The organism is Pseudomonas sp. ASL8 (assembly GCF_056680355.1).
Genome location: NZ_CM155278.1, coordinates 57,672 through 286,639, shown reverse-complemented (window position 1 = coordinate 286,639; position 228,968 = coordinate 57,672). Strand labels below are relative to the sequence as shown.

Annotated in this window: 208 protein-coding genes, 4 tRNA genes and 2 pseudogenes (2 of these 214 cut by a window edge); 127 read left to right on the top strand and 87 right to left on the bottom strand. The window is 57.8% G+C overall.

Translation table 11 applies throughout. The features are described 5' to 3' along the window. The 10 genes from AC1MEA_RS01350 to AC1MEA_RS01305 all read left to right on the top strand — a co-directional run. Positions 1-2,111, top strand: partial view of a response regulator gene (locus AC1MEA_RS01350; RefSeq protein ID WP_480916419.1) — the 3' portion only. The gene continues 223 nt to the left of window position 1, outside the view; the window shows 2,111 of its 2,334 coding nt (coding positions 224-2,334); its start codon lies beyond the left edge, outside the window; the stop codon is at positions 2,109-2,111. Further along, the gene (gene cheB / locus AC1MEA_RS01345; protein ID WP_480916418.1) at positions 2,108-3,118 is read left to right on the top strand and encodes a chemotaxis-specific protein-glutamate methyltransferase CheB; all 1,011 of its coding nucleotides are present in this window, start codon (positions 2,108-2,110) and stop codon (positions 3,116-3,118) included. The genes AC1MEA_RS01350 and cheB overlap by 4 nt, the downstream gene beginning before the upstream one ends. A 45-nt stretch (positions 3,119-3,163) precedes the next feature. Continuing rightward, the gene (locus AC1MEA_RS01340; RefSeq protein ID WP_449632941.1) at positions 3,164-4,174 is read left to right on the top strand and encodes a diguanylate cyclase; all 1,011 of its coding nucleotides are present in this window, start codon (positions 3,164-3,166) and stop codon (positions 4,172-4,174) included. 133 nt (positions 4,175-4,307) lie between these two features. Then, a protein-coding gene (gene prfB / locus AC1MEA_RS01335; RefSeq protein WP_449632940.1) for a peptide chain release factor 2 occupies positions 4,308-5,403 on the top strand; the annotation gives its coding sequence in 2 pieces (ribosomal slippage) (positions 4,308-4,379 and positions 4,381-5,403; 1,095 coding nt in all). Between the two features lie 84 nt (positions 5,404-5,487). After that, on the top strand, positions 5,488-6,990 hold the full coding sequence (lysS, locus tag AC1MEA_RS01330; RefSeq protein WP_219061188.1) for a lysine--tRNA ligase: 1,503 nt from the start codon (positions 5,488-5,490) through the stop codon (positions 6,988-6,990). Positions 6,991-7,174: 184 nt separating this feature from the next. Next, complete coding sequence (locus AC1MEA_RS01325) at positions 7,175-7,906, top strand: TetR/AcrR family transcriptional regulator (RefSeq protein ID WP_480916417.1); 732 nt, start codon at positions 7,175-7,177, stop codon at positions 7,904-7,906. Between the two features lie 25 nt (positions 7,907-7,931). Then, positions 7,932-8,477 carry a hypothetical protein gene (locus AC1MEA_RS01320; protein WP_449632938.1) on the top strand — a complete coding sequence of 182 codons (546 nt, stop codon included), beginning with the start codon at positions 7,932-7,934 and terminating at the stop codon, positions 8,475-8,477. Positions 8,478-8,509: 32 nt separating this feature from the next. Next, positions 8,510-9,787 (top strand): flavohemoglobin expression-modulating QEGLA motif protein, encoded by a 1,278-nt coding sequence (locus AC1MEA_RS01315; protein ID WP_449632937.1) that lies wholly within the window; start codon positions 8,510-8,512, stop codon positions 9,785-9,787. A 607-nt stretch (positions 9,788-10,394) separates the two neighbouring features. Further along, positions 10,395-11,303, top strand: coding sequence for an alpha/beta hydrolase (locus tag AC1MEA_RS01310; RefSeq protein ID WP_480918082.1), 909 nt, complete (start codon positions 10,395-10,397; stop codon positions 11,301-11,303). Continuing rightward, positions 11,300-11,629, top strand: coding sequence for a PA3694 family proteiin (locus AC1MEA_RS01305; protein WP_219061193.1), 330 nt, complete (start codon positions 11,300-11,302; stop codon positions 11,627-11,629). Before AC1MEA_RS01310 ends, AC1MEA_RS01305 begins: the two co-directional genes overlap by 4 nt. Before the next feature lie 116 nt (positions 11,630-11,745). Here the strand turns inward: AC1MEA_RS01305 and lptF are convergent, their stop codons facing one another. The 3 genes from lptF to AC1MEA_RS01290 all read right to left on the bottom strand — a co-directional run bounded on the left by lptF (position 11,746) and on the right by AC1MEA_RS01290 (position 13,643). Beyond that, a complete protein-coding gene (gene lptF / locus AC1MEA_RS01300) occupies positions 11,746-12,528 on the bottom strand; it encodes a lipotoxin F family OmpA-related lipoprotein LptF (protein WP_480918081.1) in 783 nt (260 codons plus the stop codon). 73 nt (positions 12,529-12,601) lie between these two features. Then, positions 12,602-13,015: a DUF4398 domain-containing protein gene (locus tag AC1MEA_RS01295; RefSeq protein ID WP_480916416.1), complete on the bottom strand. Its 414-nt coding sequence runs from the start codon at positions 13,013-13,015 to the stop codon at positions 12,602-12,604. Between the two features lie 283 nt (positions 13,016-13,298). Continuing rightward, complete coding sequence (locus tag AC1MEA_RS01290; protein WP_219061195.1) at positions 13,299-13,643, bottom strand: pilin assembly protein; 345 nt, start codon at positions 13,641-13,643, stop codon at positions 13,299-13,301. A gap of 249 nt (positions 13,644-13,892) precedes the next feature. Between AC1MEA_RS01290 and ppc the strand changes: the two genes are divergently transcribed. The 6 genes from ppc to AC1MEA_RS01260 all read left to right on the top strand — a co-directional run bounded on the left by ppc (position 13,893) and on the right by AC1MEA_RS01260 (position 20,426). Continuing rightward, complete coding sequence (gene ppc / locus AC1MEA_RS01285; protein WP_480916415.1) at positions 13,893-16,529, top strand: phosphoenolpyruvate carboxylase; 2,637 nt, start codon at positions 13,893-13,895, stop codon at positions 16,527-16,529. 285 nt (positions 16,530-16,814) lie between these two features. Then, positions 16,815-17,462, top strand: a complete 648-nt coding sequence (gene adk, locus AC1MEA_RS01280; RefSeq protein WP_219061197.1) for an adenylate kinase — start codon at positions 16,815-16,817, stop codon at positions 17,460-17,462. An 86-nt stretch (positions 17,463-17,548) separates the two neighbouring features. Beyond that, complete coding sequence (gene tsaB, locus AC1MEA_RS01275; RefSeq protein ID WP_219061198.1) at positions 17,549-18,229, top strand: tRNA (adenosine(37)-N6)-threonylcarbamoyltransferase complex dimerization subunit type 1 TsaB; 681 nt, start codon at positions 17,549-17,551, stop codon at positions 18,227-18,229. A 150-nt stretch (positions 18,230-18,379) separates the two neighbouring features. After that, on the top strand, positions 18,380-18,682 hold the full coding sequence (locus AC1MEA_RS01270) for a hypothetical protein (RefSeq protein WP_219061199.1): 303 nt from the start codon (positions 18,380-18,382) through the stop codon (positions 18,680-18,682). Continuing rightward, complete coding sequence (locus AC1MEA_RS01265) at positions 18,679-19,548, top strand: DUF72 domain-containing protein (protein ID WP_480916414.1); 870 nt, start codon at positions 18,679-18,681, stop codon at positions 19,546-19,548. Before AC1MEA_RS01270 ends, AC1MEA_RS01265 begins: the two co-directional genes overlap by 4 nt. 47 nt (positions 19,549-19,595) lie before the next feature. Continuing rightward, positions 19,596-20,426, top strand: a complete 831-nt coding sequence (locus tag AC1MEA_RS01260) for an isocitrate lyase/PEP mutase family protein (RefSeq protein ID WP_480916413.1) — start codon at positions 19,596-19,598, stop codon at positions 20,424-20,426. Positions 20,427-20,441: 15 nt separating this feature from the next. Here the strand turns inward: AC1MEA_RS01260 and AC1MEA_RS01255 are convergent, their stop codons facing one another. Next, on the bottom strand, positions 20,442-21,062 hold the full coding sequence (locus tag AC1MEA_RS01255; RefSeq protein WP_480916412.1) for an energy transducer TonB: 621 nt from the start codon (positions 21,060-21,062) through the stop codon (positions 20,442-20,444). 98 nt (positions 21,063-21,160) lie between these two features. On the opposite strand from AC1MEA_RS01255, the gene AC1MEA_RS01250 reads away from it, so the two are divergent. After that, positions 21,161-21,943 (top strand): class I SAM-dependent methyltransferase, encoded by a 783-nt coding sequence (locus AC1MEA_RS01250; protein ID WP_219061203.1) that lies wholly within the window; start codon positions 21,161-21,163, stop codon positions 21,941-21,943. A gap of 66 nt (positions 21,944-22,009) precedes the next feature. On the opposite strand, the gene AC1MEA_RS01245 is transcribed toward AC1MEA_RS01250, so the two are convergent. After that, complete coding sequence (locus AC1MEA_RS01245; protein ID WP_480916411.1) at positions 22,010-22,660, bottom strand: TetR/AcrR family transcriptional regulator; 651 nt, start codon at positions 22,658-22,660, stop codon at positions 22,010-22,012. 92 nt (positions 22,661-22,752) lie between these two features. On the opposite strand from AC1MEA_RS01245, the gene AC1MEA_RS01240 reads away from it, so the two are divergent. Next, positions 22,753-23,853: an efflux RND transporter periplasmic adaptor subunit gene (locus AC1MEA_RS01240; protein WP_480916410.1), complete on the top strand. Its 1,101-nt coding sequence runs from the start codon at positions 22,753-22,755 to the stop codon at positions 23,851-23,853. A 6-nt stretch (positions 23,854-23,859) separates the two neighbouring features. Continuing rightward, complete coding sequence (locus AC1MEA_RS01235) at positions 23,860-26,928, top strand: efflux RND transporter permease subunit (RefSeq protein WP_480916409.1); 3,069 nt, start codon at positions 23,860-23,862, stop codon at positions 26,926-26,928. Between the two features lie 17 nt (positions 26,929-26,945). Here AC1MEA_RS01235 and AC1MEA_RS01230 read toward each other — a convergent pair whose 3' ends face one another. The 3 genes from AC1MEA_RS01230 to plsB form a co-directional block, all read right to left on the bottom strand. After that, complete coding sequence (locus AC1MEA_RS01230) at positions 26,946-27,635, bottom strand: DUF4197 domain-containing protein (protein WP_480916408.1); 690 nt, start codon at positions 27,633-27,635, stop codon at positions 26,946-26,948. Between the two features lie 70 nt (positions 27,636-27,705). Beyond that, positions 27,706-28,104, bottom strand: coding sequence for a YbaY family lipoprotein (locus tag AC1MEA_RS01225; RefSeq protein ID WP_480916407.1), 399 nt, complete (start codon positions 28,102-28,104; stop codon positions 27,706-27,708). Between the two features lie 62 nt (positions 28,105-28,166). Next, entirely contained in the window at positions 28,167-30,659 is a 2,493-nt protein-coding gene (gene plsB, locus AC1MEA_RS01220; protein WP_480916406.1) for a glycerol-3-phosphate 1-O-acyltransferase PlsB, read from the bottom strand. 165 nt (positions 30,660-30,824) lie between these two features. Here plsB and AC1MEA_RS01215 point away from each other — a divergent pair, with 165 nt between their 5' ends. Next, positions 30,825-31,034, top strand: coding sequence for a cold-shock protein (locus AC1MEA_RS01215; protein WP_480916405.1), 210 nt, complete (start codon positions 30,825-30,827; stop codon positions 31,032-31,034). A 214-nt stretch (positions 31,035-31,248) separates the two neighbouring features. On the opposite strand, the gene AC1MEA_RS01210 is transcribed toward AC1MEA_RS01215, so the two are convergent. The 4 genes from AC1MEA_RS01210 to AC1MEA_RS01195 all read right to left on the bottom strand — a co-directional run bounded on the left by AC1MEA_RS01210 (position 31,249) and on the right by AC1MEA_RS01195 (position 36,511). Continuing rightward, positions 31,249-31,626, bottom strand: coding sequence for a hypothetical protein (locus AC1MEA_RS01210; RefSeq protein WP_480916404.1), 378 nt, complete (start codon positions 31,624-31,626; stop codon positions 31,249-31,251). Between the two features lie 96 nt (positions 31,627-31,722). Then, positions 31,723-32,532 carry a putative RNA methyltransferase gene (locus AC1MEA_RS01205; protein WP_449633100.1) on the bottom strand — a complete coding sequence of 270 codons (810 nt, stop codon included), beginning with the start codon at positions 32,530-32,532 and terminating at the stop codon, positions 31,723-31,725. Further along, a complete protein-coding gene (dapE, locus tag AC1MEA_RS01200) occupies positions 32,532-33,683 on the bottom strand; it encodes a succinyl-diaminopimelate desuccinylase (RefSeq protein WP_480916403.1) in 1,152 nt (383 codons plus the stop codon). The genes AC1MEA_RS01205 and dapE overlap by 1 nt, the downstream gene beginning before the upstream one ends. Positions 33,684-33,922: 239 nt before the next feature. Next, on the bottom strand, positions 33,923-36,511 hold the full coding sequence (locus AC1MEA_RS01195; protein WP_219061213.1) for a glycosyltransferase: 2,589 nt from the start codon (positions 36,509-36,511) through the stop codon (positions 33,923-33,925). Between the two features lie 353 nt (positions 36,512-36,864). On the opposite strand from AC1MEA_RS01195, the gene tcdA reads away from it, so the two are divergent. Continuing rightward, positions 36,865-37,695 (top strand): tRNA cyclic N6-threonylcarbamoyladenosine(37) synthase TcdA, encoded by an 831-nt coding sequence (gene tcdA, locus AC1MEA_RS01190; RefSeq protein WP_480916402.1) that lies wholly within the window; start codon positions 36,865-36,867, stop codon positions 37,693-37,695. Here the strand turns inward: tcdA and AC1MEA_RS01185 are convergent. The 5 genes from AC1MEA_RS01185 to AC1MEA_RS01165 all read right to left on the bottom strand — a co-directional run bounded on the left by AC1MEA_RS01185 (position 37,671) and on the right by AC1MEA_RS01165 (position 42,001). After that, positions 37,671-38,084 carry a SufE family protein gene (locus AC1MEA_RS01185; RefSeq protein ID WP_480916401.1) on the bottom strand — a complete coding sequence of 138 codons (414 nt, stop codon included), beginning with the start codon at positions 38,082-38,084 and terminating at the stop codon, positions 37,671-37,673. The two genes, tcdA and AC1MEA_RS01185, sit on opposite strands and share 25 nt — an antisense overlap. Beyond that, positions 38,081-39,286 carry an aminotransferase class V-fold PLP-dependent enzyme gene (locus AC1MEA_RS01180; RefSeq protein ID WP_480916400.1) on the bottom strand — a complete coding sequence of 402 codons (1,206 nt, stop codon included), beginning with the start codon at positions 39,284-39,286 and terminating at the stop codon, positions 38,081-38,083. The genes AC1MEA_RS01185 and AC1MEA_RS01180 overlap by 4 nt, the downstream gene beginning before the upstream one ends. 66 nt (positions 39,287-39,352) lie before the next feature. Next, positions 39,353-40,387 (bottom strand): 2,3,4,5-tetrahydropyridine-2,6-dicarboxylate N-succinyltransferase, encoded by a 1,035-nt coding sequence (gene dapD, locus AC1MEA_RS01175; protein WP_480916399.1) that lies wholly within the window; start codon positions 40,385-40,387, stop codon positions 39,353-39,355. A 60-nt stretch (positions 40,388-40,447) separates the two neighbouring features. Next, positions 40,448-40,819, bottom strand: coding sequence for an ArsC family reductase (locus AC1MEA_RS01170; protein ID WP_219061218.1), 372 nt, complete (start codon positions 40,817-40,819; stop codon positions 40,448-40,450). A 144-nt stretch (positions 40,820-40,963) separates the two neighbouring features. Next, positions 40,964-42,001 carry a metallophosphoesterase gene (locus tag AC1MEA_RS01165; protein WP_480916398.1) on the bottom strand — a complete coding sequence of 346 codons (1,038 nt, stop codon included), beginning with the start codon at positions 41,999-42,001 and terminating at the stop codon, positions 40,964-40,966. A gap of 197 nt (positions 42,002-42,198) precedes the next feature. Between AC1MEA_RS01165 and AC1MEA_RS01160 the strand changes: the two genes are divergently transcribed. Further along, positions 42,199-43,656, top strand: a complete 1,458-nt coding sequence (locus AC1MEA_RS01160; RefSeq protein ID WP_480918080.1) for an ArnT family glycosyltransferase — start codon at positions 42,199-42,201, stop codon at positions 43,654-43,656. 18 nt (positions 43,657-43,674) lie between these two features. On the opposite strand, the gene AC1MEA_RS01155 is transcribed toward AC1MEA_RS01160, so the two are convergent. From AC1MEA_RS01155 to arnB, 9 genes are all read right to left on the bottom strand, one after another. After that, the gene (locus tag AC1MEA_RS01155; RefSeq protein WP_480916397.1) at positions 43,675-45,315 is read right to left on the bottom strand and encodes an ArnT family glycosyltransferase; all 1,641 of its coding nucleotides are present in this window, start codon (positions 45,313-45,315) and stop codon (positions 43,675-43,677) included. A gap of 110 nt (positions 45,316-45,425) precedes the next feature. Beyond that, a complete protein-coding gene (locus AC1MEA_RS01150; protein WP_480916396.1) occupies positions 45,426-46,799 on the bottom strand; it encodes a UDP-glucose dehydrogenase family protein in 1,374 nt (457 codons plus the stop codon). Then, positions 46,796-47,209 carry a 4-amino-4-deoxy-L-arabinose-phosphoundecaprenol flippase subunit ArnF gene (gene arnF, locus AC1MEA_RS01145; protein ID WP_219061221.1) on the bottom strand — a complete coding sequence of 138 codons (414 nt, stop codon included), beginning with the start codon at positions 47,207-47,209 and terminating at the stop codon, positions 46,796-46,798. The genes AC1MEA_RS01150 and arnF overlap by 4 nt, the downstream gene beginning before the upstream one ends. Then, a complete protein-coding gene (arnE, locus tag AC1MEA_RS01140) occupies positions 47,206-47,550 on the bottom strand; it encodes a 4-amino-4-deoxy-L-arabinose-phosphoundecaprenol flippase subunit ArnE (RefSeq protein WP_219061222.1) in 345 nt (114 codons plus the stop codon). The genes arnF and arnE overlap by 4 nt, the downstream gene beginning before the upstream one ends. After that, on the bottom strand, positions 47,547-49,193 hold the full coding sequence (gene arnT / locus AC1MEA_RS01135) for a lipid IV(A) 4-amino-4-deoxy-L-arabinosyltransferase (RefSeq protein ID WP_480916395.1): 1,647 nt from the start codon (positions 49,191-49,193) through the stop codon (positions 47,547-47,549). The genes arnE and arnT overlap by 4 nt, the downstream gene beginning before the upstream one ends. After that, positions 49,190-50,074, bottom strand: a complete 885-nt coding sequence (gene arnD, locus AC1MEA_RS01130; protein ID WP_480916394.1) for a 4-deoxy-4-formamido-L-arabinose-phosphoundecaprenol deformylase — start codon at positions 50,072-50,074, stop codon at positions 49,190-49,192. Before arnD ends, arnT begins: the two co-directional genes overlap by 4 nt. Beyond that, the gene (gene arnA / locus AC1MEA_RS01125; RefSeq protein ID WP_219061225.1) at positions 50,074-52,065 is read right to left on the bottom strand and encodes a bifunctional UDP-4-amino-4-deoxy-L-arabinose formyltransferase/UDP-glucuronic acid oxidase ArnA; all 1,992 of its coding nucleotides are present in this window, start codon (positions 52,063-52,065) and stop codon (positions 50,074-50,076) included. The genes arnD and arnA overlap by 1 nt, the downstream gene beginning before the upstream one ends. Further along, positions 52,062-53,078: an undecaprenyl-phosphate 4-deoxy-4-formamido-L-arabinose transferase gene (gene arnC, locus AC1MEA_RS01120; protein WP_480916393.1), complete on the bottom strand. Its 1,017-nt coding sequence runs from the start codon at positions 53,076-53,078 to the stop codon at positions 52,062-52,064. The genes arnA and arnC overlap by 4 nt, the downstream gene beginning before the upstream one ends. Beyond that, the gene (arnB, locus tag AC1MEA_RS01115; RefSeq protein WP_449632911.1) at positions 53,075-54,223 is read right to left on the bottom strand and encodes a UDP-4-amino-4-deoxy-L-arabinose aminotransferase; all 1,149 of its coding nucleotides are present in this window, start codon (positions 54,221-54,223) and stop codon (positions 53,075-53,077) included. The genes arnC and arnB overlap by 4 nt, the downstream gene beginning before the upstream one ends. Before the next feature lie 736 nt (positions 54,224-54,959). Here arnB and AC1MEA_RS01110 point away from each other — a divergent pair. Then, positions 54,960-56,606: a Na+/H+ antiporter gene (locus AC1MEA_RS01110; RefSeq protein ID WP_480916392.1), complete on the top strand. Its 1,647-nt coding sequence runs from the start codon at positions 54,960-54,962 to the stop codon at positions 56,604-56,606. A gap of 42 nt (positions 56,607-56,648) precedes the next feature. Here AC1MEA_RS01110 and dapC read toward each other — a convergent pair whose 3' ends face one another. The 3 genes from dapC to map all read right to left on the bottom strand — a co-directional run bounded on the left by dapC (position 56,649) and on the right by map (position 61,474). After that, the gene (dapC, locus tag AC1MEA_RS01105; RefSeq protein ID WP_480916391.1) at positions 56,649-57,842 is read right to left on the bottom strand and encodes a succinyldiaminopimelate transaminase; all 1,194 of its coding nucleotides are present in this window, start codon (positions 57,840-57,842) and stop codon (positions 56,649-56,651) included. A gap of 87 nt (positions 57,843-57,929) precedes the next feature. Beyond that, the gene (locus AC1MEA_RS01100; protein ID WP_480916390.1) at positions 57,930-60,629 is read right to left on the bottom strand and encodes a [protein-PII] uridylyltransferase; all 2,700 of its coding nucleotides are present in this window, start codon (positions 60,627-60,629) and stop codon (positions 57,930-57,932) included. A 47-nt stretch (positions 60,630-60,676) separates the two neighbouring features. Next, positions 60,677-61,474 carry a type I methionyl aminopeptidase gene (gene map, locus AC1MEA_RS01095; RefSeq protein WP_480916389.1) on the bottom strand — a complete coding sequence of 266 codons (798 nt, stop codon included), beginning with the start codon at positions 61,472-61,474 and terminating at the stop codon, positions 60,677-60,679. A 320-nt stretch (positions 61,475-61,794) separates the two neighbouring features. Between map and rpsB the strand changes: the two genes are divergently transcribed. The 23 genes from rpsB (at position 61,795) to ispD (ending at position 87,918) form a co-directional block, all read left to right on the top strand. Further along, the gene (gene rpsB / locus AC1MEA_RS01090; protein WP_219061233.1) at positions 61,795-62,538 is read left to right on the top strand and encodes a 30S ribosomal protein S2; all 744 of its coding nucleotides are present in this window, start codon (positions 61,795-61,797) and stop codon (positions 62,536-62,538) included. Between the two features lie 185 nt (positions 62,539-62,723). Next, on the top strand, positions 62,724-63,593 hold the full coding sequence (tsf, locus tag AC1MEA_RS01085) for a translation elongation factor Ts (RefSeq protein ID WP_219061234.1): 870 nt from the start codon (positions 62,724-62,726) through the stop codon (positions 63,591-63,593). A 203-nt stretch (positions 63,594-63,796) separates the two neighbouring features. Then, complete coding sequence (pyrH, locus tag AC1MEA_RS01080) at positions 63,797-64,540, top strand: UMP kinase (protein ID WP_219061235.1); 744 nt, start codon at positions 63,797-63,799, stop codon at positions 64,538-64,540. Then, positions 64,537-65,094 (top strand): ribosome recycling factor, encoded by a 558-nt coding sequence (gene frr, locus AC1MEA_RS01075; protein ID WP_219061236.1) that lies wholly within the window; start codon positions 64,537-64,539, stop codon positions 65,092-65,094. The genes pyrH and frr overlap by 4 nt, the downstream gene beginning before the upstream one ends. 15 nt (positions 65,095-65,109) lie before the next feature. Next, positions 65,110-65,865, top strand: coding sequence for a polyprenyl diphosphate synthase (uppS, locus tag AC1MEA_RS01070; protein ID WP_480916388.1), 756 nt, complete (start codon positions 65,110-65,112; stop codon positions 65,863-65,865). Next, positions 65,865-66,680, top strand: coding sequence for a phosphatidate cytidylyltransferase (locus AC1MEA_RS01065; RefSeq protein ID WP_480916387.1), 816 nt, complete (start codon positions 65,865-65,867; stop codon positions 66,678-66,680). Before uppS ends, AC1MEA_RS01065 begins: the two co-directional genes overlap by 1 nt. Further along, positions 66,677-67,867: a 1-deoxy-D-xylulose-5-phosphate reductoisomerase gene (gene ispC / locus AC1MEA_RS01060; RefSeq protein WP_480916386.1), complete on the top strand. Its 1,191-nt coding sequence runs from the start codon at positions 66,677-66,679 to the stop codon at positions 67,865-67,867. Before AC1MEA_RS01065 ends, ispC begins: the two co-directional genes overlap by 4 nt. A 92-nt stretch (positions 67,868-67,959) precedes the next feature. Next, positions 67,960-69,312 (top strand): sigma E protease regulator RseP, encoded by a 1,353-nt coding sequence (rseP, locus tag AC1MEA_RS01055; protein ID WP_219061240.1) that lies wholly within the window; start codon positions 67,960-67,962, stop codon positions 69,310-69,312. Between the two features lie 74 nt (positions 69,313-69,386). Then, positions 69,387-71,759: an outer membrane protein assembly factor BamA gene (bamA, locus tag AC1MEA_RS01050; RefSeq protein ID WP_480916385.1), complete on the top strand. Its 2,373-nt coding sequence runs from the start codon at positions 69,387-69,389 to the stop codon at positions 71,757-71,759. Positions 71,760-71,804: 45 nt separating this feature from the next. Continuing rightward, positions 71,805-72,308, top strand: a complete 504-nt coding sequence (locus AC1MEA_RS01045; protein ID WP_219061242.1) for an OmpH/Skp family outer membrane protein — start codon at positions 71,805-71,807, stop codon at positions 72,306-72,308. A 2-nt stretch (positions 72,309-72,310) separates the two neighbouring features. Continuing rightward, positions 72,311-73,366 carry a UDP-3-O-(3-hydroxymyristoyl)glucosamine N-acyltransferase gene (lpxD, locus tag AC1MEA_RS01040; RefSeq protein WP_480916384.1) on the top strand — a complete coding sequence of 352 codons (1,056 nt, stop codon included), beginning with the start codon at positions 72,311-72,313 and terminating at the stop codon, positions 73,364-73,366. Positions 73,367-73,479: 113 nt separating this feature from the next. Then, positions 73,480-73,920: a 3-hydroxyacyl-ACP dehydratase FabZ gene (gene fabZ / locus AC1MEA_RS01035; RefSeq protein ID WP_219061244.1), complete on the top strand. Its 441-nt coding sequence runs from the start codon at positions 73,480-73,482 to the stop codon at positions 73,918-73,920. Continuing rightward, the gene (gene lpxA / locus AC1MEA_RS01030; RefSeq protein ID WP_219061245.1) at positions 73,917-74,693 is read left to right on the top strand and encodes an acyl-ACP--UDP-N-acetylglucosamine O-acyltransferase; all 777 of its coding nucleotides are present in this window, start codon (positions 73,917-73,919) and stop codon (positions 74,691-74,693) included. Before fabZ ends, lpxA begins: the two co-directional genes overlap by 4 nt. Then, the gene (gene lpxB / locus AC1MEA_RS01025; protein WP_449632902.1) at positions 74,693-75,832 is read left to right on the top strand and encodes a lipid-A-disaccharide synthase; all 1,140 of its coding nucleotides are present in this window, start codon (positions 74,693-74,695) and stop codon (positions 75,830-75,832) included. The genes lpxA and lpxB overlap by 1 nt, the downstream gene beginning before the upstream one ends. An 11-nt stretch (positions 75,833-75,843) precedes the next feature. Next, complete coding sequence (gene rnhB, locus AC1MEA_RS01020) at positions 75,844-76,452, top strand: ribonuclease HII (RefSeq protein WP_480916383.1); 609 nt, start codon at positions 75,844-75,846, stop codon at positions 76,450-76,452. 99 nt (positions 76,453-76,551) lie between these two features. After that, on the top strand, positions 76,552-80,073 hold the full coding sequence (gene dnaE / locus AC1MEA_RS01015) for a DNA polymerase III subunit alpha (protein WP_480916382.1): 3,522 nt from the start codon (positions 76,552-76,554) through the stop codon (positions 80,071-80,073). Positions 80,074-80,209: 136 nt separating this feature from the next. Then, positions 80,210-81,157 carry an acetyl-CoA carboxylase carboxyltransferase subunit alpha gene (locus AC1MEA_RS01010; protein WP_322180471.1) on the top strand — a complete coding sequence of 316 codons (948 nt, stop codon included), beginning with the start codon at positions 80,210-80,212 and terminating at the stop codon, positions 81,155-81,157. An 81-nt stretch (positions 81,158-81,238) separates the two neighbouring features. Beyond that, positions 81,239-82,576, top strand: a complete 1,338-nt coding sequence (tilS, locus tag AC1MEA_RS01005) for a tRNA lysidine(34) synthetase TilS (protein ID WP_480916381.1) — start codon at positions 81,239-81,241, stop codon at positions 82,574-82,576. A 268-nt stretch (positions 82,577-82,844) separates the two neighbouring features. Then, a complete protein-coding gene (locus AC1MEA_RS01000) occupies positions 82,845-84,476 on the top strand; it encodes a CTP synthase (protein ID WP_449632899.1) in 1,632 nt (543 codons plus the stop codon). Positions 84,477-84,481: 5 nt separating this feature from the next. Further along, on the top strand, positions 84,482-85,327 hold the full coding sequence (kdsA, locus tag AC1MEA_RS00995; RefSeq protein ID WP_219061252.1) for a 3-deoxy-8-phosphooctulonate synthase: 846 nt from the start codon (positions 84,482-84,484) through the stop codon (positions 85,325-85,327). A gap of 153 nt (positions 85,328-85,480) precedes the next feature. Continuing rightward, positions 85,481-86,770 carry a phosphopyruvate hydratase gene (gene eno / locus AC1MEA_RS00990; protein WP_219061253.1) on the top strand — a complete coding sequence of 430 codons (1,290 nt, stop codon included), beginning with the start codon at positions 85,481-85,483 and terminating at the stop codon, positions 86,768-86,770. A 165-nt stretch (positions 86,771-86,935) separates the two neighbouring features. Then, a complete protein-coding gene (gene ftsB / locus AC1MEA_RS00985) occupies positions 86,936-87,214 on the top strand; it encodes a cell division protein FtsB (protein ID WP_219061254.1) in 279 nt (92 codons plus the stop codon). Then, on the top strand, positions 87,211-87,918 hold the full coding sequence (ispD, locus tag AC1MEA_RS00980) for a 2-C-methyl-D-erythritol 4-phosphate cytidylyltransferase (protein ID WP_480916380.1): 708 nt from the start codon (positions 87,211-87,213) through the stop codon (positions 87,916-87,918). The genes ftsB and ispD overlap by 4 nt, the downstream gene beginning before the upstream one ends. 16 nt (positions 87,919-87,934) lie before the next feature. Here ispD and AC1MEA_RS00975 read toward each other — a convergent pair whose 3' ends face one another. Next, entirely contained in the window at positions 87,935-88,831 is an 897-nt protein-coding gene (locus AC1MEA_RS00975; RefSeq protein ID WP_219061256.1) for a LysR substrate-binding domain-containing protein, read from the bottom strand. Between the two features lie 105 nt (positions 88,832-88,936). Between AC1MEA_RS00975 and AC1MEA_RS00970 the strand changes: the two genes are divergently transcribed. From AC1MEA_RS00970 to rpoS, 8 genes are all read left to right on the top strand, one after another. Continuing rightward, entirely contained in the window at positions 88,937-90,049 is a 1,113-nt protein-coding gene (locus tag AC1MEA_RS00970) for an S-(hydroxymethyl)glutathione dehydrogenase/class III alcohol dehydrogenase (RefSeq protein WP_219061257.1), read from the top strand. A gap of 8 nt (positions 90,050-90,057) precedes the next feature. Beyond that, positions 90,058-90,903 carry an S-formylglutathione hydrolase gene (gene fghA, locus AC1MEA_RS00965; protein WP_480916379.1) on the top strand — a complete coding sequence of 282 codons (846 nt, stop codon included), beginning with the start codon at positions 90,058-90,060 and terminating at the stop codon, positions 90,901-90,903. 52 nt (positions 90,904-90,955) lie between these two features. Continuing rightward, positions 90,956-91,429, top strand: coding sequence for a 2-C-methyl-D-erythritol 2,4-cyclodiphosphate synthase (gene ispF, locus AC1MEA_RS00960; RefSeq protein WP_219061259.1), 474 nt, complete (start codon positions 90,956-90,958; stop codon positions 91,427-91,429). After that, complete coding sequence (gene truD / locus AC1MEA_RS00955; protein WP_480916378.1) at positions 91,426-92,484, top strand: tRNA pseudouridine(13) synthase TruD; 1,059 nt, start codon at positions 91,426-91,428, stop codon at positions 92,482-92,484. Before ispF ends, truD begins: the two co-directional genes overlap by 4 nt. Next, entirely contained in the window at positions 92,472-93,221 is a 750-nt protein-coding gene (gene surE / locus AC1MEA_RS00950) for a 5'/3'-nucleotidase SurE (protein WP_219061261.1), read from the top strand. The genes truD and surE overlap by 13 nt, the downstream gene beginning before the upstream one ends. Before the next feature lie 41 nt (positions 93,222-93,262). Continuing rightward, the gene (locus tag AC1MEA_RS00945) at positions 93,263-93,898 is read left to right on the top strand and encodes a protein-L-isoaspartate(D-aspartate) O-methyltransferase (RefSeq protein ID WP_219061326.1); all 636 of its coding nucleotides are present in this window, start codon (positions 93,263-93,265) and stop codon (positions 93,896-93,898) included. 186 nt (positions 93,899-94,084) lie between these two features. After that, the gene (locus tag AC1MEA_RS00940; RefSeq protein ID WP_480916377.1) at positions 94,085-94,930 is read left to right on the top strand and encodes a peptidoglycan DD-metalloendopeptidase family protein; all 846 of its coding nucleotides are present in this window, start codon (positions 94,085-94,087) and stop codon (positions 94,928-94,930) included. A gap of 106 nt (positions 94,931-95,036) precedes the next feature. Next, positions 95,037-96,041, top strand: a complete 1,005-nt coding sequence (gene rpoS, locus AC1MEA_RS00935; protein WP_219061263.1) for an RNA polymerase sigma factor RpoS — start codon at positions 95,037-95,039, stop codon at positions 96,039-96,041. A gap of 597 nt (positions 96,042-96,638) precedes the next feature. On the opposite strand, the gene fdxA is transcribed toward rpoS, so the two are convergent. After that, entirely contained in the window at positions 96,639-96,962 is a 324-nt protein-coding gene (fdxA, locus tag AC1MEA_RS00930; protein WP_219061264.1) for a ferredoxin FdxA, read from the bottom strand. A 237-nt stretch (positions 96,963-97,199) separates the two neighbouring features. Then, the gene (gene mutS, locus AC1MEA_RS00925; protein ID WP_219061327.1) at positions 97,200-99,767 is read right to left on the bottom strand and encodes a DNA mismatch repair protein MutS; all 2,568 of its coding nucleotides are present in this window, start codon (positions 99,765-99,767) and stop codon (positions 97,200-97,202) included. A 78-nt stretch (positions 99,768-99,845) separates the two neighbouring features. Here mutS and AC1MEA_RS00920 point away from each other — a divergent pair, with 78 nt between their 5' ends. From AC1MEA_RS00920 to recX, 4 genes are all read left to right on the top strand, one after another. Then, the gene (locus tag AC1MEA_RS00920) at positions 99,846-100,154 is read left to right on the top strand and encodes a hypothetical protein (RefSeq protein ID WP_219061328.1); all 309 of its coding nucleotides are present in this window, start codon (positions 99,846-99,848) and stop codon (positions 100,152-100,154) included. A gap of 113 nt (positions 100,155-100,267) precedes the next feature. Further along, a complete protein-coding gene (locus tag AC1MEA_RS00915) occupies positions 100,268-100,768 on the top strand; it encodes a CinA family protein (protein ID WP_219061265.1) in 501 nt (166 codons plus the stop codon). A gap of 85 nt (positions 100,769-100,853) precedes the next feature. After that, positions 100,854-101,945 carry a recombinase RecA gene (recA, locus tag AC1MEA_RS00910; protein WP_219061266.1) on the top strand — a complete coding sequence of 364 codons (1,092 nt, stop codon included), beginning with the start codon at positions 100,854-100,856 and terminating at the stop codon, positions 101,943-101,945. Between the two features lie 8 nt (positions 101,946-101,953). Further along, positions 101,954-102,421: a recombination regulator RecX gene (recX, locus tag AC1MEA_RS00905; RefSeq protein ID WP_219061267.1), complete on the top strand. Its 468-nt coding sequence runs from the start codon at positions 101,954-101,956 to the stop codon at positions 102,419-102,421. A gap of 42 nt (positions 102,422-102,463) precedes the next feature. On the opposite strand, the gene AC1MEA_RS00900 is transcribed toward recX, so the two are convergent. After that, positions 102,464-103,582: an LOG family protein gene (locus AC1MEA_RS00900; protein WP_219061268.1), complete on the bottom strand. Its 1,119-nt coding sequence runs from the start codon at positions 103,580-103,582 to the stop codon at positions 102,464-102,466. 300 nt (positions 103,583-103,882) lie between these two features. After that, on the bottom strand, positions 103,883-104,293 hold the full coding sequence (locus tag AC1MEA_RS00895) for a quorum-sensing-regulated virulence factor family protein (RefSeq protein ID WP_219061269.1): 411 nt from the start codon (positions 104,291-104,293) through the stop codon (positions 103,883-103,885). 254 nt (positions 104,294-104,547) lie between these two features. On the opposite strand from AC1MEA_RS00895, the gene AC1MEA_RS00890 reads away from it, so the two are divergent. Next, positions 104,548-105,258, top strand: a complete 711-nt coding sequence (locus tag AC1MEA_RS00890; protein WP_219061270.1) for a tRNA-uridine aminocarboxypropyltransferase — start codon at positions 104,548-104,550, stop codon at positions 105,256-105,258. Here AC1MEA_RS00890 and AC1MEA_RS00885 read toward each other — a convergent pair. Then, positions 105,253-106,146: a DMT family transporter gene (locus AC1MEA_RS00885; protein ID WP_449632850.1), complete on the bottom strand. Its 894-nt coding sequence runs from the start codon at positions 106,144-106,146 to the stop codon at positions 105,253-105,255. The two genes, AC1MEA_RS00890 and AC1MEA_RS00885, sit on opposite strands and share 6 nt — an antisense overlap. Before the next feature lie 223 nt (positions 106,147-106,369). Between AC1MEA_RS00885 and erdR the strand changes: the two genes are divergently transcribed. Next, positions 106,370-107,017, top strand: coding sequence for a response regulator transcription factor ErdR (gene erdR / locus AC1MEA_RS00880; RefSeq protein ID WP_219061272.1), 648 nt, complete (start codon positions 106,370-106,372; stop codon positions 107,015-107,017). 84 nt (positions 107,018-107,101) lie between these two features. Next, entirely contained in the window at positions 107,102-107,467 is a 366-nt protein-coding gene (locus AC1MEA_RS00875; protein ID WP_219061273.1) for a diacylglycerol kinase, read from the top strand. 23 nt (positions 107,468-107,490) lie between these two features. On the opposite strand, the gene AC1MEA_RS00870 is transcribed toward AC1MEA_RS00875, so the two are convergent. Next, positions 107,491-108,417 carry a LysR family transcriptional regulator gene (locus AC1MEA_RS00870; RefSeq protein ID WP_219061274.1) on the bottom strand — a complete coding sequence of 309 codons (927 nt, stop codon included), beginning with the start codon at positions 108,415-108,417 and terminating at the stop codon, positions 107,491-107,493. Positions 108,418-108,538: 121 nt separating this feature from the next. On the opposite strand from AC1MEA_RS00870, the gene fpr reads away from it, so the two are divergent. Next, positions 108,539-109,318: a ferredoxin-NADP reductase gene (gene fpr / locus AC1MEA_RS00865; RefSeq protein ID WP_219061275.1), complete on the top strand. Its 780-nt coding sequence runs from the start codon at positions 108,539-108,541 to the stop codon at positions 109,316-109,318. A 75-nt stretch (positions 109,319-109,393) separates the two neighbouring features. Here the strand turns inward: fpr and tsaA are convergent, their stop codons facing one another. The 3 genes from tsaA to AC1MEA_RS00850 form a co-directional block, all read right to left on the bottom strand. Beyond that, complete coding sequence (gene tsaA / locus AC1MEA_RS00860; RefSeq protein ID WP_480916376.1) at positions 109,394-110,092, bottom strand: tRNA (N6-threonylcarbamoyladenosine(37)-N6)-methyltransferase TrmO; 699 nt, start codon at positions 110,090-110,092, stop codon at positions 109,394-109,396. Between the two features lie 53 nt (positions 110,093-110,145). Continuing rightward, complete coding sequence (locus AC1MEA_RS00855; RefSeq protein ID WP_219061277.1) at positions 110,146-110,610, bottom strand: YehS family protein; 465 nt, start codon at positions 110,608-110,610, stop codon at positions 110,146-110,148. An 80-nt stretch (positions 110,611-110,690) separates the two neighbouring features. Then, complete coding sequence (locus tag AC1MEA_RS00850) at positions 110,691-111,401, bottom strand: rRNA pseudouridine synthase (RefSeq protein ID WP_219061278.1); 711 nt, start codon at positions 111,399-111,401, stop codon at positions 110,691-110,693. Between the two features lie 194 nt (positions 111,402-111,595). Here AC1MEA_RS00850 and AC1MEA_RS00845 point away from each other — a divergent pair, with 194 nt between their 5' ends. Beyond that, positions 111,596-112,591: an alpha/beta fold hydrolase gene (locus AC1MEA_RS00845; protein ID WP_480916375.1), complete on the top strand. Its 996-nt coding sequence runs from the start codon at positions 111,596-111,598 to the stop codon at positions 112,589-112,591. A 28-nt stretch (positions 112,592-112,619) separates the two neighbouring features. Here the strand turns inward: AC1MEA_RS00845 and AC1MEA_RS00840 are convergent, their stop codons facing one another. Next, positions 112,620-113,075 (bottom strand): acetyltransferase, encoded by a 456-nt coding sequence (locus tag AC1MEA_RS00840; RefSeq protein WP_219061280.1) that lies wholly within the window; start codon positions 113,073-113,075, stop codon positions 112,620-112,622. A 299-nt stretch (positions 113,076-113,374) separates the two neighbouring features. Between AC1MEA_RS00840 and tssI the strand changes: the two genes are divergently transcribed. After that, positions 113,375-115,447: a type VI secretion system tip protein TssI/VgrG gene (gene tssI, locus AC1MEA_RS00835; RefSeq protein ID WP_480916374.1), complete on the top strand. Its 2,073-nt coding sequence runs from the start codon at positions 113,375-113,377 to the stop codon at positions 115,445-115,447. A gap of 36 nt (positions 115,448-115,483) precedes the next feature. On the opposite strand, the gene AC1MEA_RS00830 is transcribed toward tssI, so the two are convergent. From AC1MEA_RS00830 to rimO, 5 genes are all read right to left on the bottom strand, one after another. Beyond that, the gene (locus tag AC1MEA_RS00830) at positions 115,484-116,275 is read right to left on the bottom strand and encodes a hypothetical protein (protein WP_480916373.1); all 792 of its coding nucleotides are present in this window, start codon (positions 116,273-116,275) and stop codon (positions 115,484-115,486) included. 337 nt (positions 116,276-116,612) lie between these two features. After that, positions 116,613-117,806, bottom strand: a complete 1,194-nt coding sequence (locus tag AC1MEA_RS00825; RefSeq protein WP_480916372.1) for a hypothetical protein — start codon at positions 117,804-117,806, stop codon at positions 116,613-116,615. A gap of 1 nt (position 117,807) precedes the next feature. Beyond that, on the bottom strand, positions 117,808-121,344 hold the full coding sequence (locus AC1MEA_RS00820) for a toxin VasX (protein WP_480916371.1): 3,537 nt from the start codon (positions 121,342-121,344) through the stop codon (positions 117,808-117,810). Continuing rightward, the gene (locus AC1MEA_RS00815) at positions 121,341-122,213 is read right to left on the bottom strand and encodes a DUF4123 domain-containing protein (RefSeq protein ID WP_480916370.1); all 873 of its coding nucleotides are present in this window, start codon (positions 122,211-122,213) and stop codon (positions 121,341-121,343) included. The genes AC1MEA_RS00820 and AC1MEA_RS00815 overlap by 4 nt, the downstream gene beginning before the upstream one ends. 159 nt (positions 122,214-122,372) lie before the next feature. Then, positions 122,373-123,710 (bottom strand): 30S ribosomal protein S12 methylthiotransferase RimO, encoded by a 1,338-nt coding sequence (rimO, locus tag AC1MEA_RS00810; protein WP_449632840.1) that lies wholly within the window; start codon positions 123,708-123,710, stop codon positions 122,373-122,375. Positions 123,711-123,979: 269 nt separating this feature from the next. On the opposite strand from rimO, the gene AC1MEA_RS00805 reads away from it, so the two are divergent. Next, on the top strand, positions 123,980-125,878 hold the full coding sequence (locus AC1MEA_RS00805; RefSeq protein ID WP_480916369.1) for a potassium transporter Kup: 1,899 nt from the start codon (positions 123,980-123,982) through the stop codon (positions 125,876-125,878). Positions 125,879-125,968: 90 nt separating this feature from the next. Here AC1MEA_RS00805 and AC1MEA_RS00800 read toward each other — a convergent pair whose 3' ends face one another. From AC1MEA_RS00800 to AC1MEA_RS00785, 4 genes are all read right to left on the bottom strand, one after another. Further along, positions 125,969-127,258 (bottom strand): virulence factor family protein, encoded by a 1,290-nt coding sequence (locus tag AC1MEA_RS00800; protein ID WP_480916368.1) that lies wholly within the window; start codon positions 127,256-127,258, stop codon positions 125,969-125,971. Further along, complete coding sequence (mprF, locus tag AC1MEA_RS00795) at positions 127,258-129,900, bottom strand: bifunctional lysylphosphatidylglycerol flippase/synthetase MprF (protein WP_480916367.1); 2,643 nt, start codon at positions 129,898-129,900, stop codon at positions 127,258-127,260. The genes AC1MEA_RS00800 and mprF overlap by 1 nt, the downstream gene beginning before the upstream one ends. Before the next feature lie 257 nt (positions 129,901-130,157). Beyond that, a tRNA-Met gene (locus tag AC1MEA_RS00790) sits at positions 130,158-130,234 on the bottom strand. A gap of 251 nt (positions 130,235-130,485) precedes the next feature. Beyond that, positions 130,486-130,562, bottom strand: a tRNA-Met gene (locus AC1MEA_RS00785). A gap of 249 nt (positions 130,563-130,811) precedes the next feature. Here AC1MEA_RS00785 and dinB point away from each other — a divergent pair. Beyond that, positions 130,812-131,873 carry a DNA polymerase IV gene (dinB, locus tag AC1MEA_RS00780; RefSeq protein ID WP_480916366.1) on the top strand — a complete coding sequence of 354 codons (1,062 nt, stop codon included), beginning with the start codon at positions 130,812-130,814 and terminating at the stop codon, positions 131,871-131,873. Here the strand turns inward: dinB and AC1MEA_RS00775 are convergent. The 3 genes from AC1MEA_RS00775 to AC1MEA_RS00765 form a co-directional block, all read right to left on the bottom strand. After that, positions 131,870-132,826, bottom strand: a complete 957-nt coding sequence (locus AC1MEA_RS00775) for a hypothetical protein (protein WP_449632835.1) — start codon at positions 132,824-132,826, stop codon at positions 131,870-131,872. The genes dinB and AC1MEA_RS00775 overlap by 4 nt on opposite strands. An 87-nt stretch (positions 132,827-132,913) precedes the next feature. Continuing rightward, entirely contained in the window at positions 132,914-134,629 is a 1,716-nt protein-coding gene (locus AC1MEA_RS00770; RefSeq protein WP_480916365.1) for a proline--tRNA ligase, read from the bottom strand. Positions 134,630-134,815: 186 nt separating this feature from the next. Beyond that, positions 134,816-136,168 carry an OprD family porin gene (locus AC1MEA_RS00765; RefSeq protein ID WP_480916364.1) on the bottom strand — a complete coding sequence of 451 codons (1,353 nt, stop codon included), beginning with the start codon at positions 136,166-136,168 and terminating at the stop codon, positions 134,816-134,818. 1,023 nt (positions 136,169-137,191) lie between these two features. Between AC1MEA_RS00765 and AC1MEA_RS00760 the strand changes: the two genes are divergently transcribed. Beyond that, on the top strand, positions 137,192-137,623 hold the full coding sequence (locus tag AC1MEA_RS00760; protein WP_480916363.1) for an HIT domain-containing protein: 432 nt from the start codon (positions 137,192-137,194) through the stop codon (positions 137,621-137,623). After that, positions 137,620-137,826 carry a SlyX family protein gene (locus AC1MEA_RS00755; RefSeq protein WP_219061294.1) on the top strand — a complete coding sequence of 69 codons (207 nt, stop codon included), beginning with the start codon at positions 137,620-137,622 and terminating at the stop codon, positions 137,824-137,826. Before AC1MEA_RS00760 ends, AC1MEA_RS00755 begins: the two co-directional genes overlap by 4 nt. 68 nt (positions 137,827-137,894) lie before the next feature. On the opposite strand, the gene AC1MEA_RS00750 is transcribed toward AC1MEA_RS00755, so the two are convergent. Continuing rightward, the gene (locus tag AC1MEA_RS00750) at positions 137,895-138,500 is read right to left on the bottom strand and encodes a cold-shock protein (protein WP_219061295.1); all 606 of its coding nucleotides are present in this window, start codon (positions 138,498-138,500) and stop codon (positions 137,895-137,897) included. Positions 138,501-139,759: 1,259 nt separating this feature from the next. Here AC1MEA_RS00750 and AC1MEA_RS00745 point away from each other — a divergent pair. From AC1MEA_RS00745 to nadA, 17 genes are all read left to right on the top strand, one after another. Further along, positions 139,760-140,107, top strand: a complete 348-nt coding sequence (locus AC1MEA_RS00745; protein WP_480916362.1) for a ribbon-helix-helix domain-containing protein — start codon at positions 139,760-139,762, stop codon at positions 140,105-140,107. Between the two features lie 237 nt (positions 140,108-140,344). After that, on the top strand, positions 140,345-142,120 hold the full coding sequence (aspS, locus tag AC1MEA_RS00740; RefSeq protein ID WP_219064270.1) for an aspartate--tRNA ligase: 1,776 nt from the start codon (positions 140,345-140,347) through the stop codon (positions 142,118-142,120). A gap of 123 nt (positions 142,121-142,243) precedes the next feature. Beyond that, a complete protein-coding gene (locus AC1MEA_RS00735) occupies positions 142,244-142,990 on the top strand; it encodes a YebC/PmpR family DNA-binding transcriptional regulator (RefSeq protein WP_480916361.1) in 747 nt (248 codons plus the stop codon). A 128-nt stretch (positions 142,991-143,118) separates the two neighbouring features. Further along, positions 143,119-143,643, top strand: a complete 525-nt coding sequence (ruvC, locus tag AC1MEA_RS00730) for a crossover junction endodeoxyribonuclease RuvC (protein ID WP_219064268.1) — start codon at positions 143,119-143,121, stop codon at positions 143,641-143,643. Between the two features lie 115 nt (positions 143,644-143,758). Continuing rightward, positions 143,759-144,367: a Holliday junction branch migration protein RuvA gene (ruvA, locus tag AC1MEA_RS00725; protein ID WP_219064267.1), complete on the top strand. Its 609-nt coding sequence runs from the start codon at positions 143,759-143,761 to the stop codon at positions 144,365-144,367. Continuing rightward, complete coding sequence (gene ruvB / locus AC1MEA_RS00720; protein ID WP_219064266.1) at positions 144,368-145,423, top strand: Holliday junction branch migration DNA helicase RuvB; 1,056 nt, start codon at positions 144,368-144,370, stop codon at positions 145,421-145,423. A gap of 140 nt (positions 145,424-145,563) precedes the next feature. After that, positions 145,564-146,031, top strand: a complete 468-nt coding sequence (gene ybgC, locus AC1MEA_RS00715) for a tol-pal system-associated acyl-CoA thioesterase (RefSeq protein WP_480916360.1) — start codon at positions 145,564-145,566, stop codon at positions 146,029-146,031. Then, positions 146,021-146,716 carry a protein TolQ gene (tolQ, locus tag AC1MEA_RS00710; RefSeq protein ID WP_219064264.1) on the top strand — a complete coding sequence of 232 codons (696 nt, stop codon included), beginning with the start codon at positions 146,021-146,023 and terminating at the stop codon, positions 146,714-146,716. Before ybgC ends, tolQ begins: the two co-directional genes overlap by 11 nt. Before the next feature lie 23 nt (positions 146,717-146,739). Further along, on the top strand, positions 146,740-147,195 hold the full coding sequence (gene tolR, locus AC1MEA_RS00705; RefSeq protein WP_219064274.1) for a protein TolR: 456 nt from the start codon (positions 146,740-146,742) through the stop codon (positions 147,193-147,195). Next, positions 147,195-148,286 carry a cell envelope integrity protein TolA gene (tolA, locus tag AC1MEA_RS00700; protein ID WP_219064263.1) on the top strand — a complete coding sequence of 364 codons (1,092 nt, stop codon included), beginning with the start codon at positions 147,195-147,197 and terminating at the stop codon, positions 148,284-148,286. The genes tolR and tolA overlap by 1 nt, the downstream gene beginning before the upstream one ends. Before the next feature lie 47 nt (positions 148,287-148,333). Further along, on the top strand, positions 148,334-149,584 hold the full coding sequence (tolB, locus tag AC1MEA_RS00695) for a Tol-Pal system beta propeller repeat protein TolB (RefSeq protein ID WP_449632829.1): 1,251 nt from the start codon (positions 148,334-148,336) through the stop codon (positions 149,582-149,584). 52 nt (positions 149,585-149,636) lie between these two features. Beyond that, a complete protein-coding gene (gene pal / locus AC1MEA_RS00690; protein WP_045058224.1) occupies positions 149,637-150,137 on the top strand; it encodes a peptidoglycan-associated lipoprotein Pal in 501 nt (166 codons plus the stop codon). Between the two features lie 6 nt (positions 150,138-150,143). Then, positions 150,144-150,974 carry a tol-pal system protein YbgF gene (gene ybgF, locus AC1MEA_RS00685; RefSeq protein ID WP_480916359.1) on the top strand — a complete coding sequence of 277 codons (831 nt, stop codon included), beginning with the start codon at positions 150,144-150,146 and terminating at the stop codon, positions 150,972-150,974. 191 nt (positions 150,975-151,165) lie between these two features. Further along, on the top strand, positions 151,166-151,813 hold the full coding sequence (gene queE / locus AC1MEA_RS00680) for a 7-carboxy-7-deazaguanine synthase QueE (RefSeq protein WP_219064260.1): 648 nt from the start codon (positions 151,166-151,168) through the stop codon (positions 151,811-151,813). A gap of 16 nt (positions 151,814-151,829) precedes the next feature. Further along, positions 151,830-152,504, top strand: a complete 675-nt coding sequence (gene queC, locus AC1MEA_RS00675; RefSeq protein ID WP_219064259.1) for a 7-cyano-7-deazaguanine synthase QueC — start codon at positions 151,830-151,832, stop codon at positions 152,502-152,504. A 58-nt stretch (positions 152,505-152,562) separates the two neighbouring features. Next, a tRNA-Lys gene (locus AC1MEA_RS00670) sits at positions 152,563-152,638 on the top strand. Positions 152,639-152,764: 126 nt separating this feature from the next. Continuing rightward, positions 152,765-153,823, top strand: a complete 1,059-nt coding sequence (gene nadA / locus AC1MEA_RS00665; protein ID WP_480916358.1) for a quinolinate synthase NadA — start codon at positions 152,765-152,767, stop codon at positions 153,821-153,823. Positions 153,824-153,895: 72 nt separating this feature from the next. Here nadA and AC1MEA_RS00660 read toward each other — a convergent pair whose 3' ends face one another. After that, positions 153,896-155,329: a M48 family metalloprotease gene (locus AC1MEA_RS00660; RefSeq protein ID WP_480916357.1), complete on the bottom strand. Its 1,434-nt coding sequence runs from the start codon at positions 155,327-155,329 to the stop codon at positions 153,896-153,898. Positions 155,330-155,482: 153 nt separating this feature from the next. On the opposite strand from AC1MEA_RS00660, the gene AC1MEA_RS00655 reads away from it, so the two are divergent. Further along, the gene (locus tag AC1MEA_RS00655) at positions 155,483-155,734 is read left to right on the top strand and encodes a sulfurtransferase TusA family protein (RefSeq protein WP_219064256.1); all 252 of its coding nucleotides are present in this window, start codon (positions 155,483-155,485) and stop codon (positions 155,732-155,734) included. A 66-nt stretch (positions 155,735-155,800) separates the two neighbouring features. Next, positions 155,801-156,871 carry an AI-2E family transporter gene (locus AC1MEA_RS00650; protein WP_480916356.1) on the top strand — a complete coding sequence of 357 codons (1,071 nt, stop codon included), beginning with the start codon at positions 155,801-155,803 and terminating at the stop codon, positions 156,869-156,871. Positions 156,872-156,939: 68 nt separating this feature from the next. On the opposite strand, the gene AC1MEA_RS00645 is transcribed toward AC1MEA_RS00650, so the two are convergent. Together AC1MEA_RS00645 and AC1MEA_RS00640 are read right to left on the bottom strand one after the other, a co-directional pair. Next, the gene (locus AC1MEA_RS00645) at positions 156,940-157,413 is read right to left on the bottom strand and encodes a peroxiredoxin (RefSeq protein WP_480916355.1); all 474 of its coding nucleotides are present in this window, start codon (positions 157,411-157,413) and stop codon (positions 156,940-156,942) included. Positions 157,414-157,423: 10 nt separating this feature from the next. Continuing rightward, on the bottom strand, positions 157,424-157,987 hold the full coding sequence (locus tag AC1MEA_RS00640) for a glycine cleavage system transcriptional repressor (RefSeq protein ID WP_480916354.1): 564 nt from the start codon (positions 157,985-157,987) through the stop codon (positions 157,424-157,426). 326 nt (positions 157,988-158,313) lie between these two features. Here AC1MEA_RS00640 and dapA point away from each other — a divergent pair, with 326 nt between their 5' ends. The 5 genes from dapA (at position 158,314) to AC1MEA_RS00615 (ending at position 162,027) form a co-directional block, all read left to right on the top strand. Then, entirely contained in the window at positions 158,314-159,192 is an 879-nt protein-coding gene (gene dapA / locus AC1MEA_RS00635) for a 4-hydroxy-tetrahydrodipicolinate synthase (protein WP_219064252.1), read from the top strand. 17 nt (positions 159,193-159,209) lie between these two features. Next, positions 159,210-160,325, top strand: a complete 1,116-nt coding sequence (gene bamC, locus AC1MEA_RS00630; protein WP_219064251.1) for an outer membrane protein assembly factor BamC — start codon at positions 159,210-159,212, stop codon at positions 160,323-160,325. Next, positions 160,326-161,084, top strand: a complete 759-nt coding sequence (locus tag AC1MEA_RS00625) for an MBL fold metallo-hydrolase (protein ID WP_449632822.1) — start codon at positions 160,326-160,328, stop codon at positions 161,082-161,084. Positions 161,085-161,133: 49 nt separating this feature from the next. Then, entirely contained in the window at positions 161,134-161,844 is a 711-nt protein-coding gene (purC, locus tag AC1MEA_RS00620; protein WP_219064249.1) for a phosphoribosylaminoimidazolesuccinocarboxamide synthase, read from the top strand. 93 nt (positions 161,845-161,937) lie between these two features. Continuing rightward, positions 161,938-162,027 (top strand) — tRNA-Ser (locus AC1MEA_RS00615). A 150-nt stretch (positions 162,028-162,177) separates the two neighbouring features. On the opposite strand, the gene AC1MEA_RS00610 is transcribed toward AC1MEA_RS00615, so the two are convergent. Beyond that, the gene (locus AC1MEA_RS00610; protein WP_480916353.1) at positions 162,178-163,050 is read right to left on the bottom strand and encodes an undecaprenyl-diphosphate phosphatase; all 873 of its coding nucleotides are present in this window, start codon (positions 163,048-163,050) and stop codon (positions 162,178-162,180) included. Positions 163,051-163,795: 745 nt separating this feature from the next. On the opposite strand from AC1MEA_RS00610, the gene AC1MEA_RS00605 reads away from it, so the two are divergent. Continuing rightward, positions 163,796-164,041: a hypothetical protein gene (locus AC1MEA_RS00605; protein WP_480916352.1), complete on the top strand. Its 246-nt coding sequence runs from the start codon at positions 163,796-163,798 to the stop codon at positions 164,039-164,041. 37 nt (positions 164,042-164,078) lie between these two features. Here the strand turns inward: AC1MEA_RS00605 and AC1MEA_RS00600 are convergent, their stop codons facing one another. Together AC1MEA_RS00600 and AC1MEA_RS00595 are read right to left on the bottom strand one after the other, a co-directional pair. Next, a complete protein-coding gene (locus AC1MEA_RS00600) occupies positions 164,079-164,327 on the bottom strand; it encodes a hypothetical protein (protein WP_219064246.1) in 249 nt (82 codons plus the stop codon). A 231-nt stretch (positions 164,328-164,558) separates the two neighbouring features. Beyond that, a complete protein-coding gene (locus AC1MEA_RS00595) occupies positions 164,559-164,840 on the bottom strand; it encodes a hypothetical protein (RefSeq protein ID WP_449632772.1) in 282 nt (93 codons plus the stop codon). A gap of 506 nt (positions 164,841-165,346) precedes the next feature. Between AC1MEA_RS00595 and AC1MEA_RS00590 the strand changes: the two genes are divergently transcribed. Then, positions 165,347-167,035 carry an NAD-dependent malic enzyme gene (locus tag AC1MEA_RS00590; RefSeq protein ID WP_449632771.1) on the top strand — a complete coding sequence of 563 codons (1,689 nt, stop codon included), beginning with the start codon at positions 165,347-165,349 and terminating at the stop codon, positions 167,033-167,035. A gap of 128 nt (positions 167,036-167,163) precedes the next feature. Beyond that, positions 167,164-168,786, top strand: a complete 1,623-nt coding sequence (locus tag AC1MEA_RS00585; protein WP_480916351.1) for a GMC family oxidoreductase — start codon at positions 167,164-167,166, stop codon at positions 168,784-168,786. A gap of 163 nt (positions 168,787-168,949) precedes the next feature. On the opposite strand, the gene AC1MEA_RS00580 is transcribed toward AC1MEA_RS00585, so the two are convergent. Next, entirely contained in the window at positions 168,950-170,236 is a 1,287-nt protein-coding gene (locus tag AC1MEA_RS00580) for a putative porin (RefSeq protein ID WP_480916350.1), read from the bottom strand. A 977-nt stretch (positions 170,237-171,213) separates the two neighbouring features. On the opposite strand from AC1MEA_RS00580, the pseudogene AC1MEA_RS00575 reads away from it, so the two are divergent. After that, positions 171,214-172,122: pseudogene (locus tag AC1MEA_RS00575) on the top strand (methyl-accepting chemotaxis protein); the annotation flags it as partial. An 11-nt stretch (positions 172,123-172,133) separates the two neighbouring features. Here AC1MEA_RS00575 and AC1MEA_RS00570 read toward each other — a convergent pair. Then, positions 172,134-172,475 carry an FKBP-type peptidyl-prolyl cis-trans isomerase gene (locus AC1MEA_RS00570; protein ID WP_219064238.1) on the bottom strand — a complete coding sequence of 114 codons (342 nt, stop codon included), beginning with the start codon at positions 172,473-172,475 and terminating at the stop codon, positions 172,134-172,136. Between the two features lie 523 nt (positions 172,476-172,998). On the opposite strand from AC1MEA_RS00570, the gene AC1MEA_RS00565 reads away from it, so the two are divergent. The 6 genes from AC1MEA_RS00565 (at position 172,999) to AC1MEA_RS00540 (ending at position 179,589) form a co-directional block, all read left to right on the top strand. Then, positions 172,999-174,366 (top strand): glutamine synthetase family protein, encoded by a 1,368-nt coding sequence (locus AC1MEA_RS00565; RefSeq protein WP_480916349.1) that lies wholly within the window; start codon positions 172,999-173,001, stop codon positions 174,364-174,366. Positions 174,367-174,573: 207 nt separating this feature from the next. Next, positions 174,574-176,223 (top strand): phosphoethanolamine transferase, encoded by a 1,650-nt coding sequence (locus tag AC1MEA_RS00560; protein ID WP_219064236.1) that lies wholly within the window; start codon positions 174,574-174,576, stop codon positions 176,221-176,223. Positions 176,224-176,297: 74 nt separating this feature from the next. Then, positions 176,298-176,990 carry a class I SAM-dependent methyltransferase gene (locus AC1MEA_RS00555; RefSeq protein WP_219064235.1) on the top strand — a complete coding sequence of 231 codons (693 nt, stop codon included), beginning with the start codon at positions 176,298-176,300 and terminating at the stop codon, positions 176,988-176,990. Between the two features lie 129 nt (positions 176,991-177,119). Beyond that, positions 177,120-178,253 (top strand): ribonuclease D, encoded by a 1,134-nt coding sequence (gene rnd / locus AC1MEA_RS00550; protein WP_480916348.1) that lies wholly within the window; start codon positions 177,120-177,122, stop codon positions 178,251-178,253. After that, complete coding sequence (locus AC1MEA_RS00545) at positions 178,250-178,543, top strand: YcgL domain-containing protein (RefSeq protein ID WP_219064233.1); 294 nt, start codon at positions 178,250-178,252, stop codon at positions 178,541-178,543. The genes rnd and AC1MEA_RS00545 overlap by 4 nt, the downstream gene beginning before the upstream one ends. Before the next feature lie 113 nt (positions 178,544-178,656). Next, positions 178,657-179,589, top strand: coding sequence for a D-2-hydroxyacid dehydrogenase (locus tag AC1MEA_RS00540; RefSeq protein WP_480916347.1), 933 nt, complete (start codon positions 178,657-178,659; stop codon positions 179,587-179,589). A 70-nt stretch (positions 179,590-179,659) separates the two neighbouring features. Here the strand turns inward: AC1MEA_RS00540 and AC1MEA_RS00535 are convergent, their stop codons facing one another. Then, positions 179,660-180,253, bottom strand: coding sequence for a nitroreductase family protein (locus AC1MEA_RS00535; RefSeq protein WP_480916346.1), 594 nt, complete (start codon positions 180,251-180,253; stop codon positions 179,660-179,662). Positions 180,254-180,492: 239 nt separating this feature from the next. On the opposite strand from AC1MEA_RS00535, the gene AC1MEA_RS00530 reads away from it, so the two are divergent. Continuing rightward, positions 180,493-180,942 carry a YcgN family cysteine cluster protein gene (locus AC1MEA_RS00530; protein ID WP_219064230.1) on the top strand — a complete coding sequence of 150 codons (450 nt, stop codon included), beginning with the start codon at positions 180,493-180,495 and terminating at the stop codon, positions 180,940-180,942. A 32-nt stretch (positions 180,943-180,974) separates the two neighbouring features. Next, complete coding sequence (locus AC1MEA_RS00525) at positions 180,975-182,240, top strand: hypothetical protein (protein ID WP_480916345.1); 1,266 nt, start codon at positions 180,975-180,977, stop codon at positions 182,238-182,240. A 105-nt stretch (positions 182,241-182,345) separates the two neighbouring features. On the opposite strand, the gene AC1MEA_RS00520 is transcribed toward AC1MEA_RS00525, so the two are convergent. The 4 genes from AC1MEA_RS00520 to AC1MEA_RS00505 all read right to left on the bottom strand — a co-directional run bounded on the left by AC1MEA_RS00520 (position 182,346) and on the right by AC1MEA_RS00505 (position 184,494). Next, positions 182,346-182,723: a YgaP family membrane protein gene (locus AC1MEA_RS00520; RefSeq protein WP_449632763.1), complete on the bottom strand. Its 378-nt coding sequence runs from the start codon at positions 182,721-182,723 to the stop codon at positions 182,346-182,348. A gap of 94 nt (positions 182,724-182,817) precedes the next feature. Continuing rightward, the gene (locus AC1MEA_RS00515) at positions 182,818-183,285 is read right to left on the bottom strand and encodes an RNA methyltransferase (RefSeq protein WP_219064228.1); all 468 of its coding nucleotides are present in this window, start codon (positions 183,283-183,285) and stop codon (positions 182,818-182,820) included. Positions 183,286-183,374: 89 nt separating this feature from the next. Further along, positions 183,375-183,749 carry a YajD family HNH nuclease gene (locus AC1MEA_RS00510; RefSeq protein WP_219064227.1) on the bottom strand — a complete coding sequence of 125 codons (375 nt, stop codon included), beginning with the start codon at positions 183,747-183,749 and terminating at the stop codon, positions 183,375-183,377. 58 nt (positions 183,750-183,807) lie between these two features. Further along, complete coding sequence (locus AC1MEA_RS00505) at positions 183,808-184,494, bottom strand: spermidine synthase (protein WP_219064226.1); 687 nt, start codon at positions 184,492-184,494, stop codon at positions 183,808-183,810. Positions 184,495-184,591: 97 nt separating this feature from the next. On the opposite strand from AC1MEA_RS00505, the gene AC1MEA_RS00500 reads away from it, so the two are divergent. Then, on the top strand, positions 184,592-184,900 hold the full coding sequence (locus AC1MEA_RS00500; protein ID WP_480916344.1) for a hypothetical protein: 309 nt from the start codon (positions 184,592-184,594) through the stop codon (positions 184,898-184,900). Between the two features lie 3 nt (positions 184,901-184,903). Here the strand turns inward: AC1MEA_RS00500 and AC1MEA_RS00495 are convergent, their stop codons facing one another. Then, positions 184,904-185,377, bottom strand: a complete 474-nt coding sequence (locus tag AC1MEA_RS00495; protein WP_219064224.1) for a Crp/Fnr family transcriptional regulator — start codon at positions 185,375-185,377, stop codon at positions 184,904-184,906. Between the two features lie 77 nt (positions 185,378-185,454). Continuing rightward, positions 185,455-187,530, bottom strand: coding sequence for a S9 family peptidase (locus tag AC1MEA_RS00490; RefSeq protein ID WP_480916343.1), 2,076 nt, complete (start codon positions 187,528-187,530; stop codon positions 185,455-185,457). 153 nt (positions 187,531-187,683) lie between these two features. Here AC1MEA_RS00490 and AC1MEA_RS00485 point away from each other — a divergent pair, with 153 nt between their 5' ends. The 6 genes from AC1MEA_RS00485 to AC1MEA_RS00460 all read left to right on the top strand — a co-directional run bounded on the left by AC1MEA_RS00485 (position 187,684) and on the right by AC1MEA_RS00460 (position 192,119). Further along, entirely contained in the window at positions 187,684-188,178 is a 495-nt protein-coding gene (locus tag AC1MEA_RS00485) for an MFS transporter (protein ID WP_480916342.1), read from the top strand. 84 nt (positions 188,179-188,262) lie between these two features. Then, positions 188,263-189,036: a class II glutamine amidotransferase gene (locus AC1MEA_RS00480; RefSeq protein ID WP_219064221.1), complete on the top strand. Its 774-nt coding sequence runs from the start codon at positions 188,263-188,265 to the stop codon at positions 189,034-189,036. Between the two features lie 13 nt (positions 189,037-189,049). After that, the gene (locus AC1MEA_RS00475) at positions 189,050-189,574 is read left to right on the top strand and encodes a DUF2937 family protein (RefSeq protein ID WP_219064220.1); all 525 of its coding nucleotides are present in this window, start codon (positions 189,050-189,052) and stop codon (positions 189,572-189,574) included. A 174-nt stretch (positions 189,575-189,748) separates the two neighbouring features. Then, complete coding sequence (locus tag AC1MEA_RS00470) at positions 189,749-190,501, top strand: 5-oxoprolinase subunit PxpA (RefSeq protein ID WP_480916341.1); 753 nt, start codon at positions 189,749-189,751, stop codon at positions 190,499-190,501. Further along, positions 190,498-191,202 carry a 5-oxoprolinase subunit PxpB gene (gene pxpB / locus AC1MEA_RS00465; protein WP_480916340.1) on the top strand — a complete coding sequence of 235 codons (705 nt, stop codon included), beginning with the start codon at positions 190,498-190,500 and terminating at the stop codon, positions 191,200-191,202. Before AC1MEA_RS00470 ends, pxpB begins: the two co-directional genes overlap by 4 nt. Further along, positions 191,199-192,119 carry a 5-oxoprolinase subunit C family protein gene (locus AC1MEA_RS00460; RefSeq protein ID WP_480916339.1) on the top strand — a complete coding sequence of 307 codons (921 nt, stop codon included), beginning with the start codon at positions 191,199-191,201 and terminating at the stop codon, positions 192,117-192,119. The genes pxpB and AC1MEA_RS00460 overlap by 4 nt, the downstream gene beginning before the upstream one ends. 60 nt (positions 192,120-192,179) lie before the next feature. On the opposite strand, the gene AC1MEA_RS00455 is transcribed toward AC1MEA_RS00460, so the two are convergent. From AC1MEA_RS00455 to AC1MEA_RS00445, 3 genes are all read right to left on the bottom strand, one after another. Next, positions 192,180-193,358 (bottom strand): vWA domain-containing protein, encoded by a 1,179-nt coding sequence (locus AC1MEA_RS00455; protein ID WP_449632755.1) that lies wholly within the window; start codon positions 193,356-193,358, stop codon positions 192,180-192,182. A gap of 21 nt (positions 193,359-193,379) precedes the next feature. Further along, a complete protein-coding gene (locus AC1MEA_RS00450) occupies positions 193,380-194,225 on the bottom strand; it encodes an AAA family ATPase (protein WP_219064215.1) in 846 nt (281 codons plus the stop codon). Between the two features lie 203 nt (positions 194,226-194,428). After that, a complete protein-coding gene (locus AC1MEA_RS00445) occupies positions 194,429-195,499 on the bottom strand; it encodes an AsmA family protein (protein WP_480916338.1) in 1,071 nt (356 codons plus the stop codon). Positions 195,500-195,625: 126 nt separating this feature from the next. Between AC1MEA_RS00445 and cysK the strand changes: the two genes are divergently transcribed. Then, positions 195,626-196,600: a cysteine synthase A gene (gene cysK, locus AC1MEA_RS00440; protein ID WP_219064213.1), complete on the top strand. Its 975-nt coding sequence runs from the start codon at positions 195,626-195,628 to the stop codon at positions 196,598-196,600. A gap of 192 nt (positions 196,601-196,792) precedes the next feature. Further along, positions 196,793-197,731: an aspartyl/asparaginyl beta-hydroxylase domain-containing protein gene (locus AC1MEA_RS00435; RefSeq protein ID WP_219064212.1), complete on the top strand. Its 939-nt coding sequence runs from the start codon at positions 196,793-196,795 to the stop codon at positions 197,729-197,731. 33 nt (positions 197,732-197,764) lie between these two features. Here AC1MEA_RS00435 and AC1MEA_RS00430 read toward each other — a convergent pair whose 3' ends face one another. Further along, entirely contained in the window at positions 197,765-198,673 is a 909-nt protein-coding gene (locus AC1MEA_RS00430; RefSeq protein ID WP_449632753.1) for a DMT family transporter, read from the bottom strand. Between the two features lie 141 nt (positions 198,674-198,814). On the opposite strand from AC1MEA_RS00430, the gene aceK reads away from it, so the two are divergent. Further along, positions 198,815-200,548, top strand: a complete 1,734-nt coding sequence (gene aceK, locus AC1MEA_RS00425) for a bifunctional isocitrate dehydrogenase kinase/phosphatase (protein WP_449632752.1) — start codon at positions 198,815-198,817, stop codon at positions 200,546-200,548. 106 nt (positions 200,549-200,654) lie between these two features. On the opposite strand, the gene mnmC is transcribed toward aceK, so the two are convergent. Continuing rightward, a complete protein-coding gene (mnmC, locus tag AC1MEA_RS00420) occupies positions 200,655-202,634 on the bottom strand; it encodes a bifunctional tRNA (5-methylaminomethyl-2-thiouridine)(34)-methyltransferase MnmC2/FAD-dependent 5-carboxymethylaminomethyl-2-thiouridine(34) oxidoreductase MnmC1 (RefSeq protein WP_480916337.1) in 1,980 nt (659 codons plus the stop codon). Positions 202,635-202,816: 182 nt separating this feature from the next. On the opposite strand from mnmC, the gene pap reads away from it, so the two are divergent. Both pap and AC1MEA_RS00410 read left to right on the top strand, forming a co-directional pair. Beyond that, the gene (gene pap / locus AC1MEA_RS00415; protein ID WP_449632750.1) at positions 202,817-204,316 is read left to right on the top strand and encodes a polyphosphate:AMP phosphotransferase; all 1,500 of its coding nucleotides are present in this window, start codon (positions 202,817-202,819) and stop codon (positions 204,314-204,316) included. A 102-nt stretch (positions 204,317-204,418) separates the two neighbouring features. Further along, positions 204,419-205,603, top strand: a complete 1,185-nt coding sequence (locus AC1MEA_RS00410) for a thiolase family protein (protein ID WP_449632749.1) — start codon at positions 204,419-204,421, stop codon at positions 205,601-205,603. Positions 205,604-205,679: 76 nt separating this feature from the next. Here the strand turns inward: AC1MEA_RS00410 and AC1MEA_RS00405 are convergent, their stop codons facing one another. After that, a complete protein-coding gene (locus AC1MEA_RS00405) occupies positions 205,680-206,081 on the bottom strand; it encodes a YbaN family protein (protein WP_219064206.1) in 402 nt (133 codons plus the stop codon). A 10-nt stretch (positions 206,082-206,091) separates the two neighbouring features. After that, positions 206,092-206,679 carry a UPF0149 family protein gene (locus AC1MEA_RS00400; RefSeq protein ID WP_219064205.1) on the bottom strand — a complete coding sequence of 196 codons (588 nt, stop codon included), beginning with the start codon at positions 206,677-206,679 and terminating at the stop codon, positions 206,092-206,094. A gap of 222 nt (positions 206,680-206,901) precedes the next feature. Between AC1MEA_RS00400 and recQ the strand changes: the two genes are divergently transcribed. The 3 genes from recQ to AC1MEA_RS00385 all read left to right on the top strand — a co-directional run bounded on the left by recQ (position 206,902) and on the right by AC1MEA_RS00385 (position 211,890). Further along, positions 206,902-209,031: a DNA helicase RecQ gene (gene recQ, locus AC1MEA_RS00395; protein ID WP_480916336.1), complete on the top strand. Its 2,130-nt coding sequence runs from the start codon at positions 206,902-206,904 to the stop codon at positions 209,029-209,031. Positions 209,032-209,149: 118 nt separating this feature from the next. Next, complete coding sequence (locus AC1MEA_RS00390; protein ID WP_219064203.1) at positions 209,150-209,584, top strand: MarR family transcriptional regulator; 435 nt, start codon at positions 209,150-209,152, stop codon at positions 209,582-209,584. A gap of 152 nt (positions 209,585-209,736) precedes the next feature. Then, complete coding sequence (locus AC1MEA_RS00385) at positions 209,737-211,890, top strand: motility hub landmark protein FimV (RefSeq protein WP_480916335.1); 2,154 nt, start codon at positions 209,737-209,739, stop codon at positions 211,888-211,890. A gap of 59 nt (positions 211,891-211,949) precedes the next feature. Here AC1MEA_RS00385 and AC1MEA_RS00380 read toward each other — a convergent pair. Next, a pseudogene (locus tag AC1MEA_RS00380) lies at positions 211,950-214,147 on the bottom strand (patatin-like phospholipase family protein). Positions 214,148-214,241: 94 nt separating this feature from the next. Here AC1MEA_RS00380 and AC1MEA_RS00375 point away from each other — a divergent pair. After that, a complete protein-coding gene (locus AC1MEA_RS00375) occupies positions 214,242-214,532 on the top strand; it encodes an Rdx family protein (RefSeq protein ID WP_480916334.1) in 291 nt (96 codons plus the stop codon). A gap of 4 nt (positions 214,533-214,536) precedes the next feature. On the opposite strand, the gene AC1MEA_RS00370 is transcribed toward AC1MEA_RS00375, so the two are convergent. Then, complete coding sequence (locus tag AC1MEA_RS00370) at positions 214,537-215,427, bottom strand: DMT family transporter (RefSeq protein WP_480916333.1); 891 nt, start codon at positions 215,425-215,427, stop codon at positions 214,537-214,539. A 176-nt stretch (positions 215,428-215,603) separates the two neighbouring features. Here AC1MEA_RS00370 and AC1MEA_RS00365 point away from each other — a divergent pair, with 176 nt between their 5' ends. After that, a complete protein-coding gene (locus AC1MEA_RS00365; protein WP_219064199.1) occupies positions 215,604-216,449 on the top strand; it encodes a UDP-2,3-diacylglucosamine diphosphatase in 846 nt (281 codons plus the stop codon). A gap of 14 nt (positions 216,450-216,463) precedes the next feature. Here the strand turns inward: AC1MEA_RS00365 and AC1MEA_RS00360 are convergent, their stop codons facing one another. Both AC1MEA_RS00360 and AC1MEA_RS00355 read right to left on the bottom strand, forming a co-directional pair. Next, positions 216,464-217,057 carry an HD domain-containing protein gene (locus AC1MEA_RS00360; protein ID WP_480916332.1) on the bottom strand — a complete coding sequence of 198 codons (594 nt, stop codon included), beginning with the start codon at positions 217,055-217,057 and terminating at the stop codon, positions 216,464-216,466. Positions 217,058-217,180: 123 nt separating this feature from the next. Next, on the bottom strand, positions 217,181-217,492 hold the full coding sequence (locus AC1MEA_RS00355) for an Mpo1-like protein (protein WP_219064198.1): 312 nt from the start codon (positions 217,490-217,492) through the stop codon (positions 217,181-217,183). A gap of 133 nt (positions 217,493-217,625) precedes the next feature. Between AC1MEA_RS00355 and AC1MEA_RS00350 the strand changes: the two genes are divergently transcribed. Continuing rightward, positions 217,626-218,627, top strand: a complete 1,002-nt coding sequence (locus AC1MEA_RS00350) for an AraC family transcriptional regulator (RefSeq protein ID WP_480916331.1) — start codon at positions 217,626-217,628, stop codon at positions 218,625-218,627. A gap of 2 nt (positions 218,628-218,629) precedes the next feature. Here AC1MEA_RS00350 and AC1MEA_RS00345 read toward each other — a convergent pair whose 3' ends face one another. Then, a complete protein-coding gene (locus AC1MEA_RS00345) occupies positions 218,630-220,084 on the bottom strand; it encodes a TrkH family potassium uptake protein (RefSeq protein WP_480916330.1) in 1,455 nt (484 codons plus the stop codon). Positions 220,085-220,262: 178 nt separating this feature from the next. On the opposite strand from AC1MEA_RS00345, the gene AC1MEA_RS00340 reads away from it, so the two are divergent. Beyond that, entirely contained in the window at positions 220,263-220,823 is a 561-nt protein-coding gene (locus AC1MEA_RS00340) for a nitroreductase family protein (RefSeq protein WP_449632742.1), read from the top strand. Positions 220,824-220,846: 23 nt separating this feature from the next. Here AC1MEA_RS00340 and AC1MEA_RS00335 read toward each other — a convergent pair whose 3' ends face one another. The 6 genes from AC1MEA_RS00335 to AC1MEA_RS00310 form a co-directional block, all read right to left on the bottom strand. Then, positions 220,847-222,184 carry a sensor histidine kinase gene (locus AC1MEA_RS00335; protein WP_480916329.1) on the bottom strand — a complete coding sequence of 446 codons (1,338 nt, stop codon included), beginning with the start codon at positions 222,182-222,184 and terminating at the stop codon, positions 220,847-220,849. Between the two features lie 69 nt (positions 222,185-222,253). Further along, positions 222,254-222,673 (bottom strand): LTXXQ domain protein, encoded by a 420-nt coding sequence (locus tag AC1MEA_RS00330; protein WP_449632740.1) that lies wholly within the window; start codon positions 222,671-222,673, stop codon positions 222,254-222,256. 133 nt (positions 222,674-222,806) lie between these two features. Continuing rightward, entirely contained in the window at positions 222,807-223,484 is a 678-nt protein-coding gene (locus tag AC1MEA_RS00325; protein ID WP_219064538.1) for a response regulator transcription factor, read from the bottom strand. A gap of 7 nt (positions 223,485-223,491) precedes the next feature. Beyond that, positions 223,492-223,902 carry an SH3 domain-containing protein gene (locus AC1MEA_RS00320; RefSeq protein ID WP_480916328.1) on the bottom strand — a complete coding sequence of 137 codons (411 nt, stop codon included), beginning with the start codon at positions 223,900-223,902 and terminating at the stop codon, positions 223,492-223,494. Between the two features lie 124 nt (positions 223,903-224,026). Further along, positions 224,027-224,326, bottom strand: coding sequence for a YciI family protein (locus tag AC1MEA_RS00315; RefSeq protein WP_219064536.1), 300 nt, complete (start codon positions 224,324-224,326; stop codon positions 224,027-224,029). A gap of 2 nt (positions 224,327-224,328) precedes the next feature. Next, entirely contained in the window at positions 224,329-224,925 is a 597-nt protein-coding gene (locus AC1MEA_RS00310; protein WP_219064535.1) for a septation protein A, read from the bottom strand. 66 nt (positions 224,926-224,991) lie between these two features. Between AC1MEA_RS00310 and AC1MEA_RS00305 the strand changes: the two genes are divergently transcribed. From AC1MEA_RS00305 to scpB, 4 genes are all read left to right on the top strand, one after another. Beyond that, a complete protein-coding gene (locus AC1MEA_RS00305; RefSeq protein WP_219064534.1) occupies positions 224,992-225,852 on the top strand; it encodes a PHP domain-containing protein in 861 nt (286 codons plus the stop codon). 13 nt (positions 225,853-225,865) lie between these two features. Further along, complete coding sequence (locus AC1MEA_RS00300) at positions 225,866-226,495, top strand: L-threonylcarbamoyladenylate synthase (RefSeq protein ID WP_219064533.1); 630 nt, start codon at positions 225,866-225,868, stop codon at positions 226,493-226,495. Between the two features lie 120 nt (positions 226,496-226,615). Beyond that, the gene (locus tag AC1MEA_RS00295; protein WP_322182762.1) at positions 226,616-227,314 is read left to right on the top strand and encodes a segregation and condensation protein A; all 699 of its coding nucleotides are present in this window, start codon (positions 226,616-226,618) and stop codon (positions 227,312-227,314) included. Positions 227,315-227,381: 67 nt separating this feature from the next. Beyond that, positions 227,382-228,155: an SMC-Scp complex subunit ScpB gene (gene scpB / locus AC1MEA_RS00290; RefSeq protein ID WP_219064532.1), complete on the top strand. Its 774-nt coding sequence runs from the start codon at positions 227,382-227,384 to the stop codon at positions 228,153-228,155. A gap of 66 nt (positions 228,156-228,221) precedes the next feature. On the opposite strand, the gene AC1MEA_RS00285 is transcribed toward scpB, so the two are convergent. Continuing rightward, positions 228,222-228,968, bottom strand: partial view of a 23S rRNA (adenine(2030)-N(6))-methyltransferase RlmJ gene (locus AC1MEA_RS00285; protein WP_219064531.1) — the 3' portion only. 90 nt of this gene lie beyond the right edge of the window; only the last 747 of its 837 coding nucleotides appear in the window; its start codon lies off the right edge, out of view — the gene reads right to left on this strand; the stop codon is at positions 228,222-228,224.

Genomic DNA, 228,968 nt, shown 5'->3' with positions numbered 1-228,968 from the left:
GTCTGGTCAGCGCCCAAGAGTTCAGGTTGCACCTGCGGCCCGAGCATATCGATGCCTTGCTGCTCGGCACCGACTTGCTGATGCGCATCGCCACACCAGGCAGTGCAGGCGTCAGCCCTGCGGATATCGACGCGTACGTGCTGCAAATGAGCGCGTTGCTGGCGCCAGGTGCGGCCACCGGCGATTCGGCGTCGACAACCCCTGTACAGCCGTCGCTTGAATCACTTCTGTCCATGCCGGAAATGAGCACTGCCGATTTATTGGCCGCTGCACTGCGCCTCGACACCCCGGCGCCGCACATCGAGAGCGACCCTGTTTCTGTCCTTGAGGCGCCCCGTCAAAACCAACGGATCGCTGAGGGCGGTGAGCGCGTCTTGCGGGTGACGGCTGATCGTCTGAACAGCTTGCTCGACTTGTCGAGTAAATCGCTGGTCGAAACTCAACGGATCAAGCCGTACCTGGCGACGATGCAGCGGGTCAAGCGTCTGCAAAGTAAAAGCGCTCGGACCCTGGACAGTCTGGACGTGAGCCTCAAAGAGTCCGGTGCAAGCGTCGAGGCCCTGGAGACACTCGAAGAAGTCCGGCGTTTGCTGTCCGAAGCCCAGGCGATGCTGACCCAGCAGACCGCTCAGCTGGACGAGTTCGGTTGGCACGCCAGCCAGCGTGCGCAGTTGCTGTACGACACCGCACTGGCCTGCCGGATGCGCCCTTTTGCCGATGTACTGGTCGGTCAGGCGCGCATGGTCCGCGACCTGGGGCGTGAGTTGGGCAAGCCTGTGCGTCTGGAAATCGAAGGCGAAAAGACCCAGGTCGACCGTGACGTGCTGGAAAAGCTCGAAGCACCCTTGACCCATTTGCTGCGCAACGCGGTGGATCATGGTATCGAATTGCCCGAGCGGCGGCTGCTGGCAGGCAAACCTGCCGAAGGCGTGATCCGGCTCAGGGCCTCCCATCAGGCGGGTTTGTTGGTGGTGGAAGTCAGTGACGACGGCGCAGGTGTTGATCTCGACCAACTGCGTCGCAGCATCATCAAGCGCCAGTTGTCGCCCGCCGAAACCGCTGAGCAACTGAGTGAAGAAGAACTGCTGAGCTTTTTGTTCCTGCCCGGCTTCAGTCTGCGCGACAAGGTCACCGAAGTGTCCGGGCGTGGCGTTGGCCTGGACGCAGTGCAGCATATGGTCCGTCAACTTCGCGGGGCGATCGAAGTCGAGCAGGGTGCAGGGCAGGGCAGCCGCTTCCACCTTACAGTGCCACTGACCCTGTCGGTGGTCCGCAGTCTGGTGGTCGACGTGGGCGGGGAGGCCTATGCATTCCCCTTGGCGCATATCGAACGCATGCGTGATGTGCAGGCCAGCGAAATCGTGCAGTTGGAAGGTCGTCAGCATTTCTGGCACGACGAGCGTCCCGTCGGCCTGGTGGCCGCCAGCCAGTTGCTTCAGCGCCCGCAAAGCCAGCCTGTCGGTGATGTGCTCAAGGTCGTGATCATTCGTGAGCGTGACGCCGTGTATGGCGTAGCGGTCGAGCGCTTTATCGGCGAGCGCACGCTGGTGGTACTGCCCCTCGATCCGCGACTGGGCAAGGTTCAGGATATTTCGGCCGGGGCCTTGCTCGACGATGGCTCGGCGGTATTGATCATCGATGTGGAAGATATGCTGCGTTCGGTGGAGAAACTGCTCAATACCGGACGGCTGGAGCGCATTGGTCGGAGCAGCCAGCAAGCCGATGCCGTGGCGCGCAAGCGGGTGTTGGTGGTCGATGACTCGCTAACAGTGCGTGAGCTGGAGCGCAAGTTGCTGCTCAATCGTGGGTATGAAGTGGCGGTGGCGGTGGATGGCATGGACGGCTGGAATGCCTTGCGTGCTGAAGACTTTGACTTGTTGATCACCGATATAGACATGCCGCGCATGGACGGGATCGAACTGGTCACCCTGTTGCGGCGGGACAGTCGTTTGCAATCGCTGCCCGTGATGGTGGTGTCGTACAAGGACCGGGAAGAAGATCGCCGTCGAGGTCTGGATGCCGGTGCGGATTATTACTTGGCTAAAGCCAGCTTTCATGACGACGCGTTGCTCGATGCCGTGATGGAGTTGATCGGAGGTGCGCAGGGATGAAGATCGCTATCGTCAACGATATGCCCATGGCCGTGGAGGCCCTGCGCCGGGCCATCGCTTTCGAGCCCGCGCACCAAGTGGTCTGGGTCGCGGCCAATGGCGCCGAAGCCGTCGAGCGCTGTGCGCAGCTGACGCCGGACCTTATCCTGATGGACCTGATCATGCCGGTCATGGATGGCGTCGAAGCGACCCGACAGATCATGGCCGCGACACCGTGCGCCATCGTTATTGTCACCGTGGACCGACAGCAGAATGTCCATCGGGTGTTCGAAGCCATGGGGTACGGCGCGCTGGATGTGGTCGATACGCCCGCCCTGGGTGCAGGAAATCCCAAGGATGCAGCGGCCCCGTTGTTGCGCAAAATCCTCAATATCGACTGGTTGATCGGCCAGCGTGACAGTCGCGTGCGCACGGCCGCCACGCCTTTGCGCGCGAGCGTGCAGCGCCAGGGTTTGGTGGCCATCGGCTCTTCCGCGGGCGGCCCGGCAGCGCTGGAAGTTCTTCTCAAGGGTCTGCCCGCGTCATTCCCTGCGGCTGTTGTGCTGGTTCAGCATGTGGATCAGGTTTTTGCCGCAGGGATGGCTGAGTGGCTGGCCAGTGCGTCTGGTTTGCCCGTGCGTCTGGCCCGTGATGGCGAGCCGCCAGAGCGGGGCACGGTCTTGCTGGCGGGCACCAATCACCATATTCGCTTATTGAAAAACGGCAATCTGGCGTACACCGCGGAACCCGTAAACGAAATTTATCGGCCCTCGATCGACGTTTTTTTCGAGAGTGTGGCCAGCTATTGGAGTGGAGATGCGGTGGGTGTGTTGCTGACGGGGATGGGGCGCGATGGTGCTCAAGGGCTTAAGTTGATGCGACAGCAAGGGTTTTTGACCATCGCTCAAGATCAACACAGCAGTGCTGTGTATGGCATGCCCAAGGCGGCTGCCGCGATCGATGCGGCTGTCGAAATTCGGCCACTGGAAAAAATTGCGCCCAGATTGCGAGAGGTGTTCGGCCAATGACTTTTCAGGTGAGTTCACGTCCAGCCAGAAAGCAGGAGCCCCGGCATGCATGATTTGCAGATAGACGGTTTCAAGAAGACCGACGAAAACTCGGCGATGGTTCTGTTGGTCGACGATCAGGCGATGATTGGTGAAGCGGTGCGCCGTGGGCTGGCCAACGAAGAGAACATCGACTTCCACTTCTGCGCTGACCCGCATCAGGCGATTGCCCAGGCTATTTTGATCAGGCCGACGGTGATTTTGCAGGACCTGGTCATGCCGGGCCTCGACGGTCTGACTCTGGTGCGCGAGTACCGCAACAACCCGCAGACCCGCGACATCCCGATCATCGTGCTCTCGACCAAGGAAGACCCGCTGATCAAAAGCGCGGCCTTCGCGGCAGGGGCCAACGATTATCTGGTCAAGCTGCCGGACACCATCGAGTTGGTGGCGCGCATTCGTTACCACTCACGCTCGTACATGACCCTGTTGCAGCGTGATGAAGCTTATCGGGCCTTGCGCGTCAGTCAGCAGCAGTTGCTCGACACCAATCTGGTGTTGCAGCGTTTGATGAACTCGGACGGCTTGACTGGCCTGTCCAATCGTCGGCACTTCGACGAGTACCTGGAGCTGGAGTGGCGCCGGGCACTGCGTGAACAAAGTCAGATCTCGTTATTGATGATCGATGTGGACTACTTCAAGGCCTTCAACGACAACTTTGGCCACCTCGAAGGTGACGAAGCTCTGCGTAAGGTCTCCAGCGCGATTCGCGAGAGCTGTGGTCGATCTTCCGATCTGCCTGCGCGTTATGGTGGGGAAGAGTTTGCCTTGGTGCTGCCAACCACTTCACCCGGTGGTGCGCGGCTGCTGGCCGAAAAGCTGCGCCAGACCGTGGCGGGCCTCAATATCCCGCATATTTTCCCCGCGCCGGGCGCGAGCCTGACTATCAGCATCGGCCTGGCCACCCTGATCCCGCAAGCGGGTTCCAGCAGTCGCCAACTGATCATGGAAGCCGACAAGGGTTTATATTCCGCCAAGAACAATGGACGCAATCAGGTGGTGGTGGGGGTTAGCTGATCCCTTGCAGCACCCTCCGTGGAATCGTGCAGCGCAGAAACTCCCGTAAGGCCTGCCCAATGGACTGCCTTAGCTGTCGGCGGTGAGTTATACTCGTCGGCTTTCAAAAGTTCGCCTACGAGTGCTGCCCACCATGGAAATCAACCCGATCCTAAACAGCATCAAGGACCTGTCCGAGCGTTCTGAAACCATTCGGGGGTATCTTTGACTACGATCAAAAGCATGAGCGTCTGACTGAAGTCAATCGCGAGCTTGAAGATCCTGCTGTCTGGAACAACCCCGAGTACGCACAGAACCTGGGCCGCGAGCGCTCCTTGCTGGCGCAGATCGTCGACACCCTGGACGAAATGTCCTCTGGCCTGGTCGACGCCAAAGACCTGCTGTTGATGTCCGCCGAAGAAGAAGATCAGGCTGCCGTGGATGACGTGGCCGCTGAAGTCGAGCGCCTGCGCGAGTCGCTGGAAAAGCTGGAATTCCGTCGGATGTTCAGCGGCGAGATGGACGCCAACAACGCTTATCTGGATATCCAGGCCGGCTCCGGCGGTACGGAGGCTCAGGACTGGGCCAACATCCTGCTGCGCATGTACCTGCGCTGGGCGGATAAACGCGGTTTCGACGCCACCATCATGGAACTGTCCGCAGGCGAAGTCGCCGGGATCAAAGGCGCGACGCTGCACATCAAGGGTGAATACGCCTTTGGTTGGCTGCGCACTGAAATCGGCGTGCACCGCCTGGTGCGCAAGAGCCCTTTCGACTCGGGCAACCGTCGTCACACCTCGTTCTCGGCTGTGTTCGTGTCGCCGGAAATCGATGACAACATCGAAATCGACATCAACCCCTCGGACCTGCGGATCGACACCTACCGCTCCTCCGGTGCCGGTGGTCAGCACGTTAACACCACCGACTCGGCAGTACGGATTACCCACGTACCGTCCAACACGGTGGTCTGCTGCCAGAACGAACGTTCCCAGCACGCGAACAAAGACACCGCGATGAAAATGTTGCGGGCACGCTTGTACGAGCAGGAAGTGCAGAAGCGTAATGCCGCTTCGCAGGCCCTGGAAGACACCAAGTCGGATATCGGCTGGGGTCATCAGATTCGCTCGTATGTGCTCGACCAGTCGCGGATCAAGGATTTGCGCACCAGTGTTGAGAGAAGCGACTGCGTCAACGTGCTCGACGGCGATATCGATGAGTACCTTGTGGCCAGCCTCAAGCAAGGGCTGTAATCCCGAGCCCTGATACAGCTGCCCCGATTCAAGTCCCTCGTCCTGATGGCGAGGGCAACGAACCTGCGATGGAAAATTTAAGACATGAGCGACCAACAACTCGACCCGCAAGACCTGCAACAGGAAGAAAACAGCCTGATCGCCCTGCGCAAGGAAAAGCTTGCTGCCGAGCGCGCCAAGGGCCAGGCCTTCCCCAACGACTTCCGCCGCGACAGCTACTGCAATGATTTGCAGAAGCAGTATGTCGACAAGACCAAGGAAGAGCTGTTGGCTGCAGCGATTCCGGTCAAGGTTGCGGGTCGCCTCATGCTCAACCGTGGCTCGTTCATGGTGATTCAGGACATGACCGGTCGCATCCAGGTCTATGTCAACCGTAAAACGCTGCCCGAAGAAACCCTGGCAGCGGTCAAAACCTGGGATCTCGGTGACATCATCGCCGCCGAAGGCACCCTGGCGCGTTCTGGCAAGGGCGACCTGTACGTCGAAATGACCAACGTGCGCCTGCTGACCAAGTCCCTGCGCCCGCTGCCGGACAAGCACCATGGTTTGACCGATACCGAAACCCGCTATCGTCAGCGCTACGTTGACTTGATCGTCAACGAAGAAGTCCGCCACACCTTCCGCGTTCGTTCGCAAGTCATTGCGCACATTCGCAGCTTCTTCATGCAGCGCGATTTCCTTGAAGTGGAAACGCCGATGTTGCAGACCATCCCGGGTGGTGCTGCGGCCAAGCCTTTCGAGACGCATCACAATGCGCTCGACCTGGACATGTTCCTGCGTATCGCGCCAGAGCTGTTCCTCAAACGTCTGGTGGTGGGTGGCTTCGAACGTGTGTTCGAGATCAACCGCAACTTCCGTAACGAAGGCGTTTCGACTCGGCACAACCCTGAGTTCACCATGCTTGAGTTCTATCAGGCATACGCTGATTACGAAGACAACATGGACCTCACCGAGGAGTTGTTCCGCGAGCTGGCACAGCTGGTTCTGAACAGCACCGACGTGCCTTATCAAGGCAAAGTGTTCCATTTCGGCGAACCGTTCCAGCGCATCTCCGTGTTCGCGTCGATCCTCAAGTACAACCCGGACATCACTGCGGCCGACCTTGAAGACATCGACAAGGCGCGTGCCATCGCCAAGAAAGCCGGTGCTGCCGTTAAAGGCTTCGAAGGTCTGGGCAAGTTGCAGACCATGATTTTCGAAGAGCTGGTCGAGCACCAACTCGAGCAGCCGACCTTCATCACCGAATACCCGTTCGAAGTGTCTCCATTGGCACGTCGCAACAACAACAACCCGAACGTTACCGACCGCTTCGAGCTGTTCATCGGTGGCCGTGAAATCGCCAACGCCTACTCCGAGTTGAACGACGCGGAAGACCAGGCCGAGCGCTTCCAGGCTCAGGTCCGCGACAAGGACTCAGGTGACGATGAAGCCATGCATTACGATGCGGACTTCGTGCGTGCGCTGGAGTACGGCATGCCGCCAACGGCCGGTGAAGGTATCGGCATCGACCGGCTGGTGATGCTACTCACCGATGCACCGTCGATTCGCGACGTGATCCTGTTCCCGCACATGCGCCCGCAAGCGTAAAAATGTGAAGAAGCCGCCTCGCAAGGGCGGCTTTTTTGTATGAGTCAACCAACCCGCGTGAAGCCATTCGCATCGGGACGCGTAGTTGCAAGCCTGCTCCCACGGTAGACCGCATTACCTCTGTAGGAGCGGACGTGTCCGCGAAGGCGTCAGTCCAGGCGACAACCCATAAGGAAAACCTGTCGTGAACCGTGTGATCGCTCAAAAGGGGGCTGCTGGCGTTGCCACAGCCGTAGCGCAGAGTGTTCAGTATCATGGTCGCAAGGCCATTCGACAGGGCAGTGAGCAGCGTCGGCAGGATATCCTCGACGCGGTCATGCGCATCGTCGTCCGCGATGGCGTGCGAGCCGTGCGTCATCGTGCGGTAGCCGCCGAAGCCAGCGTGCCCCTGTCAGCCACCACCTATTACTTCAAAGACATCGATGACCTACTCACCGATGCCTTTGCCCAATACGTCGAGCGCAGCGCGGCCTACATGGCCAAGCTGTGGGAAAACACCGAAGTGATCCTGCGTGAAATGGTTGCCCGAAGCGATGGCAGCCCTGGCGCTCGAGCCCGCCTGGCCGATGAAATCGCCCTGATGACCATGGAGTACGTGCGTCGCCAGTTGATGACGCGTCGCGAGCATCTGATCGCCGAACACGCCTTCCATCATGAGGCCTTGCTCAACCCGAGACTGGCCCTGCTGGTCAGTGCACATCAGGAGATTTTGCTGCAAGGTACGGGTCAGTTCTTCCAGGTAATGGGGTCTTCGCAGCCGCATCAGGATGCACAGGTGTTGACGGGGATAATCAGCCGGATGGAATATCAGGGCCTGCTCCACGGCCCGCAGCCTCACGCAGACGAAGAAATGCTCGGTATCCTCACCCGCCACCTGCATTTGGTGTTGGGGACCACGACACCTGTTTGCGAGTGAATATGCGTATGTTCAGGAGAACCCGATGAAAGCCTGGCGCGTGGTCATCGCCTTGTCGTTCGTGTTATTGAGCGGCTGCCTGGTGACCTTCAAGGATCCAATTCCCGCCAACGATGCGGCACCCAAAGCGATGCTCGGCAAATGGACCAGCAAAAATGCCTGGGGTGAACCTCTTGAACTTGAAGTCACGCGCACGGGCGTCCATCAATACAAGGCCGTCAGCTACCGCGCGGGTGATCGCAAGCACCGCGACGAGTACGCATTCACCGTGTCTCGGCATGGCAGTCGCTGGTACCTGTCGGCGGGTTTGCCGCAGAAATACGGCGCTAATTTCGTCATTGCAGGTTTCGAGCTGACCGAAAACCATGAACTGGTGGTCTACAACCTCGATGTCGATCGGGTCAACCAGTTGATCGAACAGAAAACCCTGGCTGGCGAAACGCTGGAAACCGAGAAGGGCGATGGTGTGCTGATCACCAGCCCGCTCGATCAGGTGTTTGCCTATCTCGACGATCCGGCCAACTCCGATGTTTTTCTCGAAGTGGCGCGGTATCAGCGCTTGCCCAAGTAGGGCGGCACGCCTAACCAAACAAGGAGTTCAGGGTGGACGATTACCAGCAGATTATTCGTGCCTTGTCAGACCGCATTGTCGTGGCTCAGACACCGATTCGTGTTCTTGATGCGGTGAAGTGGGACGACAGTATTCGCCAGGGCTTCCTCGAGGCCAAAGGCAAGAAGATGCCCGCCGTGGATCGGGCTTACTACGACAACCGGCCGCTGGCGTTCGACTCCAACGCGGTGAAGCTGGAATTCCAGAACATCGAGCGTGACATCACCCGGCAGTTGGGTCAGTTCAACCCGGTCGGGCAGATCATGCGGCGCATGTGCAAGGAGTACCGGATGGTCATCCGCATGCTTGAAGCGCGTGGCACGGCGGATTTCGGTCTGATTTCTCAAGAGCTTTATGGCGCTGCGTCGGATGCCTTCCATGCGGGCGATCCGACACTCGCTGATCTGGGCCTGATGCTCTCCGATTACCTGAACAATATCGCCGGGCGCGGGGACCTCAAGGACGAGCCGAAAACGCTCACCGCCAAAGACGCGGTGAATATGCTGCAAACCCGTTTGAACAAGGTGTTTGGTGAGGCGGAGGAGACCATTCGTGTGTTCGAATCCGATGGCATCGTCGCCGACGCGGCGGCCGGTGCCGATTACATCAAGATTCGCACCGACGCCATGTTCAACGAGCGAGACGTTCGGGCGCTGGAAGTGCACGAAGGGCTGGTGCATGTCGGCACCACCCTTAACGGCCAGAATCAGCCAATCTGCACGTTCCTGTCCAAGGGGCCACCGTCGTCCACGGTGACCCAGGAAGGCCTGGCGATTCTGATGGAAGTGATTGCTTTCGCTTCGTACCCCAGCCGCTTGCGCAAGCTGACTAACCGCACTCGTGCCATCCATATGGCCGAGGAGGGCGCTGATTTCTTGCAGGTCTTCGAGTTCTATCGTGAGCAAGGCTTTGGCATGTCCGAAAGCTACGGCAACGCCAGTCGCGTATTCCGTGGTTCGGTGCCCGATGGTCTGCCATTTACCAAAGACTTGTCCTACCTCAAGGGCTTCATCATGGTTTACAACTACATTCAGTTGGCCGTGCGCAAAGGCAAGCTTGAGCAGATACCGTTGTTGTTCTGCGGCAAAACGACCCTGGAAGACATGCGCACCTTGCGCCAGTTGGTCGATGAAGGGTTAGTGGAACCGCCGAAATACCTGCCTGAACAGTTTCGGGACATGAACGCCTTGTCCGCATGGATGTGCTTCTCCAACTTCCTCAACCATTTGAGCCTGGACCGGATTGAGGCCGATTATTCGAATATTTTGTAGGCCCAGTTCGCAGGCAAGCCGGCTCCCATCAAGCAACCTGTAACTAATTGAAATATAAGGGTTGGTTTTCTACAGTCTGTAGGAGCCGACTTGTCTGCGAAAAGGTCGGAACGACCTTCCGACGGTAGTGAGTTCACTATTTTTGCTAGCGCTTCGCACTAGATCGCAGACAAGTCAGCTCCTACGCCCTCCGGGCAGAATCAAGACTTGGTTTGCTGTGCGATAGCGCAGCGTCGAAGACGTGGCGAGGCCTCCCGCAGGATTTTGATCTGCCGTTGGGATTGCATGTGAATTGAGTATCGAATTACGACAAGGCCCCTTTTTCAGGAGGCAGGAGCGAGGGAAGTCCGAGCCTAGGCTAGGATCCGTATGGAGGGGCAAAGCGTTTTCGGTTACCTTTTCGGCGCTTGTAAAAGGTGACTCGCTGTAAGAGCGAAACCGTAATTCCAGCACACCAAAATGCCGGATATACACATCAAAACCAGCGCCAAACACATTGTTTTTAAATAATTAAAAAGCAGTTTGATGGGAGCAGGCTTGCCTGCGAAGAATTCACCGCTGATTGGAAGGGAAAGCATCTGTGAAGATTTTCGGCGCGCTGACCCTGATGTTGATCCTCGCCGGTTGCAGCTCGCTGCTGTTTTACCCGGAGCCGGGCCAGCCGTTTACCCCTGATAAAGCCCATCTGGCCTATCGCGACGTGACCCTGACGGCGGCCGACGGTACCCGATTGCATGGCTGGTGGCTGCCGGCCAAGGCCGGGGTTCCGGTCAAGGGCACGGTGCTGCACTTGCATGGCAATGGCGGCAATCTGGCCTGGCACCTGGGTGGCAGTTGGTGGCTGCCGGAGGAGGGCTATCAGGTGCTGTTGCTGGACTACCGCGGTTATGGCATGTCGCAGGGCGAGCCTAGCCTGCCGGGGATCTATCAGGACGTCGACGCAACGTTTGCCTGGTTGAACAGCGCGCCCGAGGTGCAAGGCAAGCCTCTGGTGGTGCTCGGGCAAAGTCTTGGGGGTGCGATAGCGGTGCATTATCTGGCCGAGCATCCGCAACAGCGCGCTCGGGTCAAGGCGCTGATACTTGACGGAGCACCGGCCAGCTACCGCGATGTTGCCCGGTATACCCTCAGCACCTCATGGTTGACCTGGCCGTTGCAAACGCCGCTGTCGTGGCTGATTCCTGACGCGGACAGCGCGATCAAGGGCCTGCCACAGCTGAGCGGAACGCCGCTGCTGATTTTCCAGAGCCTGGATGATTCGCTGGTGCCCCTTTCCAACGGCATCAGTCTGTATCAAGCTGCGCCCCCTCCGCGAGTCCTGCAATTGACGCGTGGCGGGCATGTGCAGACATTCTCTGACCCTACGTGGCGTCAGGTGATGGTGCGCTACCTGGAGGATCCGCAGCACTTCAATGGCCTGCGGCGTTTAGCCGAAGTTCCGAATTACCCCAGCCACTCGGGTGCGCTGCGTGCACAACAGAATTCAGAAATTGAACATTCAGAGAGTCCGCAATGAGCGAAGAACGTAACGCAATTCCCATGATCGTCACCGGTATCTGCACCATTCTGGGCACCGTCGGTGTCCTCTGGTACTACGGCTACCTGCATTTCGCCAAGCCTGAGGACGCGCTGTTGCTCAGCGAGTTCACCATGCTCAAGACCATTCCGGGGGAGGATTACAAAATCGCTCTGGAGCCTGCCGCCGAAGTGGCACAGTGCATTGACGGCGTTCTGGTGCTGTTCAACACCGAGCAGAAAGGCCTCAGCGGTGTGCTGATCAACAGTAAGAAGCAAGCTGTGCGCTGCGCTGGCGAAGAAACACCGCAGCAGTTGCAGCCGTAACGCTGCTGCCTGAACGGCTTGTACAGATCGAGCTTTGCCGCTGTATCGGGTGAGGCACTAAAAAGCCCCGCCTGCGGTATCAACGCAGGCAGGGCTTTTTAGGTTACGTCAGTCGATTAATGCATCGAAGAACGCGGTGCTACAGGCTGGTTGTCGTTGGAAATGGTGACTTCCACACGCCGGTTCTGTGCGCGCCCCGAGTTGCTGGTGTTATCGGCAACCGGGTATTCCTTGCCATACCCCTGGGCGACGATGCGCTCAGGACTGACACCCATTTTCACCAGAGCCATCCTTACCGAATTGGCACGACGCTCAGACAGCGACTGGTTATACGCCGCCGAACCGCTGCTGTCGGTGTAGCCTTCGACAATCACTTTGCGATCCGAGTTTTCCTGAAGGAATTGGGCAAGCTTGTTGATGTCGACCAGACCGCTTGATTTCAAATCGGCCTTGTTGAAGTCGAACAGCACATCGCCGAATGTCACCAGGGTCCCGCGCTCGGTTTGCTTCGCGTTCAGGCTGGCTTGCAGCTGCTTGATCTGGGCATCACGCGTATCCAGACGCGCTTGGGCACGTTGCCCGGCAGCGTTTTTCAGATCGCCTTCGGCGGTGCGCAGGTTAATGGTCTGCTTGGCGACTTCGACCCGCTGATTGGTCAGGTAAGCCAGTTGATCGACGCTCTTCTGGTCTTCCTTGCTCTGGTAGGCCTTGTCAGCCTTATCCAGCCAATCGCTGGCGTCCTTGGTTTCCAGCGCAGCCACTTTGCTGGCTTGCGGGTTGGCTTGCAGGGCCGAGAAGTTGGTCCGTGCTTGCTCAAGGTTCACGTTTGGCTGTGAAGAGCAGGCTGCCAGGCCAACGCTGAGCGCCAGAAGGGCAGGGATCATCAGTTGTTTACGCATCATTTTTTTCGTCCTTTAAATCAATTGCGAAGCACGTGATTACGAATGCACGAGGGAGTGGGCGAGGCCGCGCTTATTGCGAGGTACGCATGCCTTCCTCACGTAATTCATCAACGCCTTGATGGGCATCCTTGACCGCTCTCTCGGCTTTAGCCGCTTGAGCCTTGCGTTCAGCTACGCGGGCGTCCCATTCAGCCTGTTCGGCCAAACGTTTGGCTTCGTCGTATTTTTTGTCGTGCATGGCCATTTCTGCTTGCTTGAGCTTGTCCTGCGCCGATTTCATTTCCACGGCGGCAAACTCGGGTCCGCCAGCGCTTACGGCGCTGTTCACGGCCGATTGAGTCACGGCGTACTGCTCGGTCGGTGGGTTGCCAGCACAACCGGCCAGTACCAAGCTGCTGCCGAGGGCCAGCGCAGCAAGTTTCAACCCGCGCAGGTTGCTAAACGAGGTGTTGGCAGTGCTGATCTTCATGGTGTTCAACTCCATTGGGTAACTCCTGAGAACGCTTGATTTTCCATGACAGTCATGTGCCTGACGCGTGTGCAATAACAGTGTCCATGCCAACTGCTACCAGGGCTTTTCCTGTGATGGCTATTTGCTGTGACCTATTTGGTTTTTGAATAGTTCAGTCAGGTTTTCAAATGGATGATGTTTTGGATCCATTCCGCGGAGGCTCTAGCGTGAGACTCATGGGAGCGCGCGCAGGCAAGCCGACCGCAAAAGGCAGCCGGTATGCGAGGGTCAGAGAGGGCTGGGAACGACGCTGTAATCAGTTGTTTTGCGTGTCGGCCTGTTCGGTCAGATCATGCAGATAACGTCGCGACAGCGCGAGAAAGCGCGGGGTAGGACCAATGTCCTCGTAGAGTGGATCACCTTCTTCATCGGTGGCCACGACATGGTTGCCTTTCACATAGGGGAAGCTGGTTTCGAGCTCTTCGAGTGCAGCGCCAATCAGTTCGCCGAGCAACTCTTCGGGAAGACGTTTGGGGTACATCTCGGAAATAGCAGCCAGGCGAGCGGCAGATTCGACGTCCAAATGAATCGCATAGCCGGTTTTGGTCAGGCGTCCCTTGGCATTCTGTTCCCAGTGTTGTGCGAGCTCACGGATCTTCATATGGACCTCAGGGTTATTAACCCACTTGTGGCGGGTGCAATCGGGGCAGTAAGCCGTTGTGTGGCTCATTCTTGAGATTAGCTCTATCTGCGTAGAATGTTAGCCACAGAACAACAGCATACGGTTGCGCGCTTGTCAGAGCTTGCCGCTCTGTGCACTCTTGCTAGATCAGATTTTTGCGCGCTTGTTCAGTCTGATTTCTGTCACGACTGAGCGGCACCGGTCCAGAAACGCTGGAGAGAAGGGCTTATGGCTGATATCGATGTACGTTTGCGTGAGGACGTTCACCTGTTGGGTGAGCTGTTGGGCAACACCATTCGTGAGCAACACGGGTCTGAATTTCTCGACAAGATCGAGCGTATCCGCAAGGCGGCCAAAGCCGGGCGCCGTGATTCGGCGGCGGGCACCGAACAGCTGAGTTCAAGCCTGGACGAGCTGAGTGAGGATGAGCTTTTGCCGGTGGCAAGGGCGTTCAACCAGTTTTTGAACCTGGCCAATATTGCCGAGCAATATCAACTTATCCACAGGCGCGATGATTCCCAGCCTCAGCCCTTTGAATCCCGCGTACTGCCTGAATTGCTTGAGCGTCTGAAAAAAGCCGGGCATAGCCCCGAGGCATTGGCTCGACAGTTGGGCAAGCTGGAAATCGAGCTGGTGTTGACCGCTCACCCGACCGAAGTCGCGCGACGGACGCTGATTCAAAAGTACGACGCCATCGCCGAACAGCTGGCGGCGCTTGATCATCGCGACCTGAATGCCGCCGAGCGCGAACAGATCACTGTGCGTTTGCAGCGATTGATCGCCGAAGGCTGGTACACCGAAGAAATTCGCCGCACGCGTCCGACCCCCATCGACGAGGCAAAGTGGGGCTTTGCGGTGATCGAGCACTCGCTGTGGCATGCCATCCCCCATTACTTGCGCAAGGCAGATCGTGCCTTGCATGCCGCGACCGGGCTGCACTTGCCGCTGGAGGCCGCACCGATCCGGTTTGCCTCGTGGATGGGCGGTGATCGCGACGGCAACCCGAATGTCACCGCTGCGGTCACCCGCGAAGTCTTGCTTCTGGCGCGCTGGATGGCCGCCGACCTTTACCTGCGTGACATCGAACAACTGGCCTCTGAACTCTCTATGCAACAGGCCAGCGCCGAGTTACGTGCGGCGGCGGGTGATAGCGCCGAACCGTACCGAACCGTGCTCAAGCAACTGCGTGATCGCCTGCGAGCGACCCGTAACTGGGCGCAATCTTCCCTGGTCGTTACGCAGCCGGCGCCCGATAACATCCTGCAGAACAACCGTGATCTGCTAGAGCCGCTGCAACTGTGCTTTCAGTCGCTGCACGCGTGCGGCATGGGCGTGATCGCCGACGGTCCATTGCTGGACTGCCTGCGGCGCGCCGTCACGTTCGGTCTGTTTCTGGTGCGTCTGGATGTGCGCCAGGACGCCAGTCGCCACAGTGCGGCCATGACTGAAATCACCGACTATCTGGGCCTGGGTCGTTACGAGGAATGGGATGAAGAAACCCGCATCTCCTTCCTCTTGCGCGAGCTGAACAATCGGCGGCCTTTGTTGCCGAGTCACTTCAAACCGGCTGCCGATACCGCCGAGGTCCTTGCCACGTGCCGGGAAGTGGCGGCGGCACCGGCAGCCTCATTGGGCTCCTACGTGATCTCGATGGCGGGCTCGGCCTCCGATGTGTTGGCGGTCCAGTTGCTGCTCAAAGAGGCCGGGCTGCAACGGTCGATGCGTGTGGCGCCGTTGTTCGAAACCCTGGCCGACCTGGATAACGCGGGTCCGGCGATCCAGCACCTGCTCAGCCTGCCGGGCTATCGCTCGCGCCTGCATGGCCCGCAGGAAGTGATGATCGGGTATTCCGACTCGGCCAAGGATGCCGGCACTACGGCGGCTGCCTGGGCGCAATACCGGGCGCAGGAAAGCCTGGTGGAGATCTGCCGCGAGCAGCAGGTCGAATTGCTGTTGTTCCATGGTCGCGGCGGTACCGTCGGGCGTGGGGGTGGTCCTGCGCATGCGGCGATTCTGTCGCAACCGCCGGGGTCGGTGGCCGGGCGTTTCCGCACCACTGAGCAGGGCGAGATGATTCGCTTCAAGTTCGGCTTGCCGGACATCGCCGAGCAAAACCTCAACCTGTACCTGGCGGCGGTGCTCGAAGCGACCTTGCAACCACCGCCCATGCCAGAACCTGCGTGGCGGCAGATGATGGATCACTTGTCGGCCGACGGCGTCAGCGCATACCGCGCGGTGGTGCGCGAGAACCCTGAGTTTGTTGAGTATTTCCGCCAGGCAACCCCTGAGCAGGAATTAGGCCGCTTACCGTTGGGCAGTCGTCCGGCCAAGCGCCGCGAAGGTGGCGTGGAGAGCCTGCGTGCGATCCCATGGATCTTCGCCTGGACCCAGACCCGCCTGATGCTGCCCGCCTGGCTCGGCTGGGAAGCGGCGCTGGGCAAGGCACTCGAGCGTGGCGAGAGCGACCTGTTGGCTCAGATGCGTGAGCAGTGGCCTTTTTTCCGCACCCGTATCGACATGTTGGAGATGGTTTTGGCCAAAGCCGACAGCGACATTGCCCGAATGTATGACGAACGGCTGGTGGAGCCCCGTCTGCAACATTTAGGTGCGCACTTGCGCGACCTATTGTCGCAGGCATGCGCCGCGGTTCTGGGGCTCACAGGCCAATCTCGCCTACTGGCACATAGCCCTGAAACGCTCGAGTTCATCAGTCTGCGCAACACGTATCTGGACCCGCTGCATTTGCTCCAGGCCGAACTCCTGGCCCGTTCGCGCAAGCGTGAGGCGACTTTGGACAGTCCGTTGGAACAAGCGCTACTGGTGTCTGTGGCGGGCATCGCTGCCGGATTGCGCAACACAGGTTGAGGGTGTCGGGCGCTGCCCGGGGTGGGCGGCGCCTGTCATAAAGTGGCAAGATAGTGACCTTTGGCGACGCATCCTTATAAGGTTGCACCCAGTCGCAACTTTTGGCGGGTGTACTTTTGGGTGTCGGTACGCCACGAGTTGCTGCGACTTTTGGTAGCTTGTGTGGGGATAGTCTGCTGTGTATCTTGATCAGCCTTTAGCCAATCTTCGGCTGAATCCCTTTTTTGAGATTGGCCCCATGAGGCGAGTCTGACGATATCCATATAAAAATTGAGGAGCACATCGATGCGCGTGATTCTGCTGGGAGCTCCCGGGGCCGGTAAAGGTACTCAGGCACAATTCATCACCGAAAAATTTGGTATCCCGCAAATTTCCACTGGCGACATGCTGCGCGCGGCAGTCAAGGCCGGTACCGAGCTGGGCTTGAAAGCCAAGAGCGTCATGGACAGCGGCGGCCTGGTTTCCGATGACCTGATCATCGGCCTGATCAAGGACCGTATTGCTCAGCCTGACTGCGTCAATGGCGTCCTGTTCGATGGCTTCCCACGCACCATTCCCCAGGCAGAAGCCTTGGTAGAAGCTGGCGTGGAGATCGACAACGTGGTCGAAATCGCAGTCGATGACGAAGAAATCGTCAAGCGTATTTCCGGCCGCCGTGTTCACGAAGGTTCCGGCCGCGTTTACCACCTGATCTACAACCCGCCAAAGGTTGAAGGCATGGACGACGTTACCGGCGAACCACTGATTCAGCGCAAGGACGACGTCGAAGCGACCGTGCGTCATCGTCTGGAGGTCTACCACGCTCAAACCAAACCGCTGGTGGCCTTCTATCAGAAGCTCAGCACTGCGAATGGCAAGCCCAAGTGCAGCCATATCGAGGGCGTTGGTTCAGTTGAAGGCATTACCGCCAAGGTGCTGGCTGCTTTGAGCTGATAGCGCTTTTTGGTGATTAACTACGGCCCGCTTGCGGGCCGTAGTTGTTTATACTGCTGCACTTTTTCACCATGACGGAAACACCGATGACCACCTTGCTGGCCCTGGATACCGCCACTGAAGCCTGCTCTGTCGCCTTGCTGCACGATGGCAAAGTGTGGAGTCACTACGAGGTGATTCCGCGACTGCATGCCCAGCGCCTGTTGCCGATGATCAAGGATCTGCTGGCCGAGGCGGGGATTGCCCTGTCCGCTATCGACGCCATTGCCTTTGGCCGTGGTCCTGGCGCGTTTACCGGTGTGCGGATCGCGATTGGTGTCGTTCAGGGGTTGGCGTTTGCCCTGGAGCGCCCGGTGTTGCCGGTGTCGAACCTGGCGGTACTGGCGCAACGCGCTTTCCGTGAACACGGTGCCCGACAGGTCGCCGCCGCCATCGATGCGCGCATGGATGAAGTGTATTGGGGTTGTTACCGTGAAACAGCGGGTGAAATGCGTCTGGTGGGTGCCGAAGCCGTGTTGCCGCCGGAGCACGCCGGTTTACCTGCCGATTCGACGGGCGACTGGTTTGGCGCAGGGACTGGTTGGGGCTATGCTGATCGGATCGCGGTCAAGCCGGCAGAGCAGGATGCGGGAATGCTGCCCCATGCGCAGGATTTGCTGACGCTGGCCACCTTCGCCTGGCAACGTGGTGAAGCTATTGTGGCTGACGACGCGCAACCGGTTTACCTGCGTGACAAAGTGGCGACACCCAAAGCCCGGCCACTCTGAATCCCTGTGTCGTCGCAGCTGATACAAAAGCGACACTTTATCGGCGCTTTAGAACCTTTTGAGCACTATGTGGTCTAGTAATCGTTCGGATATTTGCCAAGTATCGTTCGTGCAGCTAGATTGCCATTATCAAACGCCGAGTACGCATCAATGCGCATAGACGGACCCTCATCACGCTCCTACCCCATAAAGCGCAAGCCTCGCAAAGGCACTGCGACGGTTGAGGGTTCCTTCGAGGAAGTGGACAGCGAGATCGAAGTTCCGTCCAAAGTGCCTGCCAAGTCGTCCCGCGCGCAAGCTTCAGCCACGAGCAACGTCCCGGCTCGCCAGCAAGACATGATATTCCCCCGCTCCGTCAGCAATCGCGTTGCCTATGCGCTGGCCAGTTATCTCACTACGGCCAGCTTTGTCGATTGGGATCTGGAAGTGTTGGGCCTCGATCTTCACGTTTGAATCCTCACACTCTCCCGTACTACCTCGGTTGCCCGTCCTGGAGTGAAAACGCTTGGCGTGAGTCGCTGTACCCCGAAAGTGCTCGCCCCAACGATTTTCTGGCTCTGTACGCGCAGGTGTTCAACGCCGTTGAAGGCAATACCACGTTTTATGCGCGGCCCTCGCCGGTCATTGTTCAGCGCTGGGCGCAAAGCCTGCCTGAAACCTTTCGCTTCACCGCCAAATTTCATCGCGACATCAGCCACGGCGGCGATCTGCGTCAACAGCTGCATGCCGCCGAGGATTTCATCCAGTTACTCGCGCCGCTGGGCCAAAGGGTCGCCCCCTTGTGGCTGCAGTTGCCCGCCAGCTTCGGGCCAACGCGTCTCGCTGAGTTGGTCAGCTTTATCGATGCTGTTGAGCGACCGCTAGCGGTCGAGGTCCGTCACTTGGCATTTTTTGCCAAGGGCGATGAAGAACGGATGCTCAATCGATTACTGCTGGACCGTGGTGTGGAGCGTATCTGCCTCGATCCTCGGGCGCTGTTCAGCTGTGTGTCGAGCGATCCTGCCGTGCTGCATGCGCAATCGAAGAAGCCCAAAGTCCCACCACGCCCTGCCGCCCTGACACAGTTCCCCCAGGTGCGCTTTATCGGCCATCCATTGCTTCAGGCCAACGACCCGTTTCTTGTGCCGTGGGTAGAGAAAGTAGCCAGCTGGATTGAAGAAGGGCGCACGCCTTATGTGTTCCTGCACACCCCCGACAACCTCCAGGCGCCAGACCTTGCTCGACGTTTTCATCAGCAATTGATGGCTCGTCTGCCCGGATTACCACCGTTGGCGACGTTGCAAAGAGAGCCCGTCGCGCAGCAACTGGGCTTGCTGTAAGGTCGATAGCTGCGACTATCAACCTTCAGTCTCCAAGGAGTGTGCAAATGGATTCGCAGTTACTTCGCGCCCAACTTTTCAAGTCCTTGCATGAGCGAGAGGGGGCTTTTGTCATCCCTAACCCCTGGGACGCCGGCTCGGCCAAGTTACTCGCTTCGCTGGGTTTCGAGGCGTTAGCCACGACCAGTGCGGGTCTTGCATTCACGCTGGGGCGTGCCGACGCAGAAGGTGCGGTCAGCCGACAGGAGACCCTGGATAATGTCGCCGCAATCGTCAACGCCACGGCATTGCCAGTGGCCGCAGACTTGGAAAACTGCTTCTCTGACAGCCCGGAAGGCTGCGCTGATACGATTCTGAAAGCCGCTGCATTAGGTATCGTTGGCGGCTCGATTGAAGATGCCAGTGGTCATGCCGACAACCCGATCTACGCCTTCGAATTGTCAGTGGAACGGGTCAAAGCTGCCGTTGCCGCAGCGCGCAGCTTACCGTTCCCCTTCATGCTGACCGCCCGCGCCGAGAACCTGCTGCACGGCCGTCTGGACTTCGCGGACACCTTGCGCCGTATTGAAGCCTACGCCGAGGCGGGTGCGGACGTGCTATTCGCGCCGGGGCTGCGTACGCGCGACGAAGTCATCGCCGTAGTGCGCGCCGTCGCGCCAAGGCCGGTTAACGTAATAATGGGGCTGAGCGGTGTGACGCTCTCGGTCGCTGATTTGAGCGCTTGCGGGGTCAAGCGGATCAGCGTCGGTTCATCTTTGGCAAGGGCTGCCTTGGGCGGTTTTTATCGCGCGGCTCAAGAAATCAGCCAGCAAGGCACCTTCACTTATGGCCAGCAGGCGCTGCCGTTCGCTCAATTGAATACGCTGTTCAGTGCATAGTGTTGGACGCGGTGTTTACGCAGCCATGCGCAGGTTTTGCAGAATAATAGGCCGAGCCCAGCCGTTTTCGTAATCCAGATGACTTTGCTGAGCGGCGATGGTCTCTGGCTCGAGGGGCAGGGCGGGCTTGTCTGCCAAGTCCCATTCGAACTCGGCGATGGGCAAGTGCAGCGGTTGCGGTTGCGGGCCGGGGCCAGGGTTTTCATCACGCTGCGGAGGGTTGAGCACCAATGGGCGGACCCAGCCGCTTTCAAAATTAAGCTGCCGCTGTTGCGCGATCATGTCAGCGACAGTGAATGGCTCGGCCGGCTTGTCCAACAGGTCGAGTTCAAACTCGGCAATGGGCAGGTGCAGATGTTCAGGGGGCGTACGCTGCACGTCGTCAACCGCGCAGTCACGCTGATCGACGATCTGCCCAAGGGTGTCAGTGTCACTCAGCGGTTCGCCGCTGGCGTTTGCTGCAAGGGTGCTGAACTCAGTCGAAAACTCGGTGTTATCGCCGATTTGCTCGGCCATCGCGCGGGCGAACGCATCCTGCCAGAGCTGGGTAACGCCGCTCAAGGCTCGGGAATTGCGGAGGCTGTAGTCGCCTGCGTGCGACAAATAGCCTATCGGTGAGGGTTGAATATCAGACATAGCGCTCAGTTGACCGTCCGGCTCTGGCAAAATGCCGGATATTCCTGTTATCGGCCAATGTTGCCGATCATTAACAAATTAGTTGAGCGTATGGGCACATGAGTGAGCAACACGCGGGCAGCCGCATCCGGGTTGAAGCCCTGACAAGCAACGGACACGCGCAGGCGCTGGACTGGGCACAACGTCTCGGCCTGCCGTTAGAAGACGCCGAAGCAGAATTCGCCCTGCAAGTGACGGACGACGGCTTACAGCTACAGCAATTGGGCGCCGACTCTTCGGGCCCGGTGCGAGTGGACTTTGTCGAAGGGGCTGTGGCCCACCGACGTTTGTTCGGTGGTGGCAGTGGGCAAATGATCGCCAAAGCGGTCGGCATTCAGCCCGGCGTTCGCCCTCGAGTGCTGGATGCGACAGCCGGGTTAGGCAAGGACGCGTTCGTGCTGGCAAGCCTGGGGTGCAACATGAGCCTGATCGAGCGTCAGCCGATCATCGCCGCCTTGCTTGAAGATGGCCTGGCCCGCGGCCTGCGGGATCGTGAAGTCGGGCAGATCATCGCCCAGATGCGTTTGCTGACCGGCAACTCCATCGACTTGATCCGCGCTTGGGAAGGCGAGCCTCCGCAAGTGATCTACCTCGATCCAATGTTTCCGCATCGGGAAAAAACCGCGTTGGTGAAAAAGGAAATGCGCCTGTTCCGGCCGTTGGTGGGCGATGACATGGACGCGCCGGCGCTGCTGGAAGCTGCACTGGCGCTCGCCACTCACCGAGTCGTGGTCAAACGGCCCCGCAAGGCCCCGTGCATCGATGGACCGAAACCGAGTTATGCGCTGGATGGCAAATCCAGTCGTTACGACATCTACCCGAAGAAGGCACTGAAGGGCTGATATCGCCTTTGCAGCCTTCGGTAACCTACAGGCGCCGCCGAAGGCTACGAATGGCCCCTAAGGCTCCTAAGGCCGATAAGCCCGCATAAACAAGCTCACGACTTCCTGAACATGGGCCTCGGCCTCCTGTTCATCCGGCAGCTCCCCGCAGCCAATCAGCAGGCGAAAATTGCAGGCGCCCTTGAGCAGGCACAGAAAGTGCTCGGCAGCGAGGTTTGGTTTGTCTATGCTCAGGCTGCCGGCTTTGTCGATCTGAGTCAGAAAACGCTCCATCTCCAGCAGAATTCGTTGGGGACCGGCCTCGAAAAAAATCTGCGACAGTTTCGGGTCCTGGCTGCCCAGTGCGACCATCAAGCGATGCAACGCCAACGAGTCAGGACTGTTGATCAGCGCGTAAAAGCCCCGACCAATCTTCGACAGCAATGCCTCTACAGGCATGCCGTGGGGGATCTCGAAAAACAGCTCGGGCAATTGCTCCTCACAGCGCGCCACCACCGCGGCGGAAAATAATGTCTCTTTATCGGTGAAATGGTTGTAAACCGTCAGCTTGGAAACCCCGGCTTCTGCGGCCACGGCATCCATACTGGTACTGGCGTAACCATTGCGCACGAACAGGTTTTTCGCGGCGTTGAGGATGGCTTGGCGTTTTGCCAGATCCTTCGGGCGGCCAGGGCCTGAAGCGCTTAATAAGGGGCGGGGTAATGAATTGTCAGGCATCGTCGTTTTAATAGTGGACTGGTGAGTTTGGTATTTCTTACTATACGCTTCAGTACAATAATTAAAGCATCCTTTGCCAAAGGTCCATCACCATGTTTCGCGATGCCTTGTCCTTTACCCTGCCAATCAGCCTGGTGTTTTTACTGGCTGCCTGTGGTCATGAAGAACCTGCCCTGCCCACCGTGCGCCCGGCCATGGTCGTGCAGCCACAGCCTTCATCGCAGTCGATGGACAGTTATCCCGGTGAAGTCCGCGCCCGGTTCGAGCCGGAGTTGGCGTTTCGTATAGCCGGCAAGGTGACCAAGCGTCTGGTAGAAGAGGGCGCGAGGGTCAAGGCCAATCAGCCGCTGGCCGAGCTGGACCCGCAGGATGTGCGCCTGCAACTGGAAGCGACCCGCGCTCAGGTGACCGCCGCCGAAGCCAATCTGCAACTGGTCCGGTCTGAGCGTGATCGCTATAAGACATTGATGGATCGGCAACTGGTCAGTCGGTCTCAGTTCGACAATGCCGAGAATCTGTTTCGCGCCGGTGAGGCACGGCTCAAGCAGATCAAGGCCGAATTCAATGTCGCTGATAATCAGGCCGGCTACGCGGTGCTGCGCGCGCCGCAAGACGGTGTGATCGCCCGGCGTCTGGTCGAAGTCGGGCAAGTCGTGGCGGCGGGGCAGACCATGTTTACCTTGGCTGCCGACGGCGAGCGCGAAGTCCTGATCAGTCTGCCAGAGCAAAATTTCGGGCGTTTCAAGACCGGTCAGGCCGTCACTGTCGAGTTATGGACGCAACCCGGTCAACGTTTTCCTGGGCGCATCCGTGAGTTGTCGCCTTCTGCCGATCCGCGTTCACGTACTTTCGCCACCCGCATCGCTTTTGCCGAGGGCAAAGTGCCCGCCGAGCTGGGCCAGAGCGCGCGCGTATTTATCCAGACCGAACAGACTGTCGCCCTGTCGGTGCCGTTGTCAGCGTTGACTGCCGAGAACGGCGTCAACTACGTGTGGCGGGTCGATGCCGATAACACGCTCAAGCGCGTTCCGGTGCGAATCGCTGCCTACGGTCAGGACAGCGTGCCCGTCCTCGAAGGCCTCAAGGCCACGGATTGGGTGGTGGCAGCCGGTGTCCATGTGCTGCACGAGGGCGAGCAGATACGGCCGGTGGATCGCAGTAATCGAGAAGTGAAACTGGCGGCGAAGGAGTAGGCACGGATGCGTTTCAATCTTTCCGAGTGGGCACTGCGCAACCGCCAGATTGTCCTGTTTCTGATGTTACTGCTGGCGATTGTGGGTGCGGTTTCCTACACCAAGCTTGGCCAGAGTGAAGATCCGCCATTTACTTTCAAGGCGATGGTCATCCGCACCAACTGGCCCGGCGCGAGTGCGGAGGAAGTTGCGCTGCAGGTGACCGACCGCATTGAGAAGAAGCTGATGGAGACCGGTGAATACGAGCGCATTGTCTCGTTCTCACGGTCAGGCGAATCCCAAGTGACGTTCATGGCACGTGATTCCATGCACTCGGCGCAGATTCCCGATCTCTGGTATCAGGTCCGCAAAAAAATCAGCGACATCCGTCACACCTTGCCACAGGGCATACAGGGGCCGTTTTTCAACGATGAGTTCGGCACTACGTTCGGCAATATCTATGCGCTGACGGGCAAAGGTTTTGACTACGCCGTGCTCAAGGACTACGCCGACCGCGTGCAGATACAGCTACAGCGGGTCAAGGACGTGGGCAAGATCGAACTGCTGGGGTTGCAGGACGAAAAAATCTGGATCGAGCTGTCGAACGTGAAGCTGGCGACCCTTGGGCTGCGCTTGCAGACGGTGCAGCAAGTTCTTGAAGAACAGAACGCGGTATCGGCAGCGGGTTTTTTCGAGACCCCCAGTGAGCGCATTCAGTTACGGGTAACCGGTCGCTTCCAGTCGGTGGACGAGATCAAGAATTTCCCGATTCGCGTGGGTGATCGTACATTCCGCATCAGTGACGTGGCCGAGGTTTTTCGCGGCTTCAACGACCCACCTGCGCCGCGCATGCGTTACATGGGTGAAGACGCCATCGGTCTGGCCGTGGCCATGAAAGACGGTGGCGACATTCTGGTACTGGGGCGTGCCCTTGAGACTGAATTTGCCCGGGTGCAGAAAAACCTCCCGGCGGGCATGCAACTGAGCAAAGTGTCGGACCAGCCAGCAGCAGTGAAAACCGGGGTCGGCGAGTTCGTTCAGGTGCTGGCCGAGGCGCTGGGCATTGTGCTGCTGGTGAGCTTTTTCTCCCTGGGCATGCGCACCGGGATGGTTGTCGCCCTGGCGATTCCGTTGGTACTGGCGATGACCTTCGCCTGCATGTACTACCTGGGGATTGGCTTGCACAAGATTTCCCTCGGCGCGCTGGTGCTGGCGCTGGGCTTGTTGGTTGATGACGCGATCATCGCGGTCGAGATGATGGCGATCAAGATGGAGCAGGGTTACGACCGGCTCAAGGCTGCCAGTTTCGCCTGGACCAGCACCGCTTTTCCGATGCTCACCGGCACGCTGATCACGGCGGCAGGTTTCTTGCCGATTGCCACGGCGCAATCAGGCACCGGTGAATACACCCGTTCGATCTTCCAGGTGGTGACCATCGCGTTGTTGGCGTCCTGGGTTGCGGCAGTGGTGTTCGTGCCCTATCTGGGTGAGCGGCTGTTGCCGGACCTGGCGAAAATCCATGCGGCCAAACATGGCGCGGGGGCACCCGACCCTTACGGTACGCCCTTCTATCAGCGCGTGCGGCGCATGGTGGGTTGGTGTGTACGGCGGCGTAAAACGGTGCTGGTACTCACCCTTGGCCTGTTCGTGCTCTCGGTGGTGATGTTCCGTTTCGTGCCGCAGCAGTTTTTCCCGGCGTCGGGGCGACTGGAGCTGATGGTCGATTTGAAACTGGCCGAAGGCGCGTCGTTGAGCAACACCGCCGAGCAGGTCAATCGGTTGGAGCAGATGCTCAAGGATCATCCGGGTATTGATAACTACGTGGCCTACGTTGGCACCGGTTCGCCGCGGTTCTACCTGCCGCTGGATCAACAGTTGCCCGCCGCCAGTTTCGCCCAATTCGTGGTGTTGGCAAAAACCATCGAAGACCGTGAAGTCCTGCGCACCTGGCTGATAAAAAGCCTCAACGAGCAATTTCCGACCCTGCGCTCCCGGGTGACTCGTCTGGAGAACGGGCCGCCGGTGGGCTACCCGGTGCAGTTCCGCGTGACGGGCGAACACATCGAGGAAGTTCGCGCTCTGGCGCGTAAAGTCGCGCTCAAGGTTGGCGAGAATCCACACGTGGCGAACGTCCATCTGGACTGGGAAGAGCCGAGCAAGGTTGTAAACCTCAACGTGGATCAGGATCGGGCGCGGGCGCTGGGCGTGAGCACTGCCGATCTGTCGCGATTCCTGCAAAGCTCGCTGACTGGTTCCAGCGTCAGCCAATACCGCGAAGACGACGAGCTGATCGAGATTCTGTTGCGGGGCACCCCTCATGAGCGCAAGGACCTCGCCTCGCTGCCGAGCCTGGCGATCCCTACCAGCAACGGCACCAGCGTCGCCTTGTCGCAGATCGCGACCCTGGAATACGGCTTTGAAGAGGGCATCATCTGGCACCGCAACCGCCTGCCGAACGTGACCATCCGCGCCGATATCTATGGCAAGGAACAACCGTCGACCCTGGTCCAGCAGATCCTGCCGACACTGGACGGCGTACGTGCCGAGTTGCCGGACGGCTATTTGCTGGAAGTCGGGGGCACGGTCGAAGATTCTGCGCGGGGACAGAACTCGGTCAAAGCCGGTGTGCCGTTGTTTATCGTGGTGGTCCTGACCTTGCTGATGCTGCAATTACGCAGTTTCTCGCGCACCGCCATGGTCTTTCTCACCGCACCGCTGGGTTTGATTGGGGTGACCTTGTTTCTGATTGTCTTCCATCAGCCGTTCGGTTTCGTCGCGATGCTCGGCACCATCGCCTTGTCGGGGATGATCATGCGCAACTCGGTGATTCTGGTGGACCAGATCGAACAGGACATCGCCGCCGGGCTGGATCAATGGCAAGCGATCATCGAAGCCACCGTACGGCGTTTCCGGCCCATCGTCCTCACGGCACTGGCGGCCGTGCTGGCGATGATCCCGCTGTCACGCAGCGTGTTTTTCGGCCCGATGGCGGTCGCGATCATGGGTGGCCTGATCGTGGCGACCGCACTGACACTCTTGTTCCTGCCCGCGCTGTATGCAGCGTGGTTCAGGGTGAAGAAAGTAGAGTTAAGGTAGAGTTGCAGGCGTGTTGATTACAGCGCGCCAAACACCTTTTTCGCCAGGCTGGTTGCGGCACCTGCCGGGTTTTGGCGGAGGGCGGCTTCTTGTTTGCCGATCATTTCGAACAGGCCATTGAGGGCTTGTTCGGTCACGTAACCTTCGATGTTGGCGTCTTTGGTGTCGACGACACCCAGGCTGGCGGCCTGGCCGGCGAACGCGTTGTATTTTTGTGCGACACCGACTTTATCGGTCGCTTGCTTGACGATGGGCAGGAATTTGACGCGGATCTGTTCGCGACTGGTCTTGCTCAGGTATTGGGTGGCTGAATCATTGCCGCCGCTGAGGATGCTCTTGGCATCGTCCACGCTCATCTTCTTCACGGCATCGACCAACAGCGCCTGGGCTTGCGGTACAGCGGCTTCGGCGGCCTGGTTCATGGCGGTCTCCAATTGATCGACCTGTGCGCCCATGCCGAACTGCTTCATCTTCTTCGCGACTTTGCCGAGACTGCCCGGCAGTTCTATGCGCACATCCTTGTTATTACTGAAACCACCTGGCGTGCCCAGTTGCTTGACGGCAATCTGCGCGCCTTGGGTCAGCGCATCCTTGAGGCCGCCAGTGGCGTCCGACTGTGACAGATCGCTCAGGGACAGAGCGAACACGCTGGTCGACAGCAACAGGCCCGCGCACAGGCCAGCGAAGGTAACGGAAGGGCGGAGCATGGCAGCATCCTTTTCAAAGGGATTGGATTGATAAAAGGGTGGCACGGGTTTGCAGGCCCGCGCCAGGGGATCACTGAACAGAGTCCAGGCGAATTCGCAGCGGTTTCTGATCCTGACCGTCCAACTGTACGACATACTGCGCGGTAGTGATGAACAAGAGTTTGCCCTCCACTTCAATGCGCGCGCTCACCGAGTAACGATGGCCCGGCTGTACGTGTTTCGGATCGTATTCCAGGCTGAAAGGCAAAGGCACCTGGCCTTTGATCGGGCCACTTTGTCTGGCCAGCACGACCACCGGAGCATCGGCCTTGGACACGTCGTGCAGGCTGACATTCAAGATCGCAGTGGGCGGCAGAGCGATGCGTTGCAGGTAAAAAACTTCCCCGTCGAGGCTGGCTTGAGAGGATGGCTGCGAGATACTGCACGCGCCGAGCAGGCTGGTCAGAAGGATAAGTGCCAGGTTTTTCATTGGAATCTCCTTATCGGTGGCGTCAGAAGAAGCCTGGCGCCATCGACAGGAATTTAAAGGATTTAGCCCGCAGGGTCAGCCTCTGTTACATCTTCGCTGCGATGCAGGGCCACTTGGCGGATCGACAAACGGATCTCGGCAGGCAAAACCCGCTTGGCCGCGCCTTCCGCCAACTCGCCAAGGAGCTCGTGGTAACTGAGCTTGCCCGCAGGGTCTTTGTGCAGGACGCCGAGGTCGAGCAAGGTCTGGATGAAGTGGCGGAACAGGCTTTTGTCGAAGAACTCCGGTGCGTTGAGGCCATGCAAAATCGACAGCCGCTGAGCCATGACCGTGCACAAGTCTTCCAGTTCTTCGGCGCTGATGCTGTTCTGGCCACTGTTGAGCAGCAGCGAAATCGCCATATAGAAGCGCTGCAGCGTCTGGGCAATGACCCGTGACAGCAGGGTCAGCAGGACGAAGTGACGCGAACTCGGGGCCGGACGCAGGTAGACGTCATTTTCAAGGCGCAACAGGCCTTGCTCGACGAAAGCTTCGAGCCACTGGTCGATCACCGCATCCAGCTCGTCCAGCGGCCAGCGAATGAACAGCTCCGATTGCAGGTACGGGTACAGCGCCCGGGCATAGCGCAGGATCTGTTCACGACTCATCCGTGAGGAGCTCTGGAAGAAACTCGCCAGCAGCGAGGGCAGGGCCACGATGTGCAACACGTTGTTGCGGTAGTAGGTCATCAAGACCGCGTTCTGCTCATCCAGGTAGAGGATTTTGCCTAACGCATCCTTTTGCTCGGACAACAGGTTCATGCCCTTCACGTAATCGATCAAGGCCTTGCCGTCACCTTCAGGCAGCGTGGTGTGTGGCGAGTAAGGCACCCGACGCAGCAGGGTCAGGTACAGGTCGAGAATCCGCGCCATGGCTTGATCGTCGAGCGCCAGCTTATTGGTGGACAGTAGGGCCAGCGCCACCAGATTGACCGGGTTGATCGCTGCGGCTTCATTCAGGCCCTGAGCCACGCGTTCGCCGAGGCGCTGGGTGGTTTCGTTCAGCCAGCCGGGGCGGTACTGCGGCCCCAGCGTTTGCTCGCGCCAATTCGGTTGCTCGTGGTCGAGGAACTCAGCCAGTTTGATCGGCTCGCCGAAGTTGACCGACACCTGGCCGAAGCGCTGCTTGAGTGCGCCAATCACTTTGAAAATATCGAAGATCGACTCTTTCTTTTTAGCCGCGCCGCGCAGCTCGCCCAAGTAGGTGCGGCCTTCGAGCACGCGCTCGTAACCGATGTACACCGGAACGAAAACGATCGGCATCCGCGAGTTGCGCAAAAAGCTGCGCAGGGTGATCGCCAGCATGCCGGTTTTGGGTTGCAGCATGCGCCCGGTACGCGAGCGGCCACCCTCGACGAAGTACTCGACGGGGAAGCCCTTGGTGAACAGCGTATGCAGGTATTCATTGAACACGGCGCTGTACAGCGGGTTGCCCTTGAACGTGCGGCGCATGAAGAAGGCGCCACCGCGCCGCAGCAGACTGCCGATCACCGGCATGTTCAGGTTAATGCCTGCGGCGACGTGGGGGGGTGTCAGGCCATTTCGAAACAGCAGGTAGGACAGCAGCAGGTAATCGATATGGCTGCGATGGCACGGGACATAAATCACTTCGTGACCTTGGGCGACATCCTGCACGCCTTCGATATGACTGACCTTGATACCGTCGTAAATCTTGTTCCAGAACCAGCTCAGCACCACTTCAAGAAAGCGGATCGCCGAGTAGGTGTAGTCCGAAGCGATTTCATTGCCATAGCGCAGGGCGTTTGCCTGGGCTTTGCTCTCGGGGATGTTCTCGCGCTCGGCCTCTTCGAGGATGGCTTGCTTGACCAGCGGCTCGTCCAGCAGACCCTTGACCAGATTGCGGCGGTGCGACAGGTCGGGGCCGATGACGGCGGTTTTCAGGTTGCGAAAGTGCACCCGCAGAATGCGCTGGGTCATCCGCAGGGTACGTTCGTGGCCCTTGTTCTCTTGGACCAGTTCGCGCAGATGGATCGGTGCGGAAAATTGCACGCGGGTCTTGCGGCCCAGAATCAGAATGCTGACCAACCGGCGTAAACGCCCGGTCACCGCCCAGCTGTCTGCGAACAACAGCTTCCAGGGGCTCGACTCACTGTCTGGCGACTGACCCCAGAACACGCTGACCGGGATGATCTGCGCATCTTCGGAGGCGTTCTGGCTGATCGCGCTGACCAGCCGTTCCAGGGTGGGCGGCGCGCCGCGTTTGTCCTGCCGGCCCAGCCAGTCGGGCTCGGGGGTCAGGTAGAAGAACGCAGCGGGCTCGAGCAGGTTTCCCACTGCTACCGGCAGAATCGGTCGCGGCAGCCCGGCTTTGCGGCACTCGGTATCGATCACCGCGAGGTCGCTTAATGAGGGGGATTGCAGGGCGTAGAACACCGGGCGGCTGCGGTCGAGGTTGAGGGTGAAGGACGACTGATTGATTGTTTCCGAGCGAACCCAGAGGTACATCAGTCGGCGCAGGGTGCCAAACACAAGACGGCGGAACGGGGAGCGGGTCATACGGCTTCTGCTGAATAAGGGGGAAACGAGCAGTTGCTCGGGGGAGACAGTGTGCCGCATCTGCTGAAGATCGGCAAAAAACGACGCCGTTTATGTGGATTTCGCCGTTTTTAATGCTGGCCTATACTCGGCCGTCAAATAATAAAAAACAGGAGCAACGATCCAATGTCAGTACGTGAAACAGGCAGTGTGAAGTGGTTCAACGATGCCAAGGGCTATGGCTTCATCCAGCGTGGAGATGGCGCGGACGTGTTCGTGCATTACCGCGCCATCCGCGGGGAAGGGCACCGTTCACTGGCGGAGGGCCAGCAGGTCGAATATGGCTTGGTCGAAGGTCAGAAAGGCTGGCAGGCAGAGGACGTCGTAGGGCTATGAAATAAGCAGGTAGCACACAGATTTGGAGGAGATGTCGCCCCGTCTGCGACGCCGCGCAGCAAACTGTAGGAGCGGGCTTGCCCGCGATAAGGACCGAAGGGCCTTCCTGCGACATCGGCGCCAACCCATTTACGACTGCTTCGCAGCCGATCGCGGGCAAGCGCGCTCCTACAGATGATCGTGTAATGCTGTCAGAGACGAGTCTGGTCGAGGCTCAGGTCGTGTGCCAGACGATCTCTTCTTCGCCGTCGCTGCTGATGCGAATCCAGCGGTCGGCGGCGTCGTCGCTTTCTTCCTCGATCCATGTGCCCGGTGCGCAGCGAACTTCAACGTTCAGTGCGGCGAAGGCCGCGCGGGCGCAGGCGATGTCGTCGTCCCATGGGGTCTTGTCGCTTTCCAGAAACAAGCTGTTCCATTTGCCGACAGCCTTGGGCAACCAGGTCACGGTCACGTCACCGGCTGTGCATTTGTACGTCTGACCTTTCTTGACCCAGGCGGTGCAAGGGCCCAGCGCAGCGCTGAGCCAGGCAGCGATGGCCATGTAGTCGACGTCAGCGTCTTTCAGGTAAATCTCGATATCGGGTTGGCGCATGGATGCCTCGTGATTGATTGAAAATCCATTCGCGGATTCATTTGGCTGCCCCGCACAGGCAAGGCAGCGTCGATTCAGGGTGTGTAGATTCGCTGATTATTGAAGCACGAAATAATCGTAACGCATCGAAACCGTCACTTCGAACGGCTCTGGCTGCTCAATGACATTGGCCCGGCGTTCGGCACTGGCGCGCCAGCCGTGAGGGGTCATGGCCAGCAGGTTGGCACGGGCTTGAGCATCGACCAGGCTCAGGGTGAAGCGCAAGGTCTCGCTGTGCTGCAAGTGCATATCAGCCGGCACTTGCATCAAGTGTTTGTCATCAACGTATTCACGCACTTCGTCATAGAGCCGCTCACGCAGTTCCATCAGGTGTTCGCTGGTCGGGCCGACACGCATCAAGCCGCCGCCGGGGCTCAGCAGGCGTCTGGCTTCGTGCCAGTCCAGCGGGCTGAACACGCTGGCAAGGAACTGACAGCTGTCGTCGGGCAGTGGCACGCGGGCCATGCTGGCGATCAACCACGTGATTTTTGGATCGCGCCGGCACGCGCGCTTGACCGCTTCGCGGGAAATATCCAGCGCATAGCCATCCGCATCCGGCAGGGCCGCAGCGATTTGCGCGGTGTAATAACCCTCGCCACAACCGATGTCCAGCCAACGTGCGGGCGCGCGTTCGGCTGCCAGTTCCGCGAGGCGCTTGGCGACCGGCGCGTAATGGCCTGCATTGAGAAAGTCGCGTCGGGCTTCGACCATGGCCTGATTATCACCAGGGTCGCGGCTGTTTTTGTGTTGGACCGGCAGCAGGTTCAAATAGCCCTGGCGTGCTCGGTCGAAGCGGTGACCAGCGGGGCACACGACGCCGTTATCAACCGCGCTGAGCGCTGCTGTGCAAATCGGGCAAGTCAGCATCATGCGAGCAATTTGACCAGAGTCTGGTAGTAGATTTCGGTCAGGATATCGAGGTCGCTGGCCAGAACGCGCTCATTGACCTGATGGATCGTGGCGTTGACCGGGCCCAGTTCGACGACTTGCGTGCCCATCGTGGCGATAAACCGCCCGTCCGAGGTGCCGCCGCTGGTCGATGCCTGGGTGTCGCGGCCGGTGACGGCCTTGATGCTTGCGGACACCGCGTCCAATAGCGCACCGGGTTCGGTGAGGAACGGCAGGCCGGACAAGGCCCATTCCACATGCCAGTCCAGCCCATGCTTGTCGAGGATGGTGGCGACCCGCTGTTGCAGGGCTTCGACGGTGGACTCGGTGGAGAAGCGGAAGTTGAACATCGCAGACAACTCGCCGGGGATGACGTTGGTCGTGCCGGTGCCTGAGTTGAGGTTGGAGATCTGAAAGCTGGTCGGCGGGAAGAAGGCGTTGCCGTGATCCCAGTGCTCTGCGGCCAGTTCGGCCAACGCCGGTGCGGCCAGATGGATCGGGTTCTTCGCCAGGTGCGGGTAGGCCACATGACCCTGAATCCCGCGCACGGTGAGTTTGGCACCCAATGAACCGCGACGGCCGTTTTTGACCATATCGCCTACCAGTGTGGTGCTCGACGGTTCGCCGACGATGCACCAGTCCAGGCGCTCTTTACGTGCTGCCAGACGCTCGATCACCGCCTTGGTGCCGTGGTGTGCAGGGCCTTCTTCGTCGCTGGTGATCAGGAACGCCACCGAGCCTTTATGGTTGGGGTGATCGCCGACAAAGCGTTCAGCCGCCACCAGCATTGCCGCCAGGCTGCCTTTCATGTCAGCCGCGCCACGCCCGCAAAGCATGCCGTGCTCATCGATCAATGCGTCGAACGGATCGTTCTGCCAGGCCTGAAGCGGGCCGGTTGGCACCACATCAGTGTGCCCGGCGAAGCACAGCACCGGGCCTTCGTGGTTGCCATGGGTGGCCCAGAAGTTATCCACATCCTCGATACGCATGGGTTCCAGTTTGAAACCGGCATCGCCCAGGCGTTGCATCATCATCGCTTGGCAGTCGGCGTCGATCGGCGTGACCGATGGACGACGGATCAGGTCGCAGGCGAGTTGGAGAGTGGGCGAAAGGTCGGCTGGGGCCGTCATGGAAGGACTCCGGGTAGGGCACGGTACGGTTTTGTAGGAGCTGGCTTGCCTGCGATCCAGTGTGAAGCGCTGGCAAAATAGCGAATTTACCGCCGCTGGAAGGTCGTTCCGGTCGAACGCGACCCCGGCCTATCGCTGGCAAGCCAGCTCCTACAGATTTTGTCGTGTGCGGAAAAGGCGCTTATCTTAAAGCAAAACGGCGACCCAAAGGCCGCCGTTTAACGTTATGCAGTAACAGGTCAAACAGTCGCGGGTTCCGCCACGGCTACTGGCTTGGGCAGCGATGACAGGAAGGCCATGATCAGCGCCGCCAGATACGGCAGCGATTGCACCAGGAGCATGGTCACCCAGAAGCGCATATCGGCGCTCGGCAGGCCCTGTACCAGGCAGATACCGGCGGCCGCGCCCCACAGCAGCAACATGATGAACACTTCTTCTCGAGCTTCCGAGAGGGCCACCAGGAAGCCATGACTGGCTGCATTTTTCGGTGTGCGGAAGAATGGGATGCTGGTGGTGAAGAAGCCGTAGAGCACCGCTTTGGCGATGGTGTGAGACAAGGCGAGCCCTGCCAGCGCCGCAAAGAATGCGTCCGTGAGGTTGACCCCCACTGCACGGCGGTACAAGAAGATGATCTTGCCGACCTTGAACACGAACAGGGCCAATGGCGGGATCGCGAAAATCAACAACGGCGGATCGACACGGTTAGGCACGATGATCATCGCCGCCGACCACAGTAATGCGCCGACGGTGAAGAAGATGTTCATGCCATCGGCAACCCACGGCAACCAGCCCGCGAGGAAGTGATAGCGCTGCCCACGGGTCAGCTCGGTGTCTTTACCGCGCAGCAGGCTCGACGTGTGACGCTTGATGATTTGAATCGCGCCATACGCCCAACGGAAACGCTGCTTTTTGAAGTCGATGAAGGTGTCCGGCATCAAACCCTTGCCGTAGCTGTTGTGCGAATAGGCGGCCGAATACCCTTTTTCGAATATGCGCAGCCCCAACTCGGCGTCTTCACAGATGCACCAGTCCGCCCAGCCCAGTTCTTCGAGCACCGAACGTCGGGTCATGGTCATGGTGCCGTGCTGAATAATCGCGTCACGGTCGTTACGGGTGACCATGCCGATATAGAAGAAGCCTTTGTATTCGGAGTAGCAGAGCTTCTTGAAGGTGCTTTCGTTCTGGTCGCGGTAATCCTGCGGCGACTGCACCACGGCGATTTTCGGGTCGGCGAAGTGCGGGACCATGTGTTTGAGCCAGTTGCGGTCGACGCAGTAATCCGAGTCGATCACTGCAATCACTTCAGCGTCCGGCGCCGTGTGCGGGATCAGGTAGTTCAGTGCGCCACCCTTGAAACCGGCCAGTGGCGCGACATGGAAGAACTTGAAGCGCGGGCCGAGCATTTCGCAATGGGCCTTGACTGGTTCCCAGACCGCCGGGTCTTTGGTGTTGTTGTCGATGATCAGAACTTCGAAGTCCGGATAGTCGAGAGCGGCCAGAGCATCCAGGGTCTGTTTGACCATTTCCGGTGGCTCGTTGTAGCAGGGCACGTGTATCGAGACTTTCGGTCGATACGCATTGTCGGTGTCCACGGGCAGGAATTCGCGGCGTCGTTTGTGGGTCCAGACCGCTTCAGCCAGTTCGTGAGCCTCGGTCAACAGGACGATGAACACGCCCATGGCGCCAAGTGCCAGCAAGAAGCCTACGGTCAGACTGAACCAGGTGCTGTATTGCTGACTGTAGTCGTAACCGATCCAGACCAGCACCGAACCACACAGGAACGCGGTAAAGGTCAGGAACGTGCGACCCCGTTGGCGCAGTGCCGAGCCGTCAATCAGGAGCAATGCCAGGGACAGCAGCGCCAGCACCACAGAGCCAATCGCCAGAACCCGCCACTGCGGAATCGCGACAACCGGCCCTTCAAAGTTGAATTTCTGCTGGCGCGCAGCGTTATACACGCCCCAGTAGGCGCCTACCGAGCCTTCATCACTGGCTTTCCACGGCTGATCGAAGGCCTCGATCACGAAGTAGTTGTAGCCCTGACGGTTGAGTTTATTGACCAGCGTACGCAGGTAAATGGCTTGGTCCGCCTGAGTTGCCTCGGCACCGCCACGCATACGGCCATTGCTCGGCCAGCCAACCTCTGACAGCAGCAGCGGTTTTTTCGGGAACATTTTTTTCAGTTCGCGGGCACGATCGAGTACGAACTGACCGGCCTTGTCGACTGGAATGAACTCCCAATAAGGCAGAATGTGCGCAGCGACCAGGTCAACGTGCTTGCCCAGCTCCGGGTATTTTTCCCAGATGTGCCATTGCTCGGAGGTGGTCACCGGTACTTTGACGGCAGCACGCACCCGATCAAGCAGGACGCTCAATTGTTTGACCGTGATTTCGCGACGGAACAGCGCTTCGTTGCCCACCACCACGCGAACCACACTGCGCGATGAGTTGGCCAGTTCGATGGCGCGGACAATCTCGCGCTCGTTGCGCGCTTCGTCGGGGCTGATCCAGATCCCCAGGGTCACGCGTAAGCCGAATTCTTCAGCGAGCTTTGGGATGTCCCCCAGCGAGCCGTCGACAGAGTAAGTCCGAATACTGTCGGTCTGCTTACTCATCAACTCCAGGTCCTGACGCATTTCATCGTCGGACGGGTAGATGTCTTTCTGCGGGTTTTGTCCCGCGCGGAAAGGTGAGTAAGAAAAGCCGGAGATCTGCTCGGGCCAGTCGGGAGCGGTAACCGGGCGATTGATCAACGCCCAGAAACCGGTGAATAGCGCGGCAATCGCCACGACCACCACCAAATTGAGTCCAAATCTACGCGATGACATAAATGCTTTTGGTTCCAAAGGGTGGAACGAGGGATTAGCCGACGAACGCCGGTCGGCGCGCATCCTACTCTGGGCTTTATAGGGCTGTACAGCCAGCCGATTGGCTATTGGTCAACGGTTACGCAACTAAGTTCGCTGCGAGTTTGTCTTGTCGTCCAAAATACCGGGCCTTGTGGGAAATATACAGTCGCGTGTCAGGCATACCCCGTTGCTTTGATCGCGGGCAAGCGCGCTCCTGCAAGGAGCCGCGTGGGGCGCGCCGGGTGCTTGCCCGCGACGGCGGCTCATCCGGATAAAGAGACTCTGAACCCCATAGCGTCCTATAATGCGCGCCGGTTTTTGGGGTAATGGTCATGAACACAGAAGATCCGCGGTTTGCTGGCGTCGCCCGTTTGTATGGCATCGAGGGCCTGGAGCGTTTGCGCACAGCCCATGTGGCGGTCGTCGGGATCGGCGGTGTTGGCTCGTGGGCGGCGGAAGCGATTGCCCGTTGCGGCGTGGGTGAAATCTCCCTGTTCGATCTGGATGACGTCTGCGTCAGCAACAGCAACCGTCAGTTGCATGCGCTGGAAGGCACCATCGGTCGGGCCAAGGTCGAGGTCATGGCCGAGCGCCTGCGCGCCATCAATCCCGATTGCACCGTGCATGCCGTGGCTGACTTCGTGACCCGCGAGACCATGGCCCAATACATCACGCCTGATATCGACTGCGTGCTCGACTGCATCGACAGCGTCAACGCCAAGGCCGCGCTGATCGCCTGGTGCAAGCGGCGCAAAATCCAGATCATCACCACTGGTGGCGCAGGCGGACAGATTGACCCGACGCTGATTCAGGTCTGCGACCTCAACCGTACCTTCAACGATCCGCTGGCCTCCAAGGTTCGCTCGACCTTGCGTCGCGACTACGGGTTCTCGCGAACAGTGACTCGCCACTACAGCGTGCCGTGTGTGTTTTCCACCGAACAACTGCGGTATCCCAAGCCGGACGGGAGCATTTGCTTGCAAAAGAGCTTCGTCGGCGACGGGGTCAAGCTGGACTGCGCGGGTGGATTCGGCGCGGTAATGATGGTGACCGCGACCTTCGGTATGGTCGCGGCGACCAAGGCGGTGGACAAGATTGTCGCGGGCGTGAGACGTCCGGCGGATCGCGCCAAGCCTGTTCAGGCGCTGCCAGAGGCCAGTTGACGCATCCGCTGCAGGACTGCGTTCAAGCCGTTGCTGCGTGACGGCGAGAGGTGTCGGCTCAAGCCCAGCTGATTGAACCAGTCCGGCAGATCCACCTGTTGCAGGTCTTCAGCCAACAGGCCGTTGACTCGCGCCAACAGCAACGCCACCAGCCCCCGAATCAAGCGCGCGTCACTGGCCGCGCGAAACTGCCAGTGGCCGTCCGTCACGCTGCCGAGCAACCAGACCTGGCTTTCACAGCCATGCACCCGATGGGCCTCGGTTTTTTCATCTTCACTCAGGGCCGGCAGGCGTTCGCCCCATTGCATCAGCAGGCGTGCGCGCTGTTCCCAGCTGTGGGATTGGTTGAAGGTTTCAAGGGCTGTTTGTGCGTCGACAGGCAGGCTCATCGCAGCAATTCCAAGGCTTGATCCAGCGCGCTGAAAAAGCGCTCGAGATCGTCGGAGTCGTTGTACAGCGCCAGGGATACCCGGATTGCGCCTGGCAGGCCGAGGCTTTTGAGTAACGGCATGGCGCAATGATGCCCGGCGCGAACGGCGATCCCCTGTTCGGTCAGCAAGTGCGCGAGGTCTGCGTTATGCACGCCTTCGACGACGAAGCTCACCAGCGCCAATTGCGGAGTGCCCAGCACTCGAATGCCTTCACGCCTGTTCAAGCCGTCCAGTAACAACCGATGCAGTGCCGCTTCATGCGCAACCACGGCCGCGTGGTCGAGGCTCGCCAGGTAATCGAGGGTCGCGCCCAGGCCAATCACGCTGGCAATCGGCGGTGTGCCGGCTTCGAAGCCCAGGGGTGCGGGACGAAATTTGGCGGTGTGATAATCGGTGGTCAGTACCATCTCTCCACCGAACTGCCAATGATGCAGGCGCGCGAGCGCTTCATTGCGGCCATACAGCACGCCGAGACCCTCGGGACCGTACAGTTTATGACTGGAAAAAACATAGAAGTCGCAGCCCAACGCTTGCACGTCATGCCGACCATGAACCACGCCTTGGGCACCGTCCACCACCGTCAATGCGCCATGGGACTTGGCCATGCTCAGCAACGCAGGCAGCGGCTGCCAGGCGCCCAGCACGTTGGATAACTGGCTGACTGCCAGCAAACGGGTGCGGGGGCCGATCAGTGCGGCGGCGGCTTCGAGGTCAATCAGGCCGTTGGCGTCGAGCGGCAAGATGATCAACTTCAGGTCGCGACGGTGCGCCAGTTGCTGCCAAGGCAACAGATTGGCGTGATGCTCCAGCGCGCTGATGACAATTTCGTCTCCGGCAACACACTCGTGCTCCAGACCATATGCCAACAGATTCAGGGCGGATGTTGCCCCGTGGGTGAAAACGATTTGTGCAGACTCGCCCGCATTCAGCCAGTGGGCAATCTTGCTGCGGCTGTTCTCGAACGCCTGGGTGGCATTAGCGCCCGGCAGATGCTGTGCCCGGTGCACATTGGCCGCGCCATTCACGTAGTAGTGGTTAAGCGCGTCGAGCAACGCCTGGGGTTTTTGGGTCGTTGCGGCATTGTCCAGATAGGTCTGGCCTTGCCGTTGCAGTGCGGCGATGGCTGGAAAATCAGCGCGCCAGGGAGAGGGCAGGGGCATGTTATTCAGCTCGATAGCCCGCTTTCAACGCTGCGTATGCAGCGCTAAAAGCAGACGCGGGATCAATCAGTTGTGAGCGTGCAGCGTTGCGTTCAGTTCGATGGCCGACTTGTGGGTTTTGCATTCCACGGCGCCGGTGATCGAGTTGCGGCGGAACAGCAGGTCTGGTTGACCGGCCAGGTCACGGGCCTTGACCACTTTGACCAATTCGTTTTTCTCGTCGAGCAGCGCAACTTTGGTCCCGGCAGTGACGTACAGACCGGATTCCACCGTGTTGCGATCACCCAATGGAATGCCGATACCTGCGTTGGCGCCGATCAGGCAGCCTTCGCCGACCTTGATGACGATGTTGCCGCCACCCGACAAGGTGCCCATGGTCGAGCAACCGCCGCCCAGGTCGGAACCCTTGCCGACGAATACGCCAGCCGAGACGCGACCTTCGATCATGCCCGGGCCTTCGGTGCCGCCGTTGAAGTTGACGAAACCTTCGTGCATGACCGTGGTGCCTTCGCCGATGTAAGCGCCCAGACGTACGCGTGCACTGTCAGCGATGCGCACACCGCTCGGCACGACGTAGTCGGTCATTTTCGGGAATTTGTCGATGGAGAACACTTCCAGGAACTCGCCCTTCAGGCGCGATTCCAGCTGACGCTCAGCCAGTTCGCTCAGGTCCACAGCGCCTTGGCTGGTCCAGGCGACGTTAGGCAGCAGAGGGAAAATCCCGGCCAGGCTCAGGCCGTGTGGCTTGACCAGACGATGCGACAGCAAGTGCAACTTCAGGTAGGCCTCAGGTGTTGAGGTCAGTGCCGCGTCTTCGGCGAGCAAGGTTGCGACCAGCGGCTTGTGGCTTTCGGCCAGACGGGTCAGCAAGGCGGCTTGGCCAGCATCGACGGACTTCAGCGCTTCAGCCAGCTTTGAGGCCTGGTCGGTATTGAACGCGATGGCCTGATTACCGCCGGTGTAACCCAGTAAGGGTGCGATGGCTGCAATGATTTCTGCCGACGGGTTGATCAACGGCTGTGCGTAGAAGACTTCCAGCCACGCGCCTTGACGGTTCTGAGTGCCGATACCAAACGCCAGGCTGAACAGGGTAGTGGACATGCAAATACCTCTTACTGAATTCTCTAACTGATTAAAAGGGGGCTTCAGTAGCGCTCTGGCTTACTTGAAGGCCGCCGCATACAGATCGGGCTTGAAGCCAATCAGGGTTCTATCACCGAGATCAAGCACTGGACGCTTGATCATCGAAGGTTGCACGAGCATCAGTTCTATTGCCTTGGCTTGATCGAGATCGGCTTTTTGTCCGTCGTCGAGTTTGCGAAAGGTAGTCCCTGCCCGGTTTAAAACGACCTGCCAACCATGTTCGTCGCACCACTGAGTCAGGTGCTCACGGTCGATACCTACTGCTTTGTAATCATGAAAGTCGTAGCTCAGGTTTTTTTCATCGAGCCAGGTGCGAGCTTTTTTCATGGTGTCGCAGGCCTTGATCCCGAAAAGGCGTAAGCCCTTGTTTTCACTGGAGGAATTTTCCATCCCCGAAACTCCCCACGCGGTGCCAAAAAATTAGCCGATGATTATGCCACGTCAATCCATTTGGCGCCTCGGCTGTCTCTGTAGGGATAAGCCACAGCGGCAGCGGGATTTGCGAACGCGTGTCAGAGGGGCGAAGGCATGGGTCTATTGACGGTTGTCCGCGATCAGGCAGCCTTTGGCCATCCAGGGGCATCCGCGGGCCCACGTGAAGTGGGTGGCTGCACCGCCCTGCTCATCGTAGTAGGCGAGTTTTAGCTGGTCGCCACTGAAGTCGAGTTTGGTGAAGCCCGCCCGGGAGGCAGCAAATACGGTGTCCGGCTGCCCTTCGTCCACGGGGTAGAGTTTCTGACCGCCACCGCCGGATATCACCCAGGCGGGCTCGCCAGGATCAAGCATTAACTGCTGATTATGGTCGTGTCCGGCCAGATAAACGTCGACCTTGGCGCGCTGTAACGCGGGCAGCAGATCGGTCATCATGTTCGACTCTTCTTCGTGCTTGCCTGAGTTGCGGACGGGATGGTGGGCGGCCACGATGCGCCAGATGGGTGCCGGGCCCGGTTGTTCGAATGCCTGCTCAAGGAAGGCAATCTGTTGGTGCAGCTCTGCGGCAGGCGCCGAGGTGTTAAGAAAGACCATTCGTACCAGCGGACGACCCTCGACAGTTCCAAAGTCTTTGGTGTACTGGCGATCAGGCATCTGCCAGCGGCCGGATCCTTTTTTTTGCTGGCTGTAGTCGAGTTCTACTTGTTGCGAGGTGGGATAGTCGTGATTGCCAAGTACTGCATAGAACGGTACGTGGCTTAACCAGTTCCCGCTGTAAACGCGTTCGAATTTCATCTGCCAGCTAATGTCACGTGTGCCCGTCAGAGACTTGCCATAGAAGTTATCGCCCAACAGCGTGACCATGTCCAGGCGCCCGTCTTTATCGGCCACACGCTCCATTGCACGCGCGACAGTCCACTGCTGTAAAGTGCCACTCCCTTGATCGCCCAGAGCGATCAGTGAAACGCGGGACGAGTCGAGACCCGCCAGGGGAGAATAGGGCGCGGGTGGAATCAGCGCGAACCCTGCTCCCGTCAGGCCAATGGATAATCCAATGACAGCACATGCCGCCAACCAGGTTCGTACTCGGCGTCTGGGTTTAACTGTATGGGTGGCCGATGTTGAGTGCAGTACGGACATGGCGTTTTTATTCTCAGGGGACCTGCGGAGCACACGGCATATGAAATATGCTTGTGAGTTAACACGGTGTTCATTAACGGTGTGTGAAGATTACTCGACCGTATATTGAAATTTCGTTAAAGCTCGTGCCGTGATGGCACTTAAAGCCTGACTTTTTTCTGCACCTTCCCTTTCTTCCACTGGGTGATTTGATGCGTATTTCCCGACCAGCCTTCACGTTGTTTGTGCTGGGTTGTCTGTTGTTTTTCTTTGCCCTGGGTAATCACCAGTTGCAAGGCTCTACTGAACCCCGCGTTGCCGGGATTGCGATGGAAATGCACCTCGATAATGACTGGGTGGTGCCCAAGCTCAACGGGCAGCCGTTTCTGGAAAAACCGCCACTGAGCCTGTGGCTCGATGCCGGCGCCATTCAGCTGTTTGGCGCGACGCCTCTGGCCGTGCGACTGGCGTCTGCCTTCGCCGGTTTGTTCAGTCTTATGTTGCTATACACCCTGCTGCGCAAGTTGGGACGCCCTGTGCTCATCGCCTGGGCCGCCGCCATTTTGATGGCCACCACGGCCAGCTATTGGAGTAATGCCCGGCAGGTGGGTGAGGATGCGCTGCTTAGCCTCGGTGTCACGTTGGCGCTGCTGGCGTTTTTTCATGCCAGTCGCCAACAGGCAGAGCAAAGGCATTTAGCCCTCGGCAGCTGGTTGCTGTTCGCATCGGGGATCATGATCGCTACGCTGAGTAAGGGCGTGTTGGGACTGGCGTTGCCGGGTGTGGTGATCTTTGCTTATCTGGTCGGCGAGAGCATCCTCGAAAAGCGCTTCGCTCTTTCGGACTGGCTACGGCCCGCTCTGTTTACCCTGGTCGGTCTGATACCGCTGCTGATATGGCTGGGTCTGCTGTATCAGCGCGGCGGCCTGCAGATGCTGGGTGATGTGCTTTGGGCTAATAGCGTCGGCCGTTTCAGTGGCTCGTTTGAAGACGCCGGTCACTTCGAGCCGTTTTATTACTATCTGGTCAAACTGCCGCAGGCGTTTCTGCCCTGGAACTTGCTGGTCTATTTCGGTCTTTGGCACTTTCGCAAAACCCTGTTGAGCAATCGGCACTTACTGTTCTTCAGCCTCTGGTTCCTGGCGCAGTTCACGTTGCTGACCATCGCGTCCAGCAAGCGCATGGTTTACCTGATGTCGCTGACGCCTGCCGCGGCGGTGATCGCCGCCGAATATGGCGCTGTGCTGTTTGAGAAAATACGCGAGCGCGCCGACTCCTCGACCTTCGCGAGCAAGCTGTTCAACGCCAGACGCGTGCTGGTGTTCGGGGTGTTGGGCGTGGTGATTTGTGGCTATCTGGCCGCTGCGTTATGGCTGGTGCCCCGAGCGGACCTCAAGCTTTCATTCCTGCCACTGACTGCACGCGTTCAGGCACTGCAAGCCAATGGCCGGCAGGTTGTCTTGTTTCAACCCAACGAACGGCTGGCGGGTGCCAGCGTGTTCTACAGCCAGAGCCGGCTGGAGGCCATACAGTCCGAGGCACAGCTGACTCTGTTTCTGAGTCAATCGCCCGACAATATTGCGATCATGGAACGCCAGAGTGAGCCCGCAGCACCGTTGAAGGTGCTGGAGAAAATGGTGGTCGGCGAGCGCGTCTATTATTTCGTCGGGCAATAGTCTGTTTGATCTAAAGAGTCATGGCGCCTTGATGGGCGCCGGTGGCAGGCGCAGCAGTACGTAGTCATTCTTGTCGAAACGGCCACTGAGCAGTATGGGCAGTGTCGCAAACCGGGTGCCTTGCAGCGCCTGGTAATCGGTCTTGTCCATCACCAGCCAGGCGGGTCCCTGTAGAGCATCCAGGCCCGCTTGCAACTCGGTGAACACCGGTCGAAGGTCTTCCTGGACGTTGACCATGAACTTGATCGCCTTCGCGTCTTTGCCCATGTTGTGCAGCACCACGGGCGCCGGATCACGCTTGATCAGTTCATACGCGGCCTGAGTAAAGCTGCGGGTGTCATACAGGGTGCGTTCCACTGGCTCAACGACCAGTATGTAACTCGACCACACGGCCAGTACTGCGCAGGCCGCCAGGCCGCCCGTTCGCCATTGCGGTTTGAACAGCAGGGCGAGTGCAGCGACCTGCAATACCACCAGTACGCTTAACACCGCCCCGATGGAGATCAACTGCTCGGGGAAACGGTGGCGCGCTACCAGTAAACCCGCGATCAACAGCCCCGGCAGTAACAGCCAGATCCCCTGTGTCAGGCCGCGTAACCAGGCGAACAAACGCCCCTCGAGGACCTGGAACGGGTAGGCCGCGATGATCGCTGCCATGGGTAACATGGGCAGCATGTAGCGTGCTTTTTTAGCCTGCGGTATCGACAGTCCGATCATCACGATCAGCCCGGCGGCTGCGCAGAACTGCACCAGTCGTAGCGCTGGACCCTGGTGTTCCTTGCGTGTCAGCAGCGCTGTTGCCAGCGCCAGAATGGCCAGCGGGTAAGCCAGCGCATAGTTGCCTGTCGAACTGGTGAAGTAGTACAGCGCACTGCTTGATCCTTCACTGCCGTCCATGCGTGAGGTGAACTGCATGCGCACGACTTCGTGCATGAACGTCGGGCCACCGCTGAGATCGGCGAGCAGCAACAACACCCCGATACAGATCGCCAATAACGCCAATGCTTGCAGTCCAAAAATGAACATTCGACGCCACTGGCCATTCAGCACGTAATAGCTGCATAGCATGCCCGTTGGCACCACCAGGCCTATCGGCCCGCGAATGGCGAACCCCAGCACCAGCAACGCGAGGATCCAGCCCATGCGCCGCGGCGCCTCGAAATGGTCTGCGGCGTAACCCAGGTAGAAAATGCTGAAGGCTACTGTCGCGAGCATCTGATCCAGGGATATGGCCCGTGTTTCAGTGATGAACGTCATGCTCAGGGTAAGCAGAGCAATGCTGATCAACGCCCAGAGGCGCGAGTACGGCGCGACCAGACGGTAGACCAGCGAGACCATCACTGCCGAAGCGATGGCGGTAGGCAACCAGGCCGTCAGGCTGATCACTCGGCCAAAAGGTAACGAAAGCAGGTAGATGAAAAATGTTGAAGTTGCAGAATAGTCTGCGTATGGCTCGCCATAGGTTGTAGGGAAAAAACCAGGGCCATTGCGCAACATTTCCTGGGCAAACACCACGAACCGCGAATCGAAACCGATCGCCGCCTGTTGGTAGTTCCCTGCGATGAACAGCAGCAGTGCCAAGGCTCCCAGCACGAGGGATTGCTGGCGCACGGTGGTCAGGGACGCCACCGAGGTTCGGGCTAAGGGAGTGGATGCCAACGTGTTTCTCCAAGAAAAAATAGCCCGACACTGTGAGCCCGCAAACGCGGGCTCACAGTGTCGGGCGGGGATTGATCGGCGCCGGGTAACGTCAGGCGCTGATCGCAGGGTCACCGTGCGGTTTGGGTGTCAGCCGAGAGCTCACCATGGACCGGCAGTTGGATCGAGTCGCCGCGCCCCATAGGGAAGTAACTGAAACCCATGCGGGCCATTCGCTCTATGTCGTAGAGGTTACGTCCGTCGAAGATGACCGGCGCTTTCAGGCGTTGCTGGATCAGGTCAAAGTCGGGTGCCTTGAACTGCTGCCATTCGGTACAGATGATCAAGGCATCGGCACCCCCCAGCACAGACTCGGGTGTGCCCATCAGGCTCAGGTTCGGTTGATTACCGTAAATCCGCTGGGTTTCCTGCATGGCTTCGGGGTCAAAGGCGCGAACCTCGGCGCCAGCAGCCCACAGCGCTTCCATCAATACCCGGCTCGGGGCATCGCGCATGTCATCGGTATTGGGTTTGAACGCCAGGCCCCACAGGGCGAAGGTCTTGCCGCGCAGATCGCCTTTGTAGAAGGCATTCACGCGTTCGAACAGCTTGTGCTTCTGCCGTTGGTTGATGGCTTCCACGGCTTCCAGCAGATCGCTGGAGCAGTGTGCCTGCTGGGCGCTGTGGATCAAAGCGCGCATATCTTTGGGGAAACACGAGCCGCCATAACCCGCGCCCGGGTAGATAAAGTGATAGCCAATGCGTGAATCTGCACCGATCCCCAGGCGCACGGATTCAATGTCGGCCCCCAGGTGCTCGGCCAGTTCGGCGATCTGGTTGATGAAGCTGATCTTGGTTGCCAGCATGCAGTTGGCGGCGTACTTGGTCAGCTCGGCGCTGCGCAGGTCCATGAAAATAATGCGGTCGTGATTGCGGTTGAACGGCGCATAGAGATCACGCATCACCTCACGCACTTCCTCTCGCTCGCAACCGACCACAATGCGATCCGGACGGCGGCAGTCGGTAACGGCCGAACCCTCTTTGAGAAACTCGGGATTGGAGACGATATCGAACTGCAGGGGGCGGCCTGCCAGCGCTTTTTCGGTATGAAGGCGCAGGGCATCGCCGGTGCCCACGGGTACAGTGGATTTCTCGACGAGGATCAGCGGTTGCACCCGATGGCGCGCGACGGCTTCACCGACCGCGAAAACAGCGCCGAGATCGGCCGAGCCGTCATCGCTGGAAGGTGTGCCGACAGCGATGAATAACACCTCGCCGTGTTCGACGGCCAGCTTCTCATCGCTGGTGAAGTGCAGCCGTTTGCTTTCCAGGTTTTCCCGCACAAGGGCGGCGAGGCCAGGTTCGAAGATGCTGACATGACCCTGCTGAAGGAGCTTTACCTTGTCTTCATCAATGTCCATGCAAATGACATCGTGGCCCACTTCAGCCAGAACCGTTGCTTGTACCAGGCCAACATAACCACTACCAAATACGCTGATTTTCATGCGGAATTCCTAGGCGATGCTACCGAATTGCGTTGAGAGTTGATCGTGATGACGCCCAGGATGATCAGGGCTACACCGAGAGTTTTGAGGGCACTGAAATGCTCGTTGAAGAACGGCAGGCTGGCGGCCAACACATAGACCAGTGCGTAGCTGATGCTGAGCAATGAATAGGCACGGCTCAATGGCAAGTCGCGCAAGGCGCCCAGCCAGCACAGCATGGAAAGGGCGTAGGCAAGTATGGAGGCCGCCACAACGGCTACCGCCGCTGGCGCAAGGGTGCCGTCGCTCACTGCATCGATCCACTGAGCAGGGGATGGCAGGCGCGTCATGCTCCAGCGCATGCCCAGTTGAGCACTGCTGACCAACAGCACACTGCCGACGGCCAGCGCGAGACCTCGACGTCGGCTCATGCCTGGCGCCCCAGAAGAACCACCCCGGTAATGATCAGTGCGACGCCCAGCCAATGGCGTTTATCAATCGACTCGTGGAACAGGTAGTGCGCGACCAGTGTGATCAGCACGAAGTTCAAGCTCAGCATCGGGTAGGCGATACCCACTTCCAGCCGTTGCAGCACCAGTAACCACAGCAGCAAGCCCAGGCCGAGACTGATCAGCGCGAGCCATAACCACGCAGAGCGCAGGGCGAGAGCAATACTGGGGTTTCGCCCTCGCCAACCTTCCACGGCAAACTTCTGGGCAATCTGACCCAGGCAGCTCAATACGCAGGCGGCGAGCAAGAGGAACAGGGTCATGGCTGAGCCTGCGCAAAGATAAGAATCACGAGATTCCCTTCTTCATAACGCTTGCCATCCTGGGGCAGCAGCGCGATCTCGTGTAATTCGTCTTCGCTTTTCACCCGCATCACGACCCCTACCGAGCCTTCGCGTCGAGCCTGAGTCATCCATTGCTGGATATCTTCAAGGCCGACTTCGCGGGCCGCAGCCTCGGGGTATGACAGGCCGTATTTAAGCTCGCCGATCGTGTTGTACAGCGCCACTTCAGGTCGCTGCACACGCCACGCCAATGCAGAGGCCGCGCCCAGGTCGTTGCTGAGCAGATGGCGAGTCTGGGCCAACTCCTGCGTATGACGGGCAATGAACATGTCGGGCGTTTTATTGAACACCATGCTGTTGGGCAGGGCTGCCGGCAGTAGAGCGACTAGCAGCCACATGCCGAGCGCGGGCATGGCCCACCACACCAGCGGCTTGAGCGCTTGCAAGGCGTTAGTGATGATCCAGCCTATCAGCACGATGATCGCGAGCAGCAGGTGCAGCGGTTCGTTTTCATACACGGGTTGTTTGAGCTGCACGTACACCAAGGCAAGCAGGACAATCACCCCGAGCGCCATATTGAGCAGCCCGTTGCTACGGATCAGTCGGCCTTTGGCGTTCTCCAGGCGGTCCATCAGCGCGTGCCCCATGAGCAGGGCCAGAGGCAATAGACACGGCATGATATAGGTAGGGAGTTTGCCTTTGCTGATGCTTAAAAAGGCCAGCGGCAGTATCAGCCAGAGCAGTAAAAACCCGGTTTTCGCCTGACCTTTGCTCAGCCACGCCTGCTTGAAGGTCGTCGGCAGAAGCAGTGCCCACGGCAGGCTGGAAACGACCAGCATCGGCAGGTAGAACCACCACGGCCGGTCGTGCTGCGCATCCTCTCCAGCAAAGCGCTGAATGTGCTCGTGCCAGAAGAAAAAGCTCCAGAAGTCAGGCTCTCGGGCGTGCACGGCGGCGACCCAAGGCAGACACACTGCAATCGCTACCACGACGGCCAGTGGCCCGTATTTCAGCAGCTCACGCAGGCGTTTTTGCCAGACCATATAAGGCAGGGCGATCAGGGCGGGCAGCAGCCAGGCGAGAAAGCCTTTGGTCATGAAACCCATGCCGCAGGCGAAACCCAGCAAGACCCAGCTGAGCAGTCGCTCCCGGCCCGTACTGTGAATGGCGAACCACAGCGATACCAGGCTCAGGTTGACCCATAAGGTGAATTGCGGATCGAGGTTGGCGTAGCCAGCTTGCCCGGCGACCAAACCGAAGCTCATGTAGAACAGGGCGCAGGCAAAGCTTTTGCGCGGATCATTCCACAAGCGCCGTGCAATCAGGTACGTCAGCACAACGCTGAGCCCAGTGCTCAGTACCGAGGCAATCCGTACGCCGAACAGGTTTTCACCGAACACGGCCTGGCCGATTGCAATCAACCAGTAACCGGCGGCGGGCTTTTCAAAGTAGCGTAAACCCATGAAGTGCGGAGAGGCCCAATTGCCGCTGAGAAGCATCTCCTGACTGATTTGCGCGTAACGGGTTTCGTCTGGAATCCACAGGCCGTGAGAACCCAGCGGCAGCAGAAACGCCAGGCAAAAGGCAACCAGCAGGAGGGGGATCGCCCAACGGCGGGTCATGCCTGTTGTACTCCCAGCCAGCCCTCGCGGCCACTCAGTACGCCACGTACCAATTGCCCTGCAGGCAGGCTACTGGCCTGGGCTGGCAGCAAGTTACCAAGAGGCTGGAAGACAATGTTTCGCAAGCTCGCCTGAGCCAGCAATTGACGGAAGTCGTTAGCCATCAGAATCCCTTCTACCTCTGCATGAACGGTATAGACATTCAGTCCGGTCGGGCTGAAGCGGTCGAGAATGAATGCGTTGAAATCGCTGGCACTCAGATCAGGGCCAACGACCTCGTCAAACGTGGGTAAATCCACAGGGATTTGCGGCGTGCCCAGACTGCCGTCGGCCAACCTCGGCCTGAACAGACTGTGCCCGCGACAATCACTGTTGTAGCGAAAGCCGAATGATTCCTTGGCCTGGACTATGCGCTCATCAGCGCGCCAGCCGGCGGCTGCAGAGCAGTCGACGGCGTGCCCGGTGATGTCGCTGAGGCAGTCCACTCCCCGACGAATCTGCTCGATCAACTCAGCGTCGCTCCAGCGCCCGGCATTGGCTTGCCAGCCATGGTGATCCCAGGCGTGGAGGCCGACTTCATGACCGGCCTCCAGGGTTTGACGCATCAAGTGGCCAAGGTCACGCCCGATGGGTTTGCCCGGCCATGCGGTGCCGGCCACGAGAATGTCCCAGCCATACAGACTGGCTGCCCGTGAACGCAGCATTTTCCAGAGAAACTGAGGGCGGAAGAGACGCCATAAATGGCGCCCCATGTTGTCCGGACCAACACTGAAAAAAAAGGTCGCTTTTACCTGTGCCTCGTCGAGCATTTCCAGCAACCGGGGCACCCCCTCACGGGTGCCTCGATAGGTGTCCACATCGATGCGGAGTCCTGCCTGCATCAGCGTTTGTCCGCGATTTCGAGCATTGCTTCACGCAGGAAGAAGTCCAGGGTTTTGCCAATGGTTTCGCTCAGTTCGATGGTCGGGGCCCAGTCGATCAAGCGGCGAGCGTTGTCGATGCTTGGCTTGCGGTGGGTCACGTCCTGGTAGCCAGTGCCATAGAACGACTGGCTCTCGACGTCACGGAAACCGGCGAAAGGAGGGAAGTTCGAACGCAGTGGGTGAGCTTCGAACTGACGCAGCAGTTCTTCGCCCAACTGACGGATGCTGGCTTCGTTGTCCGGGTTGCCGATGTTGATGATCTGGCCGTTGCACTTGTCATCACGGTTTTCGATGATGCGTGCCAAGGCTTCGATGCCATCAGCCACGTCGGTGAAGCAGCGTTTTTGCGCGCCGCCATCGACCAGACGAATCGGGGTGCCTTCCACCAGGTGCAGGATCAGTTGAGTGATTGCACGCGAGCTGCCGATCCGCGCCGAGTCCAGACGGTCCAGGCGTGGGCCCATCCAGTTGAATGGACGGAACAGGGTGAAGCGCAGGCCTTTCTGGCCATAAGCCCAGATCACCCGGTCGAGCAATTGCTTGGAAACCGAGTAAATCCAGCGTTGCTTGTTGATCGGGCCCACGATGAGGTTAGACGTGTCTTCGTCGAAATTCGGGTCGGTACACATCCCGTACACTTCGGAGGTCGACGGGAAGATCACGCGCTTGTCGTATTTCACGCAGTAGCGAACGGTCTTCAGGTTTTCTTCGAAGTCGAGTTCGAAGACGCGCAGTGGGTTGCGGGTGTATTCGATCGGCGTTGCGATGGCCACCAGCGGCAGCACGACATCACATTTTTTGATGTGATATTCGATCCACTCGGAGTGAATGCTGATGTCGCCTTCGACGAAGTGGAAGTTCGGGTGGCTGCGCAGTCGGTCGATGGCGTCGGAACCAATGTCCATGCCATAGATTTCGTAGCGATCGTCTTGCAGCAGGCGCTCGGAAAGGTGGTTACCGATAAAGCCGTTGACGCCAAGAATCAGAACGCGGGTGCGCCGCACGGCACGTGACGACTCGCTGCCGACCATGCGCGAGCCTTCGACCAGACCCAGTTCGCGGGCCAGTTGTGGGCCGCTGAGGTAGAGCCCGGCATCGCCACGCTGACCGGCGGTGATCACCAGGGAGTCTTCGCCACAGGAGATGCGCAGAGGGTCGGAGCTGATCACCCGGCCTGGGGCTATCCCTTCATTGCCGGCAACGACGTCGGCGCTCCAGACGATAAGCTTGTGCTCGCCAACCGGGCAGAACGCGCCAGGGTAGGGTTGAGTCACGGCGCGAACCAGATTGAACAACTGTTCGGCAGGGCGCTTCCAGTCCAGCAGGCCGTCGGCCGGGGTGCGGCGTCCGAAGTAAGAAGCCTGCGTGTCGTCTTGAGGGGTTTCGGTCAACTTGCCCTGGGCAAGCAACGGCAGCGCTTCGCGCAACAGGTTGGCAGCCGACTCGCGCAACTTGCCGTGCAGGGTCAGCGCGGTGTCGGAACGTTCGATGGCAACACGCTGTTGAGCCAGGATAGCGCCAGCATCAGCGCGCTTGACCATGCGGTGCAGGGTCACGCCGGTTTCAGTTTCGCCGTTCACCAGCACCCAGTTGGCTGGGGCGCGGCCGCGATAATGCGGGAGCAGGGAGCCGTGCAGGTTGAAAGCGCCTTTGCTTGCGCAGGCCAACAGTTGCTCACCCAGCAGATGGCGGTAGTAGAACGAGAACAGGTAGTCAACGTTGAGCTTGCTGATCCGTTCAATCCACAGGGGGTGGTTGGCGTCTTCCGGCGCGTGCACTGGAATACCTTTGCGTGCACACAATTGCGCGACCGAACCGTAGAAGGTGTTTTCCTTCGGGTCGTCGGCATGGGTAAACACGGCGGCGATTTCATAACCAGCGTTCAGAAGGGCTTCGATGCCAGCACAGCCAATATCGTGGTAGGCAAAGACGACAGCTTTAGGATTCATAACGTGACCTGATTGGAAGATGAAGACATGTTTGAGTCGTTAACGTTTACAGGGGCCGGAGCGGGCGGGCTGCGCAGCACTTTTTCGATGAAAAAGCGTGGGCGGGCCCTGACATCGCTGTACATCCGACCCAGGTATTCGCCCAATAGACCCATTCCTATGAACTGTCCGCCGGTGAACACGAACAGCACAGCAAACAAAACGAAGGTGCCGTGACCGGCCCAGGGTGCGCCGAATATCAGGCGCAGGCCGATCAGCAAAACGGCGAACAACACGCCCAGGAACGCCATGCTGAAACCGATGATGCTCAGCAAGCGCAAGGGGGTTGTGGTCATGCACGTGATCAAATCGAACATCAGGTTGATCAGGCGCATCGGGCTATATTTGGATTCGCCATGCTCGCGCTCGGCGTGCTGAACCAGCACTTCAGTGGTGTGGCGCGCGAAGCTGTTGGCCAAAATCGGAATGAACGTACTGCGTTCGCGGCAGGCCAGCATGGCGTCGACGATGGTGCGTCGGTAAGCCCTTAGCATGCAGCCATAGTCGCTCATGGCCACGCCGGTGGAGCGCTGTACGGCAAGGTTGATCAAGCGCGACGGCCAACGGCGCCAGGCTGAATCCTGACGGTTGCTGCGCACGGTGCCCACCACGTCATAGCCGAGCTCGGCCTGGGCAACCAGGCGCGGAATTTCTTCCGGCGGGTTTTGCAGGTCGGCGTCCAGCGTGATGATCACATCGCCTTTGCATTGCTCGAAGCCCGCCATGATTGCAGCGTGCTGGCCATAGTTACGATTGAGGATCACCGCGACGATGGAGCTGCCTTCACGCTCTGAGGCGTCCTGGAGGATTTGCGCAGAGTTGTCGCGGCTGCCGTCGTCGACTAAAACGATTTCAAATTCATGGTGCAACTGTGCGCAGGCAGCTTCGGTCCGGCGCAGTAGCTCCGGCAGGCTCTGCTCTTCGTTATAGACCGGGATGACGATCGAAACGCACTGAATCGGATAAGGTTTCACAGGCTTCGTTCCAGAGTGGTTTCAATAGCGCAAGCGACGCGCTCGACGTCGTCGAGGGTCATGTCGGGAAACAGCGGGATCGAGCACAGGCGCGCCGAGTTCCATTCGGTGTTGGGCAAATGGATCGACGGAAAGCGCTTGCGGTAATAGGTGTGCAGGTGAGTGGCGATAAAGTGAATACCGGTGCCGATGTTCTGCTCCTGCAAGCCCTTCATGAATGCTTCTCGGTCCACGCCACAGCGCTCGGCATCGATGCGCAGGATGAACAGGTGCCAGGCATGCTGCTGGGGATAATCTGGTTGGTGTAGCGGCTGAACTGGCAACCCTTTCAGGCGCTTGAGGTAGGCCTGCGCCAGGACCTCGCGCTTGGCATTGATCTCGTCGAGGCGTTTGAGCTGAACCAGGGCGATGGCGGCGTTCATGTCGGCCAGGTTGTACTTGAAGCCCGGCTCAATGACCATTGCCTGCGGTTTGCGGCCATGGGTCATACGGTCGTAGGCGTCCACGCCAAGTCCGTGGAACTTGAGCATGCGTACCCGGTTGGCGAGGTTCTCGTCATCACTGACGAACATCGCCCCTTCGGCGCATGTCATGTTTTTGATCGCGTGGAACGAAAAAATCGCGGTGCCTTGCGCGCCGACCTGGCGGCCACGGTAAAGCGTGCCAGCCGCGTGAGCAGCATCTTCGATTACCGGGATGCCGTGACGCTCAGCCAGCGCGTAGAGGGGGTCCAGATCAAAGGCGGCCCCGGCGTAGTGCACCGGAATGATCGCTTTGGTTCGCGGGGTGATCGCGGCTTCAATGGCGGCAAGGTCGCTCATCAGGGTGTCGCGGTCCACGTCCACGAATACCGGGGTCGCGCCGAGCAAACAGATCATGTTGGCGGTGGATACCCAAGTCTGCGACGGAGTAATGACTTCGTCGCCCGGACCAATGCCCAGCGCAAGTAACGTCACGTGCATGGCGCCCGTGGCGGAAGACAGCGCAACAGCGTGACGAGCGCCCACGTGCTCGGCAAACTTTTGCTCGAGCTCCTGGTTTTTCGGGCCAGTGGTAATCCAGCCGGAGCGTAAGACCTGCTCGACGGCGGCAATTTCCTCGTCACCGATACTTGGGCGGGAAAAGGGCAGGAAACTTTGATTCATAGGATCCTCTAGCGCAGGAAAGCATTGCGGCTTGAGACACGGGCCGTCTGCAATATCCACAGATACTGTTTACTTTGAAAATACGGGGGCCGCGCTGACAGGGTCGGTAACGGCGCCGCGACATAATGTTCGCGTAAAGCATAGTTCAGGAATAGTGAAAATTACGTTGATCTTCAGCGTGATGGCGCGAACTCTTTTACATGAGCGTTTTGCGGGGCTGCGAGCGCAGGGCGATCCGCACGAGACGCTTTAATGGGAAAAGGTGCAACAGCAGCGCGCGCGTTAAGCTAGTTCAGTAGAATACCGAGTCCGCGTGCAGAGTGTACTGTCAGACCTTGCCCACAATAGCGGACCGAACCTGAACAAATACTGTCCACCCGACGGCAAATATTTTTGCATCGTGCCCTGTGATGTGTTCAATACAGCCGGCGTGCCTGAGGTCGTTCATTACGCGGGCAAAAAAGCTTTTCTGGCGTTACTTGTTTACGATCCTGTGCAAATCAGTTAATAAGCCTGCTCCATAGATAGCGAATGAATAATCGTTCTCGTTACGTCGCCAGGGTCGGCAAATGCGAAGTAGAGTTATTACCCTACGCTTGCAATCAAGAACATTGAGTTGGCCGCGCTTGAAGTGCCGCGGCGTGCAAGGGTATAGCGTTAATATGTCAGTTTGAAGGTGTGCGATTGCCTGAGTGCATGCATTTGACTGTTAGTGGACGACGAGGAAGACCGTTTTATGCAAACAGCCTATACCGTCCTCATTTTGTTGATGCTGGTCGGTGTGTCGCGGTTAGTGGCCCGGTTGATTCCGTTGCCGTTGCCGCTGTTACAGATCGCTGCCGGGGCGTTGCTGGCTTGGCCGACGCTGGGTTTGCATGTTGCGCTCGACCCTGAGCTGTTTTTGTTCTTGTTTCTGCCGCCGCTGCTGTTCTCGGACGGTTGGCGCATGCCCAAGCGTGAGTTATGGCGTTTTCGCGGGCCGATTCTTACCTTGGCGGTGGGGCTGGTGTTGTTCACGGTGGTGGGCGCCGGTTTCTTTATCCATTGGCTGATACCGACCATCCCTTTGCCGGTGGCCTTCGCCCTGGCGGCCGTGCTGTCGCCGACCGATGCCGTGGCGGTGTCGGCGATTGCCCAGGATCGGCTGCCCGCGCCGATTATGCATATGCTTCAGGGCGAGGCCTTGATGAACGATGCCTCCGGCCTGGTGACCTTCAAGTTTGCCTTGGCGGCGGCGGTGACGGGGGTGTTCTCACTGGCCAATGCCAGCCTGACATTTGTCCTGGTCGCCTGCGGCGGCTTGGCCATCGGTGTAGCGCTGAGCTGGCTGGTGGGGCGTTTGCGTGGCTGGATGATTGCCCGGGGCTGGGATGACCCCGCGACCCATGTCGTGTTCATGTTGCTCCTGCCCTTCGCTGCTTATGTACTGGCTGAACGCTTGGGCGCTTCAGGGATCCTGTCGGCCGTGGCCGCCGGGATGATGCAGAGCTGGCTCGATCTGTTGCCGCGTCAGACCAGTACGCGCCTGCTCAATCGTAGCGTCTGGGCGCTGTTGGAATTTGCCTTCAATGGCTTGATCTTCCTGCTGCTGGGCCTGCAGTTTCCGGACATCATCAAGGCCGTCGCCAGCCATGAAGTGTCGCTCTGGCCAACCCTGTTGTGGCGTTGCCTGGATGTGTTGGCGATTTTCATGGTGTTGTTGGCGTTACGTTATGTGTGGGTGCAGAGCATTTGGCGGCTGATGGTCGGCTTGCGGCGCTGGGGGGATCGTGGCGAGTCATCGCTTGAGCTGACGGCGCGCTCTGCCTGGCTGCTGACCGTGGGTGGGGTGCGAGGGGCGGTGACGCTGGCGGGTGTGATGTCCGTGCCGCTGTTGATCGGCGCAGGGGTAGACTTTCCTGAGCGTGACCTGCTGATCTTTATCGCCGCTGGCGTCATTCTGCTGTCATTGATTGCGGCCTGCATCGCCTTGCCATTGTTGCTGCGCGGCGTGGCTAAAAGCCCGGACCACGCGATGAAACGCGAAGTTCGAGACGCCTGGAAGCGTACCGCTGAAGCGGCGATTCACGCACTGGAAGCTGAAGAGCTGGCCGACACGAGCGTCACCCCCGACGCTGCGCAAGCCGCCTTGGCGATGGAAGTCAAAGCGCGGATCATGTCCGAATACCGCCATCACCTCGAGGTGTTCAATGACACCTCCGAAGCGCAGGCGCTGGCCTGGCAAATGGATCAACTGGAGCGACGCCTGCGCCTGCACGCGTTGCGCGCGCAGCGCCTGGAACTCTATAGCCTGCGCCGTCATCACCGGATCGGCGACGACGCGCTGCGTCAGATATTGGGTGAACTGGACCTGAGTGAGGCGAACCTGGGTCCGGAGAAGTAGGGGCGCGCCTGCTATGTCGCCATAGCAGGCAAGTGGCTTCACTCAGCGGGTGATGAAATCCCGAATACGCGTGGCCGCTTCGACACATTCGGCCAGAGGTGCAACCAGCGCCATGCGTACACGTCCGGCGCCGGGGTTGAAACCGTCGACTTCGCGGGACAGGTAGGAGCCCGGCACTACGGTGACATGCTCGGCGACATACAGGTCGCGGCAGAATTCAGTGTCATCGGTCCCGACACTCGGCCACAGATAAAAACCACCGTCGGGGCGCTGTACGTCGAGCACCGGGGCGAGGATCTCCAGCACAGCGTCGAACTTCTCCCGATACAGCGTACGGTTGGCGCGTACGTGCTCTTCGTCATTCCATGCGGCGATACTCGCCAGTTGGGTTTGAACCGGCATGGCGCAACCGTGATAGGTGCGATAGAGCAAAAAAGCCTTAAGGATGTCGGCATCGCCGGCCACGAAACCTGAGCGCAAACCAGGCAGGTTCGAGCGCTTGGACAGGCTGTGGAATACCACGCAGCGTTTGAAGTCTTTGCGGCCCAAGGCCACACATGCACTCAGCAAACCTGGCGGCGGAGTCTGTTCGTCGAAGTACAGCTCGCTGTAGCACTCGTCGGCGGCGATCACAAAATCATATTCGTCAGCCAGGGCGATCAGCTTTTTCAAGGTTTCCAGCGGCACCAGCGCGCCAGTCGGGTTGCCGGGCGAACACAGGAACAGGATCTGGCTGCGCTTCCAGACGTCTGCGGACACCGCATCGAAATCCGGGTTAAAACCATTTTCCGCCAGGCAGGGCAGGTAATGCGGCTGTGCGCCAGCCAGCAAGGCTGCGCCTTCATAGATTTGATAGAACGGGTTAGGGCTGACCACCAGTGCGTCGTCGCTGCGGTTGACCACGGTCTGGGTGAAAGCGAACAAGGCTTCGCGAGTACCGTTGACCGGCAGCACGTGACGCGCCGGGTCGAGCCAGCCGGTGGGTACGTCGAAACGGCGCTCGCACCAGGCGGTGATGGCTTCGCGCAGCGCCGGGATGCCGAGCGTGGTCGGGTAGACCGCCATCTGATCGAGATTGGCGGCCAGCGTTTCAGCGACGAACGCTGGCGAGCGGTGTTTCGGCTCGCCGATGGACAGCGCGACTGGGCGTTTGTCGGCATTGGGCGTCACGCTGCCAAGTAAGGCGCGGAGCTTTTCGAAAGGGTAGGGCTGGAGCTGCTGCAAGGCGTTATTCATGGGGTGTGGGTCTCAGTGAACGTGGCGCCCGGGAGTGGCCGGGCGCCGTTGAGTCGAAACGTAAAGGTGGGCATGCAATGGCGTCATTCAGATACTGAGGCGCATCTCTGCGTGGGGCTCATGATTGACGCTCAATTGCTCGACGATGGCGTCCTGAAGTCGGCTGCACAGTTGCGGATCGGACAGCGGCTGATTGTTCGCGTCAGTGATGAAGAAAACGTCTTCCACCCGCTCGCCGAGCGTGGCGATTTTCGCGTTTTGCAGTGACAGGTCGAACTCCAGGAAAATCTTGCCAATCCGCGCCAGCAACCCAGGTCGATCAGGTGCGCTCAGCTCCAGGATCGTGACCGGGCGTTGTGCGTCGGTGTGGATCGTGACTTGTGGCGCGAAGGCAAAATGCTTGAGCTGGCGGGGCACACGGCGCTGGATGATGGTCGGGTAGTCATCCGGGTTGCGCAGGGCCTCGGTCAGCCCTTCACGGATTTGCTTGATCCGCACAGGGTTGTCGCCAATTGAACCGCCATCGTTGTCGAGCACGATGTAGGTGTCGAGGGTGAACTGGCTGCTGGAGGTGATGACGCGGGCGTCATGAATGTTCAGGTTGAGCTGATCCATGGCGGCCACGGTCACGGCAAAGAAGTCATGCTGGTCGGGAGCGTAGATGAAGATTTGAGTGCCGCCCTCGAACTCACGTTGGGTGGTTTCCTTGATCAGCACCAACGGGCCGCCGTCGGCAGGCTGCTGCAGAATCGCATCGCTGTGCCAGGCCACATCGCCAGCGGTGTGACGCAGGAAATAATCATCCCCAAGCTGAGCCCAGAGCTGCTCGACGTCATCCGGGTCGGTGCCGCTGCGAACGAGAATGTCCAGCGCAGCACTTTGCGTACGTCGAATCTGCTCTTCACGGTCGACCGGGTTCTCCAGGCCGCGGCGCAGGGCGCGTTTGGTCTCGGTGTACAGCTGGCGCAACAGGCTGGCGCGCCACGAGTTCCATAGCGTTGGATTGGTTGCGTTGATATCGGCCACGGTCAGGACGTAGAGGTAATCCAGATGGGTTTCATCGCCAACGAACTGGGCGAAATCATGGATGACCTGCGGGTCGGACAAGTCCTTGCGCTGGGCGGTGGTCGACATCACCAAGTGGTTCTGCACCAGCCACACGATCAGTCGGGTATCCCACACAGGCAGTTGATGGCGTTGGCAAAAAACTTCGGCGTCGATAGCGCCCAGTTCGGAGTGGTCGCCTCCGCGGCCTTTGCCGATGTCGTGATACAGGCCTGCCAGGTAGATCAGTTCGGGCTTGGGCAGCTTGATCATAATCTTGCTGGCCAGCGGAAACTTGTCTGTGGTTTGAGTGTATTGCAGCTTACGCAGGTGCTTGATCAGGTTCAGGGTGTGCGCATCGACGGTATAGATATGGAACAGGTCGTGCTGCATCTGGCCGATGATATGGCCGAATTCCGGCAGGTACAGGCCCAGAATCCCGTAACGGTTCATTCGGCGCAGGTTGCGATGGATGCCGAATTCGCACTTGAACAGCTCGATAAACAGGCTGGTGTTGCGAATGTCGTTACGGAACTCGTCGTTGATCAGGTGCCGATGTTCGCGCAGCAAGCGAATGGTGTCGGCGCGAACGCCCTTGATTTCCGGGTGCTGAGCCATCAACACGAACACTTCCAGTATCGCGAAGGGTGTGCGCTTGAAAACGTTGGGGTGGGTGGCTTCGATATAGCCATCATGCAGCTGGAAGCGTGAATTGATCGGCTGAGTCGTGCCGCTCCCTTCCTCTGAAAGAATCACTTCTTCAAAGTGCTGCATGATCAGGTCGCTGAGTTCGGCGATGCTCATGACCACGCGGTAATACTTTTGCATGAAGCGTTCGATGGCCAGCTTCGCATCGCCGTCTTCGTAGCCGAGCAGGCGGGCGATGCTGCTTTGATGGTCGAACAGCAGGCGGTCTTCCGATCGGCCTGCAAGCATGTGCAAGGCGTAACGCACTTTCCACAAGAACTCTTGGGACGAGGCGAGCAGAGCGTTTTCGCTTTCCAGCAGAAAACCTTCGCCCGCCAGTGCGTGCAGATTCAAGGTGCCGTACTGGCGACGGGCGACCCAGAGAATGGTCTGGATATCGCGCAAGCCGCCGGGGGAGCCTTTGACGTTGGGTTCCAGGTTGTATTCGGTGTCGTTGTACTTGTGATGGCGGGCTTTCTGCTCCGCACGCTTGGCCAGGAAAAACTCTTTACTCGGCCACATCCTGGCGGGGCTGGTGACATCGAGCATGCGCTGGCGCAGACGTTCGGGGCCGGCAATGGTGCGACTTTCCATCAGGTTGGTGATGATTGTCAGGTCGGCGACGGCTTCCTGTGCGCATTCATCGACCGAGCGCACACTCTGGCCGACTTCCAGGCCGATATCCCACAGCAGCGTCAAAAAGCGCTCGATAGGCTCGCGAAAGACTTCGTGGTCGGCGCTGTCCAGGAGGATCAGCAGGTCAATGTCCGAATAAGGATGCAGCTCGCCGCGACCATAGCCGCCAACTGCCAACAGGGCGATATCCGCCTCGTCGCTCCAGTCGAACTGTTCCCACGCCTGCTGCAGGATGTGATCGACAAACCAGGCACGATCTTCGATCAGGCGCCGGATATCGCGCCCCGAGCGGAAACGTCCGTCGAGCACTTCGCGGGCCTGACGAATGGCTTTCTTGAAAGCGGCAATGGGGCTCGCTTTCAAGGCCAGTTCGGCCTGGAACTGGCCGCGGTCGAATAATTCTGGATCCACCTGCGGCATTGAACGGCTTTCCTTCTATCTATCAGGCCTGACTTGAGCGACGTGGTTTATACCGACGCGCTTACTGCTGATGTGCGGGCAATGGTGTCGTCGCTGCGCAGGGTAAAGATTTCATACCCGTCTGCCGTGACCAGAATCGTATGTTCCCACTGGGCGGACAACTTGCGATCCTTGGTGATCGCGGTCCAGCCATCGCCCAGCAAACGGGTTTCGGCACGGCCCTGGTTGATCATGGGCTCAATGGTGAAGGTCATGCCTTCCTTGAGCTCCATGCCTGTGCCCGCACGGCCATAGTGCAGCACTTGCGGTTCTTCGTGGAAGACCTTGCCAATGCCGTGACCGCAGTATTCGCGCACCACGGAAAAACCATTCTTTTCGGCGTGTTTCTGGATCACTTCGCCGATATCGCCAAGGCGAGCGCCCGGGCGAACCAGCTCTATGCCTTTGTACATGCACTCTTGGGTGATCTTCGACAGACGCTCAGCCCACTCTGGCACTTTGCCAACATGGAACATCTTGCTGGTGTCGCCGTGGTAGCCGTCCTTGATCACCGTGACGTCGATGTTCAGGACATCGCCATCCCTAAGCGGCTTCTCGTTTGGAATGCCGTGGCACACCACGTGGTTGATCGAGGTGCAGATCGACTTGGGGAAGCCCTTGTAGTTCAGCGGGGCCGGAATCGCTTTCTGCTCATTGACGATGAAGTCATGGCATATACGGTCCAGCTCGTCCGTGGTCACGCCAGGCTTGACGTAAGCGCCGATCATTTCCAGCACGTCGGCAGCCAGGCGGCCGGCGATGCGCATTTTCTCGATGTCCTCGGGGGTTTTGATGGTGACAGTCATAAAATTCTCTCGGCGCGGTGTGGCGCGGCTAAACACTTAAAACGCGATTCTAACAGACCGTCAGGCCGTGGGTGATCATCGCTTTATAGATGCGCGACGTGGCCCTGCGCGTGCGGCGCAAAAGGACGTTTACGGCGGTGCTTATTTCGTGTTCCGTTATCCGGCCTTTTATGGTATAAAATGCGCCGCTTTCCGGGGTATGCCCCAGAAGCTTAAACCCACACACGTGTCGACACGATGACCTGGGTGCCCTCAGCTTGAAGCTGTTGGTTGGTCATTGGGATACGTGGAGGCCTAACCCGACTTATCAAGGAACTATCATGTCCCAAGTCAACATGCGCGATATGCTGAAAGCCGGTGTCCACTTCGGTCACCAAACCCGTTACTGGAACCCGAAAATGGGTAAATACATTTTCGGCGCACGTAACAAGATCCACATCATCAACCTTGAAAAAACCTTGCCTATGTTCAACGAAGCTCTGGCTTTCGTTGAGAAACTGGCTTCGGGCAAAAACAAGATTCTGTTTGTTGGCACCAAGCGTTCCGCTGGCAAAATCGTCGCTGAAGAAGCTGCACGTTGCGGCTCGCCTTACGTCGATCACCGCTGGTTGGGCGGCATGCTGACCAACTTCAAAACCATCCGTGCCTCCATCAAGCGTCTGCGCGAGCTTGAAATTCAGGCAGAAGACGGCACTTTCACCAAGCTGACCAAGAAAGAGGCGCTGATGCGCACTCGCGATCTGGAAAAGCTGGATCGTAGCCTGGGTGGTATCAAGGACATGGGCGGTCTTCCTGACGCACTGTTCGTTATCGACGTTGATCACGAGCGCATCGCGATCACCGAAGCTAACAAGCTGGGTATTCCGGTTATCGGCGTAGTCGATACCAACAGCAGCCCGGAAGGCGTTGACTACATCATCCCAGGCAACGATGACGCCATTCGCGCCATCCAGCTGTACATGGGTTCGATGGCAGACGCTGTTATCCGTGGCCGCAACAACGCTAACGGCGGCACTGACGTGTTCGTCGAAGAAGCTCCAGCCGCTGCAGTCGTTGAAGGCTGAGTAGCAAACGCCTAGCGTTTACTCAGTACGCAAAAAGGGGGCCTGGCCCCCTTTTTGCCCCCTCGGAAACCACATGTTGGCGCAGCCTTGCAGTCATGTGCCGCAGCCAGCAGCGGTTTTCAAGAATTTGAACGCCCGTTCGGTCGGGTGGAATGGTTTTAAGACCTATCCAAGAGGAATTTGAAATGGCAGAAATTACTGCAGCGTTGGTCAAAGAACTGCGTGAGCGCACTGGCGAAGGCATGATGGATTGCAAAAAGGCCTTGACCAAGGCTGACGGCGACATCGAAAAAGCAATCGACGATATGCGCGCCTCCGGTGCCATCAAAGCCGCCAAGAAAGCAGGCAACGTTGCTGCTGAAGGCGCCATTGCTGTCAAGGTTGCCGAAGATGGCAAAAGTGCAGTGATCCTCGAAGTCAACTCGCAGACCGACTTCCTGGCTCTGCAGGACGACTTCAAAGAATTCGTGAACGGCAGCCTTGAAAAAGCGTTTGCTGAAAAACTGACCGACGCAGCTCCGCTGATCGCCGCTCAGGAATTGGCACGTGAAGCGTTGATCGCGAAAGTTGGCGAAAACGTCAACATCCGTCGCCTGGCTCGCGTTGAAGGTGACGTGGTCAATGCTTACCTGCACGGTAACAAGATCGGTGTTGTTGTTGTCCTGAAAGGCGGTGACGCTGACCTGGCCAAAGACATCGCCATGCACGTTGCTGCCAGCAACCCTGAATTCCTGCTGCCTTCGGAAGTTTCCGCAGAAGCCGTAGAACGCGAAAAAGCCGTGTTCGTAAGCCTCAACGAAGACAAGATCAAGGGCAAGCCAGCCGAAATCGTTGAAAAAATGGTTGCCGGTCGCATTCAGAAGTTCCTGGCTGAAGCAAGTTTGGTCGAGCAAGCGTTCGTCAAGAACCCGGAAATCAAGGTCGGTGAACTGGCCAAGAAAGCCGGCGCTGAAATCGTTTCCTTCACTCGCTTCCAGGTAGGCGAAGGCATCGAGAAGCCAGTTGACAACTTCGCTGAAGAAGTTGCCGCACAAGTGGCTGCAAGCAAGCAATAAGACGGTTTTACACTGTCGCCCCGAAGAGGCTGCCCGCTCACGCGAGCGGCCTCTTCGTCAAATAGGTAAAAGGAATTTGTTTTCCTTGGGGAAGTGGCTTACAAGGCTGCATCCCCCGACGGTGTCGTACCGTCAGCTAGAGTAGTCGCAGGCTGAAAACAGCTCGCACAGAATTTTTTTAAACGCCGCAGGAGAGATTCGCAATGGCTCAGCAGGGCAGTGGTTATCAGGCTCGCTATAAACGCATTCTACTCAAGCTTAGCGGCGAGGCCCTGATGGGCTCCGAAGAGTTCGGCATTGACCCGAAAGTCCTGGACCGCATGGCCCTTGAAGTCGGCCAGTTGGTCGGTATCGGGGTTCAGGTCGGGCTGGTTATTGGTGGTGGCAATCTGTTCCGTGGGGCGGCCTTGAGTGCTGCCGGTATGGATCGGGTGACAGGCGATCATATGGGCATGCTGGCCACTGTGATGAACGCTCTGGCCATGCGTGATGCGCTGGAACGGGCTAACATTCCGGCTATCGTGATGTCGGCCATTTCCATGGTGGGCGTGACCGATCATTACGATCGTCGCAAAGCCATGCGTCATCTCAACGCCAAGGATGTAGTGATTTTCGCTGCTGGCACTGGCAACCCGTTCTTCACCACCGATTCGGCCGCGTGCCTGCGAGGGATCGAAATCGATGCCGACGTAGTGCTTAAAGCGACCAAGGTCGATGGTGTGTACACCGCAGACCCATTCAAAGACCCGCATGCCGAGAAGTTCGATCATCTGACGTACGATGAAGTCCTGGATCGCAAGCTGGGCGTGATGGACCTGACCGCTATCTGTCTGTGCCGCGATCATAAAATGCCGCTGCGCGTCTTTAATATGAACAAGCCCGGCGCCCTGCTGAATATCGTACATGGCGGCGCTGAAGGAACCCTGATCGAGGAAGGCGAACAATGATCAACGAAATCAAGAAAGACGCTCAAACGCGTATGCAGAAAACTCTGGAATCCCTGGCCCACGCATTCAGCCGAATTCGTACGGGTCAGGCCCATCCAAGCATTCTGGGTGGTGTGATGGTGCCTTATTACGGCTCCGACACCCCTCTGAATCAGGTTGCGAACGTGACCGTCAAGGACTCGCGCACCCTGCAGGTCGTGGCATTCGAGCGCAATATGCTTGGGGCCGTCGACAAGGCTATTCAGAGCTCCGGTCTAGGCTTCAACCCGACGAACCTGGGCGAGCTGCTGCTTATCTCGATGCCTGCTTTGACTGAAGAGACCCGTAAGGGCTTCACCAAACAAGCTCGTGATGCTGCGGAAGATGCTCGTGTGGCTGTTCGTAACATCCGTCGCGATGCGTTGAGCCAGTTCAAGGATCTGATCAAAGAGAAAGAAATCAGCGAAGACGAAGAGCGTCGCGCTGCCGATGATATCCAGAAGCTGACGGATAAGTTCGTGGCGGATATCGAAACGGCAGTGAAGCAAAAAGAAGCGGATCTGATGGCTGTATAAAGGGCCAGGGCGTTTATGGACAAGACCAAGCAGGCGGCACCGTCATCGGTACCGCGCCATGTCGCAATCATCATGGATGGTAATAACCGCTGGGCGAAAAAACGTCTTTTGCCCGGTGTCGCCGGGCATAAAGCAGGCGTGGATGCTGTTCGTGCGGTCATTGAGGTGTGCGCTGAAGCGAAGGTCGAGGTATTGACCCTGTTCGCTTTTTCCAGTGAAAACTGGCAGCGCCCGGCTGAGGAAGTCGGCGCCTTGATGGAGTTGTTTTTCACGGCTCTGCGCCGTGAGACCCGGCGTCTGAACGATAACGCGATCAGCTTGCGGATCATTGGTGACCGTTCACGGTTTCATCCTGAGCTGCAGGCTGCCATGCGTGAAGCGGAAGAGCGGACGGCCGGCCCTGGTCGATTCGTGCTGCAGATCGCCGCCAACTACGGTGGGCAATGGGATATCGCCCAGGCTGCCCAGCATTTGGCTCGCGAGGTTCAGGCCGGGCGTCTGCGTCCGGAGGAAATCACTCCTGAGTTGTTGCAGACATGCCTGGCAACCGGTGATCTGCCATTGCCGGACTTGTGCATTCGCACTGGCGGCGAGCATCGCGTCAGTAACTTCCTGCTTTGGCAGCTTGCCTACGCCGAATTGTACTTTTCCGACCTTTTCTGGCCGGACTTCAAACACGATGCCATGCGCACTGCGCTGGCAGATTTCGCTTCCCGCCAACGTCGCTTCGGTAAAACGAGCGAACAGGTAGAAGCTGGAGCCCGGGCTTAATGCTGAAACAACGAATCATCACCGCACTGATCATGCTGCCGATCGCCTTATGCGGTTTTTTTCTGCTCGAAGGTGCAAGTTTTGCCTTGTTTATTGGCGTAGTGGTGACTTTGGGTGCCTGGGAGTGGGCGCGTCTGGCGGGTTTTACTGCCCAGCCTGCACGGGTTGCCTATGCTGCGCTGGTCGCTGTCTTGTTGCTGCTGATGCACCTGCTGCCAGCTCTGGCGCCCTGGGTTTTAGGTGCTGCGGCGCTGTGGTGGCTGGCGGCAACTTTCCTGGTGCTGACCTACCCGGATACCAGTGCTCACTGGTCTGGACCTGCCTGTAAGCTGGTGATCGGTCTGTTGGTTCTGTTGCCCGCGTGGCAGGGATTGGTTCTGATCAAGCAATGGCCTCTGGGCAATGGGTTGATCCTTGCAGTCATGGTGTTGGTTTGGGGTGCCGATATCGGCGCTTATTTCTCAGGGAAGGCTTTTGGCAAGCGCAAGCTTGCGCCCAAGGTCAGTCCGGGCAAAAGCTGGGAAGGCGTGTTCGGTGGTTTGATCGCCAGCCTGTTGATCACCGCCATTGTCGGAATGGTTCGCGGCTGGTCGGGCTCGCAACTCCTCATGGGTTTACTGGGCGCCGCAATCGTGGTGTTGATCTCGGTCGTCGGTGATTTGACTGAAAGCATGTTCAAGCGTCAGGCCGGCATCAAGGACAGCAGTAATCTACTGCCGGGCCATGGTGGTGTGCTGGACCGTATAGACAGCTTGACTGCTGCCATCCCTGTCTTTGCAGTACTGCTCTGGGCTGCCAGTTGGGGAACGCTGTGAGTAAGCCTCAACAAATAACGGTCCTGGGCGCTACTGGCTCCGTTGGACTGAGTACGCTTGACGTCATCGCTCGCCACCCTGAGCGGTATCAGGTTTTTGCGCTCACCGGATTCAGTCGCTTGAAAGAGTTGCTGGCGCTGTGTGTGCGTCACTCCCCCCGGTTTGCCGTGGTGCCTGACATTGATGTCGCCCGCGGTCTGCAAGATGATCTGGCGGCTGCCGGCCTTGATACGCGGGTGCTGGTAGGTGAGCGCGGCTTGTGTGAAGTCTCGGCTCATCCTCAGGTCGATACCGTATTGGCGGCGATCGTTGGCGGGGCAGGGCTTCGTCCTACCCTGGCGGCTGTCGAGGCGGGCAAGAAGGTACTGCTGGCCAATAAAGAAGCGCTGGTGATGTCCGGTGCGTTGTTTATGCAGGCTGTGCAGCGTAGCGGTGCCGTGCTGCTGCCGATCGACAGCGAGCACAACGCGATCTTCCAGTGCTTGCCCAATGACTATACCGGTGGCCTGGGCTCGGTCGGGGTGCGCCGCATTCTGTTGACTGCTTCGGGCGGTCCGTTTCGTGAAACGCCCTTGTCCGAATTGATGTATGTCTCTCCAGAACAGGCGTGCGCTCATCCTAATTGGTCGATGGGGCGCAAGATTTCTGTAGACTCCGCCAGCATGATGAATAAAGGGCTCGAATTGATCGAAGCCTGCTGGCTGTTCGACGCGCGTCCCGATCAGGTTGAAGTGGTTATTCATCCGCAGAGCGTGATCCACTCCATGGTCGATTATGTGGATGGTTCGGTGTTGGCTCAACTGGGTAATCCGGATATGCGTACACCGATTGCTCATGCGCTGGCCTGGCCAGATCGGATTGACTCGGGTGTCGCGCCGCTGGACCTGTTCAGTATTGCGCGCCTGGATTTCCAGGCCCCGGATGAGCAGCGGTTTCCATGCCTGCGTCTGGCACGGCAGGCAGCAGAGGCGGGTAACAGCGCGCCAGCGATGCTCAACGCAGCCAATGAGGTGGCCGTTGCAGCGTTTCTTGAACGGCGCATCCGCTATCCAGAGATCGCGAGTATCATTGATGAGGTTTTGAACCTTGAGCCCGTCGTTGCAGTGCAGGAACTCGACGCTGTATTCGAGATAGATTCAAAAGCGCGCGGTTTGGCTGAGCAATGGCTCGGTCGCAACGGGCGGTAATAGCGGTAGATCAGACGGCGCAGGCGATTGTGGTGGTGTGAAACCCATACAAGGCTTTCACACTGTACAAGGCAGGTACCCGGAGAAAGTTGATGAGCGCGCTCTATATGATTGTCGGCACCTTGGTGGCATTGGGTGTGCTGGTGACCTTTCACGAATTTGGCCACTTTTGGGTGGCTCGGCGTTGTGGCGTCAAAGTTTTGCGTTTCTCGGTGGGTTTCGGCATGCCGCTGCTTCGCTGGCATGATCGCAAAGGCACTGAATACGTGATCGCAGCCATTCCATTGGGTGGTTACGTGAAGATGCTCGACGAGCGGGAAGGCGAGGTACCGGCCGATCAGCTGGATCAGACCTTCAACCGTAAGACTGTGTATCAACGTATTGCAATCGTGATTGCCGGTCCGGTCGCCAATTTCTTGCTGGCTATCGTCTTTTTCTGGTTCCTGGCAATGCTCGGCAGTCAGCAGGTGCGTCCTGTGATTGGCGCGGTTGAGTCAGGCAGCATCGCCGACAAAGGTGGCTTGAGCGCAGGGCAAGAGATCGTCTCCGTTGACGGTGAGCCGACATCGGGCTGGGCAGCAGTGAACTTGCAGCTGGTACGGCGTCTGGGCGAGAGCGGTACCGTTGCTCTCAGCGTGCGTGATCAGGGTTCGACGGTCGATTCCCCTCGTGAGTTGGCGCTGGATAAGTGGCTCAAGGGTGCTGATGAGCCCGACCCGATACGTTCGCTGGGTATTCGCCCATGGCGTCCGGCTTTGCCGCCGGTGCTGGCCGAGCTCGATCCAAAAGGCCCGGCGCAAGCTGCAGGCCTGAAGACAGGTGATCGGCTTGTGGCGCTCGACGGTCAAGCATTGAGCGATTGGCAGCAGGTCGTCGACGCTGTCCGTCTGCGACCCGATGCAAAAATTTCTTTGCGTATCGAGCGTGAGGGCGCTCAGCTTGATGTGCCGTTGACGCTGGCGGTACGAGGTGAGGGAAAAACTGCGACCGGTTATCTGGGCGCAGGGGTCAAAGGTATCGATTGGCCACCTGAGATGTTACGAGAGGTTAGCTTCGGGCCTATAGCCGCCGTGGGGGAGGGCGCCAGGCGCACTTGGACCATGAGTGTGCTGACCTTTGATTCACTCAAGAAAATGTTGTTCGGCGAGCTCTCTGTAAAAAACTTGAGCGGACCGATAACCATTGCTAAAGTGGCGGGCGCTTCGGCCCAGTCAGGGGTAGGTGACTTCCTGAATTTCCTCGCTTATCTGAGTATTAGCCTGGGTGTTCTCAATTTGTTGCCCATTCCAGTATTGGATGGGGGACATCTGTTGTTCTACCTGATTGAGTGGGCGCGGGGTCGTCCGCTCTCGGATCGGGTGCAAGGTTGGGGGATTCAGATCGGTATTAGCTTAGTGGTCGGGGTGATGTTGCTTGCCTTGATCAACGATCTGGGTCGACTGTAAAGCTTCGCTGAATTGCGAATTTGCCGCATTTTGCGGCAATTTGTTTATTGCCAGTTGGAATAAGAAAGGACTTCATGAAACGTCTGCTGCTAACTGCGGTTCTCGCCGTACTGATGATCGCCGAAGTTCACGCTGAGTCCTTCACTATCTCCGATATCCGTGTCAATGGCCTCCAGCGGGTATCCGCGGGCAGCGTCTTTGGTGCCTTGCCGTTGAATGTCGGCGAGTCTGCGGATGATCGTCGCCTGGTGGATGCCACTCGTGCGTTGTTCAAAACCGGGTTCTTTCAAGATATCCAGCTAGGCCGCGATGGCAATGTCCTGGTCATTACTGTAGTCGAACGGCCCTCTGTCGCGAGCATCGACATTGAAGGCAACAAGGCGATCAGCACCGAAGACCTGATGAAGGGGCTCAAGCAGTCAGGTCTGTCTGAAGGTGAGATCTTTCAGCGTGCGACCCTTGAAGGCGTGCGTAACGAGCTGCAACGTCAATACGTTGCGCAAGGTCGTTATTCGGCTGACGTCGCCACCGAGGTTGTGCCGCAGCCGCGGAACCGCGTCGGTCTGAAGATCAACATCAATGAAGGCACGGTTGCCGCTATCCAGCACATCAACGTGGTGGGTAACAGCGTCTTCCCTGATGAAGACCTGATCGGTCTGTTCGAACTCAAGACCACCAACTGGCTGTCATTCTTCAAGAACGACGACAAGTACGCCCGGGAAAAACTCTCCGGCGACCTGGAACGTCTGCGTTCTTACTACCTCGATCGCGGCTATATCAACATGGATATCGCCTCGACCCAGGTATCAATCACGCCTGACAAGAAAAACGTTTACATCACGGTCAACGTGAATGAAGGCGAGAAGTACAGCGTCAAGTCGGTCAAGCTGAGCGGCGATTTGAAAGTACCCGAAGACCAGGTCAAGGCCCTGTTGCTGGTCAAGCCCGGTCAAGTGTTCTCGCGCAAAGTCATGACCACTACGTCTGAGCTGATCACTCGTCGCCTGGGTAACGAAGGCTATACCTTCGCCAACGTCAACGGCGTTCCGACCCCGAACAATGAAGATCACACGGTCGACATTACTTTTGTGGTCGATCCGGGCAAGCGTGCTTACGTCAACCGCATCAACTTCCGCGGCAACACCAAGTCTGCCGATGAAGTGCTGCGTCGTGAAATGCGTCAGATGGAAGGTGGATGGGCTTCGACCTATCTGATCGACCAATCGAAAACCCGTCTTGAGCGTCTCGGCTTCTTTAAAGAAGTGAACGTCGAAACGCCTGCGGTACCGGGCACCGACGATCAGGTTGACGTCAATTACGCCGTTGAAGAACAAGCGTCCGGTTCGATCACCGCCAGCGTCGGTTTCGCCCAGAGTGCGGGCCTGATCCTCGGTGGCTCGATCAGCCAGAACAACTTCCTCGGTACCGGTAACAAGGTCAGCATTGGCCTGACTCGCAGCCAATACCAGAGCCGATACAACTTTGGCTTTGTCGACCCCTACTGGACTGCCGATGGCGTGAGCCTGGGTTACAACGCGTTCTATCGCACCACTGACTACAAAGACCTCAACGTCGATGTGGCCAGCTATGCCGTAGACAGCTTGGGCGCGGGTGTGAGCGTCGGTTACCCGATCAACGAAACCTCGCGTTTGACCTTCGGCCTTACCGTTCAGCAGGACGAAATCAAGACCGGCGTTTACACGGTCGATGAGATTTTTGACTTCGTTAATCAAGAAGGCAATAAGTACCTTAACTTCAAGGCTTCGGCCGGTTGGTCCGAGTCGACGCTGAACAAAGGTGTGCTGGCCACGCGTGGGCATTCCCAGAGCCTGGTATTGGAAACCACTACGCCGGGCAGCGACCTGTCGTTCTTCAAGCTTGATTACCGCGGTCAGTATTTCCACCCGGTGACCGATAATTACACCCTGCGTCTGCACACCGAGTTGGGTTATGGCGATGGTTATGGGTCAACGACAGGCCTGCCGTTCTACGAGAACTACTATGCCGGCGGTTTCAACTCGGTTCGTGGCTTCAAGGACAGCACCCTGGGTCCGCGCAGTACCCCGAGTAAAGGTACTAACCCAGGCACGTCGTTAGACCCGGATCAGAACCCGTTGCCGTTCGGTGGTAACGTACTGCTTCAGGGTGGTGTCGAACTGATGTTCCCGCTGCCATTCATCAAAGATCAACGCTCACTGCGGACCTCTGTGTTCTGGGACGTCGGTAACGTATTCGACAGCAATTGTGATTCGAACAAAGTCACAGCAAATGGCGAAAAAGTTACGTGCAACAATATCGACCTTTCTGGATTGGCAAGCTCTGTGGGTGTCGGCGTGACGTGGGTTACGGCACTGGGTCCGTTGAGTTTTGCCGTGGCTATGCCGGTCAAAAAACCGGACAATGCGGAAACCCAAATATTCCAATTCTCTCTCGGTCAGACCTTCTAATCGTCTGATCACCGATAACGACAACGGATTTTGTAGGAGTGCATCGTGCGTAAGTTGACTCAGCTGGTTATCTTGGCCACGGCCCTGATAGCGACCCCAGCATTTGCTGAAATGAAAATTGCAGTGCTGAACTATCAAATGGCACTGCTCGAATCAGACGCTGCCAAGAAATATGCCGTGGATGCCGAGAAGAAATTCGGCCCACAATTGACCAAGCTGAAAAGCCTTGAAAGCAGTGCCAAGGGTATTCAGGATCGTCTGGTCAGCGGTGGCGACAAGATGGCGCAACCAGAGCGTGAGCGTCTTGAGCTTGAATTCAAGCAAAAGGCTCGTGACTTCCAGTTCCAGTCCAAGGAGCTGAATGAAGCCAAAGCGGTTGCCGACCGTGAAATGCTCAAGCAGTTGAAGCCAAAACTTGATCAGGCTGTAGAAGAAGTGATCAAAAAAGGCGCGTATGACCTGGTATTCGAGCGTGGCGCTGTCATTGATGTCAAACCTCAGTACGACGTCACTCGCCAAGTGATTGAGCGCATGAATCAGCTGAAGTAATCATGACTGCGACCATCAAACTTGGCCAATTGGCTGAGTTCCTCGGCGCCACGTTACGTGGCGCCGCGGATAAAGAGATTACCGGGCTGGCCACTTTGCAAGAGGCTGGCCCTGGTCAGTTGAGTTTTCTGGCCAATCCGCAGTACCGCAAGTTCCTCGCCGATAGTCATGCTGCTGCCGTGCTGCTGAAGCCAGCGGATGCTGAGAGCTTTGCCGGTGATGCGCTATTAGTGGCTGATCCTTATCTGGCGTACGCGAAAATTTCCCATTTTTTCGACCCCAAGCCCAAGGCCCTGCCTGGGGTGCATCCGTCTGCAGTGATTGCGGCGGACGCTCAGGTTGATGCCACCGCCAGCGTGGGCGCTTTTGCCGTTATCGAAAGCGGTGCCTGTATCGGAGCCGGGGTCACAGTGGGAGCCCATTGTTTTATCGGCGCTCGTTGTGAAATTGGCGAAGGTGGCTGGTTGGCCCCGCGGGTCACGCTTTATCACGATGTACGCATTGGTAAGCGCGTTGTGATTCAGTCGGGAGCCGTGCTCGGCGGTGAAGGTTTCGGTTTCGCCAATGAAAAAGGCGTTTGGCAGAAAATCGCGCAAATCGGTGGTGTTCTGGTCGGTGACGACGTGGAAATCGGCGTCAATACTGCCATCGACCGCGGCGCATTAGCCGACACATTGATCGGCAACGGGGTCAAACTGGATAACCAGATTCAGATCGCGCACAACGTGCAGGTCGGCGATCACACCGCCATGGCGGCGTGTGTCGGTATCTCGGGCAGTACCAAAATTGGTAAGCATTGCACTATTGCCGGCGGTGTCGGCATGGTGGGCCATATAGAAGTGTGTGATGGCGTTTTCGTCACAGGTATGACCATGGTGACCCGCTCGATTACCGAGCGCGGTGCCTACTCTTCGGGGACTGCGATGCAGCCCGCTGCGGAATGGCGCAAAAGTGCGGCGCGTATTCGTCAGTTGGATGACATGGCGCGGCGCCTGCAACAGTTGGAAAAGGTCGTTGAAGCCGTGACCTCAGGCGGTAATGAGTCATCTGATGGCTGATACTCTTTTGATATCAAGCGTGCACAGCCGATAGACTGCCTCCTTGATTTGCAACAGGAGTGCTGCGCCTCAGTCGCGTACTCCCACTCTTTACTACAGGCTTCCCCCCCGAAATGATGGACATCAACGAGATTCGCGAATACCTGCCTCACCGCTACCCATTCTTGTTGGTGGATCGTGTGGTGGATCTGAATGTCGAGAGCAAAAGCATTCGTGCGTACAAGAATGTCAGCATCAATGAGCCTTTTTTCAACGGTCACTTTCCTCAGCATCCAATCATGCCGGGCGTTCTGATCATTGAAGCGATGGCCCAGGCCGCAGGTATCCTCGGTTTTAAAATGCTGGACGTGAAGCCATCCGAAGGCACGCTTTACTACTTTGTAGGTTCAGACAAACTGCGCTTTCGTCAGCCGGTGCTGCCGGGTGACCAGTTGATCCTTGAAGCTAAATTCATCAGCTGCAAGCGTCAGATCTGGAAATTCGAATGTCAGGCTTCGGTCGACGGCAAGCCTGTGTGTTCCGCAGAAATTATCTGCGCGGAACGTAAACTATGAGTTTGATTGACCCTCGCGCAATCATCGATCCGACGGCCATCCTGGCCGACAATGTAGAGGTCGGCCCTTGGTCGATCGTCGGACCTGGTGTGGAAATCGGCGAGGGTACAGTCGTTGGGCCGCATGTGATTCTCAGGGGCCCAACGAAGATCGGTAAGCACAACCGCATTTACCAGTTTTCATCGGTAGGCGAGGACACGCCCGATCTCAAGTACAAAGGCGAAGAGACGCGTCTGGTGATCGGTGATCACAACGTTATCCGCGAAGGTGTGACTATCCATCGCGGGACGATTCAGGATCGTGCGGAAACGACCCTGGGTGACCACAACCTGATCATGGCCTACGCCCACATTGGTCACGACAGCGTCATCGGCAATCATTGCATTCTGGTCAACAACACCGCGTTGGCAGGGCATGTGCACGTCAATGATTGGGCGATCCTCTCTGGTTTCACCCTGGTGCATCAGTTCTGCCATATCGGCGCCCACAGCTTTTCAGGCATGGGCACCGCAATTGGCAAGGATGTGCCGGCATTTGTCACCGTTTTTGGTAACCCGGCTGAAGCTCGCAGCATGAACTTCGAAGGCATGCGCCGTCGTGGGTTCAGCGAAGAGACCATCCACGCGCTACGGCGCGCGTACAAGGTGGTTTATCGCCAGGGACTGACCGTCGATCAAGCCATTGCCGAGCTCGCCGAACCTGCTGCGTTGTTCCCTGAGGTCGCTGTGTTCCTTGAGTCGATTCAGGCTTCGACCCGCGGCATCACGCGTTAATGAGCAGGCCACTGCGAATCGCGCTGGTAGCAGGCGAAGCGTCAGGCGATATCCTGGGTGCAGGTTTAATGCGCGCGCTCAAGGTTCGTCATCCCTCTGTCGAGTTTATCGGTGTCGGCGGTCCGCTGATGCAGGCCGAAGGCATGGTTTCCTACTTCCCGATGGAACGCCTGGCGGTCATGGGGCTGGTCGAGGTGCTGGGTCGACTCAAAGAGCTGTTGGCCAAGCGCAAGCAGCTTGTTCAAACGCTTATCGGTGAAAAGCCTGACGTCTTCATCGGTATCGATGCCCCGGACTTCACCCTCAATATCGAACTCAAGCTACGGCGCGCTGGAATCAAGACGGTGCATTACGTCAGTCCGTCGGTCTGGGCCTGGCGGCAAAAACGCGTGCTGAAGATTCGCGAAGGCTGCGACCTGATGCTGACGCTGCTGCCCTTCGAAGCTCGTTTCTACGAAGAGAAAGGCGTACCCGTGCGGTTTGTCGGTCATCCCTTGGCTGACACCATCCCTCTTGAGTCTGATCGCGCTGCGGCGCGAGCAGAACTGGGTCTGGCTGCCGGGCCGCTGGTTGCGCTAATGCCCGGGAGTCGAGGGGGTGAAGTAGGGCGCCTCGGTGGTCTGTTCTTCGACGCAGCGGAACGTCTGATGGCCTTGCGCCCGGGCATTCGCTTCGTGCTGCCATGCGCCAGCCCTGAGCGGCGCGTGCAGATCGAGCAACTGTTGCAAGGGCGCGACGTGCCGGTGCTGCTGCTCGACGGCGGCTCGCACCTGGCGCTGGCGGCGTGCGATGCGGTGTTGATCGCATCCGGCACGGCGACACTTGAAGCTCTGCTGTACAAACGCCCCATGGTCGTTGCCTATCGCTTGGCACCGATTACCTTCTGGATACTCAAGCGTCTGGTGAAAAGCCCTTACGTTTCCTTGCCTAATCTGCTTGCCCAGCGTTTGCTGGTCCCGGAATTGTTGCAGGACGCAGCAACCGCCGAGACCCTCGCGCAAACGCTGTTGCCGCTGCTCGATGGCGGCGAAGCGCAGACTGCAGGCTTCGATGCCATTCACCGGATCTTGCGCCGCGACGCCTCCAATCAGGCCGCCGATGCGGTGCTTGGCCTGCTGGGTCAGTCGCCTTCACAGTGAGTTCGCAATAAATGCAAATGGGTTTGGACTTCAATCTGGTGGAAGACCTGGTTGCCGGCGTCGACGAAGTCGGTCGCGGCCCTCTTTGTGGTGCTGTGGTGACGGCTGCCGTCATCCTCGATCCACGCCGCCCGATCCTCGGCCTCAACGATTCAAAAAAGCTCACCCCGGCTCGCCGCGAGAAACTCTACGACGAGATCTGCGAAAAGGCCCTGTGCTGGTACATCGCCCGGGCTGAAGTGGAAGAAATCGACGAGCTGAATATTCTTCACGCAACCATGCTGGCCATGAAGCGCGCGGTCGAGGGGTTGACCATTACCCCAAAACTGGCCCTGATCGATGGTAATCGCTGCCCGCAATTGTCCGTGCCCAGCGCGTCGGTGATTCAAGGTGATGCCAAAGTTCCGGCAATCGCCGCGGCGTCGATTCTGGCGAAAGTCAGTCGTGACCGAGAAATGGCGGCGTTCGAGCTGATTTATCCTGGCTATGGCATCGGCGGCCACAAGGGTTATCCAACCCCCGTTCATCTGGAAGCGCTGGCGCGTCTCGGGCCGACGCCTATTCATCGGCGTTCGTTTGCCCCGGTGCGGGCCGCGTACGAAGCCCGCGAGCTGCTGTAGCAGATTCCGCTCACGACAGTCTCACTGGGCTGATGTTTTGACCAAGGCCCGGTACACTCCGGGCCTCGGTTTTTTTGTATTTCGCGCTATAGGATCAACATGCCGGCTTCTTTCGTTCATCTACGCCTGCACACTGAATATTCTCTGGTCGATGGTCTGGTCCGGGTCAAACCGTTGGTCAAGACCTTGGCCAGCATGGGTATGCCGGCTGTGGCCGTGACCGATCAGAACAACATGTGTTCGCTGGTCAAGTTCTACAAGGCCGCCATGGGCGGGGGTATCAAGCCTATTTGTGGTGCCGACCTGTGGCTGTCGAACAAGGACGAAGATGCTGCGTTGAGCCGGATCAGTCTGTTGGTGATGAATGCCAAGGGCTACCGCAATCTGACCGAGCTGATTTCTCGTGGCTTCATCGAAGGCCAGCGCAATGGCCAGGTGATTGTCGAGCGGGAATGGGTTGCTGAGGCCAGCGAAGGCTTGATCGCGCTGTCGGCGGCCAAAGAGGGCGAAATCGGCATGGCCCTGCTCGGCGGTAATCCGGGCGAGGCAGATCAGTTGCTGCGTGAATGGATGGCGGTTTTTCCTGACCGTTTCTATCTGGAAGTGCAGCGCACCAACCGCCCGAATGACGAAGAGCACCTGCACGCTGCCGTTGCTCTGGCTGATCGTCTTGGCGCACCGCTGGTGGCGACCAACGATGTCCGGTTTATCAAGCAGGAAGATTTCGAGGCTCACGAAACGCGGGTTTGCATCGGTGAAGGCCGGGCACTGGATGACCCGCGTCGCTCGCATAACTACAGCGATCAGCAGTACCTGAAAAGCGCGGCGCAAATGGCCGAGCTGTTCAGCGACCTGCCCGAGGCGCTGGAAAATACGGTCGAAATTGCCAAGCGCTGCAACATTGATGTGAAGCTGGGCACTCACTTCTTGCCCAACTTTCCGATTCCTGATGGCATGACCATCGATGAATACTTTCGCAAAGTATCTTTCGATGGCCTGGAAGACCGTCTTTCGGTCCTGATGCCCAAGGACACAACCGAGGATTACGATACCAAGCGTCAGGTCTATGTCGATCGGCTGAATTTCGAGCTGGATATCATCATCCAGATGGGCTTCCCCGGTTACTTCCTGATCGTGATGGACTTCATCCAGTGGGCCAAAGCCAATGGCGTGCCGGTGGGTCCTGGCCGTGGGTCGGGTGCTGGCTCGCTGGTGGCTTACGTACAAAAGATCACCGATCTCGACCCCCTGGAATACGACCTGCTGTTCGAACGATTCCTCAATCCGGAACGGGTCTCGATGCCCGACTTCGACGTTGACTTCTGCATGGACGGCCGCGACCGCGTTATCGAGTACGTGGCCGAGAAATATGGTCGTAACGCGGTCAGCCAGATCATTACTTTCGGTTCGATGGCAGCCAAGGCCGTGGTGCGGGACGTTGCCCGGGTTCAAGGCAAGTCCTACGGCCTGGCTGATCGGCTGTCGAAAATGATTCCGTTCGAAGTCGGCATGACGCTGGAGAAAGCCTACGAGCAGGAAGAAATTCTGCGCGACTTCCTCAAGGTCGACGAAGAAGCAGCGGAAATCTGGGAGATGGCCCGCAAGCTCGAGGGTATCGTGCGTAACGTCGGCAAGCACGCCGGCGGCGTGGTGATCGCGCCGACCAAATTGACCGACTTTTCGCCGATCTATTGCGATGAAGCGGGCGATGGCCTGGTGACCCAGTTCGATAAAGATGACGTCGAGGCGGCGGGGCTGGTGAAGTTCGACTTCCTCGGTCTGCGGACCCTGACCATCATTGATTGGGCACTCAAGACCATCAACCGAGAGCGCTCCAAGGTTGACGAAGCGCCGCTGGATATCGCCTTTATCCCGCTGGACGACAAGGCGACCTACAGCCTGCTGCAAAAAGCCGAAACCACCGCCGTGTTCCAGCTCGAGTCGCGCGGCATGAAAGAGCTGATCAAAAAGCTCAAGCCCGACTGTCTGGAGGACTTGATCGCGTTGGTGGCGTTGTTCCGTCCGGGCCCCCTGCAATCGGGCATGGTTGACGACTTTATCAACCGTAAGCACGGTCGTGCCGAGCTGTCTTATCCGCACGTCGATTACCAGTACGAAGGCCTGAAGCCGGTATTGGCACCGACCTACGGCATCATCCTGTATCAAGAACAGGTGATGCAGATTGCTCAGGTCATGGCCGGTTACACCCTTGGTGGTGCGGACATGTTGCGTCGGGCCATGGGTAAGAAAAAACCCGAAGAAATGGCCAAGCAGCGTGGCGGTTTCATCGAAGGCTGTACCAACAACAATATTGACCCGGACCTGTCCGGTAACATCTTCGACCTGGTAGAAAAATTCGCCGGTTATGGCTTCAACAAATCTCACTCGGCGGCTTATGGCCTGGTGTCATACCAGACCGCCTGGCTGAAAACCCACTACCCGGCGCCTTTCATGGCTGCGGTACTGTCGGCGGACATGCACAACACCGACAAGGTCGTGACCTTGATCGAAGAAGTGCGCAACATGAAGTTGCGCCTTGATGCGCCGGATGTGAACACCTCCGAATACAAGTTCACCGTGAGTGAAGACGGCCGGATTCTTTATGGCCTCGGCGCCATCAAGGGGGTCGGCGAGGGACCGGTAGAAGCCATTACCGAGTCGCGTCTGGCTGGGCCGTTCAAGGATTTGTTCGACTTTTGCGCGCGTGTCGACCTCAAACGCATCAACAAACGTACCCTCGATGGCTTGATCCGCAGCGGTGCGCTGGATCGCCTGGGCCCCTATTTTGAAATCGAGCCGAAAGCCTATCAAGCCAACATCGACCGCAATCGCTCGGTACTGCTGGCTGCGCTGGAAGAAGCGATTCAGGCGGCAGAGCAGACCGCTCGCAGTCATGACAGCGGTCACTCCGATCTTTTTGGCGGCTTGTTCGTCGAAGAGGACGCCGACGTCTACGCCAACCATCGCAAGGCCAAAGAGCTGAGCCTTAAAGAGCGGTTACGTGGTGAGAAAGAAACCCTGGGCTTGTACCTCACCGGGCATCCTATCGACGAATATGAAGGCGAAATTCGCCGTTTCGCTCGTCAACGCATCATCGACCTGAAGCCGGCGCGAGACACGCAGACGGTTGCCGGTATGATCATTGCGTTGCGCGTCATGAAGAACAAAAAAGGCGACAAGATGGGCTTCATCACCCTCGATGACCGCTCTGGACGAATCGAGGCCTCACTGTTTGCCGAAGCGTTCCATTCGGCACAGTCGCTGTTGCAGACCGATGCGATGGTGGTGGTCGAAGGTGAGGTCAGCAATGATGACTTCTCCGGCGGCCTGCGTTTGCGTGCGAAACGGGTGATGAGCCTGGAAGATGCGCGAACCAATCTCGCCGAAAGCCTGCGTTTGAAGGTGCATGCCGATGCGCTCAAGGGCGATCGCCTGCGTTGGTTGGGCGATTTGTGCAAGCGCCATCGCGGCGCCTGTCCGATTACCGTGGACTACACCGGGGTGGATGCCAAGGCTTTGCTGCAGTTTGGCGAGGGGTGGCGAATCGATCCGGCGGACAGCTTGATTCAAGCACTGCGTGACCAGTTCGGGCGTGAGAACGTCTTCCTGCAATACCGTTGATAGCACGGGGCCTGTTAATCCAGCCTGCGTTCAACCATAATTTTTAATCTCGACCTGAATACGCCTGTTCCCGTAAGGTACGGCGTTAACGGATCAACCGGCCGGCCTCTTGGCCGTCGACCCAAGACGGATGCCTATGAACCCGAATTTTCTTGATTTCGAACAGCCGATCGCTGACCTGCAAGCCAAGATCGAAGAGCTGCGCTTGGTCGGTAATGACAACTCGCTGAATATCGGCGACGAAATCTCTCGTCTGCAAGAAAAGAGCAACACGCTCACCGAAAACATTTTTGGCAATCTGACCAGCTGGCAGATTGCGCGGATGGCACGTCATCCGCGTCGTCCTTATACCCTGGACTACATCTCGCACATTTTCACCGAGTTCGACGAACTGCACGGTGATCGGCACTTCTCGGATGATGCTGCCATCGTCGGCGGTATTGCGCGTCTGGAAGACCAGCCAGTGATGGTGATCGGCCACCAGAAAGGCCGTGAAGTACGCGAGAAAGTTCGCCGCAACTTCGGCATGCCACGTCCTGAAGGCTATCGTAAAGCCTGCCGTCTGATGGAAATGGCCGAGCGCTTCAAAATGCCGATTCTGACCTTCATCGACACGCCGGGCGCCTACCCGGGTATCGACGCCGAAGAGCGTAACCAGAGCGAAGCGATTGCCTGGAACCTGCGTGTCATGTCCCGCTTGAAAACCCCGATCATTGCCACGGTTATCGGCGAGGGTGGTTCTGGCGGTGCGTTGGCCATCGGCGTTTGCGATCAATTGAACATGCTCCAGTATTCGACCTACGCGGTTATTTCGCCGGAAGGTTGCGCGTCGATTCTGTGGAAAACTGCCGAAAAAGCTCCCGATGCCGCTGACGCAATGGGCATTACCGCTGACCGTCTCAAAGGTTTGGGTATCGTTGATAAAGTCATCGGTGAACCGTTGGGCGGCGCCCATCGCGACCCGGCGATGGCTGCTGCTTCGATCCGTCAGGAATTAAGCAGCCAATTGGCGATGCTCAAGAAGTTCGATACCGAAGCGTTGCTGGCGCGTCGTTATGAGCGCCTGATGAGCTACGGTCTCTGAGTCAAGATTGCATTTGCGGATAAGCCCGCTCCTTTGCAGGAGCAGGCTTATCCTCAATCAGACGCACAGCGGCTGTCGTCCATGACTACGTTCAAGCACTGCAATAACGATCTACGCTCCAGGTTGCTTCGCATCCTCCAGCCCTGGCGCAATGCTCCGGCCTGGCGCATTGCGTTTTCCGGCGGTCTGGACTCCTCCGTTCTGCTGCACCTTCTGGCTGATCTCGCTACCCGCGAAGCATTGCCGCCCTTATCTGCGATTTATATCCATCACGGCCTCCAGGCTGCGGCAGATGCGTGGCCCGAGCATTGTGCTCAGGTGTGTCGGGCCTTGGGCGTGCCGCTGCAGGTGATGGCGGTGCAGGTTGAGCCTGGCGCCAGTCTCGAGCGCGCGGCTCGTGAGGCGCGTTATACGGCGTTCAGTCAGGTGCTGGCGCCAGGCGAGGTGCTGTTGACCGCCCAGCATCGCGATGATCAGGCCGAAACCCTGCTGTTTCGTCTGTTGCGCGGGGCGGGTGTGCGTGGTCTTGCGGCGATGCCTGAACAGCGCGCGCTGGGAAGAGGGCAGTTGTTGCGGCCTTTGCTCGACGTCTCGCGCGCAACGCTGGAGATGTATGCCCGCGAACAGGGATTGAGCTGGGTCGAAGACCCCAGCAATAAAGACAGCCGGTTTTCCCGAAATTACCTGCGTCAGCTCATTCTGCCCTCTTTGACCGAGCGCTGGCCTCAAGCTGCCGCGAACATGGCACGAACCGCTGCGCATCTGGCTGAGGCGCAAGGGCTGCTCGACGAGTTGGCCGAGCAGGACCTGGCGCAGGCCGGTACCGACGCACCCTTCGCCTGGCTGGGTTTGCCATCGTTGGCGCTCGACCCTCTAAAAGCCCTTTCTCCGGCACGCCAACGCAATGCGTTGCGCCATTGGCTCGGGTCTTTGACGCGCCTGCCGGACAGCGAACATTGGGTCGGTTGGGACAGTTTGCGTGACGCCGGCCGCGAGGCTCGACCGATCTGGCGTCTTGCCGACGGTGAACTGCATCGCGCCGAGGGGCGTGTCTGGTGGCTGGCGGGTGCCTGGTTGCAGCAGCCAGTCGCCTCGATAGCCTGGGCAAATCCTCGGCAAACATTGAGTTTGCCGAGCAATGGCTGGCTTGAGTTTGCCAATGATGCCCCGGTCGGTGAGTTGCAGGTGCGTTATCGCCAAGGCGGTGAGCTCATGCATCTGCCGGGGCGAGGGCATCGAGACCTCAAACGCTTGCTCAACGAGAGTGGTTTGCCGGTGTTTGCCCGTGGCCGATTGCCGCTGGTGTACCGCGGTGACCAGTTATTGGCGGTTGCCAACCTGCCCGAATTGGACGGAACAGCCCATGGCGACTGGCGATTGCGCTGGCATGCGCCGACGAACGACCAAAGTTTGAGCTGAAAGGCCATTTCCGGTAGACTACGCTCCCTTCTTGATACAGCTTCTGTGGATTCTTCTGAATTGACGGAAGTTGCCGATTACCAGGCAGTTTTTGCTGGGCGATTCTCAAAAATGTAGCGAGCAACAGGTAGGATTTTTCAGTCTGCCGGTCCCAACGCAGCAATTTTCAGGAGTGCACTGTGAAATTTATTGGTAATTGGGGGCTTCGGCCTTCCTTCGCTCTCCCCGGCGGCTCTGACCGCTTTAACGCAGACTTCTAGGGTTTTTCATGACGCGCTACATCTTCGTCACGGGCGGTGTTGTTTCTTCATTGGGGAAAGGCATTGCCTCGGCTTCATTGGCGGCCATCCTGGAGGCGCGGGGACTTAAGGTCACCATGCTCAAGCTTGACCCCTATATAAACGTGGACCCGGGCACCATGAGCCCATTCCAGCACGGTGAAGTGTTCGTCACTCATGACGGCGCCGAAACCGACCTGGACCTGGGCCATTACGAGCGGTTCATCCGCACCACCATGACCCAGAACAACAACTTCACCACGGGGCGTGTGTACGAACACGTCCTGCGCAAAGAGCGCCGTGGTGATTATCTGGGCGCGACCATCCAGGTGATTCCGCACATCACCGACGAAATCAAACGCCGGATCATCAAGGGCGCTGGCGATGCTGACGTCGCCATGGTCGAGATCGGTGGCACCGTCGGTGACATCGAATCGCAACCGTTCCTTGAGGCTATCCGCCAGTTACGCATCGAGGTCGGCGCCAAGCGCGCGATGTTGATGCACCTGACGCTGGTGCCTTATATCGCCACGGCTGGCGAAACCAAGACCAAGCCGACTCAGCATTCGGTCAAAGAGCTGCGCTCCATCGGTTTGCAGCCAGACGTATTGATCTGTCGCTCGGATCATCACGTGGATATTGCTTCGCGGCGCAAGATTGCGTTGTTCACCAACGTTGAAGAGCGCGCAGTTATCTCGCTGGAAGACGCCGACACCATCTACAAGATTCCGGGCATGCTCCACGCTCAAGGGCTTGATGATTTCGTCGTTGAGCGTTTCGGCCTGCAATGTGGCAGTGCTGATTTGTCCGAGTGGGAACAAGTGGTCGACGCCAAGCTCAACCCTGAGCATGAAGTCACCATCGCCATGGTCGGTAAGTACATGGAGCTGCTCGACGCCTACAAGTCGTTGATCGAAGCGATGAGCCACGCGGGCATTTCCAATCGCACCAAGGTCAACCTGCGCTACATCGATTCCGAAGACATCGAGAACCAGGGCACTGCCTTGCTCGAAGGCGTCGACGCGATTCTGGTTCCGGGCGGCTTTGGCTTGCGTGGCGTTGAAGGCAAGATCACGGCGGTAAAATTCGCTCGCGAGAACAAGATTCCTTATCTGGGTATCTGTCTGGGCATGCAAGTAGCGGTCATCGAGTTCGCGCGCAACGTGTTGGGCTGGAAAGACGCCAACTCCACCGAGTTCGATCGTGCCAGTGGCCATCCGGTCGTGGGCCTGATCACCGAGTGGGAAGATGCCACCGGTGCCGTTGAAACCCGCACTGAAACATCCGACCTGGGCGGCACCATGCGTCTTGGCGCGCAGGATTGCCAGTTGGAGCCTGGTTCGCTGGTGCACGATTGCTATGCCAAAGACGTCATCGTCGAGCGTCATCGCCATCGTTATGAAGTGAACAACAAGCTGCTGCCAAGCCTGGTCGAAGCGGGCCTCAAAGTGACCGGTCGTTCCGGTGATGGTGCTTTGGTTGAAGTGATCGAAGCGCCGGATCATCCTTGGTTCGTCGCCTGTCAGTTCCACCCTGAGTTCACCTCGACACCGCGCGACGGTCACCCGTTGTTCAGTGGTTTCGTCAAGGCGGCTTTGACGCAACATCAGAAGAAGGCCTGACTTTTATGGCGCAAAAGATCATCCGTGTAGGCGCGATCGAGATTGCCAACGACAAGCCATTTGTCTTGTTTGGTGGCATGAACGTGCTGGAATCGCGGGACATGGCCATGCAGGTCTGCGAAGAGTACGTAAGGGTTACCGAAAAGCTCGGTATCCCTTATGTGTTCAAGGCCAGTTTCGACAAAGCCAATCGTTCGTCCGTGACCTCTTACCGTGGCCCAGGCCTGGAAGAGGGCATGCGGATTTTCGAAGAGATCAAAAAGACCTTTGGTGTACCGCTGATCACCGATGTGCACGAACCTGAGCAAGCTGCGGTAGTGGCTGAGGTCTGCGACATCATCCAGTTGCCGGCGTTCTTGTCGCGGCAGACCGATCTGGTCGTGGCAATGGCCAAGACCGGTGCGGTGATCAACATCAAGAAAGCCCAGTTTCTCGCCCCTCAGGAAATGAAACATATCCTGGCCAAGTGCGTAGAAGCCGGGAATGATCAATTGATTCTGTGCGAGCGTGGTTCCAGCTTCGGTTACAACAACCTGGTGGTGGACATGCTTGGCTTCGGCATCATGAAGCAGTTCGAGTATCCGGTATTCTTCGACGTGACTCATGCCTTGCAAATGCCAGGCGGGCGCTCCGATTCTGCGGGTGGTCGTCGGGCTCAGGTCCTCGATCTGGCCAAGGCGGGCCTCAGCCAGAGTCTGGCCGGGTTGTTCCTCGAAGCGCATCCGGATCCGGATAACGCAAAATGCGATGGTCCTTGCGCCTTGCGTCTGGACAAGCTCGAGCCATTCCTGGCTCAGCTCAAGGCACTGGATGAACTTGTGAAAAGTTTTCCGACGGTAGAGACCGCGTAAAACCGGTTTCTCCGGTAAAGTGCCGCTCGGTATTTCTCTGGCCCTCGGGCCAGAGGCTTATCCTCGTCAGACCTGCCCGCTGTACAACGCCTGACGGCGATAATTGATTCCCTCAGCTGTGTCGCTTTCGTCAATCTTGGAGTGTTTACAACAATGGCAAAAATCGTCGACATCAAAGGTCGTGAAGTTCTCGACTCCCGTGGCAATCCCACCGTGGAAGCAGATGTGCTCCTCGATAACGGTATCATCGGCAGTGCCTGCGCGCCGTCCGGTGCTTCCACTGGCTCGCGTGAAGCGCTCGAGCTGCGTGATGGCGACAAGAGCCGTTACCTTGGCAAAGGTGTTCTCAAGGCCATAGCTAACATCAATGGCCCGATTCGCGACCTGCTGCTGGGCAAGGACCCGGTAGACCAGCAAGCGCTGGACCGTGCCATGATTGCTCTGGACGGGACCGAAAACAAAGCCAGCCTGGGCGCCAACGCGATCCTTGCTGTGTCGCTGGCCGCAGCCAAAGCTGCCGCTCAGGATCAGGATCTGCCGCTGTACGCGCACATCGCCAACCTCAACGGTACGCCGGGTGTGTACTCGATGCCGGTGCCGATGATGAACATCATCAACGGTGGCGAGCATGCGGATAACAACATCGATATCCAGGAATTCATGGTGCAGCCGGTTGGCGCCAAGACCTTTTCCGAAGCGCTGCGCATGGGTACCGAAATTTTCCATCATCTGAAAGCTGTGCTCAAAGCCCGTGGCTTGAATACTGCTGTTGGCGATGAAGGTGGTTTCGCACCGAACCTGGCGTCGAACGAAGATGCCCTGGGTGCTATCGCTGAAGCGGTGGCCAACGCCGGTTACACGCTGGGCACCGACGTGACCCTGGCACTGGACTGCGCGGCCAGCGAATTCTACGAAGACGGCAAATACGATCTGGCTGGCGAAGGTCAGAAGTTCGACTCGGCGGGTTTCGCTGATTACCTGGCCGGTCTTGTCAGCCGTTATCCGATCATCTCCATCGAAGACGGTATGGACGAGTCCGATTGGGCTGGCTGGAAAGTGCTGACTGACAAGCTGGGTGAGAAAGTGCAATTGGTCGGCGACGACCTGTTTGTGACCAACACCAAGATCCTCAAGGAAGGCATCGATAAAAAGATCGGCAACTCGATCTTGATCAAGTTCAACCAGATCGGCACCCTGACCGAAACGCTGGAAGCCATTCAGATGGCCAAGGCAGCGGGTTACACGGCTGTCATCTCGCACCGCTCCGGCGAAACCGAGGACTCGACCATTGCCGATCTGGCTGTTGGTACGGCCGCAGGTCAGATCAAAACCGGTTCTCTGAGCCGTTCCGATCGCATCGCCAAGTACAACCAATTGCTGCGTATCGAAGAGCAATTGGGCGCCAAGGCTGTATACAACGGTCGTGGTGAGTTTCGCGGCTGAGCTGGAGATGGTAAAAAGACAACGGGCGCTGTAAGAAAAGTCGGCATAGCTGACGATTCTGCCAGCGCATGAGTGATTGAGCCTGGTTTTGCCAGGCTCAATGCCCTCGCTCGATTTTCAACGTGTCGGCATCGCTGTCTTTTCCACTGAGTACCTGAATATTCAATGCGCAGTCCTAACTGGTTGTTCCTCATCTTGCTTCTGCTACTGGCCGGCCTGCAGTATCGCCTTTGGGTGGGCAACGGAAGCCTGGCGCAAGTGGCCAGTCTGACCCAGCAAATCGCTGATCAGCATGCTGAAAACGATACGCTACTGGAACGCAACCGGGTTCTCGATGCGGAAGTGCTCGAGCTGAAAAAAGGCCTGGAAACCGTTGAAGAACGGGCGCGTCACGAATTGGGCATGGTCAAGGATGGCGAAACCCTTTATCAGTTGGCCCAATGACATCTGCTCTACCTGCCTTCTGGGCAGTGATTCCTGCCGCGGGCGTTGGCGCTCGCATGGCGGCTGACCGGCCCAAGCAGTACCTGCAACTGGGCAGGCTCACTATTCTCGAACACAGCCTTAATTGTTTTCTCGATCACCCCCAACTCAAGGGACTGGTGATCAGTCTGGCTGTGGATGATCCCTATTGGCCGACCCTGGCATGCTCTACAGACTCGCGCATCCAGCGCGTGGCGGGCGGGCGGGAGCGGGCAGACTCAGTGCTCAATGCGTTGTTGCACCTCCACACGCAAGGCGCTCATGACGATGACTGGGTGCTGGTTCACGATGCGGCTCGTCCGAATCTGTCGCGCGGAGACCTGGACACGCTGCTGTACGAATTGGCTGACGATCCTGTCGGTGGTCTGTTGGCCGTTCCGGCTCGCGACACACTCAAGCGTGCAGACAGTAATGGGCGCGTCACTGAAACCGTTGATCGCAGCTTGATCTGGCAGGCCTATACGCCGCAGATGTTCCGCCTCGGCGCACTGCACCGGGCTTTGGCTGACAGCCTGGTGTCGGATGTCAGTATCACCGATGAAGCCTCCGCCATCGAATGGGCAGGTCAGTCTCCCCGGCTGATCGAGGGTCGTTCAGACAACATCAAGGTGACCCGCCCCGAAGACCTCGAATGGCTGCGTCAGCGTCGAGACTTCAAGGGTTGAGCCCGGCGAAGTCGCTTTAATCGCGATACTCCTTACACAGCGCCAACCCGGCCTTCAGATGTTCGACCAACTTGCGCACCTTGGGCGACAGATGCCGTTGCTGTGGATAAAGCGCCCAGACCGCCGTGTTGGGGGGTTGATGAGCGTCCAGCAACGAAATCAACGCGCCACTGTTCAGGTGTTCAAGCACGTAGTAGTCCGGTAGCTGACACAATCCAATACCCTGCAGCGCCGCGTCGAGCACGGCCTGTCCGCTGTTGCAGCGCCAGTTGCCTTGAACGCGTTGCGAGAACTCCCGACCATTCTGTTGCAGTTGCCAGGTGTCGCTGCTGCCGATCAAGCAGTTGTGACGGTTCAGTTCCGACAGGCTGTGCGGTCGGCCATAGTGCTCAAGGTAAGAGGGCGATGCGCACAGGTACATGCGCCGAGGCGCCAGGCGGGTGGCAATCAGCCTTGAATCTTGCAGGCGACCCAGGCGAATCGCCAGATCGAGGCCTTCGTGCACCAGATCCAGCGTGCGGTTGCTCAGCTCGATATCCACACGCAATTGTGGATACAACATCATGAAACCGGTCACCAGCGGTGCAATAAAGCGCTCTCCATACGCCACGGCGCAAGTCATGCGCAGCAGGCCTTTAGGTTCGCTGGTGAGGTCGCCTATCGCGCGCAGTGCTTCTTCGCGACCATCTTGCAGGCGCTGACAGTGCTGAAGAAATGTCTGCCCGGCTTCGGTCAAGGCTACGCGCCGGGTGCTGCGATACAGCAGCCGGGTTTGCAGGCGCTCTTCGAGCCTGGCGATCTGTCGGCTGATGTGTGACGACGAAACGCCCAAGCGCTCTGCCGCAGCGGTGAACTGCCCGCATTCAGCTACCGCCACAAACTCATCCAGCCCTTCCCAGCGATTGGCGTACATCGATTATCCCTGTACAGCAATAATGTTTTGCTTTTGACCTGATTATTCCTCAATCAGCACTGCTTTACACTCTCAGGCTTGTTTTTACTTCGCTGGAGAAGATTGATGATCAAGTCACGCGCCGCTGTTGCCTTTGAAGCCAAGAAACCGCTCGAAATCGTTGAAGTCGATGTCGCGATGCCCAAGGCTGGCGAAGTGCTGTTGCGGGTCGTCGCTTCCGGTGTTTGCCACACCGATGCCTATACCTTGTCGGGCGCCGACCCGGAAGGCATCTTCCCGTCGATCCTCGGCCATGAAGGTGGCGCAATCGTCGAGGCAATCGGCGAAGGTGTGACCTCAGTTGCAGTCGGTGATCATGTGATCCCGCTGTACACCCCGGAATGCCGTAAATGCAAATTCTGCCTGTCGGGCAAGACCAACCTGTGCCAAGCCATTCGCGCCACCCAGGGCAAAGGTTTGATGCCGGATGGCACGTCGCGCTTCTCTTATAAAGGCCAGACGATTTTCCATTACATGGGCACCTCGACCTTCTCCGAGTACACCGTGTTGCCGGAAATATCGGTCGCGAAAATCTCCAAAGACGCGCCGCTGGAAAAAGTCTGCCTGCTCGGTTGCGGCGTCACTACCGGGATTGGTGCGGTACTGAACACGGCCAAAGTCAAACCGGGCGACACTGTCGCGATCTTTGGTTTGGGTGGGATCGGCTTGTCAGCAGTGATTGGCGCGGTCAAAGCCAAGGCCGGGCGCATCATCGCCATCGACATCAATCCTTCCAAGTTTGAAATCGCCAAACAGTTGGGCGCTACCGACTGCATCAACCCGAAGGATTACGATCGCCCGATTCAGGACGTGATCGTTGACCTCACCGACGGCGGTGTGGACTTCTCCTTCGAGTGCATCGGCAACGTGCAACTCATGCGTGCGGCGCTTGAGTGCTGCCATAAAGGTTGGGGTGAGTCGGTGATCATTGGCGTGGCTGGCGCCGGTCAGGAAATTTCAACCCGACCTTTCCAGTTGGTCACCGGACGCGTCTGGCGCGGTTCGGCGTTTGGCGGTGTACGGGGTCGCACTGAATTGCCGAGCTATGTCGACATGGCGCAGAAGGGCGAAATCCCGTTGGACACCTTCATCACCCACACCATGGGCCTGGAAGACATCAATAAGGCTTTCGAGCTGATGCATGAAGGCAAGAGCATCCGCACCGTCATCCATTTCTGAGGTCTGTCATGAGCCTGGAAAACCTGTCCTGCCAGAAAAGCTTCGGTGGCTGGCACAAGCGCTACAAGCATCATTCCGATGTGCTCGGCTGCGACATGGTGTTTGCCGTTTACCTGCCACCGCAAGCGGAGCAGGGCGGTAAATTGCCGGTGGTGTATTGGCTGTCCGGATTGACCTGTACCGATGAAAACTTCATGCACAAGGCAGGGGCGCAACGGATCGCGGCCGAGCTGGGGTTGATCATCGTCGCCCCCGACACCAGTCCGCGCGGGCCGGATGTGCCGGGTGATCCGGATGGCGCATGGGATTTTGGTCTGGGTGCCGGCTTTTATCTGAACGCCACCCAGCAACCCTGGGCGAAGAACTATCGCATGCATGACTATGTGGTGGACGAGCTGCCGACACTGGTCGAGGCGCATTTTCCGGCCTCGGACCGGCGCGGGATCAGCGGTCACTCCATGGGCGGACACGGGGCGTTGGTGTGCGCTTTGCGTAATCCGGGGCGCTATCAGTCCGTGTCAGCTTTTTCGCCGATCAGCAATCCGATGGACTGCCCATGGGGTCAGAAGGCTTTCTCCCGTTACCTTGGGGATGAGCGTTCGCGCTGGCGCGAATGGGATGCGAGTGTGTTGATCGCCGAGGCTTCGGAAAAACTGCCGATCCTCGTCGATCAGGGTGATCGTGATGATTTCCTCGCCAATCAGCTCAAGCCCGAGGTGCTGGTGCAGGCGGCAAAATCTGCTAAACATCCGCTCACCTTGCGTATGCAGCCCGGTTATGACCACAGCTATTTCTTCATCGCGAGCTTTATCGAAGATCACTTACGTCATCATGGGCTCGCTCTAAGCGGTTAATGTTGGACAAAGTAGGTAGAATCACGCCCTGACTTTTTCGGGGCGTTTTTTTATGCGTATTGGCCACGGCTACGATGTGCACCGTTTCGCTGAAGGCGATTTCATCACCTTGGGTGGCGTGCGGATCGCGCACGGCTTCGGGCTGCTCGCCCATTCCGATGGCGACGTGCTGCTGCACGCGCTCAGCGATGCCTTGCTCGGCGCGGCAGCGCTAGGGGATATTGGCAGGCACTTTCCAGACACGGACCCGCAATTCAAGGGCGCAGACAGTCGCGCTTTGTTGCGTCACGTGGTCACATTGGTCAATAACAAAGGCTGGAAAGTCGGCAACATCGACGCCACCATTGTTGCCCAGGCACCGAAAATGGCCCCGCATATCGAATCGATGCGCGCGCTGATTGCCGCGGATCTTCACGTCGAGTTGGATCAAGTGAACGTAAAAGCTACCACCACCGAAAAACTCGGCTTCGTTGGCCGTGAAGAGGGCATCGCGGTTCATGCTGTCGCCTTGTTGCTCTCGGCATGACGGAACTCGAATTGCTGGGCCCGCGCGCCTACGGTGACGCCCTGGGTACTGCGGTGCTCAAAGCCACGGCCGAAGATTTTCAGGTGGATGAAGTCCTGGATATTCCGTTGTCCGGCGACGGAGAGCATCTGTGGTTGTGGGTCGAGAAGCGAGGCCTGAACACCGAAGAAGCGGCCCGCCGCCTGGCACGTGCTGCCGGTGTGCCGTTAAGGACTGTCAGTTATGCAGGCTTGAAGGATCGTCAGGCGTTGACGCGTCAGTGGTTCAGCTTGCACTTGCCGGGCAAGGCCGACCCTGATCTGTCAGCGGCTCAAGACGACACCCTGAAAATCCTGAAGATCGGCCGTCATAAACGCAAACTAAACCGAGGCGCTCACGCGGCCAATGGCTTTACCTTGCGCCTGACCCAGTTGCAGGCGGATCACGCGGCCTTGCAGGCGCGCCTCGAATTGATCGCCAGCCACGGCATCCCTAATTATTTTGGGGCCCAGCGCTTCGGCTGGCAGGGCGGTAACCTGGGCGAAGCCCGTGAGTACGCCTCGCGTCAGGCATTGCCGGAACAACGCAATGTGCGTTCGCGGCTGTTGTCGACGGCTCGCAGCTATCTGTTCAATCAGGTGCTGGCGGCACGGGTGGCGGATGGCAGTTGGCAGCGGGCTCAAGTGGGTGATCTGCTGGCGTTCACTGACAGCCGCAGCTTTTTCCCTGCTGGCGAGGCTGAGTGCAGTGACCCGCGTCTTGCTATTCTTGACCTGCACCCGACCGGACCGCAGTGGGGCGAAGGTGATTCGCCTGCGACCGGCGTCACTGGCGTGCTTGAACAAGCCGCCGCTGACCGCGAACCCGCGTTGCGCGATTGGCTGATCAAAGCCGGCATGGAACACGAACGTCGAATCCTGCGGCTGCCCATTGGTGGGTTGACGTGGCATTATCCCGAGCCTGACATTCTGCAATTGGAATTCGTCCTTCCGGCCGGATGCTTCGCCACCGTATTGGTGCGTGAACTCGTCGATCTGGTGGCGGTGGGGCAGGCGGACAGCTCATGCGCATTCTGATTTCTAACGATGATGGGGTAACGACACCGGGTCTGGCCGCGCTTCATGCCGCGTTGGTGGGCTATAGCGAGTGCGTGGTCATTGCCCCTGATCAAGACAAAAGCGGTGCAAGCAGCTCGCTGACGCTTGATCGCCCGCTTCATGCCCACACGTTGGCCAACGGCTTCATCAGCCTGAACGGTACGCCGACCGATTGCGTGCATCTTGGGCTCAACGGGCTTCTTGATCTGCAACCGGACATGGTTGTATCGGGCATCAATCTGGGGGCCAACCTCGGCGATGACGTGCTGTATTCCGGCACGGTGGCCGCAGCGCTGGAGGGGCGATTTCTCGAGCGTCCGTCGTTTGCGTTCTCATTGTTATCGCGCCTGACAGACAACCTGCCGACGGCCGCGCACTTTGCTCGCCTGCTGGTTGAAGCCCATGAGCAGCTCGACCTGCCGCCGCGCACGGTGCTTAACGTCAACATCCCGAACCTTCCGCTTGAGCACATCCGCGGTATTCAACTGACCCGCCTGGGGCATCGTGCCCGCGCGGCTGCGCCGGTCAAGGTTGTCGATCCGCGTGGCAAGGTCGGTTATTGGATTGCAGCGGCAGGCGACGTTGAAGACGGCGGACCAGGGACCGACTTTCACGCAGTAATGCAAGGATACGTGTCGATCACCCCGCTGCAACTGGACCGAACCTACCAGGATGGTTTCAGCAGCCTCAACGGCTGGCTAGAGGGGCTCGGTTGATGTCGCGCGAGCAAGATGATCTGTTACGACGCGGGATCGGGATGACCTCTCAACGCACCCGCGAGCGTTTGATTCAACGTTTGTACGAAGAAGGCCTGACCAACGCTCAGGTGCTGGAAGTGATCCGGCGAACGCCACGGCATTTGTTCGTGGATGAGGCGCTGGCACACCGGGCCTACGAAGACACCGCCTTACCGATTGGCCATAACCAGACCATTTCCCAGCCGTACATGGTTGCGCGCATGAGCGAGCTGCTACTGGAGGCCGGTCCACTGGACAAGGTCCTGGAGATAGGCACCGGCTCGGGTTATCAGACAGCGGTCCTGGCACAACTGGTCGAGCGGGTTTTCTCGGTGGAGCGCATCAAGGTCTTGCAGGACCGCGCCAAAGAGCGACTGGTCGAGCTGAATCTGCGCAATGTGGTCTTTCGCTGGGGCGATGGCTGGGAAGGCTGGCCTGCTCTGGCGCCTTACAACGGCATCATCGTGACGGCAGTGGCGACCGATGTTCCGCAGGCCTTGCTTGATCAATTGGCACCGGGCGGACGTCTGGTCATTCCGGTCGGCTCAGGTGAGGTCCAGCAATTGATGCTGATCATCCGCGAGGAGAATGGTTTTTCCCGTCATGTGCTGGGTGCGGTGCGATTCGTGCCCTTACTCAATGGACCCCTGGCGTGAGGCTCGTTACGGCCCGTAATGAATTCTACCCGGTCATCAAGGTCCTATAGCCTACGTGCAGGTTAACGCAGTATCTTGAATGAGTGCTGTAACGCACGGTTTTGTAACCAGTTAAGTATTAGCTGCCAGCCGTTATTACGGCACAATAGGCAACTTAAATTCAGTCACCAGTAAAGGGAGTGGCGGGTGAGTCTCACAGTCATTCGACAGCGTATGTCTATAACAAGCTTTCAGCGCCTGGTGATTGGCATTGCCTTCGGTATATTTCTAGCCGGCTGCTCCAGCACGCCTTCTGGCGGGGTGAGGGTTGTCGATCGTAACAAGGCGGCGCCCCAACGGCAGGCAGTTACAACCGGACAGTACGTGGTGCGGCGTAGCGACACCCTTTTCTCCATTGCATTTCGTTACGGCTGGGACTGGAAAGCGCTGGCCGAACGCAATCAGATTCCTGCGCCCTATACCATCCACCCAGGTCAGACGATTCGCTTTGATGGCCGGTCAAGTTCCGCGCCGACGTCAGTCGCTTCCACATCCGATGTAGCCCCTTCCGGTTCGATCAAAACCACCGTGATCTCTCGCCCTATCGGGATTGTGCCGGTGATTATTCCTGCTCCTTCCGGGACTCCCGCGACAACGCCGATACAGGCTGTAGGACGTTCACCCGCAGGGTGGGCGTGGCCATCTAATGGCATTTTGATAGGTAAATTTTCTTCAAACGGTAGTTTGAATAAAGGAATTGATATCGCAGGGGATTTGGGACAGCCTGTTTTGGCTGCGTCTGATGGTTCGGTGGTGTACGCCGGGAGTGGCTTGCGGGGCTACGGCGAGTTGGTAATCATCAAACACAGCGACACCTACGTCAGTGCTTACGGACATAACCGTAGGCTGTTGGTTCGGGAGGGGCAGCAGGTCAAGGTCGGACAGACAATTGCTGAAATGGGGTCAACGGGGACTGACCGGGTGAAACTGCATTTTGAGATTCGCCGTCAAGGTAAACCTGTAGATCCGCTGGAATTCCTGCCACGTCGTTGATCGGTTACCAGCCTGTTTCCTGGCGTAGAGGGGACAGGCTCAAGCGTTGCCATGGAAATTAGGCGCCGCTAGGGCTTGAGGTCGAACTCACCAAAGGACTATAACAATGGCTCTCAGTAAAGAAGCGCCGGAGTTTGACATCGACGATGAGGTGCTCCTTATGGAACCCGGCATCGTTCTGGACAAGGTTTCGAGCAAGGAAACTGCTGTAACTCCTGCCCGCGCCAAAGCCAAACACTCCACAACGCTCAAGCAACACAAGTACATCGACTACACCCGGGCGCTCGACGCCACCCAACTGTATCTGAATGAAATTGGTTTCTCTCCTCTGCTTTCGCCGGAAGAAGAAGTCCACTTTGCGCGTTTGTCGCAGAGCGGTGATCCGGCAGGGCGCAAACGCATGATTGAAAGCAATCTGCGGCTGGTGGTAAAAATCGCCCGACGCTACGTCAATCGTGGACTCTCATTGCTTGACCTGATCGAAGAAGGCAACCTGGGCCTGATCCGGGCGGTCGAAAAATTCGATCCTGAACGCGGTTTCCGCTTCTCAACCTACGCGACATGGTGGATTCGCCAGACCATCGAGCGTGCCATCATGAATCAGACCCGCACGATCAGGTTGCCAATTCATGTGGTCAAAGAGCTTAACGTGTACTTGCGTGCCGCTCGTGAACTGACCCAGAAACTTGATCACGAACCCTCTCCGGAAGAAATCGCCAACCTGCTCGAGAAGCCGGTCGGCGAGGTCAAACGCATGCTTGGGCTCAATGAGCGGGTGTCCTCCGTTGACGTTTCCCTTGGTCCGGACTCGGACAAGACATTGCTCGATACGTTGACCGATGATCGCCCTACGGACCCGTGTGAGCTGCTGCAGGACGATGATCTTTCCCAGAGTATCGATCAGTGGCTTTCCGAGCTCACTGATAAGCAGCGTGAGGTGGTAATAAGGCGTTTCGGCTTGCGAGGACATGAAAGCAGTACCTTGGAAGACGTAGGCCTGGAAATTGGTTTGACCCGTGAAAGGGTCAGGCAGATCCAGGTCGAGGGCCTCAAGCGCTTGCGTGAGATTCTTGAAAAGAACGGTCTGTCGAGTGAGTCTCTGTTTCAATAGCTGTGCACAGACTCAAGTGTGTGCGATGTAGTGCGACCGACTTATAAAAACACCTCGACTGGGTCGGGGTGTTTTTATATTCGCGATATGGATAAGTGGCAGCGTGTTTTTCATGCTTTTTTAGATGATGCCTTTAATACGTTAAGCGCGACGAGCAATAAGGCGTTTTCTATGTAAGCCTTTGCTTACGCGTGGTGTAAGTCATCGTAAGTTTTGAGGGGGGAATACTGTCTTTTTCCCCATTGTTATTTGTATATTTCATTGATTTTAAAGGATATTTAATTTTACTGATTGAGCCGTCAGGACTCTTTTTGAAAACTTTGAGCGGTTGCTCTTGGCGGTTAAATCACTAAGATAAGAACTGTGTCCAGGGATAGACACAGGCCGTCAAGGATGACAGTCAAGGACATCGCAGGATGCGATTCATCAGGATGATGAAAGGGATTACAGGGACTAAGGACAATATGGGCGGGTCATACCGCCCTTTTTTTTGCCTGCAGAAAACTGCCGGTGCAGCAGGGCCCGTTTGGGCGGACCCTGTTTAAAGACTCAAAATACAAAAGGCCCCAGAGGGGCCTTTTGTAAGAGCAATACGACTTAGCGCTCTAGATCTTTGAGCTTGCCTTTGACGCCATCCCACTCTTCAGCATCGGGCAGGCCTTCTTTCTTCTCGGTGATATTTGGCCAGATTTCCGCTAACTCTACGTTCAGCTGGATAAATGCCTGCATATCCTCAGGCACTTCATCTTCCGAGAAGATCGCCTGTGCCGGGCACTCAGGCTCGCAGAGTGCACAGTCGATGCACTCATCCGGGTGAATCACCAGGAAATTCGGGCCTTCGTAGAAGCAGTCCACCGGACACACTTCTACGCAGTCGGTGTACTTGCACTTGATGCAGTTGTCGGTGACGACGAAGGTCATTTCTAATTCTCTCCTCAGGCGGCGGTAGCAGAGCCCTTCCAGCAGGGCTGCTAAGTTCGGGAATTTCCCAGGCCGTGTGAAACCAATACATTCAGTAGCAAGGCGCTTATACGGCGTCGCGCCTTGCCCTACCGTGGTTCGTTCGCTTTCACGCGGCTCGGATAATCTGCGCAGTCAGGCTAAAAACCCGCAGCATCCCAAACCGCGCGGGATTCTAACAGCTTGCAGCGATTGCCGTTAGATGCGCGACTGCAAGGCATACAATAACTCTAGCGCCTGGCGCGGTGTCAGGTCGTCTACTTTGGTTTTTGACAACTCTTCGAGTACCGGATGTGGAAGGCTGGCGAACATATCGCTTTGCTGTGGGGTCGATGGTTTGCCAGGGACTGACCGGGGCGCCTCGTGGGGCAGGCTCGTGGTTTCCAAGCGCTGCAAGTGTTCCTTTGCGCGCAGGATGACCTTGGCTGGAACCCCCGCCAGCTGGGCCACGGCCAGGCCATAGCTTTGGCTGGCAGGTCCGGGCAATACGCGGTGCAGGAAGACGATTCGTTCATTGTGCTCCGTGGCGTTCAGGTGCACGTTCGCAACCAGCGGCTCGTTTTCCGGGAGTACCGTCAGCTCGAAATAGTGGGTGGCGAACAGCGTATAGGCGCGCAACTGGGCGAGACATTCTGCCGCAGCCCACGCCAGTGATAACCCGTCGAATGTGCTGGTGCCGCGCCCGACTTCATCCATCAATACCAGGCTGCGGTCGGTCGCGTTATGCAGAATGTTCGCGGTTTCGCTCATTTCCACCATAAAGGTCGAACGGCCGCCTGCCAGATCGTCGCTGGAACCGATCCGGGTAAAGATCCGATCCACCAACGACAGCTCGCAACTGGCTGCTGGCACAAAGCTGCCGATATGAGCCAGCAAAACGATTAGGGCGGTCTGGCGCATGTACGTCGACTTACCGCCCATGTTCGGTCCGGTGATCACCAGCATTCGAGTGTTGTCATCGAGCGCCAGGTCGTTGGCGACGAATGGGCTGGTCAATACTTGCTCGACAACCGGGTGCCGACCTTGTTCGATGCGCATGCATGGCTCATCGACGAAGCGTGGGCAGTTCAGGTCAAGGTTCAGCGCGCGCTCAGCCAGGTTGCTCAGTACGTCCAGTTCAGCCAATGCCGCAGCCGTGTCTTGCAAGGGCGCCAAATGACCGATCAGGTCTTCGAGCAACGCTTCGTAGAGCATCTTTTCGCGAGCCAGTGCACGGCTCTTGGCTGACAGCGCCTTGTCTTCGAACGCCTTCAACTCGGGAGTGATGAAGCGCTCGGCGCCTTTGAGCGTCTGGCGCCGGATATAGTCGGCGGGCGCCTGCTCGGCTTGCTTGCTCGGCAGCTCGATAAAGTAACCGTGAATCCGGTTGTAGCCGACCTTGAGGTTGGCCAGCCCCGTACGGGCTTTTTCTCGGGCTTCCAGATCAATCAGAAACTGTCCGGCGTTCTCGCTGAGCGATTGCAGGTCGTCGAGCTCGGCGTCGTAGCCGGTTTTCAGCACGCCGCCATCACGAATGACCGCAGGCGGGTTGTCGATGACGGCTCGCTGCAGCAGGTCCGCTAATTCCGGGTAGGTGCTGGTCGTCAGCGCCAGTTGCTGGAGGTGCGGAGCTTCCAGGTCAGCCATTGCTCGTTGTAGCTCGGGCAATGCCGCCAGGGCGTCGCGCAGACGCGCCAGATCACGCGGACGTGCGTTGCGCAGGCCAATCCGGGCGAGAATCCGCTCGATATCGCCGATTTCCTTCAACTGCGGCTGCAGGTGTTCGAAGCGGTAGCGTTCAAGCAGGCACGTGATTGAGCTTTGTCGGGCTTGCAGCACGCTCAAGTCACGTAACGGGCGATTCAGCCAGCGTGTCAGCAGGCGACTGCCCATGGCGGTCTGGCAGCGGTCCATGACCGATTGCAGAGTGTTGTCGCGTCCGCCTGCCAGATTGGTGTCCAGCTCCAGGTTGCGTCGACTGGCGCCATCGAGCACGACCGTATCATCCAGTCGTTCATGACGCAGGCTGCGCAAATGCGGGAGAGCGGTGCGCTGGGTTTCTTTGGCATAACCGAGCAGGCAACCCGCGGCTCCGATAGCCAGTGTCAGGTTCTCGCAACCAAAGCCCTTGAGGTCCTGGGTAGAGAATTGCTGGCACAGGCTTTTAAGCGCCGAATCGCGCTCGAAGTCCCACGGTGCACGACGCCGGGTCCCACGTCGCTTCTCGGCGGGCAAGCCCTGTGGCCAATCATCGGGGATCATCAGCTCGACTGGATTGATTCGCTCCAGCTCCGCCAGCAGGTTTTCCCAGCCCTTGATTTCAAGAACACTGAAATTGCCACTGGTGATGTCCAGAACAGCGAGGCCAAACAGGCGTTCATCGCCCAATACTGCAGCAATCAGGTTGTCCCTGCGTTCGTCGAGCAGCGCCTCGTCGCTGACCGTGCCGGGTGTAATGATCCGCACGACCTGACGGTCCACCGGGCCTTTACTGGTAGCGGGATCGCCGACCTGTTCGCAGATCACTACCGACTCGCCGAGCTTTACCAGCTTCGCGAGATAACCTTCGGCCGCATGGTAAGGAATCCCGCACATGGGAATCGCCTGTCCCGCCGACTGGCCGCGCGCAGTCAACGTGATATCCAGCAGCTTGGAGGCCTTTTTGGCGTCTTCGTAGAAGATTTCGTAGAAGTCGCCCATGCGATAGAACATCAACTGATCAGGGTGTTGATTTTTCAACCGCCAATATTGCTGCATCATCGGGGTGTGTGAGGACAGGTCAGTCAATGCTTTATTCATCGGTTTTTTAGGCGAGTTCGTCAAAAGTGGGGGCCAGATGTCGGGCGCCTTGCGGACTTCATCGGCGTGGATGAAGTCCTGTGCCCGTCTGTTTTTACAATGGGCGCAAGGTTAACACGCACGATCTTGCCTCGCAGAGTGGAGCCTGGCGAAAAGCCTGGTTACGACTTTGCGATGGGCTATTGCGCAGACATGGCTACGCTTGCATTCAAGCTGTTTCATTCCAGAGAACAGCAGGAACAGGATGTTCTTATGTCGAATAAACGTGGTCGAGATGCAGTCAATGGTCGCTTCATCCCCATTGATGAGGCAAAAAAGCGCCCGAGAGAAACAATAATTGAAACCGTCAAAAAGCCGGCCAAGAGAGGTCGGTAGTCATTCAATCGTGCTTGATCCAAGAGCAGGAGCGGTCGAATGCTTCTGTCCTTGCACGTATAAAGAGCTCGTGTACGGTGTCTCACCTGACGTGCTGAAAATCGGAGAAGGTCGTGGATGATATTACCCAGCTTGCGGCTTTACTCGGCAAGCACCTGCAATCGTTGAGGGCGCAGGTAACCACCGCTGAATCCTGCACGGGGGGCGGGATTGCCGAGGCGATTACCCGTATACCCGGTAGCTCTGCCTGGTTCGAGGCCGGTTATGTCACCTATTCGAACGCGCAAAAAAACCTTCAACTGAACGTGCCGGCCGAACTGTTCAGCTCGGTGGGAGCGGTCAGTCGCGAAGTGGTCGAGGCCATGGTGTCGGGCGCACAGGAAAAAAGCGGGGCACAGTTTGCCGTCGCGGTCAGCGGCGTTGCCGGGCCTGATGGAGGCTCGGCGGACAAGCCAGTAGGGACGGTATGGCTTGCATGGGGCGCGGGACAGCAGCTCGTTTCCGTGCGCAGGCAGTTTGACGGTGACCGTGATCAGGTCCGCCGACAAACGGTGAAGGCCGCGCTAGAGGGGCTGATACAGCTCGCGGCTGGAGAAATACTAAAACGGGGGTAGGCGAGCGCTCCACCCTGTGGAATAATACTGTCTACTTATACAGGTGTTGTGGCCGTCAGGCCTTATTGATTACGTGAGGACTTCAATGGACGAGAACAAGAAGAAAGCCTTGGCTGCGGCCTTGGGTCAGATCGAGCGTCAATTCGGCAAAGGTGCCGTGATGCGCATGGGGGATCATGACCGCCAAGCGATTCCTTCTATTTCTACCGGTTCACTCGGGTTGGATATCGCCCTCGGTATCGGTGGCTTGCCACGCGGCCGAATCGTTGAAATCTACGGTCCGGAATCCTCGGGTAAAACCACGCTGACGCTTTCGGTTATCGCTCAAGCCCAAAAGCTGGGCGCTACCTGTGCATTCGTTGATGCTGAGCACGCGCTCGATCCTGAATACGCGGGCAAGCTTGGCGTCAATGTTGACGACCTGCTGGTGTCGCAACCCGATACCGGTGAGCAAGCGCTGGAAATCACCGACATGCTGGTGCGCTCCAACGCCGTCGACGTTATCGTTATCGACTCCGTAGCAGCCCTGGTTCCGAAAGCTGAAATCGAAGGCGAAATGGGTGATATGCACGTAGGCCTTCAGGCCCGTCTGATGTCACAGGCGCTGCGTAAAATCACCGGTAACATCAAGAACGCCAACTGCCTGGTCATCTTCATCAACCAGATCCGTATGAAGATCGGTGTGATGTTCGGTAGCCCGGAAACCACCACGGGCGGTAATGCGCTCAAGTTCTATGCTTCGGTCCGTCTGGACATCCGCCGTACTGGCGCGGTGAAAGAAGGTGATGAAGTTGTAGGCAGTGAAACCCGCGTCAAAGTCGTGAAGAACAAAGTGGCTCCGCCGTTCCGCCAGGCCGAGTTCCAGATTCTCTACGGCAAGGGCATTTACCTGAACGGCGAGATCATTGATCTGGCTGTACTTCACGGTTTTGTAGAGAAATCCGGTGCCTGGTACAGCTATCAGGGCAGCAAGATTGGTCAGGGCAAAGCCAACTCGGCCAAGTTCCTGGCGGATAATCCGGAAGTCGGTGCGAACCTCGAGAAGCTGATTCGTGAAAAGCTGCTGACTCCGACTGCCGATACCAAGGCATCGCCTGCCGCCGACACCAAGGCATTACCTGTCAAAGGTGCCAAAATGTCTGCTGCTGATCTGGCCGAAACCGACGTCGATATCTGATACGGCCTATGACAGCGGTGCTTGATACGCCTGTCGCCGTAAGGCGTACTGCAATGGACCTGCTCGCACGTCGCGAGCACGGTCGAGTCGAGCTGGCGCGTAAGTTGCGTCAGCGCGGCGCCCCTCCTGAATTGATCGAACCTGCCCTCGACCGGCTTACGGAAGAAGGGCTGTTGTCCGAGTCGAGATACCTCGAAAGCTTCGTTTCTTACCGTGCTCGCTCGGGTCAAGGGCCTTTGCGCATCCGTGAGGAGCTTGGGCAGCGTGGCTTGCCACGAGCAGATATAGAGCAGGCATTACGCGAGTGTGGCTTCGACTGGCAGGCTCAACTGGAAGAAACCTGGCGACGCAAGTTTGCCGGGAAGCTACCGGTGGACGCTCGCGAGCGTGCAAAGCAGGGACGTTTCCTTAGCTATCGGGGTTATCCGCTGGACATGATCGGCCGCTTGTTGAGCGGCCGGGGTGCGGATGACTGAGCGAAGTGGACAAGCCGCTGAGCTTGCCCGGGGCAGGACCCCTTACGTGACCTTTAGCGGTTCACGTACACGGGTTTGTTGTTGGGGAGGCGCTTTGACCCAGTTTTCTGACTTGTTGATGTAGTCGACCAGTTCGCGCAGGCGGCCCTGGTTTCGTCCATTAAAGTTAAACGCCAGTCGCACAAGGTGGCTGAACTGCGGTTCGTCGTGCTCTTCACCCATGTACATATGCTGATGGAAGGTATCGCTCAGCCGCAAGTCGGCGAACGCCCCTTGTATGTAGTCGAGTGACTGCTCGTTGAGCGGGTGATTCATTCGAATCACGAACTGACTTTTCAGCCATCGGCTTGAATGGAAGTTGTTGTAGAACTGGTTGATTTCATCGACCGCTTCTTCCGCGCTATAAACCAGTCGCAGCAACTTCATGTCGCTCGGCAAAATGTAATGATTGGCCTCCAGTTGATTGCTGATGAAATTAAGCGCTTCTTGCCAAAAGCTGCCGCCGGGTGTGTCGAGCAAAACGACAGGCACAAGTGGGCTTTTGCCAGTCTGAATCAACGTCAAGACTTCCAGCGCTTCATCCAGCGTGCCGAAACCGCCAGGGCATAGCACCAGTCCGTTCGCTTCTTTGACGAAGAACAATTTGCGGATAAAGAAGAAGTGGAAAGGCAGCAGGTTTTCAGTGCCTTCAACGGTGGGGTTTGCATGCTGCTCGAAAGGCAGAGTGATGTTGAAGCCCAGGCTGTGGTCGAGCCCTGCTCCTTCGTGTGCTGCGGCCATAATGCCGCCACCGGCACCGGTAATCACCATCAGATCGGAGCGCGCCAAGGCAGCGCCCACTTCCCGTGCCAAGGCATACAACGGATGTTCTACAGGTGTGCGGGCCGAGCCGAACACGGTGACTTTACGACGGCTCTTGAACTGTTCCAGTATCCGGAAGGCGTGCTCAAGTTCGCGCAATGCTTGCAGGGTGATCTTGGCGTTCCAGCGATTGCGGTCGTCCTGCGCCATGCGCAGAACAGTCAACATCATGTCGCGGTAGAGCGGTAGATTGGGGCTGTTGGGAGCAACCAGGCCGATATGTTCTTCAACCTTGCGGGTGAGGTCGAAACCATTGCTCTGGAAGTGTTGAGACAAAAAATCATTCGGTTCATAAGGCATTCAGACTTTCTCCTTCTGCAGAACCACTGATCGTGCCGACATGATCGACACGACCGCGCCACATCGTGTGTCGCTGGCTGCCCAGACATTTGTCCGAGCATTACAGCTGGCTTTGGAGTGCCAGTTTCGCACGGATATCGTCACCGAGTGATCCATACTGATTCTGCTTATGTCCTTGGGTTAAAAGAAAAACATGGGTACTGCGCAACAGTGCGGGCAACCCCCTTTTTGCCCTGAAAATTAAAAAGCCTTCTAAATGTATAGACCCTGCTTGTCGCCGTATGAAATTTTTAACCGAGACTATTTCTTGACCGCGCAATCAGCGGCTTTGAAAGCCTGGGTCGCCACCGGGCGATTGGTTTTATATTCGGTGAACTCATACTTGAGCAGCGCGCCCTTGGCCATGAGTTGGCGGTAACCGGTGTTGTGACAAACGCTGTCGCCCAATTGGCTGCGAACTGCGTCCGGGTTGCTGCGCATCTTCATGGCGTGGCTTTCGCGCACGCTAAGGTGATTGATCAGGACTTTTCCTTCAACGGTGTAACCCTGATCCAGAATGTCTTCATTGATCGCCCGCGGCGTGCCGACGCTGCTTTCCTTAGCAACTTTTTCCAGCATTTTGCTCAGCTCGAAATCCTGCTTGGAGGCCGCTTGGGCGCAGAACGGTGCTACCAGCAAAAGCGTAAGGGTGGGGACGATAAGGCGCAGCATGAAACTCTCCTGATTCAGTGACTGGCCGTTGGACCAGCGACTTGAAAGTGCGTTCACTGCCGGGGTCGGTAACGACAAAACCGATCACACGCAGAGCGTGTCTGCCTGGGCAGGCTCAAATGGTCGTGCAGTATAAAGTAAACAAAGGACAAGGAAACAAAGGGCGCGACATCGGCCTCTGATAAACTGCCCGGACTTCCTGTCTACCGAGTTTCTGCTGTGTCGATGCTTTTTATTTGTCGGCGTCATCCGCAATGAGTCATGCCGTTTCCCGGCTGCGAGCCCAACGCCTGGCGCGCAGCATCAAGCCTTTTACTGCTCGAGGCTCAAGGGCTGAACGTTGCCCCGGGTGCCGCGTGATTTTCAGCTACTGCTTGTGCGCCTGGCGCCCGAAGGTGGCGGCCAAGTCAGCCATGTGTCTGTTGATGTATGACGTCGAGCCGCTGAAACCAACCAACACGGGCTGGTTGATTGCCGATGTCATCGAAGAAACCCATGCGTACGGTTGGTCGCGGACTGAAGTCGATGCCGAGTTACCGGCATTGCTCAATGATCCACAGTGGCAACCCTACATCGTGTTCCCCGGCGAATTTGTCGCCAGCGAGCGCGTGGTTACTGAGGTGAAACTAGAGGACGGCAAACGCCCGCTTTTTATTCTGCTGGACGCAACCTGGAGCGAGGCGCGCAAGATGTTTCGCAAGAGCCCGTATCTGGATCATTTTCCGGTGCTCAGCCTGGAGCCGGAACAGATTTCCCGCTATCGACTGCGTCGCTCCAAGCGTGATGATCATTTTTGCACCGCCGAAGTGGCGGCGCTGTGCCTTGAACTGGCCGAGGACAATACCGCCGCTGGCGTGCTGGACGCGTACCTGGATGTCTTCACCGCGCACTATCTGGCTGCCAAACATCAGCTGCCGGTCGACCTGGACGATGCGTCGCATACTCATCTCAAGGCTTTTTTATAGGGCCATTACCGGCTCAGGTTTTTTCGGCCACAACTGTGCCAGTAACATACCCGCAAGCATCAGCGCGCAACCGAGGTAGCCCTTCAGGTGCAGCGACTCTCCCAGAAGCAGCGCGCCGGCAATGGCGGCAAAGACGGCTTCGAGGGAAAGAATAATCGCCGCATGGGAGGCAATAGCATCTTTTTGTGCAACGACTTGCAGGGTATAACCGATCCCTACGGCAACCACGCCGCCGTACAGCAGGGCAGGGCCGGCGGCGATGATCGACTGCAACTGAATGTCTTCGAAAATCAGCGCGAGGATCAGGCTGATGACCGAACAGGTCAGAAATTGCAGGAACGCGAGGCGGATCGCGTCGTGGCGGCTGGCAAAAACGCCGACCAGGATTACGTGTCCGCCCCAGACAACGGCCCCGATCAATTGCAACCAATCACCTGAGGCGACGTGGAAATTGTCACCCACACTGAGCAGGAACATACCCACCACTGCCAGACCTGCGCCAAGCCACGTGCCTGTTCCGGTCTTGTGACCCAGCAGCAGGCCCAGAAGCGGAACTACAATGACGTAGAGGCCGGTGATGAATCCGGCGTTGGTTACGCTGGTAAACAGCAGGCCGACTTGTTGCAGGTTGATGCCTGTGCACAAGGCCAGCCCCATCACAATGCCGCCGAGCAATAGGCCGCGTGTCATCAGAGGCTCGGGTTTTACAGCGTCAGAGCGACGGAGCAGCAAGGGCAACAAGCATAACGAGCCAAGGGCGAAGCGCAGACCTGTATAGAGATATGGCCCAATATGGTCCATACCTGAAGTTTGCGCGACAAAGCCAGAGCCCCAGATCATCGCGGTGATTAGCATTAACAGGTCGGCCCGCAGGGCTTGTTTTCGCATGATGACGCTCTAGTTGGCAGGGTGCAGACTTTGCCGTAAAGCGTTGAACTTGACCACCCCGTCTTCGCTCGTCATCCTTGTCGCCGAAATAACGCTTGAACGCTGGTTTTGTGGGTCTTGGCGTTGAACGTACCGTGTTGGTACCGTGAGTTTGCCGGCATCGATGGATGCCTTCGTGAGCGCTGAATCCATTGGCGCTCACCTAAAACAGGATCATTGATAAATGACATACGAAATCCTGATTGCTGATGACCACCCTTTGTTTCGCAGTGCACTGCGTCAGGCCTTGAGTCTGGGATTGGGTCCTGAGGCTAAGTTGGTTGAAGCCGAAAGCATTGCCGAGCTTGAAAGCTGCCTGACCGATAAGGCAGATTGGGACTTGGTGTTGCTGGACCTGAACATGCCCGGCGCTTACGGATTTTCTGGCCTGGTCCTGTTACGCGGACAGTACCCGCAAATCCCGGTGGTCATGGTGTCGGCGCAAGAGGAGGCATCCATCGTGGTTCGCTCCCGCGAGTTTGGCGCCAGTGGTTTCATCCCCAAGTCCAGTTCTCTCGAGACCATTCAGCAGGCCGTACGTACGGTGCTTGATGGTGATGTCTGGTGGCCGCCGCAAGTCAATGAAGCCATCAGCGTTTCGGCTGAAGCCAAGGCTGCCAGTGCAGGTCTGGCGAGTCTCACTCCCCAGCAGTTCCGGGTACTGACCATGGTCTGCGAGGGCTTGCTGAACAAGCAGATCGCCTACGAGCTGAGTGTTTCGGAAGCCACGATCAAGGCCCATGTCACGGCGATTTTTCGCAAGCTCAATGTGCGCACTCGCACACAGGCTGCTTTGCTCTTGCAGCAAATGGAATCGATTCCGGCCAACTGACGCTGCATTCGGCCCGGTTGCTCACGCTTTTTTGACTTTTGTTAAATTAGCCTTCTTTGTCTTTTTTTACGCAGTTGCCTATCTATGTCGCCCTTTAAAGGCCAAACCGGCCTGAAACGTATCTTCAACGCCACTGGCTATTCGTTCGATGGTTTGCGCGCCGCCTACACCGGCGAAGCCGCATTTCGTCAGTTGGTGCTCCTCAACGTGATCCTGATACCCCTGGCCTTCATGTTCAATGTCAGTCGGGGTGAGCGCGCGGTTCTGATTGCCGTGTGCCTGCTGGCGTTGATTGTCGAGTTGCTCAACTCCGCTGTTGAGGCGGCCATTGACCGGATTTCGCTGGATTTGCACCCGCTGTCGAAAAACGCCAAGGACATGGGCAGCGCGGCGCAATTCATTGCGCTGGGCATGATCGGCCTGGTGTGGGGCTTGATCCTGCTGGGTTGATGGTTCGCGGATAGCTGGATGGCTCAGGCAATACTCGGCAGCACTATTTCGTCGCTGCGCTGAACCCCTGCGGTGAATGCGCGACACAGGTCGAGAAACTCGCGCATGGCAGAGGTCTGGTACTTCTGCTTATGCCAGATGAAATAGAACTGCCGCGACAGGTCCAGCTCCGGGGTTTCCACCGCCACCAGGCTGCCGCGGCGGATCGCATCGCGCAGTGCCAGACGAGAAATACAGCCAATACCCAAGCCAGACTCCACCGCACGCTTGATGGCTTCGGTGTGTTCCAGCTCCAAACGCACATTCAGGGCGTTGCGGTGGTGGCGCATGGCTTGATCGAAGGTCAGGCGGGTGCCTGAACCCTGCTCCCTGAGGATCCAGGCTTCCTGAGTCAGCTCCTCCAGGGTGGCGTGACCGCGTTTGGCCAGCGGGTGCTGCGGGGCGCAGAAGACCACCAGTTCGTCTTCGACCCACGTCTGAACTTCGATGTCGGGGTGGGTACAATCACCCTCGATCAGACCTAGATCAATTTCGTAATGGGCAACCTGCTGCACAATATTCGCTGTGTTTTGCACGCTCAGCTTCACTTGGCTCTCGGGATGGCGCTGCATGAAACTGCCGATCAAGAGCGTGGCCAGATAATTGCCGATGGTGAGCGTGGCGCCGACTGCCAATGAGCCGAAACCGGATTTGCCATTGAGCAGGTCCTCGATCTCCTTGGCCTGATCCAGCAGCGCTACCGCTTGTGGCAGTAGCTGGCGGCCCGTTGCGTTCAGGCTCAAGCGTTTGCCGGCGCGATCAAATAACTGGCAGCTGGATTGACGCTCCAACTCAGTAATGGAGGTGCTGGCCGCTGATTGCGAGAGTGACAAAAGCCCGGCAGCGCGCGAGACGCTTTCCTGCTGAGCGACGGCGACGAAGACTTGAAGTTGACGCAGAGTAAATCGCATATCTATATAACCGATAACCCATATCTTAATAATTCATTTAACAGATATTGTGCTTGCCACTAGAATGACGCGCAATAGCGCTCAGAGTCAGCGCGAGCGAAATTTTTCGGAGCCCCCGTACATGAGCAACATGAATCACGAGCGTGTCCTGAGCGTCCATCACTGGAACGACACCCTCTTTAGTTTCAAGTGCACCCGTGATCCAGGTTTGCGCTTTGAGAACGGTCAGTTCGTCATGATCGGTCTTCAGCAGCCGAACGGGCGCCCGCTCATGCGCGCTTACTCGATCGCCAGCCCGAACTGGGAAGAGCATCTTGAGTTCTTCAGCATCAAGGTGCCTGATGGTCCCTTGACGTCGCAGTTGCAGCATTTGAAGGAAGGCGACGAGATCATCATCAGCAAGAAACCGACCGGCACTCTGGTGCTGGACGATCTCAAGCCGGGCAAGCACCTGTATCTGCTCAGCACAGGAACGGGCCTGGCGCCGTTCATGAGCGTCATTCAGGACCCGGAAACGTATGAGCGCTTCGAGAAGGTCATTCTCTGCCACGGCGTACGCTACGTGAACGAGGTTGCCTACCACGAGTTCATCACTGAGCACTTGCCGCAGAACGAGTTCTTCGGTGAAGCATTGCGTGAAAAACTGATTTATTACCCAACCGTGACGCGTGAGCCGTTCGAGAACCAGGGCCGCCTGACCGACTTGATGCGCAGCGGCAAGCTGTTCAGGGACATCGGTCTGCCGCCGATCAACCCCGAGGATGATCGTGCAATGCTGTGTGGTAGCCCGAGCATGCTCGATGAGACCAGCGAAGTTCTCAACAGCTTTGGCTTGAAGGTGTCCCCGCGCATGCGTGAGCCTGGCGATTACCTGATCGAGCGCGCCTTCGTCGAGAAGTAAGGTCAGCCGATTCAGAAAAAAACCCGCTTCGGCAGTCAATGGCCGAGCGGGTTTTTTCTTTTGCGGCATGTTGCTTCACTGTGTCGCAGGCACGACCTCAAGCACGCGTATCAGCCCGTTTTGCGGGTAATGCCAGCGGACATCAAGATCCCAGAACTGTGTGCCGTAGCGGCGCTCTGGCGCTGGTACCTGATAAGCCGGACGTGGATCCTGCGCCAGACATTGCTCAATCAGCTCGACCAATGGCTCATTCAGACGTTGCGCGTGTTCACGGGCCTGAAGCAGCGCGCTGCCTTCCCATTGCACCGGAATCAACATCGGGGCGGCACTGGCGATGGTGTTTGTGGCGCCCTCGACGCTATCGGCGTAGGGCACATACGGTTTGATGTCCAGCACCGGAGTGCCGTCCAGCAAGTCGATGCCCGAGACCCAAAGGCGTCCAGGCTCTACCTTCTCCAGCTTCACCACCGACTGACCAATGCCGTTAGGGCGATGAGTCGCGCGCGTCGCGAACACGCCCATGGACTGGTTGCCTCCGAGGCGCGGCGGGCGAACCTTCAGGCGCGGCTTTTCTTCCAGAGTCTGATGGAAAAGAAAAAGTAGCCAGATATGGCTGACCTGCTCAAGCCCTTGCACTGCGTCGGCATGGTCGAAGGGTGCCACCAACTCCAGGACGCCACGCGCAGCGGGAGCCAGTTGAGGCTGCCGGGGGATGGTGAATTTTTCCTTGAAGCAGGAGCGCATGAAGCCGACGGGGGAGACGTTGTAAGTCATGGTCATGATCTTGGGTCGAGGTCCGTCGGGTCATCCGTTTTGAAGCAGGGGACTCAGGCGCGAATGCGCAGCGTCAGGCCCTTGAGGAAGTTGCGCAGCAGCTGGTCGCCGCAGGTCCGGTAGTTGCTGTGGCCGAACTTGCGGAACAGCGCGCTCAGCTCAGGCTTGGACACCGGAAACTCGGCCGCCTTGAGAATGGCGTGCATGTCGTCTTCCTTGAGCTCGAAGGCAACCCGCAGTTTTTTCAGCACGGTGTTGTTGGTCACCGGCACTTCGATTTTTTGCGGGGCGCGGCTGTCGTCCTTGCCGCGCTTGAAGATCACCAGGCCATCGAGAAAATGCGCCATGACTTCATCGCTGCAATTCAGATAGCCTTCTTCTTCCTCGTCCTTTTTCATGAAGGCGATCACGTCGTCCTTGGACACGTCCAGGCCACCCAGCTTGATGATATCCACGACTTTGCCATCGCTGATATCGAGCATGTAGCGAACGCTACGCAGTACGTCGTTGTTCATCATGGTTTACGGTCCTGATAAGTCTGATGTGAACGTCGCACGGGAAGCCTGTGCGACGCTGAAATGTGAGGGTGCAAGCCGGCTTAGAATTTTTCCTTGCCGGACAGGTAGCGCCATTGGCCTTCTGGCAGCTTGCCCATGGACACACCGCCGATGCGGATGCGTCGAAGGGACACGACCTTGAGGCCGACGCTTTCACACAGTTGGGCAATGACGCCGGGCTGGGGGTTCTTCATGGCGAAGCGCAGGCGGTTTTCGTTCTGCCAGCTGGCTTTTACTGCGGGCAGTTCCTTGCCCTTGTAAGTCAGGCCGTGGTTGAGGCGATTGAGGCCATGGGCTGCCATGGTTCCTTCGATCTCGACCACGTATTCCTGTTCGATCTTGCTGCGATCGTCGGTCAACTTGCGCAGTATTTTCCAGTCCTGACTGAAGACCATCAACCCGCTGGCGTTGGCTTGCAGGGTCGAAATGGGCGACAGGCGCATGAAGTGCCCTTTGAGGGGGCGCTTACCGTACCGATGCTCTTCGGACAGGGTGCCGGGGGTGATCAGTTGCAGCGCGCTTTCGGCGTCGAAGTGCGCCGGTTGATGCAAGAGAATGGTCACTGATTCCGGAGCTGTTGCTTTTGCCTCGGGGTCGAGCTCGATTTTCTGGTTATCGACTTTGAACTGCGGTTCTTCAATGACTTCACCGTCAACCGTGACCCAACCGCCTTCGATAAACAGTTCAGCCTCCCGGCGGGAGCAGCCGACCAGCTCGACAAGGCGTTTGGAAAGGCGAATGGGGTCTGTCATGACAAAGAGCCGTTACTTAAGGGGAAAGACGGCTATTGTACCCGCGCACGCAGTGTTAATCGCGGCCACATTGAAAATGCCTTCAAGATAGGTGGTCGTTCTGTGCTTTTTCGTTAGCGAAAGGCCATCCAGGAACCCATCGCGGGTGACGCGTCGTCCTGATTGGCTAAAGCGTGTTACCTGGAGTCTGGTTTATGTCCAAATGGCTTGCCGCATTGATAATGAGCGTAAGTTTGCCGTTGTTCGCTGCTGAAACGCCGTCCTACGGCCCGCAGTTGCAAGGTTTCGAGTATCCCTATCCTGCACAGAATTTTGCTTTTGAGTCTCAGGGTGAACAGGTACAGATGGGCTACATGGACATCAAACCGTCCCATGCGTCCAATGGGCGCACCGTTGTGCTGCTGCATGGCAAGAATTTTTGTGGCGCGACCTGGGGAGGGACAATCAAACCGTTGAGCGACGCGGGGTACCGGGTGATTGCGGCTGATCAGATAGGTTTCTGTCGGTCGAGTAAACCTGAGCATTACCGTTATACGTTCGAGCAATTGGCGCAGAACACCAACGCGTTGCTCACCCACCTGGGCATCGACCACGTCATTGTGCTCGGGCATTCCATGGGCGGTATGTTGGCCACCCGCTTCGCATTGATGTACCCGCAACAGGTCGACCAACTGGTCTTGGTCAACCCCATCGGTCTTGAGGACTGGAAAGCCAAAGGCGTGCCTGCTCTCACGTTCGAGCAATGGTATGCGCGCGATTTGAAAACCAATGCCGACAGCATCCGCAAATACCAGCAGGCGACTTATTACGCCAACGAATGGCGGCCGGAGTTCGATCATTGGGTCGATATGCAGGCGGGCATGTACAACGGCAAGGGGCGTGAAGAGGTGGCCCATGCCTCAGCGCAGACCTATGAGATGATTTTCAATCAGCCGGTGTTCTACGCGTTCGAAAACCTGAAAATGCCTACTCTGTTAATGATCGGACAAAAGGACAACACCGCCATCGCCAAAGACCTGGCCCCCGAAGCGTTGCGTAAGACATTGGGCAACTATCCCGAACTAGGCAAGGCCGTGGCCAAGCGCATTCCTCATGCAACGCTGGTTGAGTTTGAGACGCTGGGGCATGCGCCACAAATCCAGGACCCGGAGCACTTCAACAAGGCCCTGATTGACGGTTTGCTCGACTGATCGCCGGGGCATGCAGCGCAGGCTTCATTCAAAGGGGCCTGCTCAGGCGCATATGCAGTAACGGATAAGGCTGACCCATGCCGTCCACCTCAGAACGACCGATCACCTCAAACCCCTGCTTGAGGTAGAACCCCAGGGCTTGAAGGTTTTGCTCGTTGACGTCCAGTTCATCGGCGTGGAAGTGCTCAATGGCATGAGTGAGCAGCAATTTGCCAAGTCCTTGGCCGCGGTGCTCAGGGTCGATGAACAGCATTTCGACTTTGCCCGCAGCGATTCCGGCGAAACCGGTGATTCGTTGCCGAGTGTCTTTGCTGCAAATCAGCATCACCGCATCCAGATACTGATTGAGCACCATGCTCTTGAGCATAGAGATATAAGAGCTGGGCAAGAAATCATGGGTGGCCCGCACCGAGTCTTCCCAGATGCGGGCGAGCTCCGGGTAATCACTCTGTCGTGGCGTATGAATGACCGAATGACTGCGCATACAACCTGTCTCCTTAGGCAAAAGTGTCGGTCCGTGACTCGGCAGCTTTTTAACGTCGATTGTTTTGGTGTGTGATCTTATGTTGATTAAATCTAATAGAAAAAGAGCAGCGCGTTGGTGATTTTTCGTAGGGTCTCTGGTTGTCGAGCCCGCCGCGTTTTCCTGACAGGTTTCGACGGTGTCAGATCAAGCCCGCTCAATATCGGGAAGAGTCCTACGTGTTCTTCATAGTGTGACCGACATTCGCTGAGTCCCTCTTCAACGACACTGTTTGCCCCTTTCGACACGAAGATCCGCGCATGTCTCATCCCGGCCTTACCCCGAAGTTCTGTCTGGACATCAACGGGGAGCAGCAAACTGACTTGCAGGTGCTGAGTTTTCACGGGACCGAGGCGCTGAGCCGACCCTATGAAATCAACATCGAACTGGTGAGCAGGCGCTCATCCCACGCGTTGGACGGCTTGCTGCATAAAGCGGCCTACCTGAGATTCGGGGCGCAAGGGCAGGGGATTCACGGTCATGTTTATTCGATCCGCAAAGGCAAAACAGGCGGGGCATTCACCCATTACCATCTGGTGCTGGCGCCCTTTCTGGCCTTTTTGCAGCACTCGAGCCATCGCCGTTCGTTCCAGAAAATGACCGTGCCGGAGATCATTCTTGAGGTGCTGAAAGGGCACCACATGCTGAAGGGCACCGATGCATCGTTCGACCGCATCACGGCGGTCATGGCGCCGCGCGACTATTGCGTGCAGTACGACGAGTCGGACCTGCACTTTCTCAGCCGGCTGTGCGAGGAAGAGGGGATTTTCTACCGGTTTGAGCACACGCCTGACAGTCATCACCTGATCTTTGCCGACGATGAAACCCGATTCCCGCAGCAATCCCCGCAGGTGTTGCCGTTCAAGCCGGGGAGCGGCCTGGTGGCAGAAGGTCCGGCGGTCAAGGCCTTCGGTGTGCGTCTAACCGCCCAAACCAATCATGTCGCCCTGCGCGATCATGACTTCAAACAGACCCATATTCCGCTGCAGAGCCTACAAAACCCCGAGCGAACCCAGGCGCAATGGGAGAGCGGCGAAGTCCCCAAATACGGTCCCTACTTGGAGAATTACGTCTACCCCGGGAATTTCGAAGAGAGAAGGCGTGGTGACGTTCTATCCAAGCGTGCGCTTGAGCGCCATCAAACCGGGTTTCGCCTGGCGGATGGCGAGAGTGATGCGTCGCTTTTGCGCAGTGGATCGCGCTTGCACCTGGTTCAGGATTTCGCCCCCGAAACCCACTGGGTGCTGATTTCTGTGCAACATGACGCAAGACAGCCGCAGGTGCTCGAAGAGCTGGGCGGTAGCAGCCCCGTTGAACACGGGCGTATCGTTCAAGGGTATCGCAACACCTTCACCGCTATTGCGGAAGCGGTCCAGTTCCGTCCGGCACTGGAACACCCGAAGCCGCGAATCCACAGCACCCAGACCGCCAGGGTCACCGGCCCTGTGAATGAAGAAATCTACTGCGACAAATTCGGTCGGGTCAAAGTCAAATTCCACTGGGACCGCAGCGAGCAGGACGACGAAACAACCAGTTGCTGGGTGCGGGTTGCGTCCAGCTGGGCGGGCGATGGGTATGGTGCCGTCACCGTTCCACGAGTGGGCATGGAGGTGCTGGTTTCCTACTTGGAAGGGGATGCCGACAGGCCGGTTATCGTCGGCTGCCTGCCCAATAACCTGAACCCCGTTGCGCATGGGCTGCCTGAAAGCAAGACCAAAAGCGTCTTTCGCAGCCGAAGCTCCCGTGCGAGCACCGGTTTCAACGAAGTCCATTTTGACGACAAGAACGGTGCGGAACGGGTCTACCTGCGCGCCCAACGCGACATGGAACAGCTGATCCAGAACGACAGCCGGACTGAAATTGGCGGTCAGCGCCTGGAAACCATCAAGGGCAACAGTACCTCGGTACTCAAAGGTGAGGAATACCGGACCCTCACCGGCGAGCGCAAGGTTCAGCTGCTGGCGGGCGATCATTTACAGGTGGTAGGCAGTAGCCACACCCGCGTGGGCCAGGTGTTGGCAATGGAGGCCGGGTTCGAGGTGCACCTCAAATCCGGCGTTAACCTAGTCATTGATGCTGGCGTCAGCCTTACCCTGAAAGCGGGTGGTCAGCACATCCTCATCAGCCCTGCCGGGATTTTTAGCAGCGTGCCGATCTTGTTGGGCGGGGTGCCAGTCCCGGGAACGCCAGCGATGCCATTGATGCCAGGGCAGGTACAGCCGTTGGTTGCCGGTAGCGTTGTTGCATCGCAGGGGCAAGTCGAAAAAATCCGCAGTGGACAGCTGACGTGCCCATTGTGCGAGCTGAACAAGCCGATACCGAAGAGCGTCTAAGGAAAAAAGCGGCGTTCCATCGCTGATTGTTAACCCTTACTTCAGTTTCGCTTCAGCGATCTGTACTTCAACGAAGTGCTGAATCAACGACACCTGCGGCTCTTGCTGGCGCAGGTCGTTGACCATTTTGCTCATGCGCTGCAATTTCTCGCTGGGTTTGGCCCATTCAGCTTTCGGCAGCGGAGCGGACCATGCCTGCATCGCCTCGGGCACGGCAGCGCGGCCCATGCTTTTGATGCGGCGGATTTCCCATTCGGTGAGGTGGTTGGGCAGGGTCCAGAGGGTCATGACGTGGTACAGGTACCACCAGAACGGATAACCCCAGCCGACTTCGCCCGCCTTGCGCCGACGGCGCATGCGTTCGCGAGCGTTGTAGAACGTGTGCAGCCCTTCATGCGGCGGATCGTCGGGGCCTTGCAGGTCGAGCGGGTCCTGGATCTCCTTGAGGGTGTGGACCTCGTACTCCATGTACGCGCGAATCGCCTCCCAGTTGCAGATGGCCAACTCAAAACCGCCGCAGTGAAACTCCAGGGTGTACTGCTGGTCGTGAGGCGGGTGGTAAAAACCGAGGCCCATAGCGTACTGGGTGTTCAGGCCATATTGGGTGACCCCTCGGGCCTGGACGACCCAGGCGGAGAGTGATTCCCAGGGGACGAAGATCGGTTCGGTTTGACCTGCGGGGACGAAACAGACTTCACGGCGCTGGCGGTTGAAGCGGGTGGGGACCAGGGTTTCGTATTTGGCGAGGTGGTTGAGGGAGATGATGATGCCGAGGGAGAGGATGGCGCCACCGCCCCACGCGCCAATTTGCAAGCCAGATGGAATCATACCCAATGCAAAGTCGACAGAACTTTTTAGATTCTCCCCTGCTACTAGTCCCATTAGGCCGAATATTGCTGGAGCCAAGAAAGCGGTCATAAAAAAAATGCTCAAAGGAACACCTAATGTTATGTGCCAGCCAAATACCGCCGGCATTCCTGACCCAAAGTCCATGTAGGTGTTATTGACTTCACCTACCGCATTTCCATAGTCCTGAGCCGGCACATCGGTGGGCAAAGGAACGGGGGCTAGATAAATAACCTGTCCACCAGGAAAATTTTCGATCATCCCGGCATACGGTTCACGAGTGATCGGTGGCGGCGCGTTAAGGAGCGGTTTAGCCATATCAGTCGTCCTCCTCTTGCGGCAGGTGGAGGGGATCAATCAGGGCGTCATCGCCGTCGTCTTCTTGACTCTCTCGTTTCGCTTCAGCGATCTGCACTTCAACGAAATGCTGAATCAACGAGACCTGCGGCTCTTGCTGGCGCAGGTCGTTGACCATTTTGCTCATGCGCTGCAATTTCTCGCTGGGTTTGGCCCATTCAGCTTTCGGCAGCGGAGCGGACCATGCCTGCATCGCCTCGGGCACGGCAGCGCGGCCCATGCTTTTGATGCGGCGGATTTCCCATTCGGTGAGGTGGTTGGGCAAGGTCCAGAGGGTCATGACGTGGTACAGGTACCACCAGAACGGATAACCCCAGCCGACTTCGCCCGCCTTGCGCCGACGGCGCATGCGTTCGCGAGCGTTGTAGAACGTGTGCAGCCCTTCATGCGGCGGATCGTCGGGGCCTTGCAGGTCGAGCGGGTCCTGAATCTCCTTGAGGGTGTGAACCTCGTACTCCATGTACGCACGAATCGCCTCCCAGTTGCAGATGGCCAACTCAAAACCGGCGCAGTGAAATTCCAGGGTGTATTGCTGGTCGTGAGGCGGGTGGTAAAAACCGAGGCCCATGGCGTACTGGATGTTCAGGCCGTATTGAGTAACCCCTCGGGCCTGGACGACCCACGCGGAGAGTGATTCCCAGGGGACGAAGATCGGTTCGGTTTGACCGGCCGGGACGAAACAGACTTCACGGCGTTGGCGGTTGAAGCGGGTGGGGACGAGGGTTTCGTATTTGGCGAGGTGGTTGAGGGAGATGATAAGGAACATCAGAAGAACAGCGCCGCCGCCCCATGTACCTATTTGCAAGCCTGAAGGAAGAAAGTCCAAAACAACGTCTCTAGCCTCTTCTAAGCTACGTCCGAGTCCAAGGTCCATTAGACCGAAGGTCAAAGGGCCAACGAACGCGGTCAGGCAAAAGCAAGCAAACGGCCCTCCTAGCGTCATCTGCCAACCAAATACAGCAGGCAATCCGAGCCCAAAATCCATGTAGGCGTCGTTCACCTCACCTACAGCATTGCCATAGTCCTGAGCCGGCATATCGGCAGGCAAAGGAACGGGGGCCAGATAAATAACCTGGCCGCTGGGGAAGTTTTCGATCATTCCGGCATACGGTTCACGACTGATCGGTGGCGGCGCGTTAAGCAGCGGTTTAGCCATATCAGTCGTCCTCCTGTGGCAGTTGGAGGGGATCAATAAGGTAAAAAGTGCATTTCTCCCCTTGAGGTTCAAGGTTCTTATCAGCGATCTCACCGCCTTGGCCGTCGAGATGTACGCGGAATTGATAAACGTTGAGTAAGTAAGCGCCATCCTCGGGGCTAAAGTCTCCAAGCTCAACGGTCACCACTAACTCGTCGCGCTCGGTGGCGGTTGGGCGATATTCGCGAGTGGGTGCCTCAAACTCCAGAACCAAGGGTGTCGCTTGTTTGATCCGAAGTTTTTGGATCAGGGCGTCAGTCGCGACAGTCCAGCGCTCTACCGGGTTGACTCGCGTGGTGTGAGTGCGTACTTCATAGCCGCCGATCCGGAGCGCGGTTTTGGCTTTGCTGTTGCCAAAAGGTTTCATCAAATCGGCACTGGAGGTGGTGGGCAGGTGCAGCACTATCCGCGTTGTCGACGGGGTGTTTTGATCATCAGGTTGCTCGGGCCTCACTTCGATTTTTGGGGCCTTGACCTGAACGTGCAGACTTTTTTGGTACTCGCTTAGCGGCAGCGACAAACGTCGATCCGTATCTCTGCTCCAGGGAGTAGTCTGCAGCCATTGATCATGGCGACTGAGGTTATAGCGGTTGTAAAACCAAGTGCCCGACAGCTCTAGCGCGGTAATCAGAATGCCGGCTACGTTGAAACGGAAAAATACCGTGGCCAAACGAGGGCCAGCTACCGCCCAAGCGGTTGCGCGAGCTTGGGGTTGCCAAATAACGGCCAGAACGTCTTTCAATGCCATACCGCTTTGTTGCAAGCCGTAAGCATTGTTCAGAAAAGCGGCGCTGTTTCCGGTCATGGTCAGGGCTGCTCCTGCCTGAGCACCAGCATTACCCTCGCGAGTCGCGTCGAGCCAGTTATTGTGTGAAGCATTCAGGTTGATCAGAGCGGCAACCGCACCGGAGAAGTAGCCAACGAGGCCCAGACCAATATGCAGTTTCCCCATCTGCACATGTACGCCTTTCAGCTCAGCCGCTTTTAGGTTTTTGCCTAGCTGGACTGCGTGTGCACCGAGTGCGGTATCGGCTATTCCTTGGGCAGCGCCGAATCCGGCAGCTGCAGTTGTCAAAAATGCACTCCACACGGGGCCTTTATTCTTAACGGGCTCGGGTTGTGAGCCAAACTCCCTGTAAACCTGCACAAAATTCACCAACTGCGCCGCAAACACCAGCAGCCCAGCCCCATCCCCCAACAACCCGGCTGTAGGCGCAGCCCTCACCCCCTGCCGATAGTTATCCAGCAGCGACCGTACCTGCGCCTGCTGCTCGGGAGGAAACACCAAGGCCAACCCCGGCGTGCCGGCCGTCGCTGTTTGCAGGTGCACCGCGCCCTCTGGCAGTTCACGAATCGGGCTCAGCATCCGGGCCAGTCGCTCTTCCAGAACGTTAAGTTTCTGTTGAGTTTCAGGCCGCTGGTTTTCCAACTCTTGAGCCAGCCAGTGATCTTTTTCCGCACGATAGCGACGGGCATTGTTGTTCAGGGAACGCAGGTATCTACGTTTCGCCTGCACCTCCTTGACCGTCTCACCCAAGGCTTTCAGGTCATCGGCATCGGCCACTTGAAAGCTGACCTTCTCGCGCCGGGCCGCGTCGAGCAGGGAAACCCCGAAGGTCTTGGGCAGGTAGCGAAACAGTGCCTCGATGTCCGGCATCTGGCCTTTGTCCAAGGCCTGCATGAAGTCGTGCAGCCCTTGTTGCACGCCCCACTGCACGGCGGGGGCGAGGGTGCCCCAGGCGGCGGTGGCGTTGACTTGGGTGGCGTGGGGCAGGGTTTCGATGTCCGGCAGATGGCCGACAAACAGTGTTTTCAGCTTCTCGATCCACTCCGGCGCGCTTTTAAGCAGTCCCCAGCCCGCGTTGGTGAACAAGGCGAATTGTGCGGCCAGTTCGGTCTGCACGCTCAGCGGCAAGGTAAAAAACAGTGACCGACTCTGATGCGGGTTGCGGTTGAGCCAGGCAACAATGGTGTCGTTGGCGGTGTCACTGCGGCACAGGTCTTTCAAACAGTCGTATTGGGTGAGCAAGGCGTGATCGATCTGCTCCGGATCGTTGGCGTCGTAATACCAGGCGGCGCGGTGGAAACGGTTGTGGGTCAGCATCTCCAGTCGGTCATAGGTGATGCGATCAAGCAGGGTGTTCCAATGCGCGAGCTTGGGGCGTTGCGCCTTGAGAAAAGCGTCCATGCGCGGACGGTCGATCAGGTCGTTGATCCCGCGCTGGCCCCAGCGGGCGCCGTACAGCAGGTCTCTTAGTCGCTTGTCCTGTTTCCGGTGCAACTTGGCCAGGGTTTGCCAGTGGGTGGCAATAAACTCAGGGTCGGCGGTGGCAAGTTTTTGCTTGAGGTAGTAAAGCTCGACGGCTTTCTCCAGCTCGCTGGCCATGTTGTAGCCAATGGCTCGCACCGGGCCGATCTGGATGCTTTTTAGCTGGGCCTTGAGGTCGGCAGGATGGTCAGGGTCGGAAACACCGGGCAGCGGATTGGCAACCGGATCAAGGTTCAGCACCTCCAGCAACGCCTGCCGCGTTTCACTACGTTGGGGTTCGGGCAGCTTTTCCAGATCAAGCAATAACGCCTTGAGCGCAGGGTCATCGGTGCTCTCGGCCATTTTTCTGAGGTTGGCGGCACTGATCTGGCTCAGCGATTCGATGTAGCAGCCCAGCACGTAATCACGCTCCGTATGGCCCTCTTCCTGGCCGCTGCGGGCCCAGTCATTGATCCAGCCCACCACCTTGTCCTGATAGTTCGCCAGGTCGCGCATTACGCCGATATCATCCCGCACGGCGAGGAACAGGAAGTCGCTTTTGTGCTCGTTGCTGACCTGGCTGGTCAGCTCCTCGATCAAGGTCTGACGAAACAGCGGTGGGTGTTCCCACAGATACGGAATGTTTTCTTCAGGGGTAAGGCCTTGATGAGGGGCATCGTGATCCCGCGCCACCTCGGCCAGCCATTTCTTCGCGTGCCGCTCATGCAGCAGCGGCGCGACGATGTGTTCGCTGTTGACCGGCGTCAGGTCGATACGCTGCATGAAGTGCTCGCGCTCGGTGGCGCTATCGAGCACCTGCCGGCACTTGGCGACGGTCCACTGCACCTCCGAGTAGGCGACATGCAGCACGCTGCGCCGGGAGAAGATCATTTCGGGTGGATCGCCCAGGAGCGGGCGATGCGCTTTGAACGCCTTGCCGGTGAACAGCCAGTACTCCAGCGAGCCGTCCTTGATGCTGTACTCACTCAGCATGCCGGTAGCGCTGTCGATCACGTACAGATAACCGTCACGCAGCATGCGCAGACCCAAGGGGCGGCTTTGTAGCATGTAAGGCATCGCCAGATCAGCGCTCGGATCTAGGCTGTCTTCAACCAGGCCGTAACGTACCGGCAGCAGGTGAATGGTTTTTTGCAGCAGCGGACAAACGCCGACTTCACCGAAGGGTGTGGCGCTTTTGGATTGGGCGACCAGGATGGCCATGTGGCCGCGTGGGGTCATGAAGTCGGTCATGGCTGGCTCCTTATTTGGGCCAGATTTGCGATGGTTTCGGCCCGCTCGGTGCCGGGGTAGTTGGGGTTATGCTGCAAAAGGCTGGCAATTAAGCGGTCGTCCAGTAACGCCTGTTCACTCATAAATCCGTGAGCGGTCGCATACAGATAGAGCTCTTTTTCACTTCCAAAACCGTGCTCGATAGCACGGCGCGCCAACGCCTGCAGATGCTCCCAATACTGCTGGTCCGTTAAATCTGCCTGGTAGTCAGGGAAGTAGTGCTTCATGTGCCGGGAGAGTTCGGTCAACCGTTTGCCAAAACTGGCGTCGTCGAGACTGTTCCGCTGCTTTTCGTTAAGTCGGTAGGGTGCATCGTGTTTCGGGGGCGGCATTTCGCCGGGGCGGGCGTAGCAATGCCAGCCGCTACGCGCAAGGTCTGCGGTGAAGATATGCCGGCAGGGACCGAACAGCACAGAGTCTGGATATTCCGCCCCAAACAGGGCATCTGCCACTGGCGGGTAGGCAATGCGCAGCAGCATGTCTTGCCCGGACGGGCACTCAATGACGGTCAACCAGCGCAGATGCGCAACCACCTGCTCCCAAGGCTCATCGCTGACCAGCAGATAGCCCCATTGCTGATCGACGTTTTCCAAGAACTGCGCAAGCGTCGGGTCGCCCGCACTTTTCAGGCGGACAAGGCAGGGGGACAGGTCTCTAAACTCGGCAAGCCGAGTGGTGAGATAAAGCACGTCCACCCTTGGAATCTCGGCCCACTCGAATAGACGCGGCAAAAGCTTCTCGACCTGTACGGCATCTAGCAGCAGGCCGACGCTTTGTTGCCAGGGGAGATCTTCTGGCAACGCGATCCGTTTAGCAGTGGCCGATCCCATTCGCACAATCCTTCGCGTTTCTCGAAAGCGACGACTATGACGGGAATAGAGAGAGGGTTATGTCGGCGGAGGGAGTAGCAGGAGGTAAGACTTTTCCCTAAGTTGCAAAAAAGCCCTGCCAGTTGAAGGGCAGGGCTTTTTTTCGAGCGACAGGCTGATTTAAACCGTTTCAGCCCACAGGTCGTATTCGTCAGCGTCTGTGACCCGGCACATGACTTTGTCGCCCGGCTTGAGGTCCTGGTCACTGTCGATAAAGACGTTGCCGTCGATTTCAGGTGCGTCGAAGAAGCAGCGGCCTACGGCACCACCGTTTTCGTCGATTTCGTCGATCAGCACTTCAATCTCTTTGCCGACTTTCAATTGCAAGCGTGCTGCGCTGATGGCTTGCTGGTGAGCCATGAAGCGGTCCCAACGGTCCTGCTTGATCTCGTCCGGGACGTGATCGCCCAAGGCGTTGGCTGGTGCGCCTTCGACCGGGGAGTACTGGAAGCAGCCTACGCGGTCGAGTTGGGCTTCGGTCAGCCACTCGAGCAGGTATTGGAAGTCTTCTTCGGTTTCGCCAGGGAAGCCGACGATGAAGGTCGAACGGATGATCAGGTCCGGGCAGATTTCGCGCCAGTTCTTGATTCGCGCCAGGGTCTTGTCTTCGAAGGCAGGGCGTTTCATCGCCTTGAGGATTTTCGGGCTGGCGTGCTGGAAGGGGATATCCAGATACGGCAGGATTTTCCCGGCGGCCATCAGTGGAATCAATTCATCGACGTGCGGGTACGGGTAGACGTAGTGCAAGCGGACCCACACCCCGAGCGTGCTAAGGGCTTCGCACAACTCGGTCATGCGTGTCTTGACCGGCTGCCCGTTCCAGAAGCCAGTGCGGTATTTGATGTCGACGCCATAAGCGCTGGTGTCCTGGGAGATCACCAACAGTTCTTTGACCCCGGCCTTTACCAGACGCTGGGCTTCGTCGAGCACATCGCCGACCGGACGGCTGACCAGCTTGCCGCGCATCGACGGGATGATGCAGAAGCTGCAGCTGTGGTTGCAGCCTTCGGAAATTTTCAGATAGGCATAGTGGCGTGGCGTCAGCTTGATGCCTTGAGGTGGCACCAGATCGATCAGCGGGTTGTGGTCGAGGTTTGGCGGCACGGCGTCATGAACGGCGTTGACTACTTGTTCATACTGTTGCGGGCCGGTAACGGCCAGCACGCTAGGGTGAACCAGGCGGATCGCGCTTTCTTCTACGCCCATGCAGCCGGTAACGATAACCTTGCCGTTTTCAGCGAGGGCTTCACCGATCACTTCCAGGGACTCGGCCTTGGCAGTGTCGATAAAGCCGCAGGTGTTGACCACCACGACGTCGGCGTCCTGGTAAGTGGCCACGATTTCATAGCCTTCCATGCGCAGTTGGGTGAGGATGCGCTCGGAATCGACCAGAGCTTTGGGGCAACCCAGGGAAACGAAGCCAACCTTAGGGGCGGATGGCGTGGTGACGGTGGACATGGCGAACCTCGGCATTGGGGGGCGCCCGGGCACATGGCCGGGGACACTGACTGGGCGCTGGGTGCGCCTCTGATCAAAAAGTGCGCAATTCTAGCGGCGAGACCATAGATTGACCAGCTTTATGCAGAGAATTACGACGAGTGCTGCGCTATGCTTCGCGGCGTTACGCCCGATCGCATCAATGGCGTTAATTGATATCGGTAAAAACGGCGCTCGCTCAGGCACAGCATTGTGTTTTTGGAGCCCAGGTCTTGTTGTAGGAGTGGTAAATGGGTCAGGCAATGAGTCAGGCAGATGCTGGGCATAATTCGGCAAAACCGGTGGGGCTGCTGATCGCGGCCGTCGGGGTAGTTTATGGCGATATTGGCACCAGCCCCCTGTACACCCTTAAAGAGGTGTTCTCTGGGGCGTATGGGGTACCGCTCAACCATGACGGTGTTTTGGGTATTCTGGCGCTGATTTTTTGGTCGCTGATCTGGGTGGTTTCGTTCAAATATATGTTGTTTGTCCTGCGCGCCGATAACCAGGGCGAAGGCGGCATCATGGCGCTGACCGCGCTGGCGCGGCGGGCGGCCTTGCCGTATCCCCGGTTGCGCAGCATGTTGGTGGTCTTCGGTCTGATCGGTGCGACGCTATTTTATGGCGATAGCATGATCACCCCCGCGATTTCCGTGCTCTCGGCGATAGAAGGCATGGAGCTGGCGTTCGACGGGCTTGAGCGTTGGGTGGTGCCGATCTCGTTGATCGTATTGGTGGCCCTGTTTGTGCTTCAGCGCCACGGTACGGCGCGGATCGGCATTCTGTTCGGGCCGGTGATGGTGACTTGGTTTCTGGTGCTGGCTGCGCTTGGCATCAACGGGATCGTGGAGCATCCCGAAGTATTGAAGGCGTTCAACCCCATTTGGGGCGTACGCTTCTTTATCGCTCATCCTGGCCTCGGTGTAACGGTACTCGGTGCCGTGGTGCTGGCGTTGACGGGGGCTGAAGCGCTGTACGCGGACATGGGCCACTTCGGCCGCAAGCCGATCGCTCGCGCCTGGTTTATCCTGGTGTTGCCAGCGTTGGTCCTGAATTATTTCGGTCAGGGTGCGTTGTTGCTTGACGATCCGGAGGCGGCGCGCAACCCGTTCTATCTGTTGGCACCCAGCTGGGCGTTGATTCCCTTGGTGGCGTTATCGACGCTTGCGACGGTGATCGCTTCGCAAGCGGTGATTTCCGGCGCGTTCTCCATGACGCTGCAAGCCATCCAGCTCGGGTACATCCCGCGCATGCACGTTCAGCACACCTCCAGTGCTGCCCAAGGCCAGATTTATATTGGTGCGGTGAACTGGTCGCTGATGGTGGGCGTGATCCTGCTGGTGTTGGGCTTTGGGTCCTCTGGCGCACTGGCTTCTGCTTACGGCGTTGCCGTGACGGGCACCATGCTGTGCACCTCGATTCTGGTTTCAGCGGTGATGCTGCTGCTGTGGAAGTGGCCACCGATTCTGGCGGTTCCAGTGTTCGTAGGCTTTCTGTTGGTCGACGGTCTGTATTTTGCCGCGAACGTGCCAAAAATAGTGCAGGGCGGTGCATTCCCAGTGTTGGCAGGGCTTGTCCTGTTCATCCTGATGACCACCTGGAAGCGCGGCAAGCAGCTGCTGGTGGACCGTATAGATGAAGGGGGGCTGCCGTTGCCTATCTTTATCAGCAGTATTCGTGTGCAACCGCCGCATCGGGTGCAAGGTACGGCGGTGTTCTTGACCGCTCGCCCCGACGCAGTGCCGCACGCCTTGTTGCACAACCTGCTGCACAATCAGGTATTGCATGAGCAGGTGGTGCTGCTGACGGTGGTTTACGAGGACTCCCCACGCGTCCCGACGAGTCGACGTTTCGAAGTCGAGGGGTATGGCGAGGGGTTCTATCGGGTGGTTCTGCACTTTGGTTTCATGGATGAGCCGGATGTGCCCGCCGCGCTGAAGCTGTGTCATCTGGACGAGCTGGACTTCAGTCCGATGCGCACCACGTACTTCCTTAGCCGCGAGACCATCGTCGCTGCCAAGCTAGAGGGTATGGCGCGCTGGCGTGAGGCGTTGTTCGCGTTCATGCTCAAGAACGCCAACGGCAACCTGCGCTTCTTCAATCTGCCGTTCAACAGGGTGATCGAGTTGGGCACCCAGGTAGAGATGTAAGGCTAGACAGGTAAGGCACAGAAACGAAAAAGTCCCCGAGCTGCAAAGCTGCGGGGACTTTTTGTTGGTGTGGCGCGAAGCCGGTCTGGGTCAGCCTTGTTTGGCTGAGGTTTTCCCTTGGCGCTTCTCAATGGCATCGATCATGCGCCTGGCCAGGGCCGGGTAGTTTTCATCGAAGTGGTGCCCGCCCGGCAGCTTGAGCTTTTCGCCAACCGCGGTCGCTTCGGTGCAACCGCTCTCGGCATCCTCATCCGCACCATAAACGCACAGCACTTTTTCAGCGGGCAGCTTAGCCATCTCAGGTCCTGTGGGTGCTTCCTTGCCTGCAGTCCCCAGCCAACCCTCGACCATGATCTCGAAACTGCCGCTGCGCGCGAATGCCAGCAAGATGATCACGTCGACGCGTTTTTGCTCATCAGGGGCCAGGCGGTTATAGATCGCCGGCAGGACATCGGCGCCGAACGAATAGCCGGTCAGCACGAAACGCTTGGTGCCCCATTTCTGCCGGTAGTGCGCCATTAACTCGGTAAGGTCCAGGGCGCTTTGTTCAGGAGACTTGTGCTGCCAGTAGTAACGCAGGGTGTCGATGCCGACCACCGGGTAGCCGATCTTGGCCATTTCACCTGCCACGTCACGGTCCAGGTCGCGCCAGCCACCGTCCCCGGAAAGGAACAGGGTCACGGTGTCAGTCGTCTGTCCGGCCGGTACCTCCACCACTGGAATGTTCAGGCCGCCATCATTGTCATCGGCGACCAATTGGTGGCGAAGCTGGCTGTTGAGTACCTGTGGCAGGTGGATGTCGTAGTCGCTGATGCTGTTCTCGGCATTGGGTTGATCACGCACGAAGGTAGCGGCGGCATCATCCGGGCCGTCGTTCCAGGCAACCAGCCAGTGGCCATGTGCGGCAGTTTTTGGCAGATCGTCATTGCAGCCAGGTGGCTCGAGCGAGAAACCTACCGAGATCGCTTGAGCCTTGTCGTCGGTTTGTCCCGCCAGCCAGCGCCAGGCCAGGGTTGCGCCCGGACCGATGCCCGCGACCAGTGTGGGCGCGTCGTTGAGCTTTTCTATGCCTGCGTTGAGGGTTTGCTGCTGCAGGGCGCAGTTGTCCTTGGGCAGGGTTACCTGCACGACTTCGGCGTCGGCGTCCTGACTCAGTGCCAGCAGTTGCTTGTCCGTCAGGCCTTCATCCGCCAGGACGGCCAAGGCAACGTAGGCGTTGGCGCTGGTGCCGGGCAAGACCCGAGTCAGCGCGGCACCATTCTCGAGTGTCAGGTGTTCGAGACTTGCTTCAGGCTCGGGACGGTTCCACAACCAAAAGCCAAGTACCAGTGCTAGAACAATCAGGGCTGCGAGCAAAAATCGCCAGTAGCGTTGAATCATCAGCGTTTCACCAATCCGGTCAGGCCGCCTGCAATCAGGGCGGCAGTGTCAGCCAGCGCCACGAGCGGATCAAGTCCGGCGGGCACGGCCATATAACGGGGTTCCCAGTCAGGCTGGAACTTGTCTTTGAAGCGACGCAAGCCTTGGAAGTTATACAGTTGCTCGCCACGGCGGAATACCATCGAGCCAAGACGCTGGGTCAAGGGTGCACCGCGTCGCGGTTGCAGGCCGGAAAGCGGCACCATGCCCAAGCTGAAGCGTCCATAACCTTGCTCTTTATAGTGCAGAATCAAGCCGACCATCATAAATTCCATGGTCAGTTTGGGTGCGTCGGGGTGAGCGCGCATCAAATCCAGGCTGGCCAGTTCATGCCGGGATGTTTCCAGCAGGTTGGCGAACGCGACAGGCCTGCCTTCGAAATGGATGATCGCTATACGGAAATGCTGCAAATATTGCGGGCTGAAGCGGCCCAGGGAGAAGCCTTTCTCTCGGACATTCTTGCCAGTGAGCCAGGCATCTGAAATCACCTTCAGTTCGTCCAGCGGTGCCTGACCGACCTCATGGATCTCCAGCGACAGGCCATCTCGCCCACCGCGGTTCCAGGTATAGCGCAGGTCTTTCATTTCCTTGCCTTTGGCGTCGATGTCAAAACGCTTCAGGTCGACCCGTGCTTCTTCGCCCAGTTTGATCGCCGTCAAGCCGATGTCCATGTAGAACGGCAGATTCTCCGCGCGCACCTGATAGAACACCGGTCGAGCATGATGGATGTCACACAGGTCGCGGAACTGCCAGATAAGTTCTGCGCGTTGCTGTGTTGGGCCAATCGGGTCATACAAGGCCACCAGGCTGCGGCCACGACGTGCGTACATCAAGAAGGCCTTGCCACTAGGGTGTAGCAGCAGTGCTTTGTCACCGGTCAATACAAGGCCGCCATCGGGCTGATCGGAAGCATTCACGATCTCGGCGGCTTTGGCCAGTTCTTCGGCATTGGGCAAGGTAATGACCGGACGTGCGGTGCGTAATAGCCAGGTCAGTGAAACGATCACCAGCAATACCGCGCTGCCCAAGGCTGAGCGCAAGGCCCGCGGGGCATCGGAGTTGAGGGTGAACTGCCACCAGAGCTGATGGCTGTACGGTACGTCTTGATAGGCGAACAAGAGCAGCCAGATCGACGCCCCCAGTACGCACATGCTGGCCACCAGATACAGCGGCGAGAATGGCAACTCAAGCAAGCGACTGGGCCGATAGAACGAATGCCGGAAGATCCCCAGCAGCCCGGCGGTCAGGGTCAGCAGGCTGGCCTCTTCCCAGTCGAAGCCCTTGAGCAGAGACAGCAGTGCGCCGACCACGAGCAGCACAGTCGTCAGCATCCATGCCGCCGATAGACGGCGGCGCAGACCTTGGGCCAGCAACAAGCACAATACGCCAATCAAGCTGGCGCCGAAGTGCGAGGCATCAATCAGGCGGTGCGGGATTAAAAAGCCAACGTGTTTCAAGCGCGTATCGATTTCAGGTGTGGCGCCGGAAAACAACAGGACCACACCCGACAGAAACACCAGCAACGCCAGGATCGGCGCAGCCAGACCCGAAGCAACGCGTATAGCTTTGCGGGTGGGCAACACGCGTTGGGCTTCAGTGACCAACAATGCCACGCACGCCAGCAATAACGGCAGGACCACATAAATCAGGCGATAAAGCAGCAAGGCGGCTGCCAACGGTGCGGCGCCCAGTTGATCGGCAAAGGCGGCGAGCAAAATCGCCTCGAACACGCCTACACCACCGGGTACATGGCTGAGCACGCCTGCGGCCAGGGCAAGCAGGTAGACCAGCAAGAAGGCGCCAAAGGGCGGCGCGTCGGGCAGTAACAAATAAAGCACGATGGCTGCAGCGCCGACGTCCAGCGCAGTGATGACCAATTGCATCAACGTCAGGTTCAGGCCAGGCAGGCGCAGAGTGCGACGCCCTGCGCGGACCAGCAGGTTGTGCGGGATCGGCTGTTCAGGCAGGCGACGGCGGTAGATGCCTACGGCCAACAATGCACTGAGCGCGAGAATTGTCACGGCCACCGCTGCAAGCACCGACGTGTGCAAATGCAGGGCAACGGAAGCGGCTGGCAGATTGCTCAGGGTTGCCAAGGCTGCAAGCGGGGGCAGGGCGCAGCCAAGTGAAAGGCTTGCAAATAAGGTCATGCGCGCGACTTCTACAGCGCCCAGACCATGACGAGCGTAAAGCCGGTAGCGAACCGATCCGCCAGACAGCAGCGACAGTCCTACTGCGTTACCAATCGCGAACGCGGTAAAGCCGCCGAGGACCAACGTGCGTGCAGGGAGTTGAACGTTGGCGTAGCGACTGGCCGACCACTCATAGCCCAGTAGCACCACAAAGCCGACGGCAGTCGCGGCCAGGGCGCCTCCCAATGCAGGCAGCGGAACGCTCAGCAGCGAATCGTGCAGGGCGTAGAGGTCCAGCTCACTCAATAGGTGGCGACAGGCGATCAGCGCAATAGAGAACAGAAGCAACGTTACCGCGAGGCCCAAGGGTTGGCGATATTTGCTCAGCAGTTCCAACCAGTGCAAACGAGTCGGCGCAATCGGTTGAGTGGCAGTGACAGGTTCATTGGAATCGGACGAATTGGCGCGCATCAATCACTCCTTGGATCGTGCGCGACAGGATGGAGGTATACAGACAAGTTACCAATCCCTACGCAGAAAATATTTCGAAATATTAGCGTGTCACAGTCTACAGGACGAATGTAGCGGATTCGTTTCAGCCGGCTATTTGGCCGACAGATACCTATCCTCTGGATCGACAATTCTGACAAGTGTTTCTGATCACTGTTCCGATGCTTTTCGGTCAGGCACAAAAAAGGCCACTCTTTCGAGTAGCCTTTTCTGATATTTGGTTGCGGGAGCCGGATTTGAACCGACGACCTTCGGGTTATGAGCCCGACGAGCTACCAGACTGCTCCATCCCGCGTCTGTGTGGCGGCATTCTACAGCGGAACGGTGGGGTGTCAATCGTTAATGCGGCATAAGCGACAAATAAGCGTAAATAACCTGTCGGATCGGTTAAGTGCTCAGTGCGCAAAGGGTTTTCCTGATGGGTGTCCTTTGTCTCTCATCGGTCTATTCCTGGTCACTCCACAGCGAAGGGGGAGGGCAAGGTTGGATGTGATGAAATCGCAGACACAAAAAAGGCCACTCTTTCGAGTAGCCTTGTTTGATGTTTGGTTGCGGGAGCCGGATTTGAACCGACGACCTTCGGGTTATGAGCCCGACGAGCTACCAGACTGCTCCATCCCGCGTCTGTGTGTCGGCATTCTACAGTGGAACGCCGGGCTGTCAATTGTTAATTTCAGAAAAGTGCTTTTCCTTCAATCGCTTAGCGATGCCAATAGAGTGCGCGAATCGGCTTGAGGGCGCACAGGGCGGACCTGACAGGGTGATTAGGGTCATTTTTTCCGACCTTTCGTACATTGCTTTCAGTATCGTGAGTGCCACATTTCAGCGTGGGTGAGATACTGCGCAGCCCACAGCATTCATAACCGCACCTCATGACGCAGCGCAAAATCATCCACGTCGACTGTGACTGCTTCTACGCCGCCATCGAAATGCGCGACGATCCACGTCTTGCTGCCAAGCCGTTGGCGGTAGGCGGTTCGGCGGACCGGCGCGGAGTGATAGCCACCTGCAACTATGAGGCGCGGGCTTATGGCGTGCGCTCGGCCATGTCGTCCAGGTATGCCTTGACGCTGTGTCCCGACCTGACCATCGTCAAGCCGCGCATGGATGCTTATAAAGAGGCTTCCCGTGAAATTCAGACCATTTTTCGCGATTACACCGATCTGATCGAGCCTCTGTCATTGGATGAGGCTTTTCTGGATGTCTCGGACAGCAGCCATTTCTCGGGGAGTGCGACCCGAATCGCTCAGGACATCCGTCGCCGTGTCTCCAATCAACTGCACATCACGGTGTCGGCCGGGGTGGCCCCTAACAAATTCCTCGCAAAAATTGCCAGTGACTGGAAAAAGCCCAACGGTCTGTTTGTGATTACCCCGGATCAAGTAGAAGCGTTCGTCGCCACATTGCCGGTGAGCAAGTTGCACGGCGTCGGCAAGGTGACCGCGGACAAGCTAGGCCGACTGGGTATCACCACCTGCACGGACCTGCGCGACTGGAATAAATTGGCCTTGGTGCGCGAGTTCGGCACGTTTGGTGAGCGGTTGTGGAGTCTGGCGCGCGGGATTGATGATCGGCCGGTGCAGAACGACAGTCGGCGTCAGTCGGTAAGCGTCGAAAACACCTACGATACGGATTTGCCGGATCTGGCCAGCTGTCTGGAAAAACTGCCGGAGTTACTCGCAACGCTTGCTGGGCGAATGGCGCGCGTGGACGACAGCTACAGAGCGGGTAAGCCTTTCGTCAAAGTGAAGTTTCATGACTTCACTCAAACTACCCTGGAGCAGTCAGGGGCGGGGCGTGATCTGGATGGTTTTGAACAACTGCTGACCCAGGCATTCGCTCGAGGTGATAAGCCGGTGCGCTTATTGGGCATCGGCGTACGTCTGCAGGATCTACGCGGTGCCCATGAGCAGTTGGAGTTGTTTACGCGTTAGCTGCTCGGCCCTGGATCGGCCACCAGGCGCCCGGCGTCTTTGGTCAGCGATTTAAGAAATTGCTGTTGCAGTTCGGGGTCGTTGCGCGTCAGTTCGATCAGGCTTTGTTCCAGCTCGCTGGCTTCTTCTTCCATGCCCAGCTCCGAGAGACGTTTGACCCGGTGCACCCATTGGCTGACTTCGTCATCCTCCAGGTCGTCGTAGATCAATGCGTGAGCTTCGCGCAATTTGCCGCGCAATGAATTGCTGATCGGCAGGGTGGCGCTGATGCGTGCATTGTCCTGATCGTCCGCGACACTGATCTGCAAGCGTGTGATGTGATTGAGTTCCTGTTCGGCAAAAGGGCTGTCGAGCAGGTTCAGGCGCAATACCCCATTGCGATCGGTTGTCAGATCGTAAGTGTGCGCGCCAGCCTTGACCTCGACCGGGCGTTCGCTCCATGGCAGGCTCGAATACTCAACCCGCTTGTCGTGCTGAACCTCATCAATACTGGAAAGGTTCTGCTGCGCCCGGCCATGGGACTGCACGTTCATGAACGGATTGAGCCCGGCAAAACCGTAACTGATCCAGTCTTTGGTCATGCTGTCCGGTAAGCGTCCAAGCATGACCACGTTGAGAATATTGGCCCCTATACCGCCCACCACTGCAACGGCGCCCAGCGGGATTTCATAGGTCTCGCGCCAAGGTTGGTAAGGGGTATAGCGATCATAGTTGCGGGTGACTTCGAACTCGGTGACTTCGAACGTCTTTTGATCATGAATCCGCACGCGACGTTGCGGCAGCTCAAGCATCTTGGGCTCACCGATATCGACTTGCAGGCTGTGATTGAGCAATTTGCGCTCGACGCGCTCTTCGTGCTCGCTGCGTGGTGACAAGTGGTTGGCACAACCGCTGACGAGCAGGGTGCCGCACAGTGCGGCACTGCCGAGGCTTAAGGTGCTTCGCTTGAGCATGTGATCTCTTGATACGGAAAATGCGGGTCTTGCCTTGTCATGCGTCGATGGCGAGGGCGCACACGCTTTCACGTGCGCGCCCCGGACTCAGCGGCGGATGCGGGCTTGAAGAAAGGACAGGACGTCGGCCACAGGCAAGGCTTGCGCCTGAGCTTCGGTACGGCTCTTGTACTCAAGGTTACCTTCTGCAAGGCCGCGGTCGCTGACCACTATGCGGTGCGGAATGCCGATCAGTTCCATGTCTGCGAATTTATTGCCGGGGCTGGTTTTTTTGTCGCGATCATCCAGCAGCACTTCAAAGCCGGCTGCGGTCAGTTCGGCGTACAGCGTGTCGGTTGCTTCGCGCACTGCCTCGGTTTCATAGCGCAATGGCACCAGGGCAATCTGGAAAGGTGCCAGGGCATCGTTCCAGATGATCCCGTTTTCATCGTTGTTCTGCTCGATGGCGGCTGCCACCACGCGAGAAACACCAATGCCATAACAGCCCATGGTCAGGGTTACAGGCTTGCCGTTTTCGCCAAGCACCTGGCACTTCAAGGCTTCGCTGTACTTGGTGCCCAGTTGGAAAATGTGCCCGACTTCGATGCCACGTTTGATTTCCAGCGTGCCCTTGCCGTCCGGGCTTGGGTCGCCAGCTACCACGTTGCGCAGGTCGGCCACGGCGGGAACCGGCAGGTCGCGTTCCCAGTTGACGCCAAAGTAGTGCTTGTCGTCGATGTTGGCGCCGATGCCAAAATCGCTCATCAGTTCGACGGAGCGGTCGATGATGCAAGGCAGTGGCAGATTCAACGGGCCAAGCGACCCTGCGCCAGCGCCGATGGCGTCACGCAGTTCGGATTCGGACGCCATGACCAGCGGGCTGGCGACCTGTGGCAGGTTGGCGGCTTTGATTTCGTTGAGCTCGTGGTCGCCACGAATGATCAGCGCGATCAATTTGCCTTCTTCAGTTGCATGGACCACCAGGGTTTTGATGGTCTTTTCAATCGGCAGGTTGAAGCCTTCCACCAGTTGCGCGATGGTCTTGGCGTTTGGTGTGTCGATCAGGCGCAGTTCTTCAGTGGGTGCCTGGCGTGACTGTTCGCGCGGAACGGCCTCGGCTTTCTCAATGTTCGCGGCGTAATCGGAGCTGTCGCTGAACGCGATGTCGTCTTCGCCAGACTCGGCGAGTACGTGAAACTCATGAGAGCCCGCGCCGCCGATGGAGCCGTTATCGGCTTCGACCGGGCGGAAGTTCAGGCCCAGGCGCGTGAATACGTTGCAGTACGCCTGATGCATCCGGTCGTAGGTAGCCTGAAGCGAAGCCTGGTCGACATGGAAGGAGTACGCGTCTTTCATGATGAATTCGCGGCCACGCATCACGCCAAAGCGTGGGCGGGTTTCATCGCGGAATTTGGTCTGGATCTGATACAGGTTGATTGGCAGCTGCTTATAGCTATTGAGCTCGTTGCGTGCCAGATCGGTGATGACTTCTTCGTGGGTCGGGCCCGCACAGAATTCACGGTTATGTCGATCTTTCATGCGCAGCAATTCTGGGCCGTACTGTTCCCAGCGCCCTGATTCCTGCCACAACTCAGCAGGCTGGATGCCAGGCATCAATACTTCGAGCGCGCCAGCAGCGTTCATCTCTTCACGAACGACAGCTTCGACCTTGCGCAAAACCCGCAAGCCCATGGGGAGCCAGGTATAAAGGCCGGAAGCGAGCTTGCGGATCATGCCGGCACGCAGCATCAGCTGGTGGCTGACGACGACTGCATCGGAAGGGGTTTCTTTCTGTGTGGCGAGCAAATATTGACTGGTACGCATGGTAGGCCGTTGTCGGTTGCTGAGACTAGAAATGACCTCGCATTGTACGGGGGTGATCCCGTTGCGTACAGGGTAAGGCTGGTACAACGAACGGTGTTCTGCCAGCTTAAAAAATGTTGCCTGGAAAAACTGCGTAAAAAAACCCGGCCTGAGCCGGGTTTTTTGATTACGAGACGCGGACTGTGATTACAGAACCGAAATCGGGTAGTCGACGATCAGGCGGAACTCATTGTGGTCGCCGTCGATCTGTGCGGCGTCGGCAGAGTGCCAAGCCTGACGGATACGGAACGACAGATCCTTGGCGGGACCAGTCTGGACAACATACTTGGCTTCCAGGTTGGTCTCGTGGTGTTTCACGTCGTTTGCGGTGGCCCGAGAGTCACTGTAGTAAGCGCTGTCGGCGCTGATTTTGGTGTAGTCGATATCCCAACCGTAAACGTAACGGGTCATAAAGGTCAGACCTGGAACGCCGAAGCTAGCCATGTTCAGGTCATAACGGGCCTGAGCCGATTTTTCACCCGGGCTGTTAAAGTCGGAGTATTGGATGGAGTTGGCGAGAAAAATCGAGTCTGAACCACGGTTGTTGTCACCCACACCGACGTAGTCGAACATCGAGTTACCGTTAACTTTCTGGAAAGCAAGGGTTACAGTGTGTGCGGTCAAGAATGAATATGCAGCCTGCAGCGAGAACGTGTTGTTGGTGATGCCGCCAGCTTTAGCGCTGCCGGTATCGCGGGTGTTGTAGTAGTTGAAGTCAAACGCCAATGACTGAGTGTCAGACAGGGGCACGATGTAGTTCAAGTTGGCGTAGTACTGCTTCCAGACGTCTTCCAGCTTGGAGCCGTATAAAGAAGCCGACAGGCTGTCAGTGATGGCGTACTTGCCGCCAGCGTAGTCGATTGATTTGGCGCTTACGTTAGTATATGCAGCCCACAATTCGCCGTCGCTGTTCATCTGGCTTTCGCTGGATGCGGAGGTAAAGTGACCTGCTTCTACGTCCAGCCCACTGATTTCGCTGCTCATCAGCGTGACGCCGGTAGCAGTTTGCGGCAAGAGACGCGAACCGCCGATAGCGAATACTGGGGAGGTGGTCGGCTGTTGCTGACCGATTTCCAGCATGGTTTTCGAGATGCGGACCTTCAGTGCTGCGCCGGCTTTACCCATGCTGCCCTGAGTTTTGTCATCGGAGCTCAGAGCGGTATTGTTAGTGCCGGTGTGACCGTCGCCGCCGTCGAGCTTGATGCCCAGGTCGCCGAAAGCGTCAACACCGAAACCGACAGTGCCCTGGGTAAAGCCGGAGCTCAAGTTAGCCCGGAAGCCTTGAGTCCAGTCAACAGAGTCATTGTGGGGAGTACCATCGGCATCATGGCCCTTGTTGTCGCGGTTGAAATAGTAGTTCCGCAGCAGCAGGTTCAGCGTGGTGTCTTGTACAAAGCCCTTGCTATCAGCCTGGTCAGTGACGAAGGCTGCCGCCGTTGCCAACTGAGTAGTGCCCGCAGTAACTGCTAGGGCGATTGCGCTCCACTTCATCACTCTCATCGTGATTTGCTCCTTTGGTTTTTTAAGAAGAGTTGCCGCCATCCCACCTGTTTTTTTATCTGGGAGGCTCTTTCTTTTTGTGTCGGCGCAAACTTATATCACGCTGACCATGTTGGCGATAGTTACAAACCTATCCTTTCGGTATCTGTGCGGCGGTGTCGCAAATGTAGGTTGTCCATGTCGCAATTGTGTAGCTCCTGTTATCAAACCCCACAACTACGGCGGTATTTTTTGAGGGCTTAAGCATAGGTAAAAATATTCTATGCACAGCCGTTCAAACACTCCCTGAATCATGCGCTGCCGTTTTTATTCATCTCCTGAGGTGCTTTCTGGGTACCGAGCACTCTGGTGGACTCTGGTGTGTGACAAAGCAACAACCGTGCACAAAGATCATAAACGATGACATTTTTTTCACAAATCATCATTCCTAAGCTTGGTTTTTTCATTAAGTGATTGATTTTTATTGTTTTTATTTCATGTTTTTTTAGAGAAAAAAACTGGAAAATGCGTGACAACCCGCTGAGGGCCTTGAAAGCGTTACCGGTCGGTCTGACGTGTTGGGTAGATTCAGCATGGGTGGCGCTGGGTTGAAAGGAAAAGTGAGTCTTTTTGGTGCGCGGTGTTACGAGCGTGCTTGATGTTAGGTCCTTGGGGGCGACTATAAGGCGCAGGGACGGCAGTTTCGCTGACCTTTTGTTGCCGAAAAATGACCAGGCAGCATCTTTTTGGGCTGTCTGACTGGAAACTGATCTACATTCAAAGGGCAGTATCAGGCCTTGCCGAGAGGGGCGTAGTGTGCCAAATCAGTGCAGATGGCCGTTGCGCGCGCCCTGCGGGTGTCTTTCAGGGTTTTTGGTCTGTGGCCCAGTGTGCAGGCTGGCCTGCGTGGGTCGCCAGGGTGTCCAGATTGAGGGTGGGCAGTGAATGACGACCCATTCCCGCGTATCCTGCGGGGTATTGCTGGATGACTCCGCAGTTCGGGGCGTCTAGCTAAAAACTAACCAGTTGATCAGGAGTTTTGCGGTGTTCGTTCTAGATCCGCGTCTGGCGCAAGATACTGTGCCCCTTGGCGATTTCCCCTTGTGTCGTTTGTTGTTATCCAATGATTCGAATTACCCATGGTTCATTCTTGTGCCGCGCCGTGCAGACATCAGTGAATTGTTCCAGTTGGACGCGGCGGATCAGTTGCAACTGTGGCAGGAGACCACTGCGCTCTCGAAAGCACTCAGCGATGCATTCAATGCCGACAAGCTCAATGTCGCGGCATTGGGAAATATCGTTAGCCAGCTACATATGCACGTTATCGTTCGTTATCGGGAAGATGCAGCGTGGCCCGCGCCTGTTTGGGGTAAGCATCCGGCACAGCCTTATACTGGCCAACAACTGTCTGCCCTCCGCGATCGCTTACAGTCGGTATTGACAGATGATTTCCATTTCGAGGAGGAACACGCATGAGCCTTGAACAGCGTATTAACGAGTTGGAAAGTCGATTGGCCTTCCAGGACGACACGATTCAGTCGCTCAATGATGTTCTGGTCACCCAGCAGCGTGTGGTCGAGCGTTTGCAGTTGCAGATGGCTGCACTGCTTAAACGTCAGGAAGAAGCCGGCAATCAGTTCGATACGTTCGAGGAGGAGGCGCCGCCTCCGCACTACTGATTTTTTCTGGCCGATAAAAAACCCGCGATCTCGTAAAGAGAGGCGGGTTTTTTTTGGTGGGGGTGATTTTAGCGACGTGGCAGTGCTGCAATCACATCTTCGGCTTGCAGGCCTTTATCGCGATTCATCACAGAGAACTCTACGCGCTGGCCTTCTACCAGTACGCGATGGCCTTCGCCCCGAATAGCGCGGAAGTGGACGAAAATATCATCGCCGGAGTCGCGGGAAATGAAGCCAAACCCTTTGGATGTGTTGAACCACTTGACGGTCCCGGTATCGCGGTTGGTCATGTCGTGGCTTTGTGCAGCAGGCGAAGGTGACGATTGATAGAAGCTGACGGCCAAATGCAGCAGCACTGCAATAAGGACGCTGATCAGGCTGACAATGATCGCCGGTTGGCCAGCAATGGTTTGCAGTGGAACAAGCAGGGTCAAGGTTTGAAGGATGACGGCAAGCACGAGAAGACCGCTGACCAGATTTTGCAGCTGATGACGTGGGCCTCTATTCCAGTAAGGGATGACGGGGGCAAGTAACAGGTTGAGTAAGCCGAAAAGCGCCAGGTAAAGCGCATCGGGTTGCAGGAGGTAAGAAGACAGGGCTTCACTACGCAGGCTAGGGATGAAGGAAAGGAGCAGGGCAGCTGCACCTGTTAGCAAGTGGACGATTTTCAACATTTTAATAAACTCACATTAAGACGGATCACGAGGAAATAGCTGATTACGCTCGGTACGCTTCTGAATAATAGGAGGCGTAATGCACGAACGGTGAGTCAGCCTATGCGCTACAGCCAAGCGGCACGTCAGTAGCGACACGCGTCTATTTAACAGCAAAGCCGAGGGCTACTCAAATCAACCGCTTAGCGCTGCTTGAGTCCTGATGCCCAGATAGTTTGATGCGGGGCGGTGGTTTGCTTGCCGATAGCTGGTTTAGAGCGGTCGCCGTCAGGATCGTGAGGGACGGCAGTCGGTTCGTTCCGGAAAGCGAGGCGGCTGTTCGTCGGTTTGCCTGTGACGCCACCCTTTTAAGCAACGATTTTTCGGCGTTTGCGGCCTTTTGCGAGAAAGGGCTTTTTTGACTGTAGGGCGTCAGACCGATGGGAGGCTGTACTGTGCGGGTTCTCTTTGTAGCGCAGTCCTGCATCGGGTTGGTAAAACCATCCTATAAAATAAAAGGGGGGAAAGTGGCGGTCGATATCGGCAGTGGCGAAGAAGATCGTTAGTCGATGATAGACGGTATTTTTGTCAGCTATCAGACACGCATGTCATTTATTTTAAAACACATAACGTTTATTTGCGCGTCAGGGTTTCGGTGTTTAGCCTCCTGCATGTGGTGTTTTAAAAGGCGGTGCAATGAGCGGTGCGGAGCATGTTTCAGAGGGTCGATAAAGTGAATGATGAAGCGGCCGCTGATGTGTTGGATTAGTCTCAGTGCGCCCATGAAAAATTCGCAAGAATACTTCGTTCGCTACTTGAAATAAAGTAATGACAGTTTGCAATTGGCGTTGTTTTCATGAATAACATTAATTAGCGTGGTGTGCTCGTTCCTTCTTTATTGTCGGTCTACGTCCTCTCCTAAAAAACATCGAGGCTTCGAGTGTGTGGTCCTGACACCGAGAGCTTGCCGCACGTGGCTCCCCCTTTGTTTTCATTGCCTTCGGCTCGAGAAAGGCGCGTGTAGGGGAATGGCTATTTATCCTGCCTGACGGGGTTATGCAGTCAATCACCTGGATCGTTAAGCGGGCGTCGTACAGGGGGTAGATTGGCGAGTTAACTGCGCTCAATAATCCTCACTGAAATGCAGTGATGTCCTACAGACTTGGTGTGTTTGTTCTGCTGGCTAGAAGTCCTCAATTGGCTTTACATAAAGGTGGGTTTTATATTTATTGATGTCCAGTTTATGTGCATTAGATGGACAGCACGTGAAGGAGGCTGTAATGATTCGACGCAGTGGGCGTACGCTACAAGATCCTGGCCGCTACGGAAAAATACAAGACGATCCCTTTGTTGAGGATTTTAATATGAACCTTGCGCGTCCTCACTCGAGGTCGGTTCGCTTGAACGGGTTGGCGACATGTTTACGCTTGGAGGAAGTGTATTGGGGGATTTTGGCCGATATTGCCCGTTCCAATAGTTGCTCGGTCAATGCGGTCCTGTCTTATGTCGATCGAGAAGTGCATCTACGCCATGGCGGTGTGAAAAATTTCAGTGGGCTGATTCGGGTGGTGTGCGTCGCTCATGTGCAAAAAAACGATGTGACAGCGCTTTCCTCGGTCCTGGCGTGACCCCGTCCGGGCGCTCACGGTCTGCAGGCAGGGCTCTCGTCAGGTGGAAGGCACATATGTTGACGTGATCAGGTCGGGCGGCTGCACAGTGTCAATTAACCCTATATAATCCCCCGCCTTACTACGGGGCGCAGGCCGGACGGGTTGAACTGCACGCCAAGGCTCTTGCACTATTGAGCGCAAGCGAAGGGCGAGAGCTCCACCGAATTTCGAATTACGAGAAGTGAAAACACCATCATGATGCGCAGCCATTATTGCGGCCAACTGAACGAGAGCCTGGAAGGTCAGGAAATTACCCTTTGCGGATGGGTCCACCGTCGTCGTGATCATGGCGGGGTGATTTTCCTCGATATCCGTGATCGTGAGGGCCTGGCTCAGGTGGTGTTCGACCCTGATCGCGCTGACACCTTCGCTGCCGCCGATCGCGTGCGCAGCGAATACGTGGTCAAGATCACCGGTAAGGTGCGTGCACGTCCTGCCGGCGCAGTTAATGCGAACATGGCGTCCGGCGGTATCGAAGTGCTGGGCTATGAGCTCGAAGTGCTGAACGAGTCGGAAACACCGCCGTTCCCGCTGAACGAGTTCTCCGACGTCGGTGAAGAAACGCGCCTGCGTTATCGCTTCATCGATCTGCGTCGTCCGGAAATGGCTGAAAAGCTGCGTCTGCGTTCGCGCATCACCACCAGCATCCGTCGCTATCTGGATGAAAACGGCTTTCTCGATGTCGAGACGCCGATCCTGACCCGCGCTACACCGGAAGGCGCTCGCGACTATCTGGTACCGAGTCGTACCCACCCAGGCAGTTTCTTTGCCTTGCCGCAATCGCCACAACTGTTCAAGCAGTTGCTGATGGTCGCTGGCTTCGATCGTTACTACCAGATCGCCAAGTGCTTCCGCGATGAAGACCTGCGTGCTGACCGCCAGCCGGAATTCACCCAGATCGACATCGAGACCAGCTTCCTGAACGAAGCAGACATCATCGGTATCACCGAGAAGATGATTCGTCAGCTGTTCAAAGAAGTGCTGGACCTGGAATTCGGCGACTTCCCGCACATGACGTTCGCAGAAGCCATGCGTCGTTATGGTTCCGACAAGCCGGACTTGCGTAACCCGCTGGAACTGGTCGATGTTGCCGATCAGCTCAACGCCGTGGAGTTCAAGGTGTTCAGCGGTCCAGCCAACGATCCTAAAGGTCGTGTCGCCGCCCTGCGTGTACCGGGTGCCGCGAGCATGCCGCGCAGTCAGATCGACGACTACACCAAGTTCGTCAGCATCTACGGCGCTAAAGGCCTGGCTTACATTAAGGTCAACGAACGCGCCAAGGGTGCCGAAGGCTTGCAGTCCCCAATCGTCAAGTTCATCCCTGAGGAAAACCTCAAGGTGATTCTTGACCGTGTGGGTGCCGTTGATGGCGACATCGTGTTCTTCGGTGCAGACAAATCCAAGATCGTCAGTGAAGCCTTGGGCGCATTGCGGATCAAGGTTGGTAACGACCTGAAGCTGCACACATGCGAGTGGGCACCGATGTGGGTTGTCGACTTCCCGATGTTCGAAGAGAACGATGACGGCAGCTTCAGCGCGCTGCATCACCCGTTCACTGCACCTAAATGCAGCCCTGAAGAACTCGAGGCCAACCCGGCTACGGCATTGTCCCGCGCCTACGACATGGTTCTTAACGGTACCGAGTTGGGCGGCGGTTCGATCCGTATCCACCGCAAGGAAATGCAGCAAGCGGTCTTCCGTCTGCTGGGTATCGAAGCAGACGAACAGCAAGAGAAGTTCGGCTTCCTGCTCGACGCTCTGAAGTTCGGCGCGCCACCGCACGGTGGTTTGGCTTTTGGTCTGGACCGTCTGGTGATGTTGATGACCGGCGCCCAATCGATCCGTGAAGTGATCGCGTTCCCGAAAACCCAGAGCGCTGCCGATGTCATGACCCAGGCCCCAGGCGTGGTTGATGCCAAGGCATTGCGCGAGCTGCACATCCGTTTGCGCGAGCAGCCCAAGGCTGAGTGATGCTGAGCAGGGCGCATCATCTTGATGATGCGCCCTGGGTCGGGTCCTGATTTTGTTGAAGCTTTTTGCTCCTGTTCATTGAGCGAAAGGTGAGCGTGTTTCAAAAAGAATTCGGAGCGAGTTATGGCAGGTCATTCTAAGTGGGCGAACATCAAGCACCGCAAAGAGCGTCAGGATGCCAAGAAGGGCAAGATTTTCACCAAGTGGATTCGCGAGCTGACGGTCGCTGCCCGTCAAGGCGGGGGTGATCCAGGGTCGAACCCGCGCCTGCGTCTGGCATTGGACAAGGCGCTGGGTGCGAACATGACGCGCGACACTATCGATCGTGCCGTGGCGCGAGGTGCTGGCGCTGCCGAAGGTGATGATGTCGAAGAGCTCGGATACGAAGGCTATGGTCCGGGTGGTGTGGCCGTCATGGTCGAAACCATGACTGACAATCGCAACCGCACTGCCGCAGCTGTTCGCCACGCGTTCACAAAATGCGGCGGCAACCTGGGTACTGATGGTTCGGTGGCTTATCTGTTCGACCGTAAAGGGCAGATTTCCTTCGCGCCGGGCGTTGATGAAGACGCGTTTATGGAAGCCGCGATGGAAGCGGATGCCGATGACGTGGTCACCCATGACGATGGCTCCATCGATGTGTTCACCTCCTTCTCGGGTTTCTATGCCGTGCGGAATGCGCTGGAGGCTGCCGGTTTCAAGGCGCTCGACGCGGAAATCGTTATGTTGCCGACGACCAGCGCTGTACTCGATCTGGAAACGGCTGAAAAGGTCCTCAAGCTGATCGACATGCTCGAGGATCTGGATGACGTGCAAAACGTTTATTCCAACGCGGAAATCCCGGACGAGGTCATGGAGCAGCTCGGCTGACAGGTGTCTGTCGGTAATACATTTGAGGCCGGAGGTACGACGCCGTGATATTCACGTGCTATCGGCCTCCGGCTTCTGCCTTTATGCTGCGTTCAATTGTGTGCGTCACTTATTAAGCTGCAGGCGTTATGACTCTTATTCTTGGTATCGACCCCGGTTCGCGAATCACCGGCTATGGCGTGGTGCGGGACACCGGTCGCGGCTGTGTGTACGTTGCCTCGGGCTGCATTCGTACCGGCAGCGGTCTGCTGCACGAGCGTTTGCAGATTGTGTACCGTGGTGTGCGTGAGGTCATTCAGACGTACGGTCCTGTGACTATGGGCATCGAAAAAGTGTTTATGGCGCGTAATGCCGACTCCGCGCTCAAGCTCGGTCAGGCGCGTGGCGCGGCCATTGTTGCCGGTGCTGAAGAGAGCCTGGAAATCGCCGAGTACACCGCGACGCAGGTCAAACAGGCGGTGGCCGGGACCGGTGGCGCCAATAAAGAGCAGGTGATGATGATGGTCATGCATTTGCTCAAACTGACGACGAAACCTCAGATCGATGCCTCCGACGCCCTGGCTATCGCGCTGTGCCATGCACATACGCGCTCGAGTCTGATACCGCACGGCTTGAATACCGCACGCAGTCGCGGCGGGCGGCTGCGTCTCTGATAGCATCATCGGCTCAAACTTTTTAGCTTGCAGGTCTTCTCACTCCTGTAATGATTGCGACCATTATTTGTGCCAACGTCATGCTTATGACGGGCCACGAAAAAGGATCTGATACGTGATTGGACGGTTACGCGGCTTCTTGGCTGAAAAACATCCGCCGCACCTGGTGCTGGATGTCAACGGCGTCGGCTATGAGCTGGAAGTGCCCATGACGACGCTGTATCGGCTGCCCCATGTAGGCGAACCGGTGACCTTGCACACCCATCTGGTGGTTCGTGAGGATGCTCACCTGCTTTACGGCTTTTTCGAAAAGCGCGAGCGTGAACTGTTCCGTGAGCTGATTCGCCTTAATGGTGTCGGTCCGAAACTGGCATTGGCGCTGATGTCCGGCCTGGAAGTCGATGAGTTGGTCCGCTGTGTTCAGGCGCAGGACACCTCGGCCTTGACCCGGATTCCGGGCGTCGGCAAGAAAACCGCCGAGCGTTTGTTGGTCGAGCTCAAGGATCGTTTCAAAGCGTGGGAATCCTTGCCGGGGACCTTTACCCTGGTTGCAAGCGGGCCTAACGCCGCGCCACTGGTGGCGACGGCCGAAGCCGATGCGGTCAGTGCACTGATCTCCCTGGGTTACAAACCTCAGGAAGCCAGCAAGGCGGTTTCTGCGATCAAGGAAAAAGATTTGAGCAGTGAAGATCTGATTCGACGTGCTTTGAAAGGAATGGCTTAAGTGCTCGACGCTGACCGTTTGATAACCTCCACGGGGCGTGACCGTGATGAGCAACTGGATCGTGCAATCCGTCCATTAAGCCTGGCCGATTACATTGGACAGCCCACCGTGCGCGAGCAAATGGAGTTGTTCATCCAGGCTGCGCGTGGACGTAGCGAAGCGTTGGACCACACCTTGATTTTCGGCCCGCCGGGTCTGGGTAAGACCACTCTGGCGCATATTATTGCCCAGGAGATGTCAGTCTCCATCAAGAGTACCTCGGGGCCGGTGCTTGAACGTCCCGGTGATCTGGCGGCGATATTGACCAATCTCGAACCCAACGATGTGCTGTTCATCGACGAGATTCATCGGCTCTCGCCTATCGTCGAAGAAGTGCTGTACCCGGCGATGGAAGATTTTCAGCTCGACATCATGATCGGCGAAGGCCCTGCTGCGCGTTCGATCAAGCTCGATTTGCCACCGTTTACGCTGGTGGGGGCCACTACGCGCGCGGGCATGTTGACCAACCCGCTGCGTGATCGCTTCGGCATCGTTCAGCGTCTGGAGTTCTACAACACTGCTGATCTGGCGACCATCGTCATGCGTTCGGCCGGTATTCTGGGGCTGCCAATCGAGCCCGAGGGTGCCTATGAGATTGCCCGTCGTGCTCGGGGCACGCCGCGTATCGCCAACCGCTTGCTGCGCCGTGTGCGTGACTTCGCAGAAGTGCGTGCCACGGGTCATATCACCAAACCGATTGCCGACCTGGCGCTGAACCTGCTGGACATTGATGAGCGTGGTTTCGACCACCAGGATCGGCGTCTATTGCTGACGATGATCGAGAAGTTCGATGGCGGCCCGGTGGGTGTCGACAGCCTCGCTGCAGCGATCAGCGAAGAGCGGCACACGATTGAAGACGTACTCGAGCCCTATTTGATCCAGCAAGGCTATATCATGCGTACCCCTCGTGGACGTGTCGTTACCCGGCACGCCTACCTGCACTTTGGTTTGAACATCCCGTCGCGGATGGGGGATATGCCGGTGGCCAGCGATTTTGTCGCCGATGGGGACGAATAATTAAAACTATCAAGGCACCGATTTATTCGGGTTTTTGGTGGTCTGACAGGCTGATGTGCCGATCTGGTTGGCAATTAGCTGAAAAACAATGAAAAACAGTTGCCTGGCTGATTGGCAATCTGAGGAGTAAGCACTAGAGTATGCGCGCGCAAAACGGGGTTCAGTCGTTCGCACATCGCTGTCGCGTTTATTACGAGGACACCGATGCTGGCGGCATCGTTTACTACGTCAACTATTTGAAGTTCATGGAGCGGGCTCGAACCGAGCGGCTACGGGAGCTGGGCTTTGCTCAGTCGGAGCTTGCAGGGGAGAACTTGCTGTTCGTTGTGCATTCCAGCGAGGCGCGCTATCACAAGCCGGCGCGATTGGACGATGAGCTGTTGATAAGCGCTGAAGTCATTGAATTGAACCGCGCCAGCCTGCGATTTCGGCAGCAGGTCAGGCGGGCTGCGGATGAAACACTGCTCTGTGAGGGGCAGTTTCTGGTGGCGTGTGTACGCGCCGATAGTTTGAAACCCCGGGCCATTCCCGAAGCTTTGCGTGCGGCCTTTGCCGGCCAGAGCGGCGCGGGTACACATTTTGAGCAGGAGATAAAGCGTGGAAGCTAACGTCGTCGACCATTCCTCCATGTGGAGTATGGTCAGCAATGCCAGCATCGTTGTTCAGTTGGTCATGCTGATCCTGGTGGGTGCTTCAATCACCTCGTGGGTCGTGATTTTTCAGCGTGGCAATATGCTGCGCGCAGCTCGTCGTGCACTGGAGAGCTTTGAAGAGCGCTTCTGGTCGGGTATCGATCTGTCCAAACTCTACCGTCAGGCCGGGAGCAATCCAGACCCTGACTCAGGCGTTGAGCAAATTTTCCGCGCCGGTTTCAAGGAGTTCTCCCGTCTGCGTCAGCAGCCAGGCGTCGATCCTGATGCGGTCATGGAAGGCGTGGCTCGGGCCATGCGCGTGGCCATTTCCCGTGAGGAAGAGAAACTGGAGCAAGGCTTGCCCTTCCTGGCGACCGTCGGCTCCACCAGCCCCTACATCGGTTTGTTCGGTACAGTATGGGGGATCATGAACTCCTTCCGTGGTCTGGCTACCGTCCAGCAAGCCACCCTGGCGACTGTTGCACCGGGTATTTCCGAAGCCTTGGTCGCAACCGCTATTGGTCTATTCGCCGCTATCCCGGCAGTAATCGCCTACAACCGTTTTGCCGCTCGCGGTGAACTGTTGATCAGTCGTTACTACACGTTCGCCGATGAGTTTCAGGCGATCCTGCACCGTAAAGTGCACACCAGCGAAGAGTGAGCAGGTAATTCCCAATGGCTTTAATCGCTCGAGTTCGCCGCAAACGTCGCAAGCCGGTTGCCGAAATGAACGTGGTGCCTTACATCGACGTGATGTTGGTGTTGCTCGTCATTTTCATGGTCACCGCGCCGATGCTCAATCAGGGCGTGAAAGTCGACCTGCCCAAAGTCTCCAGTGAGGCCTTGCCGCAGGACAACAACACTCAGGTTCTGACCATTTCGATCAAGGCTGACAAGACCTATTACTGGAACCTTGGCAGTGAAGTCGATACTGACAAACAGATGGACAAGGCCATGACGTTGCCTCAGATGACCAGCGCGGTGACCAAAATCATCAGCGCCGGTCGTGAAAGCGGCAAGCAGACCCAGGTCTTTATCCGTGGTGACAAAACCGTTGATTACGGCTCTGTAATGGGCGCAATGGGCGGGCTGCAGAAAGCAGGGGTCGGTAATGTTGGCTTGATTACCGAGGCGCCCTGATGCACCAACAGCGAGAGCCGTCCGCCTCGGAAAGCTACTTCTGGCCCAGCGTCTGGGCTGTGGCCCTGCACATCCTGATATTTGGCATGCTCTTCGTCAGCTTTGCCATGACCCCGGATCTGCCGGAAGCCAGGCCTATCGTTCAGGCGACCCTGTATCAGTTGAAGTCTAAAAGCCAGGCAACGACTCAGACCAATCAGAAAATTGCCGGTGAGGCGAAGAAAACGGCTGCTCGGCAAACTGAAGTCGAGCAGCTGGAAACGAAAAAAATCGAGCAGCTAAAACAGGAAGCTGTAAAAGCTGCGGAACAAAAGAAAGAAGAAGCGGCTCAAAAAGCCGAAGAGAAAAAGGCTGAGGACGCGCAAAAGGCTGAGCAGAAGGCTGATGACGCCAAGAAAGCCGATGATGCCAAGAAAGCTGACGAAGCCAAAAAGACCGCTGATGCTAAAAAGGTCGAAGAGAAACAATTGGCTGATATAGCCAAGAAGAAAGCCGAAGAAGACGCGAAGAAAAAGGCCGAAGAAGACGCGAAGAAAGCCGCGGCTGAAGAGGCCAAGAAGCAGGCTGCCGATGACGCGAAGAAGAAAGTCGCGGAAGACGCCAAGAAAAAAGCCGCTGACGACGCGAAAAAGAAAGCCACCGACGACGCCAAGAAAAAAGCGACTGCCGATGCTGCCAAAAAGGCAACAGAGGCTGCACGTAAATCTGCTGAAGACAAGAAGGCGCAAGCCTTGGCCGAATTGCTCTCCGATAAAACGGAGCGGCAGCAGGCGTTGGCAGATGAACAGGGCGATGAAACGGCGGGCAGCTTTGATGATCTGATTCGTGCGCGTGCTGCTGAAGGTTGGGCTCGCCCACCGTCGGCGCGCAAGGGCATGAAAGTGGTGCTGCAGATCAATATGTTGCCGGATGGTACGGTGACGTCGGTCAGTGTTTCCAAGTCCAGTGGCGATGCGTCTTACGACAGTTCGGCCGTGGCTGCTGTTAAAAACATTGGTCGTTTGACCGAAATGCAGGGTATGAAGCCAGCCGATTTCCAACCCTATCGCTCATTCAAGATGACATTCACACCAGAGGATCTAGCTCCGTGATTAACATCCTTCGAGGACTGCTTGTCGTTCTTTGCTGTGCAGCGGGAATGGTCGCTGCAGAAGAAAAGAACATCATGGTCACCAGTGGTAGTGACCGTGCCACCCCGATTGCCGTTGTGCCTTTTGGTTGGCAGGGCGGCAACGTCTTGCCCGAGGACATGTCGGAAATCATCAGTAACGACCTGCGTAACTCGGGCTATTACTCTCCGATTCCAAAGCAGAACATGATCAGCTTGCCGACCTCGGCGAGCGAGGTCATCTATCGCGACTGGAAAGCACTCGGCGCGCAGTACCTGATGGTAGGCAGCATCGTTCCTTCGGGCGGTCGTCTGCAGATCCAGTACGCGCTGTTCAACGTCGCGACCGAGCAGCAAGTCTTGACGGGTAACGTCTCTGGCACGACCGATCAATTGCGTGACATGGCGCACTTCATCGCCGACCAGTCGTTTGAGAAACTCACCGGTATCAAGGGTGCTTTCTCGACGCGCATGTTGTACGTCACTGCCGAGCGTTTCTCCGAAAACAATACGCGCTTCACCCTGCAACGTTCGGATTACGACGGCGCGCGGGCAGTGACTCTGTTGCAATCGCGTGAGCCGATCCTGTCGCCGCGTTTTGCTCCGGATGGCAAGCGTATCGCTTATGTATCATTCGAGCAGAAGCGTCCGCGTATCTTCGTTCAGCACATCGACACCGGTCGCCGTGAACAGATCACCAACTTCGAAGGCCTCAATGGTGCACCTGCGTGGTCTCCGGATGGCAACAAGCTGGCGTTCGTGCTTTCCAAAGACGGCAACCCGGAAATCTACGTGATGAACCTGGCTTCGCGTCAATTGAGTCGCGTGACCAATGATGGGGCAATCGACACCGAACCGTTCTTCGGTAAGGATGGCTCGACTATCTACTTCACGTCCGACCGTGGCGGCAAGCCGCAGATTTATAAAACAAGCGTCGGTGGCGGTGGTGCGGAGCGAGTGACCTTCATTGGTAACTACAACGCCAATCCAAAATTGTCGGCTGATGAAAAGACCCTGGTGATGATTCACCGTCAGGAAGGCTTCACGAATTTCAAGGTAGCAGTTCAGGATTTGCAACGCGGTAGCGTAAAAATCCTTACAGATAGCAACCTTGATGAGTCGCCTACTGTCGCGCCCAACGGCACCATGGTAATCTACGCCACCCGCCAGCAGGGCCGGGGAGTCTTGATGCTCGTGTCCATTAATGGCCGCGTAAGGCTCCCGCTTCCTACCGCTCAAGGCGAAGTCAGAGAACCTTCCTGGTCCCCTTACCTGAACTGACGCGGCGCTGCACGTTTTACTTAACACACTGGGGTTCATTAGGAGTTTCACGATGGAAATGCTGAAGTTTGGTAAGTTTGCTGCTCTGGCTCTGGCCATGGCTGTAGCTGTAGGTTGCTCGTCTAAAGGCGGTGATAACGCCGGCGAAGGCGCCGCTGTAGATCCAAACGCTGGTTACGGCGCTAACACTGGCGCTGTTGATGGCAGCCTGAGCGAAGAAGCTGCTCTGCGTGCTATCACTACGTTCTACTTCGAATACGATAGCTCGGACCTGAAGCCAGAAGCCATGCGCGCTCTGGATGTTCACGCTAAAGACCTGAAAGCCAACGGCGCTCGCGTCGTTCTGGAAGGCAACACCGACGAACGTGGTACTCGTGAGTACAACATGGCACTGGGCGAGCGTCGTGCGAAAGCCGTTCAACGCTACCTGGTACTGCAAGGTGTTTCCCCAGCTCAGCTGGAATTGGTTTCCTATGGCGAAGAGCGTCCAGTTGCTACCGGCAACGACGAGCAGTCCTGGGCTCAAAACCGTCGCGTCGAACTGCGTAAGTAATTTGACATGCGAACGTGCCGTCGTGCTTTAACCGTTTTGACTCTCACCCTTCCGCTTTTTGCGTGGGGTGCGGTTCCTGTGGTAGATGACAATTCTGGCTCTGGTAGCAGCAGTTATCCGCCAGCGGGTTATGGCACGTCCGGCGCCTATGCCGGGGGAGGGGTTACGGCCCCTGCCTCGGCACAGGGTCAGCTGTTCATGCAGCTGCAACAAATGCAGGACGAAATCGCGCGGTTGCGCGGTACGGTCGAGGTTCAGCAAAACGATATCCAGCGCATGAAGCAGGAAGCACTGGAGCGTTATCAGGAACTCGATCAGCGCATTAGCGCTGGAGCTGGAGCTGGCGGTGCACCCGCAGCAGCAGCTACCAATAATTCTCAAGCCAGCGGCGATATAAATGCCGGTGGTACGCCTGCGGCGCCTGCAAGTCAGGCGCCTGCGGCAAATGCGGAACCGGGTGATCCGGCGAAGGAAAAGGTCTATTACGACGCTGCCTTCGACCTGATCAAGGCCAAGGATTTCGACAGGGCCAGTCAGGCCTTCGCGGCTTTCCTGCGCAAATACCCGAACAGCCAATATGCGGGCAACGCTCAATACTGGTTGGGCGAAGTGAATCTGGCCAAAGGTGATCTGCAAGGTGCCGGTCAAGCCTTCGCCAAAGTCAGTCAGCTGTACCCCAAGCATGCCAAAGTGCCGGACTCGCTCTATAAGCTTGCAGATGTTGAGCGTCGTCTCGGTCATACCGATAAGGTAAAAGGCATTTTGCAGCAGGTCGTCTCCCAATATCCGGGTACTTCGGCTGCACAGTTGGCTCAGCGGGACCTGCAGCGCATGTGATATGCGTATCGTCAGAGGTCATCTGACACCTGTCCTGTTAAAGAAAGCCGCGCTTGTCGCGGCTTTCTTGTTAGAATTCCGCACCCGAAATTCCGGCAATACATTCGCTTCCCTGAATCATGCGCATGCAGGTTCCTTGAAGTGCCTAACGGAGGCGGACGGCCTGTTTAGCTGTTACGCCCGTGGCTCATATGCAAGACACATTACGAATCACCGAAGTTTTTTACTCGCTGCAGGGTGAAACGCGCACTGCGGGCTTGCCCACTGTTTTTGTGCGTCTTACTGGCTGTCCGTTGCGTTGTCAGTATTGCGACAGCGCCTACGCGTTCAGTGGCGGCAGCATTCAGACCCTCGATGCGATCCTCGAGCAAGTGGCCGGTTACCGTCCGCGCTATGTCTGCGTGACGGGCGGCGAGCCCTTGGCCCAGCCCAATGCAATCCCTCTGCTCGAGCGTCTGTGTGACGCCGGCTATGAAGTGTCACTGGAAACCAGTGGCGCTCTGGATATCTCGGCGGTTGATCCGCGTGTCAGTCGTGTTGTCGATCTGAAGACGCCAGGCTCCAAAGAGGTCGGGCGCAACCGCTACGAGAACATCGAGCTGTTGACGCCCAACGACCAAGTCAAGTTTGTGCTCTGTTCCCGGGAAGACTACGACTGGGCGGTGTCCAAGCTGATTCAGTACGGCCTGGACCGGCGCGCTGGCGAAGTCTTGTTCTCTCCAAGTCATCATGAGTTGAAGGCGCGGGACCTGGCTGACTGGATCGTGGCAGACAACCTGCCGGTGCGCTTGCAAATGCAGCTGCATAAACTCCTCTGGGACGATGAGCCGGGGCGCTGATATGAGTGAATTACAGATGACTGAGAAAAGAGCGGTAATTCTATTGTCCGGTGGCCTGGACTCGGCCACCGTAGTAGCGATGGCGCTTGCCGATGGCTACACCTGCTACACCATGAGTTTCGACTACGGTCAGCGTCACCGTGCCGAGCTGGATGCAGCGGCACGCGTCGCTCGCGATCTGGGTGTGGTTGAGCACAAGGTCATTGGTCTTGATCTGAACGGTATCGGCGGCTCCGCGTTGACGGACAGCTCCATCGCCGTGCCCGAATCCCCTGGCGAAGGTATCCCGGTGACTTACGTGCCTGCACGTAATACGGTTTTTCTTTCGCTGGCACTCGGCTGGGCTGAAGTATTGGGTGCGCGAGATATCTTTATCGGCGTCAACGCAGTGGATTATTCCGGTTATCCAGACTGTCGTCCCGAATTTATCGAAGCATTCGAACGCATGGCCAATCTGGCGACCAAGGCTGGCGTGGAAGGGCAGGGCTTTACTATTCAGGCCCCGCTGCAAAATTTGAGCAAGGCCGACATCGTCAAGGCTGGCATGCGTCTGGGCGTCGATTACGGGCTCACCGTTTCGTGCTATCAGGCCGATGATCAGGGCCGCGCATGCGGTAAGTGTGACAGCTGCCGCCTGCGCGCAGAAGGCTTTGCAAAGGCCGGTGTAGCTGACCCAACTCGCTATTTTTGATTTAAATTCAGATAGGTGTTGAATTAATCATAAAAATCAGTAATATACGCACCACGTCGGGTCGTTAGCTCAGTTGGTAGAGCAGTTGGCTTTTAACCAATTGGTCGTAGGTTCGAATCCCACACGACCCACCACTTTTTATGTCGACGTATTTATAAAGCTGGAAGGCCCATGAAAATGAGGATTTCCGGCTTTTTTTTTGCGTCTTTTTCAGGTGTACACTCGATATCCGCGCACAAGCGCATTGAGGTCCAGCGAACATGACGCAGGTTTCAGAACGCCTTCTGGTCCAGGCCCATCTAGACGCCAAGCAGCCGAAAGTGCTGAGCGTCGAAGAAGAAGCTTTTTACCGTGTTGCGATTGCTGCCGAGCTAAAGGCGCAAGACGCGGTGCTGGTTGCTCACTACTACTGTGATCCCGTCATCCAGGCCTTGGCTGAAGAGACCGGCGGCTGCGTGTCCGACTCGCTGGAGATGGCGCGTTTCAGTAATCAGCATTCGGCGAAAACCGTGTTGGTCGCAGGTGTGCGTTTCATGGGTGAGACGGCAAAAATCCTCAATCCGGAAAAGCGTGTGCTGATGCCGACGCTTGAAGCCACGTGTTCCCTGGACCTGGGTTGCCCGGTCGATGAGTTCTCGGCGTTTTGCGATCAGCACCCCGAGCGCACCGTGGTGGTGTATGCCAATACGTCGGCCGCGGTCAAAGCTCGCGCAGATTGGGTCGTGACCTCTAGTTGCGCATTGGAAATCGTCGAAAGCCTGATGGATAACGGCGAAAAGATCATTTGGGCGCCAGACAAGCACCTGGGTCGTTACATTCAGCGCGAAACCGGTGCCGACATGCTGCTGTGGGACGGTGTCTGCATCGTTCACGAAGAGTTCAAATCCAAGCAACTGGCAGACATGAAAGCGCTGTATCCGGATGCCGCGATTTTGGTCCACCCCGAATCGCCGGAGGCCGTGATCGATCTGGCTGATGCTGTCGGTTCGACGAGCCAGTTGATCAAAGCCGCGCAAACGTTGCCGAACAAAATGTTTATCGTTGCGACTGATCGCGGCATTTTCTACAAAATGCAGCAGCTGTGCCCCGACAAAATCTTTATCGAAGCGCCAACGGCCGGTGAAGGGGCTGCATGCCGCAGTTGCGCGCATTGTCCCTGGATGGCAATGAACACCCTTGAGCGCACCTTGCAGTGTCTTCGTGAGGGCACTAACGAGGTTTTCGTCGACCCTGCACTGATTCCACGTGCCTTGCGGCCTCTGCAACGCATGCTTGATTTCACGCATGCAGCACGCATGAAACTGTCGGGTAATGCCTGATTCGGGACGAAACAGCGTGCAAAAAAGCCCGACCATTGAGTCGGGCTTTTTGTATCGGGCAGAAAATCGTACCTAGTTCATCATTTCCTTGAGCATCCGCTCCTGTTCGATCAACTCCTTCTGACGGGCGTCGATGCGCGAAGCTAGCTGGAAGTTGTTGTTCGAGCGACGCTTGGCGAACTCCAGTTGTTGCAGGGCCTGCTTGTAGTCGCCGGTGAGCGCGAAGAACTCTGCGCGTGCCTGACTTGAGCCCACCATGTCGCCGGACAGGCCGCGGGTGTCCGCAACGAGGTTCCAGATGTCAGGGTCGGCGGGGCGCGCCTTCAATAGCACTTCAAGCGCTTTTCCGGCATCGGCAGGGCGGTTTTGCTTGAGCAGCAAATCAACGTGGACCTGGTTCAGTGGATAATTGTCCTGATACAACTTCAGCATCCGGTCAGCCCGTTGCTGGGCGTCGGCCATTCGATTGTTTGTAACATCCAGATCAATCTGCGCCAGGTTGTAGGTAATGTCGTTCGGGTCTTTGGCCAGCAGCGGCTTGAGATTTTCTCGCGCCTCGTTGAGTTGCCCTGCTTTGATCTGGGCAATCGCCAAGCCGTACCGCGCGGCTTCGGATTTTGGGTTTTCGTCGAGCTGCGCGCGGAAGCGTTTTGCCGCTATCCCTGGCGTCTCTTCATAGAAAAGCGCGACACGCGCGCGCATCAATTCATAGCGAAGGCTGTCCTCTTTACCGCCGATTTTTTCCTGCTCGGCACGGTTGCGGGTGTCGGCAATACGCGATTCAGTGACCGGGTGAGTCAGCAGAAACTCTGGCGGCTTGGCATCGAAGCGGTACTGGCGCATCAGTCGTTCGAACATGCTCGGCATCGCGCGAGGGTCATAACCGGCTTTTTCCAGGTTGATGATGCCGATGCGGTCGGCCTCTTGCTCGTTTTGCCGCGAGAAGCGCTGCTGCTCCTGGATCGCCGCCGCCTGCGAGCCCATGATCGTCGCGATGCCTGCGTCACCGGCACCTGCGGCCGCGATAACGATCCCGGCCAGCATGGCGGCAAGGACTGGAACCTGCATCCGTTGTTGGGCCTCGATGCCGCGAGCAAAGTGGCGCTGGGACAAGTGAGCCAGTTCGTGAGCCAGTACCGCGGCGTACTCGGCTTCGGACTGGGCATTGAGGAATAATCCGCCGTTGACCCCGACAATCCCGCCCGGCGCAGCAAATGCGTTCAGCTCCCGGCTGTTTATCAGGATGAATTCCAGGCGTCGATCCTGCAGTTGACTGGTTTCGGCCAGGCGATAGACCGTGGTCTCGACGAAATCCTTGAGCTGCGGGTCGGACAGCTGCGCGACCTGACCGCGCAGCAGGCTCAGCCAGGCGCGGCCCAGTTGATGCTCTTGTTGCGGAGAGACGATGGCTGAGCTGGCGTCGCCGAGTGACGGCAGGTCGTCGGCGAAACTCGGCGAGGCGAGCAGGCACGCGAGCGTCAACAGGGTAGGGCGCAGAAATTTCATGCACAGAGCTCTAGGCAATCAAAGAACCCTTACTGTAGCTGGCTCAATGGCTTGCTGACCAGAGTGGGGTATTCTTGCAATTGTGTACGAAACATCCGTCGTCGTTATTTGACGGCCATAACGCGATTCGATGTGCCTGCCTGGAGAGAAACGATGTCTGACGCTGTAGAGCGCCCCGAGGCCTGTGACGCTGAGCTCGACGCCAGTGGCCTGAATTGTCCGCTGCCGCTGCTCAAGGCCAAGCTGGAACTTAATCGCCTGGCCAGTGGCGCGATCCTTAAAGTCACCGCGACTGATGCGGGTTCTCAACGCGATTTCCGAACGTTTGCCAAGCTTGCAGGCCATACCTTGCTCCTTGAAGAGGTTGCGGACGGCGTTTATCGCTACTGGTTACGCAAAGCCTGATGATTCCCGCAGTCAATTCTTTGCGCTATTGATTGTTACCCATGATGACTGCCTGAAGGATTCTTGATGTTCAACGTGCTACGCGACTGGATACAGCGCTACTTCTCCGATGAGGAGGCTGTGGTGTTGGCGGTATTGTTATTTTTGGCGTTCACGGCCGTTCTGACGCTCGGTGGCATGCTTGCGCCGGTGTTGGCGGGGTTGGTGCTGGCATTTCTGATGCAGGGCGTGGTCAGCTTCCTGGAGCGTCTGCGCGTGCCGGAGCTGTTCGCGGTCGGGCTGGTCTTCGCGTTGTTCATGAGCGTGCTGCTGGTGTTTTTGTTGGTATTGGTGCCGTTGCTCTGGCATCAAGTGATCACCCTGTTCAACGAGTTGCCGGGCATGCTCGCCAAGTGGCAATCGCTGCTGCTGTTGCTGCCTGAGCGTTATCCACATCTGGTCTCGGATGAGCAGGTGCTCCAGGCTATCGAGGTTGCGCGCGGTGAAATCGGCAAGTTCGGCCAGTGGGCGCTGACATTCTCGCTTTCCAGTCTGCCCTTGTTGGTCAACATCATGATCTACCTGGTATTGGTGCCGATCCTGGTGTTCTTCTTCCTCAAAGATCGCAACATGATCGGAAGCTGGTTTCGTGGTTATCTGCCACGCGAACGGGCCCTCATTACCCGAGTGGCCCAGGAAATGAACAGGCAGATCGCCAATTACATTCGCGGCAAGGTGATTGAGATATTCGTCTGCGGAGGCGTCACGTACATTGCGTTCGTCGCGCTGGGGCTCAATTACGCGGCTTTGTTGGCGATGTTGGTGGGCGTGTCGGTGGTGGTGCCGTATGTCGGTGCGGTGGTGGTCACAGTGCCGGTCGCGTTAATCGCCTTGTTCCAATGGGGTTGGAGCGATCAGTTCATCTACTTGATGACGGCATACGGCGTGATTCAGACGCTTGATGGCAATGTGCTGGTGCCGCTGCTGTTTTCCGAGGCGGTCAACCTGCACCCGGTCGCGATCATCTGCGCCGTGTTGCTGTTTGGCGGGCTGTGGGGCTTCTGGGGCGTTTTCTTTGCGATTCCGCTGGCTACCCTGTTCAAGGCCGTGATCGATGCCTGGCCGCGCAAAGAGGCCACTGTGGCGCCGCTGTTGTAAGCGAGGGGGTGACGCTTTCGCTGCAAGCTACTTCAATGTGTGCTGGCAGCGAATGTCTGTAACGGCAATCAGCCGTTATTCAAACGCTGGGCTTGCTCAAGCACCGCATCCACATGGCCGGGCACTTTTACGCCGCGCCACTTTTGGCGCAGTACGCCGTCTTTGTCGATCAGAAACGTACTGCGATCTACACCAAGGTATTCCTTGCCGTAGAGTTTTTTCAGCTTGATCACGTCGAACAGCTGGCACAGGGCTTCATCTTTGTCCGAAATCAATTCGAACGGGAACGCCTGCTTGAGCTTGAAGTTCTCGTGAGATTTCAAGCTGTCGCGTGAGACGCCGAACACCACGGTGTTGGCCGCTTCGAAGGCAGCATGTTGGTCACGAAACCCCTGGCCCTCTGTGGTGCAGCCCGGCGTACTGTCTTTGGGGTAAAAATAAATCACCACCTGTTGGCCCTTGAGCCCGGCCAGACTGATGGTCTGTCCGCTGGTGGCCTGCGCCTGAAAGTCGGCGACAGGTTGGTCTAGGGCGATGGCCATTAATGTTTCCTTACATGGGAGCTTGTGGGCGCCAAGGTTCGATCAGCGCATCGAGATTCAATGCATCGGCGAAATCGAGGAACTGATCACGCAACCAGCTGATCTGGATACCGGCAGGCAATGTGACGGTGAAGGTCGCATTGAGCATGGTGCCGCCTGTCTGAGGCGCCTGATACGTATCGCAGATGAGGTTTTCCAGTTCGACGTTATGGTCGATGAAGAACTGGCAAAGCTCATTAATGATATCCGGACGATAGACCGAGCTGACGTAAGCCACATAAGGCAGGGCCTCAGGGCGGGTTTCCAGGCTGGCGCTGCGCACGACACTGACGGTGAAGGCGTGTTTCTTCGACAGGCTGGACAGGCTCGTTTCCAGTCGAGCCAATGCATCCCAGTTGCCTGAAACCTGAAGAATCAGCGCACTGCATTCGCCGTGACGAGTCAGACGTGAACTCACCACTGAGCAGCGGTTTTCATGACTGGCGCGGCACAGCACGTTGGTCAGCTCCATTGGGTTTGCGCCAAGGGCACTGATGACAAGGAATTGTTCGCGAACTGTGGGGGTGGACGACATGCAGCATTCCTAAGCGATGAGCGGTCAGTACATACGTTGGCTTGCACGGCCGATTCGACAGTCTTTTCGCTCCTGACCTCGACCCGGGCCCCGACGCTGCTTGCCTTCATGGCTAAGCCATGGTGGGTTGCGATGACGCTGGAGCATGGGTTCTGGCGGCAAAATCGACTGATTGAATACGCTTCGCAGGTGACCAGTACCGACCAAAGACAGAAGGGTAGCGAAAAGCATCGCTCAGGGGAATGCTCGTAGCATGGTACTTCGCTTGTACAAGGCTGATGGCGCCAGTACCATTACCGCTCTCTTTTTCCGGCAGGAGCGGTTGCATGATTGCGGGCAGTATGGTGGCACTGGTCACACCCATGGATGCAAATGGTCGTCTCGACTGGGACAGCCTGAGCAAACTGGTGGACTTCCACCTGCAAGAGGGCACCAACGCCATTGTGGCGGTCGGCACCACTGGTGAGTCGGCCACACTCGACGTCAGCGAGCACATCGAAGTGATTCGTCGCGTGGTAGCCCAGGTTGCAGGGCGTATCCCGGTTATTGCGGGTACAGGCGCGAACTCCACTCGCGAAGCGGTCGAACTGACCAAAAATGCGAAAAACGCCGGCGCCGATGCGTGCCTGCTGGTAACGCCTTATTACAATAAACCGACGCAAGAAGGGCTGTATCAGCACTTCAAGTTCATCGCCGAAGCGGTCGATATCCCGCAGATCCTTTACAACGTCCCAGGCCGTACGGCGTGCGACATGCTGGCGGACACCGCCGTGCGCTTGTCCACGGTGCCGAACATCATCGGCATCAAGGAAGCCACAGGCGATCTGCAACGCGCCAAAGACATCCTTGCACGCGTCAGCAGCGACTTCCTGGTGTACTCCGGTGATGACGCCACTGCAGTCGAACTGATGTTGTTGGGGGGTAAAGGCAATATCTCGGTGACCGCAAACGTGGCCCCGCGTGCCATGAGCGATCTCTGTGCGGCGGCCATGCGTGGCGATGCAGTCACGGCGCGGGCGATTCACGAAAAACTGATGCCACTCAATAAAACCCTGTTTATTGAGTCCAACCCTATTCCCGTGAAATGGGCGCTGCATGAGATGGGCTTGATACCAGGCGGTATCCGTCTGCCGCTCACCTGGCTCAGCGAGCCTTGCCACGAACCGCTGCGTCAGGCCCTGCGCCAGTCCGGCGTATTGGTTTAATGAGGAAGTATTACGCAATGAAGCGAATGGCCGGACTTTCCGCACTTGCCTTGATCATCTCCAGCACCAGCGGTTGCGGTTGGCTGTGGGGTCAAGATGGTTACTTCCGTGATCGCGGCAGTGATTATCTGGATGCGTCCCAAACGGCGCCCATGCAAATGCCACCTGATCTCGCCGCCGCCAAGCGTCTGGACCCACTGCTGCCGATTCCGCGTAACGTGGCTGACGACACTGCCAAGGGCGAGTACGTAGTCCCTCGTCCGTTGCCTTTGTCGGCGGTTGCCGATTTCAGCGATTTCAGCTTGCAGAAAAGCGGTGGCTCCAGCTCGATTCTGGCTCAGCGCGCGCCTGCCGAAGTCTGGCCGATAGCGCATCAGTATTTCGAAGACAACGGTTTCCGCATTGCCGAAGATCGTCCGCAAACGGGTGAGTTCAACACCAGCTGGCAGCGTATCGACGAACTTTCCGCCACAATGGCCAAGCGCCTGACTGCCGGCGGTGCGTCAGCTGATTCGGAAACGCGTGTGCGTGTTCGTATCGAGCCAGGCGTGCAGCGCAATACCAGTGAAATCTATGTCGTCAGCGTTGATCGTCCTGCTGGTAGCACCGCCAATACAGACTTCCCGGCGCGTACCACCAATCTGGCGCTCGATTCGACTCTGACCGATGACTTGCTTGCCAGCATGAGCCGTAGCGCGGCGAAGGGCGGCTCTATTTCCCTGCTGGCTGCACGTGACTACGATACGCCGAACCGCGTGGCGTTGAGCGTAGACGGCAGTGGCAACCCGGTACTCAACCTCGGTGCCGATCTGGACCGTGCATGGTCGAGCGTCGGTCGTGCGCTGGATCAGGGCGAGTGGCGTGTGGAAGACATCAACCGCAGCCTGGGTCTTTACTACATCAACCTGGCAGAGAAGGCACAGAAGCCTGAAAACGAGCCTGGTTTCTTTGGTCGCCTGTTCGGTAGCAAACCGGCCAAGGAAGAAATCGAAGCCCGTGCCGAGCGTTATCAGGTCCGCTTGAGCAAAGTGGGTGACAACGTGCAGGTCACTGTCGAGAAGAACATCACTACCGTAGCGCCTGCCGATGTAGCGCGCCGCATATTGGGTGTCATTCAAGATAACCTCGGTTAAGTGCGCTTCGCTGTTCTAGGCAGTGGTAGTCGAGGGAACGGCACGCTGGTAGCAAGTAACGACACGTATGTGCTGGTGGATTGCGGTTTCTCCTTGCGAGAAACCGAGCGACGTCTGGCTCGTCTGGGCGTCAGTCCCCATCAGTTGAGTGCCATTCTGGTGACCCACGAACATGCCGATCATGTGCATGGCGTGGGTTTGCTGTCGCGGCGCTACAATTTACCGGTGTACCTCAGCAGTGGCACCCTTCGCGGGATGCGTAAACCTGTAGAAGCCGCAGGGTTTCTGTCAGGCGGTCAGGGCTTGCAGTTGGGGGCGTTGCACATCAATGTGGTGTCGGTTGCCCACGACGCACTTGAGCCGACGCAGTTTGTGTTCAGTAACGGTCAGCGCCGATTTGGTCTGTTGACCGACCTTGGCTCTTACTGCTCCTCGGTGCTACAGAGCTATCACGGTCTGGACGCTTTGATGATCGAAGCGAACCACTGCCGCGATATGCTGGCCAGAGGTCGTTACCCGTACTTTTTGAAAGAGCGGGTCGGCGGCGAACTGGGACATTTGAACAATCATCAGGCCGCCAACCTGGTGAGCGAGTTGGGATGGCAAGATCTACAGCACCTGGTGCTGGCCCATCTCAGCAGCAAGAACAACCTGCCGCAGCTGGCCCGGCAATGTTTTGTCGACACCCTCGGGTGCGATCCGGACTGGCTGCAAGTGGCCGATCAAGATTCAGGGCTCGACTGGCGATATATCGCCTAGTGTCCCAAACGGGCGCCTGGCCCAACTACTTTAGCAAGCGGAGCCCATCATGGAAAAACGTGAAGAACTCTACCGCGGCAAAGCCAAATCGGTGTACACCACCGACGACGCTGACCGCTTGATCCTGCTGTTTCGCAACGACACGTCGGCGTTCGACGGCAAGCGTATTGAACAGCTCGACCGCAAAGGCATGGTGAACAACAAGTTCAACGCCTTCATCATGCAAAAGCTCGAAGAAGCGGGTATCCCAACCCAATTCGACAAGCTGCTGGGCGATAACGAATGCCTGGTCAAAAAACTCGAGATGATCCCGGTCGAATGCGTCGTGCGTAACTACGCCGCCGGTAGCCTGGTCAAACGCCTCGGCATCGAAGAGGGTACCAAGCTCAACCCTTACACCTTCGAGCTGTTCCTCAAGGACGACGCGAAGGGCGACCCGTTCATCAACGAATCCCACGTAGTGGCTTTCGGTTGGGGCACCGCCGAACAACTGGTTCGGATGAAAGAGCTGTCCCTGAAGGTCAATGAAGTCCTGAGCAAACTGTTCGACGACGCTGGCCTGCTGCTGGTCGACTTCAAACTCGAATTCGGCGTATTCCACGGCCAGATCGTCCTCGGTGACGAATTCAGCCCGGACGGCTGCCGTCTGTGGGACAAAGAAACCCGCAAGAAAATGGACAAAGACCGCTTCCGCCAGGGCCTCGGTGACGTTATCGAAGCCTACGAAGAAGTCGCAAAACGCCTCGGCGTACCGCTTTAACGCAAAAAGTTACGCAAGCGCCTGATAGCACGCGAAAATTTCCCTCGCAGGGGGTTCGCCTTCTGCACCTGAGCTGTTATCATGCGCGCCGTTGGAGAGATGCCAGAGTGGCCGAATGGGACGGATTCGAAATCCGTTGTACTGGCGACAGTACCTAGGGTTCGAATCCCTATCTCTCCGCCATTATTGATTAACGAAAAGCCCCTGTAATCGTGAAGATTACAGGGGCTTTTTCGTTTCTGTCGAACGCGTGGACTGGCCCTGTCAGTCGGACGCCCGCCCTGATTTTCGGGATGCAGCTCAGGGCCGGGCTCTATTGACGATTAAAGGTGTTTAGCTCAAAAAGCCGGTGCTGACCGCGACAATCAGGAAAACACCCAGTGCTGCCCGGTAAATAACGAAGGGCCAGGTAGAGAATCTTTCCAGAAACTTCATCAGGCCCCAGATGGCGCAAAATGCCGATACGCTGGCGATCACCAGGCCGAAAATCAGGTGTGACCACGCTTCGGCCGGGATATGCGCATGAAACAGCACCCACAGCTCTTTCAGACCGGCCAGCGCGATAGCGGGCAGCCCAAGCAGAAATGAGAAGCGCGCGGCTTCTTCGCGTTTGAAGTTAAGAAAAAGCGCTGCGGTGAGTGTTGAACCTGAGCGGGAAACGCCGGGTATCAAGGCGCCAATCTGTGCAATGCCGACGATTAATGCATCCCGCAGGCGCATCTCTCCCACTGTGCGGCGATGGCGACAGCTAAGTTCAGCCGCAGCCAGCAGAACGGCCATCACAACGCATGAGATACCAATCACCATCAGGCCTCTTAATGGTGAGTCGCACGCATTGAGTGTCGAGGACAAGGCCAGGCCTGCGATACCAATAGGGATGGTCGCGAGCACAATGGCAACTGCCAGCTTGAATGACTGGTTGCTGAAGTCACGCCGTTGCACGGCGCCGATGCTTCCAGTGACGACTTCCCGCACGTCACGCCAGAAATAGCTGACGACCGCAGCCAGCGCGGCCAACTGCATGGCGGCGGAAAACGCCGAGCCGGGATCGGGCCAGCCGAGAAGGGCCGGTACGATTCGCATGTGTGCAGTGGATGAAACGGGTAATAACTCGGTGATGCCTTGGATGATGCCCAGGATGCCAATTTGCATGTAATCCAGAGAAGCAAAGCCAATATCAAGGCCGCTGGAGCAGACGTTTGTCAAAGTTTTTTCCTAAAGAATAAGGTTTCTCCACTCTCCGGAAAGCACCAAGCGATGCTTGGATAATCTCGGTAATGGACAAAGGATCCTGAACTGAACCGCTACGTCCGGCGGTCGTTTATGGTGACGAAGAGCCGAATAATGGTTTTGTTTTTAAGGGTTCTTTACCTGCTGTCGAGATCATTGCTGTTAACCCGGAGCGCCTGCGAAAGCGCGTTTTAGAGGGCGACGACTTCCTCCAACAGGCGGAGTCTAGCTGAGATTTAAAGCGACTCTCCGGTAAGAAATAATTAGTTTTTCTCGCGCAGGAGCGGGCGCAGCCAGCCACTGACAGGCCTGAGGCTGTATATCACCTACGCTCATAAAGGTAGGACGAAAGGTTACTAGACCCTTAAAACGTGTTTTGTTAAAAATAGACCTGCTCGGCCCCACCTTGAACTAGCCGGTAGGAAACGGGGTGGTAGGCGGGCGACCAACCTCCATTTATCTAAATGGAAACAATCCAACATTGAGTTGGGTGATGATCAATGGGCCCGAATGCCGACCTGAGGGTAAATTGCTGCGCATTTGGCCAACTGCTGTTCCAGCACACGCGCATTGGGCTCATTGATCTCTTTTACTCCCTCCCTCTATCCCGCCAACGCCGCATGATTGTGCGCGATGACCATGTCACTTGCCGGTTGGCGTGATTCGGGTTTGTGGGCTAATGATTAAGTTGAGCACATCACCGACGATCAGGGAGAGCGAAATGGTATCCGTAGACAGACCGCACTCGATTAATTACGTCCATCCAAACGGCAGGGACGCGATGATTGATTTCGAGTGGGGCGACCCAGGCGATCCAATCCCGAAGGGGCTTCGTATTACCGTGAAGTACGCCGAGGACAATATTCATAATCTGCATGAAAAAGCGATTTACAAGAGCTTCGAAGATGCAAAAAAACAGGGCATCAAGCTGGCGACCAATATGATTGATCAGGCGGACAGACTTTAGGTCTGTCGGCCACTGATACGGCCTTGCGTGACAGGCGTCAGTCTTCCGGGTCGATTTCGTCTTCCGGTTCTCGCCTGGCTTGCAGATCGGCCATGGCGGTGGCGATGAAGCCAGCGTTTCCCTCGACCACGGCGAGCTGCGTCATGATGGCTGCCGACACCTCTGGCGATCCATGCTGATCAATCCATGCGCGGATCTCATTCACGGCAGAACCGAGGGCGGTGATGTTTTGATTGAGTCGGTTGAGCAGGGCGAGGGTGGGGTCGTTGGGCAGGTTGCTGGACATGCTGGCTTCTCCATTGAGATTGACGACGGCTGTCTGCGTCGAAAACGTCGTTGCCTGCTCTGGCGACAGTGGAGAATACCTGCAACCCGCGCAGCCTGATCTAAGAGGGGGGGCGTTGGCGCTGGATAATCAAGCGAGGCCGACACATCCCCGTGCCGGCCTGAAAATGTCTTTAGCGGAAAGGTGACGTGAGGCAGGCAGCCCCGTTAAACCTTTCCACGCTGAATGCCTTTAATGTACAGATTGCCTCGCTGATTTCCCGGCGGGCTTATTGATAGAACCGAGAATGCTTTTAATGCGTTGCCACTCTACGCGCGCTTCAACGTACTTTTTTTCGGCCCTTCTTTTTGCAGTTGAAAATTCGTTCCAGATATCTGGATTCAGCGTTTCTTTCTTAAGAAGCGAATACGCATGATTATCAAGTTGATCCGCTTCAAAGAAAAGTTGGTTGCTCCTTGTTGCTGCTTCTTCCCAGCTGACACCGGTGACTTTCTTGAATTTATCGTGAATCATTCTGAGCTCCTTTTTTCAATCTCGAAGGGCCGTTCTATCTTGGATTTAACCCTTCGTTGGGCGAAAAATTCCACCCGTTGAATCTTCCTGGTAAAAGACGACAACTCGCTCCTAAGCGACGCCCGATGAGTCAACATTTTTACACTGAATTAAACAAAACTGAACAGTTATTACCCTCCCTGCGATAGGCGGTTTTTGCCGCTCTAGCGCGCACTTTTCGCGCTATCTGGCTGACAGTGCCGCGTATAAAAAACTACTTTTTGGTGGACTACCGTGGTCGATTCGAGCGTCGGCGACCACGCCGTTGCGGGTGCTATCTCCGCTGTCATCAAGTTGTACGATGATCACGCTGCTGCAATGGCTCGACCGCGAGTAAGATAAGCAGCGCAATCTCGTCCCTTGAGATTGCTGAGGCGGGTTGAATAGAGAGCCGTCAGGCTCCGGCTATCCACCTTGGTTTCGTATCGAAAATTTCAGAGTAAAACGAAAAAAGGCGATCACTGAACATGAACAAAACCTCGCGTCCTTTATATATTTCTTACGCCGGCCCTTCGTTGCTGGAGATGCCGCTGCTGAACAAAGGCAGTGCTTTCACGCCGCAGGAGAGGGTCGAGTTCAACTTGATCGGGCTGCTGCCGCAGAACGTGGAGACGATCGAAGAGCAAGTGGCTCGGGTTTTCAGCCAGTACAACCAATGCGCCAGCGATCTCGACAAGCACATTTATCTGCGCTCGATTCAGGACAACAACGAGACGTTGTTCTTCCGTCTGCTCGACTCGCACCTGGATGAAATGCTGCCGATCATCTATACGCCGACGGTTGGCCAGGCGTGTCAGGAGTTCTCGAAAATCTATCGCACCCATCGGGGACTGTTTGTCTCGTATCCGGAGCGCGACCGTATTGACGACATTCTGCGCAGCGCGACCAAGGACCAGATCAAGATCATCGTAGTCACCGACAGTGAGCGAATTCTCGGCCTGGGCGACCAGGGCATTGGCGGCATGGGCATCCCCATCGGTAAGTTGTCCCTCTACACCGCGTGCGGCGGGATCAGCCCGGCCTACACGTTGCCGATTGTGCTCGACGTCGGGACCAACAACCGTGAATTGCTGGACGACCCGATGTACATGGGCTGGCGCCATGAGCGGGTAACCGGTCAGGAGTACGAAGAATTCGTTGCGATGTTCATCGAGGCGGTGCAGCGTCGCTGGCCTGACGTATTGCTGCAGTTCGAAGACTTCGCCCAATCGAATGCGATGCCATTGCTGAATAAGTACAGGGACCAATTGTGCTGCTTCAACGATGACATTCAAGGTACTGCTTCGGTCGCGGTGGGTACGTTACTTGCGGCCTGCAAAGCCAAGGGCGAGACCCTCGGCGAGCAGGTGGTGGTGTTTGTCGGTGCCGGTTCGGCAGGCTGTGGCATTGCCGAACACATCATTGCAGCGATGCAGATACAAGGGCTGAGTGAGAGCGAAGCACGCAAGCGCATTTTCATGGTCGACCGCTATGGCTTGCTGACCGAGAACATGACGGGCCTGCTGGAATTTCAACAGCGGCTGGCGCAGAAAACCGCTGATGTAGCGGGCTGGGCAGGCGACGAGGGATTCCCGCAATTGCTCGATGTGGTCACCCACGCCAATGCCACCGTCATGATTGGCGTGTCGGGCCAGCGCGGCTTGTTTACCGAACAGGTAGTCCGCGAAATGCACAAGCATTGCGCCAAGCCGTTGGTGATGCCGATGTCCAACCCAACCTCTAAAGTCGAGGCCACGCCGGAGGAAATCCTGCGCTGGACCGATGGCAACGCCCTGGTCGCCACCGGCAGTCCGTTTGCTCCGGTATCGATCAATGGCCGTACGGTCCATATTGCTCAATGCAACAACTCTTACATTTTTCCCGGGATTGGCTTGGGCGTCATCGCAAGCAAAGCCTCGAGAATCACCGATAAAATGTTGATGGCCGCGTCCAACGCATTAGCGGAGTGCTCGCCGATGGTGACGGGGCTGGGCGATGCAGTGCTGCCACCGATCAAGGATATCCAGGCAGTCAGCAGGAAAATTGCCTTGGCGGTCGCCAAGCAGGCTCAGGCTGACGGCGTGGCGCTGGAAACCTCAGAAGATGTATTGCTCGCCGCAATCGGGCGCAACTTCTGGATGCCTAACTACCGCGACTATCGCCGCAAGTCTGTTTAATCGTCACCCGGCTTAAAAACCGTTGATAAAGGCCGCTGCAAGGCAACTTGCAGCGGCCTTTCGTTTTCTTGGAGAAAGCATAGGATGGCCCCGGACAACAAAACAATAAGAAGACCAGCGAGGGCTGCATGCAAGCGACGAGTGAGCCGTATGACTATGTGATTGTCGGTGCCGGACCCGCGGGCTGCCTGCTGGCCAATCGGCTTTCGCAAAACCCTGCACACCGCGTGCTGTTACTTGAAGCCGGCGGGCTGGACAACTACCCCTGGATCCACATCCCGGTCGGCTATCTCTACTGCATCGGCAACCCACGTACCGATTGGTGCTTCAAAACTGAGGCCGAACCCGGTCTTAATGGTCGTTCGCTCAACTACCCCCGAGGCAAAGTGCTGGGCGGCAGTTCATCCATCAACGGCATGATTTATATGCGTGGCCAGGCTCGTGATTATGATGACTGGGGGGCTCAAGGCAATGTGGGCTGGGGTTGGAAAGAGGTGTTGCCGTTATTCAAACGCTCAGAAAATCACTACGCCGGCGACTCTGTCATGCATGGCGCGGGGGGCGAATGGCGGGTTGAACAGCAGCGATTATCGTGGGGCATTCTGGACGCTTTTCGCCAGGCCGCAGCGCAGACCGGCATCGAGTCTATCGACGACTTTAACGGCGGTGACAATGAAGGTTGCAGTTACTTCCAGGTCAATCAGCGGCGTGGCGTGCGCTGGAATGCTTCCAAGGCATTTTTGCGACCTGTCGCACAGCGCAAGAATCTGACAGTCCTCACCGGCGTGGAAGCGTCCCGTATCGAATTCGAGAACGGCCGCGCGAGTGCCGTCGTTGCGCGTGTTCAGCAGCGCGAGCAGCACCTGCGCGCTCGCCGCGAGATCATTCTGTGTTGCGGGGCCATCGGTTCTCCAGCGCTGTTGCAGCGTTCGGGCATCGGTCCGCGACCCTTGCTTGAGAAGCTCGGTATCGGTGTGCGCCATGAGTTGCCAGGCGTAGGGAGCAATCTGCAGGATCATCTTCAACTGCGGTTGATCTATCAGATCAGTAACGGTCAGACCCTCAATCAGATGGTCGGCAGCCTTTGGGGCAAGATGAACATGGGCCTGCGTTACGCGATCAATCGCAGCGGTCCATTGGCGATGGCGCCAAGCCAATTGGGCGCCTTCGCCCGCTCGGACCCTGAGCAGCGCTCGGCCAATCTTGAATATCACGTGCAACCGTTATCGCTGGAGCGCTTCGGTGAGCCGTTACACAGCTTTGCCGCGTTCACTGCTTCAGTCTGCAATCTGCGGCCCCAGAGTCGCGGGACGGTCGAAATTCGTTCTGCCCTTGTGGATGAGCCGCCTGCGATTCGCCCGAACTATTTAAGCCATGAAGCCGATCTCCATGTGGCGGCCGATGCGATACGCCTGACCCGGCGGATTGTCGCGGCGCCTGCGTTGGCGAGTTTTCAGCCGGTGGAGTATCTGCCTGGCGCGAGTCTGCAAAGCGAAGAACAACTGCGTCAGGCCGCCAGTAGCATTGGCACGACGATTTTTCATCCTGTCGGCACCTGCAAGATGGGGCAGGGCAGCGATGCTGTTGTCGATGAGCGTCTGCGGGTGCGAGGTATCAGTGGTTTGCGCGTGGTGGATGCGTCGATCATGCCGACGATTGTGTCGGGCAACACCTGTTCGCCGACCCTGATGATCGCCGAGAAGGCTGCCGAGATGATTCTTGCTGACGGGGCTGCGATCAGACCAGAGTAAAGGTGCGACGCCAACGCCATGCCGAGCAAAAAGGAAGATTGAAAGACAGGCTGGTGCGAATGGCGCAATCGACGGATGAGAGGGGATCAACGCGCCAGCGGCCAGCCTATAGGGGAAAACGCTGAATGACTTCAGCGTTCCAATCACAACGAGAGGTCAGGCTTTAGAACTTCGCTTCCACATCCAACTGTAGGGTGTTGGTGCTGGCGTCTTTCTGGGTGCGGCTGGCGTAATCTGCGTCAGCCATGTAGTAAGTGGCGCCGAGTGCGAAGTTCTTGTCGATGTCGTAACCCACTTTGAACTTGTGCCCACGCGAACCGGTGGTGCCGTTGGCGAAGTCAGAGTCGGTGAAGGCGCCGACCACCGCGTTGCGCTGAACATCGCGGTAGTTGTAATCGAGGTTGAAGACATACAGGCGCGTCTTGAAGCCCGTCAGCCAAGCGGTGTCCTGGTCGCTGCTGGTCCCGCCGTTGACAACATATTGCCCATAGAGCGTGAGCGGTACTGGCAGGTTGCTGATGTCCACCTGACCGAAGCCTTCGTACAGTCGGAAGTCGGTGGTGGAGTTGCCGTTGACAGCCAGCGCGCAAGGCGTGGTTGTCGTTGTGCAGTGGCTGTCCTTGTCGTTGTCATAGGCATAGACGCTGCCGCCCAAGGTGACCTTGAGGCTATCGGTCGGCGCGAAGCGAGCACCGAGCTGACCTGCGTACAGGCGCAGGTCGTGGCGGAATTGCACGCCATCGCCATCGACGTTGTCTTTGAGCGTGTAGTGACCGGCGCTGCCGAACAGCTCGGTTTTGCCGCCAAGCGGGTATTTGTAAGTGGCAGCCAAACCTTCGGGGTTGATGTCGTTATCCCAGATAATATCGCCCATGCTCACCCACGGCTGGGACATTTTACCGCCGATCAGGTGAAGGTTTTCCACCGCTTTGGGGTGGAAGTCGATATAGGCCTGGTCCAACCAGATTTGTTTCTTGTCGAAGTAGTTATCCAGGTCCTGGTTGGTGGAGCGGGCATCATCGCCGCCGCCAGTGGCGATGCGGATACCGGTGTCGACCTGCGGGTTGATTTCGCTATAAGCACCCAAGCGAGCACGGATGCGTTGGCGGTTCTTGTCACGGCCGCCATTGTTGGATTCGCCGTCGATCTTGACGGTCTCCTGGCGCACGCGGACATCGCCCTTGAACTGGGTCTTGGCAGCCCAAGCCACTTTTTGCTCGAACGCGGTCAGGTCATCTTTCTTGATCTGTTGGGAGGCAGCCTGTTGCTGAGCTTGCTGATCTTTGCTCAGCTCGGTTTGCAGCTCAGCATACTGTGCGGGCGAGATGGAGCCATTGGCCTTGAGCATTTCGAGCAGTTTTGCATCGACTGCGGCACTGGCTGGAACGCTCATGGCCAACACCATGCCACCACAAAGTCCCGCTGCAATTCGTGTAGAAACAAAACGCATATTGATCTCCAAATTTATGATGAGGTGACATAGGCCTCCTCAGGAAAAGCTGGCGCTTTCCGCACGCGCCATGAGGGGGTTAGTAACCCCTCGTTCTAAAAACTGGCGCCAGTATTACCGGAGATCATTACAGAAAAGTGGCAGAGTGATAGCAGATTGGTGACACGGCCGTTTGACCGAAAAGGCTTGATCTAGAGCTGCTGGTGACATAGGGGAGATGCGCAATTACGCCCAGACGGCGTAGCGCACTTTCGGGTTTGATGCGGCGGATGGAGGGCGTCCAGTCTGACGGCTGGAGTGTGACGAATGCCAGATCGTGAATAGGCACGCGGTAGCGGCGGGTGATCAGCACAACGCTGCGCACCAAAAAAACCCGTAGGGATACGAACGCATTCTAAAACGGGCATTTTCGAGTGCGTTTCAACCCTGCAGGCCCATGAGATTGCTGATCGGGTGGTGGCATTCTGCTTGCATGTGTTGGGTAAAACTGGGGGACATGTATGTTGCTATTGCGCGCACGGAAACGCCGAGCCCAAGACGATGATGCCTTGAGCATGCTTTTTGATGATCTTGACCTCACCGTTCAGTTGTCTGAACACCAGCCGTTGAACGCGCGTTTGAACAGGTTCAGCAAAACCCTGCATCAACGGTTGGGGGAAAGTCTCGCGGCATCGGTCGACATCGCCGCTCACGCGCCGGAACTGGCGCGTATTGCGACGGCCACCGAACAAAGTGGTCAGACCCTGGCGAAAGCCTCGGAACTCATTGCCAGCGCCAGCGAGGAAGTCAGTACCACGCTGGATTCCGAGTTGGTGCCGGGCGCCGCTCAGGTCGCCAAACTGTCCACTGAAGTCGCCACCACCTTGCGACAATGCCAGCAGACCGGCAATGAGGTGCTGGTTCAGGTGGACGCTATTGGCGCCAGCGAATTGAAGCTCGAAGAGGTGATTGGACAGCTATTCGGGCAACTGGAGGAGGTCAGTCAGGTACTCGGTGTGATCGCCAGCATCTCGCAACAGACCAATCTTTTGGCGCTCAATGCCGCTATCGAGGCGGCGCGCGCAGGCGAGCATGGTCGTGGTTTTGCCGTGGTTGCCGATGAAGTGCGGCGCCTGGCCGGGCACACCACGGAGTCTACGAAGAAGGTCAGTCACATCATCGACCGTTTCCGTGCAGACATGGACCAGCTTGGCGCCGCTGGACAGAAAATGCATGCCGCCGTCGCCGATGGTCGTGAAGGCATGACGCGCATGGGCGAAGACTTGCACAGCACACGAGCGGCGATGGATCAGCTCGATCAACGCGTGGGTCATATCGCCGCCGGTACCGAACACATTGGCATCGCGGTTCACGCGATCAATCGTGATGTGCAGAACATTGCCGGGGTCGCCGCTGACCTGCTCAGCAAGGCGGGTCTGGTGCTCACCCACAGTGATGCCGTGCGCAAGAGTGGCGATCGTCTGCTCGACGGACTGGGTGGTTTTCGTTTGCAAATCCATAAAGAGGTGCAAGCCAGCGTCGAACGTCTGGCAATGGACGCGGCAATGCATGGCGACATCATCAGCGCAGAACGATTTATGCGCGACACGCTGCTGCATGATGCTCGTTTCGAATTGTTCTATCTGGTCGACAGAACCGGTGCGCAGGTCAGCGAAAACATTTCTGCCGAACAGCACGTCCAAAGTAAAAGCTACAAGGGCAGTAACTGGTCGCAGCGGCCCTGGTTCAGAGCGGTTGCCGAGCGCCTGAGCAGCCATATCACCCCGGTGTATCGTTCCTCGGCAACCGACGCGTTCTGTTTCACTGTGTCAGTGCCGATATTCGCCGCCAATGGTCAGCTTCAGCGGGTGCTGGCGGCGGACGTCAGGCTTTCGGCAATGATCTGACCGTCGCGTCATTAATCATCCCGGGTCAGTACTTCCAGCAACTCAATGTCGAAAATCAGGTTTGAGTTCGGCTTGATGTGGGCGCCGACCTGCCTTTCGCCGTAGGCGAGGTGGGCAGGCACAAAGAGTTTGCGCTTGCCGCCGACCTTCATGCCCATTAATCCTTGATCCCAGCCTTTGATCACGCGTCCGGTGCCGATGACGCACTGGAAAGGCTTGCCGCGATCATAGGAGGAGTCGAACGTGGTTCCGTCCTCCAGAAAGCCGTTGTATTGGGTGGTGATCAGGGCGCCTTTGACCACCGCCTTGCCGTCACCGAGTTGAATGTCCACGACCTGTAATTCGCTGCTCATCACGTACTCTCGTTCATTCGACAAACGCTGAAACGCTATCAACGCCTGTTCAGGAGGCGTGATCGTAGCCCACGGCGTTGCACCATCAAAGCGAACTTGCCCCGTGGGGCATTTGACGAAGGGTGCGGAGGGCGAATGTTTAGTCCGCGTGTAACCAAGCATTGTTAAAACTGGATTGAATGACCTATAGCGCTGTGTGACGCTGCAACGCATCTAGTGTCGGCGGCTTTTTTTATGGATGGGTTGGACGGAGGGATCAGGCATGGGCTTTCGGCTGATACAGCCGTGGCCTGCGTTCAGCCTCAACACCTCCTGCCGATGTCGGTGCCAGGCAGCTGCGCGCTCCCTTCCGAGTTGGACTTTTGGGCGTTGTGGCATTGTCGCCACGCGCGTCCACCGGATGGCTCTTTTTCTGGTTAAACCCTCATTCGCATTTGCCTGACGTTTTTCAACGTGCGGCAACGTGTGTGTTTACCACCTGGCAAGCGCTTGAACGCGTGCCTGGACGGAAAAGTGAATCGCCATGAGTTTTGCTCCCCTGCAAGAAGCCCAGAGTTTTCTTGAGCTCAATCCAGATATCGAGATGTTCGAACTGTTCATCCTCGACAACAACGGCGTACCTCGCGGCAAGTTGCTGCACCGTGATGAATTACTCGCGGTGTATGAGAGCGGCCGGCCGTTGCCAAGCACGATTCTTGGCCTGACCATCAACGGTGAAGACGTTGAAAACTCCGGGCTGGTCTGGGACGTGGGCGATATCGATTGCCGCGCTTATCCAGTGTCCGGCAGTCTGCAGCGCATGCCCTGGCGGCAGATTCCCACGGCGGCGGTGCAGGTCAGCATGCACCCGGAGCAAGGTATGCCGGCATCGGTGGCGGACCCGCGCCGCCTGTTGGTCAAGGTTATCGATGGGCTCAAGGCTGACGGGTATTACCCGGTGATGGCGGCGGAGCTTGAGTTTTATCTGCTTGATCGCCAGCGTGACAGCAATGGCCGTCCTCAGCCGCACCGCGATGTAGATGGCGGTCGGCCTGTGGCGACTCAGGTGTACGGCTTACGCGAACTGGAGCAGATCGAGCCATTTCTCGCCGATCTTTACAGTGCCTGCAAGTTGCAAGGGATTCCGGCACGCACGGCAATCTCTGAATATGCGCCGGGGCAAGTAGAGATCACCCTTGAGCACCGTGCCGATGCGTTGCAGGCAATGGACGAAGCGGTCCGTTACAAGCGATTGGTCAAAGGCATCGCGCACAAGCACGGAATGATTGCCTGTTTCATGGCCAAGCCGTTCGATGATCTGGCGGGCACCGGCATGCACATGCACGTCAGTCTCGCGGACGAGCAGGGCAATAACCTGTTCGCCAGCGATGCTGCTGACGGCACGCCACTGTTGCGCCATGCCGTGGGCGGGATGCTCACGACGCTGCTTGATTCGTTATTGCTGTTCTGCCCGAACGCCAACTCTTATCGTCGTTTCCAGACCAACAGCTATGCACCGTTGGCGGCGAATTGGGGGGTAGACAATCGCACGGTCAGCCTGCGCGTACCGGGCGGTCCAGCGTACACACGGCATATCGAGCACCGTATCTGTGGCGCCGATGCCAATCCCTACCTGGCGGCGGCCGCGATTCTGGCGGGTATCCATGTGGGTATCCGCCAGCAACTGGACCCTGGTGCACCGGTCGAAGGCAATGGTTATGCGCAGGCCGCGCAATTATTGCCGACAGACTGGCTGACGACTTTACGCGCGCTGGAAGCCTCTGGCTGGGCGCGGGATGTATTTGGCAGTGAGTTTTTGCAGGTCTATCTCGCCGTCAAACATGCCGAGTATCGGCAGTTCATGGGTGAAGTAGGCGAGCAGGATTGGCACTGGTATTTACATCAGGCTTAGGCCGCCAAGTGTAGCCAGTAGGCATGCTGAACGAAGACTCTGGCCTGTCATGGTTTCTTGTCCTACAGGAAAAGAAACCATCCGGGCCCCTTCGTTCGCATCCTTTTCACAAAAAATTGATGCTTGATTGAGTAGAATTTACTGAGTCGGAGGTGGCCAGTGACCGGGTTTGTTTCGACGTATTTTAAATTTTATTAAGCAGACCTCATGCTGAACGTCAAAGCTGTACGCCCTGAACTTGTCACCCTGCTTGCCAGCTGTTTTTTGCTGTTCGGGTTCAACGTAACCCTGTGGCAGCACCTTTTTGCAATCACGGACGCCGACTGGAAAGGCATCGCCATGCGCGTTGCCTTTGGCGTCATGGTGTTCTGCATTTTTAATATCGTATTGACGTTTTTGGCGTTCAAACGTGTATTGAAGCCCGTCTTGATATTCTTGTTTTTGGTCAGTTCCAGCGTGGCTTATTTCATGAGCCAGTACGGCGTCATGATCGACACCGGAATGCTGCGAAACTTTGCCGAAACCAATGCCACTGAAGTGCGTGACTTGCTCTCGGTGAAGATGGCTGTGTATATCGTTTTGTTGGGTGTCGTGCCGTCTTTGATCCTCTGGAAAACCACGATCAACTACCGTCGCTGGCACCATGAACTGATCAGTAAAGCCGTGGTCACGGTGGCCTGCGCCGGGCTGATTGGCGTGGTCGCGATGGCGAACTATCAGGGCTTGTCGTCCTTGTTTCGCAATCACCACGAACTGCGTTTGATGGTAGTGCCGAGCAATTATATTGGTGCCTCGGTAGGGTACTTGCGTGAGCAGGTCGTTTCGGCGCAACGCCCGTTCGTGAAAATTGGTGAAGATGCCAAACGATCAACCGGCTGGGACCTGCACACCCGTAAATCATTGACAGTTCTGGTGGTGGGGGAGAGTGCGCGAGCCGAGAATTTCGGGATCCTTGGCTACGACCGCGATACAACACCGCAGCTTCAGAAAGAGAAGGGTGTGATTGCCTTCAGCGACGTACATTCTTGCGGTACCGAGACAGCCGTGTCGGTGCCCTGCATGTTTTCCAACATGGAGCGCAAGGACTACAACGCCAGCAAGGCCAAGAATCAAGAGGGCATGCTTGATGTGCTCAAGCATGCCGGGCTGAACGTCGTCTGGCGCGACAACCAGTCAGGCTGCAAAGGTACCTGTGATCGAGTCACCGTCCAGGACGTGAGCAAGCTCAAAGACCCCGTGCTGTGTGCCAATAACGAATGCCGCGACGAAATCCTTCTGCAGGGCCTGCAACAGTTTATCGATAACCTGGATCAGGACACGGTCCTGGTGCTTCATCAAATGGGCAGTCACGGTCCCGAGTATTTCAAACGCTACCCCAAGGCGTTTGAAAAATTCACCCCGGTATGTGAAAGCAACGCCCTGAATAATTGCAGCCGTGAAAGCATCGTTAACGGTTACGACAATACCTTGTTGTACACCGACCATGTCCTGGCCAGCTTGATCGATATCCTGCGTAGCAATCAGGGCAAGGTGGATACCGCCATGCTGTACATGTCCGATCACGGCGAGTCATTGGGTGAGTACAACTTGTACCTGCACGGCACGCCCTATCTGCTGGCGCCGGACCAACAAAAACATGTGCCGATGGTGGCCTGGTTTTCTGAGGCTTATCAGCGCGCGTTTTCGCTCAATGCGAACTGTTTGCTGCAACAGCGAAATGTGCCCTTGAGTCAAGACAACCTGTTTCACTCCATGCTCGGCTTGTTGCAGGTCAACAGCACCGTCTACGACCCCGGCCTTGATATGTTTGCGGGCTGTCGTGGCGTGATGACAGACGGTGTGTTGGCCAGTCAATAGCGTCGTGATGGATACCTTTGTTTTTGGCTTTTTGGCCGTTTATCTGCTGATCATTTAAAAAGAGTCTGCTGGCCATGTCTGCGCAACCACCCTCACCCATTGATCGTGAATTTTCCAGGCGGCGCGAGCATGAGCTCGCTCGGCACTCTCTGGAAAAACACCCTCTTGGGTTTTCAGGACGACTGGCCCATTGGCGTGATGAGCAATTGGCCCGGCACGCCTTGAAGGTGGCTGGCGACCCTGGGTTGGTTCTGGCCCTGCCCAGTGATGCAGGCCGTTTCTGGCCGGTACTGACCGAACATACCAATCGGGTGGTCCTGGCAGCGGACAACTCCTTGGAGATGCTTGCCATCGCCGAGGCCAGCTTTCCAGCTGAAAAGCTTAAACGGATCAAGACCTTTCAGACATCGCCACTCTCTATCGACTTGTCAGCCAATGCGGTGGACTGCATTTTCTGCATGCGCCTGTTTCATCATGTCGCTGACAGTGAGCAACGCTCGGCAATCCTGCGTGAATTCCATAGGGTGACCCGTGACACCGTCATTGTGTCCCTGTGGGTGGATGGCAACATCAAGGCCTGGCGGCGCAAGCGTTTAGAGCGCGGTCGCGCGAGTACTGAACCGACAGTCTCGAGGATGAATCGCTTTGTCGTAAGCAGGGGCGCTATAGAAGCTGAATTCGAACAGGCGGGTTTCCAGATCCTCGGCCATCATGATGTTCTGCCCGGCTATGCGATGTGGCGGGTTTATGTGTTGCGTAAGTCATAAGTTTTAGCCCGATCATCGGTCGGGCTTTCCTCGCTGTATCGCAGGAAGTTGTTCAAGACTTGCAGTGCAGATGCGCGGTAATCGGTGAGGGCGATATATACTGCGCGCCATTCTTCAAGGGAGAGCCGTGTGGCCATTGATATTCACTGGATTCGCGACGACGCCAGCCTCGCCCAACATTGCCTCGAATGGCAGTCATTGCCCTTTGTCGCCCTCGACACCGAATTCATGCGGGTCGACACGTTTTACCCGATTGCCGCGCTGTTGCAGATCGGTGATGGTGCTCGCGCCTACCTGATCGATCCGTTGCTGATCAACGACTGGCGGCCAATGTGCGCGCTGCTCGAAAACCCCGCCGTGATAAAAGTGGTCCACGCCTGCAGTGAAGACCTGGAAGTACTCCTGCGTCTGACCGGCAGTCTGCCTGCGCCGTTGTTCGACACGCAGTTGGCTGCCGCGTACTTGAACCTCGGGTTTTCCATGGGCTACTCGCGTCTGGTTCAGGAAGTGCTGGGGATCGACTTGCCCAAGGGCGAAACCCGTTCCGACTGGTTGCAGCGTCCGTTGTCCGAGACTCAGATCAGCTACGCCGCGGAAGATGCAGTGCATCTGGCTGAGGTCTACAGCATCCTGCAGCCCAAGCTGTCCGAAGAGAAACATGCCTGGCTGCTTGATGACGGTGCGGAATTGGTCGCCAATCTGCGCCGCGAAACCGATCCCGACGAGCTTTACCGTGAAGCCAAGCTGGCGTGGAAGTTGTCCCGCTCGCAGTTGGCGGTGCTGCGCGAGTTGTGTGCCTGGCGCGAGCGTGAGGCGCGGGACCGCAACTTGCCGCGTAATCGGGTTATTCGCGAGCACTCACTGTGGCCCTTGGCCAAGACCCAGCCGGACAACCTTTCCGCGTTGGCAAAAATTGAAGATATTCATCCCAAAACCGTGCGGCAGGACGGTGAGTTTCTGATCGATCTGATCAAGAAATCCGCCAGCCTGCCTCCGGAGCAGTGGCCACAAGCGTTGCCCGAGCCATTGCCTATCGAAGCAGCAGCGGTCCTGAAAACGTTACGTGTTATCGGCCAGCAACAAGCAGAACGGCTGAACATGGCCCCTGAACTGATGCTGCGCAAAAAGACCCTGGAAGCGTTGCTGAAAAGCGGCTATCCCAACGGTCCCTATCAATTGCCTGATTCGCTGCGTGGCTGGCGCCGCGAGCTGATGGGCCAAGCGCTGCTCGACAGCCTTGCCTCTGCTGGAGAACAGCCTTGAAACGTATTTGCTCCATTTATAGAAGCCCGCGTAAAAACGAGATGTACCTGTATGTGCTCAAAAGTGATGCACTCAAAAAGGTGCCGGCAGACTTGCTGATCGCTTTCGGGCCACCGACCCATACGTTCGATCTGGTGCTTAGCCCCGAGCGCAAGTTGTCCCGCGAGGACATCAATCAAGTGCTTGAGAATCTCGACAAGCAGGGCTATCACCTGCAAATGCCACCAGCAGAAGACGAGTACATCGAGCATCTTCCCGAAGAGCTGCTGCGCCGTAACGATCCTCTGTAAAGAGCTCTCGTTCGACACGTTGGCGCAGTGGACTGCTTCTCGAGTGCGACTGATATTGATGGGGGCTGCCCCCCGTCGACAGACGCATGTTCTGTTTTTAAAGGTTTTGAGCCATGCGCGTTCTGATTGCTGAACACGATTACCCCCTTTACACCCAATTGCTGGGCCAGATTGCACCCGACCTGGAAGTCATGAGTACCGGCGATTCGGCCGAGCTGTCTCGAATGGCCGCAGACTGCCCGGTCTGGCTGGGTCAGCCGGACCTGCTGGCCACCCTCTTGCGCCAGGGGCATACCCCGCAGTGGCTGCAATCGACGTGGGCCGGGATCACCCCATTGCTGGTCGAAGGTTTGCCCCGGGAATACCGGTTGACCCGTGCCGTGGGCATCTTCGGTCAGGTCATGGCCGAGTTTGTGCTGACTTACATGCTGGGCCATGAGCGTGAAGTGCTGGCGCGGCTCGTTAGCCAGGTCGAGCGCAAATGGGATAACCGATTGGGCCAGAGTCTGGCCGGGCGCAAGGCGTTGATCGTCGGCGCTGGCGATATCGGCCAGAGCGTGGCGCAGTTCCTGCTGCCGTTCGGGGTTGAGTTGTATGGCATTGCTTCTGCGCCGCGTACCCAGGCACCGTTCGTTGAAGTCGGCGCTCTGACGGATCTGGATCGTCTGGTCGGCGAAGTGGATTACGTTATCAACCTGCTGCCGAACACCTCGGAAACCCACGACCTGTTCGATGCGAAACTGTTCGCCAAATTCAAGCCCACAGGCGTGTTCATCAACGTCGGGCGTGGTGTGGCGGTAGTCGATGCGGACCTGGTCGAAGCGTTGAAGGAAGGGCATTTGGCGGGCGCGGTGATCGATGTCTGCCGTCAGGAGCCATTGCCGCAACGCCATCCATTCTGGACGGCCTGGGGCCTGTTGCTGACCGGACACAGCTCGGCGCCTACTTCACCTGCGGCGATGGTCCGGCTGTTTGTCGATAACGTGCGGGCGTTTCAGGCGGGAGAGGCGTTGCGCGGAGAAGTGGACTTTTCCAGAGGTTACTAGGGCGCTGCGCAATTGTGTGGGAGCGAATCTATTCGCTCCCACACAGCCTGCACAAGTATCGGCAATCGGCTTACAGGCTGAAATCGCCTTCGGCTGCCAGTTCCGACAGCGGACGGCGCGGGCTTGGTGTTTCCCGGGCTTGCAGGTATTCCGCCAGGGTCGATTTGTCGCCGAGTTTGCCAATCGCAACCGCCGCGTGCAGGGCATAGCCCTCAGGGATTTTCAATTCTTTGCGGGTCAGTTCCTGATCGAAGCCGGCCATGCCATGCGTGTGCCAGCCGCTCAGGCTGGCTTGCAGGGCGAGGTGGCCCCAGGCTGAACCGGTGTCGAAGGTGTGCCACAGGGCCGGGGTTTCTTCCGTGGCGCCGGGCGCGGTAAAGGTGGTTTTCGAGATCACGATTACCAGTGCCGATGCGTGCTGTGCCCAGCCACGGTTGAACTCATTGAGCAGGCCGAGGAAGCGTTCCCAGTTTGGCGTGTCACGGCGAGCGTACAGGAAGCGCCAAGGCTGCGAGTTATAGGCCGACGGCGCCCAGCGTGCGGCTTCAAAAAAGCTCAGCAGGGTTTCCTCGGGAATGGCCTCGTCGGTAAAGGCGCGTGGCGACCAACGATCAGTAAATTGTGGGTCAATCGGGTAATCGGCGATGCGGGGATTAATGCTCATGAATTTCCTGGTTAATTGATAAAGAAACAGGCAGCTTGGCAAGGCGCTCATCAGGCCTTGTCGGGCATGGCGAGATGGGCCGTGGACGGCAGGCATCGTCGAAATCAGGTTGATAAAATTACTTTGCTGGCCGACATCTGACAAGTCCGGCCTTACCGACAGTCGCCAGCGCTTGGCCCGCGCCTCTCGTGCCACTAGACTGGCGGCCTTTCATTCTTTGATGCTGATTGCCCAAACCCATGGCCGCTAAAGTCGAACCTTTCTGGATACGCAAAACCCTCGAACAACTCGATCAAGACGAGTGGGAGTCGCTGTGTGATGGCTGCGGTCTGTGTTGTCTGCAAAAACTCGAAGATGAAGAGGACAACAGCGTCTATTACACGCGCATCGCCTGCAAGTTGCTGGACCTGAAAACCTGCCAATGCACCGATTACAGCAATCGTCGTGCGTCAGTGCCGGACTGCATTCAATTGACGCCCGGCCAGGCTGATGAATTCAAATGGCTACCACCGACCTGCGGCTACCGCCTGGTCAGCGAAGGCAAGGATCTGCCGCTCTGGCACCATTTGGTGTGCGGTGATCGCGACGCGGTCCACCATGAGCGTATCTCTCAGTCCGGGCGCATGCTCAGCGAGAACAGCGTGTCCGAAGACGATTGGGAAGAGCACCTAATTTTCCGTGCAGGCTGACGTCGTCATGTTCAACAAGGAGTCGTAAGCCTGTGCGTTACCCACTGCCGTTGTCCTTGCTGTTGTTGCTGTCCTTGCTGGTGAGCACGCCGTTGCTGGCGGCGAAGAATGTTGATCTGGATTACTACGTCAAACTACTGCCCCAGAGCGATCAGGCTGAAGTGCGCCTGACCCTGTCGAAGGGCGAGGCGGTGCGCAGTCTTGATTTCGATCTGGGCAACAAGGGCGACTACAGTGCTTTCAAGGCTGACGGCGAGTGGCGGATCAATGCCGGGCAACCGGCAGGCAGTCAACGCGGGGTTTGGAGACCGGCCAGCGGCAAGGCAAGCCTGACCTATCGCGTGCGCATCAGCCATGCACACGGTCCTGCAAGTCCGGCCTCAAGCAAGGTCGTGAGTTTCGACACGCGGATGACCCCGAACTGGGCGTTGATGCGCGGCGAGGATCTGGTGCCTCCGGCCCGACTGGATCAGCAGGATGGCACCCAACTGGTCTCACGCCTTGAATTCGAACTGCCCAGCGGCTGGATCAGTGTCGAAACCGCGTGGCCCCGCATTGGCAAAAATCGCTTTCGGATCGACAATATTTCGCGTTTGTTTGATCGCCCCACAGGTTGGATGTTGGCCGGTACCCTTGGCAGCCGCCGTACCCGTTTGGGCGAAACCGATGTCACGGTGACCGCCCCGCAGGGCCAGGGCATGAGGCGAATGGACGTGTTGACGATGCTGACGTTCGTGTGGCCGCAGCTGCAAGCGGTGTTTCCGCGTAATCCGCCCAAGCTGGTGGTTGTGGGGGCTGCTGACCCGATGTGGCGCGGGGCGACGGCGGGCAATAACTCCATTTACCTCAACAGCACCCGGCCGGTGGTCAGCGAAAGCGGGACCAGCCCGTTGGTGCGCGAGTTGGTTCATGTGTTCAGCCGGATCAATGACAACCAGCGCAGCGAATGGATCGGCGATGGCTTGGCCGAGTATTACGCCATCGAGCTGATGCGCCGTGCCGGGGGCATGAGTGAGGATCGTTATCAAACCGTACAAACGAATCTGACCAAGGTCAGCCGTAAGGTGACGACCCTGCGCGGCGAGCGCATCAACGCGGCGACCGTCGCTCGGGCTGTGCTGCTATTGCAGGAACTGGACCGCGAAATTCGCCAGCAGACCCGCAACGAAAAGTCGCTGGATAACGTCAGCCAGGGCTTGATGCGCCTCGATACCGTGAGCACCAAAGAATTCATCCAGCTCAGCGAAAGCGTGATCGGCGGGCCATCCACGGTTTTGGCGAGCGGGTTATTGCAGTAGAGGCGTTGCGGCCCGTCGCATAAATTCGCTCCAACAGAGCAGGAGCTCCGAGGGAGTGAATTTATTCGGGATAACGGTGGCAAGTCAGGCGCAGCAAGGGTGGAATCAGACCCCGGCTTTCGAGCTCTTCAACGAATCATTGCCAGTCACCACCGCCGCTTCAGTCGCAACCTCTGCATTGGTTTTCAGCTGGCTCAGCTTTGCGCCGACGCGTTCGATGCGTGAACGGGCTTTGTTCATGTCGCTGCGGCTCTGTTCAATCAGGGTTTTTGCCCCGCAGTGGCCGGTGATCCCGCGAGCCAGCACCGCACCGCCAATGGCCAGCTGGACCAGGCCCAAAAAGCCGCCACGACGCAGACCCTTGCCCATCATCAGTACGCCACCTGCCAAAGAGGCCGCGCGCTCCCAGCCGTGCACGTTTTGCTGAGGCTGAGTGTCGAAAGGGACGGAGTCAATGCGTTCGCTGCCTGGGATGTCGCTCATGATCGTTCTCCATGATGAGGTGAGTTCATTAAAACTGACTGCCCCCGGACACAACTGTTCAATCGGGAGGGGCGTCATCGGTCGCCGGGTGGATTCAGAACTTGGGGCCGGACCGGGTGTTATTGCCTTTGGCCATGCGGTCATACAGCACCACATTGACGGTGGCAGCCAGGTTCATGCAGCCAGTGGTGGGGATGTACACCACGTCTTCGCACCAGTCACGGATGCTTTTATCCAACGTACCGTCTTCAGGGCCGAAGATGTAAATAGCGCGATCCGGGTGAGTGTATTCAGGCAGCGAGCGTGCGCCCTCGACCAGTTCCACGGCGACCGGGACGCAGCCCAGAGGCAGGATTTTCTTCAGATCGTCGATGCCGATCAGCGGAATGTCTTGATGGACTTTTTTGGTGTCGGTGATGAAGTCACGGGCACGCTCGTAGCGTTTGCCGGTGTAGAACACCGACGCCACGCCGTAGCAACCAGCCGCACGCATCACCGAACCGACGTTTTCCGGGGATTTGGGGTTATACAAACCAATGCAGCTGTACCGTTTATTCGCCACGTGCCGGTGCTCTTGAAGGAAAGCTGGCGATTATACGGCATAGATGATCGTTCCCACGCAGAGGGTGGGGCACGATCATCGTTTGCAGGCTACTCGTCTTTCTTCATCAACCCCGCCAAGGCGGCGAAAGGGTTGTGGGTGGCTTTGGCAATCTTCGGGCTGCTGGTCGAACCTTCGGAGAAGTATTGCTGATCGGTGTACCGCGAGTGTTCATTGTCGTGGCAGTACAGGCACAGCAGCTCCCAGTTGGAGCCATCCTGGGGGTTGTTGTCATGGTTGTGGTCGCGGTGGTGCACGGTCAACTCGCTCAGGCGCTTGCCTGCGAACTCACGGGCGCAGCGGCCGCACACATGGGGGTACATCTTTAACGCTTTGTCGCGATAACCCATCTCACGGTCGCGCTGGTTGTCGGCCAGAATGCGGTCCAGCTTGGCGGTGTGGGAGGGTGGGTTGGCCGAACTCATGGGTTTCACCTGTTTTACTGATCGGTAATGGATGCAAGTCTAGCGCTTTGCCGCGCGATCAGCCTTTGAGTTTTTCCGCGATCCAGATGGTGTGCCGGGTGCCCTTGTTACCGTGGGCAAACACCTGCACCTCTTCAGCCTTGAAACCGGCTTTGCGCAGCTTGTCGGAAAACTTCTGGTCCGCGCTGGCCGACCACACGGCCAGGATGCCTTTGGGCCGTAGCGCCTGGGCGCAGGCGCTAAGGCCGCCAGACGAATAGAGCCAGCTGTTGGACTTCTGCGTCAGCCCTTCAGGGCCGTTATCGACGTCAAGCATGATCGCGTCGAAGCCCTGGGGCTCGCTCTTGAGCACCTGGGCGACGTCCTGAACGACAATTTTAGCCCGGGGATCGAGCAATGGATTGCCCGATTTCTCCCCCAGCGGTCCGCGATTCCACTCGACCACGCCAGGCACCAGTTCGGCGACCACGACTTCAGCGTTTTTGCCCAGGTGTTTGAGCGCGGAGGCCAGGGTGAAACCCATGCCCAATCCGCCAATCAACACCCGTGGAAGCACCCGATGGGTGACTTTTTTGCAGGGAATTTCGGCGAGCGCGTCTTCGGAGCCGTGCATGCGCGTGTTCATCAACTGGCCGCCATCGCCGCCCTGAATTTTGATCACGAAATCTTCGCCGTACTCGAACAGGCACAAGGCACCGCCGTTATCGGGAATCGGAGTGGTGTCGAGCAGAACGAAACGTTTCATTGAGAACTCATTGAAAGACAGCTTTTTGAGAGGGCAACTTTGTCACGCAAGGAGTAGCCTGAGCCTGACAAAAATTGCTTGGCATCGGAGGCCATTGATGAAGCGCTCTATTCTAACGGCGATTGTCCTGGCGACGCTCTCGGTAACTGCCGTTTGTGCAGACAATCTGCAACCGGTTCCCACGACACCGGTCCCCGGGTCGCCGGGTACAGCAACGCCGACGCCTTATCCGCAAGTGATGCCGCCCAGCACCCCTCGAGCGGGCGGGAACGAAGGCAATGCGCCGTTGCTGCCAAAAATCGAAATGCCGCGCCCGCCCAAGGACCAGTCGTTGCCAGGTCTTGAGCAAAACGGCAAACACCTGGAAGACTCATCGCAAAAAGACAGCGCGCAAAAAAGTCTGTAGCGATCAGACCTGCTGTGAAAGCAGTTGTCCGTCGACCATGCGCAGGCGTTTGGACAACGCGACGGCAATCGAACGAATGATTTTTGCGGCAATTCTGGGTGCGTCGTTGAGCATTTTATCCAGCGAGTCCTTGCCCAGATTCAGCAAGCAGCAAGGGGTGGCCGCGATGCAACTGGCTGAGCGGCGTTCACCGTCAAGCACCGCCATTTCACCGAACGCGCGACCTTTACGCAGGTTGGCGATCTCGATCGATTGCCCATCATTGTTGAGTTTGCGCACCGAGACCGTGCCTGAATGGATGATGCACATGAAGCTGCCGGCATCGCCTTCCTTGAATATTTCCTGACCTTGCTCGATGGTGCTGATGCTGAAATAGCCCGCTGCCGCCTGAAAGTCGGCAGGCAGCAAGGTATTGAACAGACCGCAGTCCATCAGCATGTCGCGGATTTCATTGTTCAGGGAGGTGGGTTCTGACATGGCTCGACAGTCTTGTTTGTGGTTGGAGAAGGGGGCGATGGAAAGGGCCTGCGATGCAGACCCTCTTCTAAGACCCATCAAACGACGGGAGTTCCCTCGGTCAGTTGCAGTACTTTTAAAACAAACGCGTATTCCAGCGCCACGTCGCGTAGTCCTTGATAACGACCGCTCATGCCTCCGTGCCCTGCACCCAGCTCGGTCCTGAGCAGCAACAGATTGTCGTCGGTCTTGTTGGCGCGCAATTTTGCCACCCACTTGGCCGCTTCCCAATATTGCACGCGGGTGTCGTTGTAACCGGCAATTACCAGGGTCGCCGGGTAAGGTTGGGCGCTGACATTTTCATACGGCGCGTACCCCTTGATGCGCTCGTACACGTCTGCTTCCTCCGGGTTGCCCCATTCGTCGTATTCCGTGACGGTCAGCGGCAGGTCTGGATCGAGCATGGTGTTCAGCACATCGACAAACGGTACTTCGGCAATCGCCGCCTTGAACAACTCCGGGCGCTGATTAAGTACCGCGCCGATCAACAAACCACCCGCGCTGCCGCCACTGATGATTAATTGCCCGGCTGTGGTCAGGCCGTTGTCGATCAGATGTTCGGCGCAGGCAATGAAGTCGCCGAAGGTGTTGTGCTTGTTTTCTTGTTTGCCGTCGCGATACCAGGCTTCGCCCAATTCGCCGCCACCCCGCACGTGGGCAATGGCGAACGCGATACCGCGATCTAGCAGGCTCAAGCGCGCATGGGAGAACCACGGATCGAGGCTTTCGCCATAAGCGCCGTAGCCATAGAGGTACAGGGGCGTCGAGGTGCCCTGGAGTTCTCGCTTGACCACCAGGCTGATCGGCACCTGCGTGCCATCTGCCGCAGTTGCCCACAGGCGTTGGCTGACGTAGGCGTCGGGGTCGAAGAGGCCGAGCACCGGAGTTTCCTTGAGCACCACTTGCTCACCCGTGGCCAGGGCCAATTGGCGCACCTGTGCCGGGCGATTGAGCGATTGATAACGCAGGCGAATCGTGTCGCTCTTGAACTCGAGTGTGTCCTGCACATACAGGCTGTACGCGGCATCGGGCAATTGCACACGATAAGACGGCAGACCTTGGGGATGCACTTCAATGATCGGCAGACCGCCTTCGCGCAAACTCAGGCTCATGCCTTTGGCATTGAGGCTCAACCCTTCAAGCATCACCGTGTCGCGATGAGCGATCAGGGTTTGCCAGTCTTCACGGGAGGGTGCGCCGCTGGCTTTTTCAGCCGCCTGATACAGGGCGAAGTTGATACCGCTTTGGTTGCTGCGGATCAGCCAGTTCCATGCGCCATCGATTTGGCCGTGGTCCGGGAAGTACTCATGACCTTCGACGCGCGGCGCTATGCAGACAAACGCCTGATCGGGCTTTTCTGCGTCCAGCACCCAGGCCTCGCTGGTGGTTTTGCTGCTGAGTAACAGTACCAACTGCCGCTCGGAACTGGTGCGGTAACAATTGAGGAAGAAGCGCCCGTCCGGTTCGTTGAACACCAGGTCCGCCGAGTCGTTGCCCAGGTGATGGCGATAAAGTTTATGCGGGCGATGGGTGTCATCCAGTTCGCCAAAGAACAGCGTCTGGCTATCGTTGGCCCAGGTCATGCTGCCATCGCAATCCTCGAAGGGCAGGTGGGTGACCTGGCCGCTGCTCAGCTCTTTGACGTAGAGCTGGTAGACCTCTTCGCCGTTGGTGTCGAGGCTGTAGGCCAGGCGCTGATGGTCGGGGCTGATGCTGAAAGCGCCCATCGAGAAAAAACCGCCAGCGGCCAGCACGTTGGGGTCGAGCAACAATTGTTGCTGCTGTTCATCGACGTGCAGCGAGTCGTCCGCCGGACGCGGGCAGCGGTAGTGCCGTGCGTATTCGTCGCCCTCGGTGGTGCGCGTGTAATACAAAAACGGGCCCCAGGGCGAGGGCAGGGACAGATCGGTTTCGAGAATGCGGCCCTTGATCTCCTGGAACAGGGTTTCGCGCAGGGCATCCTGATCGGCCAATTGCGTGTGCAGGTAATCGTTCTCGGCTTTGAGGTAGTCCAGAACCTCTTCGGTGTCGCGATTGTGCAACCACGCATAAGGGTCGGAACCCGTGTCTTTACGAGCGATCGGCGCGGTGGAGCGGGTGGCGGATGAAGGCATGCGGGGCTCTCTATAAAAATAATCGGGCCGTGAAAGACCTTGACTCAGCCGAGGATTGCCGCTGGGTGGCAACCGATTACTGACGCCGGGGAGGCCGGGTCAGTGAAAAGCCGTTATCATAAGCGCCTCTTTGCCTGGCTTACCACGAACGTCATGACCGAGAACGATTATCTAACCGCCTGGGGCCTTTACGCTTTCGCTGCGCTGGGCTGCCTGTGGGTGTGGTTCAAGCTGACCGGCTGGATGTGGCGCTGGCTGCGCGAGCCGTTGCGAGTCCTGGGTGCGGTCTTGCTGTTCAGTCCGACCATTATTGACCCGGTGAAGGAAAAATTCGCCCCGGCAGTCGCAATCACCGCGCTGGATCTGGCCTTCAAGGTCGGCAGCAACGTCTGGCGGGCGGTGTCGGACCTGGCCATGTACACCATGATTGCCTTTGGCCTGTACCTTCTTTTTGTGCTGGTGCGCTGGCCGCTGGAAAAACGCCGCAAAGCCCGTCAGCCTCAGGCCGGGACCGAGCCGCCTACCCCTGCACAGAGCGACGATGACGAACCCTTTGCTCCGGTTGACGATGATCGTTATGGACGCAACCCCGCAGCGGCTCCCGGCAGCAGCGCTAGCAGCCGTATACGGGTTGAACCGCGCCTGTAGAACTTCCGCTTCGTTGGCAAATGCGCCTCGCTTTGAGGCCGGCGCGACCTGCATTGCTGAACGTATTGAAGCGAGAGTTTAAGCATGTGTGAATTACTGGGCATGAGCGCCAACGTACCGACCGATATCGTGTTCAGCTTTACCGGGCTGATTCAACGGGGTGGACGTACAGGTCCGCATCGGGATGGTTGGGGCATCGCTTTTTACGAAGGGCGTGGCCTGCGTCTGTTCCAGGACCCGGCCGCGAGCAGCGAGTCGGAAGTCGCGCTGTTGGTGCAGCGCTACCCGATCAAAAGCGAAGTGGTCATTGGTCATATCCGTCAGGCCAATGTCGGCAAGGTCTGCTTGTCCAATACTCATCCGTTCGTCCGTGAACTGTGGGGCCGCAACTGGTGCTTCGCCCATAACGGCCAGTTGGCGCAATTCAATCCCCGCGCAACGTTCTACCGGCCGGTAGGCGATACCGACAGCGAGGCGGCCTTCTGTGATCTGCTCAACCGGGTCCGTGAAGCCTTTCCCGAGCCGGTCGAGATCGAGCAGTTACTGCCTTCGTTGGTCGAAGCCTGTGCCGAATATCGTAGCAAAGGTGTATTCAATTGCCTGCTGAGCGATGGCGATTGGCTGTTCTGTTTCTGTTCGAGCAAGCTGGCGCACATCACTCGGCGTGCGCCGTTCGGCCCGGCTCGCCTGAAGGATGTCGATGTGATCGTCGATTTTCAGGCAGAAACCACCCCCAATGACGTGGTGACGGTGATCGCCACCGAGCCGTTGACCGAAAACGAGACCTGGACGCGTTACGAGCCGGGGGAATGGAGCTTGTGGCGCCGCGGCGAGTGCGTGGTCCAAGGCCGAACCTGAAAGAGAGGGACCTATGCTGCGAAGCTATCTGCGATTGGTATTGTTCACGGTGGGCCTGTTGCTCGGTGTGCAGATTCCGGGATTCATCAGCGATTACAGCAAGCGCGTGGAAGCGCACTTGATCGAGGCGCAGCAAAGCCTCAAAGGTTACTCCGACACTGCTGAACGCTTCTTCAAGGGCGATTTACAGGCGTTGGTCGCGCATTACCGCAGCAGTGAAGACCCGGTGTTTCGCAGTGATGCCGACAGCCTCAACCAATTGCTGACCCGCAATCAGTTGCTCGACCGCGAGTGGCAGGCCTTGCAGGGCCCTTGGTACGCCAAGGCCTGGCATGTGGTCTCTGCCGCCAATCCCGACATTCGCCGGGAGACTTTCAATGCGTACACGTACCAAGTCCTGCTAGTCCCGGAAGTCATCGCCTGGGGTATCGTCTGCGCCTTGCTGCTGGCGCTGGTGGTTGAGAGCTTCTTCCTGCTGATCGGCTGGGTGATCAATGGCGGACGGCGCAAGCCGGTGCTGAATCGGGATCTGCGCTAAACCCTTTCACGTCATCGGCTTGTCAGGCAGCAAAGGCCTGCCTGACAAGCCCCATCACTTTTTCTTATCCCGGCACCTTGGTTTTATTCGTTGGACGCCCTGTCCGATTACACTCAAAAATGCGCTCTACAGAGGCCAGTTCCTCAAAACTTCAACGCACACAGGACATTCCCTATGGGCCGCCTGTTATTGAATTGCGATATGGGTGAGAGCTACGGCGCGTGGACCATGGGTCTCGACGCTGAAGTGATGCCGTTTATCGACTGCGCCAATATCGCCTGCGGCTTCCATGCCGGTGATCCGGGGATCATGCGAAAAACGGTGAGCCTGGCCTTGGCCCATGACGTCATGATCGGTGCCCACCCGGCATACCCGGATCTAGTGGGGTTTGGTCGGCGCTCAATGGCCTGTACCCCGGCTGAAATCCAGGACTTGCTGCACTATCAGATCGGTGCGCTGGACGGCATTTGCCGGGTACAAGGTGGCCGCGTTCGCTACGTCAAACCCCATGGCGCGATGTACAACGACATGATGGCCAACCCCGAGCAGTTGCGTGCCGTGATCCAGGCTATCGCCCGCTACGATGCGCAATTGCCGCTGATGCTGATGGCCACTCGCGACAACAGTGCCGCGCAAGCGCTGGCTGATGAATTCGGCGTGCAGTTGTGGTTCGAAGCCTTTGCCGACCGCGCCTACGACCGCGCCGGGCGCCTGGTGTCACGGCAACTGCCGGGCGCCGTGCACCATGACCCTGAAGTCATCATCGCCCAGGCCCTCACGCTCTCCCGTGGTGAACCCTTGCGTGCCAGCGATGGCAGCGATCTGCACCTGAAGGCCGATACCCTGTGTGTGCATGGCGATAACGCCAGTTCGGTGAGCGCCGTACAGCGCATCCGCCAGGCGTTGGGTGAGCAATCAGCGTCATGAGGTTGCGCATAGAAGTGGTGGCCATCGATTGTTTGATGGTGCGTCTGTTCGATGCCATCGACGAAGCCAATATGCCGTGGATGCTGGCTGCCCGTGCACGGTTGCGTGAAAGCTTCGCCAGCCATTTGATTGATCTGGTGCCGTCCTACACCACCTTGATGGTCCATTACGACCTGACCCGGTTGAATCCGGATCAGGCTCGGGAATTGATTCATCAGGCGCTGGCCGATCTGGCGCCTGATCCGCAGGCCATTGGCAAACGCCATGTGCTACCGGTCTGGTATGACCTGAGCGTCGGCCCGGAACTGACGTTGTTGGCCAAGCGCAGCGGCTTGAGCATCAGCGAGGTCATTGCGCGTCACAGCGAGCGCGACTATCAGGTGTTTGCCTTGGGTTTCGCGCCAGGGTTCGCGTTTATGGGGCTGGTCGAAGAAATCCTCGCCGCGCCACGCCTGAGTACGCCGCGTAAGCGTGTGGCTGCCGGTAGCGTGGGCATCGCCGAGCGCCAGACAGCCGCTTACCCTGTGGTGTCGCCGGGTGGCTGGAACCTGATCGGCCGTACCCCCAGCAAGTTGTTCGATCGCCAGCGCGAGGGTTACAGCTTGATGCAACCGGGTGACCGTGTGTGCTTTACCTCCGTCGATCATGCCGAGTTCGTGCGCCTGGGCGGCGATGACACCCCGTTGGAGGTGCAGGCATGAGGGCTTTATTGATCGAAGCCAGCACCCCTTTGTGCCTGCTCCAGGATGCCGGACGTTTTGGTGTTCGTCATTTGGGCGTGACCCAAGGCGGGGCGGCAGATTGGGTCTCGATGTCCTGGGCGAACAAACTGCTGGGCAACCCGCTGGACGCGGCGGTGATTGAGGTGACGCTGGGCGGCTTGACCCTGCTCGCCGAACAGGATTGTTGTCTGGCGCTGGCGGGTGCCGATCTTGGCGCGATGCTCGACAGTCGGCCGCTGGCACCCTGGCGCAGTTTTTTCATACGCAAGGGCGAGCGGTTACGCTTTACCCAGCCAATCCTTGGCGCGCGAGCCTACTTGGCGGCGCCCGGCGGCTTCGATGCGCCACCGGTGCTCGGCAGTTGCGCTACGGTTGTGCGCGAAGAATTGGGCGGGCTGGATGGAATGGGCAAGGCGTTGGCCAAAGGGGATCACCTGTCTTACGCCGGTTCGGCGTTCGTCCTGCATGCTCTGCCGGATCATTTGATCCTCGACCTCAACCTGAACAGTCCATTGGACGTCGTGCTCGGTGCACAAATTGGCCAGTTCAGCGGCCTGAGCCTGTTCGATGCCTTCAACAGCGAGTGGACCCTCGACAGCCGTGCCGACCGGATGGGCATTCGTTTGTTGGGGCCAGAGTTGGTTTACCTGGGCGCGCCGCTGATCTCCGAGGGCATTCCGCTGGGCGCGATTCAGGTGCCGCCGGACGGGCAACCGATTGTGCTGCTCAATGACCGGCAAACCATCGGCGGGTACCCAAGGCTTGGAGCGTTGACCCCGTTGTCATTGGCCCGACTGGCGCAATGCCTGCCGGGCGCACCTGTCCGGCTCAAGCCGATTGTGCAGGCAACAGCGCATCAGCGGCATGTGGCGTATGTGCAGCGTTTTCAGGGTTGAGGGTGAAAGTAATGGCCTCTTCGCGAATGAATTTACGAGGTGGCCATTACTGTCAGGCAGCTATTTCGCCAAAAACCGCATACCTTCTTCCAGCCCACGCAAGGTCAGCGGGAACATCTGGTCGTCGATCAGATCGCGCACGATGTTGGTCGAGGCGGTGTAATTCCAGGTGTCTTTGGGGTAGGGGTTGATCCAGATGAGCTTCTTGTATTTCTCCTTGAAGCGCTGCATCCACAGATAACCCGGCTCTTCGTTCCAGTGCTCTACACTGCCACCCGCCTGGGTGATTTCGTAGGGCGCCATGGCCGCGTCGCCGATAAAGATCACTTTGTAATCGGCACCGTATTTGTTCAGCAAGTCCTGGGTGGCGGTGCGCTCCGCGCCACGGCGCAGGTTGTTCTTCCACACCGACTCATAAATGAAGTTGTGGAAGTAGAAATACTCCAGGTGTTTGAACTCGGTCTTGCACGCCGAGAACAGCTCTTCGCAGGTTTTGACGTGAGCATCCATCGAGCCGCCGATGTCGAACAGCAGCAACAACTTGATGGTGTTGCGCCGTTCCGGGCGCATCTGAATGTTCAGCAGGCCCGCATCACGGGCGGTGTGGTCGATGGTGCCGTCGATGTCGAGCTCTTCAGCGGCGCCTTGACGGGCGAATTTACGCAAGCGGCGCAGCGCAATCTTGATGTTGCGCGTGCCCAACTCGACCTGATCGTCGAGGTTCCGGTACTCGCGCTGGTCCCAGACCTTGACTGCTTTGCCTTGGCGCTTGCCAGCATCACCTACGCGGATACCTTCCGGGTTGAAGCCGCCTGAGCCGAATGGGCTGGTGCCGCCTGTGCCGATCCACTTGTTGCCGCCCGCGTGGCGTTCTTTTTGCTCTTCAAGGCGTTTCTTGAATTCTTCGATCAGCTTGTCCAGGCCACCCAGGGTCTGGATCTGCGCGCGTTCTTCGTCGGTCAAGGAGCGTTCGAACTCCTTGCGCAACCAATCTTCAGGGATCAGCGCCTGCAGATGATCATCGAGCTTTTCCAGGCCGTTGAAGTAGGCGCCGAACGCCCGGTCGAACTTGTCGAAGTGGCGTTCATCCTTGACCAGAATAGTGCGGGCGAGAAAGTAGAACTCGTCCATGTCAGCGAAGGTGACCCGCTGTTTCAGCGCATTGATCAGATCGAGCAGCTCGCGCACCGACACCGGCACCTTGGCTGCACGCATTTCATTGAACAGGTTGAGCAGCATGGCAATCGCCCTTATTCGTGCTTAGCGGTTGCCGCGACGGCTCATGAACGCCAGGCGCTCAAGCAATTGCACGTCCTGCTCGTTCTTGACCAAGGCTCCGGCCAGCGGCGGGATAGCCTTGGTGGGGTCGCGCTCGCGCAGCACCGCTTCGCCGATGTTGTCGGCCATCAGCAGTTTCAGCCAGTCGACCAGTTCCGATGTGGACGGCTTTTTCTTCAGTCCGGGGACTTTGCGCACGTCGAAGAACACATCGAGGGCTTCGCTGACCAGATCCTTTTTGATGTTCGGGTAATGCACATCGACAATCTTTTGCAGGGTGACGCGGTCCGGGAAGGCGATGTAGTGAAAGAAGCAACGGCGCAGGAACGCGTCAGGCAGTTCTTTTTCGTTGTTCGACGTAATGATGATGATCGGGCGTACTTTCGCTTTGATCGTTTCATCGATCTCGTACACATAGAACTCCATCTTGTCGAGTTCTTGCAGCAGGTCGTTAGGGAACTCGATGTCGGCCTTGTCGATCTCATCGATCAGCAGGATGACCCGCTCTTCGGCCTCGAAGGCTTCCCACAGCTTGCCCTTCTTCAGGTAGTTACGTACGTCGTGGACTTTATCCACACCCAACTGCGAATCACGCAAACGGCTGACGGCGTCGTACTCGTACAGGCCCTGATGCGCCTTGGTGGTGGATTTGATGTGCCAGGTAATCAGCCGGGCGCCGAAGGACTCGGCCAGTTGTTCGGCCAACATGGTTTTACCGGTGCCAGGCTCGCCTTTGACCAGCAGTGGCCGCTCCAGAGTGATAGCAGCGTTGACCGCGAGCTTCAGGTCGTCAGTGGCGACGTATGCGCTGGTGCCTTCGAACTTCATCTAAAAATCCTCGAACGGTATCGCCTGAAACGGCGCAAAAATGGGGTGCTTAATGTGCCGACTATACCGCGCAGGCCGGGCGACTGTGAACGCAGAGGCGCCATTCAGTCTCTGAATGGCGCGTCACGATTTGACTGGATCAAGATTAGATCAGCCGCTGTTTAAGTCCTGTCCCCTTTGAAAAAAGCACTAATCCACCTTGGCTACTGTGTTTTGCTGTTGTCATAGCGGGTGTTGAACGCCTGAATGAAGGCGTTGTGCAGGATCTGCAGGAATGCCTGAAAGCCGCTGATGTCTTGTTGGTGCACGCTGCCACTGAGTTCTACGCGGGTGGCGAACTGGTTTTTGCTCTGGTTCTTCAAGACGGTTTCGCTGGTGCCGACCACGGCTTCCCAGATCGAGCGGAAGAAGCTCTTGTTCTGGTTCTCGACATCCTGCTGCCAGTTGAACACCTCGACATCGCGCAGCAGCGGTTTGATATAGCCGCTGAGCTTGCCCTTTTTGGCTTGGGCTTCGATCACCAAGTCACCGCTGCCGGCATTGAAGTCGAATTTGCCGTAGGCCGAAGCGAAGTCGTTGAGGCTTTTAAGTTCTATCCCGATCGAACGGAGGCGGAAATCGAAGTCTTCAAAATTACTGAATGGATCGAATGTAGCCGAGGTTTCCAGCGGTGCGTTCCCGGGTAACAGGGCTTTGCCCTCAAATCGGGCTTCGTGCATGCCTTTTGCATCGGCGATATTGGTCAGGTTGAACAGGCTGGCGTTGACGTGATCGGCTTCGATCCTCACTTTCGGCGTCGAGTTGAAATTATTGAAGGTGATGCGTCCATCATCTATACGTACTTCGTTGAGGGTAATGGGCAACAGCTTGTTCAATTGGGCACGCCAGTCGGTGCCTTGACCGGTCTGCGAAGCTTGTTTGTTGGTGCCGCCGTCGACGAAGTTCAGTTCGGGTTTGATGAAGATTACCCGGGCCACCACGGCACGGTCATACCATAACGAATGCCAGCTCACGGCCAGGTCGATGACCGGCGCGTTGACGAATGGCACGGGCACCTTGCCTTGCACCTTGACGATACTCAGCCCGTTGATTCTGTACGCCCCACGCCACAGGGCCAGATCGACGTCGGCGACCTGGCCACGGTAGTCGCCCATAGTGGCGAGCTTATCGTTCAAATAGTTACGCACCAGATAGGGCAGGGCGATGTCTGCGGCAATCAGCAAGACAACGATTCCCGCAACGGTCCAAAGAGGCCAGCTATAGCGACGTTTCATGTTGAGGGTCTCCTGTTCAGTAGAGCTGTTGACTGTCTGGCTCGGCATCCGTTCGCTACGACTGGACGCACCCCGGCTGGCGGCATACGCTTTGAGTTTTTCAAGCACGTGCACAAGGACACCGCCATGAGCCGCATCTACGCTGACAATGCCCATTCCATCGGTAACACGCCGCTGGTGCAGATCAACCGTATCGCACCGCGCGGGGTCACTATCCTGGCCAAGATTGAAGGGCGCAACCCCGGATACTCGGTGAAATGCCGAATTGGCGCCAGCATGATCTGGGACGCTGAAAGCAGCGGTAAGCTCAAGCCGGGCATGACCATCGTCGAGCCGACTTCAGGCAATACCGGGATCGGTTTGGCTTTTGTGGCGGCAGCCCGTGGTTACAAGCTGGTGCTGACCATGCCTGCGTCGATGAGCATCGAACGACGCAAGGTGCTCAAGGCATTGGGCGCTGAACTGGTCCTGACCGAGCCTGCCAAAGGCATGAAAGGCGCCATCGAAAAAGCCGAAGAGCTGGTCGCCAGTAATCCGCCCCTCTATTTCATGCCCTCACAGTTCGATAATCCGGCCAACCCGGCGATCCATGAGAAGACCACGGGCCCGGAAATCTGGAACGACACCGACGGTGCCATCGATGTGCTAGTGGCGGGCGTGGGTACCGGTGGCACGATTACCGGGATTTCGCGTTACATCAAGCACACGGCGGGCAAGCCCATTCTGTCGGTGGCGGTCGAGCCCATTGGTTCGCCGATCATCAGCCAGACGCTGGCCGGTGAAGAAATCAAACCTGCCCCGCACAAGATTCAGGGGATCGGTGCAGGTTTCATACCCAAGAACCTCGACTTGTCGATCATTGATCGGGTCGAGCTGGTCAGCGATGAAGAGTCCAAGGCCATGGCATTGCGTCTGATGCGAGAAGAAGGGATTTTGTGCGGTATTTCTTGCGGCGCAGCGATGGCCGCAGCGGTACGCATGGCTGAAACTCCGGAAATGCAGGGCAAAACCATTGTCGTGATCCTGCCCGACTCGGGTGAGCGTTACCTGTCGAGCATGCTGTTCAGCGATCTGTTTACTGATCAGGAAAATCAGCAGTAACCTATTTTGGTCTTAGGTCGCTTTGTACCCGGCCCGTGAAGGCTTATGATGGCCGGCTTCCAACCCGCTGTGTGCGCATTTCGCAAAGACGGAATGCGTGAGCGGTTGTTCCCGCAACAGCCGCTTTCAGGATCAGATAATTAAAACAGTGCCGCGGCGTGCAGTTAGTTGTCTATTTTCAAGGAGAGTTTCATGACCTTTTCTTTCGCCGCCAAGGCCTCGATTTTGATGCTTTTCGTAGGCAGCACGCTGTATGTGCACCTGCGGGGTAAAGCGCGATTGCCCCTGCTACGTCAGTTCGTTAACCATTCTGCGTTGTTTGCCCCTTATAACGCGTTGATGTATCTGTTTTCCGGTGTGCCCTCGAAGCCTTACCTCGACCGCACAAAATTTCCTGAGCTGGACGTGCTCAAGGACAACTGGCAAATCATTCGTGACGAAGCCATGCATTTGTTCGACGAGGGATATATCCGCGCCGCCGAGAAGAACAACGACGCCGGTTTCGGTTCGTTCTTCAAAAAAGGCTGGAAGCGCTTTTACCTCAAGTGGTACGACAAAGCCTTGCCGTCCGCTGAACTGCTGTGCCCCAAGACCGTCGCGCTGGTGAACAGCATTCCCAACGTCAAAGGTGCGATGTTCGCGCTGTTGCCAGGGGATAGCCACCTCAACCCCCATCGCGACCCGTTTGCCGGTTCGCTGCGTTATCACTTGGGGCTGTCGACGCCGAATTCGGATGACTGCCGCATTTACGTCGATGGACAGGTATATGCCTGGCGCGATGGCGAAGACGTGATGTTCGATGAAACCTACGTGCATTGGGTCAAGAACCAGACCGAAACCACCCGGGTGATTCTGTTTTGTGACATCGAGCGGCCTCTGCGTTCCAAACTCATGACCCGCCTCAATCGCTGGGTCAGCAAGGTCTTGGGAAGCGCCACGGCGCCGCAGAATACCGATGACGAACGTGTTGGCGGGATCAACCAGGCGTATGCCTACAGCAAGCGTTTCAGCGATGGCATGAGCACCACCGTCAAACAGTTCAAGCGTCGTCACCCCAAGGCCTACCGCGTCATGCGTCCGGTATTGGCGGTCATCGTTCTGACCTTGCTCGGCTATTGGCTGTTCGGCTGATACAACGTCGGACGGGTGATTGTGTTCCGCACGCTAATGCCCACCTGCTGAAGCCTTCGCCACTGCGACAGGCTTCAGCACCAGCCACAACGCCACCGCAATCAATACGCCGCCATACAGATGTGCCCACGACAGCGGTTCATCGAGAAACAGTGCACCCCACAGCACGCCGAAGGGCGGGATCATGAAGGTCACGGTCATCGAGCTGAGCGGGCCAATGTCGCTAAGCAGCCGGAAAAACAGGATGTAGGCGAACGCGGTGCACACCAGTCCCAATCCGAGTAACGACAGCCACACGCTGCTCCCGCCCCAACTGGCGGGTGGATGGCTGATGACGCTGTAGCCGAACAGCGGCAGCAATAACAGCGTGGCGCCGAGCATGCTGCCGACGGTGGCGAGCCTTGGGTCGAGGCCACCTTGCTGATCGAGCCAGCGGTGAGCGAGGAAGCCGGCAAAGCCGTAGCTCGTCGTTGCCAGCAAACAGGCCAGCGCGCCGATCAGCAACTCCAGATCGAAAGCCACGGGCCCCGCACGGGTCAGGATGCCGACACCAAACAAACCGAGAAACACCCCCGCGATTTTCACCAGCGACAGTTTCTGGCTGAAGAACAACCCACCGATCAATACGCCCATCAGCGGCGTCGTTGCATTGAAAATCGATGAGTAACCCGCGGGCAATACTTGAGCGGCCAATGAATACAAGGTCGCGGGCAGCCCGGAGTTGATCATCCCCAGCAGCAGGCAGATTTTGAATTTGCCGCGAAAATCCCAATCAATCCGCATCAGCCAGAGGATTACCAGCAAGCCGCCGGCGGCAATGGATACGCGAAAAAACGCTGTCGGCACGGTGCCGAGCACGGGTGCGATGATCCGCATGAACAGGAAACTGGCGCCCCAGATGGCGGCAAGTGCTAATAAACGCAGGGTGTCAACAGGTCTCAAAGCCAGCTCCATGCCGGTGGTCGGGGCGCGAGTGTCACCGGGGCAGAGGGCTCAGCGCAACCTGAGCGAGTAAAAATACGCTTCTCCTATGCCTGTCCACTGGCTAAGCTCGGGCTTCCGAATTCCTGACGAGATCTGTTTATGCCGCAGCAATGGCCAGCCGCCGATATCGCCCAAATGATTCTTGACGGTTTTGATGATTATCGAGAGCATTTTCGGCAGATTGCCGATGGTGCTCAGGCGCGCTTCGAACAAGCGTTATGGCAGGAAGCTCAGCGAGCATCGGCAGCGCGGATCAATCTCTACGAAGAGAAAGTCAGCGAAGTGACCGAGCGTTTGCACGGTACGTTCGATGCCCAGAGCCTGCTGGATGTAAGCTGCTGGCCGCTGGTCAAAAGTGCGTACATCAACCTGATCGACGTACGGTTTGACGATGAGCTGGCGGAAACCTGGTTCAACTCGATTTTCTGTGGCCTGTTCAGTCATGACCTGATCAGCGACGGCTGCATGTTCATCCACACCACACGTCCGTCTCTGCGCCGCCACGACAAGGCGGCTCAAACCCGCACTTATCGGCCCCAAGGCGAACTGTCGAGCATGCTCAAGCAGATTTTTGCCGAGTATAAGTTCGATGTGCCGTTTGCCGACTTGCCGGGTGATCTGCAACGGCTCGAAGGGCAATTGCGGGAAAACCTGCCCGATTGGGTGTGCAAGGACCCGGCGCTCAGCGTGGAGCTGTTCTCGTCGATTCTGTACCGCAACAAAGGGGCGTATCTGGTCGGGCGCATTTTCACCCAGGACGAACAGTGGCCGCTGGTAATCCCCCTGCTGCACCGTGAAGGCAGCGGTATCCAGATTGATGCGCTGATTACTGATGAAGCTGATGTGTCGATCATCTTCTCGTTTACACGCTCGTACTTCATGGTCGACGTGCCAGTGCCTGCGGAGTTTATCGGCTTTCTCAAGCGTATTTTGCCTGGCAAGCACATCGCCGAGCTGTACACCTCGATCGGCTTTTACAAGCATGGCAAATCCGAGTTCTACCGCGCCCTGATCAACCATCTGGCCACTACCGACGACCGCTTTATCATGGCGCCCGGCGTGCGCGGCATGGTCATGAGCGTGTTCACCCTGCCGGGTTTCAATACGGTGTTCAAGATCATCAAGGACCGCTTCGCGCCGTCGAAAAACGTCGACCGTGCCACGGTGATCGAAAAATACCGTCTGGTAAAAAGCGTCGACCGGGTAGGGCGTATGGCCGATACCCAGGAGTTCGCCGATTTCCGTTTTCCGTTGAGCAAGTTCGATCCTGAGTGCCTCGCCGAACTGCTGGACGTGGCGGCGTCGACCGTCGAAGTAGAAGGCGATACCGTCCTGATTCGTCACTGCTGGACCGAGCGGCGTATGACGCCGTTGAACCTCTATCTGGAAAATGCCAACGAAGCCCAGGTGCGCGAAGCACTGGACGATTATGGGTTGGCGATCAAACAGTTGGCTGCGTCAAATATTTTCCCCGGCGATATGCTGCTGAAGAACTTTGGCGTGACCCGTCACGGCCGGGTGGTGTTCTACGATTACGACGAAATTTGCTACCTGACCGAAGCCAATTTCCGCCGCATCCCGGCGCCGCGCACGCCCGAAGATGAAATGTCCTCGGAGCCTTGGTACTCGATTGCTCCGCTGGATATTTTCCCTGAGGAGTTTCCACCGTTTCTGTTTGCCGACATGGGCCAGCGCCGGCTGTTCAATGAACTTCACGGTGAGTTGTACGACGCTGACTACTGGAAAAGCCTGCAAGACGCGATTCGGGCGGGCAAGGTCATCGACGTCTTTCCCTACCGGCGCAAAGGGCGCATGGATGAGACGCTGGCCTGAGTCTTCAGCGCGGCAGTGCGCTGACTGCGTCTAGATGAGCTGTCAGCGCCCGCCGCATGAAGATTGATGGCTAGCCAGCAGGGCGCTGACGCCAGTCACCCCGTGCTTATGCCTTGCCCCGAATCAACGCCCGCAACGCGAAACGGTTGGGGTGGCAGGCTTCGGCAATGCTGCGGGGCAACGGCAGGGGTTCGTTGTCCAGCCAGGCAGCGAGCAATTCGCCTGACAGTGGCGCGGTGATCAGCCCACGAGAGCCATGACCACTGTTGATGTACAGGCCGTCGAGCCAAGGGCAAACGGTATCCGGCACTTGTCGGGCATCTTTGCCCAGCGCCGCGTAAGCCTCCAGAAATCCCTGTTTATCCGCCAGTGGGCCGACGATGGGCAAGTAGTCCGGGCTGGTGCAACGGAATGCCGCTCGTCCTTGCAGGTGCTCAGGTTCCAGCGCGTCTGCGCCCAGCCGCTTGAGCAAGTCTTCGGAGATTTCCTGCAAGAGTTCGAGATTGCTCTGGTGCTCGGCAGTGGTCGGCGTCAGGTCATCGCTTTTGAAATCGAAGCTCGCCCCTAGCGTGTGTTCGCCCAGCCGGGCGGGCGCCACATAACCTTCGGCGCAGACCACGGTGCTCAAGGCTTCGCTCGCCGGGGTCTGGGCAAGCCGGGTGATCTGCCCGCGAATACGTTTGAGGGGTAATTCCGCGCTGGCCGGGAAGCGCTTGACCTCTGCGGCGCCGGCCAATATCACCACCGGAGCCTCGTCGAGCAGTCGCTCGCCATCCCACGCCTGCCACTGTTCGCCGTTACGACGCAGTTCCAGTACGTCGTGATGTGCCAATAGCTGAATGTTGGGGTGTGTGGCCTGAAACCGGCACAGCGCCGGCGGATGTACCCAGCCACCCTCCGGGAAAAACAAGCCACCGCAAGACAGTGCAATACCGGCTCGGGCTTCTGCGTGTGCCTGGTCCAGCACGTGTAAGAGTTCGGGGGGAAACGCTTGTGCCAACTGCGCCTGGCGTTCGGCCTCCTTGTCATTGAAGGCCAACTGCAACACGCCGCAGCCGTCCCAGTCGGTACCCCGTTGCAGGTATTCCAGATGGCGGCGGGTGTAACCAAAGCCGCTCAAAATCAGTTGTGACAACGCCGTGCCGTGGGCAGAAAGCTTCAAGTACAGCACCCCTTGCGGGTTGCCCGAAGCTTCCTGCGCCAGATCGTCGTGGCGTTCCATCAGGCTGACCTGCCAACCCCGCGCAGCGAGGCTGGCAGCTGTTGCGCAACCGGCCAGGCCGGCGCCGATCACCAACGCCTTGCGCTGAGTCGTGATCGGCGCCGGGCGGGCAAACCAGGGCTTGACGACTGCAGGCTTGGGCACGTCTTCCGGCCAGCCGATAAACGCCCCGCGCAGCACCTCCCATTTATGCCCGATACCCGGCGTGCGGCGCATTTTGAAGCCCGCTGCGTTCAGCGCGCGCCGTACCCATCCGGTACTGGTGAACGTGCTGATGGTCGAACCCGGCGCCGCCAGCCGTGCCAGTTCGGCGAAGAGTTCGGGAGTCCACATTTCCGGATTTTTTGCCGGAGCAAAACCGTCGAGGAACCACGCATCAATCTGCCCGTCCAGCTGCGGCAACATGTCTAAAGCGTCGCCGATCAACAGGGTCAAGGTCACGCGCCCGCCGTCGAACACCATGCGCTGAAAACCGTCATGCACGGCGATGTACTGATCGAGCAATTGCCCGGCGCAGGTGGCCAGTTCGGGCCATAAGGCGAGGGCACGCTGCAGATCGCTGTGGGTCAGTGGAAATTTCTCGACGCTGACAAAGTGCAGGCGTGCGTCGGCGACGGCGTGCTCGGCAAACAGCTGCCAGGCGCAAAGAAAATTCAAGCCGGTGCCGAAGCCGGTTTCACCGATGACCAGACGCTCGCCTGCCGCCAGAGCCGCAAACCGGTTTGTCAGATCATTCTGTTTCAGAAAGACATGACGTGTTTCGTCCAGACCGGATTGGGTGGAGAAATAGACATCCGAGAATTCCCGCGAATGAGGATTACCCTGTTCGTCCCAGTCGATCTGGGCGTGGGATGTGAAGGTCATGGTCGGCTCGACGGCGGCAGGAGCGCGGGATATTAACGCAATCAGCGAGTTGGTGAGGGCGCAAGGGGTAGAAGGGGGGTCCCTTAAGCCTGTTCAATTGACCCATCGCAACGAATGGCTGTCTTACCCAGCATTGATTCATGCGATCCGTTAGTCTTGACGATCTTGAAGGGGAGCTGTGCATGTTCGAATCCGCCGAAATCGGTCACGCCATCGACAAAGAAACTTACGACGCCGAGGTGCCGGCGCTGCGCGAGGCATTGCTCGACGCGCAATTCGAGCTCAAGCAGCAGGCGCGTTTTCCGGTGATCGTATTGATCAACGGCGTCGAAGGCGCGGGCAAGGGCGAGACGATCAAGCTGCTCAATGAATGGATGGACCCACGGCTGATCGAGGTGCGTACGTTCGATCAGCAGACCGACGAAGAACTGGCCCGACCACCCGCGTGGCGCTATTGGCGGCAGTTGCCGGCGAAAGGGCGCATGGGGATTTTCTTTGGCAACTGGTACAGCCAGATGATTCAGGGGCGAGTGCATGGCCACTTTAAGGATGCCGTGCTCGATCAGGCAATCAATGGCGCTGAACGTCTGGAGAGAATGCTCTGCGATGAGGGCGCGCTGATTTTCAAGTTCTGGTTTCACCTGTCCAAAAAGCAGATGAAGGCCCGGCTCAAGTTGCTTGAGGATGACCCGTTGCACAGCTGGCGCATCAGCCCGCTGGACTGGCAGCAATCAAAAACCTACGACAAATTTGTCCGCTACGGTGAGCGCGTGCTGCGTCGAACCAGCCATGATTATGCGCCTTGGCATGTCATCGAAGGCGTGGATCCGCATTATCGCAGCCTGACCGTCGGGCGGCTGTTGCTCGATGGGCTACAGGCAGCCTTGGCCAACAAAAGACTCCCTCAGGGTCCGCTGACCATTGGCCCGCTGCCGACCAATATTGATGACCTCAGCCTGCTGAACAGTCTCGACATGACTCAGCATCTGGAAAAAGAAGATTACGAAGAACAACTGATTACCGAACAAGCGCGCCTGGCGGGCAACGTGCGTGATAAACGCATGAAGCGGCACTCGCTGGTAGCGGTGTTCGAAGGCAATGATGCCGCTGGCAAAGGCGGTGCCATCCGGCGGGTCGCGGCGGCGCTGGACCCGCGTCAGTACAATATCGTGCCGATTGCCGCGCCCACCGAGGACGAGCGTGCACAGCCTTATCTCTGGCGCTTCTGGCGGCATATGCCGCCACGCGGCAAATTCACCGTGTTCGATCGGTCGTGGTATGGCCGGGTGCTGGTAGAACGCGTTGAGGGTTTTTGCAGCCCGGGAGATTGGCTCCGGGCATACAGCGAGATCAACGATTTCGAAGAACAACTGACCGATGCCGGCACCGTGGTGGTCAAGTTCTGGCTGGCCATCGATGAGCAGACTCAACTGGAGCGTTTCGAGGCGCGAGAGCAGATTCCATTCAAGCGCTTCAAAATCACCGAGGACGACTGGCGCAATCGGCAGAAATGGCCGGACTACCGCGTGGCCGTGGGCGACATGGTTGATCGCACCAGCACTGAAATCGCACCGTGGACCCTGGTTGAGGCCAATGACAAACGCTGGGCGCGGGTGAAGGTGTTGCGCACCATCAATAACGCGTTGGAAGCCGCTTTTGAAAAGGACAAAAAGTCTAAGTGACGCCATGATTTTCCATACAGCCAGTGAATGATCATCGCGGACAAGGATTGTCTGGCCCTATGCTCAATGCCTTCTCATCAACAATAAGAGTGGAGGTGTGTCATGCGTGAAGTGGTGATTGTCGATAGCGTGCGGACGGGGTTGGCCAAGTCGTTTCGCGGCAAGTTCAACCAGACCCGTCCCGATGACATGGCAGCCCATTGCGTCAATGCACTGCTGACGCGCAATGGCCTGGACCCGGCGTTGGTCGAGGACTGTATCGTCGGTGCCGGTTCCAACGAAGGTGCGCAGGGCTACAACATTGGCCGCAATGTGGCGGTGCTGTCGAAGTTGGGCATCCAGGTTCCCGGCATGACCCTCAACCGCTATTGCTCATCGGGCTTGCAGGCCATTGCAATCGCGGCCAACCAGATCGCTTCCGGTTGCAGCGAGATCATTGTTGCCGGTGGTGTCGAATCCATCAGCTTGACCATGAAAAGCATCAACACCGACAACCTGATCAATCCATTGCTTAAGGAACAGGCCCCGGGGATTTACTTTCCCATGGGCCAGACCGCCGAAATCGTCGCGCGCCGCTACCATGTCAGCCGCGAGCAACAAGACCTCTACGCCTTGCAAAGTCAGCACCGCACTGCAGCTGCTCAAGCTGCGGGGCTGTTCGATGATGAAATCGTGCCGATGGCCGTGACCTACCGCGTCGAGGACAAAAATACTGGTGCGATTAGCCTGGTTGAAGGCATCGTTGATCGTGACGACTGCAATCGTCCGGACACCACCCTGGAAAGCCTGGCGGGCCTGAAGCCGGTATTTGCCGAAGACGGTTCGGTGACCGCAGGCAACTCGTCGCAGTTGTCCGATGGGGCTTCGATGACGCTGGTCATGAGCCTGGAAAAAGCCCTGGAGCTGGGCCTCAAACCGCGTGCGTATTTCCGTGGCTTCACGGTGGCGGGTTGCGAGCCGGACGAGATGGGGATTGGTCCGGTGTTCTCGGTGCCCAAATTGCTCAAGGCCAAAGGCCTGCAAGTGGCCGACATCGACCTTTGGGAACTCAACGAAGCCTTCGCGTCGCAGTGCCTGTATGCGCGTGATCGCCTGGGAATCGATAACGCCAAATACAACCTCAGTGGTGGCTCGATCTCCATCGGCCACCCGTTCGGCATGACCGGTTCGCGCCAGGTCGGTCACCTGGTTCGCGAGCTGCAACGGCGCAACCTGCGCTACGGCATCGTGACCATGTGCGTCGGCGGCGGGATGGGGGCAACGGGGTTGTTTGAAGCGTTCAAGTAGAGCGCTAACTGCTGGATCGTCTTCGCGGATGAATGTGCACCCACAAGGTCTCTACGACCTTTGTGGGTGCTATGTCTTAAAGCCTGCTCAACGTCTTCTGCCGCAGGATATAGATCGTCACCAGCACTGCGCTGGTCAGCATGAAACCGCGTGCCCATGGCAAAGGCACCAGATAGCAGGACAGGCCGATGCTCAGCCACATCAGGCCGACGGCGTAGACTTTGCCCTTGAGCGGGATGCCGTTACCGTCGAGGTAATCACGAATCCAGGGGCCCAGATGGCGATGGCTGACCAGCCACTCATAAAAGCGCGGCGAGCTTCGGGCGAAGCAGGCCGCTGCCAATAATAGAAAGGGCGTGGTGGGTAACACCGGCAAGAAAATCCCGATCACCCCCAACGCTACACTCAGCCAGCCAATGCCCTGAAGTACATGGCGTACAAGCCAATGTTTGCTTGTACGCGTCGAGTCTTGCGCCATAGGCGTGGGCTCAGTGGTGGCGAGGCTTGAGAATCGCTGGTTTCTCGTCCGGCGCCTGCAGGAGCAGGTACAGCGCGGTCAGTGCTTCCGGGATCTGCACAATCATGTCATCCATCAGATTGGCGTCCTGGGCGATGTCGGCAAATTCTGGCTGTTCGTCGAACAGACCCGAACCGACCATGATCGGCAGGAGCATTTCGCTGACTTCGTCTTCGGCGCTTTCGAACCATGCGTTTTCGCGCAGGAATACGCCTTCCATGAAGCCGATGCACCAGCCGCGGAGGTCGGAGTCATCTGGCTCGTCACCGAGGTCCAGATCACACGGCAATTCGAACTCTTCGTCGGACGCCAGTTGGCGGGCGATATGCGCCTGCAACTGGATCAGCGTGGCTTCGATTTCTTCGCGCTGGGCATCACTGGTGTAATGCGGCGGCTCGGAGAACAGCGTATCGATCCACTCACGCTCAGGGACCGTTTCGGCACAGATCGACAGCGCGGTCAGGTAGCCGTGGGCGGCCACATAGTCCAGCGCTTCGTCATGCAGCTCATCGGCATCGAGGAAGGCTTGCAGGCGGTGTAGTTGCTCAGCGAAGGACATTGACGGGCTACCTTGGGAATAAACAATGCTGAATTCTAGGCTGTGTAGGGCCTGTGCGCCAGTACAGAGGCGCTTAGAAGCTGTTATGTCTTTTATATCGACCGCCGGTATCGCCTTTGCGCTTTGCCTGGAACCCCTCGGGTATAATGCCGCGCTTTGCGATGCCAATAGCGATTGCGACAGGCTGTAGCAGGGTCGCTTCTGCAATATTTTGGGGTTTTTATGCTCGAACAGGCTCAACGCGTACTTAAAGACATCTTTGGTTACGACAGTTTTCGTGGTCGCCAGGGTGCCATTATTGAGCGTGTTGCCAATGGCGGCGATGCTTTGGTGTTGATGCCCACCGGTGGCGGCAAGTCCTTATGCTTCCAGGTCCCGGGCCTGCTGCGTGAAGGCTTGGCAGTGGTGGTTTCACCGCTGATTGCCTTGATGGACGATCAGGTCGCGACCCTGGAAGAACTGGGTGTGTCGGCGGCCGCGTTGAACTCCACGCTGAGCGCAGAGCAACAGCGGGATCTGGCCAACCGGATACGGTTGGGCGAGATCAAAATGCTCTATCTGGCGCCCGAGCGCCTGGTTCAGCCGCGGATGCTGGCCTTCCTGCAGAACCTGAAAATCGCCCTGTTTGCCATCGACGAAGCACACTGCGTGTCACAGTGGGGGCATGATTTCCGTCCTGAATACTTGAAGCTGGGGCAGCTCGCCGAGTTGTTCCCCGACGTGCCGCGTATCGCCCTGACCGCCACGGCCGATAAACGCACCCGTGAAGAGATCGTCGAGCGCCTGCATCTGCAGAACGCCGAGCGCTTTCTCTCCAGTTTCGACCGGCCCAACATCTTTTATCGCATCGTGCCCAAGGAACAGCCGCGCAAACAGCTGCTGGCATTCCTTTCCGAGCGGCGCAGCGATGCGGGCATTGTCTATTGCCTGTCACGCAAAAAGGTCGATGAAGTCGCTGCTTTCCTGTGTGACAACGGCTATCCGGCCTTGCCGTACCACGCCGGGCTGCCTAACGAGACACGTGCCTTCAACCAGAAGCGCTTCCTCAATGAGGAAGGCCTGATCATGGTCGCGACCATCGCTTTCGGTATGGGCATCGACAAACCCAACGTGCGGTTCGTCGCCCATATGGACTTGCCCAAGTCGCTGGAGGCGTACTACCAGGAGACGGGCCGCTCTGGCCGTGATGGCCTGCCCGCCGATGCCTGGATGGCCTACGGTCTGCAAGACGTGCTGATGCTCAAGCAGATGCTGCAAAACTCCGAAGGCGACGAGCGACACAAGCGCCTTGAGCAACACAAACTCGACGCCATGTTGTCGCTTTGTGAAGAGACCCGCTGTCGCCGACAGACGTTGCTGGCCTACTTCGACGAAGACATGCCTAACCCGTGCGGTCATTGCGACAACTGTGTCGATGGCGTGCAGACCTGGGACGCGACCGAGCCTGCGCGTCAGGCTTTGTCGGCCATCTATCGCACCGGCCAACGCTATGGCGTCGGCCATCTGGTGGACGTCCTGTTGGGTCGCGACAACGACAAGGTGAAGAGCTTTGGTCACCAGCATCTGGCGGTTTTCGGCGTCGGCAAGGCGCGTGCAGAAGGTGAGTGGCGCTCGCTGTTCCGCCAGTTGGTGGCGCGCGGCCTGGCCGATATCGATCTGGAAGGCTACGGCGGCCTGCGTTTGAGTGACACCTGCCGACCGCTCTTGCGCGGCGAAGTCACGCTGGAACTGCGCCGTGATTTGAAACCGCAAACCACCCCGAAAAGCGGTTCGGGCAGCCCGGCCAGTCAATTGGTTCGTGGCGAAGAGCGCGAGCAGTGGGAGGCCTTGCGCGCCCTGCGGCGCAAATTGGCCGAAGAGCATGGGGTGCCGCCTTATGTCATTTTCCCCGACTCGACCTTGCTCGAGATGCTGCGCAGCAAGCCCGGATCGTTGCCGGAAATGGCTCAGGTCAGTGGGGTCGGTGCGCGCAAGCTGGAGCGTTATGGTGAGGCCTTCCTCGAGGTGCTCAGTGGTACCGCCGAGGCCCCACGGGTTGTGGCTGACCTGCGTCACGAATTGATCAGCCTGGCCCGCGCAGGTATGACGCCGGCGCAGATTGCCGGCCAGTTGCAGTGCACCGAAAAGAACGTCTACACGATGCTCGCGGAGGCTATCGGCAAGCAGCAACTATCGCTGGAGCAAGCGCTGGATTTGCCTGAGGACGTGCTCAATGAAATTCAGGATGCGTTCCTTGATGGCGAAGGAGAATTGCCTGCGGTTGCCGCCGTTGCCGCACAGTTCGCCGGTCGCGTGCCAGACGGCGTGCTGTATTGCGTGCGTGCGGCGCTACAGTCCGAGTTTGAAGTCTGATTTTCCTGGAGTTTTTACCCCCTGCGACGATTGGTTACAGTGAGTGACACTTGCCTCGGTGCGGGCATCATGGTTAGCTGACTAATAATTAGTACAAGCCTTTAATCATGAGTTTCTTATGCCTTTAACTGATCAACACCGCTTCGGCATGCAATTGGCGCAGATGTCACGTGGCTGGCGAGCCGAGCTCGACCGGCGTCTCGCTGACCTGGGCCTGTCGCAGGCGCGCTGGCTGGTGCTGCTGCACCTTGCGCGCTTCGAAGAAGCACCGACGCAACGTGAGCTGGCGCAGAGTGTTGGCGTCGAAGGGCCGACCCTTGCGCGTTTGCTCGACAGTCTGGAAGCTCAGGGGCTGGTTCTGCGTCAGGCGGTGGTCGAAGATCGACGGGCCAAGAAAATCGTTCTGTGTGCAACGGCGCGGCCGCTGATCGAAAAAATCGAGACAATCGCTACCGCGTTGCGCCATGAACTTTTCGTCGGCATCGACGAGGACGAGCTGGGAATCTGCATGCGGGTACACGCACGGATCCTGGCGAACCTGGAAAAATCCTGAACACCTGACATTCAGTGGCTCAAGCGCTTTTACCCCTTTAAGCATTGGTGAAAGCGTGCGAGCATCAGGCCCGATTTGCCCCCATACTTGCGCTATCTGCGTGTGACAGCGAATGTGCTGAGAAGCCTGCTTTGGTTTTTATAAGGATTTTCATGCTGAAGAGTTCTCAGGCCGCGTTAAAGCGGGCCGATCGCCCGTTGCGGCAGGTCGTTCGTCAATGGTGTGTGGCTGCGGCCGCAACATCACTGTTTTATTCGGCACTGGCCCCAGCATTGGGGCTCGGAGATATCACTCTGCATTCGGCGTTGGATCAGCCGTTCAATGCCGATATCGAATTGGTAGAAACCGCAGGCCTGAGCGCGGATGACATTGTGGCGAGTCTTGCTTCGCCGGAAGCCTTCAGCCGGGCAGGCATCGAACGCCTGTTCTTTCTCAATGATTTGCGCTTTACCCCCATCATCCATGGCAATCGTGGTGTGGTGCATGTGGAGTCGAGAAAGCCAGTCACTGAGCCTTACCTTAATTTTCTGGTGCGCCTGGTTCGTCCTAATGGCGACGTGCTGCACGCGTATACGGTGTTGCTCGACCCGCCCGACTCGGCGATAGGCGCAGCCGCGTCGCGCTCCAGGCTAGCCGATCCTTCTTCACAGCGCGGTGCCGAATCACGTATGCCCGTCGCGCCGCCGCAAGCGGTGCAGGGTAATCGCTACACGGTCGCCAGCGGCGATAACCTCGGAACGATTGCCAGGCGTCTGCAAGGGCCGGGCAGCAGAACGTCCGCCAGTGAGCTGGCCCGAGGTATCGAGGCGCTCAATCCCCAGGCGTTTCCCAACGGTAACAGCACTCGGTTGAAAGTCGGACAGAGCCTGCTGCTGCCAGACAGCGCGGTGTTGCCGCGTTCGACAGGGGTGCCTTCGGTCGCAGCAGCCACTCAAACTACGCCACCCCCTTCGGCGGCAAATGAAGCAGCAGCTTCTGCGGATGGGTTGCAGAAAAACGCTGAGCAACTGGCCACCACGGTTATCGAGAATCAGCAACTGACCAAAACCGTGGGCGACCTGAAAGGGCAGATGCAAGCGCTTGAGGGGCAGATTTCGGGTAAAGACAAGCAGCTCACCGAACTGAATGCCGCCCTGGCTGAACTAAAGTTATCCACAACCAAAACGGTCACCCCCGTTGTCCCGGCTGTTGCCGTGACGCCAACGGCGGTGCCCGCCCCGCCAGTAACCGAGGCGCCAGCGGAGGAATCGTCCGGCAACATGCTGCTGTTGTCGGGGGCAGTGTTGGTGCTGCTGTTATTGCTGGGGTTGGCTTATTCCGTACGGCGCAAGCGGTTGATAAACGCCCTGCCTGTGCAGAATATCGTCGACACGCCTGCGCCGAGACCCACGATGGCAACTGCTGTGCCCGTGGTTGAAAAACCTTCCGTGGTCGCTGCTCCGACAGCGCCAGTGGTTGCGGTTCCGACGCCTGGTACCCAACGGTTGGCCGGTGCTGCCACCGATGCCATGGACGGTGCGAGCATTTATATCGCTTACGGCCGGATCAGTGAGGCGCTGGGCATTTTGCGCGATGCACTGCAGAAACAGCCGCAGCGCACGGATCTGCGCCTGAGAATTCTTGAGTTGCTGGCCCAGCAGGGTGACGCCGACGGTTTTGCCCGCGAGGAGCAAGCGGCGCTCGATCAGGGTGTCAGTGCGGACAAATTGCAGGAAATACGCGCGCAGCATCCCCAGTTGTTCGCGACACCTTCACCCGCGCCAGAGGCTCTACCGCTGCCTTCGTCAGAACCGGTGCTGCCTGAAGCGGTGGTCAATGAGCCTGTTGCCTCTTCCTTGAGCGCGCAGCCTGCTGACGAATTCCAATTGAACCTGGAAGATTTGTCGATGGACGCCGATTGGGATTTGGTCGATCCCTTCGAAACCACTCCAGCCGTACGCAGCAAAAGCCACCCGGAACAAGCGCCGACGGAGGACCTGGATTTCGCGTCCAACCTCACGGAGTTGCCAGAAGTCTTCGAAATGCCTGATGAGCAGTTCCTCAGCGACTTCTCAGAGCCGGAGCCTATTCTCCACGCCAGCAGCGACAGTCTGGATGATGCGTTTCTTGAAGGCTTCATGGATGATTCGGCGGGCTTCGATATGCTCGACCTGAGCGACGAGCCCCTGAGCAAAATCAACCAGGCTCAGGTGTTGATTGATGACGGTGATCTGCAGGCTGCGCGTGAGCTGCTGCTGGAAGTGATCAACGAAACTGACGATAACCAGCAGCAGACTGCTCGGGATTTGTTGGCGGGAATAAGCTGATTGCAGGGTGGTTGCGGGCAGATTGATCCCATGCCTTGCGTGGGATCAGCGACCGGCTCTTAAAATGTCTGCCCCAGATTCAGATAAAGCGCCTTTTCATCGTCATCGTTAAAGCCATAACTAAAGTTCAGCGGACCTAAGGGCGTATCAAAGCCAAGGAAAATGCTCGCGGCATTGATATAGCCACTGTCGAAGTCGTTGTCGTTGTCCCAGGCTCGACCTCGCTCAAGGGATGCGCCGATGTACAGCGGGAAATCCAGTGGCAGGTAAGCGCGCGGTGTCAGGCGGCGATAGTACACGGCGCGTGTCAGGTTGATGTTCTGCCCGGAAATAGCACTTGTCTAAACCCTGATAACTGTCGTGCGCCTCCCAGCAGGAAGCTGGAGGGGACCACTTCGGCTTTGTTCAGGGTGCGTCCGTAGCGCCCGCCGAAAACCCAGGTGTTGGACCCGTCGCTCAATGCTTTGTCCAGTTTGAATTCCAGTTGGCGGTAGTCCTGATCAGAACCCAGGCCTTGATCGAACTGGCGTAGGCTCAGACCGATATTTTCGCCGGAATGCGGAAAGTAAACATTATCCAGTGAGTCGAACGAGTACTTAAGCTCATAGAAGCCCTCGGTGAAGCTCACCTTCGGCAAGTCGCGCTCGCCGATACGCACATTGGCCTCACCCCAGGCCTCGCCGACGCCAAAGCGGATTTCGCCGTTGTTGCCAATTTGCCGACCAACGTTCAGACCAATGCCGTAGCGCTCCAGGCGGTATTCGGCGATCGGGTCGTTGTCCAAAACACTTTCGACATTCGTTGACTCAGCGCGTAGATAGGGCGCGACGAAGTAGCGTGAGCCCACATCCAGAGGCTGATAGAACTCGGTATACAGTTCCTGTTGATCACCAATTTGTGCGCGGGTCAGCCATTCAGCGCCAAGTCTGTTGATGCCATTGATCCGGTAGCTGGCGCCGAGGTTGAAAGCGCTGTCACCGCGCATGTCATCGGACAGATTCAGGCCTAAGCGCAGGTAATCTGTGCCGCTTCGCTTGCCGCGGGCGCTGATCACCAGTGTATTGTCGCGGCCCTTGTGCACCACCCGGTAATGCACCTGCTCGAAGTAATCGAGCCCATACAGCGTGCCCATGTCGGTTTGCAGGCGACCCAGGTCCAGCGGCTCGCCGAGGGGTTGGCGGATATAGTAGCGAACCACCGAATCATCGACTTTCGAATCGTTTTCAACCTTGATCGCGCTAATCAGCGGCGTGCGCTGGCTCGGATCGCGTGCCGCAGTCAGTTGCGGGGCAGACGGTTCGGCGGGGCGCAGGGCCGTCAGGCGGGCATCGAGAATGCGCGTGGCGCGGTAACCTGCGTCGATCATCTCCTGAGCGCGGCCGAAGTCAGTGACGCCAAAACCCGCCAGCGGCGGTTGAATCAGGATGTCATTGGGGTGCAGCGTCGCCAGTTGTTCCTGGGAGTTGCGCTGGGTCATCAGGGTGATTGACTGGTTGAGCACATCAATCACCGTTGCCAACTGTTTTCGGTTGCGCAACGGCGTGCCGATATCGACGACGATGGCAATGTCGACCCCCATCTCTCGGGCGACATCCAAGGGAATGTTGTCGACCATGCCGCCGTCCACCAGCAGTTGTCCATTGACCTCTACCGGGGCGAATACTGCCGGGATCGACATGCTGGCGCGAATCACCTGGGGCAGATGCCCCTTGCGAAACACCATCTTCTCACCGCTGACAATGTCGGTCGCCACGGCGCGGAAGGGGATCGGCAGCTTGTCGAAATCCCGGATGTCGCTGGCATGAGCCAACAGGCTTTCCAGAAGCAGGGCCAGGTTTTGTCCCTGAATCACTCCTAACGGCAAGCCGAGGCTGCTGTCATCGCGGAAGCTGAGTTTCTGTTTGACCAGAAAGTCACGGTCATCTTGCTTGCGCCGAAACGGCACGTCCTTGCGTGGGGGCGCGTCCGACAGTGCTTGTTGCCAGTCGATGTCGAGCGCGAGTTTTTCCAGCTCATCAATCTTGTAACCCGACGCATACAGCCCGCCAATCACCGCACCCATGCTGGTGCCGGCGATGGCGTCGATCTTGATGCCTTGTTCCTCCAGCGCTTTGAACACGCCAATATGCGCCAGCCCACGGGCTGCGCCTCCGGACAGCACGAGGCCGATCCTGGGTTTTGGCGGTTCGCTGACAGGGGGGGCGGCAAGCAGGGCGGAGGGGAGCAAACAGATCAGGCAAAGCAACAGGCGGCGCATCTTGAATCTCGGGGGCAAACGACAAAGGCGGCTATTATAGGCAGCTCAATCATCCGCCTTTGAGCGCCAACCCTTGAGGAGTGTGAGTCAGGATATGTCTCTCGCCAAACCTGAAATCGTCATCACCTACTGCACCCAATGCCAATGGCTTCTGCGGGCTGCGTGGCTCGCTCAAGAGTTGCTCAGCACGTTTTCCGACGATCTGGGCAAAGTTTCGCTGGAACCTGCGACCGGTGGGGCGTTTCGAATTACGTGCAATGGTTTGCAAATCTGGGAGCGCAAGGCCGATGGCGGGTTTCCTGAAGCCAAGGTACTCAAGCAGCGAGTGCGTGACCAGATCGACCCGCAGCGCGACCTGGGGCATAACGATCGTCCGCAGGCGTAAGCATTCAGTGGGCTGAAGCGGCGCCGGTTTTGTGCTCGATTGTTTTAGATCCCAGCCGGCTCGAGACCACGATCGCGACGATGATCAGTGCGCCACCCAACAACATCCGCATCGTGGGCTGTTCGGTGAACAGCAACCAGGCGAAGGTGATGCCATACACCGGCTCAAGGGCAAAGACCATCGCAGCGGTGCGCGCCTTGATTACTGCCAGGCTGGCGACGAACAAGCTATGCGCCACACCTGTACAGAACACCCCAAGCAGACCGATCCACAGCCAGTCGAGGGGCGTGACGCTGCTCAGGCCCGGCGCCGCGGCAGGCAACAGGCACGCCGCGACCACCAGGTTTTGACACAGCGCCGCCTGTACGGCCGGAATTCGCCCGGAGCTGGCGCGGTTGGTCAGTGACAACAGTGAAAACAGTAAACCGGACAAAACGGACCACAGCAGGCCGAGAGTGGCCTGACTGGCGAGGTCGAAATCCGGGGTGACCAACACCAGCCCGACGCTGACCAGCAGCACCAGGATGATTTCATTGCTGCGAATCCGCTCGCGGAAAATCAGCCCTTCGAGGACCACGGTAAAGGCCGGGAAGCTCGCAAAGCCCAGTGTCGCGATAGCCACGCCGGCAACTTTCACTGAGATGAAGAAGCTCACCCAATGCCCGGCCAGCAGCAACCCACCCAGAACCAGTCGACGCCAATCACTGCCGCGCAGTGATTGCCAGGCGGTGTTGCTGGCGAAACGGGCGAAAAAGGCCAGGGCAATCACTGCAAAAGCTGCGCGGCCGAACACGATGATCGAGGACGAGGCGGCGGCCAGTTTGCCGAATACCCCGGTCAGGCCGAACATCAGGGCGCCAATATGCAGAGCACCAAGCGCAGAACGGTGATTCATTACAGTCCTTATCAGTCAGACTTTTACGGTGCGGAGATGACCGCTAAGTGTAGAGCGCATGCCTGACCGTTGTCTGTTGGCGTTTTTGGATCATTTGTCATCCAATCGCCACGCCAATGTCATGTCCGATTAACCCGCGCCGGGCAAGCTCGCTAAAACCCTGCCGGAGGTTGTCCATGAGCAGTGCTCAGCTCGCTAAACCCAGTCGCAAGCAACGGGTGAGAACCTTGTGGATCTCAGATGTACACCTCGGCACACGTGATTGCCAGGCTGAGCATCTGTCGAACTTTCTCAAGCAGTATCACGCTGACAAGGTGTATCTGGTCGGTGACATCATCGATGGCTGGAAGCTGCGCGGTGGCATGTATTGGCCTCAAGCGCACACCAATGTGATCCGCCGTCTATTGACCATGAGCAAACGCGGCACCGAAGTGATTTATGTCACTGGCAACCACGACGAATTCCTGCGGCGTTACTCGACGTTGATCCTGGGCAATATCCGATTGGTGGACGAGGCCGAGCACGTGACGGCTGATGGTCGTCGTCTGCTGGTGGTGCACGGCGATCAGTTCGACGTGATTACGCGCTATCACCGCTGGCTGGCCTTTCTCGGCGATTCGGCCTATGAATTTACCTTGACCCTTAATCGCTGGCTGAACCACTGGCGTGCGCGTTATGGCTACGGCTATTGGTCGCTGTCGGCGTACCTCAAGCACAAGGTCAAAACGGCGGTCAGTTTCATCAGTGACTTCGAAGAAGCCATCGCTCACGAGTGCGTAAAACGTGGCTTTGACGGCGTGGTCTGCGGGCACATCCATCATGCTGAAATCCGCACCGTGGGCGAGGTGGAGTACCTCAATTGTGGCGATTGGGTCGAATCCTGTACCGCACTGATTGAGCACTTGGATGGCTCGATCGAATTGTTCCGGCTGGCCGATGCTCATCTGCGCGAGGCGCGGGTTCCGGTCCGGCAGAAGCGGGTCGAGGAAGACGAGGGGCGGGTCAGCGAACCGGTTATTTAAAGCCGACCCTGCCATCAATACGATGAAAGATTTTGCTCTATGGCAGATTGATAGATCGAGCGTTTCGGGTGGGTAAAAACCCGTTCCAGCATGGGCTCGAAGAAGCTCAATGGCAGCGTGTTGTATGCAGGGTCGAACGCGGCGGCATCGTATTTTGCGCAGAACTCGATGGTTTGCTGATACTGCGGATGCGCCCGGAATTGCTCGCGCAGCATGCGGTCCATGCCCAGGTGATGAAAAAAGTAATAGCCCTGGAATATCCCGTGCTTTTCCACCATCCACAGGTTTTCCTCGCTGACGAAAGGCTTGAGAATGGCCGCAGCGATGTCCGCGTGGTTATAGGACCCCAGTGTGTCGCCGATGTCGTGGAGCAGGGCGCAGACGATGTATTCCTCGTCGCGACCGTCGTGGCAGGCACGCGTGGCGGTTTGCAGGGAGTGGGTCAGGCGATCAACGGGAAAGCCACCGAAGTCACCGTCGAGCAGCCGAAGATGGGTCAGGATTCGCCCCGGCAACTGTTTGGCGTAGGCGCTGAAGTCCTGGGCAATGATCGCCCAATCCTCCTGAGTACCTTCCTTCATATGGGTAAAGCGGGCCTGAGTGTTCATCGACGGTCCTGTCTTTGTTATAGGTAAACAAAGACCCAGTCTATGCTGCGTGTGGATTTCGGCAGTGACCGTGAAAGACGCATTGCTGGCCCTGCGCGCCGAGTGCCATTCAGGGTGAGGTTTCTAGAAAGGCACTTTGCCCATCACCATATCGCGGTACATGACGAAGTCGCCCAGCAGGCTATAAAACGGGTGCTTGAACGTGGCGGGGCGATTCTTCTCGAAAAAGAAATGTCCGACCCAGGCAAAGCTGTAACCCGCAATGGGTACTGCCCATAACAACGGCCAGCGGGCGCTGCCAATCGCGAAGGCCGCGATAAAAATCACCAGCGTGGTGCCGATGAAGTGCAGTCGGCGACAGGTGCTGTTGCTGTGCTCCGACAAGTAGTAGGGGTAGAAGTCAGCGAAACGTGTGAACGACTGGGTGGCTGTCACGACGTGTACCTTCGATTCTTGTTTTAGGGGCTGAGTGTAATGTGCCCGATTAATCAGGCCAGTGACATTAAGCGCCAGAATAGTATCCTTGTGCCAGTAGCTGCAGGACGCGGCTTATCTTGAAGAAACCGCCATGAGCGAAAGAACGACTTCTGCAAGTTGGGCGATGGGTATCGTCAAGTCATTGGAACTGGATGGTCTCGATTGTCGTTCGCTCTTCAAGGAACTGGGGCTTGATTATGCCGATCTGGATAACCCCGATGCGCGCTTTCCTCAGGACTCCATGACACGGCTGTGGCAGCGAGCAGTGGAGCTTTCAGGCAACCCGGCGATTGGTTTGAACATGGCCAAAGTCGTGCGTCCGGCATCCTTCAACGTTGCCGGCTATGCGTTGATGTCCAGCCAGACCCTCAAGGAAGGCTTTATGCGGTTGGTGCGTTATCAGCGGATCATCGCTGAAAGTGCCGACTTGAGCTTTCGTCTGCTGCCCGAAGGTTACGCGCTGATCCTGACCGTGCATGGCGACCATCTGCCACCGACCCGGCAAAGCGCCGAAGCATCACTGGCCTCGGCCTTGACCTTCTGTGGTTGGTTGACCGGCAGGACGTTGCAGCCGCGCGAGGTGTTGATTCAGGGCGATCAGCCCAAGGACCTGGAGCCCTATAAAAAAGCCTTTCATGCACCGATGACGTTCAACGCGCCCTATGACGCCCTGGTGTTCGAGCGGGCAGATATGGAGGCACCGCTGCCGACCGCCAATGAAGCCATGGCGCAGTTGCATGATCGTTTTGCCGGGGAATACCTGGCGCGTTTCTCGGAAAGCCGCGTCACCCATCAGGCCCGTCAGGTGCTGTGCCGGTTATTGCCTCAGGGCGAGCCCAAGCGTGAGACGGTCGCGCAAACCCTGCACCTGTCCCAGCGCACGTTGCAGCGCCGCTTGCAGGAGGAGGGCACCAGTTTTCAGGCTTTGCTCGACGTCACCCGTCGTGAGTTGGCCGAGCAATACCTGGCGCAGCCGAACATGACCCTGCTGGAAATCGCCTACCTGTTGGGGTTTGCCGACCCCAGCAATTTCTTCCGCGCCTTCCGCCGTTGGTTCGATGAGACGCCGGGGGAATACCGCGCGCGGATGTGATCTCAGTGCCGCCAGAACGCTGGAACGCAGAGTACCAGCACGGTGATGATTTCCAGTCGGCCGAGCAGCATGCCCAGCGATAGAATCCATTTGGCCCCATCTGGCAGCCCGGCGAAGTTACCCGCCGGACCAATGATTTCGCCCAGCCCCGGACCGACGCCGGAGACCGTACTGGCCGCACCGGTCAGGGCGGTCATCCAGTCCACGCCCAACAGCGACAAGAGCAGTGCAATCACGCAAATGGTGATTGCGAAGAAGAATGAAAAGGTCAGGATCGAGCGGACAATTTCTTCGTCCAGGCGGTGACCGTTGTACTTCTGCTTGATCACTGCGCGGGGGTGGATCAGTTGATTGAGGTTGGCTCTGAGCAGGATATAAGCGACCTGAAAACGGAAAATCTTGATTCCGCCCGCCGTCGATCCTGAACAGCCGCCCACGAAGCCCAGATAGAAAAACAGCATCAACGCGAAGTTACCCCACAGGCTGTAATCGCCCAGGGCGAACCCGGTGGTGGTCATGACCGACGTCACGTTCAGTGCCACATGACGCAGGGCGTCCAGCCAATGCATGCTGGTGGTTGCCCAATACCAGGTGCCGAGTATCAGCCAGGTCACCAGCAGAAAACCGAGCAGCCCGCGCACTTGTTCGTCCTTGAACAATGCCCGCCGATTGCCACGCAAGGTGGCGACGTACAGGGCGAAGGGCAAGCTGCCGAGGATCATCACTACAATCGCGACCCAATGTACGGCGGGCTGTTGCCATTTCGCCAGTGATTGATCGGAGGTGGAGAAACCGCCCGTGGAGATCGCTGACATGGCATGGTTGATCGCATCGAACAGGCTCATGCCGGCCGCCCAGAAGGCCAGGCTGCCCAGGGTGGTGATGCCGACATAGGTCAGCAGGATGTACTTGGCCACCATGTGTGAGCGCGGCATGACCTTCTCCGAGCGGTCGGAGGATTCCGTCTGGAACAGGCGCATGCCTCCGATCCGCAACAGTGGCAGGATCGCCACCGCCATGCCGATAAAACCGATACCGCCGAGCCAGTGCAGCAGCGAGCGCCAGATCAGAATCCCTGGCGACATGCTGTCCAGCCCGCTCATTACGGTGGAACCGGTGGCGGTGATCCCGGACATGCTCTCAAAAAACGAATCGGTATAGCTCATGTGCTGGGACAGCAAAAACGGCAGTGCGGCGAAGATGCAGACGACGACCCAGCTGGACACCGTCAGCAGGTACATGTCCCGTGGGCGCAGATGAATGTGCTCGGGACGCCCCGGGATGACCAATGCCAGGCCGACAACGAACGTAATCAGACTCGCCCAGAGAAAGGCGCGGATATCGCTGGTATGGTCGAAAATCACCAGTGTCAGCATGGGGACGACCATGGCGATAGCCAGGGTGATCAGGAAGATGCCGATAATGAAACCGATGATGCGAAGGGTCGGCAACGCCATGCAGTGGCTCTGACTTGGGAGTGGAAAGGCGCCATTCTACCTGCGTTCGAGGGGATATAATCCGATGAACTCTTGTTACAAGTTGTAAGCACTGATTGTAATTAAAGGGGCGGCGCGCTCGTTATTGAGGGTGAACACATCCTAGAATGGCCCATCATTTTTAAAAGGAGACAGCTCAATGGAGGCGCTCGACGCTTTGCTCAACCGTGTATCCGTACCGCGGTTGATCGACCCGGCACCGGACGCGGCGCAACGGGAGATATTGTTCAGCGCGGCCCTGCGTGCACCTGATCATGGTCAACTGCGGCCTTTCCGCTTCCTGACGGTTGAAGGTAAAGCGCGCGAGCAGATGGGCGAGTTACTGGTGCAAGCGTTGCAACAGAGCGATGCCGAGGCAACACCGCAAGCATTGGACAAGGCACGTCAGGGGCCGATGCGTGCGCCGTTGGTGGTGGTGGTGATCGCCAAACTGCAGGATCACCTCAAAGTGCCGAAGCAAGAACAGCTGATCACCGCCGGTTGCGCCGCCCACGCGGTATTGCTCGCGGCATTTGCGCTGGGGGTCGGGGCCGTGTGGCGTACAGGGGAGTTGTCGTATTCGGCCCAGGTCGCCAAAGGCTTGGGATTGGAGGCGGATGAGGAGGTTGTTGCGTTCCTTTACCTGGGCACCCCACAACATCCCCCCCGCACCGCACCGAAGCTGGACACGGCTGACTTTGTCAGTGAGTGGCAGGGCTGATACACCGCTGCGAAGGCATCTGCTCAGGCACCCGGGTTAACGGGCTCCAAAGGTAGATCCAGCGTCGCCACGAACCCGCCTTGGGGATGGTTGGTCAGGGTCAGGTAGCCGCCGTGCCGTTCGGCCGCACGCTTGGCGATTGCCAGTCCCAGGCCGTGGCCCGGCGCGGTCTGGCCGGGGGCGCGGAAGAAGGGTTCGCCTAGCTGAGACAGGTGTTCCGAGGCCACTCCGGGGCCATGATCGCGCACGCTAATCAGCAATCGTCCACCCTCGCACTGCGCTTGCAAGTCAATGGCTTGGCCTGCCGGGTTGAAGCGCAGGGCATTGCGCAACAGGTTATCCAGCGCCCGCTCGAGCATGTCGGGCCAGCCTTGCAACTCGACACCGTCTTGCACCCAAACCCGCACCTCCTGTTCCGGGGCGTTGAGCAGGGCGTCGCTTTGTAAATGGTGCAGCAGCGCGTCCAGATCCACGGGCTCTGCGGTGCCAAAATCAGCGTCCAGGCGTGCCAGCACGAGAATCTCGCTGATCAATGCTTCCAGCCGATCACATTCGCGGGCCAGACGCGGCCAGAGTTTCTCGCGCTCAGCCGGTTCGGCACGTTCGGCCAGCGCCAATGCGATGCGCAGCCGTGCGAGCGGTGAGCGCAACTCGTGGGACACATCGCGCAATAACTGACGCTGGCTGCTGATCAGGCTCTGCAGGCGCGCGCCCATGCGGTTGAAATCGGTGGCCAGCACGCCGAACTCGTCCCGGCGGTTGGCCAGTTGCGCCAGGCTGTTCTGTTGGTAGGTGGTTTGCCCCAGGTCATCCACGGCACTGCGCAGGCGGCTGAGTGGGCGGGTGATGGACAACGTCACCAGCAGGCTGAACAACGTCAGCACCACCAAAGCAATGCCCAGGGCGCTGAGAGGCCAAAGCAGGCTTTCACGGTGCCAGGCGTCAAGTTCCGGATGGGGAATCCGGTAGATCAGTAAATACGTTTCGGCCGTCTTCGGGCTGGTGTATTCGGTGGTCAGGCGACGCCACGGTAATTGGCGGGGGTCGTTGTGTTGGCGTGCTTCAAATGCCGCTGCACGGGGCGGAAACGTCCCGCGTACCAGGGGCTCGCCGCTTTCATTGAGGACCTGGACGTCAATGTGATAGCGCCGCTTACTCTGTTGCAGGTAGTCCTGTGCGGCGTCTTCACCCTGGTTTTCGTAGAGTTCGGTCCAGTTCTGCGCCAGGTTGGCCAGCCCCGGATGGCGACTGAGGATCCACGCATCTTGATTGAGCATATGCCCGAGCAAAATAGACAGGCCTGCAACCAAGGCGATGGCTAACCAGAAGCTGGCCAGGATTCGCCAGAACAATGAACGCACGTGAATACCTCAAACGATAAAAGCCCGACACACGTGAGCGTATCGGGCGGGTAAGGAGTCGGTTCGCCGTTATTGGGCTTGCTGAGCTTTCTGGGCTTTCCAGGTCTGGAACTCGGCATGCTCTGCGCGACGTTGGGCTTCTTTTTGCTGGATCACGTCGAACTGCTTTTGCTGATCAGGTTTCAGCAGTGCGCGGACGTCGCTTTGGGCCTTTGTGTGTTTGGCGTCGATCTCATCCTGCATGCTTTTCTGCTGTGCTGGTGGCAGCATTTGCAGATAACGCTGGGTGACTTCATCACGGCTACGTTTTTGCTCAAACATGATTCGGCCGATTTGTTGGCGTTGGTCCGGTGTCAGGTTCAGCTCGCTGTAAGGGCTGTGACCATGCATGCCCGGGCCGCCGTGACCCATGCCGCCTTCTGGCGGCGCGGCCATCGCGATAGCAGGCAACGAAGCAGCAAACAGCAGGGCGATTAAAGTCTTGCGCACGGTGTATCTCCTTGTCTCGAATCCGGCTCGTTGCCGGTTGAGGCCAGTGTAGGGAGATCAAGGTCAGCGGCGGTCAGCACTCGGTAAAGCTTGAGTAAAGAGCTTCTGGCCTGAAGCTGACAGAAGCAGGCCCTCAGACACTGTAGTAATAACCGCGACTGCGCAGTGCAACGATCCGTGGACGGCCGTCGGCATGAGGCCCGATCTTCTTGCGCAGGTTGCTGATGTGCATGTCCAGGCTGCGATCATAGAGTGTCAATTTGCGACCCAGTGCCAGTTGCGCCAGCTCTTGCTTGTCCAGCGGTTCGCCGGGTTGGCGCAGGAGCGCCTCGAGCAGGCGGCTTTCGGAGACGGTCAGCGTGAACTCATGCTCGTCGATAATCACCACGCCGCGCACGGGGCTGAAGCATAAGTCGCCGAGTTCGAGCTGACTGGACACTGCCGGTGGATGGCTACGGCGCAAAACCGCGCGCAGGCGTGCCGTCAACTCCCGAGGGTCGCAGGGTTTGGCCAGGTAATCGTCGGCGCCCAGTTCCAGGCCGAGGATCCGGTCCAGCGGTTCGCCCCGGGCCGACAGCATAAGCACGGGCAAGTCGGGGTGATCGTTGCGCAGTTGTTTGAGCAGTTCCAGACCGCTGCCATCGGGCAGCATCACATCCAGCACTACGGCTGCGGGTTGCGATTGAGCCAATGCGCGTCTGGCGCTATGGCCGTCGTGGCAAGCCTGCACCTGAAAGCCTTCCTGGCTCAGCCAACTGCTCAGAAGCTCGCAGAGCTCCTGATCATCATCAATTAATAACAGTTCGCTCATGATTCACTCAATTCAGCCACTGACGACGCTGTCTACGCCAGCCACTGGCAAAGATACCGCAGAGTAAGGCGATCACCGCAACTCCACCCCCGGCAACGAACCATTGTTGCTCATCCGTAAACATGCGCGGAGGCAAGACGGACTGTGCTTCTTTGAGTTGCAACTTGAGGCGTTGGTTTTCCAGGCGCAAGCGACTGAGTTGCGGGCTTTCGCGTTCGGTGTCGACACCCTGTATATGGTTACTCAACTCTTCGCGCTGGTGCTCGCTTTCTTTGAGGCGCTGTTGCAACTCGGTGATCTGGCTGCTGGCGCTCGGCGATAGGAGCTTGGCGTTGTTGGCACCGGATAACTCGTCAGCCTGGGCGGTAACCCCAAGGGTTAGCACGGTCAACAGCAGACACAACGGACCTGAACGCATCTGAACTCCTATATTTTTATTGAGTGTTCAGCAGGTTGTCGGCAGGTTATCGAGAATAGTGAGCAAGCGAAAAGGGTAATCGGCAAGCGCCGCGATGATTGAGCGCGGCGCCTGCGCAAGCCTGTTACGGCAGGGTTTGTCTGAACGGCTTGACCAGGACGTTGGCGTATACGCCGGCGGCAACGAACGGATCGGCGTCAGCCCAGGCCTGTGCAGCGCTCAGGGATTCAAACTCGGCAACGATCAGGCTGCCAGTGAAGCCTGCAGCACCGGGGTCGTTGCTGTCGATGGCCGGGTTCGGACCTGCCAACACCATTCGACCTTCATCCTTGAGCGCGACGAGCCGCGCCAGGTGATCAGGCCGCGCAGCCAGGCGTTTTTCGAGCGAATTGGCGACGTCTGTAGCAATGATGGCGTAAAGCATGGTCAGTCCTTGGTTTTAGGAGTGGAAGGGTCCGCGTCGTGCATGTGGCGGGCCAGGAATATCCCTTGGCCGACCAGAAACAGCAAGGTCATGCCCAGGCTGCCGAAGACTTTGAAATCTACCCAGAAATCCTGATAGGTGAAGGCCACATACAGATTGGCCGTGCCGCAGAACAGGAAGAAGAAGACCCAGGCGATGTTCAGTCGGGTCCAGATCGGCTGGGGCAGGGTCAATGCATGGCCCATGATGCGCTGGATCAATGGGCGGTCACCGATGAAGTGACTGCCTGCGAATGCCAGGGCGAACAGCCAGTTCACAACTGGCGCCTTCCATTTAAGAACGGCTTCGCTATGGAAGGCCAAGGTCAGGCTGCCGAACACCAGGCAGGCGATCAGGGTCAGCCATTGGCTTTTTTCCAGTTTGCGCTGGGTGATGAACAAAATGCCGTAGACCACGAGTGAGCTGATGATCAGCATCGCGGTAGCGCTGAAAATTCCGCCTACCATGAAGCTGTGACCCAGAATGTCGACGGCGCGGGGGTCGATCTTGTAGACGATGAAAAACAGGAGCAGCGGGATGAAGTCGATGAATTGTTTCACAATGGCAGCCAGAAGCAGGATGTGGCGGCATAATAACAAACATCAATGACAGCGAAAGCGCCTCCTATGAATGTTGACCTGCACTGCCACAGCACCGCTTCCGATGGCGCCCTCGCGCCCGCGGTCCTGGTTGCGCGTGCTTATGAAAACGGAGTGCGGGTCCTGGCCCTTACTGATCACGATACCCTTGAAGGCCTCGAAGAGGCCCGTACTGCGGCGCTTGCGCTGAATATGCAGCTGGTCAATGGGGTGGAATTATCCTGCACTTGGGGTGGGGCAACTGTCCACATTCTGGGCTACGGTTTTGATATGAAAGCCCCGGCATTGGTCGATGCCATTGACCGTTTACACCATGGACGCTGGTTGCGCGCCGAAGAAATAAGCCGAAAATTAGCGATCAAAGGTATGCCTGGGGCCCTGGAAGGTGCTCGTGCGATCCAGCAAGCGCTGGGTGACAGCGGTAATGCTCCGGCGCGACCGCACTTCGCGGACTTCATGGTGAGTGCTGGTTTTGTCAAAGATCGCGCCGAGGCATTCCGCAAATGGCTGGGCGCTGGCAAGCTGGGCGACGTCAAGCAGCATTGGCCTACTCTGGAAGAAACTGTCGCGACCTTACGCGAGTCCGGGGCCTGGGTCAGTCTGGCGCACCCTTGGCATTATGATTTCACCCGCAGTAAACGTCGTAAGCTGATCGCCGCCTATATTGAGGCTGGCGGTCACGCTATCGAGGTGGTTAATGGTCTGCAACCTGCGGAGCAGGTGGGTAGTCTGGCCATTCTGGCTCGTGAGTTCGGTCTGCTGGTAACTGCCGGCAGTGACTTTCATGCCCCTGGCGCTTGGTCCGAGATTGGCGTTTATCGCCCGTTACCGGAGGATCTTCCGCCACTTTGGTGTCGATTCAAACATGACCAGCCTACTGCCGTCTGAACAGGAAGATACCGTGAGTCAATTTTTCCAGGTCCATCCGGAAAACCCGCAGGCACGTCTGATAAAGCAGGCGGTGGAGATTATCAAGGCCGGTGGCCTGGTGGTGTATCCCACGGATTCGTCCTACGCCTTGGGCTGCCAGATCGGTGATAAAAACGCCATTGAACGCATCCGCCGCCTGCGCCAATTGGACGACAAGCACAACTTCACCCTGTTGTGTTGCGACCTGTCTCAGCTGGGGACCTATGCCAAGGTCGACACTGCGGCGTTCCGCGCGCTCAGGAACCACACGCCTGGGCCTTACACCTTTATTCTCAACGCCACGCGTGAAGTGCCGCGGTTGATCCTGCACCCCAAACGCCGGACCATCGGCCTGCGCGTGCCAAGCCACCCCATTGCGCAGGCGTTGCTTGAGGAGCTGGGCGAGCCGCTGATGAGCGTGAGCCTGATCATGCCGGGTGAAACCGTGCCTTTGAGCGATCCATACGAGATGCGTCAAATATTGGAGCATCAGGTCGACCTGATCATTGATGGCGGCATCGGTGGCATCTCGGCGTCCACCGTGATCAATCTGGCCGATGGCGAGCCGCAAGTGATACGGGTGGGCTGTGGCGATCCGCGACCGTTTGGGGTTCAGCCCTAGATGACAGTGGTCGAGGCGGTTGATAGCCAGGCGGATGCCCAGCAGGAGCTGCCGTTCGCCATGGTCTATGGTCAGGCGGTCATGCACATGCCGCTGGACCTGTACATCCCGCCGGATGCGCTGGAGGTCTTCCTCGATGCGTTCGAAGGTCCGCTGGACTTGTTGCTGTACCTGATTCGTAAACAGAACATCAACATCCTCGATATTCCCGTGGCGGAAATCACCCGTCAGTACATGGGGTATGTCGAGCTGATGAAAACCGTGCGCCTGGAGCTGGCGGCCGAGTACCTGGTGATGGCGGCCATGCTCGCCGAAATCAAATCGCGGATGCTGTTACCGCGCTCGGCTGAGATTGAGCAGGAAGAAGACGATCCTCGCGCTGAGTTGATCCGTCGTCTGCAAGAGTACGAGCGCTTCAAAGCCGCAGCCGAAGGTATCGATGGCTTGAGTCGGGTCGGGCGTGATGTGGTCGTGCCCAGGCTGGATGCCCCCGAAGCGCGCGCGCGCCGGTTGCTGCCGGATGTCAGCCTGGAAGAGCTGTTGATGTCCATGGCTGAAGTCCTGCATCGGGGTGACATGTTCGAAAGCCACCAGGTCAGTCGCGAAACGCTGTCGACCCGGGAGCGCATGAGCGATGTGCTTGAACGCCTCAAGGGTGGCGGGTTTGTGCCGTTCTCCGAGCTGTTCACGGCCGAAGAAGGGCGCTTGGGCGTTGTGGTGACCTTTATGGCGGTCCTGGAACTGGTCAAGGAGTCCTTGGTCGAGCTGGTGCAGAACGAACCCTTTGCGGCGATCCATGTCCGGGCGCGAGTCGAATAGCGGTTTAGCTGAATAAATAAAAGACGCGCACGACTGAAGCGCGGCGAGCCTGATAAAGAGCCAAATGATGAATTTGAACGAGCCGCGCGAGCTGGCCCCCCTGCTCGAAGCTTTTCTGCTGGCCTCCGGTAAACCTGTGTCGCTGGAACGCCTGTTCGAGCTGTTCGAGGAGGGCGAGCGTCCCGAGCCGCCGGTATTCAAGAAAGCCCTGCAATTGCTGGGCAAGTCTTGCGAGGGCCGGGCTTTCGAGCTCAAGGAAGTGGCCTCAGGGTATCGTTTGCAGATCCGAGAGCGTTTTTCGCCGTGGGTCGGTCGGCTCTGGGAAGAGCGGCCGCAGCGTTATTCCCGGGCGATGCTGGAAACCATGGCGCTGATCGCCTATCGCCAGCCCATCACTCGGGGCGAGATCGAGGATGTGCGTGGCGTGGCGGTCAACAGCCATATCGTAAAAACCTTGCTGGAGCGCGAGTGGATCAGAATCGTCGGCTACCGTGACGTGCCCGGAAAGCCGGCAATGTTTGCCACCACCAAGGCGTTTCTTGATCACTTCAACCTGAAAAACCTCGACGACTTGCCACCACTGGCCGACTTGCGGGAGCTGGAGCCAGATCCGATTCTCGATTTCGACGACGCTCCGGTGCCCGCCAGCCTGCAGGCCCTGGCTGACGCGAGTCTCGACCCAGACGCTGAGCCAGAGCCGCCGCGTGATGAAACCAGCTTCCGCAGTCTGCTGGTAGAGCTCGATTCGATGGAGCTGGGACTCAAGACTGACTTTGATGATTTGCTGCGTCAGGACATTGAGGCCGAGGCAGATGAAAGTGAGGGCACGGATCCCCTGTGACGGCTGTGTGGGAATTCATTCGCGAAGGAGCCAGATCAATCACCGACGATTGATCTGGCCTCCAACTCACTCGGCGATCAACCAATCCATGCGCCAATCACCCTGGGTTTGCCCCAGTGTCTTGGCCAGCCATGGCATCAGCTCACGCAGTTCCTCTTCCAGACCCCAAGGCGGGTTGGCGATGGCCAGGCCCGAGCCGTTCAGACTCTGCGGCGTATCCAGCGGATGCACGAATAGCTCCACCCGCAGCAACTTCGGCGCACCGGTCTCGGCCAGGTCTTGATAGAAGCGCTTGAGCAGGCGCTGGTCCTTGATCGGGTACCAGATTGCGGTCACGGTCTGACGCATGCGGCCGACGGCTTCTTTGAGGGCCACGGCACAGCGTTTCATTTCGTCGAGCTGTTCGAACGGCGGGTCGATCAGCAACAACCCACGCTTTTCCGCTACGGGCAGCAGCGCACGCGGCACGTGCCAGCCTTCGCCCAAATGCACCGCAACGCGGCGATCTCCCCTCATGTTCTCTTTAAGCAGCCGCCCGTCTTCGGGGTGCTTCTCATTGAGCAGGATGCGCTCGCGTTCGCGGGTCAGGCGGCGGGCAATTTCTGGAGATCCGGGGTAATAACGCAGTTCGCCATCGGGGTTCATGTCGTGCAGCACTTGCAGGTAATCGGCCGTCAGCGCAGGCAGGTCCGGCGCGTCCCACAGGCGCGCGATGCCCTCGAGCCATTCGCCCGTGCGGGTGGCCTGATCGCCTTTGAGGTCATACAGACCAATCCCGGCGTGGCTGTCGATATAAGCGAACGGCTGCTCCTT

Excerpts from the sequence above, each read along its gene's own strand:
- map (WP_480916389.1), bottom strand. The coding sequence starts at position 61,474 with ATGACTGTCACCATCAAAACCCCCGAGGACATCGAGAAAATGCGCATC.
- purC (WP_219064249.1), top strand. The coding sequence starts at position 161,134 with ATGGAAAAACGTGAAGAACTCTACCGCGGCAAAGCCAAATCGGTGTAC.
- AC1MEA_RS00570 (WP_219064238.1), bottom strand. The coding sequence starts at position 172,475 with ATGAGCAGCGAATTACAGGTCGTGGACATTCAACTCGGTGACGGCAAG.
- fabZ (WP_219061244.1), top strand. The coding sequence starts at position 73,480 with ATGATGGACATCAACGAGATTCGCGAATACCTGCCTCACCGCTACCCA.
- ruvC (WP_219064268.1), top strand. The coding sequence starts at position 143,119 with ATGACTCTTATTCTTGGTATCGACCCCGGTTCGCGAATCACCGGCTAT.
- recX (WP_219061267.1), top strand. The coding sequence starts at position 101,954 with ATGACAGCGGTGCTTGATACGCCTGTCGCCGTAAGGCGTACTGCAATG.
- AC1MEA_RS00555 (WP_219064235.1), top strand. The coding sequence starts at position 176,298 with ATGTCTGCGCAACCACCCTCACCCATTGATCGTGAATTTTCCAGGCGG.
- lpxB (WP_449632902.1), top strand. The coding sequence starts at position 74,693 with ATGAGCAGGCCACTGCGAATCGCGCTGGTAGCAGGCGAAGCGTCAGGC.
- AC1MEA_RS00605 (WP_480916352.1), top strand. The coding sequence starts at position 163,796 with ATGGTATCCGTAGACAGACCGCACTCGATTAATTACGTCCATCCAAAC.
- fdxA (WP_219061264.1), bottom strand. The coding sequence starts at position 96,962 with ATGACCTTCGTCGTCACCGACAACTGCATCAAGTGCAAGTACACCGAC.
- frr (WP_219061236.1), top strand. The coding sequence starts at position 64,537 with ATGATCAACGAAATCAAGAAAGACGCTCAAACGCGTATGCAGAAAACT.
- AC1MEA_RS00345 (WP_480916330.1), bottom strand. The coding sequence starts at position 220,084 with ATGGCGTTGCCGACCCTTCGCATCATCGGTTTCATTATCGGCATCTTC.
- plsB (WP_480916406.1), bottom strand. The coding sequence starts at position 30,659 with ATGACCCGCTCCCCGTTCCGCCGTCTTGTGTTTGGCACCCTGCGCCGA.
- ftsB (WP_219061254.1), top strand. The coding sequence starts at position 86,936 with ATGCGCAGTCCTAACTGGTTGTTCCTCATCTTGCTTCTGCTACTGGCC.
- recQ (WP_480916336.1), top strand. The coding sequence starts at position 206,902 with ATGCTCGAACAGGCTCAACGCGTACTTAAAGACATCTTTGGTTACGAC.
- AC1MEA_RS01305 (WP_219061193.1), top strand. The coding sequence starts at position 11,300 with ATGAGCGAAGAACGTAACGCAATTCCCATGATCGTCACCGGTATCTGC.
- AC1MEA_RS00800 (WP_480916368.1), bottom strand. The coding sequence starts at position 127,258 with ATGATTCAACGCTACTGGCGATTTTTGCTCGCAGCCCTGATTGTTCTA.
- AC1MEA_RS00875 (WP_219061273.1), top strand. The coding sequence starts at position 107,102 with ATGTCGCCCTTTAAAGGCCAAACCGGCCTGAAACGTATCTTCAACGCC.
- AC1MEA_RS00505 (WP_219064226.1), bottom strand. The coding sequence starts at position 184,494 with ATGAAACGTTTCGTTCTGCTCGACACCACTCCGATTCCCGATAACGGC.
- mprF (WP_480916367.1), bottom strand. The coding sequence starts at position 129,900 with ATGCGCGCCAATTCGTCCGATTCCAATGAACCTGTCACTGCCACTCAA.
- bamC (WP_219064251.1), top strand. The coding sequence starts at position 159,210 with ATGAAGCGAATGGCCGGACTTTCCGCACTTGCCTTGATCATCTCCAGC.
- tolB (WP_449632829.1), top strand. The coding sequence starts at position 148,334 with ATGGTCGCTGCAGAAGAAAAGAACATCATGGTCACCAGTGGTAGTGAC.
- tsaB (WP_219061198.1), top strand. The coding sequence starts at position 17,549 with ATGACCACCTTGCTGGCCCTGGATACCGCCACTGAAGCCTGCTCTGTC.
- AC1MEA_RS00845 (WP_480916375.1), top strand. The coding sequence starts at position 111,596 with ATGTCCAAATGGCTTGCCGCATTGATAATGAGCGTAAGTTTGCCGTTG.
- tsaA (WP_480916376.1), bottom strand. The coding sequence starts at position 110,092 with ATGACTTACAACGTCTCCCCCGTCGGCTTCATGCGCTCCTGCTTCAAG.
- AC1MEA_RS00480 (WP_219064221.1), top strand. The coding sequence starts at position 188,263 with ATGTGTGAATTACTGGGCATGAGCGCCAACGTACCGACCGATATCGTG.
- AC1MEA_RS01150 (WP_480916396.1), bottom strand. The coding sequence starts at position 46,799 with ATGAAAATCAGCGTATTTGGTAGTGGTTATGTTGGCCTGGTACAAGCA.
- AC1MEA_RS01110 (WP_480916392.1), top strand. The coding sequence starts at position 54,960 with ATGCAAACAGCCTATACCGTCCTCATTTTGTTGATGCTGGTCGGTGTG.
- AC1MEA_RS00970 (WP_219061257.1), top strand. The coding sequence starts at position 88,937 with ATGATCAAGTCACGCGCCGCTGTTGCCTTTGAAGCCAAGAAACCGCTC.
- AC1MEA_RS00770 (WP_480916365.1), bottom strand. The coding sequence starts at position 134,629 with ATGCGTACCAGTCAATATTTGCTCGCCACACAGAAAGAAACCCCTTCC.
- AC1MEA_RS00535 (WP_480916346.1), bottom strand. The coding sequence starts at position 180,253 with ATGAGCATTAATCCCCGCATCGCCGATTACCCGATTGACCCACAATTT.
- rseP (WP_219061240.1), top strand. The coding sequence starts at position 67,960 with ATGAGCGCGCTCTATATGATTGTCGGCACCTTGGTGGCATTGGGTGTG.
- AC1MEA_RS01260 (WP_480916413.1), top strand. The coding sequence starts at position 19,596 with ATGGATTCGCAGTTACTTCGCGCCCAACTTTTCAAGTCCTTGCATGAG.
- AC1MEA_RS00640 (WP_480916354.1), bottom strand. The coding sequence starts at position 157,987 with ATGTCGTCCACCCCCACAGTTCGCGAACAATTCCTTGTCATCAGTGCC.
- AC1MEA_RS00840 (WP_219061280.1), bottom strand. The coding sequence starts at position 113,075 with ATGCGCAGTCATTCGGTCATTCATACGCCACGACAGAGTGATTACCCG.
- AC1MEA_RS00410 (WP_449632749.1), top strand. The coding sequence starts at position 204,419 with ATGCGTGAAGTGGTGATTGTCGATAGCGTGCGGACGGGGTTGGCCAAG.
- AC1MEA_RS00305 (WP_219064534.1), top strand. The coding sequence starts at position 224,992 with ATGAATGTTGACCTGCACTGCCACAGCACCGCTTCCGATGGCGCCCTC.
- AC1MEA_RS00490 (WP_480916343.1), bottom strand. The coding sequence starts at position 187,530 with ATGCCTTCATCCGCCACCCGCTCCACCGCGCCGATCGCTCGTAAAGAC.
- AC1MEA_RS00530 (WP_219064230.1), top strand. The coding sequence starts at position 180,493 with ATGGCCGCTAAAGTCGAACCTTTCTGGATACGCAAAACCCTCGAACAA.
- fpr (WP_219061275.1), top strand. The coding sequence starts at position 108,539 with ATGAGCAACATGAATCACGAGCGTGTCCTGAGCGTCCATCACTGGAAC.
- AC1MEA_RS00315 (WP_219064536.1), bottom strand. The coding sequence starts at position 224,326 with ATGCTTTACGCCATCATTGCTACAGACGTCGCCAATTCGCTCGAAAAA.
- AC1MEA_RS01000 (WP_449632899.1), top strand. The coding sequence starts at position 82,845 with ATGACGCGCTACATCTTCGTCACGGGCGGTGTTGTTTCTTCATTGGGG.
- lptF (WP_480918081.1), bottom strand. The coding sequence starts at position 12,528 with ATGCGTAAACAACTGATGATCCCTGCCCTTCTGGCGCTCAGCGTTGGC.
- AC1MEA_RS00830 (WP_480916373.1), bottom strand. The coding sequence starts at position 116,275 with ATGATTCCATCTGGCTTGCAAATTGGCGCGTGGGGCGGTGGCGCCATC.
- AC1MEA_RS00470 (WP_480916341.1), top strand. The coding sequence starts at position 189,749 with ATGGGCCGCCTGTTATTGAATTGCGATATGGGTGAGAGCTACGGCGCG.
- AC1MEA_RS00350 (WP_480916331.1), top strand. The coding sequence starts at position 217,626 with ATGAGCGAAAGAACGACTTCTGCAAGTTGGGCGATGGGTATCGTCAAG.
- arnA (WP_219061225.1), bottom strand. The coding sequence starts at position 52,065 with ATGAATCCTAAAGCTGTCGTCTTTGCCTACCACGATATTGGCTGTGCT.
- arnF (WP_219061221.1), bottom strand. The coding sequence starts at position 47,209 with ATGAGCCGACGTCGAGGTCTCGCGCTGGCCGTCGGCAGTGTGCTGTTG.
- AC1MEA_RS00385 (WP_480916335.1), top strand. The coding sequence starts at position 209,737 with ATGCTGAAGAGTTCTCAGGCCGCGTTAAAGCGGGCCGATCGCCCGTTG.
- ispD (WP_480916380.1), top strand. The coding sequence starts at position 87,211 with ATGACATCTGCTCTACCTGCCTTCTGGGCAGTGATTCCTGCCGCGGGC.
- AC1MEA_RS00590 (WP_449632771.1), top strand. The coding sequence starts at position 165,347 with ATGAACAAAACCTCGCGTCCTTTATATATTTCTTACGCCGGCCCTTCG.
- AC1MEA_RS01210 (WP_480916404.1), bottom strand. The coding sequence starts at position 31,626 with ATGCGCCAACCCGATATCGAGATTTACCTGAAAGACGCTGACGTCGAC.
- rimO (WP_449632840.1), bottom strand. The coding sequence starts at position 123,710 with ATGTCCACCGTCACCACGCCATCCGCCCCTAAGGTTGGCTTCGTTTCC.
- AC1MEA_RS00850 (WP_219061278.1), bottom strand. The coding sequence starts at position 111,401 with ATGACAGACCCCATTCGCCTTTCCAAACGCCTTGTCGAGCTGGTCGGC.
- surE (WP_219061261.1), top strand. The coding sequence starts at position 92,472 with ATGCGCATTCTGATTTCTAACGATGATGGGGTAACGACACCGGGTCTG.
- dapE (WP_480916403.1), bottom strand. The coding sequence starts at position 33,683 with ATGACGGCCCCAGCCGACCTTTCGCCCACTCTCCAACTCGCCTGCGAC.
- AC1MEA_RS00405 (WP_219064206.1), bottom strand. The coding sequence starts at position 206,081 with ATGGCGCAAGACTCGACGCGTACAAGCAAACATTGGCTTGTACGCCAT.
- AC1MEA_RS00655 (WP_219064256.1), top strand. The coding sequence starts at position 155,483 with ATGTCTGACGCTGTAGAGCGCCCCGAGGCCTGTGACGCTGAGCTCGAC.
- lysS (WP_219061188.1), top strand. The coding sequence starts at position 5,488 with ATGAGCGACCAACAACTCGACCCGCAAGACCTGCAACAGGAAGAAAAC.
- eno (WP_219061253.1), top strand. The coding sequence starts at position 85,481 with ATGGCAAAAATCGTCGACATCAAAGGTCGTGAAGTTCTCGACTCCCGT.
- AC1MEA_RS00390 (WP_219064203.1), top strand. The coding sequence starts at position 209,150 with ATGCCTTTAACTGATCAACACCGCTTCGGCATGCAATTGGCGCAGATG.
- aspS (WP_219064270.1), top strand. The coding sequence starts at position 140,345 with ATGATGCGCAGCCATTATTGCGGCCAACTGAACGAGAGCCTGGAAGGT.
- AC1MEA_RS01100 (WP_480916390.1), bottom strand. The coding sequence starts at position 60,629 with ATGCCGCAGGTGGATCCAGAATTATTCGACCGCGGCCAGTTCCAGGCC.
- recA (WP_219061266.1), top strand. The coding sequence starts at position 100,854 with ATGGACGAGAACAAGAAGAAAGCCTTGGCTGCGGCCTTGGGTCAGATC.
- dapD (WP_480916399.1), bottom strand. The coding sequence starts at position 40,387 with ATGTCCACTACCCTGTTCAGCCTGGCGTTTGGTATCGGCACTCAGAAC.
- cheB (WP_480916418.1), top strand. The coding sequence starts at position 2,108 with ATGAAGATCGCTATCGTCAACGATATGCCCATGGCCGTGGAGGCCCTG.
- AC1MEA_RS01165 (WP_480916398.1), bottom strand. The coding sequence starts at position 42,001 with ATGTCCGTACTGCACTCAACATCGGCCACCCATACAGTTAAACCCAGA.
- lpxA (WP_219061245.1), top strand. The coding sequence starts at position 73,917 with ATGAGTTTGATTGACCCTCGCGCAATCATCGATCCGACGGCCATCCTG.
- AC1MEA_RS01320 (WP_449632938.1), top strand. The coding sequence starts at position 7,932 with ATGAAAGCCTGGCGCGTGGTCATCGCCTTGTCGTTCGTGTTATTGAGC.
- AC1MEA_RS01340 (WP_449632941.1), top strand. The coding sequence starts at position 3,164 with ATGCATGATTTGCAGATAGACGGTTTCAAGAAGACCGACGAAAACTCG.
- lpxD (WP_480916384.1), top strand. The coding sequence starts at position 72,311 with ATGACTGCGACCATCAAACTTGGCCAATTGGCTGAGTTCCTCGGCGCC.
- AC1MEA_RS01270 (WP_219061199.1), top strand. The coding sequence starts at position 18,380 with ATGCGCATAGACGGACCCTCATCACGCTCCTACCCCATAAAGCGCAAG.
- AC1MEA_RS01240 (WP_480916410.1), top strand. The coding sequence starts at position 22,753 with ATGTTTCGCGATGCCTTGTCCTTTACCCTGCCAATCAGCCTGGTGTTT.
- AC1MEA_RS01295 (WP_480916416.1), bottom strand. The coding sequence starts at position 13,015 with ATGGAGTTGAACACCATGAAGATCAGCACTGCCAACACCTCGTTTAGC.
- queC (WP_219064259.1), top strand. The coding sequence starts at position 151,830 with ATGACTGAGAAAAGAGCGGTAATTCTATTGTCCGGTGGCCTGGACTCG.
- AC1MEA_RS00580 (WP_480916350.1), bottom strand. The coding sequence starts at position 170,236 with ATGCGTTTTGTTTCTACACGAATTGCAGCGGGACTTTGTGGTGGCATG.
- tssI (WP_480916374.1), top strand. The coding sequence starts at position 113,375 with ATGTCTCATCCCGGCCTTACCCCGAAGTTCTGTCTGGACATCAACGGG.
- tolA (WP_219064263.1), top strand. The coding sequence starts at position 147,195 with ATGCACCAACAGCGAGAGCCGTCCGCCTCGGAAAGCTACTTCTGGCCC.
- AC1MEA_RS00600 (WP_219064246.1), bottom strand. The coding sequence starts at position 164,327 with ATGTCCAGCAACCTGCCCAACGACCCCACCCTCGCCCTGCTCAACCGA.
- cysK (WP_219064213.1), top strand. The coding sequence starts at position 195,626 with ATGAGCCGCATCTACGCTGACAATGCCCATTCCATCGGTAACACGCCG.
- AC1MEA_RS00650 (WP_480916356.1), top strand. The coding sequence starts at position 155,801 with ATGTTCAACGTGCTACGCGACTGGATACAGCGCTACTTCTCCGATGAG.
- pyrH (WP_219061235.1), top strand. The coding sequence starts at position 63,797 with ATGGCTCAGCAGGGCAGTGGTTATCAGGCTCGCTATAAACGCATTCTA.
- rpsB (WP_219061233.1), top strand. The coding sequence starts at position 61,795 with ATGTCCCAAGTCAACATGCGCGATATGCTGAAAGCCGGTGTCCACTTC.
- AC1MEA_RS00595 (WP_449632772.1), bottom strand. The coding sequence starts at position 164,840 with ATGATTCACGATAAATTCAAGAAAGTCACCGGTGTCAGCTGGGAAGAA.
- AC1MEA_RS00855 (WP_219061277.1), bottom strand. The coding sequence starts at position 110,610 with ATGATGAACAACGACGTACTGCGTAGCGTTCGCTACATGCTCGATATC.
- AC1MEA_RS01180 (WP_480916400.1), bottom strand. The coding sequence starts at position 39,286 with ATGCCCCTGCCCTCTCCCTGGCGCGCTGATTTTCCAGCCATCGCCGCA.
- AC1MEA_RS01230 (WP_480916408.1), bottom strand. The coding sequence starts at position 27,635 with ATGCTCCGCCCTTCCGTTACCTTCGCTGGCCTGTGCGCGGGCCTGTTG.
- AC1MEA_RS00660 (WP_480916357.1), bottom strand. The coding sequence starts at position 155,329 with ATGAAATTTCTGCGCCCTACCCTGTTGACGCTCGCGTGCCTGCTCGCC.
- arnD (WP_480916394.1), bottom strand. The coding sequence starts at position 50,074 with ATGCAGGCAGGACTCCGCATCGATGTGGACACCTATCGAGGCACCCGT.
- bamA (WP_480916385.1), top strand. The coding sequence starts at position 69,387 with ATGAAACGTCTGCTGCTAACTGCGGTTCTCGCCGTACTGATGATCGCC.
- ybgC (WP_480916360.1), top strand. The coding sequence starts at position 145,564 with ATGCGCGCGCAAAACGGGGTTCAGTCGTTCGCACATCGCTGTCGCGTT.
- dnaE (WP_480916382.1), top strand. The coding sequence starts at position 76,552 with ATGCCGGCTTCTTTCGTTCATCTACGCCTGCACACTGAATATTCTCTG.
- AC1MEA_RS00885 (WP_449632850.1), bottom strand. The coding sequence starts at position 106,146 with ATGCGAAAACAAGCCCTGCGGGCCGACCTGTTAATGCTAATCACCGCG.
- AC1MEA_RS00560 (WP_219064236.1), top strand. The coding sequence starts at position 174,574 with ATGCTGAACGTCAAAGCTGTACGCCCTGAACTTGTCACCCTGCTTGCC.
- AC1MEA_RS00750 (WP_219061295.1), bottom strand. The coding sequence starts at position 138,500 with ATGTTGAAAATCGTCCACTTGCTAACAGGTGCAGCTGCCCTGCTCCTT.
- AC1MEA_RS00400 (WP_219064205.1), bottom strand. The coding sequence starts at position 206,679 with ATGTCCTTCGCTGAGCAACTACACCGCCTGCAAGCCTTCCTCGATGCC.
- AC1MEA_RS00370 (WP_480916333.1), bottom strand. The coding sequence starts at position 215,427 with ATGAATCACCGTTCTGCGCTTGGTGCTCTGCATATTGGCGCCCTGATG.
- AC1MEA_RS00565 (WP_480916349.1), top strand. The coding sequence starts at position 172,999 with ATGAGTTTTGCTCCCCTGCAAGAAGCCCAGAGTTTTCTTGAGCTCAAT.
- AC1MEA_RS01185 (WP_480916401.1), bottom strand. The coding sequence starts at position 38,084 with ATGAGCCTGCCTGTCGACGCACAAACAGCCCTTGAAACCTTCAACCAA.
- AC1MEA_RS01245 (WP_480916411.1), bottom strand. The coding sequence starts at position 22,660 with ATGCCTGACAATTCATTACCCCGCCCCTTATTAAGCGCTTCAGGCCCT.
- AC1MEA_RS00890 (WP_219061270.1), top strand. The coding sequence starts at position 104,548 with ATGAGTCATGCCGTTTCCCGGCTGCGAGCCCAACGCCTGGCGCGCAGC.
- AC1MEA_RS01290 (WP_219061195.1), bottom strand. The coding sequence starts at position 13,643 with ATGAAGATCCGTGAGCTCGCACAACACTGGGAACAGAATGCCAAGGGA.
- AC1MEA_RS01010 (WP_322180471.1), top strand. The coding sequence starts at position 80,210 with ATGAACCCGAATTTTCTTGATTTCGAACAGCCGATCGCTGACCTGCAA.
- AC1MEA_RS00825 (WP_480916372.1), bottom strand. The coding sequence starts at position 117,806 with ATGGCTAAACCGCTGCTTAACGCGCCGCCACCGATCAGTCGTGAACCG.
- erdR (WP_219061272.1), top strand. The coding sequence starts at position 106,370 with ATGACATACGAAATCCTGATTGCTGATGACCACCCTTTGTTTCGCAGT.
- kdsA (WP_219061252.1), top strand. The coding sequence starts at position 84,482 with ATGGCGCAAAAGATCATCCGTGTAGGCGCGATCGAGATTGCCAACGAC.
- dinB (WP_480916366.1), top strand. The coding sequence starts at position 130,812 with ATGACGCAGCGCAAAATCATCCACGTCGACTGTGACTGCTTCTACGCC.
- pap (WP_449632750.1), top strand. The coding sequence starts at position 202,817 with ATGTTCGAATCCGCCGAAATCGGTCACGCCATCGACAAAGAAACTTAC.
- AC1MEA_RS00815 (WP_480916370.1), bottom strand. The coding sequence starts at position 122,213 with ATGGGATCGGCCACTGCTAAACGGATCGCGTTGCCAGAAGATCTCCCC.
- AC1MEA_RS00485 (WP_480916342.1), top strand. The coding sequence starts at position 187,684 with ATGACCGAGAACGATTATCTAACCGCCTGGGGCCTTTACGCTTTCGCT.
- AC1MEA_RS00455 (WP_449632755.1), bottom strand. The coding sequence starts at position 193,358 with ATGCTGCTCAACCTGTTCAATGAAATGCGTGCAGCCAAGGTGCCGGTG.
- AC1MEA_RS00520 (WP_449632763.1), bottom strand. The coding sequence starts at position 182,723 with ATGAGCGACATCCCAGGCAGCGAACGCATTGACTCCGTCCCTTTCGAC.
- ispF (WP_219061259.1), top strand. The coding sequence starts at position 90,956 with ATGCGTATTGGCCACGGCTACGATGTGCACCGTTTCGCTGAAGGCGAT.
- AC1MEA_RS00585 (WP_480916351.1), top strand. The coding sequence starts at position 167,164 with ATGCAAGCGACGAGTGAGCCGTATGACTATGTGATTGTCGGTGCCGGA.
- AC1MEA_RS00945 (WP_219061326.1), top strand. The coding sequence starts at position 93,263 with ATGACCTCTCAACGCACCCGCGAGCGTTTGATTCAACGTTTGTACGAA.
- AC1MEA_RS00540 (WP_480916347.1), top strand. The coding sequence starts at position 178,657 with ATGCGCGTTCTGATTGCTGAACACGATTACCCCCTTTACACCCAATTG.
- AC1MEA_RS01205 (WP_449633100.1), bottom strand. The coding sequence starts at position 32,532 with ATGCTGACTTGCCCGATTTGCACAGCAGCGCTCAGCGCGGTTGATAAC.
- AC1MEA_RS00320 (WP_480916328.1), bottom strand. The coding sequence starts at position 223,902 with ATGCGTTCAGGTCCGTTGTGTCTGCTGTTGACCGTGCTAACCCTTGGG.
- arnB (WP_449632911.1), bottom strand. The coding sequence starts at position 54,223 with ATGAATCAAAGTTTCCTGCCCTTTTCCCGCCCAAGTATCGGTGACGAG.
- tilS (WP_480916381.1), top strand. The coding sequence starts at position 81,239 with ATGACTACGTTCAAGCACTGCAATAACGATCTACGCTCCAGGTTGCTT.
- pxpB (WP_480916340.1), top strand. The coding sequence starts at position 190,498 with ATGAGGTTGCGCATAGAAGTGGTGGCCATCGATTGTTTGATGGTGCGT.
- AC1MEA_RS00975 (WP_219061256.1), bottom strand. The coding sequence starts at position 88,831 with ATGTACGCCAATCGCTGGGAAGGGCTGGATGAGTTTGTGGCGGTAGCT.
- ybgF (WP_480916359.1), top strand. The coding sequence starts at position 150,144 with ATGCGAACGTGCCGTCGTGCTTTAACCGTTTTGACTCTCACCCTTCCG.
- AC1MEA_RS01235 (WP_480916409.1), top strand. The coding sequence starts at position 23,860 with ATGCGTTTCAATCTTTCCGAGTGGGCACTGCGCAACCGCCAGATTGTC.
- ppc (WP_480916415.1), top strand. The coding sequence starts at position 13,893 with ATGGCTGATATCGATGTACGTTTGCGTGAGGACGTTCACCTGTTGGGT.
- AC1MEA_RS00435 (WP_219064212.1), top strand. The coding sequence starts at position 196,793 with ATGACCTTTTCTTTCGCCGCCAAGGCCTCGATTTTGATGCTTTTCGTA.
- AC1MEA_RS00755 (WP_219061294.1), top strand. The coding sequence starts at position 137,620 with ATGAGCCTTGAACAGCGTATTAACGAGTTGGAAAGTCGATTGGCCTTC.
- AC1MEA_RS00460 (WP_480916339.1), top strand. The coding sequence starts at position 191,199 with ATGAGGGCTTTATTGATCGAAGCCAGCACCCCTTTGTGCCTGCTCCAG.
- arnT (WP_480916395.1), bottom strand. The coding sequence starts at position 49,193 with ATGACCCGCCGTTGGGCGATCCCCCTCCTGCTGGTTGCCTTTTGCCTG.
- uppS (WP_480916388.1), top strand. The coding sequence starts at position 65,110 with ATGGACAAGACCAAGCAGGCGGCACCGTCATCGGTACCGCGCCATGTC.
- adk (WP_219061197.1), top strand. The coding sequence starts at position 16,815 with ATGCGCGTGATTCTGCTGGGAGCTCCCGGGGCCGGTAAAGGTACTCAG.
- arnE (WP_219061222.1), bottom strand. The coding sequence starts at position 47,550 with ATGACCCTGTTCCTCTTGCTCGCCGCCTGCGTATTGAGCTGCCTGGGT.
- AC1MEA_RS00475 (WP_219064220.1), top strand. The coding sequence starts at position 189,050 with ATGCTGCGAAGCTATCTGCGATTGGTATTGTTCACGGTGGGCCTGTTG.
- AC1MEA_RS00735 (WP_480916361.1), top strand. The coding sequence starts at position 142,244 with ATGGCAGGTCATTCTAAGTGGGCGAACATCAAGCACCGCAAAGAGCGT.
- truD (WP_480916378.1), top strand. The coding sequence starts at position 91,426 with ATGACGGAACTCGAATTGCTGGGCCCGCGCGCCTACGGTGACGCCCTG.
- mnmC (WP_480916337.1), bottom strand. The coding sequence starts at position 202,634 with ATGACCTTCACATCCCACGCCCAGATCGACTGGGACGAACAGGGTAAT.
- AC1MEA_RS00325 (WP_219064538.1), bottom strand. The coding sequence starts at position 223,484 with ATGAGCGAACTGTTATTAATTGATGATGATCAGGAGCTCTGCGAGCTT.
- AC1MEA_RS00900 (WP_219061268.1), bottom strand. The coding sequence starts at position 103,582 with ATGCCTTATGAACCGAATGATTTTTTGTCTCAACACTTCCAGAGCAAT.
- AC1MEA_RS00450 (WP_219064215.1), bottom strand. The coding sequence starts at position 194,225 with ATGAAGTTCGAAGGCACCAGCGCATACGTCGCCACTGACGACCTGAAG.
- AC1MEA_RS00895 (WP_219061269.1), bottom strand. The coding sequence starts at position 104,293 with ATGCTGCGCCTTATCGTCCCCACCCTTACGCTTTTGCTGGTAGCACCG.
- AC1MEA_RS00645 (WP_480916355.1), bottom strand. The coding sequence starts at position 157,413 with ATGGCCATCGCCCTAGACCAACCTGTCGCCGACTTTCAGGCGCAGGCC.
- queE (WP_219064260.1), top strand. The coding sequence starts at position 151,166 with ATGCAAGACACATTACGAATCACCGAAGTTTTTTACTCGCTGCAGGGT.
- aceK (WP_449632752.1), top strand. The coding sequence starts at position 198,815 with ATGCCGCAGCAATGGCCAGCCGCCGATATCGCCCAAATGATTCTTGAC.
- AC1MEA_RS01195 (WP_219061213.1), bottom strand. The coding sequence starts at position 36,511 with ATGTCATCGCGTAGATTTGGACTCAATTTGGTGGTGGTCGTGGCGATT.
- AC1MEA_RS00500 (WP_480916344.1), top strand. The coding sequence starts at position 184,592 with ATGAAGCGCTCTATTCTAACGGCGATTGTCCTGGCGACGCTCTCGGTA.
- AC1MEA_RS00805 (WP_480916369.1), top strand. The coding sequence starts at position 123,980 with ATGGGTCAGGCAATGAGTCAGGCAGATGCTGGGCATAATTCGGCAAAA.
- AC1MEA_RS00745 (WP_480916362.1), top strand. The coding sequence starts at position 139,760 with ATGATTCGACGCAGTGGGCGTACGCTACAAGATCCTGGCCGCTACGGA.
- AC1MEA_RS01255 (WP_480916412.1), bottom strand. The coding sequence starts at position 21,062 with ATGTCTGATATTCAACCCTCACCGATAGGCTATTTGTCGCACGCAGGC.
- AC1MEA_RS01225 (WP_480916407.1), bottom strand. The coding sequence starts at position 28,104 with ATGAAAAACCTGGCACTTATCCTTCTGACCAGCCTGCTCGGCGCGTGC.
- AC1MEA_RS00775 (WP_449632835.1), bottom strand. The coding sequence starts at position 132,826 with ATGCTCAAGCGAAGCACCTTAAGCCTCGGCAGTGCCGCACTGTGCGGC.
- AC1MEA_RS00510 (WP_219064227.1), bottom strand. The coding sequence starts at position 183,749 with ATGAGTTCGGCCAACCCACCCTCCCACACCGCCAAGCTGGACCGCATT.
- fghA (WP_480916379.1), top strand. The coding sequence starts at position 90,058 with ATGAGCCTGGAAAACCTGTCCTGCCAGAAAAGCTTCGGTGGCTGGCAC.
- AC1MEA_RS00365 (WP_219064199.1), top strand. The coding sequence starts at position 215,604 with ATGAGCAGTGCTCAGCTCGCTAAACCCAGTCGCAAGCAACGGGTGAGA.
- AC1MEA_RS00340 (WP_449632742.1), top strand. The coding sequence starts at position 220,263 with ATGGAGGCGCTCGACGCTTTGCTCAACCGTGTATCCGTACCGCGGTTG.
- rnhB (WP_480916383.1), top strand. The coding sequence starts at position 75,844 with ATGCAAATGGGTTTGGACTTCAATCTGGTGGAAGACCTGGTTGCCGGC.
- AC1MEA_RS01065 (WP_480916387.1), top strand. The coding sequence starts at position 65,865 with ATGCTGAAACAACGAATCATCACCGCACTGATCATGCTGCCGATCGCC.
- tcdA (WP_480916402.1), top strand. The coding sequence starts at position 36,865 with ATGAACACAGAAGATCCGCGGTTTGCTGGCGTCGCCCGTTTGTATGGC.
- AC1MEA_RS00870 (WP_219061274.1), bottom strand. The coding sequence starts at position 108,417 with ATGCGATTTACTCTGCGTCAACTTCAAGTCTTCGTCGCCGTCGCTCAG.
- AC1MEA_RS01310 (WP_480918082.1), top strand. The coding sequence starts at position 10,395 with ATGTTGATCCTCGCCGGTTGCAGCTCGCTGCTGTTTTACCCGGAGCCG.
- scpB (WP_219064532.1), top strand. The coding sequence starts at position 227,382 with ATGAATTTGAACGAGCCGCGCGAGCTGGCCCCCCTGCTCGAAGCTTTT.
- AC1MEA_RS00765 (WP_480916364.1), bottom strand. The coding sequence starts at position 136,168 with ATGAGAGTGATGAAGTGGAGCGCAATCGCCCTAGCAGTTACTGCGGGC.
- AC1MEA_RS01170 (WP_219061218.1), bottom strand. The coding sequence starts at position 40,819 with ATGGAAAATTCCTCCAGTGAAAACAAGGGCTTACGCCTTTTCGGGATC.
- AC1MEA_RS00445 (WP_480916338.1), bottom strand. The coding sequence starts at position 195,499 with ATGAAACGTCGCTATAGCTGGCCTCTTTGGACCGTTGCGGGAATCGTT.
- AC1MEA_RS00360 (WP_480916332.1), bottom strand. The coding sequence starts at position 217,057 with ATGAACACTCAGGCCCGCTTTACCCATATGAAGGAAGGTACTCAGGAG.
- AC1MEA_RS00495 (WP_219064224.1), bottom strand. The coding sequence starts at position 185,377 with ATGTCAGAACCCACCTCCCTGAACAATGAAATCCGCGACATGCTGATG.
- AC1MEA_RS00375 (WP_480916334.1), top strand. The coding sequence starts at position 214,242 with ATGTCTCTCGCCAAACCTGAAATCGTCATCACCTACTGCACCCAATGC.
- AC1MEA_RS01215 (WP_480916405.1), top strand. The coding sequence starts at position 30,825 with ATGTCAGTACGTGAAACAGGCAGTGTGAAGTGGTTCAACGATGCCAAG.
- AC1MEA_RS00820 (WP_480916371.1), bottom strand. The coding sequence starts at position 121,344 with ATGACCGACTTCATGACCCCACGCGGCCACATGGCCATCCTGGTCGCC.
- rpoS (WP_219061263.1), top strand. The coding sequence starts at position 95,037 with ATGGCTCTCAGTAAAGAAGCGCCGGAGTTTGACATCGACGATGAGGTG.
- pal (WP_045058224.1), top strand. The coding sequence starts at position 149,637 with ATGGAAATGCTGAAGTTTGGTAAGTTTGCTGCTCTGGCTCTGGCCATG.
- tsf (WP_219061234.1), top strand. The coding sequence starts at position 62,724 with ATGGCAGAAATTACTGCAGCGTTGGTCAAAGAACTGCGTGAGCGCACT.
- dapC (WP_480916391.1), bottom strand. The coding sequence starts at position 57,842 with ATGAATAACGCCTTGCAGCAGCTCCAGCCCTACCCTTTCGAAAAGCTC.
- dapA (WP_219064252.1), top strand. The coding sequence starts at position 158,314 with ATGATTGCGGGCAGTATGGTGGCACTGGTCACACCCATGGATGCAAAT.
- AC1MEA_RS01250 (WP_219061203.1), top strand. The coding sequence starts at position 21,161 with ATGAGTGAGCAACACGCGGGCAGCCGCATCCGGGTTGAAGCCCTGACA.
- nadA (WP_480916358.1), top strand. The coding sequence starts at position 152,765 with ATGACGCAGGTTTCAGAACGCCTTCTGGTCCAGGCCCATCTAGACGCC.